The 230,686-nt window shown below is 32.0% G+C and carries 217 protein-coding genes, 1 tRNA gene and 1 pseudogene (2 of these 219 only partly in view); 122 read left to right on the top strand and 97 right to left on the bottom strand.

Features of this window, described 5'->3' with window-relative positions:
- The 4 genes from QBK95_RS13730 to QBK95_RS13715 all read left to right on the top strand — a co-directional run.
- Positions 1–327 carry the 3' portion of an ABC transporter ATPase gene (locus tag QBK95_RS13730; RefSeq protein WP_280934710.1) on the top strand. The gene continues 159 nt to the left of window position 1, outside the view, so only the last 327 of its 486 coding nucleotides appear in the window; the start codon falls outside the window, past its left edge; it ends in the stop codon at positions 325–327.
- A 7-nt stretch (positions 328–334) separates the two neighbouring features.
- Entirely contained in the window at positions 335–3,343 is a 3,009-nt protein-coding gene (locus QBK95_RS13725; protein ID WP_280934708.1) for a serine hydrolase domain-containing protein, read from the top strand.
- A gap of 41 nt (positions 3,344–3,384) precedes the next feature.
- A complete protein-coding gene (locus QBK95_RS13720) occupies positions 3,385–4,287 on the top strand; it encodes an aldo/keto reductase (protein WP_280934706.1) in 903 nt (300 codons plus the stop codon).
- Between the two features lie 482 nt (positions 4,288–4,769).
- The gene (locus QBK95_RS13715; RefSeq protein ID WP_280934704.1) at positions 4,770–5,222 is read left to right on the top strand and encodes a hypothetical protein; all 453 of its coding nucleotides are present in this window, start codon (positions 4,770–4,772) and stop codon (positions 5,220–5,222) included.
- 18 nt (positions 5,223–5,240) lie between these two features.
- On the opposite strand, the gene QBK95_RS13710 is transcribed toward QBK95_RS13715, so the two are convergent.
- Genes QBK95_RS13710 through QBK95_RS13700 form a run of 3 tightly spaced genes read right to left on the bottom strand, consistent with a single transcriptional unit; the run spans position 5,241 to position 7,231 of the window.
- A complete protein-coding gene (locus QBK95_RS13710) occupies positions 5,241–5,777 on the bottom strand; it encodes an RsmD family RNA methyltransferase (RefSeq protein ID WP_280934702.1) in 537 nt (178 codons plus the stop codon).
- Position 5,778: 1 nt separating this feature from the next.
- The gene (locus QBK95_RS13705; protein WP_280934701.1) at positions 5,779–6,603 is read right to left on the bottom strand and encodes a DUF3822 family protein; all 825 of its coding nucleotides are present in this window, start codon (positions 6,601–6,603) and stop codon (positions 5,779–5,781) included.
- Positions 6,584–7,231, bottom strand: a complete 648-nt coding sequence (locus QBK95_RS13700; protein ID WP_280934698.1) for a hypothetical protein — start codon at positions 7,229–7,231, stop codon at positions 6,584–6,586. Before QBK95_RS13700 ends, QBK95_RS13705 begins: the two co-directional genes overlap by 20 nt.
- A 136-nt stretch (positions 7,232–7,367) precedes the next feature.
- On the opposite strand from QBK95_RS13700, the gene QBK95_RS13695 reads away from it, so the two are divergent.
- The 4 genes from QBK95_RS13695 to QBK95_RS13675 all read left to right on the top strand — a co-directional run bounded on the left by QBK95_RS13695 (position 7,368) and on the right by QBK95_RS13675 (position 11,873).
- Positions 7,368–8,795 (top strand): ATP-dependent DNA helicase, encoded by a 1,428-nt coding sequence (locus QBK95_RS13695; protein WP_280934696.1) that lies wholly within the window; start codon positions 7,368–7,370, stop codon positions 8,793–8,795.
- Between the two features lie 12 nt (positions 8,796–8,807).
- Positions 8,808–9,371 (top strand): DUF4126 domain-containing protein, encoded by a 564-nt coding sequence (locus QBK95_RS13690; RefSeq protein ID WP_280934693.1) that lies wholly within the window; start codon positions 8,808–8,810, stop codon positions 9,369–9,371.
- A gap of 78 nt (positions 9,372–9,449) precedes the next feature.
- Positions 9,450–11,294, top strand: coding sequence for a 3-deoxy-manno-octulosonate cytidylyltransferase (gene kdsB / locus QBK95_RS22950; RefSeq protein WP_445012628.1), 1,845 nt, complete (start codon positions 9,450–9,452; stop codon positions 11,292–11,294).
- Between the two features lie 21 nt (positions 11,295–11,315).
- Positions 11,316–11,873: a 1-acyl-sn-glycerol-3-phosphate acyltransferase gene (locus QBK95_RS13675; RefSeq protein WP_280934691.1), complete on the top strand. Its 558-nt coding sequence runs from the start codon at positions 11,316–11,318 to the stop codon at positions 11,871–11,873.
- Here QBK95_RS13675 and QBK95_RS13670 read toward each other — a convergent pair.
- The 6 genes from QBK95_RS13670 to QBK95_RS13645 form a co-directional block, all read right to left on the bottom strand.
- Positions 11,870–12,370 carry a hypothetical protein gene (locus tag QBK95_RS13670; protein WP_280934690.1) on the bottom strand — a complete coding sequence of 167 codons (501 nt, stop codon included), beginning with the start codon at positions 12,368–12,370 and terminating at the stop codon, positions 11,870–11,872. The two genes, QBK95_RS13675 and QBK95_RS13670, sit on opposite strands and share 4 nt — an antisense overlap.
- 101 nt (positions 12,371–12,471) lie before the next feature.
- The gene (locus tag QBK95_RS13665) at positions 12,472–13,197 is read right to left on the bottom strand and encodes a YebC/PmpR family DNA-binding transcriptional regulator (RefSeq protein ID WP_280934688.1); all 726 of its coding nucleotides are present in this window, start codon (positions 13,195–13,197) and stop codon (positions 12,472–12,474) included.
- A gap of 74 nt (positions 13,198–13,271) precedes the next feature.
- On the bottom strand, positions 13,272–13,559 hold the full coding sequence (locus QBK95_RS13660; protein WP_280934687.1) for a 4a-hydroxytetrahydrobiopterin dehydratase: 288 nt from the start codon (positions 13,557–13,559) through the stop codon (positions 13,272–13,274).
- Between the two features lie 65 nt (positions 13,560–13,624).
- On the bottom strand, positions 13,625–14,572 hold the full coding sequence (locus QBK95_RS13655; protein WP_280934685.1) for a septum formation inhibitor Maf: 948 nt from the start codon (positions 14,570–14,572) through the stop codon (positions 13,625–13,627).
- A 137-nt stretch (positions 14,573–14,709) separates the two neighbouring features.
- Positions 14,710–15,297, bottom strand: coding sequence for a Maf-like protein (locus QBK95_RS13650; protein ID WP_280934683.1), 588 nt, complete (start codon positions 15,295–15,297; stop codon positions 14,710–14,712).
- A 3-nt stretch (positions 15,298–15,300) separates the two neighbouring features.
- Entirely contained in the window at positions 15,301–16,203 is a 903-nt protein-coding gene (locus QBK95_RS13645) for a geranylgeranylglycerol-phosphate geranylgeranyltransferase (RefSeq protein ID WP_280934681.1), read from the bottom strand.
- A gap of 199 nt (positions 16,204–16,402) precedes the next feature.
- On the opposite strand from QBK95_RS13645, the gene QBK95_RS13640 reads away from it, so the two are divergent.
- The 8 genes from QBK95_RS13640 (at position 16,403) to QBK95_RS13605 (ending at position 23,684) form a co-directional block, all read left to right on the top strand.
- A complete protein-coding gene (locus QBK95_RS13640) occupies positions 16,403–17,590 on the top strand; it encodes a S41 family peptidase (protein ID WP_280934680.1) in 1,188 nt (395 codons plus the stop codon).
- Complete coding sequence (locus tag QBK95_RS13635) at positions 17,590–18,987, top strand: sensor histidine kinase (protein ID WP_280934679.1); 1,398 nt, start codon at positions 17,590–17,592, stop codon at positions 18,985–18,987. The genes QBK95_RS13640 and QBK95_RS13635 overlap by 1 nt, the downstream gene beginning before the upstream one ends.
- 2 nt (positions 18,988–18,989) lie before the next feature.
- Positions 18,990–19,670 (top strand): response regulator transcription factor, encoded by a 681-nt coding sequence (locus QBK95_RS13630; RefSeq protein ID WP_280934677.1) that lies wholly within the window; start codon positions 18,990–18,992, stop codon positions 19,668–19,670.
- A gap of 29 nt (positions 19,671–19,699) precedes the next feature.
- Positions 19,700–20,503, top strand: a complete 804-nt coding sequence (locus tag QBK95_RS13625; protein ID WP_280934676.1) for a serine hydrolase domain-containing protein — start codon at positions 19,700–19,702, stop codon at positions 20,501–20,503.
- Positions 20,463–20,912, top strand: a complete 450-nt coding sequence (locus tag QBK95_RS13620; RefSeq protein ID WP_280934674.1) for a serine hydrolase — start codon at positions 20,463–20,465, stop codon at positions 20,910–20,912. The genes QBK95_RS13625 and QBK95_RS13620 overlap by 41 nt, the downstream gene beginning before the upstream one ends.
- A gap of 33 nt (positions 20,913–20,945) precedes the next feature.
- Positions 20,946–21,395 (top strand): hypothetical protein, encoded by a 450-nt coding sequence (locus QBK95_RS13615; RefSeq protein ID WP_280934672.1) that lies wholly within the window; start codon positions 20,946–20,948, stop codon positions 21,393–21,395.
- Between the two features lie 72 nt (positions 21,396–21,467).
- A complete protein-coding gene (locus QBK95_RS13610) occupies positions 21,468–21,884 on the top strand; it encodes a hypothetical protein (RefSeq protein ID WP_280934671.1) in 417 nt (138 codons plus the stop codon).
- Positions 21,885–21,959: 75 nt separating this feature from the next.
- Positions 21,960–23,684 (top strand): M1 family aminopeptidase, encoded by a 1,725-nt coding sequence (locus QBK95_RS13605; protein ID WP_280934669.1) that lies wholly within the window; start codon positions 21,960–21,962, stop codon positions 23,682–23,684.
- On the opposite strand, the gene rlmH is transcribed toward QBK95_RS13605, so the two are convergent.
- Positions 23,650–24,123, bottom strand: coding sequence for a 23S rRNA (pseudouridine(1915)-N(3))-methyltransferase RlmH (gene rlmH / locus QBK95_RS13600; RefSeq protein ID WP_280934667.1), 474 nt, complete (start codon positions 24,121–24,123; stop codon positions 23,650–23,652). The genes QBK95_RS13605 and rlmH overlap by 35 nt on opposite strands.
- Before the next feature lie 94 nt (positions 24,124–24,217).
- On the opposite strand from rlmH, the gene nadC reads away from it, so the two are divergent.
- From nadC to priA, 7 genes are all read left to right on the top strand, one after another.
- Positions 24,218–25,075 (top strand): carboxylating nicotinate-nucleotide diphosphorylase, encoded by an 858-nt coding sequence (gene nadC, locus QBK95_RS13595; protein ID WP_280934665.1) that lies wholly within the window; start codon positions 24,218–24,220, stop codon positions 25,073–25,075.
- A 2-nt stretch (positions 25,076–25,077) separates the two neighbouring features.
- A complete protein-coding gene (locus QBK95_RS13590; RefSeq protein ID WP_280934662.1) occupies positions 25,078–25,995 on the top strand; it encodes a YihY/virulence factor BrkB family protein in 918 nt (305 codons plus the stop codon).
- A gap of 37 nt (positions 25,996–26,032) precedes the next feature.
- The gene (locus tag QBK95_RS13585) at positions 26,033–26,596 is read left to right on the top strand and encodes a chalcone isomerase family protein (RefSeq protein ID WP_280934660.1); all 564 of its coding nucleotides are present in this window, start codon (positions 26,033–26,035) and stop codon (positions 26,594–26,596) included.
- A gap of 145 nt (positions 26,597–26,741) precedes the next feature.
- Complete coding sequence (locus QBK95_RS13580) at positions 26,742–27,305, top strand: chalcone isomerase family protein (protein WP_280934658.1); 564 nt, start codon at positions 26,742–26,744, stop codon at positions 27,303–27,305.
- A gap of 110 nt (positions 27,306–27,415) precedes the next feature.
- On the top strand, positions 27,416–27,847 hold the full coding sequence (locus QBK95_RS13575; protein WP_280934656.1) for a DUF2147 domain-containing protein: 432 nt from the start codon (positions 27,416–27,418) through the stop codon (positions 27,845–27,847).
- Positions 27,848–27,949: 102 nt separating this feature from the next.
- The gene (locus tag QBK95_RS13570; RefSeq protein ID WP_280934654.1) at positions 27,950–28,516 is read left to right on the top strand and encodes a chalcone isomerase family protein; all 567 of its coding nucleotides are present in this window, start codon (positions 27,950–27,952) and stop codon (positions 28,514–28,516) included.
- A gap of 113 nt (positions 28,517–28,629) precedes the next feature.
- The gene (priA, locus tag QBK95_RS13565; RefSeq protein WP_280934652.1) at positions 28,630–31,083 is read left to right on the top strand and encodes a replication restart helicase PriA; all 2,454 of its coding nucleotides are present in this window, start codon (positions 28,630–28,632) and stop codon (positions 31,081–31,083) included.
- 92 nt (positions 31,084–31,175) lie between these two features.
- Here the strand turns inward: priA and QBK95_RS13560 are convergent, their stop codons facing one another.
- A complete protein-coding gene (locus tag QBK95_RS13560; RefSeq protein ID WP_280934649.1) occupies positions 31,176–31,889 on the bottom strand; it encodes a LytR/AlgR family response regulator transcription factor in 714 nt (237 codons plus the stop codon).
- 160 nt (positions 31,890–32,049) lie between these two features.
- Between QBK95_RS13560 and rpsF the strand changes: the two genes are divergently transcribed.
- From rpsF to QBK95_RS13535, 5 genes are all read left to right on the top strand, one after another.
- Entirely contained in the window at positions 32,050–32,388 is a 339-nt protein-coding gene (rpsF, locus tag QBK95_RS13555; RefSeq protein ID WP_027391118.1) for a 30S ribosomal protein S6, read from the top strand.
- On the top strand, positions 32,388–32,687 hold the full coding sequence (rpsR, locus tag QBK95_RS13550) for a 30S ribosomal protein S18 (RefSeq protein WP_174412104.1): 300 nt from the start codon (positions 32,388–32,390) through the stop codon (positions 32,685–32,687). Before rpsF ends, rpsR begins: the two co-directional genes overlap by 1 nt.
- A gap of 16 nt (positions 32,688–32,703) precedes the next feature.
- Complete coding sequence (gene rplI / locus QBK95_RS13545) at positions 32,704–33,156, top strand: 50S ribosomal protein L9 (protein ID WP_280934644.1); 453 nt, start codon at positions 32,704–32,706, stop codon at positions 33,154–33,156.
- Between the two features lie 115 nt (positions 33,157–33,271).
- Positions 33,272–36,475 carry a TonB-dependent receptor gene (locus QBK95_RS13540; protein WP_280934642.1) on the top strand — a complete coding sequence of 1,068 codons (3,204 nt, stop codon included), beginning with the start codon at positions 33,272–33,274 and terminating at the stop codon, positions 36,473–36,475.
- 97 nt (positions 36,476–36,572) lie between these two features.
- A complete protein-coding gene (locus QBK95_RS13535; RefSeq protein WP_280934640.1) occupies positions 36,573–37,052 on the top strand; it encodes a DUF6495 family protein in 480 nt (159 codons plus the stop codon).
- A gap of 9 nt (positions 37,053–37,061) precedes the next feature.
- Here QBK95_RS13535 and QBK95_RS13530 read toward each other — a convergent pair whose 3' ends face one another.
- The gene (locus QBK95_RS13530) at positions 37,062–38,297 is read right to left on the bottom strand and encodes an ABC transporter permease (RefSeq protein WP_280934637.1); all 1,236 of its coding nucleotides are present in this window, start codon (positions 38,295–38,297) and stop codon (positions 37,062–37,064) included.
- Positions 38,298–38,524: 227 nt separating this feature from the next.
- Between QBK95_RS13530 and hisS the strand changes: the two genes are divergently transcribed.
- Together hisS and QBK95_RS13520 are read left to right on the top strand one after the other, a co-directional pair.
- Positions 38,525–39,895 carry a histidine--tRNA ligase gene (hisS, locus tag QBK95_RS13525; RefSeq protein ID WP_280934635.1) on the top strand — a complete coding sequence of 457 codons (1,371 nt, stop codon included), beginning with the start codon at positions 38,525–38,527 and terminating at the stop codon, positions 39,893–39,895.
- 72 nt (positions 39,896–39,967) lie between these two features.
- Entirely contained in the window at positions 39,968–40,432 is a 465-nt protein-coding gene (locus QBK95_RS13520; RefSeq protein ID WP_280934633.1) for a hypothetical protein, read from the top strand.
- A gap of 401 nt (positions 40,433–40,833) precedes the next feature.
- Here QBK95_RS13520 and QBK95_RS13515 read toward each other — a convergent pair.
- Positions 40,834–40,907 (bottom strand) — tRNA-Met (locus QBK95_RS13515).
- Positions 40,908–41,050: 143 nt separating this feature from the next.
- Between QBK95_RS13515 and QBK95_RS13510 the strand changes: the two genes are divergently transcribed.
- Positions 41,051–41,443: an START-like domain-containing protein gene (locus tag QBK95_RS13510; RefSeq protein WP_280934631.1), complete on the top strand. Its 393-nt coding sequence runs from the start codon at positions 41,051–41,053 to the stop codon at positions 41,441–41,443.
- A 65-nt stretch (positions 41,444–41,508) separates the two neighbouring features.
- Entirely contained in the window at positions 41,509–42,357 is an 849-nt protein-coding gene (locus tag QBK95_RS13505) for an aminotransferase class IV (RefSeq protein ID WP_280934628.1), read from the top strand.
- Here QBK95_RS13505 and QBK95_RS13500 read toward each other — a convergent pair.
- The 5 genes from QBK95_RS13500 to QBK95_RS13480 all read right to left on the bottom strand — a co-directional run bounded on the left by QBK95_RS13500 (position 42,354) and on the right by QBK95_RS13480 (position 46,917).
- Positions 42,354–42,914: a YqgE/AlgH family protein gene (locus QBK95_RS13500; RefSeq protein ID WP_280934626.1), complete on the bottom strand. Its 561-nt coding sequence runs from the start codon at positions 42,912–42,914 to the stop codon at positions 42,354–42,356. The genes QBK95_RS13505 and QBK95_RS13500 overlap by 4 nt on opposite strands.
- 133 nt (positions 42,915–43,047) lie before the next feature.
- Positions 43,048–43,320 carry an HU family DNA-binding protein gene (locus QBK95_RS13495; RefSeq protein ID WP_280934624.1) on the bottom strand — a complete coding sequence of 91 codons (273 nt, stop codon included), beginning with the start codon at positions 43,318–43,320 and terminating at the stop codon, positions 43,048–43,050.
- A 186-nt stretch (positions 43,321–43,506) separates the two neighbouring features.
- Positions 43,507–44,454: a methionyl-tRNA formyltransferase gene (fmt, locus tag QBK95_RS13490; protein WP_280934622.1), complete on the bottom strand. Its 948-nt coding sequence runs from the start codon at positions 44,452–44,454 to the stop codon at positions 43,507–43,509.
- Between the two features lie 7 nt (positions 44,455–44,461).
- Entirely contained in the window at positions 44,462–46,354 is a 1,893-nt protein-coding gene (locus QBK95_RS13485) for a RecQ family ATP-dependent DNA helicase (protein WP_280934619.1), read from the bottom strand.
- 5 nt (positions 46,355–46,359) lie between these two features.
- Entirely contained in the window at positions 46,360–46,917 is a 558-nt protein-coding gene (locus QBK95_RS13480; RefSeq protein ID WP_280934617.1) for an AAA family ATPase, read from the bottom strand.
- 180 nt (positions 46,918–47,097) lie between these two features.
- On the opposite strand from QBK95_RS13480, the gene QBK95_RS13475 reads away from it, so the two are divergent.
- From QBK95_RS13475 to murA, 7 genes are all read left to right on the top strand, one after another.
- Positions 47,098–47,559 (top strand): (2Fe-2S)-binding protein, encoded by a 462-nt coding sequence (locus QBK95_RS13475; protein WP_280934615.1) that lies wholly within the window; start codon positions 47,098–47,100, stop codon positions 47,557–47,559.
- Between the two features lie 19 nt (positions 47,560–47,578).
- Positions 47,579–49,732 carry a xanthine dehydrogenase family protein molybdopterin-binding subunit gene (locus QBK95_RS13470; protein WP_280934614.1) on the top strand — a complete coding sequence of 718 codons (2,154 nt, stop codon included), beginning with the start codon at positions 47,579–47,581 and terminating at the stop codon, positions 49,730–49,732.
- A gap of 3 nt (positions 49,733–49,735) precedes the next feature.
- Entirely contained in the window at positions 49,736–50,806 is a 1,071-nt protein-coding gene (locus QBK95_RS13465) for an XdhC family protein (RefSeq protein WP_280934612.1), read from the top strand.
- Positions 50,757–51,422: a nucleotidyltransferase family protein gene (locus tag QBK95_RS13460; protein ID WP_280934610.1), complete on the top strand. Its 666-nt coding sequence runs from the start codon at positions 50,757–50,759 to the stop codon at positions 51,420–51,422. The genes QBK95_RS13465 and QBK95_RS13460 overlap by 50 nt, the downstream gene beginning before the upstream one ends.
- Before the next feature lie 37 nt (positions 51,423–51,459).
- Positions 51,460–51,753 (top strand): DUF493 family protein, encoded by a 294-nt coding sequence (locus QBK95_RS13455; protein WP_280934608.1) that lies wholly within the window; start codon positions 51,460–51,462, stop codon positions 51,751–51,753.
- 168 nt (positions 51,754–51,921) lie between these two features.
- Positions 51,922–52,578, top strand: coding sequence for a DUF4290 domain-containing protein (locus tag QBK95_RS13450; RefSeq protein ID WP_280934606.1), 657 nt, complete (start codon positions 51,922–51,924; stop codon positions 52,576–52,578).
- Positions 52,579–52,610: 32 nt separating this feature from the next.
- Positions 52,611–53,927 (top strand): UDP-N-acetylglucosamine 1-carboxyvinyltransferase, encoded by a 1,317-nt coding sequence (gene murA / locus QBK95_RS13445; protein WP_280934605.1) that lies wholly within the window; start codon positions 52,611–52,613, stop codon positions 53,925–53,927.
- 233 nt (positions 53,928–54,160) lie between these two features.
- On the opposite strand, the gene QBK95_RS13440 is transcribed toward murA, so the two are convergent.
- The gene (locus QBK95_RS13440; protein ID WP_280934602.1) at positions 54,161–55,471 is read right to left on the bottom strand and encodes a DEAD/DEAH box helicase; all 1,311 of its coding nucleotides are present in this window, start codon (positions 55,469–55,471) and stop codon (positions 54,161–54,163) included.
- Between the two features lie 181 nt (positions 55,472–55,652).
- Positions 55,653–56,423, bottom strand: coding sequence for a LamG domain-containing protein (locus QBK95_RS13435; RefSeq protein WP_280934601.1), 771 nt, complete (start codon positions 56,421–56,423; stop codon positions 55,653–55,655).
- Positions 56,424–57,229: 806 nt separating this feature from the next.
- Here QBK95_RS13435 and QBK95_RS13430 point away from each other — a divergent pair.
- From QBK95_RS13430 to QBK95_RS13370, 13 genes are all read left to right on the top strand, one after another.
- The gene (locus QBK95_RS13430; protein WP_280934597.1) at positions 57,230–57,802 is read left to right on the top strand and encodes a Crp/Fnr family transcriptional regulator; all 573 of its coding nucleotides are present in this window, start codon (positions 57,230–57,232) and stop codon (positions 57,800–57,802) included.
- 227 nt (positions 57,803–58,029) lie between these two features.
- Positions 58,030–59,844: an acyl-CoA dehydrogenase family protein gene (locus tag QBK95_RS13425; RefSeq protein WP_280934595.1), complete on the top strand. Its 1,815-nt coding sequence runs from the start codon at positions 58,030–58,032 to the stop codon at positions 59,842–59,844.
- 46 nt (positions 59,845–59,890) lie between these two features.
- The gene (locus QBK95_RS13420; protein WP_280934593.1) at positions 59,891–60,667 is read left to right on the top strand and encodes an SDR family NAD(P)-dependent oxidoreductase; all 777 of its coding nucleotides are present in this window, start codon (positions 59,891–59,893) and stop codon (positions 60,665–60,667) included.
- A gap of 77 nt (positions 60,668–60,744) precedes the next feature.
- A complete protein-coding gene (locus QBK95_RS13415; RefSeq protein WP_280934591.1) occupies positions 60,745–61,959 on the top strand; it encodes an acyl-CoA dehydrogenase family protein in 1,215 nt (404 codons plus the stop codon).
- Between the two features lie 76 nt (positions 61,960–62,035).
- Positions 62,036–63,088: a phosphotransferase family protein gene (locus QBK95_RS13410; RefSeq protein ID WP_280934589.1), complete on the top strand. Its 1,053-nt coding sequence runs from the start codon at positions 62,036–62,038 to the stop codon at positions 63,086–63,088.
- Between the two features lie 11 nt (positions 63,089–63,099).
- Positions 63,100–63,735, top strand: coding sequence for a transglutaminase-like domain-containing protein (locus QBK95_RS13405; RefSeq protein ID WP_280934587.1), 636 nt, complete (start codon positions 63,100–63,102; stop codon positions 63,733–63,735).
- Between the two features lie 9 nt (positions 63,736–63,744).
- On the top strand, positions 63,745–64,131 hold the full coding sequence (locus tag QBK95_RS13400) for a hypothetical protein (RefSeq protein ID WP_280934585.1): 387 nt from the start codon (positions 63,745–63,747) through the stop codon (positions 64,129–64,131).
- 33 nt (positions 64,132–64,164) lie between these two features.
- Positions 64,165–64,920, top strand: coding sequence for an SDR family NAD(P)-dependent oxidoreductase (locus tag QBK95_RS13395; protein ID WP_280934583.1), 756 nt, complete (start codon positions 64,165–64,167; stop codon positions 64,918–64,920).
- Between the two features lie 36 nt (positions 64,921–64,956).
- A complete protein-coding gene (locus QBK95_RS13390; protein ID WP_280934581.1) occupies positions 64,957–65,721 on the top strand; it encodes an enoyl-CoA hydratase/isomerase family protein in 765 nt (254 codons plus the stop codon).
- A gap of 33 nt (positions 65,722–65,754) precedes the next feature.
- A complete protein-coding gene (locus tag QBK95_RS13385; RefSeq protein ID WP_280934579.1) occupies positions 65,755–66,759 on the top strand; it encodes an NADP-dependent oxidoreductase in 1,005 nt (334 codons plus the stop codon).
- Position 66,760: 1 nt separating this feature from the next.
- Positions 66,761–67,738, top strand: coding sequence for an NADPH:quinone oxidoreductase family protein (locus tag QBK95_RS13380; protein ID WP_280934578.1), 978 nt, complete (start codon positions 66,761–66,763; stop codon positions 67,736–67,738).
- 84 nt (positions 67,739–67,822) lie between these two features.
- Positions 67,823–68,560: a 3-oxoacyl-ACP reductase FabG gene (gene fabG, locus QBK95_RS13375; RefSeq protein ID WP_280934576.1), complete on the top strand. Its 738-nt coding sequence runs from the start codon at positions 67,823–67,825 to the stop codon at positions 68,558–68,560.
- A gap of 85 nt (positions 68,561–68,645) precedes the next feature.
- Complete coding sequence (locus QBK95_RS13370) at positions 68,646–69,113, top strand: MaoC family dehydratase (protein ID WP_280934574.1); 468 nt, start codon at positions 68,646–68,648, stop codon at positions 69,111–69,113.
- Positions 69,114–69,268: 155 nt separating this feature from the next.
- Here the strand turns inward: QBK95_RS13370 and QBK95_RS13365 are convergent, their stop codons facing one another.
- Complete coding sequence (locus QBK95_RS13365) at positions 69,269–69,829, bottom strand: hypothetical protein (protein WP_280934572.1); 561 nt, start codon at positions 69,827–69,829, stop codon at positions 69,269–69,271.
- A gap of 225 nt (positions 69,830–70,054) precedes the next feature.
- Between QBK95_RS13365 and QBK95_RS13360 the strand changes: the two genes are divergently transcribed.
- Both QBK95_RS13360 and QBK95_RS13355 read left to right on the top strand, forming a co-directional pair.
- Entirely contained in the window at positions 70,055–70,879 is an 825-nt protein-coding gene (locus tag QBK95_RS13360) for an alpha/beta hydrolase (RefSeq protein ID WP_280934570.1), read from the top strand.
- Positions 70,880–71,028: 149 nt separating this feature from the next.
- Entirely contained in the window at positions 71,029–71,517 is a 489-nt protein-coding gene (locus tag QBK95_RS13355; RefSeq protein ID WP_280934568.1) for a C39 family peptidase, read from the top strand.
- A gap of 59 nt (positions 71,518–71,576) precedes the next feature.
- Here QBK95_RS13355 and QBK95_RS13350 read toward each other — a convergent pair whose 3' ends face one another.
- The 7 genes from QBK95_RS13350 to hutH form a co-directional block, all read right to left on the bottom strand.
- A complete protein-coding gene (locus tag QBK95_RS13350; RefSeq protein WP_280934566.1) occupies positions 71,577–73,457 on the bottom strand; it encodes a sensor histidine kinase in 1,881 nt (626 codons plus the stop codon).
- A 209-nt stretch (positions 73,458–73,666) separates the two neighbouring features.
- Positions 73,667–74,179: a DoxX family protein gene (locus QBK95_RS13345; RefSeq protein ID WP_280934564.1), complete on the bottom strand. Its 513-nt coding sequence runs from the start codon at positions 74,177–74,179 to the stop codon at positions 73,667–73,669.
- 49 nt (positions 74,180–74,228) lie between these two features.
- The gene (locus QBK95_RS13340) at positions 74,229–74,870 is read right to left on the bottom strand and encodes a DUF2306 domain-containing protein (RefSeq protein WP_280934562.1); all 642 of its coding nucleotides are present in this window, start codon (positions 74,868–74,870) and stop codon (positions 74,229–74,231) included.
- A gap of 45 nt (positions 74,871–74,915) precedes the next feature.
- Complete coding sequence (hutG, locus tag QBK95_RS13335; protein WP_280934560.1) at positions 74,916–75,872, bottom strand: formimidoylglutamase; 957 nt, start codon at positions 75,870–75,872, stop codon at positions 74,916–74,918.
- Positions 75,873–75,910: 38 nt separating this feature from the next.
- On the bottom strand, positions 75,911–77,914 hold the full coding sequence (gene hutU, locus QBK95_RS13330; RefSeq protein ID WP_280934558.1) for a urocanate hydratase: 2,004 nt from the start codon (positions 77,912–77,914) through the stop codon (positions 75,911–75,913).
- A gap of 17 nt (positions 77,915–77,931) precedes the next feature.
- A complete protein-coding gene (gene hutI, locus QBK95_RS13325) occupies positions 77,932–79,185 on the bottom strand; it encodes an imidazolonepropionase (RefSeq protein ID WP_280934556.1) in 1,254 nt (417 codons plus the stop codon).
- Position 79,186: 1 nt separating this feature from the next.
- A complete protein-coding gene (gene hutH / locus QBK95_RS13320) occupies positions 79,187–80,767 on the bottom strand; it encodes a histidine ammonia-lyase (protein WP_280934554.1) in 1,581 nt (526 codons plus the stop codon).
- A gap of 84 nt (positions 80,768–80,851) precedes the next feature.
- Here hutH and QBK95_RS13315 point away from each other — a divergent pair, with 84 nt between their 5' ends.
- A complete protein-coding gene (locus QBK95_RS13315) occupies positions 80,852–81,730 on the top strand; it encodes a LysR family transcriptional regulator (protein WP_280934551.1) in 879 nt (292 codons plus the stop codon).
- A 49-nt stretch (positions 81,731–81,779) separates the two neighbouring features.
- On the opposite strand, the gene QBK95_RS13310 is transcribed toward QBK95_RS13315, so the two are convergent.
- The 6 genes from QBK95_RS13310 to QBK95_RS13285 all read right to left on the bottom strand — a co-directional run bounded on the left by QBK95_RS13310 (position 81,780) and on the right by QBK95_RS13285 (position 85,945).
- Positions 81,780–82,148: a SnoaL-like domain-containing protein gene (locus QBK95_RS13310; protein ID WP_280934548.1), complete on the bottom strand. Its 369-nt coding sequence runs from the start codon at positions 82,146–82,148 to the stop codon at positions 81,780–81,782.
- 95 nt (positions 82,149–82,243) lie between these two features.
- Positions 82,244–83,557: a cryptochrome/photolyase family protein gene (locus QBK95_RS13305; RefSeq protein ID WP_280934546.1), complete on the bottom strand. Its 1,314-nt coding sequence runs from the start codon at positions 83,555–83,557 to the stop codon at positions 82,244–82,246.
- Positions 83,558–83,559: 2 nt separating this feature from the next.
- The gene (locus tag QBK95_RS13300; protein ID WP_280934544.1) at positions 83,560–84,258 is read right to left on the bottom strand and encodes an SDR family NAD(P)-dependent oxidoreductase; all 699 of its coding nucleotides are present in this window, start codon (positions 84,256–84,258) and stop codon (positions 83,560–83,562) included.
- 20 nt (positions 84,259–84,278) lie between these two features.
- Positions 84,279–84,773 (bottom strand): SRPBCC family protein, encoded by a 495-nt coding sequence (locus tag QBK95_RS13295; RefSeq protein WP_280934542.1) that lies wholly within the window; start codon positions 84,771–84,773, stop codon positions 84,279–84,281.
- Between the two features lie 69 nt (positions 84,774–84,842).
- Complete coding sequence (locus QBK95_RS13290; protein WP_280934540.1) at positions 84,843–85,199, bottom strand: hypothetical protein; 357 nt, start codon at positions 85,197–85,199, stop codon at positions 84,843–84,845.
- 83 nt (positions 85,200–85,282) lie between these two features.
- Positions 85,283–85,945: an MIP/aquaporin family protein gene (locus tag QBK95_RS13285; protein ID WP_280934537.1), complete on the bottom strand. Its 663-nt coding sequence runs from the start codon at positions 85,943–85,945 to the stop codon at positions 85,283–85,285.
- Between the two features lie 121 nt (positions 85,946–86,066).
- Here QBK95_RS13285 and QBK95_RS13280 point away from each other — a divergent pair, with 121 nt between their 5' ends.
- Positions 86,067–86,906 carry a DUF2911 domain-containing protein gene (locus QBK95_RS13280; RefSeq protein ID WP_280934535.1) on the top strand — a complete coding sequence of 280 codons (840 nt, stop codon included), beginning with the start codon at positions 86,067–86,069 and terminating at the stop codon, positions 86,904–86,906.
- Positions 86,907–86,976: 70 nt separating this feature from the next.
- Here QBK95_RS13280 and QBK95_RS13275 read toward each other — a convergent pair whose 3' ends face one another.
- The 3 genes from QBK95_RS13275 to QBK95_RS13265 form a co-directional block, all read right to left on the bottom strand.
- Entirely contained in the window at positions 86,977–87,177 is a 201-nt protein-coding gene (locus QBK95_RS13275; RefSeq protein ID WP_280934533.1) for a helix-turn-helix transcriptional regulator, read from the bottom strand.
- Complete coding sequence (locus QBK95_RS13270; RefSeq protein WP_280934532.1) at positions 87,167–87,634, bottom strand: hypothetical protein; 468 nt, start codon at positions 87,632–87,634, stop codon at positions 87,167–87,169. Before QBK95_RS13270 ends, QBK95_RS13275 begins: the two co-directional genes overlap by 11 nt.
- A 113-nt stretch (positions 87,635–87,747) precedes the next feature.
- Complete coding sequence (locus QBK95_RS13265) at positions 87,748–88,728, bottom strand: Gfo/Idh/MocA family protein (RefSeq protein ID WP_280934530.1); 981 nt, start codon at positions 88,726–88,728, stop codon at positions 87,748–87,750.
- Between the two features lie 231 nt (positions 88,729–88,959).
- Between QBK95_RS13265 and QBK95_RS13260 the strand changes: the two genes are divergently transcribed.
- Positions 88,960–89,292, top strand: coding sequence for a hypothetical protein (locus QBK95_RS13260; protein ID WP_280934529.1), 333 nt, complete (start codon positions 88,960–88,962; stop codon positions 89,290–89,292).
- Positions 89,293–89,357: 65 nt separating this feature from the next.
- Here the strand turns inward: QBK95_RS13260 and QBK95_RS13255 are convergent, their stop codons facing one another.
- The 4 genes from QBK95_RS13255 to QBK95_RS13240 all read right to left on the bottom strand — a co-directional run bounded on the left by QBK95_RS13255 (position 89,358) and on the right by QBK95_RS13240 (position 95,458).
- Positions 89,358–91,073 (bottom strand): sodium:solute symporter family protein, encoded by a 1,716-nt coding sequence (locus QBK95_RS13255; protein ID WP_280934527.1) that lies wholly within the window; start codon positions 91,071–91,073, stop codon positions 89,358–89,360.
- Positions 91,074–91,243: 170 nt separating this feature from the next.
- Positions 91,244–93,739: a PIG-L family deacetylase gene (locus QBK95_RS13250; protein WP_280934524.1), complete on the bottom strand. Its 2,496-nt coding sequence runs from the start codon at positions 93,737–93,739 to the stop codon at positions 91,244–91,246.
- A 90-nt stretch (positions 93,740–93,829) separates the two neighbouring features.
- Positions 93,830–95,131 carry a sodium:solute symporter family protein gene (locus QBK95_RS13245; protein WP_280934521.1) on the bottom strand — a complete coding sequence of 434 codons (1,302 nt, stop codon included), beginning with the start codon at positions 95,129–95,131 and terminating at the stop codon, positions 93,830–93,832.
- Between the two features lie 114 nt (positions 95,132–95,245).
- Positions 95,246–95,458, bottom strand: a complete 213-nt coding sequence (locus QBK95_RS13240; RefSeq protein ID WP_280934520.1) for a helix-turn-helix domain-containing protein — start codon at positions 95,456–95,458, stop codon at positions 95,246–95,248.
- Between the two features lie 112 nt (positions 95,459–95,570).
- On the opposite strand from QBK95_RS13240, the gene QBK95_RS13235 reads away from it, so the two are divergent.
- Positions 95,571–95,930: a hypothetical protein gene (locus tag QBK95_RS13235; RefSeq protein ID WP_280934518.1), complete on the top strand. Its 360-nt coding sequence runs from the start codon at positions 95,571–95,573 to the stop codon at positions 95,928–95,930.
- Between the two features lie 119 nt (positions 95,931–96,049).
- Here QBK95_RS13235 and QBK95_RS13230 read toward each other — a convergent pair whose 3' ends face one another.
- The gene (locus QBK95_RS13230; protein WP_280934516.1) at positions 96,050–98,221 is read right to left on the bottom strand and encodes an endonuclease MutS2; all 2,172 of its coding nucleotides are present in this window, start codon (positions 98,219–98,221) and stop codon (positions 96,050–96,052) included.
- 149 nt (positions 98,222–98,370) lie between these two features.
- On the opposite strand from QBK95_RS13230, the gene ung reads away from it, so the two are divergent.
- Positions 98,371–99,036 (top strand): uracil-DNA glycosylase, encoded by a 666-nt coding sequence (gene ung, locus QBK95_RS13225; protein WP_280934514.1) that lies wholly within the window; start codon positions 98,371–98,373, stop codon positions 99,034–99,036.
- 5 nt (positions 99,037–99,041) lie between these two features.
- Here the strand turns inward: ung and QBK95_RS13220 are convergent, their stop codons facing one another.
- From QBK95_RS13220 to QBK95_RS13180, 9 genes are all read right to left on the bottom strand, one after another.
- Entirely contained in the window at positions 99,042–99,218 is a 177-nt protein-coding gene (locus tag QBK95_RS13220) for a hypothetical protein (RefSeq protein WP_280934512.1), read from the bottom strand.
- Between the two features lie 266 nt (positions 99,219–99,484).
- Positions 99,485–100,048 (bottom strand): hypothetical protein, encoded by a 564-nt coding sequence (locus QBK95_RS13215; RefSeq protein ID WP_280934510.1) that lies wholly within the window; start codon positions 100,046–100,048, stop codon positions 99,485–99,487.
- 48 nt (positions 100,049–100,096) lie between these two features.
- Positions 100,097–100,687, bottom strand: coding sequence for a hypothetical protein (locus QBK95_RS13210; protein ID WP_280934507.1), 591 nt, complete (start codon positions 100,685–100,687; stop codon positions 100,097–100,099).
- A 180-nt stretch (positions 100,688–100,867) separates the two neighbouring features.
- Positions 100,868–101,458 (bottom strand): hypothetical protein, encoded by a 591-nt coding sequence (locus tag QBK95_RS13205; RefSeq protein WP_280934504.1) that lies wholly within the window; start codon positions 101,456–101,458, stop codon positions 100,868–100,870.
- A gap of 108 nt (positions 101,459–101,566) precedes the next feature.
- A complete protein-coding gene (locus tag QBK95_RS13200) occupies positions 101,567–102,418 on the bottom strand; it encodes a substrate-binding domain-containing protein (RefSeq protein ID WP_280934502.1) in 852 nt (283 codons plus the stop codon).
- Between the two features lie 406 nt (positions 102,419–102,824).
- Positions 102,825–103,703, bottom strand: a complete 879-nt coding sequence (locus tag QBK95_RS13195) for a nucleoside phosphorylase (protein WP_280934500.1) — start codon at positions 103,701–103,703, stop codon at positions 102,825–102,827.
- A gap of 1 nt (position 103,704) precedes the next feature.
- Positions 103,705–104,643: a DUF1835 domain-containing protein gene (locus QBK95_RS13190; RefSeq protein WP_280934498.1), complete on the bottom strand. Its 939-nt coding sequence runs from the start codon at positions 104,641–104,643 to the stop codon at positions 103,705–103,707.
- A gap of 33 nt (positions 104,644–104,676) precedes the next feature.
- Positions 104,677–105,006, bottom strand: coding sequence for a translation initiation factor (locus QBK95_RS13185; protein ID WP_280934496.1), 330 nt, complete (start codon positions 105,004–105,006; stop codon positions 104,677–104,679).
- A 9-nt stretch (positions 105,007–105,015) separates the two neighbouring features.
- Positions 105,016–105,966 carry an isopenicillin N synthase family dioxygenase gene (locus QBK95_RS13180; RefSeq protein ID WP_280934494.1) on the bottom strand — a complete coding sequence of 317 codons (951 nt, stop codon included), beginning with the start codon at positions 105,964–105,966 and terminating at the stop codon, positions 105,016–105,018.
- Between the two features lie 288 nt (positions 105,967–106,254).
- Between QBK95_RS13180 and QBK95_RS13175 the strand changes: the two genes are divergently transcribed.
- The 22 genes from QBK95_RS13175 to QBK95_RS13070 all read left to right on the top strand — a co-directional run bounded on the left by QBK95_RS13175 (position 106,255) and on the right by QBK95_RS13070 (position 132,320).
- Positions 106,255–108,258 carry an alpha-ketoacid dehydrogenase subunit alpha/beta gene (locus tag QBK95_RS13175; protein WP_280934492.1) on the top strand — a complete coding sequence of 668 codons (2,004 nt, stop codon included), beginning with the start codon at positions 106,255–106,257 and terminating at the stop codon, positions 108,256–108,258.
- A 254-nt stretch (positions 108,259–108,512) separates the two neighbouring features.
- On the top strand, positions 108,513–109,511 hold the full coding sequence (locus tag QBK95_RS13170) for an SDR family oxidoreductase (protein WP_280934490.1): 999 nt from the start codon (positions 108,513–108,515) through the stop codon (positions 109,509–109,511).
- A gap of 39 nt (positions 109,512–109,550) precedes the next feature.
- Positions 109,551–110,831, top strand: a complete 1,281-nt coding sequence (locus QBK95_RS13165; RefSeq protein ID WP_280934488.1) for a nucleotide sugar dehydrogenase — start codon at positions 109,551–109,553, stop codon at positions 110,829–110,831.
- Positions 110,832–110,889: 58 nt separating this feature from the next.
- Positions 110,890–112,431 carry an oligosaccharide flippase family protein gene (locus tag QBK95_RS13160; protein ID WP_280934486.1) on the top strand — a complete coding sequence of 514 codons (1,542 nt, stop codon included), beginning with the start codon at positions 110,890–110,892 and terminating at the stop codon, positions 112,429–112,431.
- A gap of 6 nt (positions 112,432–112,437) precedes the next feature.
- Positions 112,438–113,721, top strand: a complete 1,284-nt coding sequence (locus QBK95_RS13155; protein WP_280934484.1) for a hypothetical protein — start codon at positions 112,438–112,440, stop codon at positions 113,719–113,721.
- 12 nt (positions 113,722–113,733) lie between these two features.
- Entirely contained in the window at positions 113,734–114,702 is a 969-nt protein-coding gene (locus QBK95_RS13150) for a polysaccharide pyruvyl transferase family protein (RefSeq protein WP_280934481.1), read from the top strand.
- Between the two features lie 16 nt (positions 114,703–114,718).
- On the top strand, positions 114,719–115,819 hold the full coding sequence (locus tag QBK95_RS13145) for a glycosyltransferase family 4 protein (RefSeq protein WP_280934479.1): 1,101 nt from the start codon (positions 114,719–114,721) through the stop codon (positions 115,817–115,819).
- Position 115,820: 1 nt separating this feature from the next.
- Entirely contained in the window at positions 115,821–116,954 is a 1,134-nt protein-coding gene (locus QBK95_RS13140) for a glycosyltransferase family 4 protein (protein WP_280934477.1), read from the top strand.
- Positions 116,951–117,523, top strand: coding sequence for a hypothetical protein (locus tag QBK95_RS13135; RefSeq protein ID WP_280934476.1), 573 nt, complete (start codon positions 116,951–116,953; stop codon positions 117,521–117,523). Before QBK95_RS13140 ends, QBK95_RS13135 begins: the two co-directional genes overlap by 4 nt.
- 58 nt (positions 117,524–117,581) lie before the next feature.
- Positions 117,582–119,069: an AMP-binding protein gene (locus QBK95_RS13130; protein ID WP_280934473.1), complete on the top strand. Its 1,488-nt coding sequence runs from the start codon at positions 117,582–117,584 to the stop codon at positions 119,067–119,069.
- A gap of 44 nt (positions 119,070–119,113) precedes the next feature.
- Complete coding sequence (locus QBK95_RS13125) at positions 119,114–119,353, top strand: acyl carrier protein (RefSeq protein ID WP_280934471.1); 240 nt, start codon at positions 119,114–119,116, stop codon at positions 119,351–119,353.
- Between the two features lie 9 nt (positions 119,354–119,362).
- A complete protein-coding gene (locus QBK95_RS13120) occupies positions 119,363–120,808 on the top strand; it encodes an MBOAT family O-acyltransferase (protein WP_280934469.1) in 1,446 nt (481 codons plus the stop codon).
- A gap of 6 nt (positions 120,809–120,814) precedes the next feature.
- Complete coding sequence (locus tag QBK95_RS13115; RefSeq protein ID WP_280934467.1) at positions 120,815–121,747, top strand: hypothetical protein; 933 nt, start codon at positions 120,815–120,817, stop codon at positions 121,745–121,747.
- Between the two features lie 140 nt (positions 121,748–121,887).
- The gene (locus QBK95_RS13110; RefSeq protein WP_280934465.1) at positions 121,888–122,925 is read left to right on the top strand and encodes an EpsG family protein; all 1,038 of its coding nucleotides are present in this window, start codon (positions 121,888–121,890) and stop codon (positions 122,923–122,925) included.
- 17 nt (positions 122,926–122,942) lie between these two features.
- Positions 122,943–123,833 (top strand): glycosyltransferase family 2 protein, encoded by an 891-nt coding sequence (locus QBK95_RS13105; protein WP_280934463.1) that lies wholly within the window; start codon positions 122,943–122,945, stop codon positions 123,831–123,833.
- A complete protein-coding gene (locus QBK95_RS13100; protein WP_280934462.1) occupies positions 123,833–124,975 on the top strand; it encodes a glycosyltransferase family 1 protein in 1,143 nt (380 codons plus the stop codon). The genes QBK95_RS13105 and QBK95_RS13100 overlap by 1 nt, the downstream gene beginning before the upstream one ends.
- 1 nt (position 124,976) lies before the next feature.
- Positions 124,977–126,380 carry a phenylacetate--CoA ligase family protein gene (locus QBK95_RS13095; RefSeq protein WP_280934460.1) on the top strand — a complete coding sequence of 468 codons (1,404 nt, stop codon included), beginning with the start codon at positions 124,977–124,979 and terminating at the stop codon, positions 126,378–126,380.
- Positions 126,381–126,427: 47 nt separating this feature from the next.
- Positions 126,428–127,483 (top strand): glycosyltransferase, encoded by a 1,056-nt coding sequence (locus tag QBK95_RS13090; protein ID WP_280934459.1) that lies wholly within the window; start codon positions 126,428–126,430, stop codon positions 127,481–127,483.
- 9 nt (positions 127,484–127,492) lie between these two features.
- Positions 127,493–128,905 (top strand): MBOAT family O-acyltransferase, encoded by a 1,413-nt coding sequence (locus QBK95_RS13085; RefSeq protein ID WP_280934457.1) that lies wholly within the window; start codon positions 127,493–127,495, stop codon positions 128,903–128,905.
- Positions 128,906–128,908: 3 nt separating this feature from the next.
- Entirely contained in the window at positions 128,909–129,865 is a 957-nt protein-coding gene (locus tag QBK95_RS13080; RefSeq protein WP_280934454.1) for an SGNH/GDSL hydrolase family protein, read from the top strand.
- A 72-nt stretch (positions 129,866–129,937) separates the two neighbouring features.
- Positions 129,938–131,347 (top strand): MBOAT family O-acyltransferase, encoded by a 1,410-nt coding sequence (locus QBK95_RS13075; protein ID WP_280934451.1) that lies wholly within the window; start codon positions 129,938–129,940, stop codon positions 131,345–131,347.
- Between the two features lies 1 nt (position 131,348).
- A complete protein-coding gene (locus QBK95_RS13070; protein ID WP_280934449.1) occupies positions 131,349–132,320 on the top strand; it encodes a hypothetical protein in 972 nt (323 codons plus the stop codon).
- 57 nt (positions 132,321–132,377) lie between these two features.
- Here QBK95_RS13070 and QBK95_RS13065 read toward each other — a convergent pair whose 3' ends face one another.
- Complete coding sequence (locus tag QBK95_RS13065) at positions 132,378–134,345, bottom strand: NosD domain-containing protein (protein WP_280934447.1); 1,968 nt, start codon at positions 134,343–134,345, stop codon at positions 132,378–132,380.
- Positions 134,346–134,897: 552 nt separating this feature from the next.
- Between QBK95_RS13065 and QBK95_RS13060 the strand changes: the two genes are divergently transcribed.
- The 10 genes from QBK95_RS13060 (at position 134,898) to QBK95_RS13015 (ending at position 145,939) form a co-directional block, all read left to right on the top strand.
- The gene (locus QBK95_RS13060) at positions 134,898–136,043 is read left to right on the top strand and encodes a glycosyltransferase family 4 protein (protein ID WP_280934446.1); all 1,146 of its coding nucleotides are present in this window, start codon (positions 134,898–134,900) and stop codon (positions 136,041–136,043) included.
- A 321-nt stretch (positions 136,044–136,364) separates the two neighbouring features.
- On the top strand, positions 136,365–136,970 hold the full coding sequence (locus QBK95_RS13055; RefSeq protein WP_280934444.1) for a sugar transferase: 606 nt from the start codon (positions 136,365–136,367) through the stop codon (positions 136,968–136,970).
- Between the two features lie 17 nt (positions 136,971–136,987).
- Entirely contained in the window at positions 136,988–138,085 is a 1,098-nt protein-coding gene (locus QBK95_RS13050; RefSeq protein ID WP_280934442.1) for a hypothetical protein, read from the top strand.
- Between the two features lie 9 nt (positions 138,086–138,094).
- Positions 138,095–139,591, top strand: coding sequence for an AMP-binding protein (locus QBK95_RS13045; protein ID WP_280934440.1), 1,497 nt, complete (start codon positions 138,095–138,097; stop codon positions 139,589–139,591).
- Positions 139,592–139,611: 20 nt separating this feature from the next.
- Positions 139,612–139,857 (top strand): acyl carrier protein, encoded by a 246-nt coding sequence (locus QBK95_RS13040; RefSeq protein WP_280934437.1) that lies wholly within the window; start codon positions 139,612–139,614, stop codon positions 139,855–139,857.
- 145 nt (positions 139,858–140,002) lie between these two features.
- On the top strand, positions 140,003–140,671 hold the full coding sequence (locus QBK95_RS13035; protein ID WP_280934435.1) for an acetyltransferase: 669 nt from the start codon (positions 140,003–140,005) through the stop codon (positions 140,669–140,671).
- Between the two features lie 79 nt (positions 140,672–140,750).
- Positions 140,751–141,359: a sugar transferase gene (locus QBK95_RS13030; protein WP_280934433.1), complete on the top strand. Its 609-nt coding sequence runs from the start codon at positions 140,751–140,753 to the stop codon at positions 141,357–141,359.
- Between the two features lie 66 nt (positions 141,360–141,425).
- Positions 141,426–143,666, top strand: a complete 2,241-nt coding sequence (locus QBK95_RS13025) for a NeuD/PglB/VioB family sugar acetyltransferase (RefSeq protein ID WP_280934430.1) — start codon at positions 141,426–141,428, stop codon at positions 143,664–143,666.
- Positions 143,667–143,687: 21 nt separating this feature from the next.
- Positions 143,688–144,791 carry a GNAT family N-acetyltransferase gene (locus tag QBK95_RS13020; protein ID WP_280934428.1) on the top strand — a complete coding sequence of 368 codons (1,104 nt, stop codon included), beginning with the start codon at positions 143,688–143,690 and terminating at the stop codon, positions 144,789–144,791.
- Positions 144,788–145,939 carry a GNAT family N-acetyltransferase gene (locus tag QBK95_RS13015; protein ID WP_280934426.1) on the top strand — a complete coding sequence of 384 codons (1,152 nt, stop codon included), beginning with the start codon at positions 144,788–144,790 and terminating at the stop codon, positions 145,937–145,939. The genes QBK95_RS13020 and QBK95_RS13015 overlap by 4 nt, the downstream gene beginning before the upstream one ends.
- A 6-nt stretch (positions 145,940–145,945) precedes the next feature.
- Here the strand turns inward: QBK95_RS13015 and QBK95_RS13010 are convergent, their stop codons facing one another.
- Together QBK95_RS13010 and QBK95_RS13005 are read right to left on the bottom strand one after the other, a co-directional pair.
- Positions 145,946–146,920, bottom strand: coding sequence for a hypothetical protein (locus tag QBK95_RS13010; protein WP_280934423.1), 975 nt, complete (start codon positions 146,918–146,920; stop codon positions 145,946–145,948).
- A gap of 31 nt (positions 146,921–146,951) precedes the next feature.
- Positions 146,952–148,403 (bottom strand): MBOAT family O-acyltransferase, encoded by a 1,452-nt coding sequence (locus QBK95_RS13005; RefSeq protein WP_280934421.1) that lies wholly within the window; start codon positions 148,401–148,403, stop codon positions 146,952–146,954.
- Positions 148,404–149,105: 702 nt separating this feature from the next.
- Here QBK95_RS13005 and QBK95_RS13000 point away from each other — a divergent pair.
- From QBK95_RS13000 to QBK95_RS12985, 4 genes are all read left to right on the top strand, one after another.
- On the top strand, positions 149,106–150,239 hold the full coding sequence (locus QBK95_RS13000; RefSeq protein ID WP_280934419.1) for a DegT/DnrJ/EryC1/StrS family aminotransferase: 1,134 nt from the start codon (positions 149,106–149,108) through the stop codon (positions 150,237–150,239).
- Positions 150,236–152,164 carry a polysaccharide biosynthesis protein gene (locus tag QBK95_RS12995; protein ID WP_280934417.1) on the top strand — a complete coding sequence of 643 codons (1,929 nt, stop codon included), beginning with the start codon at positions 150,236–150,238 and terminating at the stop codon, positions 152,162–152,164. The genes QBK95_RS13000 and QBK95_RS12995 overlap by 4 nt, the downstream gene beginning before the upstream one ends.
- An 84-nt stretch (positions 152,165–152,248) precedes the next feature.
- Entirely contained in the window at positions 152,249–153,040 is a 792-nt protein-coding gene (locus QBK95_RS12990; protein ID WP_280934415.1) for a polysaccharide biosynthesis/export family protein, read from the top strand.
- 44 nt (positions 153,041–153,084) lie between these two features.
- A complete protein-coding gene (locus QBK95_RS12985; RefSeq protein WP_280934413.1) occupies positions 153,085–155,400 on the top strand; it encodes a GumC family protein in 2,316 nt (771 codons plus the stop codon).
- Here the strand turns inward: QBK95_RS12985 and QBK95_RS12980 are convergent.
- From QBK95_RS12980 to QBK95_RS12960, 5 genes are all read right to left on the bottom strand, one after another.
- Positions 155,397–156,131: a tyrosine-protein phosphatase gene (locus tag QBK95_RS12980; RefSeq protein ID WP_280934412.1), complete on the bottom strand. Its 735-nt coding sequence runs from the start codon at positions 156,129–156,131 to the stop codon at positions 155,397–155,399. The two genes, QBK95_RS12985 and QBK95_RS12980, sit on opposite strands and share 4 nt — an antisense overlap.
- A gap of 172 nt (positions 156,132–156,303) precedes the next feature.
- Positions 156,304–157,038 carry a head GIN domain-containing protein gene (locus QBK95_RS12975; protein ID WP_280934410.1) on the bottom strand — a complete coding sequence of 245 codons (735 nt, stop codon included), beginning with the start codon at positions 157,036–157,038 and terminating at the stop codon, positions 156,304–156,306.
- Between the two features lie 21 nt (positions 157,039–157,059).
- Positions 157,060–158,160, bottom strand: coding sequence for a DUF4097 family beta strand repeat-containing protein (locus tag QBK95_RS12970; protein ID WP_280934408.1), 1,101 nt, complete (start codon positions 158,158–158,160; stop codon positions 157,060–157,062).
- On the bottom strand, positions 158,141–158,701 hold the full coding sequence (locus tag QBK95_RS12965) for a hypothetical protein (RefSeq protein WP_280934406.1): 561 nt from the start codon (positions 158,699–158,701) through the stop codon (positions 158,141–158,143). The genes QBK95_RS12970 and QBK95_RS12965 overlap by 20 nt, the downstream gene beginning before the upstream one ends.
- Positions 158,698–159,249 (bottom strand): RNA polymerase sigma factor, encoded by a 552-nt coding sequence (locus QBK95_RS12960; RefSeq protein WP_280934404.1) that lies wholly within the window; start codon positions 159,247–159,249, stop codon positions 158,698–158,700. The genes QBK95_RS12965 and QBK95_RS12960 overlap by 4 nt, the downstream gene beginning before the upstream one ends.
- A gap of 220 nt (positions 159,250–159,469) precedes the next feature.
- Between QBK95_RS12960 and lon the strand changes: the two genes are divergently transcribed.
- Positions 159,470–161,920: an endopeptidase La gene (gene lon, locus QBK95_RS12955; RefSeq protein ID WP_280934401.1), complete on the top strand. Its 2,451-nt coding sequence runs from the start codon at positions 159,470–159,472 to the stop codon at positions 161,918–161,920.
- A 79-nt stretch (positions 161,921–161,999) separates the two neighbouring features.
- Here lon and QBK95_RS12950 read toward each other — a convergent pair whose 3' ends face one another.
- Positions 162,000–163,034, bottom strand: a complete 1,035-nt coding sequence (locus QBK95_RS12950) for a rod shape-determining protein (RefSeq protein ID WP_280934400.1) — start codon at positions 163,032–163,034, stop codon at positions 162,000–162,002.
- 335 nt (positions 163,035–163,369) lie between these two features.
- Between QBK95_RS12950 and porQ the strand changes: the two genes are divergently transcribed.
- Positions 163,370–164,389: a type IX secretion system protein PorQ gene (gene porQ / locus QBK95_RS12945; protein WP_348637339.1), complete on the top strand. Its 1,020-nt coding sequence runs from the start codon at positions 163,370–163,372 to the stop codon at positions 164,387–164,389.
- Positions 164,389–165,084 carry a (d)CMP kinase gene (cmk, locus tag QBK95_RS12940; RefSeq protein ID WP_280934396.1) on the top strand — a complete coding sequence of 232 codons (696 nt, stop codon included), beginning with the start codon at positions 164,389–164,391 and terminating at the stop codon, positions 165,082–165,084. Before porQ ends, cmk begins: the two co-directional genes overlap by 1 nt.
- On the opposite strand, the gene QBK95_RS12935 is transcribed toward cmk, so the two are convergent.
- The 4 genes from QBK95_RS12935 to QBK95_RS12920 all read right to left on the bottom strand — a co-directional run bounded on the left by QBK95_RS12935 (position 165,081) and on the right by QBK95_RS12920 (position 170,269).
- The gene (locus QBK95_RS12935) at positions 165,081–165,341 is read right to left on the bottom strand and encodes a hypothetical protein (protein WP_280934394.1); all 261 of its coding nucleotides are present in this window, start codon (positions 165,339–165,341) and stop codon (positions 165,081–165,083) included. The two genes, cmk and QBK95_RS12935, sit on opposite strands and share 4 nt — an antisense overlap.
- Before the next feature lie 381 nt (positions 165,342–165,722).
- The gene (locus tag QBK95_RS12930) at positions 165,723–166,043 is read right to left on the bottom strand and encodes a hypothetical protein (protein WP_280934392.1); all 321 of its coding nucleotides are present in this window, start codon (positions 166,041–166,043) and stop codon (positions 165,723–165,725) included.
- 236 nt (positions 166,044–166,279) lie between these two features.
- The gene (locus tag QBK95_RS12925) at positions 166,280–169,597 is read right to left on the bottom strand and encodes a reprolysin-like metallopeptidase (RefSeq protein ID WP_280934390.1); all 3,318 of its coding nucleotides are present in this window, start codon (positions 169,595–169,597) and stop codon (positions 166,280–166,282) included.
- A gap of 294 nt (positions 169,598–169,891) precedes the next feature.
- Positions 169,892–170,269, bottom strand: coding sequence for a LysM peptidoglycan-binding domain-containing protein (locus tag QBK95_RS12920; RefSeq protein ID WP_280934387.1), 378 nt, complete (start codon positions 170,267–170,269; stop codon positions 169,892–169,894).
- Between the two features lie 150 nt (positions 170,270–170,419).
- On the opposite strand from QBK95_RS12920, the gene QBK95_RS12915 reads away from it, so the two are divergent.
- Genes QBK95_RS12915 through QBK95_RS12905 form a run of 3 tightly spaced genes read left to right on the top strand, consistent with a single transcriptional unit; the run spans position 170,420 to position 173,027 of the window.
- On the top strand, positions 170,420–171,211 hold the full coding sequence (locus tag QBK95_RS12915) for a tRNA pseudouridine synthase A (RefSeq protein ID WP_280934384.1): 792 nt from the start codon (positions 170,420–170,422) through the stop codon (positions 171,209–171,211).
- A gap of 1 nt (position 171,212) precedes the next feature.
- Complete coding sequence (locus tag QBK95_RS12910) at positions 171,213–171,857, top strand: MOSC domain-containing protein (RefSeq protein WP_280934382.1); 645 nt, start codon at positions 171,213–171,215, stop codon at positions 171,855–171,857.
- A 24-nt stretch (positions 171,858–171,881) separates the two neighbouring features.
- Positions 171,882–173,027, top strand: a complete 1,146-nt coding sequence (locus QBK95_RS12905; RefSeq protein WP_280934380.1) for a flavin-containing monooxygenase — start codon at positions 171,882–171,884, stop codon at positions 173,025–173,027.
- Here QBK95_RS12905 and recQ read toward each other — a convergent pair.
- From recQ to epsC, 8 genes are all read right to left on the bottom strand, one after another.
- Entirely contained in the window at positions 173,024–175,141 is a 2,118-nt protein-coding gene (recQ, locus tag QBK95_RS12900; protein WP_280934378.1) for a DNA helicase RecQ, read from the bottom strand. The two genes, QBK95_RS12905 and recQ, sit on opposite strands and share 4 nt — an antisense overlap.
- A 55-nt stretch (positions 175,142–175,196) precedes the next feature.
- Positions 175,197–176,531, bottom strand: a complete 1,335-nt coding sequence (locus tag QBK95_RS12895) for a cytochrome P450 (RefSeq protein ID WP_280934377.1) — start codon at positions 176,529–176,531, stop codon at positions 175,197–175,199.
- Between the two features lie 100 nt (positions 176,532–176,631).
- Complete coding sequence (locus tag QBK95_RS12890) at positions 176,632–177,003, bottom strand: VOC family protein (RefSeq protein WP_280934375.1); 372 nt, start codon at positions 177,001–177,003, stop codon at positions 176,632–176,634.
- Positions 177,004–177,039: 36 nt separating this feature from the next.
- Complete coding sequence (locus QBK95_RS12885; protein ID WP_280934373.1) at positions 177,040–177,600, bottom strand: DUF1697 domain-containing protein; 561 nt, start codon at positions 177,598–177,600, stop codon at positions 177,040–177,042.
- 73 nt (positions 177,601–177,673) lie between these two features.
- Positions 177,674–178,153 carry a VOC family protein gene (locus QBK95_RS12880; protein ID WP_280934371.1) on the bottom strand — a complete coding sequence of 160 codons (480 nt, stop codon included), beginning with the start codon at positions 178,151–178,153 and terminating at the stop codon, positions 177,674–177,676.
- A 202-nt stretch (positions 178,154–178,355) separates the two neighbouring features.
- Positions 178,356–178,757, bottom strand: coding sequence for a hypothetical protein (locus QBK95_RS12875; RefSeq protein ID WP_280934369.1), 402 nt, complete (start codon positions 178,755–178,757; stop codon positions 178,356–178,358).
- Between the two features lie 126 nt (positions 178,758–178,883).
- The gene (cysM, locus tag QBK95_RS12870; protein ID WP_280934367.1) at positions 178,884–179,768 is read right to left on the bottom strand and encodes a cysteine synthase CysM; all 885 of its coding nucleotides are present in this window, start codon (positions 179,766–179,768) and stop codon (positions 178,884–178,886) included.
- The gene (gene epsC, locus QBK95_RS12865; protein WP_280934365.1) at positions 179,768–180,559 is read right to left on the bottom strand and encodes a serine O-acetyltransferase EpsC; all 792 of its coding nucleotides are present in this window, start codon (positions 180,557–180,559) and stop codon (positions 179,768–179,770) included. The genes cysM and epsC overlap by 1 nt, the downstream gene beginning before the upstream one ends.
- A gap of 190 nt (positions 180,560–180,749) precedes the next feature.
- Between epsC and QBK95_RS12860 the strand changes: the two genes are divergently transcribed.
- From QBK95_RS12860 to QBK95_RS12850, 3 genes are all read left to right on the top strand, one after another.
- Positions 180,750–181,430 (top strand): DUF2461 domain-containing protein, encoded by a 681-nt coding sequence (locus QBK95_RS12860; RefSeq protein ID WP_280934363.1) that lies wholly within the window; start codon positions 180,750–180,752, stop codon positions 181,428–181,430.
- A gap of 71 nt (positions 181,431–181,501) precedes the next feature.
- Positions 181,502–182,491, top strand: coding sequence for a type I glyceraldehyde-3-phosphate dehydrogenase (locus QBK95_RS12855; protein WP_280934361.1), 990 nt, complete (start codon positions 181,502–181,504; stop codon positions 182,489–182,491).
- A 203-nt stretch (positions 182,492–182,694) separates the two neighbouring features.
- Positions 182,695–185,175 carry a chondroitinase-B domain-containing protein gene (locus QBK95_RS12850; RefSeq protein ID WP_280934359.1) on the top strand — a complete coding sequence of 827 codons (2,481 nt, stop codon included), beginning with the start codon at positions 182,695–182,697 and terminating at the stop codon, positions 185,173–185,175.
- A 77-nt stretch (positions 185,176–185,252) separates the two neighbouring features.
- Here QBK95_RS12850 and QBK95_RS12845 read toward each other — a convergent pair whose 3' ends face one another.
- The 5 genes from QBK95_RS12845 to QBK95_RS12825 all read right to left on the bottom strand — a co-directional run bounded on the left by QBK95_RS12845 (position 185,253) and on the right by QBK95_RS12825 (position 189,254).
- Complete coding sequence (locus QBK95_RS12845; protein ID WP_280934357.1) at positions 185,253–186,002, bottom strand: SDR family NAD(P)-dependent oxidoreductase; 750 nt, start codon at positions 186,000–186,002, stop codon at positions 185,253–185,255.
- 53 nt (positions 186,003–186,055) lie between these two features.
- A complete protein-coding gene (locus tag QBK95_RS12840; RefSeq protein WP_280934355.1) occupies positions 186,056–186,637 on the bottom strand; it encodes a TetR/AcrR family transcriptional regulator in 582 nt (193 codons plus the stop codon).
- 79 nt (positions 186,638–186,716) lie between these two features.
- The gene (locus QBK95_RS12835; RefSeq protein ID WP_280934353.1) at positions 186,717–187,244 is read right to left on the bottom strand and encodes a GNAT family N-acetyltransferase; all 528 of its coding nucleotides are present in this window, start codon (positions 187,242–187,244) and stop codon (positions 186,717–186,719) included.
- A 13-nt stretch (positions 187,245–187,257) separates the two neighbouring features.
- The gene (locus tag QBK95_RS12830; RefSeq protein ID WP_280934350.1) at positions 187,258–188,007 is read right to left on the bottom strand and encodes a C40 family peptidase; all 750 of its coding nucleotides are present in this window, start codon (positions 188,005–188,007) and stop codon (positions 187,258–187,260) included.
- 68 nt (positions 188,008–188,075) lie between these two features.
- A complete protein-coding gene (locus QBK95_RS12825) occupies positions 188,076–189,254 on the bottom strand; it encodes an acetyl-CoA C-acyltransferase (protein ID WP_280934347.1) in 1,179 nt (392 codons plus the stop codon).
- 181 nt (positions 189,255–189,435) lie between these two features.
- On the opposite strand from QBK95_RS12825, the gene QBK95_RS12820 reads away from it, so the two are divergent.
- Positions 189,436–191,481 (top strand): HD family phosphohydrolase, encoded by a 2,046-nt coding sequence (locus QBK95_RS12820; protein WP_280934344.1) that lies wholly within the window; start codon positions 189,436–189,438, stop codon positions 191,479–191,481.
- A gap of 41 nt (positions 191,482–191,522) precedes the next feature.
- Here the strand turns inward: QBK95_RS12820 and QBK95_RS12815 are convergent, their stop codons facing one another.
- From QBK95_RS12815 to QBK95_RS12780, 8 genes are all read right to left on the bottom strand, one after another.
- Positions 191,523–191,807: a DUF3817 domain-containing protein gene (locus tag QBK95_RS12815; protein ID WP_280934342.1), complete on the bottom strand. Its 285-nt coding sequence runs from the start codon at positions 191,805–191,807 to the stop codon at positions 191,523–191,525.
- A gap of 66 nt (positions 191,808–191,873) precedes the next feature.
- Positions 191,874–193,112: a mechanosensitive ion channel family protein gene (locus QBK95_RS12810; RefSeq protein WP_280934340.1), complete on the bottom strand. Its 1,239-nt coding sequence runs from the start codon at positions 193,110–193,112 to the stop codon at positions 191,874–191,876.
- 63 nt (positions 193,113–193,175) lie between these two features.
- Positions 193,176–193,793 carry a YqaA family protein gene (locus QBK95_RS12805; protein ID WP_280934337.1) on the bottom strand — a complete coding sequence of 206 codons (618 nt, stop codon included), beginning with the start codon at positions 193,791–193,793 and terminating at the stop codon, positions 193,176–193,178.
- Between the two features lie 239 nt (positions 193,794–194,032).
- Entirely contained in the window at positions 194,033–194,395 is a 363-nt protein-coding gene (locus QBK95_RS12800; RefSeq protein WP_280934335.1) for a hypothetical protein, read from the bottom strand.
- Between the two features lie 368 nt (positions 194,396–194,763).
- Complete coding sequence (locus QBK95_RS12795; RefSeq protein WP_280934333.1) at positions 194,764–195,645, bottom strand: GIN domain-containing protein; 882 nt, start codon at positions 195,643–195,645, stop codon at positions 194,764–194,766.
- A 12-nt stretch (positions 195,646–195,657) separates the two neighbouring features.
- Positions 195,658–196,182, bottom strand: a complete 525-nt coding sequence (locus QBK95_RS12790) for a DoxX family protein (protein ID WP_280934330.1) — start codon at positions 196,180–196,182, stop codon at positions 195,658–195,660.
- A 136-nt stretch (positions 196,183–196,318) separates the two neighbouring features.
- Positions 196,319–198,022, bottom strand: a complete 1,704-nt coding sequence (locus QBK95_RS12785; RefSeq protein WP_280934329.1) for an alpha-amylase family glycosyl hydrolase — start codon at positions 198,020–198,022, stop codon at positions 196,319–196,321.
- A gap of 160 nt (positions 198,023–198,182) precedes the next feature.
- Positions 198,183–199,370 carry a helix-turn-helix domain-containing protein gene (locus tag QBK95_RS12780; protein ID WP_280934327.1) on the bottom strand — a complete coding sequence of 396 codons (1,188 nt, stop codon included), beginning with the start codon at positions 199,368–199,370 and terminating at the stop codon, positions 198,183–198,185.
- A gap of 84 nt (positions 199,371–199,454) precedes the next feature.
- Between QBK95_RS12780 and menA the strand changes: the two genes are divergently transcribed.
- From menA to QBK95_RS12745, 7 genes are all read left to right on the top strand, one after another.
- A complete protein-coding gene (menA, locus tag QBK95_RS12775; RefSeq protein ID WP_280934326.1) occupies positions 199,455–200,414 on the top strand; it encodes a 1,4-dihydroxy-2-naphthoate octaprenyltransferase in 960 nt (319 codons plus the stop codon).
- Positions 200,415–200,449: 35 nt separating this feature from the next.
- The gene (locus QBK95_RS12770; protein WP_280934324.1) at positions 200,450–201,130 is read left to right on the top strand and encodes a metal-dependent hydrolase; all 681 of its coding nucleotides are present in this window, start codon (positions 200,450–200,452) and stop codon (positions 201,128–201,130) included.
- Complete coding sequence (locus tag QBK95_RS12765) at positions 201,130–202,170, top strand: o-succinylbenzoate synthase (RefSeq protein ID WP_280934322.1); 1,041 nt, start codon at positions 201,130–201,132, stop codon at positions 202,168–202,170. Before QBK95_RS12770 ends, QBK95_RS12765 begins: the two co-directional genes overlap by 1 nt.
- A gap of 15 nt (positions 202,171–202,185) precedes the next feature.
- Positions 202,186–203,097, top strand: a complete 912-nt coding sequence (locus QBK95_RS12760; protein ID WP_280934320.1) for a CPBP family intramembrane glutamic endopeptidase — start codon at positions 202,186–202,188, stop codon at positions 203,095–203,097.
- A 62-nt stretch (positions 203,098–203,159) separates the two neighbouring features.
- Positions 203,160–204,278 carry an AMP-binding protein gene (locus QBK95_RS12755; protein ID WP_280934317.1) on the top strand — a complete coding sequence of 373 codons (1,119 nt, stop codon included), beginning with the start codon at positions 203,160–203,162 and terminating at the stop codon, positions 204,276–204,278.
- Positions 204,279–204,382: 104 nt separating this feature from the next.
- On the top strand, positions 204,383–206,518 hold the full coding sequence (locus QBK95_RS12750; protein ID WP_280934315.1) for a YfbK domain-containing protein: 2,136 nt from the start codon (positions 204,383–204,385) through the stop codon (positions 206,516–206,518).
- A gap of 98 nt (positions 206,519–206,616) precedes the next feature.
- Complete coding sequence (locus tag QBK95_RS12745) at positions 206,617–207,939, top strand: M24 family metallopeptidase (protein ID WP_280934314.1); 1,323 nt, start codon at positions 206,617–206,619, stop codon at positions 207,937–207,939.
- A gap of 109 nt (positions 207,940–208,048) precedes the next feature.
- Here the strand turns inward: QBK95_RS12745 and QBK95_RS12740 are convergent, their stop codons facing one another.
- The 6 genes from QBK95_RS12740 to QBK95_RS12715 all read right to left on the bottom strand — a co-directional run bounded on the left by QBK95_RS12740 (position 208,049) and on the right by QBK95_RS12715 (position 215,340).
- A complete protein-coding gene (locus tag QBK95_RS12740) occupies positions 208,049–208,852 on the bottom strand; it encodes a hypothetical protein (RefSeq protein ID WP_280934313.1) in 804 nt (267 codons plus the stop codon).
- A gap of 208 nt (positions 208,853–209,060) precedes the next feature.
- A complete protein-coding gene (locus QBK95_RS12735; RefSeq protein WP_280934311.1) occupies positions 209,061–209,261 on the bottom strand; it encodes a hypothetical protein in 201 nt (66 codons plus the stop codon).
- Positions 209,262–209,635: 374 nt separating this feature from the next.
- A complete protein-coding gene (locus QBK95_RS12730; RefSeq protein WP_280934309.1) occupies positions 209,636–210,151 on the bottom strand; it encodes a hypothetical protein in 516 nt (171 codons plus the stop codon).
- 436 nt (positions 210,152–210,587) lie between these two features.
- The gene (locus QBK95_RS12725; RefSeq protein WP_280934307.1) at positions 210,588–211,736 is read right to left on the bottom strand and encodes a T9SS type A sorting domain-containing protein; all 1,149 of its coding nucleotides are present in this window, start codon (positions 211,734–211,736) and stop codon (positions 210,588–210,590) included.
- 127 nt (positions 211,737–211,863) lie between these two features.
- On the bottom strand, positions 211,864–213,618 hold the full coding sequence (locus QBK95_RS12720; RefSeq protein ID WP_280934305.1) for an AraC family transcriptional regulator: 1,755 nt from the start codon (positions 213,616–213,618) through the stop codon (positions 211,864–211,866).
- Between the two features lie 93 nt (positions 213,619–213,711).
- Complete coding sequence (locus QBK95_RS12715) at positions 213,712–215,340, bottom strand: acyl-CoA carboxylase subunit beta (protein WP_280934303.1); 1,629 nt, start codon at positions 215,338–215,340, stop codon at positions 213,712–213,714.
- 252 nt (positions 215,341–215,592) lie between these two features.
- Between QBK95_RS12715 and QBK95_RS12710 the strand changes: the two genes are divergently transcribed.
- The 5 genes from QBK95_RS12710 to QBK95_RS12690 all read left to right on the top strand — a co-directional run bounded on the left by QBK95_RS12710 (position 215,593) and on the right by QBK95_RS12690 (position 220,506).
- Complete coding sequence (locus tag QBK95_RS12710) at positions 215,593–217,011, top strand: DNA/RNA non-specific endonuclease (protein ID WP_280934302.1); 1,419 nt, start codon at positions 215,593–215,595, stop codon at positions 217,009–217,011.
- A 209-nt stretch (positions 217,012–217,220) separates the two neighbouring features.
- Entirely contained in the window at positions 217,221–217,403 is a 183-nt protein-coding gene (locus QBK95_RS12705) for a CAL67264 family membrane protein (RefSeq protein ID WP_280934300.1), read from the top strand.
- A 30-nt stretch (positions 217,404–217,433) separates the two neighbouring features.
- Positions 217,434–219,125 carry an energy-dependent translational throttle protein EttA gene (gene ettA / locus QBK95_RS12700; RefSeq protein WP_280934299.1) on the top strand — a complete coding sequence of 564 codons (1,692 nt, stop codon included), beginning with the start codon at positions 217,434–217,436 and terminating at the stop codon, positions 219,123–219,125.
- A 56-nt stretch (positions 219,126–219,181) separates the two neighbouring features.
- Entirely contained in the window at positions 219,182–219,874 is a 693-nt protein-coding gene (locus QBK95_RS12695; protein ID WP_280934297.1) for an HAD family hydrolase, read from the top strand.
- A complete protein-coding gene (locus tag QBK95_RS12690; RefSeq protein ID WP_280934295.1) occupies positions 219,874–220,506 on the top strand; it encodes a chloramphenicol acetyltransferase in 633 nt (210 codons plus the stop codon). Before QBK95_RS12695 ends, QBK95_RS12690 begins: the two co-directional genes overlap by 1 nt.
- Before the next feature lie 55 nt (positions 220,507–220,561).
- On the opposite strand, the gene QBK95_RS12685 is transcribed toward QBK95_RS12690, so the two are convergent.
- The gene (locus QBK95_RS12685) at positions 220,562–221,689 is read right to left on the bottom strand and encodes a histidine decarboxylase (RefSeq protein WP_280934293.1); all 1,128 of its coding nucleotides are present in this window, start codon (positions 221,687–221,689) and stop codon (positions 220,562–220,564) included.
- A 296-nt stretch (positions 221,690–221,985) separates the two neighbouring features.
- Between QBK95_RS12685 and QBK95_RS12680 the strand changes: the two genes are divergently transcribed.
- The gene (locus QBK95_RS12680) at positions 221,986–222,498 is read left to right on the top strand and encodes a hypothetical protein (RefSeq protein ID WP_280934291.1); all 513 of its coding nucleotides are present in this window, start codon (positions 221,986–221,988) and stop codon (positions 222,496–222,498) included.
- A 141-nt stretch (positions 222,499–222,639) separates the two neighbouring features.
- Here QBK95_RS12680 and QBK95_RS12675 read toward each other — a convergent pair.
- A pseudogene (locus tag QBK95_RS12675) lies at positions 222,640–223,225 on the bottom strand (pseudouridine synthase).
- 200 nt (positions 223,226–223,425) lie between these two features.
- On the opposite strand from QBK95_RS12675, the gene QBK95_RS12670 reads away from it, so the two are divergent.
- Positions 223,426–224,217, top strand: coding sequence for a hypothetical protein (locus QBK95_RS12670; protein WP_280934289.1), 792 nt, complete (start codon positions 223,426–223,428; stop codon positions 224,215–224,217).
- 273 nt (positions 224,218–224,490) lie between these two features.
- Positions 224,491–224,940, top strand: coding sequence for a cold-shock protein (locus QBK95_RS12665; protein WP_280934287.1), 450 nt, complete (start codon positions 224,491–224,493; stop codon positions 224,938–224,940).
- Between the two features lie 68 nt (positions 224,941–225,008).
- Here QBK95_RS12665 and QBK95_RS12660 read toward each other — a convergent pair whose 3' ends face one another.
- Complete coding sequence (locus tag QBK95_RS12660) at positions 225,009–225,815, bottom strand: MBL fold metallo-hydrolase (RefSeq protein ID WP_280934285.1); 807 nt, start codon at positions 225,813–225,815, stop codon at positions 225,009–225,011.
- Positions 225,816–225,884: 69 nt separating this feature from the next.
- Positions 225,885–226,640 (bottom strand): sulfite exporter TauE/SafE family protein, encoded by a 756-nt coding sequence (locus tag QBK95_RS12655; protein ID WP_280934283.1) that lies wholly within the window; start codon positions 226,638–226,640, stop codon positions 225,885–225,887.
- Between the two features lie 115 nt (positions 226,641–226,755).
- Here QBK95_RS12655 and QBK95_RS12650 point away from each other — a divergent pair, with 115 nt between their 5' ends.
- Positions 226,756–228,504, top strand: coding sequence for a SulP family inorganic anion transporter (locus QBK95_RS12650; RefSeq protein ID WP_348637341.1), 1,749 nt, complete (start codon positions 226,756–226,758; stop codon positions 228,502–228,504).
- Positions 228,505–228,571: 67 nt separating this feature from the next.
- On the opposite strand, the gene QBK95_RS12645 is transcribed toward QBK95_RS12650, so the two are convergent.
- Positions 228,572–228,976: a hypothetical protein gene (locus QBK95_RS12645; RefSeq protein WP_280934281.1), complete on the bottom strand. Its 405-nt coding sequence runs from the start codon at positions 228,974–228,976 to the stop codon at positions 228,572–228,574.
- A gap of 9 nt (positions 228,977–228,985) precedes the next feature.
- Positions 228,986–229,957 (bottom strand): hypothetical protein, encoded by a 972-nt coding sequence (locus QBK95_RS12640; RefSeq protein WP_280934279.1) that lies wholly within the window; start codon positions 229,955–229,957, stop codon positions 228,986–228,988.
- Between the two features lie 279 nt (positions 229,958–230,236).
- Here QBK95_RS12640 and QBK95_RS12635 point away from each other — a divergent pair, with 279 nt between their 5' ends.
- Positions 230,237–230,686, top strand: the 5' portion of a protein-coding gene (locus QBK95_RS12635) for a DMT family transporter (protein WP_280934276.1). The gene runs 384 nt beyond the window's last position; 450 of the gene's 834 nt are visible here — the first part of the coding sequence; its start codon is at positions 230,237–230,239; its stop codon lies off the right edge, out of view.

The following is a 230,686-nucleotide window of genomic DNA, read 5'->3' as shown; positions in this document are numbered from 1 at the left end:
GAAATTAAATACAAAAGGTTTATTTCTATAGCGTTAGATCAAGGATTAAACCAGGCAACAGGTTGTTCTATAGATGCTTCAGTACATTTTATTCAGAAATTAGAAGCTGATTATAATGTAGATTTAATGGATAAGATGAATGTGTCTTATAAACAAGGAGAATTTATTGCCTACAAACCCCTTACCGATTTTAGAAAAATGGCTAAGAATCGGTCGGTATCTCCAAATACAATTGTGTTCAATAACTTAGTTACTAATATTGCAGAATATAAAACTGATTGGGAAGTTCCTGCTAAAGATAGTTGGCATAACCGTTTTTTAAATTAATTTTTTTGTGCGATATACTTTTAAAAAATATTTTCCCTGCATACTTTTTGTTTTTACAATTTCTGTTTTTTCTCAGCAACCAAGTTTTCTAAAATTAGAAGAGACAAATAATAGTCAATCGGATTCTGTAGCTATTTTAGAAAAAGAAGTTGATAAAGGACATAATCCATTGATCGTTGAAGCAGATTATGAAAAACAACAACAATGGGTGGATAGTATCTATAATAAAATGACCTTAAAAGAGAAAATAGGTCAGTTGTTTATGGTAGATGTGTTTTCTTCAAAATCAAAAAAAGAAACGGATAAAATAAAAACACTGATTGAGGAATATCATATTGGAGGAATTATTTTTTCTAAAGGAGGACCAAATCGACAAGCAAAATTAAATAATGAATATCAAGATTTATCTAAAGTTCCTTTACTTATAGGTATGGATGCAGAATGGGGATTGGCAATGCGATTAGATTCTACCAAAGCTTTTCCTTGGAATATGACGTTAGGTGCGATTCAGGATAATAACCTAATACAAGAAACAGGTCAACAGATAGCTAGGCATTGTAGACGATTGGGAGTTCATATTAATTTCGCACCAGTAGTGGATATGAATACCAATCCCAAAAATCCAATTATAGGAAATCGTTCTTTTGGTGAAGACAAAGATAATGTGACCGAGAAAGCGTTGGCTTTTATGAAAGGGATGCAAAAAGAAGGGGTATTATCTAGTGCTAAACATTTCCCTGGTCATGGTGATACAGATAGTGACTCTCATAAAACATTACCTACTATTAATTTTGATCAAAAAAGGATAGATAGTATAGAATTATATCCATACAGAAAGCTGATTGCAGATGGCTTATCTAGTGTTATGGTGGCGCATCTTAATATACCAAGTTTAGAACCCAGATCTGGATATCCTTCTTCGATTTCTGAAAATGTGGTTACAAACATCTTAAAAGATAGTCTTGGCTTTAAAGGGTTGATAATTACAGATGCTTTAAACATGAAAGGAGCATCAGACTTTAAAGCACCTGGCGATATCGATCTTGCAGCATTTTTGGCAGGTAACGATATTCTTTTAATATCAGAAGATGTCCCTTTGGCATCACAGAAAATTGTATCAGCGTATTATTCGGGTGCAATAACAGAAGAAAGATTGTCCCACTCTGTTCGTAAGATTCTACTAGCAAAATATAAAGTAGGACTTCATAAATATAAGCCAGTAAGCTTAGAGTATCTTCATGAAGAGTTAAATAGCGTAGCAAATGAAGTGCTTCATCATAAGTTAGTTGAAAATTCATTGACACTTATTAAGAACGATAGGGCTATTTTACCAGTTAAAAACCTAGATCTAAAAAAAGTAGCATACGTTTCTTTTGGAGATGATTCTGGAGAGGTGTTTCTCGAAGAATTGAATAAGTACACTCAGGTAGATTGGGTAAAAGGAAATCAGTTGCCAGATATATTGGATCAATTACGTAATTATAATTATGTGATTGTTGGGTTGCATAAATCGAATGCCAATCCTTGGAAAGATTATAAGTTTACAGATAAAGAATTGGTGTGGTTGTACGAAATAGCAAGGCTTAATAATACTGTCTTAAGTATCTTTTCTCGTCCGTATGCAATGTTAGATATGTTGACAACTACGAATTTTGAAGGAATCCTAATGGCGTATCAAAATAGCGAAGTAGCGCAGCAAAAGGCTGCTCAGTTGCTTTTTGGAGCTATAGAAGCAAAAGGGAAACTTCCTGTGAGTTTAGGAGAAGACTTCCCTTTGGAAACGGGTATAGAGACAAGATCTTTAAAACGTTTGTCATACGGTCTTCCTGAAACTGTAGGGATGAATTCACATAAGTTAGAACGTATAGATTCTATTGTAGATTTTACTTTAAAAAATAAAATGACACCTGGTTTGCAATTAATTGTAGCAAGAAAAGGTAAAGTGATTTTTAATAAAAATTATGGATATCATACATATGCTAAATCAAGAAAGGTCAAAGGTTCTGACATATATGACTTGGCATCGTTGACCAAAATTCTCGCAACACTTCCATTAACAATGGAGCTTAAAGATAAAGGGATTTTATCATTAGATACAAGAGTAGGTGAGATGTTACCTTCATTTAAAGATTCAAATAAAAAAGATATTACGGTTAGATCAATGCTTTCGCATTATGCAAGGCTAAGAGCTTGGATTCCGTTTTTTCTAAAAACATTAGATACTGTTACATCTAAACCTGATCAAAAATACTATAGAAACAAACTCTCAGATGAATTTAATATTAGAGTTACTGGTAATCTTTATCTGAGAAGTGATATGAAGGATTCTTTGATGTTAAGAATAAAGGATAGTGAATTACGAAACAGGCTTAGTTATAAATATAGTGATTTACCATATTATTTAATGAAATCCTATATAGAAAACCATTACGGAAATACACTGAACGCTTTGACGCAACAACATTTTTATAGGGCCTTGGGAGCAAGTAATGCTGGATATTTACCATTGAGTAGATTTGATAAAAAACGGATTGTCCCTACCGAAAATGATCAAGCGTATAGAAAAGAAATTATCCATGGATATGTACATGATCAAGGCGCAGCAATGTTCGGTGGTATTGGTGGTCATGCTGGTTTATTTGCTAATGCAAACGATGTTACGAAGATTATGCAAATGTATCTTAATGGCGGTTATTATGGAGGGAAACAATATATCAGAAGTCAGACTATTGATGAATTTAATACCTGTACATATTGTTATAAAGATGTAAGAAGAGGAATAGGTTTTGATAAACCTCAGTTAGGAGATGTAGGACCAACCTGTGGTTGTATCTCTATGAATAGTTTTGGACATAGTGGTTTTACAGGCACATTTACTTGGGCAGATCCAGAAGAAGAAATTGTATATGTGTTCCTGAGTAATCGTACTTTTCCTGACTCTGCAAATCGGAAGCTAATATCTAATGATATCCGTTCAGAAATTCAGAGAGTGATATACGAAGCAATAAATTATTAATTGCACCTATTTCTTTGTTGAATCTCAAAAAAATGAAATAAATGAATACTAAAGTTTCAGAGCAAGGCCCAGTATTTTCTAAGATCGTAGCAGGATGTATGAATTGGGGAGCATGGGGAGTTAATCTAGAAGTTGAACAATCTCAAAAATTAATAGAAGATTGTCTGTCTATTGGGGTTACAACCTTTGATCATGCAGATATTTATGGACATTATACGACAGAAACATTGTTTGGTAATGCAATAAAAGGGAACTCAAGCCTGAGACAACAGATACAATTAGTGACTAAATGTGGAATTAGATTAGTTACCCCTAATAGGCCAGATAATCAAATTAAATCTTATAAGACTACTAAAAAATATATACTAGAATCTGTAGAACAATCACTCAAGAATTTACAAACAGATTATATTGATATGATATTGATTCATAGACCAAGCCCTCTTATGAATCCAGTAGACATTGCAGAAGCTTTTAATAGTTTAAAATCTAGTGGTAAAGTATTGCATTTCGGAGTATCTAATTTTACTACCTCTCAATTTGAGATGCTTAACACATTTTTCCCATTACAAACTAATCAAATAGAAATATCACCTCTTCATTTGACCCCTTTTATCGATGGAACGTTGGATCAATGTATTCAGCATGCTATAAAACCTATGGCATATTCCACGCTAGCAGGTGGAAAGTTTTTCTCAAAACAACCTGAAGACAAAGTAATAAGAATCAATAAGGTGATTCATGTGCTGAAAGAAAAATACAATGTATCTGCAGATCAGATATTAACAGCTTGGTTGTTAAAACATCCTGCAGGTATTTTGCCAATAATAGGTTCTACTAAAATAAATAGAATTCAATCCGCTGTAGATTCTTTGTCACTTCAAATTACAGATGAAGAATGGTTTAGAGTATGGGAAGCTTCTATCGGAGAAGAAGTAGCTTAACTTTTTTGAATAATTTAGGATATTAGTAATCGCTGATATCATGTCTTGAAAATATTTTTTTGGTTTTATTTTAATGGACTGATAAATAATGATTTGACTATTATTTCAAAAAAAGTTCGAAAAATGAGGTAACAAAATTACTGTTTATGACATTAATATATAGTGAGGGCAAAGTTCGATGATTAGGGTAGGCACTTAATTGAATACGCATTCGCTAAGAAATCAATAGCTACGGTTGTATGTGGGGTATGTGCGCCGTAGCTAGATTTTGTTGTTTTTTGAGTTTTAAAATTCTCAACAAATTGTGAATAACTATGCATGCATTGTTAATAAAATGTAGCTAAATCATTTTTTTATAGTTTTTTTGTGTACATTTATCTGGCACAATGCAAGACCCTTATATGGCTTTATTGATTTTCATGAAGTCATATTGTATAAGTTAAACCACAAATCGTCATAATTTTAATCTCACAACCCGCCCAATGAGCAACTATAAGCTTACGATTATTGGATTAGTAATATCCATATTCGTTTATTTTACAGCTATTTTTTTAGAACTAGACCTTTTTGAACAAGCCTTGGCATTTTTGGCTAGTATAGAACAATTCGAATTCGATGAGTTTATTATTCCACTTCTGATCTTTTCTTTATTTCTGGTGTTTGATATGCGCAGACGCGTTAAGAAAATCAAGCTAGAGAATGCTAAACTAAATATTTATAAAGCAATGCTGTCTTCTAGTCATCATATTTTAAATAACTTTATTTATCAGATGGATATATTTAAGATAACTGCAGAAGATACTCCAGGTTTTGATGCCAAAATATTGGCTTTTTACGAGGATATTATAAGTAATACTTCACATCAAATTTATTCACTTAGCAACCTTCCTAGTATTGATGAGTATTCAATACGAACTTCTGTAATGACTGGATAGAGTGTGTATTAGAGTTAATTATTTTTCAAAAAAACTAAATACAGATCCTCCGTATTTTCGGGAATGACTAAAATTAGGAGTATTATCAATGTTGGTGTGTTTGGAGTGTTCAATGATTAATACGCCATCTTTATTGAGAAGATCGTTCTCAAAAACTAAGGTTGCAATTTTTTGAAACTGTTCTGTTGTGAAATCATAAGGGGGATCTGCAAAGATGATATCCGATTTTCGTTTTACCTTTTCGAGATAACTGTAGACGTCGCTTTTAATAGTTTCAATATTGAAATCCAATTCTTTGGCAATACTTTTTATATATCCTACACAGGGATAATGAGCATCTACAGCAGTAATTTGTTGTGATCCGCGAGAAGCAAATTCATAACTGATATTACCTGTTCCTGCAAATAAGTCTAAAAGAGTGACTTGAGAAAAGACATAATGATGGTTTAAAATATTAAACAACCCCTCTTTTGCCATATCTGTTGTAGGACGTACAGGTAGTTTTTTTGGAGCCTGTAATCGCTTTCCTTTATATATTCCAGAAATAATTCGCATATCAAAAATTACTTAGTAAAACAAAATGTTGGTGCGCTTCTATTGGTAATAAGGATTCTGAAATTTTAATTGCTTCATTTTTATTCCCAAAATCTATATGACGAATATATTTGTAAGCCAATGTATAGCAATCACTATTTTTAGAGATGTCTCCAAGAAAAATTAGCTGAAATTCTTCTGGATTCAATCGTAATTGCTCTACGGTAAACATCAAATAGTATAAAAAGTCCTCGTTAGAATCATAAATATATGAGTTACCAAGCACCAATTTACCTTTATTTATTACAATAAGGTCAAAACTAGCGGCATGCATATGCGCATATACGCAAGCAGCTTCGTTATTTTTTTCTTTAGAAAGAAGTGTGTCAATCAATACGGAAGATGAGTGCTTAAAAGTGAAAGAACCAAAAGCTTCAAAAAAGAAATTATTGATGTTGATGTACGGGATATATACCGTAACAAGATCGTGTTGATCTAACTCATCATATACGATAAAATCGTTTTCTAATATTTTTATATTATGCTTTAGATACTCTTTAAGCAACTCTTGATCAAATAAAGCCTTTGGTACAAATGTATACAGGTCGTTTTGATAAATAACTTCAACAGAACTAAAATCGTATTTTAGTTGAGGGTAAGTATTAAAAGCATTTTTGATTTTATCCAAAGTCTGTTCTGGAGACAATTGCATCCCAAAATTCTCCTGCTCCAGAGCAATAATCTCATTGTCAGAATTTACTGTGCAAAAAGAAAGTCCATTCAGGCTTACCTGAATGGACAATATGTATTTTGTGGTTTCTGTATTATTATTGGTCGTTTGAACCATAAGATTTAGGCCAGTTACCAGTAGTATTTACTTCTATCATAGATCCTACAGAAAGATGTGTACCATTTACACCATCTACCGATTGCACTTCTTTTTCTTGAAATAACAAATCTTTATCAAGATCATGTAATAAGATATCTTTAGCAACTTTTGCTTCAAAAACAGCGATCCTAATTCCATTTTTATCAATAAAACCAGCATCAAGATCAAACTTAGCATCTTTACCTTCAACAGGAACTGTCATCATATTTCTATAACGATCACTTCCTTGAAATAAGGAATCCTTAATTGAAGCATACCCAAGTGTATCAACTACAACAGTATCTCTTGGTTCGTCGATTTGTAGTATTTTGTTAAAACTGATAAAGCTAGAATCCCTACGTTGCGTAAGTGTGAACTTAGCTGTATCTATAAAAGCAATTAATTTAGCTGGATCTTTCTCAAACTTTCCAGTTACTGTTTTATGAGCTAACTCGGCTTTTCGGATATCCTTTAAGCTTTCAATTGCTTGTGCATAACGCACTTCTTTTACTTTATTGAATCTTACTGGACCCATAACAGAATTATATACCAGGTATCCCAAGGCTGCGATAACTACCCATAGAACTAATTGAAGAACAATTTTCATTTTATAATTTAGCTTTTAGACATTAGTGTATACGCAAATCTACAATTTTTTTTTAATCGTAAAAGTTTATAGCCAAAAAATCATTGTTATCTTTGATTTATTAACAAATTATAGATTTAATTATTACCGATATTTCATGAGGGAAACAGAATTTTACCAACTACTTAAAAACGATTTTCCTTTTGAACCCACTCTAAAACAAGATGTTGTACTTCAGAAACTTTCTGCTTTCATCTTATCAGGATCAAAAGATTCACTTTTTTTGCTCAAAGGGTATGCAGGTACAGGAAAAACAACTTTAATAGGAACATTGGTTAAAAACCTGTGGAAAGCAAAACTTAGCTCCGTTTTGTTAGCGCCTACAGGTCGTGCTGCTAAAGTAATTAGTAATTATTCGGGTAGACATGCGCAGACGATACATAGAAATATATATTACCCCAAAAAAACAAGTAGTGGTGGTCTTGCTTTTCAATTAAAACAAAATAAAAGCAGAAATACGGTTTTTATAGTTGATGAAGCTTCTATGATACCAGATACACCTAGTGATAGTAAATTATTTGAGAATGGATCACTTTTAGATGATTTAATGATGTATGTGTACTCTGGACATAATTGTAAAGTCCTTTTTATTGGAGACACAGCACAGTTGCCACCTGTAAAATTAGAAGTAAGTCCTGCATTGGATCCAGATACGCTATCTATGGGATTTAATAAAGAAGTCACACAGATAGAATTAGATGAAGTGGTAAGACAGGCAGAAAATAGTGGTATTCTTATGAATGCAACTTCATTAAGAGAATTGTTAAATGATGGGTTTTATGAATCTTTTCAGTTTGATGTAAACGGATATCCTGATATCATTCGATTAATAGATGGTCATGATATTATGGATGCACTAAATGATTCTTATGCCAGTTCTGGTCACGAAGAATCAGTAATTATACTAAGATCTAATAAAAGAGCGAATACTTATAATCAACAAATACGATCCAGAATACTTTTTCAAGAAGAAGAACTTTCTGCAGGAGATTATTTGATGGTGGTTAAGAATAATTATTTCTGGTTGGATGCTAAAAGTGAAGCAGGTTTTATAGCTAATGGAGATATTATTAAAATACTTGAAATCTATGCAATTAAAGAATTATACGGTTTCCGCTTTGCAGAAGTAAAAATTGCTATGGTAGATTATCCAGATCAAAAACCATTGGAAACGGTATTGATTTTGGATACGTTAACTTCAGAAACGCCTTCATTATCTTATGAAGAATCTAATAAGTTGTATCAAGAGGTAATGAAAGATTTTGAAGGAGAGAAGTCGAAATATAAAAAATTTCTGGGAGTAAAGAACAACAAGTTTTTTAATGGGTTACAAGTAAAATTCTCCTATGCAATCACTTGTCATAAATCACAAGGAGGTCAATGGGATACTGTCTTTATAGAACAACCATATCTTCCAGAAGGAATCAATAAAGATTATTTACGTTGGTTGTATACTGCAGTTACACGTGCTAAACAAAAATTGTATCTTATTGGGTTTAAGGATGATTTTTTTATCGAAAACTAATATTTAAAAAAAATGGAAGAAACAATTTTAAGTATATGTTTGGGGATCGGACTAGCAGCTTCTGTTGGTTTTAGAGTGTTTTTACCACTATTAGCAGTTAGTTTAGCGGGTCATTATGGCGTTATTCCTTTAAATTCTGATTGGGAATGGGTAGGGAGTAACATAGCCTTAATCGTTTTATCTATAGCTACAGTAGTCGAGATTCTGGCCTATTATATTCCATGGTTTGATAATTTGCTCGATACGATAGCGATTCCGCTTGCGGCGATTGCAGGAACAGCAGTTATGGTATCAACTGTTGCAAACCTGAGCCCTGTGGTTACTTGGGCTCTTGCTATTATTGCAGGTGGAGGGACAGCAACAACGGTAAAAAGTACTATGGGAGCGTCTCGATTAACATCTACAGCAACAACTGGAGGATTAGCAAATCCTGCTATTGCTACTGTAGAAACAGGAACAGCTTCAATTATGTCTTTGGTATCTATTTTTATAGCGCCTTTGGCAATTATATTAGTAATATTGTTGTTCTTTGGTTTAAGAAAGGTTTATAAAAAACTATTCGCTCGGTCTTCTTGAAAATCGATTTAAAAAAGTTATTTTTGACCCTGCAAAAAGCAAGCAATTTTGAACAAAACTAAGCTAAAAACGATCGCAATGATTCCTGCGAGATATGCTGCATCCCGATTTCCTGGGAAATTAATGCAGGATCTTGAGGGTAAAACAGTGATTTTAAGAACCTATGAAGCCGCAGTAAATACATCCTTGTTTAGTGAGGTATATGTAGTTACGGATAGTGATATTATCTATAATGAAATCACATCTCATGGAGGAAAAGCAATTATGAGTATCAAAGAACATGATTGTGGTAGTGATAGGATTGCTGAGGCAGTAGAACAAATGGATGTTGATATTGTTGTCAACGTTCAAGGAGATGAACCTTTTACTGAAAGAGAAAGCTTAGAAAAGGTTTTACAGGTTTTTCAGGAAGAAGATGCGGACCGAATAGATTTGGCAAGCCTAATGACTCCAATGAATGATTGGGATGATATTGTAAACCCTAACAGTGTTAAGGTGATTGTGGATAAAGATGATTATGCACTTTATTTTTCACGTGCTCCAATCCCATATCCTAGAGATAAAGAAATAAACCATACATATTATAAGCATAAAGGGATTTATGCATTTCGAAAACAAGCTATTTTAGATTTTTATCGCCTACCGATGAGAACTTTAGAAGCTTCAGAAAAAATTGAATGTATTCGATACCTGGAATATGGTAAGAATATTAAAATGATAGAAACTCATCATGAAGGTGTGGAAATAGATACCCCAGAAGATTTAGAAAAAGCTAGAAAATTAATTAATAAACAGAATTTTTTGAATATTACATCTACTGTTACTCCTGAGGTTAAAGAATCCATCCATAAGAACTTTCCTATGGTACCAAGAGTGGTTTTTGGTAAAGGATCATTTAACCAAATTGATCAAATCCTTTCTTCAGAAAGAAAGAATGGAGCCCCTTTTATTTATCTTATAGATGATGTTTTTGAAAATAATAAAGCATTTATTGAAGATAGAATAGACTTATCTGGTAATGACAAAATAATATACATATCTACAGAAGAAGAACCTAAGACTACTCAAGTAGATTTGCTCGTTTCAGAAATAAAAAGAACACATAGCTTTACACCAAGTGGAATTATTGGTATTGGTGGAGGATCCATAATGGATTTGGCGAAGGCTGTTGCTATTATGATAAATAATACAGGGAGTGCTACCGAGTACCAAGGCTGGGATTTGGTTGAGAATAAAGCTGTCTATCATGTTGGGATTCCCACAATTTCGGGAACAGGAGCAGAAGTGTCGAGAACAACTGTATTGACGGGTCCTGAAAAAAAACTAGGTATTAATTCTGATTTTACACCTTTTGATCAGGTAATATTAGATCCTGAACTGATAAAAGATGTACCTAAAGATCAATGGTTCTATACGGGTATGGATTGTTATATTCACTGTATCGAATCTTTAAAAGGGACATATCTAAATGCATTTAGCCAGAGTTATGGTGAAAAGGCGTATGATTTGTGTAAAGAGATATTTTTGGATAATACGTTGGCAAAGGAAGAAGCAGATGCTAAGTTGATGATGGCGTCTTGGCATGGAGGGATGAGTATTGCATATTCTCAAGTAGGTGTAGCACATGCTATGAGTTATGGTCTTGCCTATGTATTAGGTGTTAAACATGGAATTGGTAATTGTATTGTGTTTGATAAATTAGGAGAATACTATCCAGAAGGTGTAGCACTATTTAAGAAAATGAAAGAAGTTCATAATATTGAACTACCTTCAGGAGTTTGTGCCAATGTCACAGAAAAGCAATTAGATGTTATGGCTTCTGTTGCTCTTGGTTTATCGCCTTTATGGGAAAATGCTTTAGGTAAGAATTGGCAGGAAAAGATAAACGCAGATATCCTTAAGGCAATTTATCGTACATTGTAATCCTAAATCTAAAGTAACATTATGAGGCAATTATCATCTTTTATATTTCATAAAATAATGGGGTGGAAGATGATAGGAGATTTTGATGGTGATCATATAAAGAAGTGCGTGGTTATTGTTGTTCCTCATACGAGTTGGCATGACTTTTATATGGGTTTGCTTGTAAGACAAGTGGCAGGAGTCAAAATAAGTTTTATGGGAAAGAAAGAACTTTTTAAATGGCCATTTGGATGGTATTTTAAGAAAGTAGGAGGTATCCCATTGGATAGAACTTCAGGGCAGAATAAAGTAGAAGCTATTGCTAAGGAGTTTAAGAAACGTGAAGAATTAAGGTTAACATTAGCTCCAGAAGGAACAAGAAAAAAAGTATCTTCTTGGAAAACAGGATTTTATTATATCGCTAAAACGGCCAATGTACCTATTGTTATGGTAGCATTTAATTTTGGTCAAAAGAAAATACAAATTTCATCAGCATTTTATCCTACAGATGATATAGAAAAGGACATCAAGTTTATGTATGATTTTTTTAAAGGCGTAAAGGGAAAAGTTCCTGAATATAGTTTTGAACCTGAGGATTAAAATTTACGAATATTTTCTTTTTTGATTTCTTCTTCTTGTTTTTCTTCTACATTTCCACCACCAAAAATTAATTCTGTACTAGAGAATGTGGTGCCAAAAGTTTTTGCCGCAAGATATACTTGAGAAATAGCACTTTCTACTTGTTCTGTGCTCAATTCCTTTAACGGATGAACATAGGCAGACCAAAGAATTCCATTAGAGATTGCATATTTTACATCAAGTGCAGAATGAAAATTCGCGGTCATAGAATCTAGTAATAAATCTTTATCGAGATTATCTGATTCTGTAATCGGTGCAATAATACGCATTCTGTTATTGGTAGCATCTGTTACACATAGCATAGGAGTTTCTTTGTATACAAATTGCCAATTTCCAGTAACTCCCGCAATAGTATCTGCGTTTTTAGTAATAATTTCACCTAAGGTTACATTGTTCATGTGCTGAGCTTGCGAAAGTAATCCAAAACTTAGAAATGCAATATAAATCAGTTGTCTCATAAATGTGCTAATTTTTATCTTGGTCGAAAAGTGAATTTAAACATAACAAAAAAAGACTGCTTTACAGGCAGTCTTTTCATAAAGTATTGTTATTCTTTTATTTACTCATCAGAAGAAGATTCTTCCATAGTGTGATAAACATTCTGTACATCATCATCTTCTTCAATCTTTTCTAGAAGTTTTTCAACATCAGCAGCTTGTTCTGGAGTAAGTTTTTTAGTGACTTGAGGGATTCTTTCAAAACCAGATGATAAAATTTCTATCTCACGACTTTCTAATTCTTTTTGAATAGCGCCGAAACTACCAAAAGGAGCATATATTAATATTCCATCTTCGTCCTGGAAAACTTCTTCAGCACCAAAATCAATAAATTCTAATTCTAATTCTTCGGGATCAAGACCTTCTGCATTAATTCGAAAATTACAGGTATGATCAAACATAAATTCTACAGAGCCCGAAGTCCCTAAATTTCCATCACATTTATTGAAATATGATCTCACATTAGCAACTGTTCTATTATTATTATCAGTGGCAGTTTCTACAAGAATTGCAATACCGTGTGGAGCATATCCTTCAAAAAGGACTTCTTTATAATCACTTTGATCTTTGTCGGAAGCTCTTTTAATAGCACGTTCTACATTGTCTTTGGGCATATTAACCGCCTTAGCATTCTGAATGACTGCTCTTAGGCGTGAATTAGAATCAGGATCAGGACCTCCTTCTTTTACAGCCATTACAATGTCTTTACCAATACGAGTAAACGCTTTGGACATTGCTGACCAACGTTTCATTTTACGTGCCTTTCTGAACTCAAAAGCTCTTCCCATAATCTAAATTTAAAATCTGAATACAAACATAAGTAGAATGGTTTTTTTTAACAAACCCAATCCTGTTGAATTTATCAATCTCCTACTATAATATCATCAATTATTTTGGCAAGTGTAAAATCATTTTCTGTTACGCCATCAGCATCATGTGTGGATAGACTTATGGCTAATTTATTATAAACATTAGCCCAATCTGGGTGATGCTGTTGTGCTTCAGCCTCAAATGCAATACGAGTCATTACAGAAAAGGCATCTTTAAAGTCATTAAATTCGAACGTGGTATGAATCGCATTATCATGATATTCCCATCCGTCAATATCCTTTAAACGCTCTTGTATTTCTGATTCTGATAGTTTTTTCATTATAGTATGGTTGATTAGTTTTATAGTTACTTTTATTTTATGAATTGATTATTCGCTAATATATTTTATTTTAGCCCTAATTCATTTCGTAATGCTTCATCCGTATTACTGTTTTTACCCCAATATGCTGATTTAATACGCTTTAATTTTGTAGCTTTTGTGGTAAGTTCTTTCGCATTCGGACCAAATCCACTTTTGAAAGTTTCTGTCCAACTTTCTATTTCATGAGGAAAAGAATTATTAAAAACGATACTGACGCTTCTATTTAGTTCTGGATACGTTATCGTATAGGTGTCTAGATTTGTGTCTTTTGTTAAAGAGGCTTTTGCAGTATATGCTTTTATTTCTTTGTGCCTTAGTCTACTATATTCGAATGAAGGAATAATTTGTACATCTCCTTGTGGTAAATTGTCAGGATCAATTCTGATTTTAGTCCATAATTCGTTTTCAAGAATAGCTTTTTCTAATGTGAAATTCTGATCTGCTTCTCCTTGAAAATAAGAATGTGATATTACTTCAAACTCCTTTCTGTTGTTTAATTGCGCATACACGTGTCCACACCATTCTTGCATAGAGCTAGAGATTTTAATTGCATGTTTATTGTCTGATACTGGATAAAAAGTACTTTGCATAATCGAATAAGGATAGATACCAGTATTAAATTTTTTAGTAGCATTTAGTTTAAGTACTGGGATATTATCAGATTTTTGGTAATCTGCTTTGACTTGTTCCTTTGATAAAAAATCTTCGGTTACATAAATTAAAACAGCTTTTCCTTTTCTTATTTCCCCATATCTTGCTTGTTCTAGCTCGTATGACGTAATTTCAGCATCACCAGCATACCAGTATTTTTTGAAATCGGGAGAGCGTTTTTTCGAAGACTCTAATTTCGTTTTTTGATTTTCAGTATTTATGTCGATCTTAGTTTTGGAAACTCCATCAGCTTTGATATTGCTACACGCAACAATTACTAATACCCCAAGTACTCCGAACAATAGCAATGACTTTTTCATAATGTAATTTTTAATGCTTCTTTAGTAGTAAAACAGGATGAATAATTACTGTTAAGAATATGTATAAGTAAATAACTAGTAGATTTTATCTAGATACTATAGCGTAACAGGGTTCATGAGTCTAAATTACAACAAAGCTATGATCTAGCAATTTCTATTAACGTTTCATAAACAAGTTGTACGGGTAACCCCATAACATTAAAATAGCTTCCTTCAATATGCGTGATACCAATGTATCCAATCCATTCTTGTATACCATAAGAACCAGCTTTGTCCATTGGTAAAAATGTATTTACATAATAATCTATTTCTTCAGTAGTAAGCGCCTTAAAAGTAACTTTTGTTGTTTGATTGATAATTTTAGTAGCATTGGACGTCTTAAAACAAACTGAGGTTATCACTTTATGTGTATCACCAGACAATGAAGCGATCATTGCTTTAGCATCCTCAATATTTTTAGGTTTCCCTATAGCTTGATTACGATGCCATACGATCGTATCGCTGGTGACAAGGATGTCATTTGGTGCAAGCTTTGTAAATGCGGTTGATTTTAGTTTGGCTAAATAATCTGATATTTCGGAACCTTTAAGATGATCAGGATATATTTCTTCAATTTCTTTTAATTGAATAGTGAAATCTAAATCAAGATCTTTAAAAAATTGTTGCCTTCGTGGGGATCCTGAAGCTAGAATAAGATTATAATTTTTTAGTATATCCTTTAGCATAACTTATTTTAAAATAAACTGGTATAACAATAACGATAATGAGGCTAAAAACAATACTAATTTTAAAATTAGACTAAGTGTCTTAAAATCTTTATTGGTCTCTGCGTTCCAACTCTTAAACATAAAATATAAAAGAGGAGCTACTAATATCCCCAAAACTAACACCACTGCTACAGAATTACTAAATAAATAGGTGTATACATAATAGATAATTAATGCAATCGGAATAATAGTTAATCCACTGATAAGCTTGGTTGTGCGATCTTTTCCTAAAACAATAGGAATTGTTCGTATTCCTGCATTATGATCTTTATCAATCATGAGACAATCTTTCACAATTTCTCTAATAGTTACAACGATAAAAGCAAAAAAGGAATAATCAACTATGATTAGAAAAATCACTTTTTGAGAAGCCAAGTTTTTTTCAGTAATTGCTGGAAGTAAATCAAAAATTCCAACAGCAATTAAACCCAAAGCCATCATAATTCCTACTAAAACATTTTTAAGTACCAGAATTTCCTTTAGATGTGTTGCATAGATATAAAAGATACCAGAAACAACAATAAATAAAGCGGCCAACTTTGGTTTTCCTATGATATTGGATAAATAAAAACCAATACAAACACCAATTACATTAAAAATTATAAACAAACGATTGGCAACCTTTTCTGATAGTATTCCATTCATAAGTCCTTTGGCATTTGGATGCTCTTTATCTTGTATCTCGAGCATTACATTTTCGGCTGCAACCAAAGAGATAGTAGAAATTATTAAAAGAAAAATTCCGAAACCATTTAAAGTTATATCAATATCAAAAGGCTCAAAAAGCCCGTATTTAATACAGAGCTGAGCTATGGCTATAAGAATTAGATTATCAAATTTAATAAGCTTTAAATATCCTTGCATGAAAAGAAAGTTGTTTTAGTTCGCAAATGTAATAATTAATCCTTTTGTGTAGCCATTAACTTAACTCCAGTAATCCTTTGTTTTATAACAAACCAGTATCTTATTAACGTTAATGCAGGGTTAACGACCTTAAATCCTAAGGCTTCATCAATGTTATATAATAAATTTGATCTCATCAACAATCAAAAAACGAATAGTAATGTTAAGAATCATCATCATTGTATGTATCGTATCCAGTTCTTTTGGACAAACAAAGTATCAGAGAGATTTTGATCAGTATTGGAAAACTGTGGATCAGTACTTTGGATATTTTGATACCCAAAAAATTGATTGGAATAAGGTAAGAAGAATGTACCAACCTTCAGTGGATACAATACAAAATGATGATGATTTTATTCGGCTTTTAGAAATGACGAATAATGAGCTGTACAATGGGCATGTTGGACTTAATACAAATTTAATTTCATCAAGTAGAATGCTTCCAACAGGCACAGATCTTTGGGTTTCATACGAAAATGATCATTTTATTATTAAAGCTATTAGAGATGGTTTTCCAGCACAAGCATCAGGATTAAAATTAGGGATGCGAATAACTGGATATCACGGAATCTCAATTAAGGAAGCTATAAAAGTATATTTGCCTAAAAGCGTTGATAAGCATACTAATGAAATGTATGAGTATGCAGCCAACCTTTTAATTGCAGGAACTCATAATACCAAAAGAATAATTAATGTTAATGGATCATTAACATTCTCTCCTGAAAAAGTAAAAAACACTCAAGGCATTCATCTTGTAGAAGGAAAAATTATTGAAGGAAACATTGGATACATAAGAATAAATAATTCTTTGGGAATCAATGAAACGATCATAGCCTTTGATAAAGTAATGAATAACCTTAGAAATACAACAGGAATCATTTTGGATCTTAGAGATACTCCAAGTGGAGGGAATACTTCTGTAGCAAGAGCTATAATGGGACGTTTTATTACAGAAGAAACACCTTATCAACGCCATAGTTTCCCTTATGAACAAAAGTTGTATGATGTAAAGAGAAATACCATAGAGTTAGTTGCTCCTAGAGGTGAAAATTACTATAAACCACTTGTTGTATTATGCGGTAGATGGACGGGTAGCATGGGAGAAGGAATTACGATAGGTCTAGATGGAATGAATAGAGCAGAGGTTGTTGGAACTGATATGGCTGATTTATTAGGAGCAATTTACAATTATACATTACCAGAAACTCAAATTGGTTTTCAAATTCCAGTAGAAAAGTTATTTCATATTTCAGGACAACCAAGAGAGAATTTTATACCAAAACATTATATCTTAGATACCCAAGATCAATTGCAAAAAGCAATAGATATTATTAAAGAATCTTTATAATGAAGCAGAAAATAAATACACTTATCATTACATCAATCATAGCCTTGTTAGCTCTTTCTACTATACAAGCGTATTTGATTCATAACACGTATCAGTTAAAGAAAGATGCTTTTATTAGGAAAACTAAGAAAGCTATCAATAATATTGATAATACTAAAGAGATGGATTCCTTAGGAGAACTTTGGTATACATACTTAAGCGAAAGTCTTGCAGAATATAAAAAGAATAATATCCAGAAAAAAGAAGCGCTGAATAGTTTTAAGCCCAAAACAGATTCTTTAAACGATCTATTTATATCCTACTATAAAAATGAAATCGCTAGCCGTAATTTAGAATATGATATACAATATAAAAAGGATATTAAAAGTATCGTGATTTTTGAAGATGAAAAAATGGATACGATTTTTTCTGCTGCTTCTGGAGAAAATGTATATGTGTTTGGAGAAAAATTCTCAAAGAAAGATGAAGTTGTAATGAGTAAAGCTAGGTGGTTTACTGATTTGGATTATGAGAATGATATTAATGGAGGTATGATCGATGTTTCATTAGATATAGAAGTGAGAACGGTTGATTATATAAATATTATTGGATGGAAACGGATAGTGTTTAGTCAAATGTCAACGATATTTATAGTTTCGGTACTATTACTTCTATTTGTAGTGAGTTTATTATTCTATTCTATTAGAAATCTAATTCGTCAGAAAAAGTTAGCCGATATAAAAACTGATTTTATTAATAATATCACTCATGAACTTAAAACTCCATTGGCAACTTTAGGAATAGCCTCTAAAAGTTTAAGAAAAACCGAAATTCAGAATACTCCAGACGCCTTTTCTAACACATTGGATATTTTGGATCGTCAGAATACTAGATTACAAAAATTAGTAGATCAGGTAGTTACCAATAGTTTAGGATCAGAGGAAATTGTTCTTAAAAAAGAAAAGATTCTGGATGATACGTATTTTCAAAATGTACTTAAAGATTTTGAATTATCCGTTCAGGATAAAAATGTGAGTATTATTTCAAAGATTGAATTTAGAGAAGTTTATTTGAGTATCGATAAATTTATGTTTACCACTGCTTTACTAAATGTTTTAGATAACGCTGTCAAGTATGGTAAAGAAAAAGTAGAATTAATCTTTAGAACCTATTTAAAAGAGGATCAATATGAAATATCCATTCATGATAATGGAATAGGAATTCATGAGAAGGAACAGCGCAAGATTTTTGAAAAATTCTATAGAATTAGCAAAGGAGATGTTCATGATGTAAAAGGATTAGGGCTAGGATTATTTTATACAAGCCAGATTGTTAAAGCACATCAAGGAACTGTTACTTTAGAAAGTAAACCAGATTTAGGAACCACATTTACCATAACACTACCTATAAACGAATAATTATGCAGCATATATTATTAGCAGAAGATGATTTTGATTTCGGAAGTATCTTAAAACAATATTTAGAACTTCATGGGTACAAAGTGGTTTGGGCTCAAGATGGTAAAGAGGCTTTGCAAGTTTTCTCTCAAGAACAATTTGATATCTGTGTTTTTGATGTGATGATGCCTAAAATGGATGGCTTTACGTTGGCAGAAAAAGTGATTGAGTTAAATCCTGAAATTCCTTTTGTATTTCTTACTGCCAAAAAAATGAAAGAAGATAAAATCAGAGGATTAAAACTTGGAGCGGATGATTATATAGTTAAACCTTTTGAAGCGGATATTCTAGTGTTAAGGCTTCAGAATATTCTAAAACGTTCGCAAAGAATTCAATCTATAAGAGAAGAAGTTATATCAATTGGCGCGTATAAATTTGATCCAATTAATCACTGTTTAAAACTAAATGAAGAAAAACAAAAGCTAACTGAGAAGGAAACTATATTGATTCAATATCTATACGATCATAAAAATATAATGATAAAACGAGAAGATTTATTAAAAGATGTTTGGGGGAATGATGATTTCTTTTCAGGAAGAAGTATGGATGTGTTTATCAGTAGACTAAGAAAATATTTTAAACAAGATAAAAACATAACTATCGAAAGTGTAAGAGGAGTTGGGCTTACTTTTAATTTAGAATAAAAAGCTTACATCAATCAAAATCAAATCATATGAAAACAGTAATCAAGGGACTTATCTTTTTTATAGGGTATAGTGTCATCAGTCAAACAAATGTTCAAGAATTAGAACACCAATTAGATTCTATTTATAAGAATAGTAATATTAGTGGCTTTGGTGTTTCAGTTATCACACCAGATAAGATTCTTTTTGAAAAAGGATTTGGATATGCTGATAAGGAAGAACAAAAAGGATACACAGTTAACACAATACAAAATATAGGATCTGTTTCTAAAACATTTATAGGAATAGCACTTATGAAAGCTATTGAACAAGGTAAACTATCAGAAGATACTCCAATTAATGACATTCTTCCTTTTAAAGTAGAACACCCTAAATTTCAAGAAACACCAATTTTAGTAAAACATTTAGCAACACATACTTCTTCTATTTTAGATACAGAAGTTTATGAAAAAAGCTATGTTTTGGAGAAAGGTAGTATGTTGGATTTAGGAAATTATACAAAGACGGAACAAAAGGAATATAAAGCGATGTCTTCTAACAAGAAATATAGTCTTAAAGAATTTCTTTACAATCATTTACATATAAAAGGATCTTGGTATTCTAAGAATAATTTCAAAAAACAAAAGCCAGGAGAACGCTATGAGTATTCAAATATTGGTTCGGCTTTACTCGCTTATGTAATTGAATTAGCAACCGAAACTCCATTTGAGGAATACACTAAAAAATTCATTTTTGATAAGTTGGATATGAATAATACAGGATGGTCATACGCCTCAATTGATATGTCTAAGCATGCTAAAACGTATACAGAAAAAGGAAACGAAAATACCTAGGTATAGTTTGATAACGTATCCAGATGGCGGAATTAGGAGTAGTATTAAAGATCTTACACTATATCTACAAGAATTAATGAATGGTCATTATGGATCGGGTAAAATCCTGAAGCAGGAATCATTTGCAGAAATGATGTCCCCTAAAATATCCAAAGCACAGTTTAATACCACAAAAGAAATAAAAGATAATTATGGCTTTTTCTGGGAAGTGTCTCCAAAAGGAAAAATGGGCCATAACGGATCTGATCCAGGTATCCTTACACTGATGTATTTTAACAAAAATGAAAAAATAGGAGCTATATTTTTTATGAATACTTCTTTAGAAGAAGATAAGGAGTTAATAAAATCTGTTCAGAATATATGGAGGTCAATAAAAGTTTATAAAAATAACTATATCAGTACGATATAAAATATTTCAATCATTAATCAAAAAACGAATATCATGAGAACATTAATAGTATTAATAGCAAGTTTAATTTTTAGTTTATCTGCGATCAAAGCGCAAACAACAGAAACAAAGTCAACAAAATCTTCATCAGAATTTTCGATGTTATATGACTCGGATTCTCCTAATAAAAAATACTATAGATCCTTTACTGTGTTAGACATGGATGATGACTATAGAATAAAAGTTAGGTTTATGAAATCCTTAAAATCTAATGTAAAATCATATTTAGTAAGTCAGTTTGGAGAAGAAAAAATGAAAATCAAAGAAGATACATTTCTTTGGGTTGAAATGGTGGACGAAGAAGAGATGTATGAGATAAAATTAAAGGGAAACAAACTACGAATTAATGTTAGTAAGGAATTGGCATCTGATAAACTAATTAAAAGGTTTAAACAAGTTGGAGAAGAATTAAAAAAAATAACTTCTAAATCAGAAGAAATTTAAAATCAAATAATTACAAACATCAATCAATAATCTGTCCACCTAAGGTGGATCATTAATCAAAAAACGAGTATTATGAAAACAATCATTTTTATGTTATGTATAGCATTTGCTATACCTTCAGTGAATGCACAAACAACTTCTAACTCTAAAGTAACAGTTAAATATTCTAGTGATGATACTAGCGGGAAAGGGTATAAAATAAATATTTCTATTTCTAATACCGATGATGTTTATACATTAAACGCAAGTTTCCCATCTCATAAAACTGAAGAGGTGAAAAGGTTCTTAAATGATCACTTAGATGCAAAAATGTCCAAAAACTATGGATCTTATACCTGGAATTATAATAACCAAGGAGAAGAGGTATATAAAGTGAAACTAAGAAAAGGAAAACTATCTGTCTTTTTGGACAAAGAAGCTGTATCAATAGATCTTGTGGATGACTTGATAGATGCTTTTAATGATCTTAGGGAGCTAATTAAAGAATAATAATAGCTGCACCGCAAAGTTTGCAACGAATATAAATTTAACACGTCATTTTATTAGTCAATCAATCAATTTAATATGAGGAATATAGTGATACTTGGGTTGGTATTCGTTGCATTACTTTCCTGTAACAGAACAGATATTAAAACAATCTCTTACAGAATTTCGCCAATAACAAAAGACAGCTTGTCTATGCTGAAGGTTAACATGTCTTTTGAAGCAGATTCTGGAGGAATTACAAAACTGTCATTTCAAAATGAAGCTTGGGGTGAAAAGGACATTTATAATTGCATTAAGGATATGCAGTTGCTAAATGAGAAAGGAAATGTTACAGTTAATAAAGATAGTGGGTGGGTAATTATAGAACACCCTAAAGAAGTACGACTCTTAGATTTTGAATATACTTTAAAGCAGGACCGTAAAGGCCTTAGTTCTAAGACCAGGTACAGGCCGATAATTAATGAAACTTATTTTCATATTTTTTCTCACAACATGTTTATGCTTCCTTCATATTTAGGACCTAATCCTGATGATGTGCTAAATATAGAATTACGTTGGGAAGATTTTCCTGATGACTATGTAATTCATAATAGTTTTGGTAGTCAAAAAAAGTACCAATTGATTGAAAATATTGAAAAAGAGGAGTTTCATACTGCTATTTTTGTTGGAGGTGATTTTAGAACTTTTAAAAACAATGTAAAAAATAACGAAGTGATTCTGGCAACAAGAGGAAAATGGGTTTCCTATGCAGATAAAGATATTTCCAATCTCTTAAAAACTACTATCGAAGCTCAGAGAGATTTTTGGCAAGATCATACTCAAAAATATTTTACTGTAACGATGCTTCCATTCTTTCAAGAACGTGGTAGTGGATTTGGTGGTACAGGATTAACCAATTCTTTTGCTACAACCGTTTCTAACAATAAGAATACTTCTATCGATCAAATGGTTTATCTTTTTAATCATGAGCTAATGCATAATTGGATAGGTAACACTATACAAAATGAAAATGAAGAAGAGCAATATTGGTTTAGCGAAGGTTTTACAGAGTATTATACCTTTAAAAATATTGCTACTCATAAAATAAACAATCTGGATGCAAATTATTTTGTTGATGAGGTCAATAGAACCATTAGAGATTTATTCACTTCTCCTGTTGCCTCAAGCCCTAATTCTGAAATTACCTACGATAATTATTGGTCAGACAGACATTATGGTAAACTTCCGTATTATCGAGGAGCGGTTTATGCATTTATTTTGGATCTTAAAATCCAAAAGGACTCTAACGGAAAACACAGTTTAGATAATATAATGCAAGATATCTTTAAATCGTCCATAGATCAGAATCAAAAAGTAAACTCAGCATTCTTTAGAAAAGTGGTTAATAAGTACCTGAAAGAAGATATTTCTTCATTTCACAAAACACATATTATTGATGGCGAATTAATAGAGTTAGACAAGATGTTTAATCAATTTGGATTAGAATATATACCAGATACAGATGTTTTCGATTTAGGATTTAAAGAAAATTCAGAAACGTATAAAGTCTTAGCTGTAGATAGCACATCTAATGCATATAAAGCAGGGTTAAGAGAAGGAGATCAAATTGTATGGAGAAGCATCTATTATGGCAGAGTGGATAAACAAGTAGATCTTAATATAATTAGGAATAAAGATGAAAAAATAGATATAAGCTATTTGCCTGTTAAAAGAGCACTGATTCCACAATTAAAAAGAGGAATACATAATAGGGATCGATTATTTAACCCTAACGATGATGATAAGGTTCATTTTTTAGAATAGTAAATCCGCGATACAATTGTTCAATAAAAAATAAACGAATCATTTGATGCGAAAAGGTCATTTTAGATAGAGAAAGCTTTCCGTTTGCGCGATTGTATACTTCTGGACTAAACCCATAAGGACCACCGATAACAAAGATTAATTGTTTAATACCACTATTCATATGTTTTTGTAAAACTTCAGAAAAGTGCACAGAATCGTATTGTTTACCATTTTCATCCAATACTATCAAAACATCAGAAGTTGTTGTTTTGTCTAGAATAAGTTTTCCTTCTTTATCTTTTTGTTGTGCTTCACTTAGATTTTTTGCATTCTTTATATCGGGTATGATTTCAAAAGTAAATTTGACATAAAACCCCAATCTTTTTATATAATCAGCAATAAGACTTTCTAGTAGTTTATGATCTGTTTTACCGACAGCAATTAATTTTATGTTCATCTTCTAATTTTTTATACAAAAGATAAAATGAAAAAACTCTTTACGAGTAAACTTCCGACTTCTTTTTTTACTTTAGCAAAAATAACCATTCAATATGATTACTAAAGCTCAATTTGATAACGAAATTGAATTAATAATTGCTAATGCCATTAGAGAAGATGTAGGAGATGGAGATCATAGCTCTTTAGCATGTATTCCTGATTCTGTGCAAGGAAAAGCTAAATTACTAGTGAAAGACGAAGGGATATTGGCAGGAGTAGATTTTGCCAAAAAAGTATTTCACTATGTAGATCCCGAAATGAAGGTAGATGTAAAAATCGAAGATGGATCAAAGGTAAAATATGGTGATATTGCTTTTTATGTTTCTGGAAGCTCTCAGTCTATTTTAAAAGCAGAAAGATTAGTGCTTAATGCAATGCAGAGAATGAGCGCTATTGCTACAAAAACCAATAAGTTTGTACAATTATTAGACGGTACAGGAACTAAAATTTTAGATACTAGAAAAACCACACCAGGAATCAGAGCATTGGAAAAGTGGGCGGTAAAAATTGGCGGAGGCGAAAATCATAGGTTTGCGTTGTATGATATGATTATGCTCAAAGATAATCATATTGATTTTGCAGGTGGTATTACAAATGCTATAGAAAAAACAAAAAAATACCTTGCCGATACCAATCGAGATTTAAAAATTATAGTCGAAGCTCGCGATTTAAATGAGATCAAAGAAATATTAAAAACTCCAGGAGTATATCGGATATTGATTGATAATTTTGATTATGAAGACACCAGAAAAGCAGTAACACTTATTGGAGATATCTGTCTAACTGAATCTAGCGGTGGGATTAATGAAAAAACAGTTCGTAAATATGCAGAATGTGGAGTAGACTATATAAGTAGTGGAGCACTTACACATTCGGTATACAACCTGGATTTGAGCTTGAAAGCCGTATAAATATGTCAAAGGCAGTTGAAGATAAACTAAACAAAATACCCTTAATTAATATTTTGGTCAAGATTGGTAAGAAAATCATTCTTCCTGGTTTTGAAGGACTGTCACTGTATGATTTAATCGAAATTTACACCATAGGTATTGTAAAAGGAACATTTTCTGCAAGGGCTAGTTCTATTTCTTGGAGCTTTTTTTTATCACTGTTTCCTTTCTTACTGTTTTTATTAAATCTAATACCGATTATTCATATAGATGGATTTCAAGAAAGTTTTTTCGAGTTTATAACTTCTGCATTACCAAATCAATCTAAACTATTTTTTGAAGAAATATATAATGACATTTCTTCTAATCCTAGAGGAGGTTTATTATCTACCGTTTTTGTATTATCACTGTTTTTGATGACCAATGGAATTAATACAGTGTTTTCAGGATTCGAGTATTCCTATCACGTTACTCTTAATCGTAATTTTGTGAAGCAATATATCGTAGCTTTAGGAGTGTCTTTAATTGTGGCATCGTTATTGTTAATCACCGTTATAGTGACATTGTATTTTAGTTACTTACTAGAAAACCTGAAAGAAATGGGTGTAATGGACAATACTGTTTTTTGGCTTCAGTTTGGTAAGTATGGACTATTTGTTTTGATGATTTTTCTTATTGTGGCTACACTTTTTTATTTTGGTACCACAGAAGGTAAAATGAACAGGTTTTTTTCACCAGGAGCATTTATGACTACAGTACTTATCATTGTAACCACCTATTTGTTTGGTATTTATATTGATAACTTTTCAAATTACAATAAATTATATGGTTCTATAGGGGCAATGCTTATCTTAATGGTGTATATCTGGCTTAATGCTAACCTGTTATTATTAGGCTTTGAATTAAATGCATCACTTATTAAATTGAAAAAGAATTTTTAATATATTTAGCCACATACAAACATTTAATTTAATAAAAATGAAAAAATTAAGCTTATTATTTATTCTTTTAGTAACTGTAGGAACCTCTCAGGCACAAACCAAAGTTGGAGACGCTACATTGCCGAATACGGTAACATTTAGTGGAGAAAACTTGACGATTAATGGAGCAGGAATGAGAGAGAAGTTCTTTTTTGATATTTATGCTGGAGGATTATATCTTAAGAAGAAAAGTGCTAGTGCTAATGCAATTGCTGCCGCAGATGAAACGATGGCAATCAAATTACATATTTTATCAGGAATGATGTCAAGAAGCAAAATGGTTACTGCTTTAAGAGAAGGTTTTAAGAAATCTACAAATAATAATACAGCTGCAATTGATAAAAGAATTGATACGTTTATTGGATTTATAAAAGACGAAATTGAAGTAGGTCAGATATACGATATTGTATATGAACAAGGTAAAGGTAGTGTGATTTATAAAGATGGTGTAGAAAGAGGACATGTAGAGGGATTAGACTTTAAAGAAGCGCTATTTAATATCTGGATTGGAGATAAACCAGCAGACAAAGGATTAAAAAATGAAATGTTAGGTGCTTTTTAGGATAAAAAGCGCTATTTTAGCGACGAAATACATAAATTTAACGTTTTTTTTACTTTTTACTATGCATGCATAATAGATTTTTACTACTTTTGTAGTAAAAGGAAAAATTTAATATTAATACACCCCAAATAACACTTTAACGCGAATGAGAAAAATTATTTTACTATTTATTGCACTTATCTCTTTATCTAATGCTACGGCACAAATTAGAGTAGGTAAAGCTGTATTGCCTTACGAAGAAAATTTCGGAGGTACTGATCTTAAGTTAAACGGAGCGGGGATGCGTGAAATGCTCTGGATTGATCTTTATGCTGGTGGACTTTATTTGCAGAATAAAAGTAAAGATCCAAGAGTAATTCTTGATGCAGATGAAACAATGGCTATAAAATTAAATATAGTATCAGGTTTTGTTACTCAAAAGAAAATGATAAAGGCCGTACGCGACGGTTTTAATAAAGCTACTTTTGGTAATACAAAAGCTCTAGACGAAAGAATTAATAAGTTTATTAAATTTTTTAATGAACCTATTGTGAAAAATGATGTTTTTGATATTGTATACATAAAGGATACAGGTATTAAGGCTTTTAAGAACGGAAAAGAGCTTGGTGTTGTCGAAGGGCGTGACTTTAAATATGCATTATTTAAAATATGGCTTGGTGATGAGCCTGCTAGTGAAGGAATTAAAAACGGAATGCTAGGATTACAGTAATTCTTTTTTAATAAAAGTAAAAAACAAAAAAGCTATCTAAGTCTAGATAGCTTTTTTGTTTTCACCATATTTTTTATATTGAAATCGTAAACATAAAACTCCATATCCAAATGAATATTTCTAATTTTTTGATTATTACAGCATTCTTATTAACCAGTTTTGTAAATGCGCAACAAGAAATTGTTGGTAAATGGAAGACCATTGATGATAATACTGGTGAACCTAGATCGATAGTAGAGATCTATAAAAAAGGAGATAAACTATATGGTAAAATCCATCGAATTTTAAAAGAATCTGATCGCAATAGACTTTGTACAGAATGCGAAGGAGATGATTATAATAAGCCTGTAGAAGGGATGGTTATTCTTAAAGATTTAGAAAAAGATGGAGATGAATATGATGATGGCACTATTATGGATCCCGAAAATGGAAAAGTATATAGATGTAAAATTTGGGTAGATGAAGATAACCCCAACGTACTGAACGTGAGAGGGTATATAGCATTTTTGTTTAGGACTCAAAAGTGGATTAAAGTATCTTGATTTGTACCTCAAAATTCTTTTTAAAGAAAACTTTAACATTTCATACTGTTAGTTTTTTTGAAATTACATAACTAACCCTCTGTAATTTAAATAAACGAAACCATGAAAAAAATAATTACCCTATCTATCTTATTAGTTGTGACAACCATCGCAACTGCTCAAATCAGAGTTGGAGACGCAGTAGTTCCTTATAAAGTTACTTTTGAAGGAGAAGAACTTACACTTAACGGAGCTGGTGTTCGTAAAGTATTAGGAGTTGAAACATACTCAGGAGGATTGTATACAGTAAACAAGTATAGTGACGACAGAAAGGTTCTGGACGCTGATGAGAGTATGTCTATTCGATTAGTTATCAATTCTAAAAAAGTAACAAACAAGAGAATGGTCAAAGTATTCAGAAAAGGTTTTGATGATGCTATGTTCGGTAATACTCAAAGTTTAGATGCCAGAATTGATAAATTTTTAGAATTATTTGGTAGTAGCACACAAATCAATGACTTTTTTGACTTAGTATATATAAAAGGAAAAGGTATTCGAACCTTTAAAAATGGCGAAGAAGTTGGTTATATAGAAGGAAGAGATTTTAAATACGCATTATTTAAAATCTGGTTAGGAGATGAGCCAGCTTGTAAACTTATCAAAGGTGGAATGCTTGGACAGAACGGATAAATAAGATTGCCTCAAAATAAATAAAAGCCTGATCAATTGATCAGGCTTTTATTGTTTATATATTTTAAGTTTCTTCATCTAAAGATGTATTTTTGTTTGAATTAAAAGTGTCAATGAAGTATTTTATAGATGTAATTCTTCCTATCCCTCTTGATAAAGAGTTTACCTATAGTATCAATAAAAATGAAGCTTCATTCCTGAAACCAGGAATGCGAGTGGCCGTACAATTTGGTAAAAGTAAGGTGTATGCTGCTTTGGTTGCAAGGGTTCATCAAACAGCTCCTCAGATATATGAAGCCAAAGAAATAGAACATATCTTAGATGAGACCCCAATAGTCACAATACATCAATTAGAGCTTTGGTCCTGGATTGCAAAATATTATATGTGCACAAAAGGTGAAGTGATGCGGGCAGCCTTACCAAGTGCTTTTTTATTAGAGAGTGAAACGATTATTCTAAAAAATGATACATCTGAAATTGAAGAAAGTATTTTAAAAGATGATGAGTTCTTGATTTATGAAGCTTTGCAGCATCAAAGCTTACTTCGAATACAAGAAGTCATGAATATTATTGGTAAGAAGAATGTACTTCCGATAATAAAAAGATTAATTGAAAAGCAAGTTATTACGGTTCAAGAAGAAATCTATGAACAATACAAACCTAAAATAGTTAGATATGTGAAATTACATAACGACTATAATAAAGAAGATGCGCTACAATTGTTACTAGATTCATTAACACGTGCTCCTAAGCAAAAAGATATTTTAATGCATCTATTTATGTTACAGGCTAAAAGTAATAAAGATATAAAGGTTGGAGAGTTAACTAAAGTGGCAAATAGTAATGCTACAGTAATTAAAACATTAATTAATAAAGGTATTCTAGAAGAGTATCATTTGCAGACGGATAGAGTTCAATACCAAGGAGAAGTCGTTAGTGGAACAAAAGAACTAAATACGTATCAAAAACAAGCACTTCAAGAGGTTAAAAGTAGTTTAATAGAAAAGGAAGTTTGTTTATTACACGGAGTGACCTCTTCTGGAAAAACAGAAGTTTATGTAAAGTTGATCGAAGAACAATTGCAAAATGGTAAACAAGTCTTGTATTTGTTGCCAGAAATAGCATTGACTACCCAGCTAATAACAAGATTGCAGGAGTATTTTGGAGAAAAACTAACCGTTTATCATTCTAAGTATTCAGTGAACGAAAGAGTAGAGGCCTGGAATAATGTTAAAAATACGAAGTCCAAAGCTCAAATCGTAATAGGAGCAAGGTCTTCTATTTTTCTTCCGTTCACTAATCTAGGATTAATCATTATTGATGAAGAGCATGAGAGTTCTTTTAAGCAATATGATCCAGCTCCTAGATATCATGCCAGAGATACAGCTGTAGTTTTGTCCAGCCAGTTTAAAGCAAAGGTTGTATTAGGTTCTGCTACACCTGCTTTAGAAACCTATTATAATACTACACAAGGTAAGTATGGCTTGGTAGAATTAAACCGAAGATATGGTGACGTACTTATGCCAGATATCAATTTAGTTGATCTTAAAACAAAGTATAAAAAGAAAGAAATGACAGGGCATTTTAGTGATACCTTGTTAACAGCTATTCAAGAAGCTCTTAAAGAAAATGAACAGGTAATTTTATTTCAAAATAGGCGTGGATATTCTCCAGTGGTAGAATGTAATACCTGTGGACACTCACCGCAATGCCCTAATTGTGATGTGAGTCTTACGTATCATAATCACCGTAATCAATTAAGATGTCATTATTGCGGATATCATATCGCTATGTTGCAAAAATGTATGGCTTGTGAAAGTACAGAGCTGTCTACTAAAGGTTTTGGAACTGAACAAATAGAAAACGAACTGAAAGAGCTATTTCCTGATCATACTATTGGCAGAATGGATCAAGATACTACAAGAGGTAAGCATGGGTATGAGAAAATCATAAATAAGTTTGAAGAAGGAGAAATAGATATTCTGGTAGGAACGCAGATGCTTACCAAAGGATTGGACTTCAGAAATGTAACACTGGTAGGGATTATGAATGCAGACAACCTGCTTAATTTTCCTGATTTCAGGGCGCATGAACGTAGTTTTCAATTAATGCAACAGGTATCTGGACGAGCTGGTAGAACAAAAAAAAGAGGTAAGGTACTAATCCAGACATACAATCCTTATCATCAGATTCTTCAGCAAGTATCTGTAAATGATTTTGCAGGAATGTATAAAGATCAAATAGATGAAAGATATCAATATAAATATCCACCGTTTTATAGAATTATTAAAATCACAGGACGCCATAAAGATTATAATAAAGTAAATGAAGCTACATTATGGTTAGCTAAATCATTGGCAATTACTTTTAAAGAACACGTGTTAGGTCCAGAATTCCCTCCGATTTCAAGGATACGAAATCAGTACAATAAAAATATTTTAATTAAAATACCACAAGGGCAATCACTTGCTAAGACAAAAGAAGTAATCAAAAAAATTCATACATCTTTTAAAAGTATTAAAGAATTTTCTGGAGTGAGAGTAATTATTAATGTAGATAATTATTAATTTGCGGATACTAAAAAGCATAAATAGGCTATAAAATAAAAACTCCCATTTCTAGAAATGGGAGTTTTTATTTTATAATGAACATTTTTTTTCTAACTACTTAAAGCTTCAATTAAAGAATGCTTTTTGTGTCGACTTAATGGGATCTTTTCGTCAGCGATTTCGATGTTACGACTATTGTATCGTTCCACTTTATCAAGATTCACTATATATGACTTATGTATTCTAAGAAAACGATCACTTGGTAATTCAGCCTCAAAGGATTTCATTGTAGCCAATACAACAATAGGATCACCGTCTTCCATTATAAGTTTTACATAGTCACCTAGTGCTTCCACATATTTTAGTTGACTTAAAAATATTTTACGTTTCTTAAGATTACTTTTTACAAAAATATAATCATCATCTTCTATAGCCGCTTGCTCAGAATTTAAACGAGACATACTTAAGGCTTTTTCTACAGCAGCATTAAATCGATCTTTTTTAAGAGGTTTTCTTAAATAATCAATAGCATCATAGTCAAAGGCTTTAAAAGCATATTTAGTTTTTCCAGTAACAAAAATGATATGAGGTTTATTTTCTAAATCATCCAAAAGATCAAATCCAGTAAGAATAGGCATTTCAATATCTAGGAATAGCAAATCTACCGGAGTATCTAATAAACCATTTTTTGTCTCAATAGCATTGTTCCACTCCGCCACTAATTCTAGGGATGAATGTTCATCTATTAATTTAACAATAGCTAGTCTTTGCAGACGAGAATCGTCTACTACTGCACATTTTAATTGAGATTGTTCCACTTGCATAGGTTAATATTCTATACAATATTAATGAATATATATTATTTCCACAAACATTTTACGCTTTTTGTCGATAAAAAAGGTGTTTCGTCGGGATGTTTTTTAGTTTGAAAATCAAAAAAATAGTGTTACTTTTGCAGCCAATTTAATTAAAAATAGATTTTTTATGAATCATTATGAAACTGTTTTCATCTTGAATCCCGTTTTATCTGAAGAGCAGATAAAGGAAACAGTTAAGAAATACGAAGACATTCTTGTTTCTAACGGTGCCAAGATGATATCTAAAGAAGACTGGGGGCTGAAAAAGCTTGCATATGCAATCCAGCACAAGAAAAGTGGATTTTATCACTTATTTGAGTACACTGTACCAGGAGAAGCTATCAACACTGTAGAGGTTGAGTTCAGAAGAGATGAAAGAGTAATGCGTTATCTTACTGTTCGTCTTGATAAGCATGCAATTGCTTGGGCTGAGAAGAGAAGAAATAGAAACAAACAAAAAGCTTAATTATGTCATCTATAGAACAACAAGCTAAAGGAAAAAAAGATGGAGAGATCAGATATCTTACTCCATTAAATATAGATACTTCAAAAACTAAAAAGTATTGTCGTTTCAAAAAGTCTGGAATTAAGTATATTGATTATAAAGATCCAGATTTCTTAATGGCATTTGTAAATGAGCAAGGTAAATTATTGCCTCGTCGTCTTACAGGAACTTCTTTAAAGTATCAACGTAAAGTAAGTGTAGCAGTAAAAAGAGCTAGACATTTAGCATTAATGCCATACGTTGGTGATTTATTAAAATAAAATTAGTCATAACATTATGGAACTTATATTAAAGAAAGACGTTGAGAATCTAGGATTCGCAGACGATGTGGTAGAAGTGAAGAACGGTTATGGACGTAACTTTTTGATTCCTGGAGGTTTTGCTGTATTAGCAACTCCATCTGCTAAAAAAGTATTAGAAGAAACGTTAAAACAACGTGCTTTTAAAGAGAAGAAAGAAATCGAAGATGCTGAGAAAATAGCTAAGAAAATTGCTGCTTTTGAAATTAAGATTGCTGCCAAGGTAGGATCTGGCGATAAATTATTCGGTTCTGTCTCTAACGCTGATGTTTCTGAAGCTTTAGCAAAAGAAGGTGTAGAACTTGAAAAGAAGTTTATTACAGTGCCTGGTGGAACTATTAAACGTTTAGGACAATATGAAGCATCTGTTCGTCTTCATAGAGCAGTTATTGCTAATGTACCTTTTGAAATAGTTGCACAAGCTAAATAGATTGGATTGATTTGATAATCAGTTGATAACTGGTTTATAACAATATTAAAAATCGCTCATTTGAGCGATTTTTTTTGTTTAAATTAAGGGGTAATTCACACAAAATTCTCAATCAATGAAAACAAATCTTCTCACATTGATTTTTGTATTGATGGCAATGTCAATTAGCGCTCAGGTTACTACTTCTAATATTTCGGGATTAGTATATGATAATGCAAGCCAATTGTTACCAAGTGCAAATATCACAGCAGTACACTCTCCAACAGGAACAACATATGGAGGGACTACCAATTTTGATGGCCGTTTTGACCTTATTAACCTAAGAGTTGGAGGTCCTTATAGAGTAACTATAAGTTATGTCGGTTTTAAGAAAAAAGTATATGACGATGTTTTTCTTCAATTAGGGCAAACCTATAACATTGATGTTATTATGGTAGAAGATGATAATCAACTTGAAGAAGTTGTAATCACTTCTAGTAAGAATGCAACATTTAGTAGCGAGCGAACTGGAGCAGAAACCAGTATAGGTAATAGAGAATTAAAGGCTTTGCCTACTATTACGCGTTCTGCAGCTGACTTTTATCGATTAGAACCTACAGCTTCTAGTAATGGTTCTTTTGGAGGTAGAAATGATCAATTCAATAATTTTAGTTTAGATGGATCAATTTTTAACAACCCTTTCGGATTGGATGCTGCAACTCCAGGAGGTCAAACCAATGCACAACCAATTTCTTTAGATGCAATTGATCAGATCCAAGTGTCAACAGCACCTTATGATGTAACACAAGCTGGGTTTACAGGTGCATCTGTAAATGCCGTTACAAAAAGTGGAACCAATGAATGGAAAGGAACTGTATACGGTTTTTATCGTAATCAAGATTTAACAGGAGATAAAGTAGGTGATGACAATATTATTGTACCAGATTTAACTCAAGCGCAATATGGTTTAAGTATCGGAGGACCAATTGTCAAAAATAAATTGTTTGTTTTTGGAAATTTTGAAATCGATGATCGTGAAGATTTGGGAACTAATTTTTTGGCCGCCAGACCTGGATTAACAGGTGCAAATGTTTCTAGAGTAAGTGCAGATGATTTAGATTACGTATCTCAACAACTAAGTGCTTTGGGGTATGAAACAGGGCCTTATGAAGGGTATACACATAATACTGAATCTACCAAAGGAATTTTAAAACTGGATTGGAATATCAGTACAAACCATCGTTTAGCTTTAATATACAATTTTCTGGACGCTTCTCGAGATCTTCCTGCTAATCCAGAAGCAATAGGTAGAAGAGGTCCTGATCTCACTACCTTACAATTTAGAAATGCTGGCTATAGAATAAATAATAAAATTAATTCCTTTTTAGTGGAGTTAAACTCAAATTTTGCAGGTAATATATCTAATAAGTTTCAAGCAGGATACACCTTATTTGATGATAGTAGAGATCCTTTTTCAGCACCAGCTCCACCAATCAATATTGCACAAGATGGTGTGAGATATATTGTAGCAGGTCATGAACCTTTCTCTATTAATAACCGATTAGAGCAAAAAGTATATCAGGTAACGAACAATTTAAATATAGTAACAGGAAAGCATACGGTAACTATAGGTGGTAGTTTTGAACGTTTTGAGTTTGATAATTCTTTTAATCTTGGGGTATATACATATTTTAATGCTAATGGAGGTGTTGGTACATTTGCTCCTGATTTTGATAGCGTTAGAATAACTCCAGGTTCTACAAACAGTTTTGAGCAAGCAATTAATAATGGACTAATTGCAGAGGCGTTAGCAAATGCTCAAAATGTATTTGACACTAATAATACGACAGGCAATTGGGCACTTGCCGAAACCAATGTTGGACAATTGGCTTTTTATGTCCAAGACAAATGGAGGATTAACGATAAGTTTACTTTAACTTATGGAATTCGTGTAGATCAACCTTTGTTTTTTGATACCAGAGATAAAATTGCCGAAAATATAGAAAGAGCAGCAGGAGGTACTTTTCCTGATGGTAATTACCAACCAGGAATCACTTATTTTGATGAAAATGGAACCCAAACTCAATTAAATAGTTTGGATTTACCTTCAAAAGAATTGTTGATCTCTCCAAGATTAGGATTTAATTACGATGTAAAAGGTGATAAAACACTCCAAATTCGAGGAGGAACAGGAATTTTTACTGGTAGATTGCCTTTTGTATGGATAGGAAATCAAGTAGCAAACCCTAATTTCTTTTTTTATACAACGTCAGCGCCTAATTTTCAGTTTCCGCAAGTGTTTAGAAATAGTTTAGGAGTGGATTATAAGTTTAAAAATGGAATTATAGCTTCTACAGATTTAATTTATACAGAAGACATTAATGCGCAGATGGTAAGGAATTATGGTTTAGCCAGACCTACAGGAACATTAAATGGTGTTGATAATAGACCAATTTACCAAGCATCGGATAGAGCAGTAAATGAATTTGGAGGAATTACCAATGCATATGTGTTCACAAATACTAATGTAGGGTATTCTTTTAATTGGTCTTTTAAATTGCAAAAGAGTTTCAAGAATGGATTGTTTGCCAGTATTGCGTACAATTACCTAGAATCAGAAGATGCAAGTTCTTTGGATGCTGAAATTTCTAGTGATGCTTATGATAGAAATCCTGCTTTGGGAAATGTAAATCAAGCAGTAAGCTCTGCTTCTCGCTATGGTGATAAACATAGAATAGTGGGACAACTTAATAAAGCTTTTAGTTATGGTAAAAATAAACAATGGAAAACCTCATTAGGAGCTTTTTATGAATATGCACAAGGAGGAAGATTTTCTTATACTTATTCTGGAGATATAAATAATGACGGTTCTGTATTGAATGATTTGATTTATATTCCAACCTCAGATGAATTAGCTACATACACCTTTAGTGGGAATGCTATGGAACAAGCTGATCAAAGAGCTGCTTTTGAAGCGTATATACAACAAGATGAGTATCTGCGTGAGCGCAGAGGGGATTATGCAGAGAAATATGCTATTTTGAGTCCCTGGAGAGGAAGATGGGATGTAAAATTGCTACAAGATTATAATTTCCAAATAGGGGACAAGACAAATACGATTCAATTAAGTGTTGATATTCTTAATTTTGGTAATTTATTAAATTCGGATTGGGGAGTAATCGAAATCCCTGTAAATGATCAACCTCTTGGAGTTTCTGTAGATGCAACAAATATTCCTACGTATTCCTTTGATACATCACAAACCAAAACATTTGCAAATGATTTTAGTCTTGATTCCAGATGGCAGGCACAGATCGGATTAAGGTATATTTTTAATTGAAATAAATAAATTTAGATGATTTAAAAAATCTGCTTCTGTTTTATGAGGAGCAGATTTTTAATTATTACTATTTTTGCAGCCAATTTTATCAGAAATAATGAAGTATCAAAGGCTTACTAAAGAACAATTAGAAGAATTACATCAGGAATTTATTAATTTTTTGGCTACACAATCTATTACTGCGGATGAATGGAACGAGATCAAAACTAATAAACCCGAAGTAGCAGAGGAGGAACTGGATATTTTTAGTGATCTGGTTTGGGAAGGTGTGTTAAGTAATGCAGAATTTTTAGAGCATTTCTCTAAAGACCAAATACATCTTTTTCATTTAGGTGAAACGGAAATGCATTTAATAGCAATAAAGGTAAATGCGCCTGATATCGATATTACCACCCAAGAAGGTTACGATTGGTTACGAAACAACCTCCTAGATGATCAGGTAGCTTTCTATAATGCTAATAAAGAATATAGCGAAGATCCTAATATGGATAAGTTTAAACTTATTTTACAAGGAGCGAATATTACCAAGGGTGAGTTGTTTCAATATTTTGAAAAACTTGTAGCAAATAAGGAGTAAACTTGCTTTTTACTCATATCTTAAAGATTCTATTGGGTCTTGTCGTGCTGCCTTTACAGCAGGGTAAGATCCAGAGACAACAGCAGTTAAGAAAGAAGTAACTACCGCGGCAATTATTGCTAACCAAGGAATTGTAAACTGAAAATCTGATAGTACAGCAGCCAGACTTCCTAATGCGATTCCTAAAATAATTCCTACGATACCTCCAATTTGTCCAATGATCACAGTTTCCATAAAGAACTGACTCGAAATAGTCTGTTTTTTTGCACCAAGTGCTTTACGTACCCCAATCTCTCTCGTACGTTCTGTAACTGATACTAACATGATATTCATTAATGCGATAGAAGACCCGAAAATGGTTATAATACTAATGATCCAGGCAGCCCAGTATAAATAAGAAGTAATACTCGAAATCCGATTGATAAGATCATCACTTCGTTCTAGTCCAAAATTATTGTCTTCTACAGGATTTAATCCTCTTATGTTTCTAAAAGTGATAATAGCTTCATCTTGTGCGCCTTCTAAAAATTGTTTGTCATCTACTTTTACGCTAATATTATAATTGATGTTAGGTAGTGTGTAAATGGACCTAGCAACTTGCAGAGGAATAAGTACTTTAAGATCTTGATTGTCTCTAAAAGTTGCACCTTTACTTTCTAAAACACCTATTACTTTAAATTTAACGCCTCTAATACTGACGGTTTTATTAAGAGGATCTACATCTTTAAAAATATTTTTTGAAAAATCTGATCCAATTAAGCAGACATTATTATTGTTTTCTATATCAAAAAAAGTAAAATTCCTTCCAGTTTCTACTTCTGTTCCCGTATTTTCTAGATAATTTTCGTTAACACCTACTACAGAAGCTTCTGGATCTGTTTTTTCATTTTCATATTTGACTTCAGCATTTCTGGTTCCTGTAAAAGAAATAGAAGTTTTAGAAAAAGGATATTGAAACTTATCCTTAAACTGTTTCACATTTCGATAATTAATAATCGGATTTATTTTTTCTCTATCTCTATTTCCTCTGGTAGTAAACTCATAACGTTGTATATTAAAAGTATTAGACCCCATGGATGCAAAATCTCCAGTAATAGTTTTTTCTAGAGCACCCAGAAACGTTAGGATACCTACTAAAGCTGTAATACCAATAGCGATGATTAAAACGGTAAGAATTGTTCGTAATAACTGACCTTTTATAGAGTCTAGTGCAATACGGATATTCTCTCTGAAAAGTGAAAACATAATGAGTTAATTAGTGTCGTTTGAAGTATAAGACTACAAAACGTGCTTAAAGTTACTCAAAAAACTAAATTTTATGACAGTAAGTAAAACTCTTTGTGGTTTTCCACTAAAATTTTAAAGCTTTTTTAGATATTTACATCCTTAAAAAGTTAGTAGTGGATGGTTAGTGTTTGCTAATAGGTAATCTGAAACTGATAACAAAAAAAATAATAAGCAAACAATTAATAATGGCACAGAAACCTTCTATACCAAAAGGAACTCGGGATTTTTCACCAGTAGAAGTCGCAAAGAGAAATTATATCATAAATACTATTAAAGAACAGTTTCAATTATTTGGATTTCATCCTATTGAAACTCCAAGTTTTGAAAATAGTGATACGCTAATGGGGAAGTATGGAGAAGAAGGTGATCGGTTGATTTTTAATATATTAAATAGTGGAGATTATCTGAATAAAGTTGATGATTCGTTATATGCCAGTAAAGAAAGTGCAAAAATTACTTCTAAAATAAGTGAAAAAGCACTTCGATATGATCTGACAGTTCCGTTTGCTCGTTATGTAGTACAGCATCAAAATGAAATTGATTTTCCGTTTAAAAGATATCAAATACAACCTGTTTGGCGCGCAGATCGACCACAGAAAGGTCGATTTAGAGAATTTTATCAATGTGATGCAGATGTGGTAGGAAGTAGATCTCTATGGCAAGAAGTTGATTTCATTCAGCTATATGATAAAGTATTTAGTAAACTTGGTTTAAAAGGGGTTACGATTAAAATGAATAACCGCAAAATTCTATCTGGAATAGCAGAGGTTATAGGTGCAAGTGATAAATTGATTGACTTTACAGTAGCTCTTGATAAGTTGGATAAAATAGGTGAAGAAGGAGTTAAAAAAGAAATGCTGAATAAAGGAATTTCTGAGGCAGCTATTGAAAAAGTAAAACCTCTTTTCAATTTTACTGGGACTACGTCAGAAAAAATTAATAAATTAAGGGAATTATTAAGTGCTTCTGAAGAGGGAATAAAAGGAGTAGAAGAATTAGAATTTATTACGAATACAATCAATGAAATCCCTTTAGACACCGCTGTACTTGATCTGGATGTTACGCTGGCACGTGGTTTAAACTATTATACTGGTGCGATTTTTGAGGTTTCTGCTCCAGAAGGAGTGAAGATGGGATCTATAGGAGGAGGAGGTCGTTATGATGATCTTACAGGTATTTTTGGATTAAAAGATGTAAGTGGTGTTGGTATTTCTTTTGGATTGGATAGAATATATTTGGTACTTGAAGAATTAGGGTTGTTTCCTAAAACCGTAGCTCCTTCAACAAAAGTATTATTTGTTAATTTTGGTGAAACTGAAGCATTATATTGTCTAAAAACTATACATCAGCTTAGGGATTATGGGATCATTGCAGAATTGTATCCTGACAGTGCTAAAATGAATAAGCAGATGAAGTATGCCAATAAGAGAGTTATTCCTTTTGTAATTCTTGCTGGGACTTCAGAAATTGAAAATAACATGTTTACAGTAAAAAACATGGAAACTGGTACTCAGGAAACAATGAATTTAGAAGAATTAAAGGTACTTTTGCAATAAGCGAGTTTAACATAAAATTGGCTAATCAATAAATAACTTTGAATAAAAACTAATTAATAGCCTGTTATAATTATGAGAAATATCTTTTTGAGTTCACTTTTATGTCTTTTATTCGCGTCTATAGTATCGTGTAAAAAAGACCCTAAATCTGATAAGTTAGAAGTAGTAGAAGAGGTTGTAGACTCAACAGATGTTGCAGAAGAGGTAGTTGAAGAAAAGAAACCTGTTGTAAAAAAGAAGAAAAAGAAAAAAAAGAAACCAAAAACTGACATCGTTCCTCCAGGAGCTCCATCTTTTGAAAATACAGCAGCTAGAAAATATGTTAGGGATTATGAAGCATATGTAGCGAATTATAAAAAAGCTGTAGAAGCAAAAGCAGATATGGATGCTTTTTTAAAATTAAGTGAAGCCAGTAGTAGTTTAACTAAACAATATAGAACATTGATTTCTACACTTTCTGGAGATGAAATAGAGAAAATGAGTAAATATATTCAGAAAAAATCTCAACAGATCGATGCTTTAAATAAGCAGATGTAACGATTACATCACTAACAACTAATAATCTAAACCATCTTAAATTTTAAGATGGTTTTTTATTTGAAATTAAGTTCGAGATTTATAGTGGTATTACGTTGTAGATTTTTCGATAAAACTTGCTATGGTTTAAAGTTAATTTTATTAGATCTCTCTGAATTATAGATGAGAAAGAGTATTACTCTATAATACTTCATTCTTAGTTTATTCTTTAAAAAGAATTAATGAATATTGATTTAAAGAAAAACTACTTGATGATTGATTTATGCTAAAGGAATTGTTTGGATAAAGAAGTAGTTTATAAGAATGTGCAAGAGCTCTTGATATAGCCCTTAAATTTATTTTTGGGAGTATGTGTAAAATAAAAAAAAGCCCTTAAAATAAGGGCTTTTAACGAATTACTGTAGCGAGAGGGGGGCACGATCCCCCGACCTCTGGGTTATGAATCCAACGCTCTAACCAGCTGAGCTACCTCGCCAAATAGATGCTACATCATTTTAATTCGGGTGCAAATATAAAAACAAAAAGTATTGTAGCAAACAATAAAGTGTAATTAATTTTTTTCAAATACTTTTAAAGTAAATAATTAATCTATATATTGGCTTACTAACAATTTGCAATATGTCTGAAAAAATAAAATACGAACTTGAATTTGTAATACAATCCTCTCCACAGTTATTATACCAATATATTTCTACACCTTCAGGGCTTTCTGAGTGGTTTTCTGATAATGTAAATTCTAGAGGAGAAATGTTTACATTTATATGGGATGATAGTGAGGAGGAAGCAAAACTTCTAAGTAAGAAAAGTGGAGAAAGAATCAAGTTCAGATGGATGGCTGATGACGAAGATGGAAATGATTATTTTTTCGAAATGCGTATACAAGTCGACGAAATTACCAAAGATGTTTCTCTAATGGTTACAGACTTCTCTGATGATGACGAAATTGAAGAAAATAAAATGTTGTGGGATAATATGATAAGCAATTTAAAACATGTTTTAGGTTCTTCATAATTCCTTTATTTTTATAACGTATATTTGCCCCGCCCAATAATAATTGGTAATAAGGGGCTTTTTTTATGGTTAATATTAACGGAAATCTAGTAAGTGATAATGAAGCTTCATTATCTATTGCAAATAGAGGATATGCGTATGGTGACGCGATATTCGAAACTATAAGAGTAAATTCTGGAAGTATACTTTTTTGGGAAGATCACTATTTTAGGTTAATGGCTTCCATGAGGATTTTACGAATGGAAATCCCTATGAGTTTTACTCCAGAGTTTTTACAACAAGAAATAATAAATCTCATTAAGAAAAGTAATTTGATAAATTCTTCGGTTAGAGTGAAGATTATTGTCAATCGAAAAGCAGGAGGTTTATATACACCTGCAGATAATAAGATTGAATATACTATTTCTGTGGCTCCACTTACAAATACTTTTTATACTATTAAAGACGAGTTAAATACGGTAACCTTATTCAAGGACCATTATATCGCCGCGGATTTACTTTCTACTTTGAAATCTAACAATAAGTTAGTTAATATTTTAGGTGGGATTTTTGCAAAGGAAAATGGTTTTGATAATTGCTTGTTACTTAACGTTAATAAAATGGTCATAGAGGCGTTAAATGGTAATTTGTTTTTAGTTAAAGAGAATAAAATTAAAACTCCACCCATATCTGATGGTTGTTTAAAAGGAGTTTTAAGAACTCAATTACTGAGAATTCTTGACAAACTTCCTGAATATGAAATAGAAGAAGCATCTATTTCTCCTTTTGAATTACAAAAAGCAGACGAATTATTTATTACAAATGTAGTTACTGGAATACAACCCATTACCAAATTTAGAAAAAAAGAGTATGGATCTAACATATCTAGAAGGCTATTAGGAATGTTAAATGCAAGAATTAGAATTGGTGATTAGTTATAGCTAGGGTTTTCTGGAGCATTAGACCACAGTAAATATTCTCCACCTAGTTCTATCATTTTTTCTTTCCAAAAAGTATTATAGGATTTACCAATGATATTTTTTTCATAAGTGTTTTTTACAATAACCCATGAGTTGGCTTCTAGTTCTTGAATTAATTGCTCAGCATCCCAACCAGAATATCCTAAAAAAAACCGAATTTCATTAGGAGTTATTTTGCTTTCTGCTATCAATGTAGATACAACAGAAAAATCTCCTCCCCAATAAATTCCAGAAGAAATCTCTACACTATTAGGTATTAGGTCAGGGATTTTATGAATGAAGTATAAATTATCCTGTTCTACAGGACCACCATTATATATTTTAAATTCAGCCTCTACTTCAGGTACTAAATCTGACAGTACATAATCTAGCGGTTTGTTCATAATAAATCCAATAGAACCTTGGTCACTATGATCAGCTAACAATACCACTGAACGGTTAAAAGACACATCACCAATAATTGATGGTTCAGCAATAAGCAGATGTCCTTTTGCGGGTTGAAGTGATATCATGGATGGTGTTAGTTTATTCTAAAACTAAATAATTATTTCTAATAATCAAAGGAGTTGCTTGATTTTTGTGGTTTATTCATAAAAAAAAGCCCCCTAATTAGGGAGCTTTCTATAATATCAAAAACTAATTAAATTAGTTAACTGAACTAGATAAATCTGCACCAGCTTTGAACTTTACAACATTTTTAGCAGCAATTTTGATAGTTTTACCTGTTTGAGGGTTTCTACCTTCTCTTGCAGCTCTTTTAGAAACTGACCAAGATCCAAATCCTACTAAAGAAACACGGCCACCTTTTTTAAGAGAACCTTCTACATTTCCTAAGAAAGATTCTAAAGCTTTCTTTGCTGCTGCTTTTGTAATTCCAGCATCAGCTGCCATTGCATCGATTAATTCTGTTTTGTTCATAATTCTGTTTTTAAATTAATTGTTGGTTAAACCAAATTTTTGTTAAACGCTCTACAAATTTATACGGATTTATGATTCGTGCAAGGATTAGCCCAGTAAATACGGGGTTTTGTTGATAACTCAAGAGGATTGTTAATAAACAAGTATGTTTTTTATGAATTTTCTTACTCTAGTGATAGCGAGGGCTCAGGCCATTTTTGCATCCTTATAAAAGGTGTACCCATTTAATAAAGCAGCGGTGTCCATTGCTTTTTTCCCCGGAAGTTGAATTTTATTAAGAATAAGATATCCTTTTTCTACAGCAACCTTTACCAAAGAACCTTCAACAATAATTTTACCTATATCAAAATTGTGCTCTTCTTTTTCCATGGTAGCATTATATATTTTGATAGCAACTTCTTCTCCTTTATTATGAAGTAAACACCAGGCAGTTGGGTATGGGGTTAGTCCTCTAATAAGATTATAGATATTATGTATAGAATCAAGCCAATTAATTTTGGTATTTTCTCGATTCAATTTATAAGCTGTTTTTAATTCCCCTTCTTTTGGTTGTTCTGTGGTTGTTACCGTTTCATTTTCTATTGCTTTAATGGTATCAATTACAAGAGTAGCTCCTTCTATCATTAATTTATCATGCAGAATACCTGCTGTATACTTATCTTCAATAGAAATTTCTTTTTGGAGGATAATATGACCTGTATCAATTTTTTCATCAATAAAAAAAGTAGTGATTCCAGTTTTTTGTTCTCCATTGATAATTGCCCAATTTATCGGAGCAGCACCTCTATAGTCTGGTAATAAGGATGCATGTAAATTAAATGTTCCGTATTCTGGCATATCCCAAACTACTTTTGGCAACATTCTGAAGGCAACAACAATATTAAGATTAGCTTCTAATGCTTTCAACTCTTCAATGAATTTTTCATCCTTTAAATTGGTAGGTTGAAGTATCGTAAGGTTTTGAGACATTGCATATTCTTTAACTGCTGACGCTCTTAGTTTTCTTCCTCTTCCTGCTGGTCTGTCTGGAGCGGTAATAACACCTACCACATTGTAGTTGCTTTCTATAATAGTTTTTAGGGTTGCTACAGCAAAATCTGGAGTTCCCATAAATAGAATTCGTAAGTCTCTCATTATTTATTTATAGTAGTTGATAGTTATTATGTTGATCAATTTTTATTATGTTACGTTCATTTAACTCTCTTAGTACGGCAAGTGCAGGTTCTTCTGGATATTTTAATTGGGTTAAAATAGCTCTGGAAGACAATTGTTTGTTTTGCAATAATGATATGATATCATTTCTAATTTCTTGGGGGTCAACCTTTGTATTCTTTTTTGAAACACAAACACTACAAACACCACAATTCTTAGCATTCTTTTCTCCAAAGTAGGAGAGTAGTTGCTTATTTCTACATAAGGTTTCATTTTGTACAAAACCAATCATGTTTTTTACTTTGTTAGTTTTAGAATCGTTAAGCTCTTTTATAAATGGTTTTACTCTATTGATAGTATGATCATCTTCTCTTGGTACTAAAAAAACAATATCTGCGTCTGTCAATTTATGGTTAAATAAAACTAGATCTGCTTCCTGCAATTTTTCTAATACTTCAATAACAGTATTTTCTATAGTATTTACTTTTGATGCAATAAGCGATAGGTTAATAGTTACCTCTTCATCAAAAATACCTCCATAAGTTCGCAATATGGCTTTTGTTATTAATTCCAGATGAGGATTATTCTCTATATAGTTTAGTAATTGGTTTCCTGTAGTAGTTACATGTAAGCTACTTTTTTTTGTAAACCGTTGTGTAAAATTAATAACACTACAACGATCTAAATATTGTAGTGCATTGTATGTCATTAATGTAGGAAATTTATATGTTTTGCAAAAGATATTAAAATTGAAACCATGCACAGTTTGCTCTCCTTCTCCGTAGGATATTCTAAAGTAGTTGCATAATTTGCGATATACCGATTTCACAAAATCAATGTTTGGTAATACCTTAATAAACTGATTTTGTACTCTTAAAATATCATTTTCGTTTTTTAACAGAAAAGCATAAGAAGTCTCGCCATTGCGCCCTGCTCTTCCAGCTTCCTGAAAATAACTTTCTATACTTTCTGGAATGTTGTAATGTATTATCGTTTTTACGTTTGCTTTATCGATACCCATCCCAAAAGCATTTGTAGCGACCATTATTTGGATCTCTTCACTAATCCATTGTTGAAAACGTTTCGTTTTTTCTTTAGTATCAACACCTCCATGATAGTAGGTGGCAGCAAATCCAGAATCACGTAAGAAATCACTAATTTCGATTGCAGACTTTCGGTTTCGCACGTATACAATCGAGCTTCCTTTATATTTATTCAGGATTCGAATGAGTTTATCATTTTTATCAAGTGTGTGATATACCATGTATCCCAAATTACTTCGATAAAAAGATTGCCTGAATATTTTGGGTTGAAACAAATCCAGTTCTTTAATAATATCATCTACAACTTCTGGAGTAGCAGATGCTGTTAAAGCGATCATGGGAACAGCTGGTTTGATTTCTCTTAAAACTTTTATTTTTTTGTAAGAAGGTCTAAAGTCATTACCCCATTGCGAAATACAATGTGCTTCATCTATTGCAATTAGGTTAATATTCATTCTTTTTAACCGTTCCTTTACTAAATCCTGTTGAAGACGTTCTGGAGAAAGATATAAGAATTTATAATTACCGTAAATGCAATTATCTAATAAAGTATCTAATTCTGAGTATTTAATACCACTGGTCAACGCTATCGCTTTTATACCTTTTTGTTGCAAGTGCTGTACCTGATCTTGCATTAATGCAATAAGAGGTGATGTTACTATGCAAATACCTTCCTTAAGTAATGCAGGTATCTGAAAGCAAATAGATTTTCCTCCACCTGTAGGAAGTAGTGCAAAAGTATCATTGTTTTCAACAACAGCATTGATAATTTCTTCCTGTAACGGTCTGAAAGTATCATAATTCCAATTTTGCTGTAAGAGTTGGATTGGGGTATTCATTAATACTATATTACGTGTTGTAATATAAAGGTACTACGTTCTTTTACATTTCCAAAAGGAACTTCAATACAATTGTATCCAAATTTTGAGTATGTTTCTAATAAATGCTTATGAATTTGTTGAGCTTCTTCAAAACTTTCATAACGTTCCTCATCAGAAGTATAAATCTCTTTCCAAGGAGGTAATAAGAAAACCTGATCATACTTATAATTCTGACAAGCCTCTATAAATGGAGTATCATAGGTTTGGTTAAATAAATCCATGTATGCTAAAACATCAGGGATGCCTCTATCATAAAAGGCAATTTCTTTATCATCAGCCCTGGAATCTTTATATTGATTAATACGACCTTTCATTAGTTGAGTATTAAAATCATAAGGATCAGAAACAGTGGCTATAGGGTTCGAAACAATCTGAAGTGTATCATCACTGTTTTTTACTTCTTGGGTAATACTTCTAATAAATTCGGGAAAACAAAAGTAACCTTCTTCCTCTAGTCTTTTAATAATTGATGTTTTTCCAGTCGAAGGACCTCCTGTGATAACTATTTTGTGCTTTGCCAAAGAATTATTTTTCTACAAATTTCGGAATTATAATGTGATTTTAAAAATACTATGATAAGTATACCATAAAGGTCTGTTAAAGTTGAATTTATACACTTGTATTTTTAGTAACTTCAGTAACAAAACAACATTAAATATCTTATTTAGACTAATTAAATACAAATCCTAAAAGTAAAACTCATGCCAGTCTATAATTTAAAAGTAAATGGTCAACCTCTTTCTGTAGAGGCTGATGAAGATACACCACTCTTATGGGTATTACGAGATCAATTTGATCTTGTTGGAACCAAATTTGGTTGTGGAATTGGACAATGTGGAGCCTGTACGGTTCATGCCGACGGAGTAGCGACAAGAAGTTGTTTGCTAAAAGTTTCTGTTGCCACAGAAATGGACATCGTAACTATAGAAGGTTTATCCAAAGATGCTTCACATCCTGTACAACAAGCCTGGAAAGAAATTGATGTTCCTCAATGTGGATACTGTCAAGCGGGCCAGATTATGTCTGCAGCAGCTTTTCTGAAGCAAAACCCTAATCCTAACAGAGAAGAGATTAGAGATGCTATGAGCGGCAATATCTGTAGATGTGCTTCTTATAATAGAATAGAGAAGGCAGTAGAAAAAGCTGCTAGTAACATAAGTTAACCAATTTAAATCCACAATAATGAAAAGTATAGCGACTCCTTCTCTAAGTAGAAGGTCATTTATAAGAACATCAGCATTAGCAGGTGGAGGAATCTTGATTGGTTTTAACCTGTTTCAGGCTTGTAAACCAGAAGTTGTACCTCCTGTTGATATTGCTGATTTAAATTTTAACGACTTTAACGCTTTTATTAAAATAGCAGATAATGGTATGGTGACCATATTCTCGCCCAATCCTGAAATTGGACAAGGTGTAAAAACATCTATGCCGATGCTTATTGCAGAAGAACTAGATGTTACATGGAATAATGTTCATGTGGTTCAGGGAGCGTTAGATACCGAAAACTTTACCAGACAGGTTGCTGGAGGAAGTCAATCGTTAAGACAAGGTTGGGAGCCATTACGACAAACAGGAGCCACGGCAAGACAAATGTTGATTAATGCGGCAGCAACTAAATGGGGAGTTGATCCTTCTGAATGTACAACCAATAATGGTGTGATTTCTAATGGTAACGGTGATACATTGGGATATGGAGAAGTTGTGAAAGAGGCAGCAACTCTAAAAATACCTGAAAATATAACACTAAAAGATCCAAAAGATTTCAATATTATAGGAAAAGATATTCCTAATGTGGATGTAGATAATATAATTACAGGAAAACCCTTATACGGAATGGATTATAAGGAAGAAGGAATGGTGTATGTATCTGTATTAAGACCTCCAGCTTTTGGAAAAAAATTACATGACTTTGATGCAACAGAAACTAAAGAAGTTTCTGGAGTAATAGATGCTTTTAAGTTTGGAGATAAAATTGCAGTGTTAGCAAAAAATACTTGGTCTGCAATGAAAGGTAAAAAAGCACTGAAAGCGCAATGGAAAAATGATTCTAAATTAGAAAACACTGAAGATCATGATAAGATATTGACGGATCTTTTAGAGGGTAATGAATTTAATACCATGCGAGCTGATGGAGATGTAAAAAAAGCTTTTGCTGCTGCTGATAAAGTTTTGGAAAGAGTTTATGAATCTCCTTTTCTTCCTCATAATTGTATGGAACCCATGAATTTCTTTGCGCATGTTACAGATGAAAAAATCAGACTAGTAGGTCCAATTCAGACACCTGCAGGAACTGCAAGAAGAGTAGCTGCATTATTAAATAGAAAACCCGAAGAGGTTTCAGTAGATATGACAAGAATGGGTGGTGGTTTTGGAAGAAGGTTATATGGTGATTTTGCTTTAGAAGCAGCAGAAATATCTAATATTTCTAAGAAACCTGTAAAAGTGGTATACTCTAGAGAAGATGATATGTCCGCAGGAATTTATCGTCCTGCAATTAAATATAAAATCAGTGCTTCGATCAAGGATGGTAAGTTAACAGGATATCATCTTAAAGAGGCAGCTGTTAATTCTAATATGTATGGATTGATACCGAATTTCTTTCCAGCTGGAGCTGTAGAAAATTATCAGGTAGATGTAGCCAATTATAATAGTAATATTACCATTGGCGCCTGGAGAGCACCATATACCAATTTCCTTGCATTTGCCGAACAAAGCTTTTTTGATGAATTAGCAGAATTAATGGAGGTAGACAATATTCAGTTGCGATTAGATTTATTGCAAAATGTAAAAGGACATAATGATGATAGAATACAGTATTCTCCAGAACGTTTAGAACAAGTAATAAAAACTGCAGTAGAAAAATCTGAATGGGGTAAGAAACCAGAAGGAGTATATCAAGGGTTTAGCGCATATTATTGTCATAATACTCATGTCGCTGAAGTAGCGGACGTTGTATTAGAAAATGATCAAGCTGTTGTAAAAAAAGTTACCTGTGTAGTGGATTGCGGTATTGTAGTCAACCCATTGGGAGCTAAAAATCAAATAGAAGGCGGTGTAATAGACGGTATAGGCCATGCGATGTATGGTGATTTTTCGTTTAAAGATGGAAAACCTCAGGATACTAATTTTAATACGTATCGACTAATACGAATGAATGAAACACCAATTGTAGAAACTCATTTTATAAAAAGTGATATAGCTCCTACAGGATTAGGAGAACCTACATTACCGCCTGCAGGTGCAGCTATAGCAAATGCAATTAAAGCCGCAAAAGGAATCAGGTTAACAAAACAACCCTTTGTCAAGAATATGGACAATAAAGAATTGTTAGGGTAATTTATGACACATGAGTTTAAAGAAATAATAGCATCATATCAGAAAGCGAGTCAGAACGGAATTCGAGCCGTCATAGCAACAGTTGTTGATGTTGACGGCTCGTCTTACCGAAGACCTGGTGTGGGAATGCTTATTTTAGAAAATAACCATATGACAGGTGCTGTTAGTGGTGGATGCGTAGAAAAAGAAGTATTAAGACAATCACAATCAGTTTTTGAAACTGGCCAAGCTAAAATGATGACCTATAATGGTAGATATCGTTTAGGATGTGAAGGTGTTTTATACATACTTATCGAACCTTTCTCTATATCTGACAGCACGATTTCTATTATACAAGAGTACCTATCCGCTCGAATGATTTTTAGAATTAAATCTTATTATAATAAAAATGAAGGTTTTTCTTCTAATATGGGATCTACTATTTGCTTTGGAGAAGCTCAAGAATTCGCTTGCTCTAATTCGTTGGATGTAGATGTTATAAAAGAAGATAAGACCGTATCATGTTTTGATAGAGAAATGCAGCCTTGTTTTCGTTTAGTTATTATTGGTTCAGAACATGATACTGTACAATTGAGTGCAATAGCTTCGGCAACTGGATGGGAGGTAGAAGTAGTAAATACGCCTAAAAACCCAAAGATAATTTCTGATTTTCCAGGAGCTGATAAAGTATGGAATCTCGCACCAGAAGATTTAGTTATAGATAGGGTAGATAAACAAACTGCAATTGTTCTGATGACCCACAATTTTGCAAAAGACCTGTTGTATCTTCAGGCAATAAAAGATACACAACCTGTATATGTTGGTCTTTTAGGGCCATCAAGAAGAAGAGAAAAATTGTTATCAGCTTTTATTGAATATTTTCCAGATGTAACAGATGAATTTATGGATTGCATTCATGGACCTGCAGGACTTAATCTTGGAGCAGAAACACCTCAAGAGATAGCTATTTCCATTATTGCAGAAATATTATCTGTAGTACGTAATCAGAAACCAATCCCATTGCAAGATAAGATTGGTGGGATTCATGGAAATATACCAAAAGAAACAACTTCCAGTATTGCAAACAGCAATTAAAAATATTGTCCATATCATATTAGCGGCGGGATCTTCAAATCGAATGGGACATCCTAAGCAACTGTTGCCTTGGAAAAATAAATCGTTAATAGTTAATGAAATTGAAAAATCACTACAACTTGAACAAGTTATTACTATTGTAGTTTTAGGAGCTAATTTTGAGATTATTAAAAAAGAGATAAAAGATTTTGCAGTAGATATTATCTACAACCAAAAATGGGAATCAGGGATGGGTACTTCTATAAGTTGTGCTTTGCAGGAGGCCTTAAGAAAGCAACAAAACTTTAATGGAGTCCTAATCACATTAGTAGATCAACCATTAATTGATAAGATGTATTTAGAAAGTTTAATTTCAAAATTTAATCAAAATCAAAATTCGATTGTAGCGACTACAACAGGAAAAAAAATAGGCGTTCCTGCACTTTTTCCAAATACCTATTTTAGCGAATTAATTCAATTGAATGATGATTATGGAGCACGTTATGTTATTAAAAAATATAGAGATCAGGTCATCTCGATGGATGGAAAAGATATGACCGACGATATAGATACAATAGAAGAGTACAAAGCTATGTTAGAAAGGGTAAAGAGTAATAAAAAGCAATACAATATATAAAAGAGAAGACGTATCTTTACCAAAAATTTTGTGATACATGAGTGATGCTTCTAATTCTGAAGAATTTTATAAAAAACTAAAGGTACAATTGGCTGATACAGCTTTATGGCCAACTGCATATTTATATAAATTTATTGTTCCTACAGATACTGGTAAAATTGAACAAATAGAAAGTATATTTGATAATTTAGGTGCTGTAATAACTACCAAACAATCCAAAAACGGTAAATATACTAGTGTATCTATAAATGTACGAATGAAAAATCCTGATCAAGTAATTGCTAAGTATAAGGAAGTAGCAGAAAAAGTAGAAGGGGTAATTTCATTATAGTTCAAATATTTTTATAGAATTAAAATAAGCATACTAATTTTATTTTAGTATTTTGCAAAATAATTAATGAGCAACTGAAAAGTCTACACTTTAGATGTCAGTTTAATAACATACCATCCCTTTTTAGAGAAGCTCATTCTACTTGGATTTTTAAGATATTGTAATTTTATGGATATTAATAATTTAGAATATAATACTGAGCGTGAAAAGCTCATCATACCAGAGTATGGTCGTCATTTACAAAAAATGATTGATCAAGCTGTGGAAATAGAAGATACAGAAGAAAGAAATAAAGTGGCTAAAGCAATTATTGCCGTTATGGGTAACCTGCAGCCACACCTTAGAGATGTGCCAGATTTTCAACATAAGCTTTGGGATCAATTATTTATTATAAGTGATTTTAAACTGGATGTAGAGGCACCATATCCAATACTAACTAAAGAAAAGTTAGAAGAAAGACCAGAACCGTTAGAATATCCGCAGAATTTCCCAAAATATAGATACTACGGTAATAATATCAAAAGAATGATTGATGTTGCTAACAGTTGGGAAGAAGGTGATCTAAAAACGGCATTGACCTATACGATTGCTAATCATATGAAAAAATGTTATCTAAATTGGAATAAAGATACAGTTGATGATCAAGCGATATTTAATCACCTATTAGAACTAAGTGATGGAAGGATCGATTTAAGGAATAGTACGGAAGATCTTAGTACTGCTACAGATTTAATGAGAGGGAAGAAGAAGAACTATCGTTCACATACTTCTAATAAAAAGAATTACCGAAGCGGTGGAAACAACCGTGGTAAAAAACGTTATTAACCAGTACCAACACCCATAACCATTCAACTTTTATGAGTACTTTTCAGATAGAAGGAGGGCATCAGCTTAAAGGGGAAATCACACCTCAAGGAGCAAAAAATGAAGCCTTACAAATTCTTTGTGCCGTTTTACTAACTCCAGAAGAGGTAACAATTTCTAATATTCCCGATATCAGGGATGTAAATAAATTAATAGAGATTTTAAGAAATCTAGGCGTCAAAATTCAGAAACTCGGTAAAGGTAAGTATACTTTTAAAAGTGATGAACTGAATTTGGAATACCTGGAAAGTGAACAGTTTAAACAAGAAGGAAGTGGTCTAAGAGGGTCTATTATGATCGTAGGACCATTGTTAGGTAGATTTGGAAAAGGGTATATTCCTCGTCCTGGAGGAGATAAAATAGGCCGTCGTAGATTAGATACACATTTTGAAGGATTTATTAATCTAGGAGCAGAGTTTAGATATAATAAAGAAGAACGTTTTTACGGAGTAGAGGCCCCAGAAGGATTAACAGGGACTTATATGTTACTAGATGAAGCTTCGGTTACGGGTACTGCAAATATTGTAATGGCTGCTGCATTAGCGAAAGGAAAAACCACTATTTATAATGCCGCCTGTGAGCCATATTTACAGCAGTTGTGTAAAATGGTTAATTCTATGGGAGGTAAAATTGAAGGAGTAGGATCGAACCTGCTAACCATCGAAGGTGTTGAGTCTCTTGGAGGTTGTGAGCATAGAGTATTGCCAGATATGATTGAAATAGGTTCTTGGATCGGTTTAGCAGCGATGACTAAGAGTGAAATTACGATCAAGAATGTTAGCTGGGAAAATCTTGGGGTGATACCTAATACATTTAGGAAATTAGGAATCACTTTAGAACGAATAGGTGATGATATATATATTCCAGCACATACAAATGGATATCAGATTGAAAATTATATCGATGGATCATTTATGACAATTGCAGATGCACCTTGGCCAGGATTTACTCCTGATTTATTGAGTATTGTATTGGTAATTGCTACACAAGCTAGAGGAGAGGTGATGGTACATCAAAAGATGTTTGAAAGTCGTCTGTTCTTTGTTGATAAGTTGATTGATATGGGAGCAAAGATCATATTATGTGATCCACATAGAGCAACTATTATTGGTCACGATTTTCAATCTACCTTAAAAGCAACTACGATGGTATCTCCAGATATTAGAGCAGGAATATCCTTGTTGATTGCAGCCTTAAGTGCTAAAGGAACTTCGACAATTCATAATATTGAACAAATTGATCGTGGCTATGAAAATATAGATGAGCGATTGAGAGCGATTGGAGCAAAAATAATCCGAATAGATTCTTAAAAAACGACATTCATACAAAATACTGTATAGAAAAAGAGGAATGTGATTGCTATAGTTCCTCTTTTTTGTTTTTTAATAAGAATAGATTTAAACGATCTCACTGTGTCCATTTAAAATGTAAGATGAGAAATAGAGTTTCTTTTTCTTGAAACAAAGGCTAGGATAAAGAGTTTAATGTAGGACACCTCACCTTAATCTACTTCCTGAAATAGAAACAATAGATATTCTTTACCTTATATCATTGAAACTCTTACTTTCTTTTTCTTAAGTCTGGTATTAGTAACCTGTTCAATTACTTTTTTTGCTTTGGAAGCTTTTACAGCTACAAATGCACAATCTGGTTTGATTTCTATAATACCCAATTCATCTTTATTCAATTTTCCTTGTTTAAAGAAAAGACCGGCGATATCACCTTTAGAAATTTTATCTCTTCTTCCGCCAGAAATAAATAGTGTTTTCCAACCAGTTGGTTTTGGAATAGGGGCATCGATTAATGGTTGAATTTCTAGTTTATTAATAAAATCAGGTAATTCTTCATTTTTCCATTGAAGAATGTAAGCAGTTCCGTCTGCGTTCATTCTTGCGGTTCTTCCATTACGATGCGTGAATTCTTGACTTTTTAGTGGTAGATGATAATGGATAATATATTTAATCTCAGGAATATCAATCCCTCTTGCAGCTAAATCTGTTGCGATAATAATCTGATGGGTACCATTTCTAAATTTGATTAATGCTCTTTCTCTATCCTTTTGTTCCATACCACCATAAAAACAGCCGTGACCAATTTTATGCTCTTGTAAGAAGTCACTAACACGTTGGATAGTATCTTTATAATTACAAAATATAATCCCTGGTTGGTTACCAATATGATTTAACGCTTTTACCAGAGTAGGAAGCTTATCTTTGGTGTCTGAAATAATGGTTTTAAGCTGTAACTGCGATGAAGCCTCATCCAGATAATCAATTTGTACAGGGTTTGTAAGTCCTACGAAATCTGGAATAGCTACTTCTTGGGTTGCTGAGGTAAGTATCCTTTTTTGAATAGTAGGTAGAGCTGTTATAATTTCTGTCATTTCTACCTCGAAACCAATTTCTAATGATTTATCAAATTCGTCAAGAACAATTGTTTTTATATGATTTGTAGAAAAACTATCCCTTCTTAAACGATCTGCAACTCTACCTGGTGTGCCAATAAGAATTGCTGGACGATGTTTAAGATCTAATTTATCTTGTGTACCAGACCTTCCTCCATATACTGCGTTAACTTTATAACCTGTCCCCATATCTCTGGCAACCTGTTCAATCTGAATGGCTAGTTCTCTAGAGGGTACCAAAATTAAAGTTTGGATCTCCGAACAATCAGGATCTAATCCTGATATGATTGGTAATAAAAAAGCTACTGTTTTACCAGTTCCTGTTGGAGATAACAGCACTACATTATCACTAGAAGAAATGGCTAATTTAGCTTCTTCTTGCATAGAATTTAATTTTTCTATACCTAGTTTTTGTAAAATATGCTGCTGATTTTTTAAAGTACTTGACATTCCGCAAAGGTACATTTAATAGAGAAATATGAGCATGTTTTTTCTTCTAGATCGTAATTGGAATGTATGTAGTGAAATCTAGTTAAAAATTTATCTACGCTAAAAAAGCTTAATGATTATTTGAAGATATTGAAAGTCCTTGTGATAGAATACTGTCACAAGGACTTTATAAAAAATAAAATTATTGATTTAATTCTGAAATTTCACTTGCTGTAAGCTCGCGATTCCAATATCTGAAATCATCTAAAGCTCCTTTGAAATGATTTGCAGTTTCTGTCATAGACCTGTCGTGTCTTCCTATGCTACCAGAGGTGTTAGAATATTCTAAATCTCCTCCAGAACCAGAATAAGTACCAGAGGTCTTTACTCCATCAATATATATATCCATATTGGTTCCAGAAGTTATTATAATAGCAACATGATGCCATACGTTTACTTCTATGGCTTGATCTGCTACGTAAGTTCTCCTTGTGCTTGATAAATAATTATTGCTTCCATCTCCAAAATTTACCGCATAGTTGCCAGTAGAAGATTGAGAATTATAGTATATACCAGTATCTCTATTTTCTTCAAAAGAGGTGTTAAAGACGTCTCTATCAGAAACATCTTGGCTATCATACCTTATCCAAAAAGCTATGGATAGTGGTAAATTTGGTTTTAATTGAATTAAATTTGGTAAATCAATGTAATCATCAACACCGTCAAATAACACAGCACTTGCAGCATTTCCAAATCGGTCATTTGTAAATGTAGCACCAAAATTCTCTCCATTATAATCATTAATACTACTGTCATTCACATTTCCGTCAAAGGCGTAATGTAATAATAATTCATTTGATAATGTAGAGGGATCGGTAGTGGTAACTTCATCATCATCACTGCTACAGCTTGATAACCCTATAATTCCGAGTGTAAAAATTCCAATTAGTTTTAAATAATAGTTGTTTTTCATTGTCTTTAATTAATTAATGTATATAAGTAAGTGTCTTTTCAAAAGGAAATGTTACTACAGAATACTTAGTTTTTTTAAATTATTTTTTATCCTCGTTGATGAGGTTGTATTTAGGGGAGAGGAGATGACTTTAATATATCAATTACAACACTTCGGAAGAATCTAAATCTATCTAATGATTTTACTTACAAAAAGCTATAGTAGTGTTGTGTCTTTCTAATAATGATACGAAGTGTAAGTATTAAAGGATACGAATTGTATAACGAGCGGTTATTTGTTAGTTATCAACAATATAGTGTCATTTTATGAGGATTTTTCCCTTAAAAATGTTTATAACCTTTGATATCAACCTTTTTTTGTTAATAAAACTGATGTTTTTAACAGTATTGTTCAGGTTATTAACAATTTATGTAGGAAAATAACACTTTTAAACATTTTAATTAACATTAAATATGTTTTTTGTCGATAAAAAATGGTTTTATATATAATTATTAACAATAACTAGCTGATAATGTTGATTATATGTTAATAACTTCGTATATTTACTACAGTTAAACCTTAAATCACACAGTTATGAATCATCTTTATTCTTCTATCGAACTTATTTTAAAAAGTGCAGTTGATTTCTTAAGAGACCTACCTGGCGCATCTAGTTATGCGATCCGTAAGTAATAATAAATTGTTTAGTGTAATTTATAAATTGTGAAAGAGGTTATTTCTATGAAGTGACCTCTTTTTGTATTTGCATCCATCAAGTTTGCTCAATCTCCAAATATTTTGTTCTTTCGCTATCATAGTAAGATGTCTTGAAAGATTTAGAACAAAAAATACGCTCTTTTACACCAGTTACCGACTCAGAGATGGAGTTTGGACTACAGTTTTATAGAAAAGAGACTTTTAAAAGAGGTACACATTTAGTGAAGCCAGGTCAATATATCCATGATTTCTACTTTATGAAACAAGGATGTGTTACTTTTTATTCTATAGAAGAAGGTATAACAAGGGTTATGGAGTTTTTTACAGAAGGTTCCTTTTTTACAGATTTATATCCTTATATAGAAGAAATCCCATCAGAATCTTATCTCGAAGTTACAGAAGACTCTATTGTATATAGGATTTCTAAAACAGATGCATTAAAAGTATTTGATCATTCGCATGCGTTGGAACGTTTTGGGAGATTATCTATGCAAAAAGCTTTTATTAATAATTTCCAACGAATTAATCAGCTTAAAAACCTTTCTAATCAAGAACGATACCTGCAATTATTAGAGAAACGTCCATCACTTTTTCAACGTGTCCCTCAATATTTGATCGCATCTTATCTGGGATTAACACCTGTTGGACTCTCCAAAATTCGTAAAAGATTAAGTCAACAATAATTTTAATTTAAAGCAATTAATAGAATGTAGGGCTTCTGCGCAAAGAAGTGTGAACGATTTAAAGTTGTTTTAAAATAATTAGTAAATATTTATAACTTTCTATACTAGTAGGTTAGTTATAAGAATATCATAAAATTCATATTTATTAAACCAGTTTAATAAGAATCTACTAAATATTCACGAAATTTATTGTGTAGTCAACAAACGACTTCTTAAAACTTCACATAATGGCTAAAGAATATATAGATTTAAATACACTAAAATACCTTTTATATGATGTTCATCAATTAGAGGAGGTACTGCAGCAAGATCGTTTTGCTGATCATGATAAAGAGTCCTTAAACCTGTTTCTAGATTCTGTAAAAGAGTTTTCTGACCGCGAATTGTTTCCATATTTCAAAGAAATGGATGAAAATCCCGCTTATCATAAAGATGGTGGAGTAGTAGTGCATAAACAGGTAGAGGTGATGATGAAAAAAGGAGGTGAAATGGGATTGATCTCTGGCACATTTGATTATGATGCAGGAGGTTTGCAATTACCAATGATGATTTATACGGCATCTGCTTTTATTCAGGATGCGGCTAATAATCATTTGCCTGGATATGTAGGGTTAACTCTTGGAGCAGCCGAATTGATTATTCACTTCGCTAGTAAAGAATTGAATGATATTTATGTCCCCAATATGCTTTCAGGTAATTGGGGTGGAACTATGTGTTTAACAGAGCCACAAGCAGGTAGTTCATTATCTGATGTGGTAACCAAAGCGACTCCTCAGGAAGATGGTTCTTATAAGATCTTAGGGCAGAAAATATTCATTTCTGGTGGTGATCATCAATATGCAGATAATTTCGTACATCTTGTGTTGGCTCGTATCGATGGAGCACCTGCAGGAACCAAAGGAATTTCATTGTTTATTGTTCCTAAAAACCGACCAAATGCTAATGGAGATTTAGAGCCTAATGATGTTACTACGGTCGCTGATTTTCAAAAAATGGGACAACGAGGTTACTGTACTACACATTTAGGTTTTGGTGATGCTAATGACTGTAAAGGTTGGTTGGTAGGAGAAGCACATCAAGGTTTGAAATATATGTTTTTAATGATGAATGGTGCTCGTATTGCTGTGGGTCGCGGTGCTGCGGCAATTGCTACTGCAGCCTATCAAGCTTCGTTAGAGTATGCCAAAGAACGACCACAAGGAAGAAAATTAGCGAGTACAGGAAAAAAAGATCCAGAACAAGGACAAACCTTAATCATTAATCATCCTGATGTACGTAGAATGCTACTCCTGCAGAAAGTTATAGCAGAAGGTTCCTTGAGTTTGGTGTTACTGGCATCGAAGTATTATGATTTAAAGGAAACATCGCAGGATACTACCGAAAAGGAGAAATACAGCCTGTTATTAGAATTAATTATACCAATGGTAAAAACCTACCCTTCTGAAATGGGAGCTCATGCAGTTTCTAATGGATTACAAGTTTTAGGGGGTTATGGATTTTGTTCGGATTTTATATTGCAACAATACCATAGAGATATCCGTATTTTTCCAATATATGAAGGGACAACAGGGATTCAATCCCAAGACCTTCTCGGAAGAAAACTTCTTATGGAAAATGGTAAAGCGCTAGAATTGCTAAATAATGAAATAATGCAAACTATCCGAGAAGCTTCAAAATACGACGATCTAAAAGGATATGCGAATACGTTAGGAGAAAAACTATTACTAACTCAAAAAGTAATAGGCTTTTTGATTGGTTTTGCTAAAAAGGGAGACTATGAACGTTTTCTGTCAGATGCAACACCATTTATGGAATTCTTTGGTAATATTACGATGGCTTGGATCTGGTTGGATATGGCAACAAACGCTAAAAATGCTATCGTAACTGGAAAAAATAAATACTCTGAAGAATTTTATGAAAGTAAGATTCATGCAATGAAATTTTATTTTAAATATGAGTTGCCAAAAACTAGTGGTCTTGCAGAAATACTGATGGATGAGGAGGTATTGACAATCCTAGGCAAGAAAGAAGTGTTCAACTAATTCAGATACACATTTATAATTAAAATATTAATTCATTAACAACATAATGAACAGCATAAAACAATCATTTAATTTAGAAGGAAAAGTAGCGATTGTTACAGGTTCCAGTAAAGGAATAGGAATGGCAATCGCACAAGGATTAGCAGAACATGGTGCTAAAGTTGTAATCAGTAGTCGCAGTCAAGAAGCAGTAGACAAAGTAGCTCAAGAATTCAAAACAGCTGGATTTGATGCAATAGGTATTGCTTGCCATATTGGTAAAGCAGATCAACGTGAGCAGTTAGTGCAAAAAACTATAGAACATTATGGAGGCATTGATATCTTAGTGAATAATGCAGCAATTAATCCAATCTATGGACCTATTGAGGACGCAGAAGAAAGTGTTTTTGATAAAATAATGGATGTTAATGTAAAAGCACCTTGGATGCTATCAAACCTAACGTTACCATCAATGAAACAACGTGGAGGCGGAAGCATTATTAATATAGCTTCAGTAGAAGCATTGCATCCAGGAGCGGGATTAGGATTGTACAGCACTAGTAAAGCGGCTCTATTAATGCTTACCAAAAACCAGGCAAAAGAATGGGGACAATATGGAATTCGTGCTAATGTACTATGTCCAGGATTAATCAAAACTAAGTTTAGTGCTGCTCTTTGGCAAAATGAAAAATTACTAAATAAAATTGAAAAAACATTACCCACAGCTCGTATGGGAATGCCCAATGAAATGGCGGGAATGGTATGCTTATTAGCTTCAGAAGCGGGAGCATATATGACAGGCAGTGTATATAACGCGGATGGCGGTTATATGATTGCAGGTTAATTTGTTTTTAGCGTAAATATTAATAATAATTAATCTGTCACGTCGATCGAAATCTGACGGCATAAGATCTATATAACATGAATTTTGACTACTCAGAAGAAATTATAACGCTTCAAAAGAAGTTAACTTCTTTTTTTGAAGAACATATACTTCCTGTAGAAGAAGAAGTAAATGCTTTTCTCTATAATCCAGATAACCGATGGAAACATTGGTCTGGAATGGAAGACCTTAAAACCAAAGCAAAAGCAGCTGGGTTGTGGAATTTGTTTTTACCAAAAAATTACGGCTCGTTGAGTCCAGGATTAACAAATCTCGAATATGCGCCTTTAGCAGAGATTATGGGACGTGTATTATGGTCGTCCGAGATATTTAATTGTAGTGCTCCTGATACTGGAAATATGGAAGTACTGGCAAAATATGGTTCAAAGGAACAGCAAAAGAAATGGCTAGAACCCTTAATGAATGGAGAAATCCGCTCTGCTTTTTTAATGACAGAACCTCAGGTGGCCTCTTCTGATGCTACAAATATCGAAACTTCTATAATAAGTGATGGCGATGATTATGTGATCAATGGCACTAAATGGTGGTCTTCTGGAGGAATGAATCCTAGTTGTAAAATTGCTATTGTAATGGGAAAAACAGATCCTGATGCTCCTAGACACCAACAACAAAGTATGATATTGGTGCCAATGGATACACCTGGATTAAAAATAATTAGACCGTTATCCGTATTTGGGTTTTATGATTCGCCAGAAGGTCATGCCGAAATTGTTCTAGATAATGTTAGAGTACCCAAAGAAAATTTGATTTTAGGAGAAGGTAGAGGTTTTGAAATTGCGCAAGATAGATTAGGACCAGGACGTATTCATCATTGTATGCGTTTGATCGGAATGGCTCAACGTTCTCTGGAATTAATGTCTAAAAGGGCCGCTGAACGTATTGCATTTGGAAAAACATTTAAAGATTACAGCAGTATTAGACAAGAAATTGCAGCATCACAGTGTGATATTGAACAAGCAAGATTATTAACGCTTTCTGCAGCTGATAAAATGGATAAGTTAGGAAATAAGGCATCAAAGGATCTAATCGCTATGATAAAGATTGTAGCTCCTAATATGGCACTAAAAGTGATAGACCGAGCAATGCAGATACATGGAGGAAAAGGAGTGGGTCCTGATACGCCATTAGCACATTTCTTTGTAGCTGCTAGGATGTTACGTTTAGCAGATGGACCAGATGAAGTGCATATGTACCAACTGGGAAAAAGTATTATAAAAAAATATTCAGAATAATAAACGTAAAACTTTATTCTATATCAAAGATCAATTTTAGGCTGCAGAAAACTTATTTCAATACAAATTATCAAAAATGCAAAACGTACGTAAAGGCGAAGAACTAAACGAAAAAGAATTAAAGTCGTTTCTCTATAAAGAAGGACTTATTAATGATCAAAAAAGCGACTGGAGCGTAGAGCAATATACTCATGGCTATTCTAATCTAACCTATTTGTTGAAGATAGAAAATAAAGAATATGTATTACGTCGTCCTCCGTTTGGAGCAATTAAACGAGGGCATGATATGGGACGCGAATTCAAAGTGCAATCTGGTGTATATAAAACTTTTCCTAAGGTACCTAAAATGTATGCTTTTACAGATGATGAGAGCATTCTAGGATGTTCTTTTTATATCATGGAAAAAGTAGAAGGTATAATTCTTAGTGCTCGCGAAGCTAAAAAAAGAGAGGTTTCAGCAATTGATTTTAAAACAATTGCAGATTCTTGGTTAGAGACGTTTGTAGAACTTCATAATATAGATTATAAAGAAGTAGGTCTTAAAGATCTTGGTAAACCAGAAGGATATGTTGGGCGACAGGTGCTAAATTGGGGGAAGCAATATCTTAATGCGGCAACAGATGATGTTCCTTCTGCAGAAAAGGTGATGAAATGGATGGAAGAGTATCAACCAAAAGAATATAGATATAGTTTGGTTCATAACGATTTTAAGTATGATAATGTAGTTTTTAAAAACGATAAATGGAAAGAGGTAATAGCAGTGTTAGATTGGGAAATGGCAACACTGGGAGACCCTTTGATGGATTTAGGAACTTCTCTTGGATATTGGACCATGAGTAGTGACCATGCTTTTGTGCAACAAGGCATTCCATCACCAACGATTATGGAAGGAAATCCGAGTAGAAGCGAAATAGTGCAATTATATACAGAAAAAAGCGGAAGAGATGTTAATCATTTGGTGTTCTATTATGCTTTTGGGCTCTTTAAAATAGCTGTGATCGCTCAGCAGATTTATTACAGATATAATAAAGGACTTACTACTGATCCTCGATTTGCGCAATTAAACAAAGCAGCGGAGTTGCTTTGTAATTTGGCTTGGCAAGCCATTCGGACTAAGAAAATAGATTAAAGAATAGTACAATGGATTATTTAGCGAAGACATATTATTTTGATTATGATACGGATGAAATCCAACACATTATTGATGAGTTTAATACAGAAACATTAACGACTAAAGAAAAAGTAAAGCAATTATATATTAAAGTGAGAGATGGCTGGAGGTATGATCCTTACTATATCCGTCTTAATAAAGAGGCATATAAAGCAAGTACCACAGCAAAAAAAAATAGTGGACATTGTCTAGATAAAGCAATATTGTTAATTGCTTGCTTAAGAGGGTTAGGGATACCAGCGAGAATTCATCTGGCAAAAGTAAAAAACCATATTGGAGTAGAGCGATTGATAGAAAAATTCGGAACCAATGAGTTGACACCTCATGGAATGATTAACGTTTACCTGAATGGGAAATGGTTAAAGGCTTCACCAGCTTTTAATAAAGCATTATGTGAAAAATGTAATGTTGCACCGTTAGAATTTGATGGGGAACAAGATTCTATGTTTCAGGAATATGATAATCAAGGTGGAGTATTTATGGAATATATTGAGGATTATGGGTATTTTGAAGATGTTCCTTATGAGTTTATATTGAATAATATCAAAGAACATTATACTGCGATTTATAAACAATATGAAGGGTTAAACGAAATTAGATTATAAAATAGTTTTATGAATAATACACACACAAGCATCACTCAAAAACAATTTCACAGCTTTATGGAACTTCCAGTTAAAGGACCTTTTCAAATGATAAATCTTTTAAAATTTAAAGATAAAGTTGAGGATGAAAATATCACAGGAGCAGAAGCATATGCTCAATATATGGCAGCAGTAGTACCTTTCTTTCAAAATACCAAAGCTAAAATTATTTATCAAGGAAAACCCTTGTTTAGCTTGATAGGACCAGAAGACACGATAGAATGGGATAAAGTATTAATCGTAGAATACCAAAATAAACAAGAATTTATTGCCATGATTACCAAAGATGGATATCCTGCCGAAATGCGTAGTCGTGCATTAGCAGATTCTAGATTGATTTTAAGTATCGACAAATAATTTTTATTCTAAATTCAAAATAAATAAAAGAATATGCAAGTAAAAGATAAAGTGGTTATTGTCACAGGAGCTGGATCGGGAATAGGAGCAGCCACTGCAAAACATTTTGCAAAACATCAGGCCATAGTAGTGGTTTCTGATATTAATGAAACAAAAGCAAAACAAATTGCTGATGAGATTGCTGAGAATGGTGGTAAAGCGACTGTGATTACTGCTAATGTTGCAAAATTTGAAGACGTAGAGCAATTGATAACCAAAACTGTCGAACAATTAGGGCAATTGGATATTATGGTGAATAACGCTGGTATTGGTCCAAGAAACATGTCTAAAACTGCAGAATATACATTAGAGGATTGGGATAGTGTTATTGCCGTTAATCAAACTGGAGTATTCTATTGTATGAAATTAGCATTACAACAGATGATGAAACAAGGCTATGGAAATATTGTAAATATTGCTTCTTTAGCTGGTTTGAAAGCTTCCCTGAATAATCTTTCTTATAGTGCAAGTAAATTTGCAGTAGTAGGAATGACCAAATCGGCAGCTTTAGAATATGCAACTAAAAACATTCGTATTAATGCCGTTTGTCCTGGATATACAGAATCTGCACTATTAAGTAAACTATTATCAGTGAGACCAGATATGGATCAGATGCTAAAAAGTGTAATCCCTATGAAACGATATGGATTAGCAGAAGAAATAGCCGAAGCTGTGGTCTGGTTGGCCTCTGATAGTACTAAATTTATTACTGGTCAGACAATCACCTTAGATGGAGGAACTTCATTGTAAAATATAAATATTTTCTAATCACATTATATACCAAGAATGCACACTGTTAAAATTCAAAAAAAACAAAATTATGCTATTGTTCAATTGAACAGAGGCAAAGTGAATGCGATTAATCATCAAATGACAAAAGAAATAAGAAAGGCATTTACGGATTTAGAAAATGATGATACTGTAAAAGGTGTTATTGTAACAGGAATTCCTCATTTTTTTTCTGCAGGATTGGATGTTATCGAATTGTATAGCTATGACAAACCAAAAATGAACGAGTTTTTTAATGATTTTGGAGGAATGTACATTCAATTGGCAAAGTTTTCAAAACCTTTGATATGTGCAATAACGGGATATTCTCCAGCAGGAGGTTGCGTGATTGCTATTACAGCAGATCATCGAATTATGGCAGAAGGAGAAAAATATACTATTGGATTAAACGAAGTCGCTGTTAATATTCAAATTTCAAACAATTTAATTAGAGGATATTCTTTTTGGTTAGGAGAAGGAAAAGCAAATCAATACATTTTAGGAGGAAAGCTATTGAATGTAGAAGAGGCATTGGTATCTGGATTGGTGAATGAAGTATGTGCATTAGATCAAGTATTACCAAAAGCCGAAGCTAAAATGAAGGAATATTTACGAGCCGATGAAGATATTTTCAAGAACACCAAATATAAACTTCGCAAAGATTGGTTAGAAAGTATGGAAGATGATCCTACAGTAGATTTAGAACAAGCAATTTCACTTTGGTGGAAACCAGAAATAAGAGCAAAAATGAAAGCTTTTGTAGAGAGCCTTCAGAAAAAATAAATTAAAATCTTTTAGAAAAATAAATTACACGCAATGAATAAACAAATCATCTTAAAAAACCGCCCAGAAGGACTGCCAGATGCCAATACTTGGGAATTACAGAATAACCCAATTCCAGAACCTAAAGAAGGAGAAGTACTGATTCAACATCACTATATTTCATTGGATCCAGCAATGAGAGGTTGGATGCGTGAAGGAAAATCATATATAGAACCAGTAGAAATAGACGATGTCATGAGAGCAGGTTCTATTGGTAAAGTAATTAAATCGAATAATCATCCTAAGTTTAAAGAAGGAGATTATCTTACTGGTTGGGGAGGTGTACAGCAATATACAACTACCAATGGCGATAACTGGTATGCTGTTGATCCTAGTATAGCACCGTTACCGCTATATATCGGAACCTTAGGAATGCCAGGAATGACAGCATATTTTGGGATATTAGAAGTTGGTAAGATCAAGGAAGGAGATACAGTGTTGGTATCAGGAGCTGCTGGTGCTGTGGGAAGTGTTGTTGGTCAAATAGCAAAAATTAAAGGTTGTCGTGTTGTTGGAATTGCTGGAGGAAAAGACAAATGTAATTACATAGTTAATGAATTAGGTTTTGATGCTGCGATTGATTATAAATCAGAAGATATTTATGATGCTATCAAACGAGAATGTCCAAAAGGAATCGATGTGTATTTTGACAATGTTGGAGGAGAAATTCTGGATGCAGCCTTGTCCAGAATCCGCATGCACGCACGTATTGTTATTTGTGGAGCAATTTCACAATATAATAGTATGGAAGACATGAGGGGACCAAAAAATTATTTGTCCTTATTGGTAAATCGTGCCACGATGCAAGGAATGGTAGTTATGGATTATGCTAAAGATTATGGCAATGCTGCTATGGAAATGGGAGGTTGGATTGCACAAGGAAAGTTAAAAACCAAGGAAGATATTTATGAGGGGATTGAAAATTTTCATGAGACGTTTTTACGATTGTTTTCTGGAGATAAAATGGGGAAATTGGTATTAAAAGTTATAGAAAAATAACATGGAAGCTATAGTTTGTAAACAATTCGGACCACCTTCTAATTTGACTATAGAAGATATAAAAAGTCCAAAAGCTAAAGAAAAAGAAGTTGTTGTTACTGTGAAAGCTTGCGGAGTTAACTTTCCTGATACCTTAATAGTTCAAGGGTTATATCAATTTAAACCAGAATTGCCATTTACTCCTGGTAGCGATATAGCAGGTGTTGTAAAAGAAGTAGGAGCAGATATTACTCACGTAAAACCAGGTGATGAGGTTTTTGGATTTGTAATGCACGGCGGTTATGCAGAAGAAGTTGTGGTCCCTGGGAATGCTTGTTTCAAAAAACCACCGATGATGGATTTTCCAATAGCTGCTTCGTTTATGATGGCGTATGGTACTTCATATCATGCATTAAAAGATAGGGCAAAACTTAAGAAAGGAGAAACTCTTTTGGTGTTAGGTGCTTCTGGTGGTGTTGGTTTAGCAGCTGTAGAGTTAGGAAAACTAATGGGAGCTAAAGTAATTGCAGCAGCTTCTTCTGAAGAAAAACTACAATTATGTAAAGAATATGGTGCTGATGAAGTTATAAATTATCAAAATGAAGATCTCAAAACCAAAATAAAAGAACTAACAGAAGGTAAGGGGGTTGATGTGGTATATGATCCTGTTGGTGGAGACTATTCTGAAGCAGCTATCCGCGGAATGGCTTGGGAAGGTCGTTATCTGGTTGTAGGTTTTGCGGCTGGAGATATTCCAAAAATCCCTTTGAATTTAGCATTACTAAAAGGTTGTGCAATTGTAGGGGTCTTTTGGGGAAGTTTTGCTATGAAAACACCTAAAAGGAATATGGAAAACACTATGGAATTAATGAATTGGTATGGAGCAGGAAAATTAAAACCACATATTCATAAAATATACCCTCTTAAAGAAGCTACTAGTGCATTAGAAGAAATGATGCAACGAAAGGTAAGAGGCAAAGTGGTGATTCAATGTTCTTGATAATGATTTATAAAAATTAATGTATCTAGTCACACTGAGTTGATCAAGGTGTGATACTATAATATCATATAAATAACCTAATACATGAGATTAAAAAATAAAGTTGCTATTATCACAGGAGGCGCTAGAGGAATAGGTAAAGCCATTTCCGAATTATTTGCTAGTGAAGGAGCAACAGTGATTATTTGGGATCTTCTGAAAGAAGGAGAACGTGTGGCTACGGCTATTTCTGCCAAAGGAGGTAGAGCAGAATTTAGTAGTATTTCTGTAACTGATAAAGTAGCTATTGAAACCGAAGCTAAGAGAATCCACGAAAAACATGGTAAAATAGATATCCTAATTAACAATGCAGGTATCACTAAAGATCGTACGCTTCATAAAATGAGTGAAGCAGAGTGGGATGCGGTGATTGACGTAAATCTTAAAGGAGTTTTTCTTTGTACGCAAGTGGTTTCGCAGTATATGAAAGAAGCAGGATATGGACGAATAGTATCTGCCGCTTCTAATGTAGGGTTACGTGGTAATTTTGGACAGACGAATTATGCAGCTACTAAGGCAGGTGTGATAGCAATGTCTAAAACTTGGACCATGGAACTGGGAAAGTATGGAATAACCGCGAATGCATTAGCTCCAGGTTTTACATTAACCGAAATGACAGAACAAATACCTGATGAACATCTAGAAGGTATTAAGTCACAAATACCTCTTAAAAAGGCAGCAACACCATTAGATATCGCATATGGTTATCTATATCTTGCTTCAGATGAGGCATCCTATGTTTCTGGAATATGCTTAACCATTGATGGAGGTATCTCGAGATAGTGCTATCGTGATAGGATTAAGAATGTAATATTTTTAAAAGAAAAGTATTCGTGTTCATACTATCGAAAAAATATTTAGAAATATCATGAATCAATTAGTTTGTAAAAATTTTGAAGAGTTTAAAGCTCAAGAAGGACAATCATTACCTATAGGGCAATGGTTAACGGTTACTCAGAAAATGATCAATGCTTTTGCAGAAGCAACTCAGGATTTTCAATGGGTACATGTTGATTTAGAGCGTATTAAAAAAGAATCTCCCTTTAAAAAACCAATTGCACATGGTTTTCTATCAATATCTTTATTGTCTAAGATGTTAATGGATTTAATTAGTATAGAGAGTTTTGCAATGGGGGTCAATTATGGGCTCAATAAAGTACGATTTCCACATCCAGTTATGGTAGATAGCCGATTACGACTCCATAGCAGTATCCAAAAAATAGAAGAATATGCAGAAAAAGGACTAAAAATTACCTGGAATTGCTCAGTAGAAATAGAAGGTGTAGAAAAACCAGCTTGCGTTGCGGAATTTGTGTCTTTAATGTTTGAGAGCTAGTTGTTCTCAAAACATTAAAGATTTTCATTTTCGTAATATTAATTTTAATATTTTATTTTCCAAGTTGCGTTCTAAATGATAAACTATATTGGATAATACATTCTTTATATCATTCGAATTATTAAAATCGTAAATTCTGTCTGTAAAGGATAGTATTATGAATAGTACTGTTTCATCCAATCATTAAAATCTTGCTGAAGTATGTTTTTAGTGCGTTGTACAATTGTATCAGCATTTACTACAGAGGATAGGTTAAATTTATCTTCAAGCCATTGTATAAAGCTGTTATTGTATGGGCTTTGTTCATAATTAGGTTCGTCTTTATAATAGTATATATCCTCCCAATCAATCATTGGATCCACATCATAAGTAAGAATTTGTAAAAAGTCTACCATATTTCTTGCTATAATATGATATCCACCTTCACTGCCAAAAGCTACAATTGGTGATTCATCAAGAGTTTTATCTCTGTCTTGCAGCCAAAGTGCATATGTGGATCCAGAACCATCTGCATACGCAAATTCATAAAAAGAAGTAAGAAAATCTTCATCTTCAGAATATGATGCAAGCATATGTTTTTCTTTATCAATCATAAATTCAAACCCCATAGAGAATCGATGATTATCTGGAATAGTATTGCTAAAATCCAATAGCTCTACAAGCAATTTAGGAGCTTGAAGTGTTCCGAAGTTGTTTAAAAAATCATTTTTTTTCATGTCTATAGATTTTATATATCTAGTTTCGAAAATAAGAAACATCATATTCGTGTCTAGGCAAAATACATATTGGGTAGTTATTGATTTATATTTAACAAGAATTACATAATATTGGGTTTGATGATATGTTTCAGTGTGTTTTTTTGAAATTAAATCGGATATTAAATTTTAAACAATACGAATCGTTTAGGTAAGTTAACAATCATAAAATGGTATATTTAACTCATGCAGCATGAAGAATTCTTTTTTGAATATAAAAAATACACTCTTTTTGGCCAGTATTGGATGCCCGATGACTACAAAGCAATAGTACTGCTGGTACATGGAATGGGAGAACATTCATCTAGATATGCTGATTATGTTGTACCTGAGTTATTAGCTAAACAATTTGGTGTGATTACTTATGATAACTTCGGTCATGGGAAGAGTAGTGGAAAAAGAGGTCATTGTCCTGGTTATGCATCTCTTATGGAGGTGATAAGTATGATGTTCTACAAAGCTAAAGAAATAGAGGGTAACACTCCTGTTTTCTTGTATGGACATAGTATGGGAGGAAATCTGATAATTAATTATGTATTGCGAAACAAACCAGAAATAACAGGAGCAATAGCAACTAGCCCGTTTTTACGCTTAGCGTTTCAGCCACCTGCCTGGAAAATGACTATAGGTAAGTTACTGCAAAAAATAGCACCTTCAGTCACATTGCCTTCCGAATTGGATGTAGAGGCTATATCTAGAATCCCTGATGAAGTAAAGAAATATCAAAATGATCCTTTAATTCACGATAAAATAAGCCCTAACTTTTCTTTTCCAATTATAGAAGCTGGATCTTGGGCGATTGACCATGCTGATATGTTAGAAACTCCAATGTTATTGGTTCACGGCACTGATGATAAGATAATTGATTATACAGGCACTCAAGATTTTTCAAAAAAAACTTCGTATGCTGATCTTGTTTTGTTTGATAAAGGGTATCACGAACTTCATAATGACATAGATAGAGAAAAACTTATAAAAACAATTGTTAATTGGATAGAAAACAATCTGTAATAGAGTTATAATTTCCCTTAGTTATTGTCAGTTTATTCATACTCATGATTATTGTTCGGTAGTTAGTTTTTCTTTATTTTTATAGATAATTGTTTATTCAAAATAAATAATTCCAACTTAATTATTATAAACACAAAATTATATATGTTATGGACGAATTAACCAGTACTAAAGGAAACGTAAGATCAAAACTTGATATTCTAATTGAACGTCAAATAGGAATAAATAATTGTTGGGCAGCAGCGTTGTCCATGGCGTTACAGAATTATGGACTTCATTTAACCGGGAAAACACTGGATGAAATGTTTGAAGCTAATAATCAAGGTTTAGATTTATTTACATTACATCCACAAATATCATCACATTTTGCATATGTTCGGACAGAGTATCGAAGTGAGATTATGGGACACGACCCAAAATTAACATTTGCAGAAATACAAGGATATATTGATAATAGCCAACCTGTTCTAATTGGAACGCAAAATTATGGAGGTCATAGAGCACACGCCTTATTGATTATAGGATATGAGGGAGATGATATCGTTTTAATAGCAGATCCTTGGACTGGTAGTTTAGTTGAAATGAAACATTCTGAGTTAATCAATTATTGGGTGGAAAGCTTAGTTTTTGATCGATAATAACTCAATTTTTAATAGAATATATGTGTGGCAGATATAGTTATAACTTTTAGGGTGATTTATATATTAGTATAAGGAATGGTAAAATAAAAAATGGAGCCTAAATCTTTTTTACTATCCAACCAAATTTCACCTCCTAACATTTCTGTAAAAGCTTTTGCAATAGATAGTCCAATACCAGCGCCTTCAATAGCATAGTTATTTTCGATATCTGCTTGTACAAAGCGTTCAAAAATTGCTTTTTGACGATTTTTAGCAATACCCATACCTGTATCTTTTACAAAAAACTCTAAAAATTCACCTTTCTTTTGATATCCAAACGATATAGAGCCTTCTGGGGTGTATTTAATAGCGTTTTTAACTAGGTTGGTTAATATCGCATTGAATTTTTCCTTATCGGTCTTAAGAATAGCTTTATTGTTGGCTAATTCATTGATATATGATAGTTGAAGACCTTTACGATCAGCTTCAGGTTTAAAAAACTGATATAAATATTCAACCTGCTCATTAATATCCACTTCAGAAGGAAAAACCTTTACCTGTCCTGATTCTATTTTAGAAATATCAATGATATCCCTTATGATATTAAGCATACGGGCTCCACTTTCTTCAATTAGACTAATATATAAGTGCTGTTCATCTCCTGTAAGCACTGGTTCTTTAAGTAATTCAGCAAAACCTAATATGCCATTCATTGGAGTTCGTATCTCATGACTCATATTGGCAAGAAAAGCGGATTTAAGACGATCACTTTCCTCCGCCTTATCTTTCATCTTATTTAATTCTATTTCATAGAGCTTAAGTTCTGTAATATCCGTAGTGGTACCTACATACCCTATAACTTCGTTTTTCTCATTGTATTCTGGTATTGCTTGACCTAAAACCCATTTTACAGAACCATCAGCACGTAAAAACCTATATTCTGCATGAGAAGCGTCTCTATTTTTAGCATTGTTATACCAACCAGACTTTAATCTTTTTCTATCTTCTGGATGCACAGCTTTTAGCCATCCATCTTCTATCGCTTCTTGTTGAGATAATCCAGAAATATTACACCATTTTTCATTTACAAAAGTGGTTTTTCCGTTCGCTTTTGTCATAAATATTCCAACTGGTGATATATCTGTCAGGGTTTGGTATCTGTTTTCACTTAGTTGTATTACTTTTTCAGCTTCTTCAAATTTTTGACGATACGTAAGCGAATGATAAATGTCTTTAAAAGTAGAATAACTGTTTTCAGAGACATCTCTTTGGAAATACTTAAGATAGATGGTAAATAGTATTCCGTAATAAAAACTCATTGTTATTTTGGATGTTAATCCAGAAATCAAAAAACTCTTAATATTATCAGAGTTCCAAAAACCAACTACACTAAACAAAACAACGTCAAATACAAGTACAGCAAGCATGGTAAGAAAAACCCTGAAAAAAAGCACCCGAATATGCTTAGATATGAATTCAAAAATAAAAATTAGCAAAATGGAATCTAAAAATAGAAGAAGTGTGCCATAAACCAACAAAAAAATGTTGGTATTAAAGAAGTCGGATAGGATTGTAAATGATACCTGATGCATATTAGAATCTTCTAAATTGATTCCGAAAAGCATGAGCAAAATAACGATCATTAAATTAGCAATTACTAAAGCGTAGATAAGTCTTCTGGTTAGCAAGGCGTCTTCTTTAATGTAGAATATTAACACAGTAAATAGTGTAACCGAGAATAGTACTGAAGATCCTGGAGATACTGTAATACCATCATAAATTTCAAAGTACATTGTGGTAGCTGTAAACACCTGAATAAATTGAAACATACCTAATGTGGTAAATAACAATCCATTACCAGTTACCTTCCGAAAATGAAATAAAGTCAATACTAAAAAGGAAACAACGAACCCTTGTAAAAGAAAAACTGATATTTGATAAAAATTAATTGCCTCCATAAAACATAATTAATCACCTCTATTTTTTTAGATGAAAGAACGTTTTTGTGTTAGTAAAAGCCCAAAAAGTGATCAATCTAGATTAAATCCGTTAAGAGAAATTGAATTTATGTATTTCTCGAAGATACGAAAGTAATTAGATTTTAGTTGTTTTTATATACTTGTTTTTAATTTAATAATCTGTATATAAGAATGTCATTAAACGATCATTATTTCTGTAAATAAGTGTAAACAAAGAATAAAGTAGCTGCCAGCACAGCGCTAGTAATAAAAAGAGGTACTCTTTTAGGATTTTTTTCTGATGGTGATAGCAGTATTTTAAAAAGCTGAATCATTTTATTTCTTTCAAAAAAGAGGAGGATCAATAAAATCATTAAAAATATTATCGCATTAACAGTTGCTCCTGTTTTTACCTGATAAAAAACATCAAACAAGACAATATTAACCATAATTGGAATCAGTAATAATGTTCCTATGATTTTTGTGCGTTGAGACAATAATAATAGAGCTCCTAATACTTGCAATACTCCAATGATAATAGGTAATGTTTGAGAATATCCAAAAAAAGACCACATTAATTCCATTCCGCTTAATTCATTTACTGGGGTATTTGGTAAATCACTTCTGTTGCCAAATTGAAATGGTTTAGCAGCACCATAAACAAATATGAAAAAGGCTACAAAATATCGTAATGTACGTTCAAGAATTTTTTGGAAGGTCATAAAAATAGTTTAGTAATCAGACGATTCGTAATGTATATCGTTACAGAAACTAATGTCTTATGTTTGTTATTTTTTGCCTCCAAAAAATAACAAACATAAGTGTTATCAAAGATGGCGTTAACCAAACCCATAAAGTACTGGAGTTTAATGCGGCTAGTAAGAATGCTGTAACTGCAGCACCATATGCACCCGACATCTTTCCAATATGGTTAGATAAATAGGCTGTTGGGTCTGTTTTAAATGTTTTGTAGAGTTTTATATCACGTATTGTAGTCATTATACCAAATCCTCCAAAAAAGAAGAATAGTGCGCTTTTGGGAATTTCATTAAGCTTGTAGTATAAACCAATAATGACCATACTAATAAATACGAGTCCCATTATAACTGTAATGGTTATATCAAGCATACCCAAAGTATAGTGTTTTTTGAACTTAAGTACTCGATTTCCTGAAATCACAAGATAGATAGTGAAAATAGAAAGAAGATGTAGGAGTAAGTTTTCATGATTAGGTAAAAGGGTAATAGGTAATGCGATTAAAGCACTAATCAACATTGTAACAGAAAATACTTTTCCTCCTGAACGATGATAAAACCGTCCTTTTTTGCCAAGAATACTAACTAAACCAGATAGTAACCCTATTCCTCCAAAGAAAGCATGAATGTAAATTAGTATTATAGCAAGATGTTCCATCTTGGAGAGAAAGAATTAGTTTATAAGTATAAAAATATACAAGTATTACGAAGAAATGAATTTCATGATATAATATATTATTCGAGCTGCTAATCGAGCAGTAGAGTTATCAATATCATAATTAGGATTTAATTCTGCAATATCTGTGCTGATTAGCTTACCAGAGTTACATATTTGTTCTATAACAGCTAAAGCAATATCCGGAGAAAAACCAAATGGAGAAGGAGCACTTACTCCAGGTGCGTATGAAGAGGAGAAGCCATCTAAATCAATAGTGAGGTATATGTGGTCTACTGAGTTTATAAAATCTTCAACAGTAGCTGCGACGTGATCCTGGTTAGTGATAGTAAAGTTTGTGTTTTTAATGTGTTTAACTTCAAGTTGATCCGCAATTTCGAACAATGCTCTGTTGTTGGATTCTTCCTGAATACCAAGACAAAGATAATTGAAACGATCGTTCTCTTCTTTTGCGATCTGATAAAATGGAGTGCCAGAATTCCCTTGGCTTTCTACTGCTCTTAGATCAAAATGAGCATCTAGATTTATAATACCAATGGAGGCATTAGGGAAGTGTTTTTTTATTCCTCTATAATGTGCATATGCAAGATCATGACCGCCTCCTAAAATAAAGTTAAAATGCTTTTTATCAATAAGTTGTGATATTTTACCTGAAGTTATATTTTGAGCATTTTCTAAGTTACCATCTTTGCATATAATATCCCCAATATCAATGATATCAACTTCATTATTTAAATGATTAGATAACGATGCCATCATCTTCCTTATCATATCTGGGGCTTGTGCTGCGCCAATTCTTCCTGAGTTTCTTTTTACACCTTCATCACAAGAATATCCTAAAATTGCAAATGACGTTTTTTGTGCTTCAGGGAGTTCATTAAGTTCTAAATCAATACATTTCACTTTTTCATGTAAATACAATGTATCACTAGATTCTCTCCCAGTCCAAACGCTAGGATCTGTTGTTTTATAATTATTCATCATTAAACTAGAAATGTGTTGTTTTTAAAATATATTTTAAATTAAAATAAATCATTTAAAATATTGTTTTCTAAATTATTAGGTATTGTTACTTTAAGTGTTGGTGTACGTTCCATTTCTCTTTTAATAGCAAACAATGCTTCTTCGTTTCTAGCCCAACTTCTTCGAGATATTCCATTATTAACATCATAAAACAACATGTTTTTTAATCGTTTCGAAGCTTCATTAGAACCATCAAGTAAAAGTCCGAATCCTCCATTAATTACTTCACCCCAACCAACGCCACCACCATTATGGATGGATACCCAAGTGGCTCCTCTAAAACTGTCTCCAATAACGTTGTGGATTGCCATATCGGCGGTGAATTTACTTCCGTCATAAATATTACTGGTTTCTCGATAAGGAGAATCTGTTCCACTGACATCGTGATGATCTCTTCCTAAAACTACAGGAGCAGATATATCGCCTGATTTAATAGCTTTATTAAATGCTTCTGCGATCTTTGTTCTTCCTTCGGCATCTGCATATAGAATTCGAGCTTGAGAGCCAACAACGAGCTTATTTAGCTTTGCTTCACTAATCCAGGTGATATTATCCTGCATTTGTTGTTGAATTTCTTCGGGTGCTGAATTTTTAATTTCTCGCATTACTTCGATAGCTATCTGATCTGTTGTATTTAGATCTTCTGTTTTACCCGAAGTACAAACCCATCTGAAAGGTCCAAAACCATAATCAAAGCACATAGGACCTAAAATGTCTTGAACATAGGATGGATATTTAAAATCTATTCCATTAGCAGCCATCACATCAGCTCCTGCACGAGAAGCCTCTAGTAAAAATGCATTTCCATAATCGAAAAAATACGTACCCTTTGCTGTATGTTTATTGATAGCAGTGGCTTGCCTTCTTAAAGATTCTTGAACTTTTATTTTAAAACTGTCAGGATCATTCGCAATCATTATGTTAGCTTCTTCATAACTTAATCCTGCGGGATAATATCCGCCTGACCATGGATTATGCAAAGATGTTTGATCAGATCCAAGATGGATATATATGTTTTCATCATAAAACCGTTCCCAGACATCAACGATATTTCCTTTATATGCGATAGAAACTACTTCAGAATTAAGAATTGCCTTTTGAACTCTTTTAACCAAACCATTTAGATTGTCAATAATTTCGTCTACCCAACCTTGTTCAAAACGCTTTTCTGCTGCATCTGGATTTACTTCAGCACAAACAGTTATACATCTTGCGATATTACCAGCTTTGGGTTGTGCACCACTCATTCCTCCTAAACCAGCTGTCAAAAAGACTTTTCCGGCTGAATCCTCTTTTGGTGTTAATGTTTTTCTAAATGCATTCATTACCGTAATCGTCGTTCCATGAACGATTCCTTGCGGACCAATATACATATAACTTCCAGCCGTCATTTGACCATATTGAGTTACGCCTAATGCATTGTATTTTTCCCAATCATCAGGTTTAGAGTAATTTGGAATCATCATTCCGTTTGTAACAACAACTCTTGGAGCTTCTTTAGATGAAGGAAATAAACCCATTGGATGACCTGAATACATATGTAGTGTTTGCTCTTCGGTCATGGTTGCAAGATAATGCATCGTGATCAGGTATTGTGCCCAATTCTGAAACACAGCTCCATTTCCTCCATAAGTAATTAACTCATATGGATGTTGTGCAACTGCTGGATCTAGATTGTTTTGTATCATCAACATAATTCCTGCAGCCTGAGAGGTAAGCGCTGGATATTCAGTAATTGGCCTTGCGTATATCTCATAATCTGGCATAAACCGATACATGTAGATTCGACCGTATTCATTAAGTTCTTCAAGAAACTCTTTTGCTAGTTCTTTGTGCCATTTTGATGGAAAATATCTCAGAGCATTTCTAAGCGCAAGCTTCTTTTCATCTACCGATAAGATTTGCTTTCGCTTTGGAGCGCGACTTATTTTAGTACTTAGGCTTTTTTTTGGAGGAAGTATTGTTGGGATTCCAGCTATTATTTGTTCTTTGAAAGTGGTCATACTACTTTTTTAAATCTTTAATGTTTATCAATGTAGGTTACATCTCCACGTTTCCAAACTTGTGAAGGAGTAAGTTTACCTTGATGGTATAGAATTTCATTGTAATGATTAATTGGAAAAAGGCAAAAATCTGCTAACTTTCTGGAGGCGAGTGTACCGCGATCTTCTAGTTTTAGTGCAGCAGATGCTCTATACGTGATACCTGCAAGTATTTCTGCATTACTTAATTTTTCGAATGTCCCTAATATACAAGCTTGAGTCAATAAATCACCCATTGGTGCCGATCCAGGATTCCAGTCACTAGCAATTGCTAGAGCACCTCCAGCATCCAAAATTTTGCGAGCAGGAGTAAAACTACATCCTAATCCAATAGAAGCTCCAGGAAGTGCAACTGATATTACATCACTATCTGCTAATATTTTGATTTCCTTATCAGTACTAGCTTCAAGATGATCTGCACTAACAGCTTTAAAAGCTACGGCTATTTCACTACCGCCAGGAGTAAATTGATCGGCATGAACAGTGATATCAAACCCCATTTCTGTAGCTTTTTGAAAATAAGGATGTATATCTTCTTTTGAAAACGCACTTTGTTCTATAAAGGCATCAATTCTGTTAGTTAGATGTTCTGATTTTAGTATTGGAAATAGGGTAGAAGAGATCTCTGCTAAATACTCTTGGTGAGTACCTTCATAGTCTTTAGGTAACATATGTGCAGCTAAACAGGTAGGAATTAGATCCGACTCTAAATGTAAGCTAGCTTCTTTGATGGCTCTTAACATCTTAAGCTCTTCTTCTATAGATAATCCATAACCACTTTTAACCTCGACAGTTGTAATTCCTTTTTTAAGAAGCTGGTTAGCTCTTTTAGTAATTCCTTGCGAAAGCTCTTGTTGATCCGCTGTTCTGGTGTTAGTTACTGTATCCCAGATTCCCCCACCTGCTTTCGCAATTTCTAAATATGTTTTCCCCGAATTGCGCATAGCATAATCGTTTGCTCTGGATCCAGAGAAACAAATATGTGTATGTACATCTATGAATCCTGGTAAACATACATAATCGGATTGAAGCTTTACAATTTCTGCATCCAGACTGTTTGCAACTTCTACTAAATCACTATATGTCCCGATAGAATGAATGTATTCACCTTCTGTAAGAATTCCTGCATTATTAATTACAGGAAGGTCTTTATCTTGTAAGGCACCTTTGAGTGGTAAACCATTCATAGGTAGTAATTGGCTAATAGGTCCAATAAGTTTATATTTTGTCATCTTAATAAGTTTCAAATTGACCAGAGAATTTTGTTTCTAAAGTTAAGCTCTCTTTTTTGGCGACTTCATTTGCTAGTATAATGATAGTTTTGTTTTTAATGATATCAATTCCTTTTTCTATATCATCTGCAAAAACACGATCTTTTTCTGCGAAAGAAACTTTTTTGCGAATAGCTTTATGAATTTCGTCAAGAATTACTCCTGATTTCATTGGTTTTCTGAATTCAAAAGCTTGTGCGGCAGTCAATAGTTCTATAGCAAGTATTTTTTCTACATTTTCGATTACTCTTAAAGCTTTTCTACCACCAATAGATCCCATACTTACATGATCTTCTTGTCCTAAAGATGTAGGTATACTATCTGCACTTGAAGGGAAACATAACCCTTTGTTTTCACTAGCTAATGCAGCAGTAGTATATTGTAATATCATATATCCTGAATTGATACCTGTATCTTCCATTAGTAATTTAGGGACCCCAGGAGAATTACCTTCTAATGCTAAGTAAATTCTTCGATCTGAAATATTTCCGATTTCCGAAGCAGCCAAACACGCATAATCGATTGCCATAGCAAGTGGTTGACCATGAAAACTACCTCCACTAATGGTAAGGTCTTCGTTAATGATTATTGGATTATCTGTAACAGAGTTTAATTCGATTTCTACTAATTCTTTAAGATGTAACCAAGCATTTCTAGATGCTCCGTGTACTTGCGGTATACACCTTAATGAATATGGATCCTGAACACGATCGCAATCAATATGATCTTCCATAATTTCAGATCCTTTTAACAAAGATTTCACTCTGGAAGCTACGTGGATATTTCCTTTAAATGGCCTTAATTCATGCAATTCATTATAAAAAGGCTTTACCGAACCCTGTAACCCTTCTATCATCATTGCTCCAATAATATCAGCTTGCGAAAGGCAACTATGTAGTTTTTCAACCACTTTTACAGCATGAGCAGCAATGAATTGAGTTCCGTTAATCAAGGCGAGCCCCTCTTTTGGACCTAAATCTAATGTTGTGAGATTGGTTATTTCAAAAAGCGAAGAAGTACTGATTTCTTTACTTTGGTAGTTAACTTTTCCTAAGCCTATTAATGGTAAAAATAAATGAGATAATGGAGCTAAATCTCCAGAAGCACCTACAGAACCTTGTGAAGGAACAACAGGGATAGCATCATTGTCAATATGCCAAAGTATACGATCCAATGTACTTTCTGCAATACCAGAATATCCTTTAGATAGTGATTGCAACTTTAGAATCAGCATGAGCTTAGCAATTTCAGTATCAATCGGCTCACCAACACCAACACTATGACTTTGTAAAATGTTTGATTGGAGGATTTTTGTCTCTTCTTTGGAAATCATAGTGGTACACAGAGGGCCAAAACCTGTATTTATACCATATACTGGATGACCTTTATCTACAATGTTTTCAACTACCTGGCGACTTTTTCTAATTTTTTCTCGATTCGTTTCAGAAATGATGCCTTTAACTGTGCCTGAAGCTATTTTTATGGCGATCCCAGCTGTTAAATAATCTTCTCCGAATAGGAATTGGTTTGATATTTTGGACATTTTAATCTGTTCTTATTTGTATAGACTAAGATAATATGTATTTTTAATACTTAGAAATACTAATTTTATCAATTATTAATAACTATGAGTTATCAATTGGAGTTACGTCATTTTACTTATTTTTTGGCTGTAGCTGAAGAATTGCATTTTAGAAAAGCAGCAGAACGACTTTTTATTTCGCAACCTGGATTGAGTAGACAGATCAAACAAATGGAAGAAATCATAGGGGCAGAACTGTTTATCAGAAATAAAAGAAATGTAAGATTAACTGTGGCTGGAGAATATCTTAAAAAAGAAATAGAATATATTTTTAATCATATTAATTTTACCGTCAAACAGACTGCGTTAATTGATGCAGGAAGTGAAGGAGAGGTTAGAATTGGTTTTTTAGGCTCTGCTATTCAAACAGTTATTCCAGAGCTTTTGGTTCAAGCTGATAAAGAGTTTCCTAAAATACAGTTTAGTTTGGAAGAAATGTCTAATTATGATCAAGTGAAAGCAATTGTTAGTGACGAATTAGATATAGGGTTTGTTAGGTTAGCAAGAGTTCCTGATGGATTGAGTATAAAAGCTGTACAAACAGATACGTTTTCATTAGTCTTGCCAAAAGATCATGTATTGAATAGCGAAAATTTTAAAAGTATAGCTCAAGTAGCAGAAGAACATTTTGTTTTATTCTCTTCTGATTACAGCTCACTTTATTATGATAAGATTATGAGTATTTGTGAAGATAAAGGATTTACACCTATTGTATCTCATAAATCGGTACACGCACAAACAATTTTTAAGTTAGTAGAAAGCGGGTTAGGCGTTGCGATAGTGCCTACATCTTTGCAATATGGATTTGATTTAAATGTAAAATTTTTAGAAATACCAAAAATTCCGCAACGGGCAGCATTGTCAGTCATTTGGAAAGAAGATAATCGGAATCCTGCTTTGAATAAGGTGAAAAGATTTCTGTAACAAATAAAAAATCAGACTAGAATAAGTCTGATTTTTTATTTGTATTGTTTTACTGAGTGGGCATAGAATAGAAAAATTGCTCTTCAGTTATTTTACCATTGTTTACATTGTACACAGCAAGTTCTTCAATTTGCATGCGACCTTGTCCTTTAAAAGTACAGTCCATTTTCATTTTGCATGAAAAATGATTTTCGGCTACAATAGGATCTGAAATTTCACCACCATGAAATTCTTCTACAGTAGCGTACCAATCCTGACTTTTTTTAGTGACTGCATCTTTCCCACTAGTAATAGAATTAGGTGCTCCAGGCATTTCCTTACTTACTATATTGTCATCATATAGTTCTTTTAAAGCTTGCATGTTTTCTCCTTGACGGCAAAGTTCTACTAAACGGTTGGCTACTTCTTGTGTATTCATTGGTTCGGAGTTTATTGGTTTGTAATGGATTTGCGATGCTATTAAATTACAAAAAACTTCAATTCATAATTTTAAAGAAATGTTATAATTTAAAGTTAACCCACTGCTTCTTTATAAATTTTGAGACAACGTTCTCTTGCAAATTTATGATCAACTATTGGTTTTGGGTATGTTAACTCGTTAAGATCTTTCACCCATTGATTTATATATATTAGTTTTTTATCAAATTTGGTGACTTGTGTTGTTGGGTTAAAGATTCTAAAATATGGAGCTGCATCTACTCCAGATCCCGCTGCCCATTGCCAATTACCTATATTGGCAGACATATCATAATCTAATAGTTTCTCTGCAAAATATGCTTCTCCCCAACGCCAGTCGATAAGCAGGTGTTTGCATAAAAAGCTTGCAACTAGCATTCTAACTCGATTATGCATAAATCCTGTTTGATTTAATTCTCTCATTCCTGCATCTACTAAAGGATACCCTGTTTCACCTTTTTTCCAAGCTGTGAATTCATCCTCATTGTTTCGCCATTCGATGCGATCATATTTTGGCCTAAAAGATTTTTCTTTAGTATGTGGAAAATGCCATAAAATTTGCATAAAAAACTCTCGCCAGATTAACTCTGACCAAAATACTTCATTCTTTTCTTCTATAGCTTGTTTAACAATCGTTCTGATACCTACAGTTCCAAAACGTAGGTGAGGACCTAGTCTTGATGTTCCATTCTTTATCGAAGGATAATCTCTGGTGTTTTCATAGTTTTCTATAAGGGTAGGTGTTAAGGTGTAGGGCAAAACTTTTAATGTGGATTTATAAAACCCCATTTCTTCTAAAGATACTTCTGGAAGATCTTTGATTTTGATGAATTTTTCCAGAAAACCTTCAGTTTTATAAACTTTTAATTTAGATGGGTTAAAATGTTCTTTCCACTTGTTTTTGTAAGGAGTATATACTACATATGGATCACCGTTCGCTTTTACAATTTCATTTTTCGAAAAAATCACTTGATCTTTAAAAGAATAGAAAGTGATGTTGTTATTACTTAGTAAGTTTTTGATTTCGTGATCACGTTTAATGGCATATGGTTCATAATCTTCGTTTGTATATACCGCATTGATATTATAATCTTTATTTTTTAAAATAGTATTAAAAATATCTTTTGGATCGCCATAAAACATTCCTAAAGAGCTATTGTGTTTATGCGTAAGCTCTTTTTTAATAGTCAATAATGTCTCGAAAATAAAAGAAACTCTGGAATCATTCTTAGGAAGTTTATCAAGAATTTCTTTATCAAAAATGAAAATAGGCAAAACAGGAATACCGCTTTGCAAGGCATGAAGTAAACCAATATTATCATCTAATCTTAGATCTCTACGAAACCAAAACAGATTTATGACTTTAGACATAGTTAGTTAATATTAAGAGTAGACATTCCTCCATCTACACCGATTACTTGACCCGTTATCCAACTGCTTTGATCGCTTAATAAAAAAGCAGCTATGTTGGCAATATCTTCTGCATGGCCAACACGTTTTAAAGGATGACGTTGATTCATTAGTTCTTTCTTTTTATCGTTGCTTAACAATCTTTTCGCTAATGTAGTATCTGTTAATGACGGAGCGATTACATTTACTCTAAAATTAGGAGCATATTCTGCGGCTAAAGCTTTAGCAAAACCTTCTATTGCTCCTTTTGCTGCAGCAATACTAGTATGAAAAGGCATACCAATTTTTACAGCAACTGTACTAAAGAAAATTAAACTTGCTTGTTCAGATTTTTTTAATTTAGGTAATAGCGAATGTATAATTCTAACCAGAAACATAAAATTAATTTGCATGTCTTCTTCAAATGTTTTGGGATCTAACATGTTGAAGGGTTTTAGGTTAATACTTCCAGGACAATAGACGAAACCATCAATAGTTTCAGGTAAAAGAGAAATATCTATTTCATCTTTGGAAGCATCATAAGGAATATGAGTAACTTCTAGATTTCCTAAATTTTCACTAGTTCGGGAAGCAATAAAAATAGTGTGTTCACGGTATAGTTTTAAGGCAATTTCGAATCCTATTCCATGACTACCTCCGATAAGTAAAATGTTCTTTCTCATGTGTGCATTTCTTTGTGTAATTAGATAAATTCGATTTTATTGGTGTGTTTAGCTTCAAATTTCCCAAAAAGTTGTATTAACTTTTCCCTGCGATAATTGAATATTTCTTTCAGTTTTGGTTTTACAATAATAGGATGAACAAGTTGTCCTAAAATGCCAAAAGGTATTTTGTAATCTATAATATCTTCCATTTCTACACCTCCAGGAACTTCTTTGATAAAATGCTTATGATGCCATAAGGCATACGGACCGAACCGCTGTTCATCTACAAAATATTCTTTGTCTACTGCATGGGTAATTTCTGTAACCCATTTACTTTTTATACCAGCAACTGGTGTTACTATGTATTGAATAATCTGTCCAGGATACATTTTTCTGTCAGCTCCAGATATAATCTGGAATCCCATATATTCTGGAGTAATTGTCTTTAGGTTTTTAGGATCTGAGAGAAAATCCCACGCTTCCTGAATTGAAATAGGAAGATATTGTTTGGATTTTAGAGTGTATATTTTCATTTTGCACCTTTTTTGCTAAGGTACAATCATTTTGTTTAATAAATAATTAAAATACATAAACAAAAAAATCTAGAAATAAGATTCGGCCCATGATTTAGCTTCTTCCAGGTTTTCAAAAAAAGCAAATGATTTGTCAAATAACTTCTGTTCCATAATCGCTTTGTCACGATCTGTTTTTTCCTTCGATACAATTGCTAACCCTTTCATATTAGTTAGTTGTCCTTGTCTATATACTTCAGAAGATACTTGATGGTTGTGTTTTCTATAAGAAATCATTAGAAAGCTTTTTTCTCCATAATGGGAGCGAAGCTTTTTTCTAATAATATTTGCTCTATCGAGAGTTAAGGTAACGTCTTCATTAATTGTTACGATAACAAATTTTTCATACAACTCTACTGTACAAAAGTCATTGGTGTATAATTCCATTGGGGGAAACTTAATATTATTATAAAGATATGTTAAATCAAATGAATTTTGAAATACTAAAAGAATAAAAAATTGTATTTAATTTAACAATCCTTGCAACAGTTGTCAGATTTTGTGACTTTACAAGTCATTACCGCAAGGATAGCACCTATTATTGGAGCAGTCATATATAACCATTGGTGTTCCCAATGCCCAGATAATAATGCTGGACCGAATGATCTTGCTGGATTCATAGAGGCATTGGTCATAGGACCTGCAAACATTGCTTCCAGAAGCACTACACCGCCGATAGCGATTCCAGCCATCATACCTACTTCTTTCGATCCAGTAGAAACGTTAATGATGACAAGCATTAAAAAATAGGTAAGAAGAATTTCTAAAATAAAAGCTCTTAAGTCATCAAAAGAAGGCAAAGTTCCTCCTAAGAATTCACTATCAGGAAATAGAAACAATAAAATGCTACTAGCCGCAATTGCTCCAATAAACTGAGCGATAATATACTTCGGAACTTCTTTCCATTTGAACTTTTTGGCATACGCAAAAGCAATCGTAACTGCAGGATTAAAGTGAGCTCCCGAAATATCTCCAAATGCATAAATCATAGCCATTACTACAAGTCCCCAAGTAACCGCGATACCTACATGTGTAACATCACCACCAGTAACTTCATTAATTGTCATTGCTCCTGTACCACAAAATACCATGGTAAAAGTTCCTATTGCTTCAGATATATATTTACGCCACATATGTTTAGAAATGATAGCAAATATAACACTAGTTATTTTAAGTTTTTGTTAACTCTAAATGTATGCGTAATTATTATTTTCGTTACTAGTAATACTAATTAATAGACTAAATTTAAACACAATGAAAAAGATCATCTTATTTGTATCTGCAGCTTTACTATCGTTTGGAATTGAAGCACAGATAAAAACACCTCAGCCTAGTCCTTCTTCTAAAATAGAACAAGTAGTTGGGTTAACAGATGTTTCGGTAGAATACTCTAGACCAAGTATGAAGGGACGTACCATTTTTGGAAACCTTGTACCATTTGATAAATTATGGAGAACAGGTGCTAACAAAAATACACAGATTACCTTTAGTGATGATGTAAAAGTTGGAGATAGCCCACTTAAAAAGGGAACTTATGCAATTTTTACAAAACCAGGAAAAGAAAGTTGGGAGGTTGTTTTTTATAGCGACGCTAATAACTGGGGAACTCCAAGAGAATGGGATGACTCTAAGGTTGCTGCAACAATAAAAGTAAAAGCAAATGCATTACCATTTAGTGTAGAGACTTTTACGCTAATGTTTAGTGACTTCACAATGGATAGTGCTCATTTAAATTTTATATGGGAAAAAACAGAAGCTGCTGTTAAGATTACTGTTCCTACTAAGGAAATAGCATCCGAGAGTATTGAAAAAGTTATGGCTGGACCATCTGCAAATGATCACTATCAAGCGGCAGTGTTTTTTAAGGATACTGAAGACTACGCTAAAGCTAAAGAACATATAGAAAAAGCGGTAGCTGGTAGAGGTGATGCTTTTTGGTACCATAGACAACATTCTTTAATCTTGGCAAAAACAGGAGATAAAGATGGTGCTGTTAAAGCTGCTAAGACTTCTTTAGAGCTTGCAGAAAAGGCAGGAAATGCTGACTATGTAAAATTAAACAAAGATTCACTTGCTGAATGGGGAGCTAAGTAAGCATCCTTTTTCTTTACACAAATATTAAAGCGTTCGATATGATAGTCGAACGCTTTTGTTTTTTAATGAATTAATCTTCACTATCCAAAAAGAAAACTTCCTCTACTGATTTATTGAATAATTTTGCAATTTTCAATGCTAAAACGGTGGAAGGAACATATTTGTTTTTTTCCATAGCATTAATAGTTTGTCTGCTTACTCCAATCTTCGCAGCCAAATCTGCTTGGGTAAGATCATGAATTGCTCTCTCAACTTTTATATTATTCTTCATGATTAGGTTTTTTATAAACTACATAGTTAAATCGGAGAATAAATATCAATATAGGAGTAAACATGTTGTAAATCAATACATTGAAATATTGCATGTCATATATGAATATTGTTGCAAATAACAAAATACCGTAATTCACTAAAATAGCCCATGTTAAGGAATCTAATCGTATTTTAGAAATAAACTCATCTTCTATCTTTTCTTTAGAAAAGCTTACCATTAAACCCCCTATGATAATTATAATGGTAATTAATTCATCAACAATATCATTCGTAATAATACTAATGATACCATTGTTAGTTTTAGAGAAAGCTCCATTGTGAAATAAAGAAATGACTTTAGTTTCAATGAAGTTTGATTCTAAGTCTTTTATTAAAAGAATAATCCCAAAAATGATTCCAATAATAAATAAAACCCAACCAGGCTTTTTAAATTTGTTCGATAATAAATATTTCATCTTGTTCGATTTTTGATTAATGATTCAAAAGTAAATATTTTTTTACTAAAAGTAAAGTATTTTTTACATTTTGTAAAAAAAAACATTTCTTTAACATAGTGTTTTGTACCTAATTAATCATAATGTAAATCAATTTTTTCTCTTACAGTATCAAGTAATCGTATCAATTGAACGCTTTTTTCAAAAGACATAATAGTACTTTCTGTATTTCCTTGTTGTAACATTTTTTGTACATGTATGGCTTCATAACTATAACCATTTGTGTCCACAGGAAATTTATGAAGTGTAGAAATTCCATTTTGAGTAATGGTAACAGATGAAGGTTCATGAAAACGGCTATTGATGGTAATAGTGCCTTTTTCTAATTCAATAATAGCTTCTGTATTTGTTTCTTTGGTAATAGAGCTATGTAATGATGCTTCAACATTGTTTTTATAGGTGAGAAGTACATTGCACTGTTCATCAACTCCAGTTTTCGAAAAACTGGCTGTAGCTTCTATTTTATCGGGATATCCTAAGGTAGTTAGAGCAGCAAATAAGGGATAGATTCCTACATCTAATAGACTTCCTCCTCCTAGTTTTTTATTAAATAATCTACTTTCTGGATTAAACGCACTATCAAACCCGAAATCTGCTTTTAGTTTTACTACGTTCCCAAGTTTTTTAGATGCAATAATATCTAATGCATACTCATAATGAGGCAAGAAATAGGTCCATAGAGCTTCCATTAAAAAAGTGCTGTTTTTTTTTGCTGCAAGAATCATTTCTTCTACTTGGTATAGATTCATTGCAAAAGGTTTTTCACAAAGTGTAGCTTTTTTATTCTGAATACACATTAATGTGTTTTCAGAATGAAATACGTGCGGTGTTGCTATATAGATGACATCTACTTCAGGATTATGGGTAAGTTCCTCATAACTTCCATAACAGGTGAAAACATTATGTAGTTCTCCGAAATCTTTAGCTTTTTTGAGGCTACGACTAGCTACTGCAAATAAAACAGCTCCAGGAACTTTTTTTAGATCTTCTGCAAATTTATGAGCAATTTTACCACAACCAATGATTCCCCAGTTATAATTCTTTTTTTGATTCATAGTGTATTAAAATTACAAATATTTAAAGGATTTGTTCTTTAAAACCTATAATCTGCTCAATAACTTTTATATTATTGAGATAAGTAACTAAAGATGTTTTTTCGATATTTCTTAATTATGAGCTTGATTTTTTGATGTAAATGCAAAACAGATAGTGATATGGTCAAAGATTTTTGATCTATCGTCAATTTTTATTAAATTTAAAGTACTCACTTTTAAAACCTAACCGCAATGAAAAATCAAATTACTTCAAAAGAATCTACTAGTCGAGAGACACATACGCATAAATTAAGTCGTATGAAAAATGAACTTTCTGTAATGCTTACTGAGTTACATTCATATCGATGTGAACCATGTACGCCAGCAATGCATGAGCAGTATTTAGAGTTAGATAATAGTGGTCGTAAGTTAAAATATACCATTAATAGGGCTTCTGATATGATAAAAGATTCTATGAAGTTTCCAAAGGATATAGGTGATGAGATCGTAGGAGTAATGAAAAAGTATCGTATGTTTCAAAAGAAACTATATTCTTATCGATCCGAGGCAATTGCGCATCATTAATAATATTGCTCCAAACTAAAAAATCCCGATTTTTACTATCGGGATTTTTTAGTTTTTTAATATTACTATACTTGTGTTTCTGGGTTAATATTTTTAGTAGGGATAATTGATTGTAAAATAATAGCAATAAACATAACTAATAAGCATCCGAACAAATTTAACCAGAGGTATGGCATCCAATCATAGTACCATCCAATAGTAACGATTACCTGAGTGATTAATGCTGCGATAAAAGTAGCATTGCTTTGTACATATTTAATAAAGAAAGCAAGCATAAAAATCCCTAACACATTTCCATAAAAAATTGATCCAATGATATTTACTAATTCGATTAAGTTTTCGAATAGGTTGGCAAAGCAAGCAACAATAATCGCTAATATTCCCCATAATAATGTAAAAAACATAGTAGCTACTACATAGTGTTTCTCACTTTTTTCTCCCACATTTCTTTTATAAAGATCTATTACTGTTGTAGATGCTAATGCATTCAATTCTGAGGCGGTAGATGACATTGCTGCAGACAGAATAACTGCAAGTAACAAGCCTATCAGTCCTTTAGGTAGATTATTAAGGATAAAATGTATAAAAACGTAATCTTTATCATTGGTTTCTACTTCTGGATTTGCTTTCTTAATTAGATCTTTGGCAGCCTGTCTAGCTTCTGTTTCTTTTATATTTAATTTTTCAATATAATTTTTCGCTTCTGATTTTCTGATACTTTCAGCTCCCTTTGTTGAAATATGGTCATTAATGAATTTTTCTTTTTCTTCTTGAATAACAAATAGTTGATTTTCTAACGCTTTGTATTCTTCATGATAAGGAGAGTCTACAATTACTTCTTTGGCAGCAGGATTAAAATTTAACGGAGCCTGATTAAATTGATAAAACACAAATACCATTATTCCTACTAGTAATATGAAAAATTGCATAGGCACTTTGAGTAGTCCATTGAATAGAAGTCCTAATTGACTTTCTTTAATAGATTTACCAGATAAGTATCGCTGTACCTGACTTTGATCGGTACCGAAATAGGATAGGAATAAAAAGGTACCTCCAATAATTCCACTCCAAAAAGTGTATCTATTATTAAGTAAACTATCTTTAGTAAGTGTGAAATCAATGACGTTCATTTTTCCACTAGCTCCAGCGATATCTAATGCTTTAGAAAATGTAATTCCGTCTGGGAGATAACTGATAATTATAAAGAAGGTAATAAACATTCCTATAAAAATGATTCCCATCTGATGTTTTTGTGTAACGCTTACGGCTTTGGTACCTCCTGAAACGGTATAAATAATAACTAAAAACCCAATGATTATATTTAAAACAGTAAGGTTCCACCCCAAAACGGCTGATAAAATAATAGAAGGAGCGAATATGGTAATACCAGCTGCCAAACCTCTCTGAACCAAAAATAAAGTAGCTGTAAGTGTTCTTGTTTTTAGGTCGAATCTACTTTCTAAATATTCATAGGCTGTATATACATTCAATTTGTGAAAAAGAGGAATAAAAATAACGCATATGATTATCATAGCTATAGGCATTCCGATATAAAATTGAGCAAAACCCATCCCAGAATGAAAGGCTTGTCCTGGAGTAGAAAGAAACGTTATCGCACTTGCTTGTGTTGCCATAACAGATAAGCCTATGGTCCACCATTTTGCTTCATTTCCTCCACGAATATAATCTTTTACGGTTGCGCTTCCTCGGGTTTTCCAAGCTCCGTATAAAACAATAAATAATAAGGTTCCACCTAATACGATCCAGTCTATAAGTTGCATATGCTAAGGATAAGTTATGAGTTATGAATTATGAATAGGCGGTTGTTATCCAATAAAATATCAGAATATAAACTGCATTGGCAATCAATAAGGCAGTGTACAGTTTTTTCCATACAATTTTTCCATTCGGACCATTCATATCTATTGTTATTATTTGTTAGTTTTATTGATTACTTTCCCAGGGAAAGCATATTCGCAAATAGGCGATAGGCTCCCGATACACCAGCAGGAAATTCTCTAAAGAAGCTTAATCCAGTATATACATAGTATCCTTTTCCGTATTTGGATACCAGTAGTGCTCCTTTTTTTTCAGATTCACCTTTGTCATTTGATGCTAAAATAGGAGTGTATTCATCAGACCATTCATTAGGAAAATATAATCCACGTTCTTGTACCCAACCATCAAAATCTTTACTTGTAATTTTGTTAGGAGTATTCAATACTGGATGATCAGTTGCTAATAGTTTTATGGTTGCATTTTCGTTGGTAACGCGATCTCTGGATAATTTTAGAGGGTAAGGTCCCAGATTTTCTTTGACCTTTAATCGATGACTTGTATTATATTGAATAATAAGGTTTCCACCATTTTCAACATATTTTAAAAGATGTTTCTGTTTGAATTTTAATTCTTCTACAGTATTATAAGCTCTTATCCCTACAACAATAGCATCAAATGGTTTTAATGTAGCTTCCGATATTGATTCAGGAGAGATTTTGGTTACTTGATATCCGATTTGTTGTAAGCTTTCTGGAACGATGTCTCCTGCACCTTCGATATATCCTATGTTTTGTCCTTTTTTTTGTATATCTAATCGAACTACCTTCGTTTCAGACGGAAGCACTACTGTTTGAAATGGTATGTGATCATAATCAATAGTAATAACTTCATCAGAATACGTTTTCCCTTGAAGGTTTACTTTTGGTGATATGTATCCTTCACTTTGATTTTTTGGAGCAGTAAGTGTAAAAACTAACGTTTTTTCTTCTCCTTTTTGGCTTAAGTTAAATTCGATACTTTCTGGTGAAACCGTCCATCCATCTGGATGTGATAGAGAAACACTTCCTTCGAGATTTGGTTTTCCTGCTTTTAATATAACTGGGATTTGTTTTGCTGGACCATTTGCATAAATAATAACTTTATCCTTTATACTCGCCGAAACCGCAGGAATGATTTCAAAAGGTTTATAAACTTCACCTTTTACAGGATCATTGGTCTTATATATAATATCTTTTTGATAAGAAATAGGAGTGCCAAGTATCTCAATATTGAACACTGCTTTTGTGTGATGATTGGTTTCAGGAGTTCCTATTAATTTTTGATCCGAAACCTTATACATTCCCAAAGTACCTTTGTCTTTTAACCAATATGGAGAAGTATAATCTGTATTAGTAATTTTTCCTTTTAATTCATAATTCTTCTTACTATTATTCTCTAAAGGAATATCAATGTTTTTAGAAACACCAATACTGGAAATTTCAATAGATTTTAAGATAATGGGAGCTGCGCTTCTGTTTATAGCTTCTATATTAATTGTAATCTCATTACTGTTTGTAGTGTATGACTCTTTGCTAACAGCTTCCAGATAAAGTCCAGCGGTTGCAACAATAATATCTTTGATTTCTTTGGATTTAATTTTTTTCCAATGTGCGTTTTCAAGTTTATTAATTAGCTGGTACGCTTTTACTAATTGAGTGATGGAGCGAGCAGGGTTTTTAAAATCAAAATCTCTTTCTACCTGATAAAGGATATCGCCAATAGCTTTTCCTCCAACAACTCGGTTCCAAGAGGTGTCGATACCTTCAAAAATATTTGTTCTGTCTTTAGGTAATTCTCCTTTTATTAATTCTATATACTCTGTTTGCGTTCCTCGAGTTCCTGTACTTCCAAATCCTTGTGATTTATGCTGACTACGACTTAGTGATGCGATTTCTGTATTAGAAAGTCCTAAATCAGAATAATAAACACCTGTGTCAAATTCTAAAAGATTTGATTTATCTGCTTTTTCAAAATTTTCTCTGCTTCCGTAAAACCACCAAGATGTATTAAAGAATAATCGTTTTGGTTGCCAAATATCAACATGTTTTAATTGTGCAGGATATATATTTTTGTCAGCAACCATATCAAAAGCTTCTACACTCAACATTGCAGAAGAAGTATGATGACCATGAGTGCTTCCTGGAGTTCTATGGTTAAAACGATTGATAATAACATCTGGTTGAAATTTTCGTATTGCCCAAACAACATCATTCAATACTTCTTTTTTATCCCAGATAGCTAAAGTTTCATCTGGATGTTTAGAGTATCCAAAATCATTTGCTCGAGTAAACATTTGTTCACCTCCATCTGTGCGACGAGCAGCTAATAGTTCTTGTGTTCTTATTACTCCTAGTAACCCCCTTATTTCTGGTCCAATTAGATTTTGTCCTCCATCGCCTCTGGTAAGAGATAAGTATGCTGTTCTGGCTTTTATCTGATTAGCCATATAGGATATCAGTCTCGTATTTTCATCATCGGGATGAGCAGCAACATATAAAACAGAGCCTAAAAAATTAAGTTTTTTAATGGCTTCATGAATTTCAACGGCATTAAGTTTTTCAGGTTGTTGCGCTACGGCAATATGTAAAAACAGAATACTAAAAGGTATTACAAAAAGTAATTTTCGCATAATATTTGATTGATACTAGTTTTCGAGTAATTCGTCAAATATAAAAAGATAAAATTCTCGGTATTTACGTTTAAGGATACTTTAACAGGACTATCTTGATCTATAAATTAAACCCAGTAACGAACCTAAAAGTACAGTAATAGCTATTGTTGGTGTTGCTCCAAAAGCTATTAAACCAGTTGCCAACCCTAGAATCCCTCCTAAAGCACTCGCTATAAACCGGCCACTGTTTTGTTTGTTGTTAATTGCATAAATCATTGCAATAGAAAGCGTCATTCTTAGTGCTGCACCAACAATAGTAATATCTACAATACTTTTCCAGAATAAGGCGGTAATACAGGCAGCCAACACTGTTATAATCGTAGTATACCGTATTGATGTAACTTTTTGATCTTCTTTTGATGAACTTACCAAGTGGGATGAAACAGCAAAAATAGAAGTGTCTGCTGTACTCATTAATCCAGCAAAGAAAAGTATAAGAAGAAACGGAAGCCAGGAAGGAGATACCAGGTTTTGCATAGCGTACACAAATATAATATCGGGATCCAATGTGGTATTCTGGTTATAGACATATAATCCTATTAGTAATAATAAGAAGGCAATAAGCAATACAGGTATAATCGCAAACCCCATTCCTTTTTTTAGTGATTTTATATCTTTTGCCGCATAACAAAGTTGATATCTGTCTGCTAACCCAAAAACGGATAGACCACCATAAAGTACTAAACCTATAATACTTCCTAATTGTACCTTTTCATTGGTAGAAGTACTCAGGATAGCACCAAATTCTGTCATATCAAGTATTCCAAAAATTAATAAGCATAGAAATCCAACGATTATTATTGCTTGAATAATATCTGTAAGAATAACTGCTTTAAATCCAGAGAACAGTACGTATATCAGGACTACCGAGGCAGTGATAACTAATGCTGTTTCGTAAGAGAATAAATCAAAAAAGGCAATAACCTTAGCGCCTCCTGCTAATGAAAGCAGGATCCAGAAAAATTGAACTATCACTGTTATGCTATTCGTAACTATACGAGTTGTATTGTTGCCAGTTACAAAGGCTGGTAGATCACCTTGTGTATAAAAATTACCTTGTAATGATAGCTGTTTTATTTTAGGAGCTGCCCAAAAAGCAAATAATAAATACCCTAGAACAGAGCCTATAGACATTGCAAATAAACCCCATCCAAATTTGTAGGCGTAACCAGTGTAGGTAATTAAAGTACTCACTCCAATAGCTCCAGCAAATTTTGAAAACAAAATAGCCCATCCGTTTCGATTTCTTCCTCCTATTAGAAAGTCTTCATTAGATGAAGATCTGGATATGTATACGGATAATCCAATTATTAAAGTGATATAAGCGGCTAGGTAAAGATAGATCTGCATATGTGATTATGATTGCTGGATTTCAAAAGTAACTAAAAGTATTACAACACAGACTTTAGTATGATGAGTTATTTGAGAAGTATAATAAAACGAATTTTTGAAGTAGTTTTTAAGTTATTGTTTCTTCTTATAATCAACAATATCCAGTATATCAACTTCCATATAATTAGCAATTTTTTGTAATCGCTCAAAGTCTTTTGCTAGGTTTTTTCGCTTTACGACATAGTCTCCTGCTTGTGGACTTACTCCCAATACCTTAGATAATCCGTACACCGTTTTGGTTCCTTTACTCTGTTTAAGAAGCTTTCTTAGTTTCCTGTTAATCATAATGTAACATTAGTACAGTTTTTAAATATACAAATAAATTTTTAATAAAAAAATATTTGAATAATCAAAAAATAATTGTATATTCGAAACATACAAATCAAAACCTCTAAAAATGAAACTCTTATTAGTAATTGCAATGTTTTGCGTGACTTTCGGGAATGCGGCTACAGTAGATATTATACCTACAAACGAGAAGGAAAAAAATAAAAAGACCAGTAAGAAAAAAAATAAAGAAGATGTAGTGGTGTCCAAAAATTTTCACTCTATTAAAAAGTGGAAAATGACAGTAGAGTATAACAATGGGGATGTTATTTCTAAAACCATTGAGATAAAAGAAGATTCATCATTAAGTGCCATGGAATCAGCTTTTACAGAGGCTGAAAAATATATAAAGACCCTTAAAAAAGTAAAGAATTATAATGTTTCTCCTGTATCGAGTAATTCATTTGTGTTATTGGCAGGAGGGAAGTAGTTTTTTTTGTCCCAACCATTTTTAAGAAAGCCTTTAGCTTAACTAAGCTAAAGGCTTTCTTAATATATAATACCAAAAATAGGTATCGAAGTGTTTTATGTGTTTTTTAGATAGAGTGGTTATTTTTTACGTTCCACAAATTCTAATTGATCTATTGCTACATTAGTTGTAAAAATCCCATAATTAACTACAGCTTTTCCTTTTTCTATAGTATCAATGGTCCCTATAGATTTACCATCAATCATGCGAATTCTATCACCAATTTTAAGTGTTACTTTTGGTTTAGCTTTTTCAGTTTTTTCTTCTTTCTTCTTTTGCTCCTTTTTCTTTTCTCGTATTACTTCTACTTTTTGCTCTATTTCTTTTACAACCTTTTGTTGTTTTGCTTTGGCATTTCTTCTTTGTTTAGTAGTTTGTTTCTTTCTTTTAGAATTTTCTACTTGAACAATTTTCATAAACTCATCAATGAGTTCTTTCTTCTTTTTAGTGTGAAAATATTTCTCGCTAATCTCATTTAGTTTTTGGCCTAAATAAATCATTCGTTGGTTACTGTCATATAATTCTTGATAGCTTTCTAACTTAAGCTGAATGCGTTGGTTTATTTTATCCAATCGTTCTTTTTCTTCTTCAGCTTTTTGTTCTTTGGTTTTAAGCGATGATGTGGTTTTTTGCAACTTGGATCTTTCTTTCTGAAGATTTGCAATACTCTTATCAAAACGAATTTTGCCACGTTCTACTTTTTTCTTTGCTTTATTAATAAGACTGTATGGAATTCCATTTTTTTGCGCAACTTCAAAAGTAAAGGAACTTCCAGCTTCACCAAGAAATAATTTAAACAGGGGTTCTAATGTTTTAGCGTCAAAAAGCATATTGGCATTTGTCATATGCGGTAACTCATTAGCTAACATTTTGAGGTTAGCATAATGCGTTGTAATAATACCAAAGGAAGATCGCTCATAAAAAACTTCTAGAAAGGCTTCTGCTAAAGCGCCACCTAATTCAGGGTCACTACCTGTACCAAATTCATCGATAAGAAATAAGGTTTTATCATTACATTTCCGAAGGAAGTAATTCATGTTTTTTAATCGATAGCTGTAGGTACTTAGATGATTCTCGATGGATTGGTTGTCTCCAATATCGGTAAGCACTCTATCAAATAAACACATTCGGCTGTATTCGTGTACAGGAATTAGCATGCCACTTTGTAACATGATCTGTAGAAGTCCAACTGTTTTTAGGGTAATACTTTTTCCTCCTGCGTTGGGGCCAGATATTACAATAATTCTGTTATTTTCATCTAATGATATTGATTGCGGATGTGTTTTATCTCCCTTGGCTTGATTGTTTAAGTAGAGTAGAGGATGGTAAGCATCTTTAAGGGTTAATTCTCGATCTTCGGTAATTTTAGGAAGTACAGCATTGAGTCTGTTTGCATACTTTGCTTTTGCAGCAACAACATCAATATCACTCAAATATTCCTGATATTGTTCTAATAAGCTTATATGAGGTCTTATTTTGTTTGTTAGATCTTTAAGTATTTTTACTACTTCTTCACGTTCTTCGTATTGTAAATTACTTAATGCTCTGCTGTATTGCAATGTTGCTTCAGGTTCAATATAAACGATACTTCCAGTTTTAGAATTACCCATTATCGCTCCTTTTACCTTACGACGATACATTGCTTTGACGGCTAATACCCGTCGATTATCAACAACACTTTCCTTAATATCATCAAGATACCCTAAACTATTATATCTGGTTAGATCTCTTCCAAAACTACCGTTTAATTTACCTTGAACTTCATTAATTTCTTTTCTAAGTGCATTAAGTGTTGGAGAAGCATTGTCTTTTATTTCTCCAAATTTATCTACAACAATTTCAATAAGGTTAATGATTTCTTTTGTGAAAGGAACTGCAGATGATGTTTGGTGTAAAACAGGGTATAATTCTTTGAACTTTCTAAAAAAGCTTAATAAATCATTACTAGTTGTACTAATAGATACTAATCTTTTAAAATTACTTGTTTCTAAAAAAGTGTTTTCTATCCCAAGTAGTTGTAATTCTTTATTAATACCATCAAATCCGTGATTGGGTATTCTAGCATCATTTAGATAGGAAGATTTATACTCGAATACTTGCTGTAAAGAAATATGTAAGTTTTCTTTTGTAGATAATGGAACAATCTTTAGTGCTTTAACTTTACCGTAGTCAGTGTTGCATAGTTCTTCTATGTGACTAAGTATCGTACTAAATTCTAAATCGTTAAGTGTTTTTTCGGAAATACGAATCATACAATTGTTCTAGTTTGTCAGGAAGTATTTTAAAAGTGTTAATTTCTTTGTCATAAAACCTGAAACAAGTATAACTTTTAGAAAGTTATTTATCATAATTTTACGACTGAACAAAAGTAAACAATTGCATTATTTTTTTTGACAATAAGATGAAGGTAAATATTGAAACAAGCTGGAAGGAACAACTTAAGGATGAATTTGAGAAACCTTACTTTAAGGAATTGGTTGAGTTTGTGAAAACGGAATTTGATGCCCATACGTGCTTTCCTAAAGGTTCTGAGATTTTTGCTGCATTTGATTATTGTAGTTTTGATGATGTAAAAGTAGTGATCATTGGTCAAGATCCTTATCATGGAATTGGACAAGCACATGGTTTATGTTTTTCTGTTAATGATGGAATCGATATACCGCCTTCATTAATTAATATTTTTAAGGAGATAGAGTCGGATTTAGATATTCCTTTTGCAGCTAACGGTAATTTGGAGCGATGGGCCAGGCAAGGAGTTTTACTACTTAATGCTACATTAACAGTGAGAGCCCATCAAGCAGGATCTCATCAGGGTAAAGGTTGGGAAAAATTTACAGATGCAGTAATACAATCTATATCTAGTAATAAAAGGGATGTTGTTTTTTTATTATGGGGTGGTTTTGCTAAGAAAAAAGGAGGAAAGATAGATTCAAAGAAACATAGTGTGTTAAGTAGTGGTCATCCTTCACCTTTGAGCGCAAATAGAGGGTACTGGTTTGGTAATAAGCATTTTAGTAAAACGAATGAATTTCTTGTAGAAACAAATCAATTACCTATTAAATGGTAAATTAATTAAGCAGCTTTTGGAATCCCGTCTGTTTTGGTTTCACCAATTTTAGAATGAGTTGAAGATTGCAGTTCTTTCGATTTTACTTTTTTCCTATCACCATCCACAGATTGAATGCTAAATTTTAACAGGATAAAATTAAAAGCTATAAGGCCTACAAGAATAAGCAGAAACGTTACCATAATTGATTTGTTAGTTAATTACTAGATGCTGTAACCTATAAAAGGTTGCGTGCTTGTTCATAATTAGTTTATTGGGGGTAGGCTTGGCAAATGTACAAAATTATTTAAATCTTTATATATGGGAATCCCATAAGATGTGTGATTTATAAATGTTTTTAAAATTTATTCCTAAAAATACAATATGTTATTAAGAATTATTAAAAGTTTGAACATTTGCTAAACTTCCCTTTATATATATAACGTTTATGTAGTTTAAAACCCTACTTTTAAAATCGATATCCAAAAGATAAATTGGGGTGAACTAGTAAGTCAGGACTGTTTTTACTAAATAAATTATATGCAATTGCTATCCCAAAATCAATAAAAATCCCATTTTTTAAGATTCTTTTATCTCCTATCCCAACTCCTAACCCTACATCTGTATAATTAATTTCTTGTGATATTGGATTATTGTTTACAAAGGCAATTAGTTTTCCTGATGATATCATTGCAAGTCCCTGAATGTAAAATCGTCTTGCAAACCTCTCTCCAACATAATACTTAATATTTGGAATAACAGAAAAGTTTGTCCTACTAGTAATATCAATATCACGATTATCTATGCTATTCTCGTTGTCAAACGATTTGAAAACGTTTATTCCTAGACTTATTTTTTTATTAAAAACCCTATCATAATTTAGAGTAATGCCTTCAGCTATACCAAAAGGATGTACATTAATACTTAAGTCATTTTTCTGGGTATCTCGTTTTGGTAAACTAGACCGATCTTCCTGCGAAAAACCGAACTTTGAAATCATCAGAATTAGAAAAAGAAACATATTTATTTTCATCTATTTAAAGGTTATATTGTTTCTAAAATATGATTTGAATTCAGTCCTTTAAAACCGATATCCTAGATATAAATTGGGTCTTACGATAATTTCGGGGCCTTTGCTACTAAACAAATTTCTTCCAATACCAAACCCTACATCTAAAAAAAAGCCATTTCTTGTAACAAATTTCCCTCCTACAGCGAACCCTAGTGCAAAATCGGTATATTCTTCAGCTATCTCACCAGAACTAATAAGAGTTCCTTGATTATCAACGAAATTCACGTAATTGTCGTGTTCTCCAGATGATAACATACCAAAACCTTCTATATAAAACCCTCTGGCAATTCTTCTACCAAAGAAATATTTGTATTGTATGGTAAGCGCTAATTCCTTATCAAAAATTCCATCTCGATCAATAATATCACCATCTGTGTCTATATTATCACTTAATCTATAAAATGCATTAATTCCGATACTAGTGTTATTACTTATAACTCTTTCATAGGATAAGTCTAATGCACCAAATGCAATAATATTTATTGGATTTATGCTAAACTCATTTTTATTAATATCCCTAGGAGGTATCTCTGATTGCTCCTGCGCGGATGATATTTGGAATGTAAATAATACTGTAAGTGTGATTAAAAAAATCTTCATTTGTTTGTTATTAAAATTCATTTTTGCTCATGATTTATAATATTTAAGCGTTTCGGCGATTGCGTTTTTCTTAAATTATTACTTTTCATTCCTAAAACAAATTCATAAAAAAACACCCTACCTTAAAATTAAAATTAATACCAAAAAGTAGAGTGCGTACGTTTTTAAAAATTATAGGTTTTAAAATCTATACCCTAAATATAGGTTGGGTCTTAATATAATTTCTGGGCTTTTGTCACTAAATAAATTTCTTCCAATACCAAATCCGATATCAATAAAGAAACCATTTCTTGTAACAAACTTTCCTCCAACAGAGAATCCTAATGCGAAATCTGTATATTCTTCTTCTACATCACTGGCACTAATAAAGTTACCTAGGTCATCAAAAACCCTAACGTAATTTTCGTGCTCTCCAGAAGATAACATCCCAAAAGCTTCTACATAAAAACCTCTTGCAACTCTATTTCCAAAAAAGTACTTAAAGCGAGTTGTGAATGCTATTTCTTTATCAAACACTCCATCAGTATCTATGACGTCATTATCATCATCGTCATCGTCGGCAAGTCTATAGAAAAAATCAAACCCCAAACTACTATTATTGCCAAGTACTCTTTCGTAACCTACATCAAGTGCTCCAAAAGCTACAATGTTAAAAGGGTTAATGCTAATTTCATTTTTTTTAATATCCCTACGCGGTAGATCTGATTGATCTTGTGCAAAAGTGGTTTGCGATAATAATAGTATTGCAAACAGCGTTAAAATTTTTTTCATGTGATTGTTTTTTGTTTTCCAAATTGTAACAAAAAGTTTGCCACAACGGCTTTCATAATTTTTAAGAGATCACCCTATTGTAAGATGAAACTTATATAAAATGGTTGCTTACATCTTATGAATTAATTTTTCTGAATCTACTGTTTTATCAATAATATTTAATTTAAATAACTGATCCTGAATTTCCTGTAGTTTCTCTTTGGTGATTAATGATTGACTCCATTCGGTCAGCTTTAACCATGATCTGATATCTTCTATTTGTTGATCGTATCTATGAGCAAGTGTTTTGTCTATGCTTGATATTTGTTTGAAATCTGGAGTTGTATTATTGATAATTTCTAAAATAGTTTTTACTTGATCTTTTTTCGTATTTAGAATTTCTTCCCTTACTGCAATCACAAAACAAGGCCATGGAGTAGGACAATCGGCTATACGACGAAAGGTTTTATTGTCTACTAGGGGTTTAGTAGTATAATGTTCCCACATAAAATAATCTGCGCTACCATCAGTTAGAGCCTTTACCGCTCCATCTAGGTTTTTTATCACTTCAAATTGCAATGAAGAAGTATCCCATCCGTTATTTTGCGCGTGCACGTATGCCATTAAATGAGATCCAGATCCATATCTGCTAATTGCAGCAGCAGTGTTTTTAAGATCATCTATGGCTGTATAAGTAGAATCATATCCCACATGAATTCCCCATATTAAAGGAGATTGAATATATGTTTGTACTATTTTAGAAGGATTACCAGCAATGATATCCTTAACAATCCCTTCGGTTAATATAATTGCGATATCAATATCTTTATTCCTTAGCGCTTCACACATAGCTCCTGTTCCTCCAGGAAAATCGGTCCATTCTAATTGGATATCATTCGTAAGATATGCCTCTTCTTCAATTGTTAAATGCCAAGGTAGGTTAAAGTGCTCTGGTACACCACCAATTTTAATTGTATGCATGTTTTTAAAGTATAAAATATGTTAAAATTGTGTATTTTGTCGATTATTTATGTTTTTTATCGTGTAATTGTATTTATTTTGATTATTATTGCAATATAAATCTGATAATTACGACTACATTTGAAGTAATTAAAACCAAATAAAACAATATTTGCTATGAAAAAGAATTTTTTAAGAAATAAAAGTGCGTACGTTAAGGTAGCTAAATTAAAGAGCAATACTTTAGAAAATGGGATTGTAATCTTTATCGCCTTATTACTAGCCACTAATTTTTTAATTAGTTTAAAGATTTTATTTGGATAAAATATATGTTGAAGAATAGTATTTTTATATACTATTTTATTTGATACTAGAACTAGATGGACGATTTATCGTCCATTTTTTATGCATTAATATTATAAAAAAACTAGTTGTCATAGCTTATAATCTTATCTAACGTATATTGTATTAAGTTATTGACAGTTTCACCTGGATTAGAGCTAAATTCACCTGTTGCTCTATTTGCTAATATCGCATTCATGGATACTGCTCGATGACCTAGAAGTTTAGCCATCCCATATATTCCCGCAGTTTCCATTTCCAAATTTGTAATCTTTTTATCGGCATATCTAAAGGATGCTAATTTTTCATTGAGAATGGGATCAGATGTTGGTAATCGTAAAACTCTACCTTGTGGGCCATAAAATCCAACATTGGTAACCGTAAAACCTTTTTTAGTTCTTTCGCTTTGCATATGTCTTCCTAGTTTTTTGTCAAAGGATACCACATATGGTGTTGATTTATCTTTATCCCAACTCAAATGTTGGGCTAGTGGTTCTGAAATTTGCGGAAACTGAACATCTTTACTTTCATAAAAATGAAGTAAACTATCAAATCCAACCGCTATTTGTGAAACAACAAAACTATCAATAGCAATATCTGGTTGGATAGCGCCAGAAGTTCCAATTCGGATAATATTAAGAGAGGTATGTTCTTGTTTGATTTCTCTTTTATTAAAATCAATATTTACTAAAGCATCCAATTCATTAAATACAATATCTATATTATCTGTTCCAATTCCAGTAGATATTACCGTAATTCTTTTTCCTTTATATATGCCAGTTTGCGTATGGAACTCCCTTTTTTGAATTTTACATTCTATCGTATCAAAATATTGTGTAACCTGATCAACACGATCTGGGTCTCCAACCGTGATAATGGTGTCTGCAAGATGTTCAGGTTTAAGATTTAAGTGATAAATACTTCCATCTTCGTTGAGTATAAATTCGGATTCGGCTATAGCCATATTATAATTTTAATAAATTATGAGTTTCGTTATTATATAGGTAATCATATTTTTTGACCCCTCCATAATACCAATCTAATTTTTGAGTATTGTAAAAGTTTTTTTTCTGTTGTAGCGCAAGCTTCCCTCTTTCGGATAACAAAAGACGATCTTTAGTCTGATCAAAAAACTGGAAAAGTCTAGCAAGAACTCGTTTCATTTGCATATCTCCATACCCATAAAACCCTTGGTATTCAAGTGTGTATCCCATTAGTTGTTTTATATTCTTAATTTGATATGTGTCAACCATTTCCAGAATGTTATGTTCTAGAATGTTGAGTCCTGTAAGCATATTAGGAAATCTTTGTAAATGTGCTCGAAGGCAGATAGATAAATACTCAAAAGAGGATTGTTTTTTAATTTGCCCAGCTATTTTACTAGGGTTAGATTCGCAATATAATGTCCAAACATGAGATGCTAGCTCTAAATCATTAATATCAAGCAAAATTTTATTTTTAAAATGCTTTTTAAGTTGAGGATCGGATAATTCACAAAGCCCCAAGCATTTTTTAACATTTTCAACCCTACCACTACAAACCAAATAAACAGGAGTGTCTGTAATTCCTTTACGAAGCAATAAACTTATAGCAGCCATCATATTAATATGACAGAATAAATCGTATTCAAACCAAAGTATGATTTCATCATATTCTTCGAGATTGTTTAATTTATTTAGCTGGCTTATAAATTTTTCTTCATAACCTTTATAGGGGATTCTATAATATTTTTTTAGAAATGCTTTCCGTTTTTCAATAGCTTCATCGGTTTCAATTCTGATATCTGTAGGACCTTCACATAACATTTCTCGCCATACCAAAAATGTTCCATCAACTAGTTGTAGTGCTTTTAATCTATCTGTTAAGCTATCACCATTAGTGATATGTAATGTCTTTGTCCCCAATTCTTCGTATGTCTAAATATGTTATAACAGAAATTATCCGCCTACACGTTTTACCTTAAACCCTTTTATTTTAAGGATATCCATGATTTTATCTCTATAATCTCCTTGTATAATAATGCGTTCATTTTTAAAACTACCGCCAACGCTTAGTTTTGTTTTTATTTCTTTGGCAAGTTTTTTAAAATCTTCATCTGCACCTGTATATCCCTCTAATATGGTAATCGGTTTTCCTTTACGTTTCTCATACTTACATATAATGGGATCTTCTTGCATCCAAATATCATCTTCTTTTTCCTGTTCTTTTTCCTCTTCAATAGGTTCATGGTCAGGAAACAAATTTTTTAATTGATCTTGTAAATCCATAAATAGAAATTACTTTTTTATTAACCCAATTTCTACTAGTCGTTGATGTAAAAAATCTCCTGCAGTAATATCATCATATTGTTTAGGGTTCTCTTCAGTAATACATGCTTCCAGGCAATTTAATTTCATATCACTTCTAGGGTGCATAAAGAAAGGAATAGAGTATCTAGGTTTTCCCCATTGTTCTTTAGGAGGATTGATTACTTTGTGTATTGTAGAACGCAATTTATTATTAGTATGTCGTTCTAGCATATCTCCTACATTGATTACAAGTTCATCTTCTTGCGGAATTGCATCAATCCATTCACCATCTTTCCTTTGTACTTGTAGTCCTCCTGTAGAAGCTCCCATGAGTAAAGTAATAAGGTTTATATCTCCGTGAGCTCCTGCACGAACAGCGCCTTTAGGTTCTTCGGTAATTGGTGGATAGTGAATAGGTCTTAGAATGCTATTGCCATTACTTGCCCAATGATCAAAATAATGTTCATCTAAGCCAATATATAAAGCAAGTGCGCGCAGTACATATATTCCTGTTTTTTCAAGCATTTTATAGGCTTGCATTCCTGTTTTGTTAAAATCAGCTAGTTCTTCTACCTGTACATTAGGAGGGTACTCCTCGATTAAATTAGCATCCGCATCGGGTTCTTGTCCAAAATGCCAAAACTCTTTTAAATCACCTTCTTTTTTACCTTTAGCGTGTTCTTTTCCAAAGGAAATATAACCACGCTGACCTCCTAAACCTTCTATTTCATATTTTTGTTTAGTTTCTACTGGTAATGCAAAGAATGATTTAACTTCTTTATATAAGCCTTCTACAAGCGTATCATCTAAAAAATGATTTTTTAATGCAACAAAACCTATTTCCTCATAGGCTTTTCCTATTTCCTCAACAAACTTTTGTTTACGTGATGGATCATCAGACAGAAAGTCTGAAAGATCTACACTTGGTATATTATTCATGATTATTTAATTTTCTATAACTAAAATAGATGTATTTGTGTAAATAAACATCATAGTTTATATGTTTTTTTTGCAATATGCAGATAACTGTCAAAATAATTAATTTTGAGTATATATTCTTTAATTCATAGTAAATTTAATTAATTCGTAGAATTGTTTAGGATAAATTAACAACTACTTAATAATATTGTGATTTGATTATTTATTCTGAAATAAAAATAATTACATTTACTTTTCATTATTCCTATTTAGGAAAACCATTATTTACTAAAATTTATTGATTTAAATATGAGTGTGTCAGAGGAGAAATTGAAATTTGATTTTGATAGAAAAGAATACACTAATGAGTTGTTGGTTTCTTTATATACTAAAATGCTGAAGCCAAGACTTATCGAAGAAAAAATGCTCATACTACTACGACAAGGAAAAATATCTAAGTGGTTTAGTGGTATTGGTCAGGAAGCAATTTCGGTAGGAGTAACAGCTGCTTTGCATCAGGATGAATATGTCTTACCCATGCATCGTAATCTAGGTGTGTTTACTACTCGAGATGTTCCTTTATATAGGTTATTTAGTCAATGGCAAGGAAAAGCTAATGGGTTTACTAATGGTAGAGATCGTTCGTTTCATTTTGGAACGCAAGAGTATAATATCGTTGGTATGATTTCTCATTTGGGCCCACAACTAGGAGTTGCTTGTGGAATTGCATTGGGTAATCTCCTTAAAAAGAATAATAAGGCAACTGCCGTATTTACTGGTGAAGGAGGAACGAGCGAAGGAGATTTTCATGAAGCACTTAATATTGCTTCTGTGTGGAGTTTACCAGTGCTTTTTTGTATTGAAAATAATGGATATGGGTTATCTACACCAACTATAGAACAATACAATTGTAAGAATTTAGCAGATCGTGGGATAGGTTATGGAATGGAATCTTATGTCATTGATGGTAATAATATTTTAGAGGTATATGATAAAGTAAATAAACTTGCGGATAGCATACGTCAAAACCCAAGACCCATTTTATTAGAGTTTAAAACCTTTAGAATGCGAGGACATGAGGAGGCTAGCGGGACTAAATATGTTCCACAAGAATTAATGGACCATTGGGCAGCAAAAGATCCTATTGAGAATTATAAGGAATATCTGTTAGAACATGCTATTTTTTCCATCGATGATGATGTTGAGAGGCGTTCAAGTATTAAGACCGAAATTGAATCTAATTGGGAACGGACTAGTAAAGAAGAAAAAATTAATGTCGATATAGACAAAGAATTAAAAGAAGTATATAAGGATTTTATAGTAAATATAGCCAGGCCTAGCTCTAATACTAAAGAAATTAGATTGATAGATGCAATTTCTGAAGGTCTTCAAGAAGGAATGCGTAGACATGATGATTTAATCATTATGGGACAAGATGTAGCGGATTATGGTGGGGTTTTTAAAATCACTGAAGGTTTTGTAGCTGAATTTGGAAAGGATAGAGTTCGTAATACTCCGATTTGTGAATCTGCTGTTGTTTCTACAGCATATGGATTGTCTGTTAATGGAGTAAAAGCAGTTGTCGAAATGCAGTTTGCTGATTTTGTTTCTTCAGGATTCAATCCTATAGTAAATTTATTGGCTAAATCACATTATCGTTGGAATCAGTCTGCAGATGTTGTAGTGAGAATGCCTTGCGGTGGAGGTGTAGGAGCAGGACCATTTCATAGTCAAACTAATGAAGCGTGGTTTACTAAAACCCCAGGATTGAAAGTGGTGTATCCAGCATTTCCGATAGATGCAAAAGGGTTGCTAGCTACATCGATAGAAGATCCAAATCCAGTATTATTTTTTGAACATAAAGCATTATACCGTAGCATCAGGCAAGAAGTTCCTGAAGGGTATTATACGATTCCTTTTGGAAAGGCTTCCTTATTAAAGGAAGGAAATGAAATCACGATAATTAGTTATGGGGCAGGAGTACATTGGGCACTAGAAGTATTAGAAAAACAACCTCAAATATTGGCTGATGTAATTGATTTAAGAACACTGCAGCCGTTGGATGTTGATACTATAGTTGAATCTGTTAAGAAAACAGGAAAAGCTATCATATTGCAAGAAGATTCTATGTTTGGAGGTGTTGCTTCAGATATCTCTGCTTTAATTATGGAAAACTGCTTTCAGTACCTGGATGCACCAGTAAAAAGAGTAGCAAGTTTAGAAACACCAATTCCATTTGAACCCGCATTAGAATCTCAATATTTGGCAAAAAATCGATTCGAAAAAGAACTGTTGGAATTATATAGGTATTAATACCCATTTTTACATCGAAAACGTTATTGTTGATAAAAATGAATTTGAAAATAAAATATTGATTAACAGTATTTTATGTTTATAAAATCGATGAATTGTTTTTTTTATAGGTTGACTGAACATCTCCAGTTTTATTAAGGGTTAAAATCCCCTTTCATATATGTTGTATGTTCTATTGTTAAACCTTAATTTCGCGCAGTCTATGTTATGCATAGTCAAAGGGGAATAAAAATAAAGGGGTAATACAAAAAATTATGAACACTGACCAATTAGAACTATTAGGTTCTTCGACTGTTTTAGTTACTGGAGCAGCAGGTTTTATAGGATCTAATTTATGCGAAGCACTACTTGAAAAGGGAAGTAAAGTAGTAGGTTTAGATAATTTTGCTACGGGGCATAAAAAGAATTTATCTGCAATTAACAAAAATCCAAATTTCAAATTTATTGAAGGCGACATTCGTAATCTTGAAGATTGCCATAATGCCTGTAACGGAGTTGATTATGTTTTACATCAGGCGGCTTTGGGTTCTGTGCCGAGGTCTATCAATGATCCTATAACTAGTAATGATGTTAACGTAGGAGGTTTTCTAAATATGTTAGTAGCTTCTAGAGATGCCGAAGTAAAGCGATTTATTTATGCTGCTAGTTCATCTACTTATGGAGACTCTAAAGCTTTACCTAAAGTAGAAGAAAAAATAGGTAAACCTTTATCACCGTATGCTATTACAAAATACGTAAACGAATTATATGCTGATAATTTTAAAAGAACATATAATCTGGATACTATAGGGTTACGTTATTTTAATGTATTTGGTCGTAAACAAGATCCAAATGGTGCGTATGCAGCGGTTATCCCCAAGTTTGTGATGCAGTTTATGGATCACGAATCACCTGTTATAAATGGAGATGGATCTTTTTCGCGTGACTTTACATATATAGATAATGTAATTCAGATGAATCTAAGAGCTATTGTTTCTGACAATCAAGATGCCTTAAATAATGTATACAATACAGCGTTTGGAGAAAGAACAACTTTAAATGAATTAGTTACTTTGTTAAAAGAGTATTTATCAGAATTTGATAGTAAAATAGCTAGTTTAGAGGTTAAAAATGGTCCTGAACGTAAAGGAGATGTTCCTCATTCTTTAGCTTCGGTGGATAAGGCAAAAACACTTCTTGGATATGATCCGCAATTTGATATGAAATCTGGATTACGAGAGGCTGTAAAATGGTATTGGGAAAATTTAAAGTAATTTCATAATTCCAAAAACTAATAAACTAAATAAACAACCATGCAAGACATTAAAGTAGCCATTATTGGATTAGGGTATGTAGGACTTCCTTTAGCTAGGTTATTCGCAACAAAATTTCCAGTTATCGGTTTTGATATCAATCAAACTAGAATTGATGAATTAAGATCAGGAACAGATACTACTTTAGAGGTAGAAGATGATGTGCTACAATCTGTTTTGAAAGATTCACCTAAAATGAATACAGGGTTATTTTGTTCTAATAACCTGGAGGATATAAGAGATTGTAATTATTATGTAGTAACTGTTCCAACACCTGTTGATAAAAATAACAGACCAGATTTAACACCTTTATATAAATCTAGTGAAACCGTTGGTAAAGTATTAAAAAAAGGAGATATAGTAATTTATGAGTCTACAGTATATCCAGGTGTAACTGAAGAAGAATGTATTCCTGTTTTAGAAAAAGTTAGCGGACTGAAGTTTAATGAAGATTTTTATGCAGGATATTCTCCAGAAAGGATCAATCCAGGAGATAAACTACATACCGTAGAGAAAATTCTGAAAGTAACTGCTGGTTCTACACCAGAAATTGGTAAAAAAGTAGATGCACTATATGCTTCTGTAATTACAGCAGGTACTCATTTAGCTCCTACTATAAAGGTGGCAGAAGCTGCCAAAGTAATCGAAAACTCGCAACGTGATATTAATATCGCTTTTGTGAATGAGTTGGCAAAGATTTTTAATCTTATGGATATTGATACTAATGAGGTCCTAAAAGCAGCTGGAACCAAATGGAATTTTCTGCCATTTAAACCAGGATTAGTTGGCGGACATTGTATTGGTGTTGATCCGTATTATTTGGCGCAGAGAGCGCAAGAGTTCGGATATCACCCAGAGATTATATTAGCAGGACGTAGACTAAATGATAGTATGGGGCAATATGTAGCTTCTGAAGTAATTAAACTCATGGTTAATCACGATATTAGAATAAAGGATTCTAAAGTATTGGTTTTAGGAATTACTTTTAAGGAGAACTGTCCAGATGTTAGAAATACCAAGGCGGTTGATGTAATACGTAACCTAAAGGATTTTGGGACAGATATCACTATATATGATCCTTGGGCAAATCCAGATGAAGTGAAACACGAGTATGCTATGGAAACGGTAACAGAATTACCTTCTTCTGCCTACGATGCAGTAGTATTAACAGTAGCACATAAAGAGTATTTGGATGTAGATCTGAAATCATTATTAAAACCCAATGGAGTTTTATATGATGTAAAAGGAATATTACAAGGAGAAGTACACGGAAGACTATAGGGGAAAAAAATAGTCTTTTCGTTTTAGCGCATAAACAACTTATAATAAATCAGCCACATTGAGCCAATTAAAAAAAGGAGCATTACTCACGTATCTTAAGATTTTCCTTACCAATGTTATTGGCATAATGATTACTCCGTTAATCGTTAGTTATTTAGGAAAAGATGAGTATGGTATATTCAATGCCATTGGTGCATTGATTGGTACTATTGCGCTCTTGGATTTTGGACTCACAAATACCGTAGTTCGTTTTGTTGCAAAATATAGAGCAGAGAAAGATCGAAAAGGTGAAGAGAATTTTCTGGCAACCACTGCATTGCTCTATTTTGCTATTTCATTGTTGGTAATTATTTCTGGAGCGGCTTTTTATCTATTTATAGACTCATACTTTACTCAGTTTAATGCAGAAGAACTTAGAATAGCAAAATTAATGTTTGTAATTCTGATCTTTAATCTAGCCATTCAGTTACCAGGTATGATTTTTACAGGTATCTGTAAAGGTTATGAAGCCTTTGTGTTTCCAGAATCAGTGAGCGTTATCCGATATCTTTTAAGATCTATAACGATTGTTGCTGTATTGTTTTACGGAGGAAGAGCTATATCATTGGTCATTGTAGATACTGTATTTAACATACTTACAATTTCTGTATCCGCATACTACGTGCTTAAAAAACTAAAAGTTAAATTTAGATTGCATCAGTGGTCTAAAAAATTTGTTTCCCAAATACTTAAATACTCTAGTTGGATTTTTGTGTTTGCAATCGTTGGAATGCTACAATGGAAATCTGGAAGTTGGGTTTTAGGATATATGAGTGTTCCCAAAGTATTAGGATTGTATGGTATTGGTATTGCCTTAGGAACGTATTATGGCGCCTTTTCTACAGCAATCTCTAGTGTGTTTTTACCAAGAGCAACGCAAATGTCAGTGAACAATGCTTCAGGAGAAGAACTGACTAGTATGATGATCAAACTAGGTAGATTATCTTTCATCATACTAATGTATATTTTAGGGGCTTTTGTTTTATATGGAGAGCAATTTATTAATTTATGGGTTGGTGGAGCTACGCTGGAAACCGATGGAAGATATAATGCCGAAGAATGTAGAGAGATTTATGTTATTGCAGTGATTATTATGGGAGGATATACGTTGCCTCTATTACAAGCATTTGGAAATTCTATATTAGAAGCAAAAAGTAAATTATCCTTTAAGGCAATTCTATATCTTATATTTATGATTATAGGAGCAGCTTTTGGAGGGTTTTTAGCTATGGATTTTGGAGCAGTTGGAATGATTTCAGGATTAGTAGCAGGATGGTTAGTAGTGCAGAATGTCATGAATTTTTATTACCATAATACAATAGGGTTAAACATTCCTAGGTTTTTTAAAGAGTTATTTCATAAGACATTGATTGTAGTAATTATTGCAGCTCTAATAGGTTATTTTATTAATTATCTCCCTGGAGATGGATGGATTAATTTTATTTTAAAAGGAGGTTCATATACTTTTGTATTTGTGTTGTTGATGTATTACCTAGGATTGTTAGAATATGAAAGACAATTATTTACAAAACCTTTAGCGTCAATAGTAAAGCGAAATTAAATTGAAATGAGAATATTAAAACTTCATGAAATATCGTACTCTGATGAAGGGAGAAAAATAGTGTATGACTATACAATAGATGCACAGATTAAGAAGTTTTTTACAGAAGGAGAGTCATTTTATTCGAAATATGAAATAGATGTAAGCGCTGTACCCGATAGTATTGCTGTGATTCCTTTTTTATCTAACATGCTAACTATTGCCTGGTATGCTGGATTTAATATTGAAGTACCTGAAGTAGATGAAGATTTTTATTATGCTCAGGAAAAGATAAAAGAAGAATTTGCGAAAAGAGATGCTTCGTATACTCTTACTGGTAAGCTGATTGCGGGTAAGTTGATCAAAAATGACATCAAAGGTAGTCAATCTGCTATGTTGTTTAGTGGTGGTGTGGATGCATATGCGACCTATATTAGAGTATATGATCAAAAGCCAGATTTGATTACGATTCATGGAGCCGATATCAGTATTGATGATAAAGCACAGTGGAATGATTTTACAGATTTTATAAATTCTGAGAAATTATTAGATGATCATAATAAAGAGTTTATCGAAACGAATCTTCGCGATTTTTATACCTATCAGGTAGAACTTTTATTAAAAGATATTGGATGGTGGGGAAAAGTACAGCATGGACTTTCTCTCGTTGGATCGATTGCACCTATTTCTTACATATATAAATATAACGCTATTTATATAGCATCTTCGTATACAGATCATATAGATATTGATTGGGGCTCAACACCAGATATTGACGAAAAAATAACTTGGGGTGGTGGTATCGAAGTATTTCATGATGGATATGACCTTAAAAGACAGGATAAAGTAGATTTAATAGCACAATTTGCCTCTAAAACAGATACAAAGTTTAAACTAAGAGTATGTTACTCTGAGCTTAGAACCGAGTTTAATTGTAGTAATTGTGAAAAATGCTTTAGAACAATTTTGGGCCTTATTTTAAATGGAAAGAATCCGAATCATTATGGGTTTAATGTAGATGAAAATATCTATGATAAATTCTATGAAGTATTAGAAATAGGAGGAGGAAGTAAAGGAGTGCAATACTTTTGGTGGGAGTTGATGGAAAAAGCTAAGAAAGTAGATGATTTTTATGTTTTTAATAATAAAGAAACCGAGACTATCCAAATTAACGAGATACGAGAAGGTAAAATAGATACATTGTTAGAACAAAAGATTAACAACCCCAATAAAGCAAAGCATAGGATCAAGTTTATTATCAGAAATAAATTTCCTTGGTTACAAAAATTATATAGAAAAATAACACACTAAAAATATTTGTTGATGAAATACGGACTACTAACATACGATGAAAACAAGCGTTTTTTTAATGTGGGAGATAACATTCAAAGCCTTGCTGCCAAACAGTTTTTACCAAAGGTAGATGTTTTATTGAATAGAGAAAAACTAGCAGATTATCATGAGGATCCAGTTAAATTAATAATGAATGGCTGGTTTACACATAATATTCATAATTGGGTACCTTCAGAAAAAATTGATCCTGTATTTGTCTCATTTCATATGAACAATACTGCAGCACCATTTATGTTAAGCGAAAAAGGGATTGATTACCTTAAAAAACATCAACCTATAGGGTGCAGAGACCAATTTACTGCAGATACATTACAATCTAAAGGTATTGATGCACATTTTACTGGTTGCCTTACATTAACATTGGATTCATATAAAGTAGATGACTCAGAGAGAGGAGATGATGTTTATATTGTTGATCCTTTATATAGTTACCCAAGACCAGAGAAAATATTTTATAATGCAAAAAATACTATAAAGAATATTCTTAACGGTTCTGCTTTTCAATTAGGAAAAAAGAATAAACATTTAAAGAATTTTATAAGCGAAGAAGTATTAAATTCTGCTACATTTATTAACCAAGAACCACAATCCAATACCTATTCTGATAAGGAAAAGTTTGATATGGCAGAGGAACTTCTAAATAAATACGCTAGAGCAAAATTAGTGATTACTTCTAGAATTCATTGTGCTTTACCTTGTTTGGCAATGGGAACACCAGTAATATTTGTAAATGGATTTGATAGTTTTGTAGATTCTTGTCGTTTTGATGGAATTTTAGAATTATTTAATCGTATTGATATTGATAGTAAAACAGGTGCATACAAAGCTAATTTCCCTTTAGAAGGAAAAATTGATAAAAATACAATGGTTAAGAACCTTGAAAAACATCATGATTTAGCAAACGCACTAAAAGAAAAGGTTAAAAATCAATTGAACTAACAAACTTCTGTTCTAAATGAAACTAGTATATATAGTGAATCGTATAGATGGTCCTGGAGGATTAGAAAGAGTACTTTCTATAAAGGCAAGTATGCTAGCTGATCATCATGGGTACGATATCCATATTGTTACTTTAAATCAAGAAGAAGATACATTGTTCTATGATTTTAGTCCTAAGCTTACCTATCATAATATCACGGCTCAAGGAAACCCAATAACGCATGCATATAGATATGCATCAGGTTTAAGAAAAGTGGTCAAGAAATTAAATCCCGATGTTCTTGTGGTATGTGATGATGGTCTTAAAGGATTTTTTGTACCACTAATTTTAGGTAAACCGTGTCCCATGATCTATGAAAGGCATGTTTCTAAAAATGTGGTGATTAGAAAAGGAAAAGAATCTTTATTACATAAAATTAGCATAGCTATAAAGTTTGGATTAATGAATTTTGGAGGAAAATTCTATAATCATTTTATAGTATTAACTCAAGGAAACCTTAAAGAATGGAAACTAAAGAATCTTAAAGTGATTCCTAATCCATTATCATTTTATCCTGATCAGCAAAGTACTTTGCAAAATAAGAAGGTCCTAGCTGTGGGGAAACAAGGTTTTCAGAAAGGATATGATCGACTTTTAGCCGCCTGGAATAGAGTAGCTAAAAAACATCCTAGTTGGAGTATCGATATTTATGGAACTATAGATAAGAATGAAGGTTTAGATGATCTTGCCAAGGATCTAGGGATTTCGACATCAGTTCATTTTTATCCTCCAATAAAAAATATAGCAGAAAAATATCAAGAAGCTTCTATATATGTGATGTCATCAAGATACGAAGGGTTTGGTATGGTATTGACAGAAGCTATGGCATATGGAGTGCCTTGTGTATCATTTGATTGCCCTTATGGTCCATCTGATATAATTTCTGATCAAGAGAATGGGCTTTTGGTAGCGAATAATGATATAGAAGGATTGGCCAATGGGATTTGTGATCTTATCGAGCATGAAGAAAAGAGAATAATGATGGGTAAAAAGGCTAGAATCGATGTACAGCAATATTTGCCAGAAAAAATAGCCGTACAGTGGGATAATTTGTTTAAAAGTTTAATAACGAATTAAGATGAAAATACTCTTTGTTATCGATCAAGTATACCTGCACGGCGGTATTGAGAGAGTACTCTCGATAAAGGCTAATTATTTTGCAGCACAAGATGACAATGAAATTCATATAATAACTACTGAACAAAAAGATAATAAACCGTGTTATGATTTTAGTACTAAGATCTCGTTTCAGGATATAGGAGTTAATTATAATAGAACTAAATCATATTTTCATCCAATTAATCTATTGAAACTACCAAAGCATGTTTCAAAAATTAGATCGGCAATTAAAAACATACAACCTGATGTTGTAGTGGTATGTAGTCATAGTACAGATACTTATTTTATGCCATTTGTTGTAAAGAGTGTACCAAAAGTAAAGGAATTTCATTTTTCAAAATTTATAGAAGAACAACCACGTAAAAACCCACGGAATATTCTAAAAAAGTACTTTTTTAAATTCACTGATTTTGTGGAGAAGAAGTATGATAAGTTAATTATTCTAAACAATAATGAATCTGGGTATTATAAAACAGATAATACCGTTGTGATACCAAATCCATTGACTTTTTATCCAGATTCGGTATCAGAATTAAAAGATAAAATAGTAATATCTGCAGGTAGAATAGCACCTGTAAAAGGTTTTGATATTTTAATTGATATTTGGGAATTGGTGCATCAAAAAAATAAGGATTGGGAATTACATATTTATGGAGATGGAGATCAAGGGTATGTAGAGATGTTACAGGATAAAATTAATCAAAAAGGATTACAGCATAATCTGATATTAAAGGGATCTACGGATAATGTAAAATCAAAGATGCTATCTTCATCAATATATGCCATGTCTTCGCATAATGAATGCTTTCCTCTTGTATTATTAGAGGCACAATCATGTGGTTTGCCTATTATTTCATTTGATTGCCCACACGGACCACGCAGTATTATTAATGAAGAAAATGGTTGTTTGGTAGAGTTATATCATAAGGAAGAGTTTTCAGAAAAGTTGTTAGCATTAATGAGTAATCCGGAACAACTAAAAGCCTTTGGTGCCAATGCACGTGAAAATGCTTCTAATTTTGAGGTCAAAAAAGTAATGGATATGTGGCAAGACATGTTTAATAGTTTAATCTTTAAAAATGTACAACCATGAGAACGTTGATTATAAATATATATAAGATTTTTTTGATACCTCATGTGTTTCTTTATAAAATAAGTAAGAATAAAAGTGATATCGATAAGGATATTGATCGATGGTCGTTTGCAAAAAAAATGCAAGGAGGAAAAGTTTCTCTATTATTAAATTTTTTAGCAAATTCTCCAGATTTTCGTACAATTTTTTATTTCAGAAATAGAAGTGTGATTTCACATATACTCAATCTTTATTGCAGAAAGGAAAAATATTTCAGGATTGATATTAGTACTAAATTAGGAGGAGGAATTCTTACAGGGCATCCATATAGTACTATTTTAAATGCAAATTCGATAGGAGAAAACTTTTATGTAAATCACCTAGTTACCGTTGGAGAAATTGATGGGAAAAGACCAACAATAGGTAATAACGTTTCCATTCACACAGGAGCCATTATAATTGGTGATATTACTATTGGCGATGATAGTGAAATAGGAGCAGGGTCAGTTGTAGTTAAAGACGTACCCCAAAATTGTGTAGTCGTTGGTAATCCAGCGCGAATTATAAGGCAAGATGGAAAACGAGTATAAATGTTTTAGTTAAAATTTAATTACTTAGAAAGATAATTAAACTAGTAAATCAACAATAATGAAGCTGATTGCAGATATACAAAAATCAATAGAAAATAATTATGATAATAATGCCTTTTGCATTAATCATAACTATTATACCTATAAAGATTTTGCGCAGATAATTTCAAATATAAGAAGTGCTATCAGAACTTCTGTTAAAAGCACTGAGATAAACATCGGTTTAATTACCAATGATGACATACATACATATGCATCCATTATTGCTCTGTGGATGGAAGGAAAAGCATATGTGCCTCTGCATCCAGAATTTCCTATTAGCAGGATTGATGCAGTGATGAAACAAGCCGCTATCAATACGATACTTGATTCTTTTGTAGATGGTATTACTTTTAAGGATTATAATACGCTACAAACAAATGGTCTAGCTGATTCAGAAATTGAATTAACACCAGTAAACCTTTCTGAAAACGATTTAGGATATATATTCTTTACTTCTGGAACCACTGGAACCCCAAAAGGTGTGCCTATTACATTTGGTAACTTATCAGGTTTTATGGATGCATTTTGGGCATTAGATTACCCTATCACAAATACAGATAGGTGCTTACAAATGTTCGAACTAACCTTTGATTTATCCGTAGTATCTTATTTAGCTCCATTACTTAAAGGAGCATGTATTTATACCATACCAAAAGATGAAATTAAGTATAGTTATATTTTCGAATTGATGGAAGATTATGAACTTACTTTTGCTTTAATGGTACCTTCTATTCTTCATTATCTAAGACCTTATTTTGATGAGATCGATTGCCCTGCAATGAAATATAGTATGTTTTGTGGAGAAGCATTGCCATTAGATGTTACAGAAGAATGGAGTAAATGTGTTCCTAATGCGACTATTGCCAATGTATACGGACCTACTGAGTGTACTATATATTGTACAGATTATACATATAAACGTAATGGGGAAAATAAAACCCATAACGGTATTCTAACCATAGGAAAGGATATGAAAAATACAGCTACGATTATCGTAGATGAGGAAAATAATGAAGTAGCAGTTGGAGAAAAAGGAGAACTATGTTTAAGTGGTGCTCAACTTACACCTGGATATTGGCAGAATGAAGAAAAGAACAAAGAAGCATTCTTTTATAAAGAGTATCGAGGTGAGAACATTAGGTTTTATAGAACAGGAGATGCTTGTAAAGTAGATGAGAATGGAGATATCCTATATCAAGGAAGAGTAGACTTTCAAGCAAAAATACAAGGATTTAGGGTAGAATTATCAGAGATAGAATTTCATGCAAAAGCTGTTTTAGATAAAAAAAACACTGTTGCTGTAGCATTTACCAATAGTATTCATAATACTGAAATTGGATTGGTCATAGAATCTGGAGCTTTTGATACAAAGCAATTATTAGAAGATTTGAAAACAAAATTGCCGCAGTATATGATTCCTACTCAAATTAAATTTACAGATAGTTTTCCATTGAATACCAACGGAAAAACAGATAGAAATAAATTAAAAGAATTATTTAGTTAAGTACCATTATAATCAATCGATAGATAATAAATAACATACCCGTTATGGAAGTAATTACGATAAAAGAAAAAATAAAAGATACGCTTATATCGATATTAGAACATGATAATTTTGAAATGCACGATGAATTAACTGCCAAGGATGTAGATGGTTGGGATTCATTGTCGCATATGATGATTATTACTAAGATAGAAGAAGAGTTTAGTATTCGTTTTAAGCTTAGAGATTTGAATAAATTAAAAAATATGGGATCTCTGGTTTCAGTGATTCAAAGTAAAATTTAACTATAGAACGTGGTTTTTAATTCATTTGATTTTATTGCTTTTATAGTTCCTGTACTATTGCTGTACTGGTTACTTTTTAAGAAATCTAGTGTAACTCAGAATATACTGTTATTAGCTTCTAGTTTGTTCTTTTATGCTTGGGCTGATTGGCGTTTTTTGCTGTTATTACTTGGTAGTACACTGATTAATTATTTTTTAGGGCGCAAGATATATAGTGTTCCAGAAGATAGAAAGAAAAGCATTTTCTTATATATCGGATTGATCTTTAATGTAGGATTGTTATTATATTTTAAATATTTTAATTTTTTCTATGAAGGATTCTATGATATTCTTAATGTTTTTGGTGTTGCATCCGATTATAGCACATTGCATATTCTATTACCTCTAGGTATTAGTTTTTTTACATTCCAAACGCTAGGGTATTTAGTAGATGTATTTAATGAGGAAATTGAACCAAGTAATAATCTTCTTGAATTTTCTGTGTTTGTTACTTTTTTCCCAAAAATATTATCTGGTCCTATAGAAAGAGCTGCAAGTTTTATTCCTCAAATTCAAGAGAAGAAAACGCTTACATATGCTGTTTTTGTTGATGGATTGAGACAAATTTTGTGGGGTTTATTTGCTAAAATTGTAATAGCAGAAAACTGTGCAGCCATCGCCAATCCGATTTTCAACAATTATGAAGATCAATCAGGAAGTGTATTATTTTTAGGTACTTTCTTTTATGCAATACAGTTGTATGCCGATTTTTCTGGGTATTCGAATATGGCGATAGGTGTTTCTAAACTTTTTGGGATACAGCTGATGCGTAATTTTGCAACTCCGTTTTTCTCAACAAATATCAGTGACTTTTGGAGAAAGTGGCATATTTCGTTAACCACTTGGATGATGGATTATGTGTTTACACCATTGTCATTTACATTACGTAGACACCAGAAAAAGGGGTTAGTGATCTCCATTATCGCCACCTTTGTACTTGTAGGGTTTTGGCATGGAGCTAATTGGACTTTTGTGGTATATGGATTGCTACATGGGATTTACTTTATTCCTTTGGTATATTCTGGTAAGATGAATTCTTCAGAGATTGTAGCAAAAGGAAGAGTATTACCTTCGATAAAAGAAGTATTCAAGATGTTAACCTTGTTTGTTTTAATTATGCTAACCGATGTGTTTTTTAGAGCAGATAGTGTTACTCATGCATTTGATTATTTTAATCGAATTTTCTCGAAGAGTATATTAGATTTTCCAGCTGTTATTTTTACAACAACTGCATTAACTACAATGGGATTAGTTGGTCTTTTTGTTATGATAGAATGGGGCAATCGCGAAAAGAAGCATGATTTTGAGATAGGTAATTATAATGTGTACCTTAGATGGTTTGCATATATAGCTGTCTTTTTGTTGATATTATTTTTTGGAAGAAGTTCAGAAACATTTATATACTTTCAATTTTAAATAGCTATGAGAGTACTAATTTTAAAACTTGGCCTTTTTAGTATTATATGTTTATCCATACTCACATTTGTATTGATGAGTTATGGAGGGAATGTGGATTATTTTTATGAAAAATTCACTACTCCCAAAGCAAAATCGATGATCATTGGTGATTCTAGAAGCTTTCAAGGAATTCAGCCAAGTGTTATGAATGAATATTTCGAAGGAAAGGGATATGATATTCCTATGCTTAATTATAGTTTTACTATTGCTCAAGCGATAATAGGACCGTTATATAATGAGAGTATTCTGAAAAAATTGGATGATACTGCTGATAACGGCATTTTCATTATTTCAATTACTCCAGAAATGTTAACCTCTCATATAGATTATGATAACAAAAAAAATGAATTTAGAGAAGATGGACAACCTCCTCATAACATGAATTTTGTAGATGTAAATCCTAATTATGAGTATTTGGTTAAAAATCTATCCTTTTTTCATTTTAAAGCAATGTTCAGAAAAAGCTCTACCGTACATAAAGATGGTTGGTTAGAAGAGTCAAACTTACCTACCAATCCTGAGATTTTTGCCGATTGGAAAAAAGGACAAATTGATCTTTTTTTAAGAGATAGAGAAAAGTATCCCTTGTCAGATGTTAGAATTAAGAGCTTAAATACGTTGATTCAAGAACTAGAAAAGCATGGTAATGTTTATTTAATAAGAATGCCGATAAGTAAGGAGTTTTTAGGATACGAAGAAAAATATTATCCAGGTTTTGATGCGCTTGTGAATTCTATTTCAAAAACTCATAACGTTCCTTATTTCGATTTTAATAAGAAAGAAAAAATATATGAGACCTATGATGGACATCATATAGATAAATTTTCAGGTAAAGAGTTTACCAAGAATTTATGTGATTTAATTTTTCAGGAAAAAAATAAAGAAAATATTCAATAGACTATATTCACAAGTTTAGTTGGAATATTAAAGTAAAAGTGTAATTGTAAAAAAGTAATCAATAATAGTAAAAGAGTACTATGATCGATTTTGTACCGATAGATTTATATTATCCACTGTATATCAATACGTGCTTTTTTATGGTACTATTTACGCTATTGCATACTCGTATTTTAGATATTAATGAGCATAAGAATGTGGTTTTTATCAATGGTACTGGATATTTTTTACTTTTTGCTATAATCTTATATATCGGACAAAGACCAATAAGTAGCCGTTTTGGAGACACCATGAACTATTATAGAACCTTTATGGAGTATAGTCATGGAGCTCCTATTTTAACGGCAAATGATTATGGATGGCATGTGTTTATGAGAGCAATGTCTAGTATTTCTACAATCCATACATTCTTTTCTATATGTGCATTTATATACATTTTTCCGATGTATAAAATCTCAAAAGACTTTTTTAAAGAATATTGGTATTATGCCTTTTTTATGTTTATTGTTTCTTTCTCTTTCTGGACCTATGGTGTAAATGGAATGAGAAATGGAGCCGCTTGTTCACTGTTTTTATGGGGCGTTAGTTATCGTAAAAATAAAGTGGTTATGGGAGCATTCTTTTTATTGGCTAGTTTATTTCATAAGACAGCTTTATTGCCCATTATGGCATTTATAATGACTTATTTTTATAATAATCCAAAAGTTTATTTTAAGGTATGGTTAGCATGTATTCCGTTATCTCTGGCACTCGGTAGTGTATGGATATCTCTTTTTGCTAATTTGGGCTTTGGTGATGATGATAGACTTGCGGGCTATCTAACTTCTGAAGCAGCAGCTGGAACATTTTCGAGTACAGGATTTCGTTGGGATTTTTTGTTTCATAGTGCTTTTGCTGTATTTGCAGGATGGTATTTTGTTTTTAAAAGGAAATTCAAAGATGCCATGTATTATCAGCTTTTGAATACATATCTTGTTTGTAACGGTTTTTGGATTTTAGTAATTAATGCTAATTACTCCAATAGGTTCGCTTACCTATCTTGGTTTATGATGGCAATCATTATTATTTATCCTTTTCTGAAACAACAATTTTTTAAAGATCAACATTTTATGATTGGTAAAGTGATGCTGGTCTATTTTTCATTTACCTATTTTATGTATTACTTTTTTTGGGGCTAACTCTTTAATAATTATTTATGAAGACTATTACAGTATTTACACCTACATATAACAGAGCTTACTGCTTAGATCAGTGTTATCAAAGCTTGATACGTCAAACCAATCAGGATTTTTTATGGCTTATTATTGATGATGGATCTACAGATGATACTAAAAAATTAGTACAATCTTGGATTGCCGAAGATAAAATTGCTATTAAATATCATTTTCAAGAAAATTTGGGGATGCACGGAGGACATAATGCTGCTTATCGTATTATTGACACCTTATTAAATGTTTGTATTGATAGTGACGATTTTATGCCAGATGATGCTATTGAGAAAATACTCAATACTTGGGAAACTATAAAAGACAGATCTGATTTAGCTGGTTTAGTTGGGTTGGATGCAGATAGAAACGGTGCTATTATTGGTTCTAAAATGCCTGATGATCTAAAAGAAACAACCTTAACCGATATATATCATAAACACAAGGTTATAGGTGATAAAAAACTAGTATTAAGAACAGAAATAGTAAAGAAATATCCATCTTATCCAATTTTTGAAGGAGAACGTTTTGTGCCGTTAGGGTATTTATATCAACTGATAGATCAGGACTATAAGTTACTTTCTGTAAACGAAGTTTTTTGTATAGTGGAATATTTGGAAGATGGATCCAGTATGAATATACTAAAACAATATAGAAGGCATCCTAATGGGTTTGCCTTTTCAAGAAAAAGTAGAATGCAGTTAGCGGGTAGTTTCAAAGAAAAATTTAAGAATGCTATTCATTATGTGTCCAGTGCAATGTTTACAAAAAATGCATCATTCTTAGCAGAATCCCCAAAAAAAATAACAACACTATTTGCAATTCCGTTTGGAATATTGTTGAATATATATATCAGAATTAAAACAAGGGGAGAATTCTAATGTCAATAACTAGAGTACTACAAGTTTTTACAATTATGAATCGTGGAGGATCAGAATCCATGATCATGAACTATTATAGAAAAATTGATAGAAATAAAGTTCAGTTTGATTTTTTGGTGCATCGAACAGAAAAAGCTGTTTTTGATGATGAAATTGAAAAATTAGGTGGGAAAATTTATAGATTTAACCCTATTAATCCATTGGCACCAACTAGTTATTATAACGAACTGAGAGCGTTTTTTAAGAACCACCCAGAATATAATATTGTACATGCACATCTCAATACATTTAGTTGTTTTCCATTAAAGATTGCAAAGGAGTTTAATATTCCTGTGAGAATCGCCCATGCTCATATTGCTATGGATACACTAAATCTTGCATCTGTTCTTAGACAAAAAGAAAGCCTGAAAGATGTTGTAAAGCAAATTATTAAGCTTCAGTTAAGAAAAAAAATACATAAATATCCAACGCATTATTTTTCTTGTGGTGATAAAGCAGGAAAATGGTTGTTTGGTACTAATAGTACATTCCAAACAATGAACAATGCTATTGATACGGATGCGTTTAGATATGATCCAGAAATAGCAAATACTTATAAAAAAGAATTTAATATAGACAAAGAACTCGTAATTGGTCATGTCGGGAGGTTTGACAGTCAAAAAAATCATTCTTTTCTATTAAAAATATTTGCATCGCTTGTTGAATTAAAACCTAAAAGTAGATTACTACTTATAGGTGATGGGCATTTTAGGAGCACAATAGAACAAGAAGCTAGAAAACTTTTGATCGCAGATAAGATTGAATTTTTAGGAGTGCGATCAGATGTACCTGCATTGTTTCAGGTGATGGATGTTTTCGTTTTTCCATCCTTATATGAAGGATTACCAGTAACTTTAATTGAAGCCCAAGCGGCAGGACTTCAGGTTTTTGCTTCAGATACAATTACTGAAGAAGTACGTTTGACAAATTTAATAGAGTTTATTTCTTTACAAGAATCGCCAGAATTTTGGGCAAAGAAAATAGATGCGGCACAGAATATAACAAAGAAGGATACTAAACATTTAATAGTACAAGGAGCCTATGATATAATTGATAATGCTAAAAAAACGCAGGAATTTTATTTAACATGTGATACCAATTAATATGGGAGGAATTAAAGAAAAAATATATGGTTTGGTACCATACCCTTTGAAGTTTATTCTATTAAACATCAAAGGATATATGAATGTAAAAGAACGTTTTAATAAAGATTTTTATAAGTATTACAATACATTCAAAGGTCAATGGGATGCAAAGATTGATGTTTTGGAAGATTATCAAGAGGATAGATTAAGAGGTTTATTAATAGAGGTATACGAATATTCTGATTGGTATCAAACAGTGATGAAAGATATCGGTATTACAGCTAGCGATATAGATAATGATCCTTATGCAGTGCTCAAAAGAATGCCGATTTTAAAAAAGATAGAAAGGCGAACAGAATTCGAACGTATTTTAAATAAAAGTAGAGAAACCGCTATGGTTGGTCATACAAGTGGAACAAGTGGTACACCGATGATTGACCACGTTGATCTAGCATCTATCAATATATCTTTTGCGTTCTGGAAAAGGTTTCACTATGCAATAGGTTTAGGTCCTAAAAACAGACAGGTTCGTTTGTCTGGAAAGTTGATTGTAGATCCAATAACGAAAAAACCTCCATTTTGGATGTATAACTATTTTGATGATCAGTTATTGATGTCTACATACCATTTAACAGAGAATAATTTAGGAGCATATATAAAAAAACTGAACCGATTTAAACCCGTACTTATAGACGGATATCCCTCTGCACTTTATATCATGAGTAAGTATATTAATAAGCATAGCCTGAAGTTGAACTTTGTACCTAAAGCTATTGCTGTTACAGCAGAAACGTTGTACGATTATCAGAGAGAAGAAATAGAAAAAGCTTTTCAATGTAACGTGTATAATCAATACGCATCTAATGAAGGAAGTCCATTTATTACAGAATGTGTTGAAGGGAATTTACATTTAAATATAGATTCGGGTGTTTTTGAATTTTTTAATACAGATGGAAAAAAAGCGGTTCCTGGTGATATAGCAAAATTAGTAGTTACTAGTTTTATTAACTATAGAACACCTTTGATACGATATGATATCGGAGATACTGTAATGCTTAATGATGAAAGTAGCGCTGCTTGTAATTGTGGTTGCGAGATGCCAATTATTGAAAGAATTATAGGTAGAGAAGATGATATTTTGTGGACAGAAGAAAAAGGATATGTAGGTAGAATGGATACAGCTTTTAAGGGATTAACTGGGATTAAAAAGAGTCAGATTATTCAAGAGAACCCGAAAGAAATAGTGCTGAATATGGTGATTGATGAAGATTATAATGATAGCGTAGAACTTACATTGTTAAAAAACCTAAAAGAACGATTAGGAGAAGAAACAGAGTATCAAATAAATATTATTGAAGATATACCTGTAGGCGCTAATGGTAAGTTTGATGCTGTAAAAAGAAATTTTGAACTCGAATTTTAATTGAATTGAACAAAAGAGTTGTAACCTATAAAAATAGATTGACCAATTTGACAATTTTACATGTAATAACGGGATTAAGTGGTGGCGGTGCTGAGCATATGGTACTGGAATTAGCTAGTCAAAGCAATAATACTGCTGATAAGACTGTGGTAGTTTCCGTTTCCGAAAGAAAACAAATTCTCCATAAATTCGAGGAAAAAGGAATAGAATGTCATTTTCTTAATATAACCTCTATAAAGAGCTTATTTCTTGGGTTAAAATATTTAAAACAAATTCATAAAACACATAAGGACACTGTTTTTCATTGTCATATGTTTCATGGGTTTGCGATAGGATTTCTGTATAAATTATTTTTTAGAAATGTTCCTATAGTTTTTACGTTACATACCAATAGTGTGAAGCAATTGTATCGAAAACTGTTTTTTTGGACAACAAAAATCTTTAGAAAGAAAGATATCATTTTTAGTAACAACTCTAGAAAATGGTATTTAAAGAATAGCACTGTTATACCTAATGGAGTAGATCTGGATAAATTTAAAAGAAATACTAAGCTGTTAAAAGAGGATACAAATAAACCTTTTGTATTCTTGTTTTTGGGGAGACTTACAGAGCCTAAGAATCCATTGTTTTTAGTAGATCTGATTCAACGTCTGAAGGCGCAGAATTATGTTGATTTCATAATTAATGTTGTTGGTGATGGAGGTTTAAGAGAAAATTTAGAAACTGCAATTGAGCAAAATGGTGTTACCGCTAATATTAAATTATTTGGATTCCAGAAGAATGTTTCAGGTTTTTTGAAAGAAGCGAATTGTTTAATTATCCCATCGCTTTGGGAAGGAATGCCAGTTTCAATCATAGAAGCTGGAGCATCTAAACTACCAGTTGTCTCAACTCCCGTAGGAAGTATTCCAGATTTTTTAAATAATGATAATGCCTATGTGTCTGAACTGGATAATTTTCATACAGCAATGATTTCAGTATTAAAAGATTATAAATTGGCATTGCAAAAAGGCGAAAACCTTTTTGAATTGGTTAAGAGTAAATATGATATTAAAAAGATCTATAAATTACATATAGATCTATATCAAAGCACATTAAAATAATTATGATTTATGCTTTTTAATTCGATAGATTTTTTTCTCTTCATTCCAATAGTATTTATACTGTATTGGTTTGTGGTATATAAAAGTCTGAAACTACAGAACCTACTACTATTAATAAGTAGTTACGTGTTTTATGGTTGGTGGGATTATCGCTTTTTGTCATTGATCGCATTAAGTACGATTGTGGATTATTTTATCGGGCAGAAGGTGTATACATCTACTAATAAATCTACTCAGAAACAATGGATATGGGTAAGTGTGGTGTTTAATATTGGGCTTTTAGGATTCTTTAAATATTATAACTTTTTCGTAGATTCTTGGGTTAATATGTTAGGTTCATTTGGCTATGCAGCCGAAAGTTCGTGGACATTAAAAGTCATATTGCCAGTAGGAATTTCGTTTTACACATTTCAGACTTTATCATATTCCATAGATATTTATAGAAAAAAAATTACTCCAACAAAGGATTTTATTGCCTTTGCTGCTTTCGTTTCCTTTTTTCCACAATTAGTTGCTGGGCCTATAGAAAGGGCATCCAATCTTGTTCCTCAGTTTTTAGAAAATAGAAAATTTACATATACCACGATCTCGTATGGAATAAAATTGATGATATGGGGATTCTTTCTAAAAATCGTTGTAGCTGATAGAGCAGGGATTTACGTAGATGCAGTGTATAATAATGTAGAAAATCATGATGGACTTAGTTTTATCATGGCCACTGTTTTATTCGCTTTTCAGATATATGGAGATTTTGCAGGTTATTCATTAATAGCTATTGGTACTGCTAAGCTTTTTGGATTTAATCTTATGACTAATTTCCGACGTCCGTATTTTGCAGCTTCTGTTAGCGAATTTTGGACCCGATGGCATATATCTTTATCTACTTGGTTTAGGGATTATGTATACATACCACTTGGAGGAAATCGAGTTGGTAAATCAAGATGGCTTATAAACCTTTTTATTACCTTTTTGATTAGTGGATTATGGCACGGAGCTAATTGGACTTTTGTGGTCTGGGGAGCTTTAAACGGAATCTACTTAATTTTAGAAGTGCTTTTGTTTACGAAAAAGAGAAAAGGAATTTTAAATGTGTTTTTAACATTTGTACTGATCAATTTTGCCTGGATATTTTTCAGAGCAAGTAGCGTAGAGAATGCTTTGTATATCGTTAAGGAAATATTCACCAATCCTGGAAATATATATATAGGTATGGGTGATGATATTACTGCTCCAATATATGCGACACTGGCAATAGGGATGTTATTTTTGATAGAAGCAAAAAAAGAATATTTTAATGCTCTTTTTTCTATATCAAAGAATAAAAACGAGTTCGTAAGGCTTATTGGGTATGCGATCATAGTTTTTTTGATTTTATATGTAGGTGTCTTTGGTGAAAGTCAATTTATTTATTTTCAGTTTTAAATCATGATTAAAAAAGAATATAAAGTATTAGGTATAAAGTGTATTAAATTTGTTGGCATCTTGTTGATAGCAGATTTAGTATTCGGAACGGTATCAAAAGAATTGTTTTTTAGTCAAGAAACAGGTAAATATGCAAGATCATCGTATGCGATTAATGAAGTAGAAACGGATATATTGGTTTTTGGTAGTTCTCATGCGCATAGACATTATATTCCAGAAGTTTTTGAAAAAAACTTACAGAATACTGCTTACAATGTAGGAGCAGAAGGACAGCAATTATTATATCATACTGCTATGCAGAAAATGATTCTTAAACGTACTACTCCAGCGTTAATCATTCTTAATATCGATGGAAATTTCCTTTACAAATCACCAGCTGCTTATGATAGATTAAGTGATTTACATCCATACTATTCAGATAATAAAGACGAATTAAGACCTATATTAGGATTACAGTCTAAGTTTATAGATTTTAAATTATTTTTTAAAGCATATCAAACAAACTCAACACTGATTCATGCCATTAGATATTATGCATCTCCACAATTAGATTATCAAGGATATCGTCCTTTATCAGGAACAATGAAACCTTCTGAAGATAATATATATGGTAAAAATGAGAAAGGAGATGACTATATAGAAGAAATCGATGAGAATTTTTTGAACGCTTTTAAAGAGTTTATCGAAAATGCAAAAAAACACCAGGTAAAATTGGCGATGGTTACTTCTCCATCTTTAAATGAAGTAGACTATTCTCAGAATGCATCCATGATTATGATGAAAGAAATTGCGAAAGAAGAAAACATTCCTTTTATCGATTTCTATAATTCTGAACCTTTTAAATTTAATCATTTGTTATTTCATGATGTGACTCATCTAAATAATAAAGGAGCTAATATGTTTACAAAACGTTTGACTGATACTATAAAAACAAAGGGTTTAATTAGTGATACAAATTAATACACAAATCTTTTTAAAGGATAGCTATGAGATATACATTTTTATTTATGAATTCTAAATTATCATTGTTTTATGCTGTTTAACTCTTTAGAATTTTTCTTATTCTTACCCTTGGTTTTTGTGTTATATTGGTTTGTAACATACAAAAAACTAAAGCTTCAGAACTTTTTGGTGTTAGTTGCCAGTTATGTGTTTTATGGTTGGTGGGATTATAGATTTTTGTCATTAATTGCTTTAAGTACAGTAGTGGATTATTTTATAGGCCTTTCTATAGATAGATCTAAAAATACATCAGTACGGAAAAGATGGTTATGGACTAGTGCACTGTTCAACTTGGGTTTACTAGGCTTTTTTAAGTACTATAATTTTTTTATTGAATCTTGGGTTGATCTACTATCTTCGATGGGTTATACTTTAGAGAACACTTGGACATTACAGGTTATTTTACCAGTTGGAATTAGTTTTTATACATTTCAAACAATGTCCTATTCAATTGATATTTATAGAAACCAACTTAAACCTACCAAGGATTTTGTAGCATTTGCGGCTTTTGTTTCATTTTTTCCGCAGCTTGTCGCTGGTCCAATTGAAAGAGCATCAAATTTATTACCACAGATGTTAAGAAAACGAACATTCGATAAAACTCAAGCTATAAAAGGAGTAGAGTTGATTGTTTGGGGAATGTTTAAAAAAGTAGTGATAGCGGATTCATTAGCACCTGTTGTAAATGATATATTTAATAATTATGGAGATTTTTCAGGAGGAACTTTAATTACTGGAGCTGTTTTTTTTGCCTTTCAGATTTACTGTGATTTTAGTGGATATTCTGATATCGCTATAGGAACCGCAAGATTATTTGGGTTTGATCTAATGACAAATTTTAAATTTCCTTATTTCTCCAGAAGTATAGGCGAATTTTGGAGAAAATGGCACATTTCACTTTCTACATGGTTTAGAGATTATCTTTATATTCCGTTAGGAGGTTCTAAGGTGGGTAAACTAAAGGGGATTAGAAATGTTTTTGCTATATTTTTAGTAAGTGGTTTTTGGCACGGAGCTAATTGGACTTTTATTGTATGGGGAGGAATCCATGCATTATTATTTATACCTTCTTTTGTATTAGGCACTAATAGAAGACACCTTGAAGAAAATTCTGTAACAAAAAGTTGGTTCTTTTATGCTAAAGATATCGGGCAGGTGTTATTTACTTTTTTTGTGGTTACTGTAGCTTGGGTATTTTTTAGAGCTAATTCTATCTCTGATGCATTTAATTACCTAAGCAATATAAACTCAATAAAGCTTGATGCATCTAGTTTCGTGATTCTGTTTGACTGGATTCTTGTATTGATATTATTGGTGTTAGATTACTTTAGATATAAGGAACGTAAACTACATATTGTAGTTTGGTTATTACTCATATTAACTATTCTAGGTTGTCTTAATAGAGAAGTGCAATCTGAATTCATTTATTTCCAGTTTTAAGATGAAGTATTTAAAAAAAATTATAGTTGGCCTAGTTCTTTTAGAATTATTAAATCTAGTTGTTGGATTTGTGAGTAATGGAGTAGACGCGGTGTTGCCAATAACAGGGTTTAATGATCCTCCATTGTATTATGATATGGAAAACTCTTATGGAGTAACAAGACAAAAAAACACAAAACAAATAGTAAACTATTCTTGGGGAGGAATTTTATATCACACAAATTCTCTTGGATTTAGAGATCAAGAATTTACGGATGACGGAACCTTGATCACAGGAAATTCCTTTGTAGAAGGTTTTGGAGTAGATGCAGAAGATAGATTTTCTGAAGTATTAGAGAAAAATAATAATATTACAATCAATAATGCTGGTTCAGGAGGAGTTTGGACCCCTATACAGAGTGTGGTGTTATTAAGGGAGCTTTTAAAAAATAAAAAAATGAACTTCTCTAGAAATGTCATCATCCTAACTCCAGGAGAAGTAGTAAATATTGATAAGAGATCTCCAGATAATGATAAAGAGCGAAACTATCCATATAGAAAAGGAGATACTATCGTTTTTCATAAAGCTGCATATTCTAGTTTTACAGGAAAATTGTCACTAAAAGATAAAGTAAAACGTTTTTCTAAAAGTTTATTGATTTCTAAAATATATACCACATTCAAATACTATGGAACAGCTAAGGTAAAAACTAAAGTAGTTGATTTTGATAAAAGTAAATTGGACTGGTTGATTGATCAAATAGACAAGGAAAACTTTGATACGGTGATCGATATTATAGTTATTAATAACTTAGGAAGAATTCAGGTGAATAGAATAGAGGAGTATACCAATACTTCTTCCAGGATAAACTTTAAAGTAATTAATTTCCCAGACGAACTAAGTAATTATTTTGTGGCCAATGGCCATTTAAATGCTAAAGGAAATAGAGTACTGGCCAATTTATTAACTCCTATACTATTAGAAAGTAAATAATAAAAAAAATCCCGAGTACATTACTCGGGATTTTTTTAACTATATCGTATATAAGAATTAATTATTACAGGTATTGTTAGTGACATTAATATTTGTTCCTCCAGATTGTTGATCGATACAATCTAAATTATTTCCTATCACAGTGATGTTATTTGATAGAATACTTAAATCGCTACATCCTTCTCCAATAATAATCCCATCTTGTCCAGTAGATTCGATGGTGTTTTCTGAAGCAGTCATGTTTTTAGCATTTACAAATATGATTCCTTCTTTAGTTCTATTTCTCATAAAGTCAATTCCATTAGAACGACTAAACGTTCCAGAATTGGCGAAATCATTATTTTCTACAGTTACTTTATAGTTTGCAGCACTTGCATCTTCATTTACAGCAACAAACTTAACACTTTCACGACCAACGCTCACTACATTGTTGTTATAGATGTTTACATTTTCCATTGTAGTTAGGTTTCCGAAAATCGCAATACTGTTATCCTTCGAACTCGTAAAAGTATTATCGTAGATATTAAAGTTTTTGATATCTTTAGGTTGTATACCTACACCAAAATCTTCCAGAGTATTCCCGAAAATCTCAGTATCTCTTTGATATGCAGCAATACCAATGTTATAACCTCTTACCGTATTATTTGATACTTCATTATTGAAAGTTGTTTCAGAAGCAGGATGTCCAGTTGTAATACCAGCCCCAGTTGTATCATTAGGATCAGCAACTATAGTGTTCCCTCTAATTTTAATACCTGATGCTGCACCAATTCCTATAACACCTTCTGTTTGATTGTTTTCTATAATAACATCTTCACCAATTGCCATAATAAAAGCACCATATTTACTTCCTCTTTCTATATTATTACTAATGGTGATGTCATAAGCTCTTTCATAGTAGATGAATTCTCCATTTTCCAGACCTCTAAATGCTTCTACATCTAATGCAAAACCAGGAGCCATACCAATAGAACCAGGATTATCAACTCCTGCATTCAAGAAAGTGTTACCATCAACTAAGATATCATAACCATCAGTAATCGAAAGGTTGTTTCTTCTGTTATTGTCAAATACACAGTCTAGGACTCTTATATTATGTGATGGTTTATAGTCTGGTTGAAAAGTGAAACCTACTCCATTTATATCAAGTCCATCACCCGTTCCATCTACCATTCGTACTCCAGTAACAGTAACATTTGTTGCTCCGTGAATAATGAGTACCATACCAAATGCATGAGGTCCTTCTTGACTATTATCATCGTGCTGAGGACGATCTCCATGAAGATTACCACCTCGTACAATTACATTGCTAACCTCTCTAATACCTAGTAAACAATAGTTTTTACGTGAATTTGGGAATACTCTTAAATGAGTATTATCGGTCATGCTTAGAGTAAAATCCGAAGGCACATTAATAGATTCTACTGTAGGATAAAAGTTTTGGTTTGTAGTAGTACTGGTTACCTTACTTACTTCAAAATAAGCATCAAAATTGTTAATTTCAAACGTTGTTCCACCCATTCCTTTAATAAAAAGCATTAGGTTTTCTAGTTCCGTATTATTTTTCTGAGCTATTTCTGAAGTTGTAGTTCCTTGTTGAATATTATCCCATCTAGCAGGTGTAAACTTAAAAGTAGGTTCTTTAAGAGTAGCATTACCTTGTATAGTTAAATCCGAGTTTAAAATTCTTCCATCAATATATCCACTAGAGAATACTAGTGTACCGTTTTTGATATCTCCTCCATCAAAATCAAAATTCACATTGGCAGGAAGATTAATTGTTTCTCCTTTTAGATCTAAAATACAATTTATGTTCACTGTAGAATTCGCAGCGATCCCAGAAAGATCAAAGTCGCAAGGAGTATCTGTAGTCACAACCTCTTCATCCTCTTCTCCATCTGGATCAGGATCATTATCTGGATTTTCAATCCCATCAGGATCAATTTGGTCAATATTTTCAGTGCTGCATGATGTAAAACAAACAGTCAAAATGAAAAACAAGCAGTAGTAGGGTAATACTTTCATGTTTGGTAATTAATTTAGTTTGGTAATTAATTTAGTTTGGTAATTTATTTGGGTTTTATTGTATGCAAAAACGTAGTTTCATCGAAACTATTGTGTCTTATATCGAAAAAAAATGTTAAAATTTTAAAATCGTAAATAATTGATATATAAACACTTGAATTTTTACGGTAAACCCGTATTATAAATTAATTAAAATTAATAATTACTGAAAAAGAACGGTACTGTATTCACTAAACTCCTAATAATACATAGATACTGCTACAATGTGTTATAAGAACCGTATAAGAATTAAATCAAAAAAAATAATAATTATTGAAAAAATATGATTTTACTTACACGACTATAAGTTTTTTCCTACAAAAAATAATATTCCTTTTAGGCAATTTTTAATGATTGAAAAATATAATTTATTTTTTAATAATAGTTGTTTTATCGTAAATAGATTAAAAACCTTACAATAAAATAATATTGACTATAAAAAGAAGAGGATATATCTATATTTGCAACGAAATTAAAGGTAAGCAACTACATACATTTATTTAAGCTAAAATAATGACTAAAATTATTCGTGTCACTACTGTTCCAATCTCATTAGGTAAGTTATTAAAGGGACAGTTGAAATTTATGTCTCAACATTATGATGTAATAGGTATTTCTGGTAATGGAGGAGATGCATTAATAAAAATATCAGAAGAAGAAGGCGTAAGAGTTATACCTGTAGAGATGACCCGTAAAATAACACCGATACAAGATTTAAAAGCTGTCTATAAGCTGTATAAGATTTTTAAAAAAGAAAAACCTGAGATTGTACATAGTCATACTCCTAAAGCAGGTACGTTATCCATGCTGGCGGCAAAATTAGCTGGAGTACCATATCGTTTACATACCATTGCTGGGTTACCGCTTCTTGAAGCAAAAGGAGCAAAAAGAATATTGTTGGATACTGTAGAAAAAGCAACATATGCTTGTGCCACCAAGATTTACCCTAATTCTTTTGGACTTAATGATATTATTATCAAAAATAAATATACCAAACCAAAAAAATTAAAAGTAATTGCGAATGGAAGTTCTAATGGGATAGATACTTCGCATTTTGATCCTATGAAATATGATGAAAAGGATAATGTAGCGTTACGAGAGTCATTAGGAATTATGCAAAACGATTTTGTTTTTGTGTTCGTAGGAAGATTTGTAAAAGATAAAGGAATCAATGAATTGGTAAAAGCTTATAAAAAAATACAAGCGCAGCATAATAATGCCAAATTATTGTTGGTTGGTACCTATGAAAAAGATCTAGATCCATTGTTACCAGAGACAGAAAAAGAAATTGATAATAATCCAGATATTATTTCTGTTGGTTGGCAACATGATGTTAGACCATATTTTGCGATATCAGATGCGTTAACTTTTCCCAGTTATAGAGAAGGGTTTCCTAATGTTGTGATGCAGGCAGGTTCTATGGGATTGCCAAGTATCGTTACCAATATTAATGGATGTAATGAGATTGTAACAGAAAACGTAAATGGTACAATAATTCCAGTAAAAGATGCAGAAGCATTGTATGAGTCTATGAATAAGTTTATTGCTGATGAGGATTATAGACAACAGCTTTCGAATAACGCAAGAACAGTGATATGTAAGAATTATGAAAGAGAACATGTTTGGAAGGAATTGCTTAAAGAATATCAGCAATTATAATACATTATGCTTTCTTAGAACTTAATGTAAAAAAGTCAACTAAATTGATTAATAATCTAAATTATACATTGTATATTTGTTCATAATCCATTATGTAGGATTATAATCTATGTTGCCCAAGCATAGTAATTGATTCCCCCTCATTTTATGTATTTATATTTGATCTATGTCATTGTGATATGGATGTTTAATTATTGTTAGTGTTATCAATAATTATAGTATAGTTTGTAATTCTTTTATTTCACTTTTAAGTAAATGGTTTATACATTTGCTGGTCAAATAAATGAGTTTCGTTTAGTACTATTTTAAATTTTAAAAAAGGTGTATAAGTTACTGTTTAAAAGGGTTTTAGATTTTAGTGTATCACTAATTTTGTTGATAGCAATTTCGCCTGTGTTTATTTTATTGACACTTTTTCTTGCAGTTGCAAATAGGGGTAAGCCTTTTTTTATACAGAAGAGACCTGGTAAATCAGAAAAGGTTTTTAGAATCATTAAGTTTAAAACCATGAATGATCTTAAAGATACACAAGGTAATTTGCTACCAGACAAAGATAGGATGACAACTGTCGGGACATTTGTAAGAAAGACATCATTAGACGAAATTCCCCAATTGATTAATGTGTTAAAAGGAGATATGTCATTAATAGGGCCTCGCCCATTAATAATTGAATATTTACCTATATATAACGAGGTGCAGAAAAAAAGACATAATGTAAGACCCGGAATTACGGGTTGGGCTCAAATTAATGGAAGAAATTCTATTACTTGGAAAAAAAAGTTCGAATATGATGTATGGTATGTCGAGAATTGTAATTTTCTGCTGGATATGAAGATATTTGGAATGACACTAAAAAAGGTTGTAAAAAAAGAAGATGTTAACCTATCGGCGTTACAAACATCAGAATATTTTAATGGTACAAATTAGTTTTGTTAAGTAAATAAATGAGTAAAAATCTAGAAGTAATTGGCTTAACAAAAAAAATGTTAAGTGAAGCAATTGATCAAAATACATATTGGAAAGAAGGTCTTGCTCCATTACCTAAAAGTAAAGCACTATGGCTTGTTTCTAACAACCGAATAAAGGATGATGATTATTGTGGTGTTATTGGTTATGAAGATAAAAAAATGATATCATTCATTTTCATGTTCCCAGATCTATTAAATAACGGAGATAATGCAATAAACAATGTGTATTGGATGATTTCGTGGTGGGTGGATCGTGCATATAAAAATACAGTATTAGGAACCTATATATACAATGAAGCTGTAAACCTGGCTGGTAAACAAGTTCTCATTAAATCCTATGCAGAAAATGTAACTGCTTTTTACGAAAAACAACCTTTTACCGTAATAACCTCAAGATTAAGGCATACTATTTTTTGCAGTTTAGATGCAACTATGCTTATTGGTAGATTTCGTTTTTTAAAATCTTTTAAATTTATCTTAGATGGAATTGATCAATTCAGTTATTGGATTATAAAATCAATTAATAAATCTCAGTTTAAGAAAAAGACAAAAGAATTAACATATGATTATATCAATCAGATTGACGACGAAACCTGGGAATTTATAAAACCTTTATGTAAAAATGATCTTATACATAAAACAAAGGAATATGTAAATTGGCAAATAGACGGCAAACAATATACACAGATCCCAATACAAGCCAAGCACCCACATAAATCTCTACAAACTGGTACGAGTAATAACATTTATATTCATAATTTAAAAATAATGATGAATGATAAAATTATAGGCTTTGTATCTTATGTAATAAATTATAATGAATTTAATGTCAAGTATTTTCTGGTAGAAGAGGAGAAAAACTATGATATATGTGTTGCTGCCTTGATGGAGAATCTTTTCCAGACCAAACGAAAATTTATATTCACAGATGATACTAAATTATCAGATAGTATCACTAAAAAGTATCGCGTGATTTTTACCCATAAGGTCACTAAAAAAGGGTTATCTCATGATGAAACGAAATTAGATTTTCAAAATGCGAATATGTTAAATAGAGACGGACATTTTTATTAACCTAATGATATGGAGTTTGTAAGAAAAATACAAGAATCAATAGCGAAACATCCAGATAATAATGTACTCTGCATAAAGGGAGTATTTTATTCGTATAGAGATTTTGCACTCGAAATATCGAAAATTCGTTTAGCAATTAAAAGTACTATTGAAGAATCAGAAAAATTAGTAGGACTTGTTACGAATGATGATATCCAAACCTATGCTAGTATAGTGGCTTTGTGGTTAGAAGGGAAAGCATATGTACCTGTAAACCCAGAAGTTCCGTTAGAAAGAAACAGAAAGGTTTTTGAATTAACCGCTGCTAAGTATGTCATCGATTCATCCGAGGTTTCTGTATATGATGAATACACAGTGATTGCCTCTGCATTACTTGAAGATACAGAAATTAATTTGACCCCAAAAGAACTACAAGGTGATCAAATAGCATATATTTTATTTACTTCAGGAACTACAGGGTTACCTAAAGGAGTTCCCATTACCTTTGAAAACATTCAAGGATTGGTAGATGCAGTCGATGCAGAACCTGAATTTAATTTGGTTCCATCAGATCGATGTCTTCAAATGTTTGAACTTACATTTGATTTTTCTGTAGTTACTTATTTGTTTCCATTATTGGCTGGTTCTTGTATGTATACAATTCCTAAAGGAGCAATTAAGTATTTCTATATTTTTAAATTAATCAAAGAACAGAAACTTACTGTTCTTACGATGGTTCCATCCATTATAAATTATCTAAGACCGTATTTTCCAGAAATAAATGCTCCCGACGTAAGATATTGTAGCTTTGGAGGAGGAGCATTACATAGTGATATCGCCAAGGAATGGAGTGAATGTCTTCCTAATTGTAAAATATTTAATTATTACGGACCAACTGAATTTACTGTATATAGTGGCTTTTATCCTTATCATAAAGATACAAATCATAAAGCTCATAATGGTATTATTGCAATTGGAACCCCTCAAAAAGGAGTATCTTATTTGATCGTTGATGAAGATAATAACGAAGTACCTTTGCTTACTACAGGAGAGTTATGTCTTGGAGGTGTGCAGGTGACACCTGGGTATTGGAAAAATGAAGAACGAAATGCGCAAAGCTTTTTTACCAGAAAAGAAAATGGTATTAATGTGAGATATTATAAAACTGGAGATCTCTGTTTCAAAGACCAAGAAGGGGATTTTCTATATGTCGGAAGAGCAGATTTTCAAGTAAAAATTAGAGGATATCGCGTAGAGTTAGCAGAAATAGAATTTCATGCAATGACAAAATCAGATAAAAAAGTTAGCATGATAGCTCTTGATATCACTAACAGTCTTGGAAACGCGGAGTTAGGATTGGCTATTGAATCAGAGGAATTTGATACAGAGGAAATTTTTGATTATATGAAAGCTAAAATGCCAGCATATATGATACCAATGCACGTTAGATTTGTGAAAGAGTTTCCACACAGTATAAATGGGAAAGTTAATAGAAAAGAATTGAAGAGATATTTTGAAATACATTAAACAACTAAAAGAACCAATTGATGAATAGAGAAGAAATTTTATCTAAAGTAAAAGCGTCCTTTGTATCAGTATTAGAACATGAAAATTTTCAACTTAATGATACTACCACTGCAGATGATGTAGATGGTTGGGAGTCAATAACACATATGATGATTATAGGAGAAGTGGAGAAAGCATTTGATATAAAATTTAAGCTTATGGACTTGATGAACATGAATAATGTAGGAGACTTACTTAATACAATTCAGTCTGAATTGTCATCATAAAAAACTCCAATTTGCTCAAAAATAGTGACATATTATTGTAATATGTCTTCTTAAGTTAGTTTGTAAAAAAAGGAAATATATCGAAACAAAATTAGTCGTCATTATATAATTATTTAACTTGTTAGTAATTATAAAAAAAATCTGAATGAATAAAGTTCTAGTTATTGGTGCATCGGGTCACGCTAAAGTAATTATCGAAGCCATCGAATTAAATAAAAATTATGAAATTCATGGTTTGATAGATTCTTTTAAACCAAAAGGACAAAAACTAAGTGGTTACGAGGTTTTAGGTACAGAAGATGAAATTTCTGAGATAGCCAATCAAGGGATTACCAAAGGAATTATTGCTATTGGAGATAATTTCACTAGACACTTGATGTATAGAAAAATAATAGAATTAGTACCAGATTTTGAATTTATTACTGTAATTCATCCTTCAGCGGTTATTAGTCCAAGTGTTAGAATAGGGAAAGGTACAGTGATATTAGCATCGGCGACAATTAATATAGATACAGTAGTAGGAGATTTTTGTATTATAAATACCTATGCAAGTTTCGGGCATGATGGCATCATGAGCGATTTTTCGAGTCTTGCTCCTGGAGTAAATATAGGAGGTAATGTAGAGATCGATTTTTGTACTGCAATATGTTTAGGAGCAAACGTAATTCAGGGAGTTACGATAGGTAGACATTGTATTATTGGAGCTGGATCTCTAATATTAAATAACATTGTTGATTTTAAACTTGTATATGGAGTTCCTGGAAAAGAAATACGAACCATAAAAGAAGGAGAAAGTTATTTGCAAAAATCATAAAATGTAGTTCATCAGAATTCATGCAAATACTTAGAATAAATATTAGAAATTAAGCTAAATTAAAAGTATACTTATAATTATGTACAATCCGTATATAAAACGTTTATTAGATTTTATATGTTCTCTTTTGGGACTCCTATTGTTGTTTCCTGTTATTTTTATACTTGTTTTAGTTTTAATTGTGGTAAACAAAGGAGAACCTTTCTTTTTACAATTAAGACCTGGAAAGAATGGAGAGCTATTTAAAATTATTAAATTTAAAACAATGTCTGATTTGAAATCATCAGACAGTAAAGATAAAGAACATAATATTTCACGTATTACTAAAGCGGGAGCGTTTATAAGAAAATACTCTCTTGATGAAGTATTACAACTTATTAATGTGCTCAAAGGAGATATGAGCTTGGTAGGTCCGAGACCTTTATTAGTTGAATATTTACCTTTGTACAATGATATACAGAAAAAAAGACATGATGTTAGGCCTGGTATAACAGGTTGGGCACAGGTTAAAGGTAGAAATGCAATCAGTTGGAACCAAAAGTTCGAATATGATGTATGGTATGTAGAGCATTTAAGTTTTGTCTTGGATGTTAAAATTTTATTTTTAACCATATTAAAAGTAGTAAAAAAAGAAGGGGTGAATACAAACCAAAATATTACAATGCAGGCATGGAAAGGAAATGGCTAATTTGAATATGTATTCATAAAAAATTAAACAAAACCACAATCAACTTAAATTATAGAATTAAGCAAAATGAAAGTAACTGAAAAATCTAATAAAATAAGGATTTATGGTGCTGGAGGACATTCACAAGTCATACGAGAAGTATTAGAAGATAATGGTTATGAAGTAACTGAAACTTTTGATGATAAACCTTCGGGGCGACATTATGCTTCTAAAAATGTGACTTCTGGAGCACGTGAAAATTTAGCAGACTTTCCACATAAGGGACATCCAGTGATTATTGCAGTCGGAATTAATTCTGAAAGAGCAGAAATTGCAAGTTTTCTGAAATCTAAATTTGAAAAAGCAATACACCATTCTGCAACCATCGCTTCGAGTGCAAAAATAGGAGATGGAACTGTAGTTTTTGCTGGAGCAATTATTCAACCTAATACTGTAATTGGTAAGCATGTAATTGTTAATACAGGAGCAAGTATAGATCATGATAATATAATTGGTGATTATGCACATGTATCTCCTAAAGCAGCTTTATGTGGTCATGTAGAGGTTGGAGAAGGTTCACATGTAGGAGTAGGAGCGGTAGTAATACCAAAAGTGAAGATTGGTAAGTGGTGTACGATTGGTGCAGGATCAGTGGTGTTAAAAGATGTACCAGATTATTCGACAGTAGTTGGTAATCCTGGTAAGGTTATAAAAACGAAAATTCCAGAAATTCAATCCAATACCATGTCAAAATCATCAGATATTACATTTATCGGCTCGGGTATTTCTTCGTCTTTTACGATTTTACATTTTTTAGATCAAATCGAAAAAAATGAAACTCAGAAGAAAATCCAAATTAATATAATTGATAAATATCAAGAATTCCATACTGGTATACCTTATGGATCAAGATCTGGGTTTTCGGTACACTTGATAACATCATTAAAAAACTTTTTACCAGAACCAGAGTTAGGAAAGTTTATACAATGGCTTAATAATAATAAAAACTGGCTGATTAAGGAGCTTGAAAAAGATGGTGGTAGACTAGCCTTAGATTGGATTTCTACACATGTAGATAGGATTGAAAATAATGAATGGGAAGACCTTTTTATTCCTCGTCGTTTTTTTGGATGGTATATTAATGAGAAGGTTAAAAATAGACTAGAAGAATTTAGAATCAGTGGCAAAGTAGATGTTAAGTATACTGCTGAAGAAGTAGTTGATTTAGAAAAAGTAGAGAATTCATACACAATTTGTTTAAAAAACGGAGAAGTACTTTCTTCAGAAAAGGTTATTCTTTCTGTAGGATCGTTACCAGTGAATTATTTATGGAAAAAGGAAAGTTTGGTAGAAAAAAACAACATACTTTTTATTAACGATCCTTATAAACCAGAATTAAAACAAGTTTTAGAAAGGATTAAAGGATTTTTAAATAAAAGAAAAACTAAGAAAACCAATGTATTAATTGTAGGGGCAAATGCAAGTGGTCTTGAAATGATATATAAATTAAATGATGTTGAAGAAATAAGCTCACATATAAATAAGTTTTTGCTTCTTTCAACGCAAGGACTGCTGCCTGATGCTGTTATTGACAAGAAACGTCAAAAAGAATATACACCGTTTAATCTACAATCCTTAGTGGATCAGGATAATTTAACAGCTAAAACAATTGCCGATGCAACATTCAAAGATCTCGATTATGCAGAACAGATTAATCTAGGTGCAGCATCAACTGTAGAGATTATATCTAAAGCTTTTGGAACATTATTGGGTAAGCTAAATCAAGAAGAGCTTACAAAATTTGCTTGTTATTATGGTAACGAAATAGGAAGAAGACAACGTTGCGCAGGTTTTCATTATTCTAAAACAATAGATGCACTAAAAGAAGAACGTAGGTTTGATCATATTGCAGGAAGATTTAGTAATATCGAAGAAAATAGTGAGAACGAATATGAATTAGAATTTTTAGATACCGAGTCTGGTGTAAATAAAACTCTTGAGGATACAGTTCATATTGTAATTAATTGCATTGGTAGTACTAATTTATCCAATGCTGATATTCCCGAATTACTTAAAAATTTAATTGATAAAGGATATTGTAAACCCAATGATTCTAAAATTGGTTTTGCTGTTAATGACTCTTTAGAATCATACGAAAATTTACATATTGTAGGACCTTTACTAGCAGGAAATGTTTTTGATGGTAAAGCGGTTTGGCATGTAGAACATTGTGGAAGAATTATATGGTTATCCAAAATGCTATCCCAAAAAATTAATGATTATTACATAAAAAATAGTGAATTAAAGAAAACCCCTTTTAATAGCTAATAAATTTCCAATCTCTAATTAATGCTTGTACAATTGAAACAAAATTATAAACTATTAGTAAGGAGTCTTGATGATAGTTCTGATATTCTAAAGTATAAAGAACTCCTTCAGAAAGAATGGAATAATAATGTCTATTATTCTAGCGAGCATATTAAGCATTTTGAAAAAGATTCGGATAAACTGAAATATTTTTTATTTGAAAATGCTGATACTCCTATTGTTTTGATGCCTTTTGTTTATCGAGAAATAAAAATTAAGGGCAAAACGCAGCCTTATTATGATGTGGTAAGTCCATATGGTTATAGTGGACCTTTATATAATGAGAATGTATCTGCCGATGATGTCATTCAGTTTTGGAAACATGTGGATCAATGGTATTTAGAGAATGGAGTAGTGACAGAATTTATTCGTTTTAGTTTGAATAATAATTTTACTAATTATTCTGGGACTTTAATAGAATCACTGGCAAATGTAAAAGGCAATCTTCTAGGTGATTTTGAAGATCAATGGAAGGCGTTTTTGCCAAAAGTTAGAAACAATTATAGGAAAGCTGTAAATTATAATTTAGAATTTAAAGTGTTTCATAAACAGGAGATTACTAGAGATGTCATTACCATTTTTAATGATATCTATGTTAATACCATGAATCGCAATAATGCCGATAGCCTTTATTTTTTCTCTAATGAATATTTTGAAAATTTGATATTATCAAATTTGAATAACTTTTCAATTGCCATAGCGTATTATGAAGGAACCCCAATTTCAATCGAATTAATTATTAATTATCAGGATACTATTTTTGCATTTCTAGGAGGCACAAATGCAGAATATTTCAGCTATAGACCTAATGATTTTTTACGAGTAAAAATAATCGAATGGGCGATCGATAATAATGTGAAATACTATGTGCTAGGAGGAGGAATGAAGGATGGTGATGGATTGTATAAAAACAAAAAATCACTGTTTCCAAAAGATAAAGACGTGGTTTTTTGCACTGGTAGGAAAATAGTAAATGAGAAGGTGTATGATGAATTATGTACAGCTTTTGATGAAGAAAAATATAGAAGTATTGAGAAAGAAGATCTAAAGAATTATTTTTTCCCATTTTACAGATTAAGTAGATGAAAAAAGAACAAATAGATTACTTTTTTGAACTTTTCGAAAAAGGAACGATCCCAAAGCTGTTTCCAAAGGTCTACTCTTCAATTAATAAGGATACTATTCAGAATCCTGATTACGATCAAAATCTCATAGATAAGGCGGATCAAGTTTACTCGGTTTTCTTTATTCCGGATTATTTAAAACCTGAATTAAATAACGAAAAATTTACCGTTAAGACAGTAAGTCAGTTTTTTAAAGGATACGCAATTTTTTTGCAAGGATTTAGCAGTGCTGATGCTTATATCAAAAAACGTTTTAGAAGTAATGCCAAAGGTATTCGTAGAAGAATTAAAAGACTAGAATCTTGTTTCTCTATAACATATAAAACATATTATGGAGCGATAGAAGAAGAAATGTATACTTCATTAATGGATTCTTTAGAAAAGATGCTAGTTAAAAGATTTGAACAACGAAATGATGTTAGTCAAAGTCTTTTGAGATGGGATCATTACAAGAATCTGTATTTTTCTTTGATTAATGAGAAAAGAGCCTCTTTATTTGTAGTATATGAAGATGGAATACCTATTGTAATATCTCTAAATCATCATTTTAGTGGTAAATTATTTAGTGCTATTTCATCGTATGATATAGATTACTCCAAATTTAGTTTAGGAAGTGTAGAAATATACAAAAAACTAGATTGGTGTATTGCTAATGATCATCAGTCGTATGAAATGGGAATGGGTGATCTTAGTTATAAACGAGAGTGGAGTAATCATATTTATAATTTTGAACATCAAATCATTTACCCTAAGAAATCTTTTGTTGGATTTGTAAAAGGTACTATAGAATATTTAAAAGTACAGTTAAAAGAGTTTGTGTATAAAACTGCTTATGTTCGGTACAAAAAATATAAAGCCAAAAGAAAAGAGAATAATGAACAGGCAGTATTAGAGCCCAAAGTATTTCCGATAGAAGAAAGACGATACGATGATTCGGGAACCTTGGTAGATTATACTATCGAGCCTAATACATTCCTTAGAAAATTAGTGTTCGATTTTTTATATACAAGTATAGATCATATTGCTAATGTTAAAGTAGTAGAAATCTCCCAAGAGCCAAAGACTTATTTAATTCTTGGTCAGTCAAAAATGCAAAAGATAACCTTATAATCTTTATTAATATTCTTCGAGCACCCTATTTTTATGGATATATTCAACAATAATTTTAGCGACTATATCTCTACCGTGATTGTTCCAATGTCGATCATAAATTAATGTGGTAGAACGATCTGTAGCTTCCATTGATTTAGAAAAATCAATATAATTAAAGTTGTTTTGATCCAAATATTCTAGAAAGAGAGGTTTGGTAGCATTTGCATCCAACAAAAGTGTAAAGCGATCTTTGTCAAATCCATATTTAGAAACTAAGCTTTCAAAATTAGATAGATATTGTAGTTCTTTTTTTTCTTGAATTTTTAAAGCTTCCTCTTTACTAATTTGTTTTTTCTTTGGTACTGGCCTGAAACGATTGATGATCTTATATCCTAGTTTCTGTATTGGCGCTAAAATTCCTATACTATTACAGTATATAAGTAATTTACTTTTTCTTATAAGTTTATTTACAGGAGATTGCAATGCTAAACGGCTATGTACAATATGGTATTCATTCCTTGTTAAATCATTCGAAAATTTGATCCCTAATATGACATGATCTATTGCATCAAACTGATCCTTATATGCGTATGTTAGGTGCAGTTGATCAGCAAAATCATATCCAGCATATCCATATTCATATACCTCTATTCCAGTTAAGGAATTTTCTATTTTTTTACCAATTGAATTATAGTAATCCTGATGAAACCCTTGTATAAATGAATCTCCCACAAGCGCAATTTCAATTTTATCTTTGCTAGGAGTAAACTCTCGATATGAATTATAACCAGAATTATTGATATGATATTCAGAGAAGTTTTGCCTTCTGTTACCTGTAACGGCATATCCATTTTGATTAGGCACCCATTTTTCTACCTTGTTTTTGTCAACAAATCGGGTAGGAGTATCTCTACCTAAATGAAATACTCGCACTAATAGCTCTAATGAAATAAGTATTAGAAATACATACAAAACGCTCTTCAGTATAAGTTTTTTCATTGTATTTATGTTATTAATAATCGATGTTGTTCTAGAATTGGAAATAAATAAAAGATCTATCTATATTATCATCAAAGAATAAAAGCATACATAAAATTACGATAGTGTAGGCTATAAACCTTACGATTTTAGATTTGAATTTGAATGGGGATCGTTCATCTCTTCTAATTCTAAACTCATAAAGAATAAAAATTCCTAATAAAATAAAATAATCAATCATACGATATCCTAAAGGATGCTCATATATTTCAAAACTAAAATTATTGTATATCTGTGTTAAAAATCCAAAAGCATCTGTAATTGATTCTGATCTAAAAAATACTCTGGAGAACGTTACTAATGAAAATGTAAGAAGTATCTGTAATAGCTCTTTTATAGAAGGAAACCAACTATGTTCTGCTACTACATTATTCATATAAATACGATTTCGTCCCAATAAGAAAACAGGAATATATAAAAGCGCGTGTATAGCACCCCAAACTATAAACGTCCAATTGGCTCCATGCCAAAAACCACTTACTAAAAAGATAATGCAAATATTTCTTACCGATTTTAGTTTGCTAACTCTACTTCCTCCAAGAGGAATATATACATAGTGACGAAACCATGTAGATAGAGATACATGCCATCGTTGCCAGTATTCAGCAACATTTCTTGAAAAACTTGGAAACTTAAAGTTTGACATGAGTTCTATACCAAATAATTTGGCGGTTCCTATTGCAATATCCGAGTATCCGCTAAAATCTCCGTAAACCTGAAAACTAAATAATGTAACACCTAGTATTAACGTTGAAGCAGGATAATCACTGTAATTCAAGAAAATATCATCTACTATTGGAGCAATCGAATCCGCGATCACCACTTTTTTGAACAATCCCCAAAGAATTAACTTTAATCCATCTGTACATTGGGTATAGTTAAACGTTCTTTTGGTTGTTATTTGTGATAGTAAATTAGAAGCTCTTTCAATTGGACCAGCAACCAATTGTGGGAAAAAGCTAACGAATGTGGCAAATGAAATAAAATCTTTTGTTGGAGCTAATCTTTTATAGTAAATGTCTAAAGAATAAGACATTGTCTGAAAAGTATAAAAAGATATCCCAACAGGGAGTATGATTTGTAATGTCCATGAGCTTTGTAGTTCATATCCAAAAATTGTGACAAAATCTACCCAGGATTCTATAAAGAAATTGTAATATTTAAAAAAGCCTAGAAGGCCAATATTAAAAATAACACTAACCCATAACCAGATTTTTCTCTTTTTATTCGAGTCGCTGGCATGAATGGATTGGCCAACAAAGTAATCTACCGTAGTACTTGCGAGAATAAGAAACAAAAATCGCCAATCCCACATCCCATAAAATAAATAACTTGCAACAAGAATAAAAATATTCTGAAGTTTCAGGTTTTTACGAAAGAAGAACCAGTATGCAATAAAAACTACTGGAAGAAAAATAAAAAAGTCTAAAGAATTAAATAACATGTATTACATTAATATAAAATTCGAGGGAGTTAATTGAATCAGAATTAAATAATATATAATTCTGTTGTTTTTTAGAAGCCTGTAAATTTTAGGTATTTAATTTAATAAATCAAGAATTATTGTCTTTTTTTTATAAATCCTAACTACTAGATGCTGAAACTGCTGTTTTTTGATTCAGACAAAGGGGAAAAACACCTATAAATTAATAGGTAATATCCTAGTGATTTCATCAGATTTTACTATTATAATTGTAGTGTTCTTTTTGAATGAGGTGTAGTAGGAAATTACGGTAGTGTATTTTTGTAAATGTTAGTTAAAAAACGTTAAAAATTATAGTATTTAGATGATTGGTTAAACAAAACCAAGGATTCTGTAGGTATTTACTTGTACTAATTGTCAGATTTCATAGTACTTTTCTTACGGTAAACCCCTTGTTTGATGATTTATTTGAAAGCAGTTATGCTCTTAAACGCATTTTTTAAGTATTCCATCTAAAAAATTAATTTTTCTAACGATATTAAATTAAACTAAACTATTTTAGTGCTGGTTAAAGCAAGTAAGAGTAAAATACAATTTTTGGAAGTGCTACCCCCTTCTTCCTTACATTTTATTAGATTGTCATGAAAAGAATGTCGACAGATGTAACAACGTATGTTACAATTGTCGGGGATAAATTATTGTTCATTATTAATGGGGAAAATTATGAATGCAGTAGAATCCAAGAGAATATGGCTTTCTTCACCACATATGGGAGGAACGGAGCAAAGCTATGTGAAACAGGCTTTTGATACGAATTGGGTTGCACCTTTGGGACCTAACGTAGACGGTTTTGAAAAAGATATAGAAAATTATCTTGGCGAAAACAATTTTGTAGCAGCGCTTAGTTCTGGTACAGCGGCTTTACATTTAGGTTTAAAACTTTTAGGTGTTACACGTGGTGATGAAGTATTATGTCAAAGTATGACATTTGCTGCTTCGGCAAATCCAATAGTGTACTTAGGAGCAAAACCTATATTTATAGATAGTGAAGCCCAAACCTGGAATATCTGTCCAGAACAATTAGAAATCGCGATAAAAGATAGAATTTCAAAAGGTAAAAAACCTAAAGCTATTATAGCAGTGCATTTATATGGGATGCCATACAATGTAGATGCTGTTCATGAAATAGCTTCAGAATACAAAATTCCAGTTTTAGAAGATAGTGCAGAATCATTAGGAAGTTCGTATCACGGAGTTAAGTGCGGAACTTTTGGAGATATAGCAATACTATCTTTTAATGGTAATAAAATAATTACAACCTCAGGTGGAGGAGCATTGATTGCTAAAAAACCTGAGCTTAAAGAAAAGGCTATTTTTCTTGCTACTCAAGCCAGAGATAATGCTCCGCATTATGAACATACCGAAATTGGTCATAATTATAGGATGAGCAATATCATTGCTGGTATAGGAAGAGGCCAAATGGAAGTATTAGACAAACACGTAAATAATAGAAGAAATAACTTTAATTTTTATAAAAATAATTTAGGGAATTCTCCTGAAATTAAATTTTTAGAAGAACCTGCAGGTTTCCATTCTAATAGATGGCTTACCTGTATAGAGACCACTTCTTATGAACTAAGAGAAGGTTTAAGGTTAACATTAGCAAAAGAAAATATAGAATCCCGACCACTATGGAAACCCATGCATCGTCAACCAGTTTTTGCTGATTGTGATGCGTACCTCAATGGAATTTCTGATGACCTATTTGATCGAGGACTTTGCCTACCCAGCGGGTCTAATCTTGAAAAAGAAGATTTATTTAGAATTGTATCGGTAATTAAAAATGTATTGAGATGATTAAGGATTACATAATTAATAATTCACATAAACACGCGTCTAAGTGGCTTGTATTATCTATTGATATTGCAATTACTATTTTTAATTTCTTTTTGGCGTATGTGGTTAGATTTGGTATAACACTTAATTTTGACACCACTAATTTAATATATCAAATGCCAGTAATGGCGGTATTAGCAGGTGTTAGTTTCTTGCTAATAGGTTCTTATAAAGGAGTAGTTAGACATACTGGAATGCGGGATGCATATAACCTTTTTCTAGCAGTGACCGTCCTGATATCATTAAGTGGTGCTTTAATGGTCTCTAGTAGGTTATCGTTGATACCAGAACTTCTTAATATTCCTGTGTCAATTATTTGTGTACATTATTTATTAAATATTATAACACTCACAACTAGTCGATTAGTGTTTAAATATTGTTATCATTATGTGAAGTCTAAATTAGGTGACTCTTCAAGAATTATGATATATGGAGCTGGAGATTCTGGTTTGATAACGCTTGCAGCTGTTACCAATGATTCTCATAAATCAGTTACTGTAGTTGGTTTTATAGATGATAATCCTCAGAAAATTGGTAAAACAATTAATGGAATTAATGTATATAATTCAAAATCAATAAGTCAAAGTTATATTACAAAAAATAATATTACTGAGATTATTGTTTCGATTCCGCATATTGATAAACAAAGGTTATCTGAAATTTCTGATAAACTACTTAATTTATCAGTGAAAGTAAAGATTATACCAGCCATAAATGATTGGATTGATGGTAAACTAAAGGTTTCTCAGATAAAACAGATTCAGATTGAAGATTTACTGGATAGAGCTCCAATTGCTTTGGAGAATCAAAATATAAAGAAAGAACTGCTTGATAAGGTTATTCTTATAACGGGAGCAGCTGGATCTATTGGAAGTGAAATTGTAAGACAAGCTTCTTTTTATAATTATAAGCACTTGGTGTTGGTAGATCAGGCAGAATCACCTTTGTATGACCTTCAACAAGAATTGTTAAGTAAAGGAGTTAGCAACTTTACACCAATTGTAGCTGATATAAGAGATCATCAACGTATTGAAACGATCTTCGAAAGATTTAAGCCTAATATGGTATTTCATGCTGCCGCTTACAAGCATGTACCATTAATGGAGAATAATCCTTGCGAAGCAATTAAAATAAATGTACTAGGGACAAGAAAATTAGCGGATTTATCATCAGAATATGGAGTAGATAAATTTGTGTTTGTTTCTACTGATAAAGCGGTAAACCCAACAAATGTAATGGGTGCAACCAAAAGAGTTGCAGAAATGTATATAAAATGCTTGCATAAAACTAGCAAGACTAAATTTATTACAACAAGGTTTGGTAATGTACTTGGATCTAATGGTTCTGTAATTCCTTTATTTAAAAAACAAATAGAAAAAGGAGGACCATTAACGGTTACGCATAAAGATGTAACCCGTTTCTTTATGACTATACCAGAAGCTTCTCAATTGGTGATTGAAGCAGGAACGATGGGGAATGGAGGAGAGATCTTTATTTTTGATATGGGTGAATCAGTTAAAATATTTGATCTGGCTAAAAAAATGATCAGATTATCAGGATTGAATTACCCTAATGATATTGATATAGAAATTACAGGTCTAAGACCAGGAGAGAAATTATATGAAGAACTTTTGGCTGATACTGAGAATACATTACCAACATATCATAAAAAAATTATGATAAGTAAGTTTGATGATACGGACTGTCATTTAGTAAAAGATAAAATAGAAGATCTTTGTATTATGAATCTATTTAATCAAGATCATCAAATTGTTGGCAAACTTAAAGAAATTGTACCAGAATTTATTTCTAAAAATTCTACCTTTGAAAGTATAGATATAAAGAATAACGAAGACCAAACCAGAAAAGAGGGAGTGTTAGTCTAATCTACATTTTCAAAATAATTACAACAAACAATAATATTATTATATTTTTGTTTGTTGTTTGAAATAAATTAAAGCATTTATCCTATGCAATTGTACAAATTATTCATTTTACTACTAGTATCAACATTTGTTTTTTCTTGTAAAACACCTACAGATGTAGTGTATTTTCAAGATTCGCAAAACTTAGAAAAAGTTTCTTCAAAAAATTCGTTTACACCCGTTTTTAAAGTTGATGATATTGTAAGTATTTTGGTTTCTGCTACGGATATGGATGCTGCTAGACCATTCAACTTAATGCAAGGAGCATCATTGCCTATATCAGCGGGAGAATCTGGAGCTACATCTTCAGGAACTTCTTCACCTGAACCAACCTACCTGATCGATGAGAATGGTAATATTGAATTTCCAGTTCTAGGTAAATTAAAAATATCTGGACTTACTCGAGTACAGGTTAAAGATATGATCAAAGAAAAATTAAAAATATACATAAAAGATCCTATTGTAAATGTTCGTCTTAAGAACTTTAAAATAACCGTAATTGGAGAGGTGCAACGACCAGGTTCTTATACTATTCCTAATGAAAGAATTACAATTATAGAAGCTTTAGGTTTAGCAGGAGATATGACAATTACTGGAAAGAGAGAAAATGTAATGGTAATAAGAGAGGATGATGGCGTAAACACATATCATAGAGTTGATCTTACTTCAAAAGCAATATTTGATTCTCCTGTGTATTATTTGGCACAGAATGATGTATTATATATAGAACCCAATACAGCAAAGGTGAAAAGTTCTGAAAAAGATAAAAATGTTGTAGGACTCGTTTTAAGTATTGTTGGAGTTACTCTTTCTGCGTTAACGCTTATTATAAGATAAAAAGAGATATGGTTTCTGATAATAATCGTGAGAATACTAATTTTATGAGTTCTCAAAAATCTAGCTTTAATCTTAAAGATGAAATAGCAAAATATCTTAAGAAATGGTATTGGTTTGTAATTAGTGTATCTATCTTTGGAACACTAGCATATCTTCATATTAGATATACAATTCCTCAGTACAATGTCTCTGGTACTATTCTAATTTCTCAGGAAGAAAGTGTGAGTAAATCAGAACTTGCAGCGTTTAAAGATCTCGGTTTACTAGATAACACGAATAATAAAATAGAGAACGAAATTCAGATTATTAAATCTAGAACGTTGATATCAAACGTTATAAATAATCTAAAGCTTAATGTTCAGTATTTTACCAAAGGAAGGATCTTAGAGATAGAAAATTACCCAAAATCTTTGGTAGAGATTAATTTCCTATCTGATGATTCTATTGTACATACCAAGTCAAAAAGTTTTCGTGTTTTAATTAATTCAAATACTGCTTTTTCTTTTGTTGATGTAGATGGGAAAAATATAAGCGATCACTCGTTTGGAAAAACCATTAATACTACTGTTGGAGATATCGTAATAACACCTAGTGTAGAGGATATAGCATCTCATAAAGGAAAAATTATTCATATCAAGATCAGTCCTGTAAGATACCTTACTCAAAGTTATAGGAATAAATTATTGGTTATTTCTAAGGGTAAAGGTTCTTCTATTGTTACTTTATCATTGAATGATCCAGTTAAAGAAAAAGCAAAGGATATTATAAATAATTTAGTAGAAGAATATAATAAAGCTACTATAGAAAATAAAAAACAAGCTTCTGCAAGGACAGCTGGTTTTATAAATGAAAGACTGGATTTGATTGCGGGAGATTTGTCTGAAGTTGATGATGAAGCAGCGGGTTATAAGTCCAAATTTGGATTAACTAATGATGTAGAGGCGCAAACACAGCGAGTTGCAGATATAGATTCTAGAAATGTTCAGGAAATTAATAGATTAGAAACCCAGTTAAGAAAAATAGAATCTACAAGAAGATTTATTCTTAGTCAAGATGGTAAGTTTGATTTATTGCCATCTACATTAGGTTTTGACGATCCTTCTATATCATCTACAGTGGCCCGTTATAATGGATTGATAAGTCAGAGAAAAAGACTATTGAAATCTTCTAGTGAACAAAATCCAGTTATTGTTAATATAGATGAAGAAATTAATTCTTTACGACAAGGATTGATTGCAAGTTTAAATGGCGTGAGAAATTCTATTAATATTGGCCTAAATAGTTTAAGAACTCAGGACAAATATTTTAGTGGTAAATTATATAACGCACCCATACGACAAAAAGAATTAACTGCAATTGGTAGAGAGCAAGGGATAAAAGAACAATTATACCTTTATTTATTGCAAAAAAGAGAAGAAGCTGAAATAACTAGTCATGTAACAGTTTCTAATGCTCGAGTTATTGATAAAGCCACTACATTAGGTTCATATCCAGTTTCTCCTAACAAAAAAATGATTTTTTTGGCGGCGATTTTCTTTGGATTTGCACTTCCTTTTTTGACAATATATTTATTCGATCTATTTAATACGAAAGTGAATTCGAGAGAAGATCTGGAAAAGACACTTTCGATGCCTATTTTAGGAGCTATCCCTAAAACCAAAACTAAAAAGAGTAAAATTATCATTTCTAGAAATAGTAGATCATCTATTGCCGAAGCTTTTAGAATTCTTAGAACCAATTTAGGATTTTTAATGGCAGGAACAAATAAAGAATCTGGTAAGGTTATTTTTGTAACATCAACGATTTCTGGAGAAGGGAAAACGTTAGTTTCATCAAATCTGGCCAAAACCCTTGCTATATCAGGAAAAAAGGTAGCCTACCTAGGAACTGATTTTCGAGATCCTAAGTTTCATAACTTCTTTGAATTGTCTAAAGGAAAAGATACTCCTGGATTTACCAACTTCATCATGAACTCAGATATCAAACCTGAGGATGTAGTCTATAAGCAAGGTGAAAATGACCCTCTTTTTGTAGTTCCTTCGGGAGCGATTCCTCCTAATCCTGCAGAGTTATTAATGAATGATAGGGTAAAGGAAATGTTTGATTATTTAGAATTAAATTATGATTATATCGTAGTAGATACTGCACCAGTGAGTCTGGTTACGGATACGTTACTTATAGGGCATTATGCAGATTTAAGTATATATATTGTAAGAGAAAACTATTCTGATAAAAGAATTTTGCAAGTACCAGAAAATTTCTATAGAGAGAAACGCTTGCCTAATATGGCAGTGCTTCTAAATGCTGCTGGTGATAAAGTTGGCTATGGCTACGGTTATGGTTATGGAGCTAAAGATTAAGCAAAAACATTATTTTTTTTCATCAGTGATGAAATTTGATCTGCATATCTAGAAAGAAAACCTTTTTCCAAAATTTCGAATTGCTGATAATTATGTACATCAGAACCTGCAAAGTCTAAGAGGTTTTCGGAAAGTAATTTGATAGCCGTATTTTTTACTTTTTCTCCATAATATCCAGAAACAGAAAGCAAATTAAGTTGAAATAAGAATCCTGATTCTTTTAGATCAATAAATTTATTAATATGATCTTGGTAAAAAGTATAACGTTCAGGATGTGCAAGAATAGGAGTAAAGCCAGCTAATTTGATCTCAAACAAAATTTCGTTGAGATTAATCGGTGGATTAAATGTTGACATTTCGACAAGTATATATGTATCATGCAACGGAATAATATCTTTCTCTTTGACTTTTTGATAGAACAAGTCATCTAGCATATATTCTGCACTTACTTCTAAGCTTACCTTAATATCTAGCGCATTTAATATATGATTCATTTCAGTGTGTTTACTGCGTATGATTGTAGATGTATTCGGCCACACGTCTTGCATCACGTGTGGAGTCGTAATAATTTTTTTTACACCTAATTTCTTGAACTGTTCAATAATATAAGCTGATTGGTATACCGTTTTTACACCATCATCGATATTAGGTAATAAATGAGAATGAATATCCACATAACCTTGCGGTAGTATTTCTTTAAGTGGAATTTCTTTTTTTGATAAAAAATGCAACGCGCTAATTATTGATTTGGGGTAAATTAAGGATGTAAGACTCTAATTGAATAAGTATTACTTGTAATTTACTATGAGTTTCTAACAAAAGTAAAGATTATTATACGTAAAAAAAACTGCCTAAGAAGTAAAACTCCTTAAGCAGTTTCCAATTATTGAAATATGCTTCTTATTAATGTTTTGTGATATCTCCAGATCCAGATACTTTTTTATCTTCTTTTTCTGGGTTACCTTGATAGTCAATATCTCCAGAACCAGTTACTCGTGCTTTTAATGAGTAGGTAGATGTTACTTTAATATCTCCAGAACCAGTTACTGATGCATCCACATTTTTAGCTTTTAAATCATAAGCTTTAACATCTCCAGAACCAGTTACATTACACTCTAAATTTTCTGCAATACCTTTTAAGGTAAGATCTCCACTACCTGATACAGAACTTTCAAGTTCATTTGCTTCTACTGCTAATCGTACATCTCCTGATCCAGAAACACTTGTTTTAAACGAATTAGCTTTAATAGTATCATCAGAGAAAACATCACCCGATCCAGATAAACTTACTTTATTTAAATCTCTAAACGGAACCGTTATCAGGAGTTGTTTACCTCTACTAGTCTTTAGATAATACCCTTTTTTTACATAAATTTTAAGAGCTTCTCCTTCAATCTCCGTAACTATATATGGAATAAGGTTACTTTCTCCTTCAATTTTAATTTTCCCTTCGGTTCCAGAAACTAGTGATACATCTAGGCTTCCTTTTACCTTTACTTGGTCATATTCCGATAAACTTCTGGTTTTGGTAACTTCATTGCCATCGCCTTCTATTTTTTTACCGTTTCCCCACCACTGTGCATGTATTGATGTTATACTGCATAATGTTACGCTTAAAATAATTAGTACTGTTCTCATAATTGATTGAATATTTGATGATTAATTTTTTATAAGTTTTACCCCACCATAACTGGTAGATATATTAATAGTATTTCCGCTATTTTTTTGCCCATGATAGCCCTGGTAATTTTTACTCGAGTTTTCTTTATTCTTTTTCATAATGTTTATACCATCGTCCAGATTAATGCTACCATATGATGTTTTAATTACAAAATCAAAATTAAGGCTAGATTCATATCCGATACTAACTCCCGTATAATCGGTTCTGATATTTACATTTTTTGTTGTAGATTCTAGATTTTTAATTTGAATAGAACCATAATCAGAATTGATATTAACTCCACTGCTTACGTTTCCTATGTTGGTATCTAAATAATCACCATTTCCTCTGAATTCACCAACGTTTTCCACTTTTAAACTTCCATAATCACAATTGTAATTGAGGGTTTTAACGGCTGTAATTTTTGATTGGGTATAATCTGCATTGAGTTGTATTTGTCCTCCTTTTTTTAGTGTAAAATCAGAGTAATCTGCATTGATTTTTCCGTTTTTCATGGAGTTTATAGTACTGTTATTAGTGTAATCTATATTGATGTAACTTTCATTACCCATTAAATCTCCTATAATAATTTGCCCATAATCACAGTTGATTTTTGCATCCCCATTAATTTTGTCTAGCGTAATACTGCCGTAATCGTTGTTAAGATCAATACTATTAGTAATAGGAACCTTTATAGTGTAATTAATTTCCATTTTTAAATTATTTCCACTCCAACTATCCGAAAATTTGGACCACCATGATTTTCCTTCTTTATTAAAAGTTGTTCTTGCACTTACTAGTTGAGAAGAGGCTTCAAAAACTACATCAATATTTTCTAATTTTTTGAGTACTTTTTCTTCATCATTTCCATTGACTTTAATGTTGATTTCCAGTACAACTCTATTCTCGTTCCAGGACGTGACATCTAGATTTCCGTAATCATTACTGATCTTTAATAGAGCATCGCTATTTACAGAATACTCCTTTTTTAAAGATTTTTCTTTAGTGTATTTGCCCTTCATTTTTGTATCTCCATTACCAAGAGTAATGGCAGGAATTAGAAATACCAAGCAAATTATATTATAGTATATTGTTTTCATTTTCTGATAATTTTAATGTGTTGATGTTGTTAATTTTTTCTAATACATCTTCTAATAGCGAAGCTCGCTTTTGAAAATTTGTGATCATAGCACTGATTACGCGTTTATCATTACTACTCTGTACAAGATCTTTTTTTAGAATTTCATAATTCGATTCTAATTTTTCTAATTGCTTCATAGCATCTGCAACTAACTCATTTGTTTCTACAGATGAATTTTTGTTGATTTCTTCTAATTGCGTTTGTATGGCAACGGTAAAGAAATTTTGTGTATCCTCCATTTGCGGAGAAACACTTGCTAAATCAGCTTCTTCTTTTGGATTAAATGAAGCTATAGATATGATACTAAAAAGTACCGCTATGGATGCTGCTATAGCTAAAGGTTTCATCCAATTTCGTTTTTTAGGTTGCAATACAATTACATTGTTTTGCTCTTGAAGCTTTTCTAAAAAACGTATCTTATGATCAGCTGATGGCTCAAATAAATCGAGTTGATTTTCCATACGTTTAAATAACTTTTCTATTTCATCCTCTTTTTTCATACAACCTGTATTTTTTTTCGTAAACTTTCTTTTGCGCGAGAAATAAGCGTACGACAATTAGAATACGATATATTCATAATTTCACAAATCTCTTCATAATCATATCCTTCAATAAGGTGCAATGACAATGCTGTACTATAACTTTCTTTCAATTCTTTTAAAGTACTTAAGACTGTGTTTGCTCTGATACTAGTTAAATCTTCTCTTACAACCCCTTCTGTTTCATCTGTAAGTGCATATTCTACGGTTTCTAAAGGGACCTCACCATATATATTGCGCTTACGAGATATTGTAAGACTAGAATTAATTACTATTCTTTTTAACCAAGAACCAAACATTTTACTATCCTCTAACATAGATAGTTTTGTAAATGCTGTTAAAAAAGCTTCTTGCATAACGTCTTCAGCTTCGGCAGAATCTTTTATAATCCTATAAGCTGTATTGAACATAGCTTTATAATATCGATTATAAATTTCCATCTGTGCCCCTTGATCACGTCTACGGCATTTCTCAACGAGTTCCTCAGTATTTAGTTTGGTTAGTGTCAAAAACTTCAGTTTACTTTACATAAAGATATAGATAGATATGTTTTGTTACAGTTTTAAAAATATTTTTTTATTTGTTTATGGCATAACAATTGAAATATCTAAGTAGAATCAAACGTAAATAGCTTATTTTGCTGGTATTGACGATTCTTAAATTGATTTAATCTAATTTTTAAAGAAATGCTGTTTTGACCTAATGACAAAATGGCTTTGATATATACTTATGACAAAATCCAAATTAACAACTCTTGACAGTTTGTCATTGCAGGGAATAAATGAAGATGCAGAATTAATACCTTTAATGACTCCTGAGGATGAGGAAGAAATAGATAAAGAAGATTTACCCGAGATACTACCTATCTTACCATTAAGAAATACAGTACTGTTTCCTGGTGTTGTAATTCCAATTACTGCTGGTCGAGATAAATCTATAAAGCTTCTTAATGAGGCTAATGTAGGTAATAAAACCATTGGTGTAGTTTCGCAAAAAGAAGAAGATGTAGAAAATCCAACATCTAAAGATATCAATAAAGTAGGAGTGGTGGCGAGAATTCTAAGAGTTCTTAAAATGCCTGATGGAAATACAACAGTAATTTTACAAGGAAAGAAAAGATTTAAAATAGATGAAATCTTAGAAGAAGAACCTTATATCAAAGCTAAAGTGGTAGAAGTTCCTGAAAATAGACCTTCTAAAGAAAATCAAGAATTCAATACCATCATTGATTCTATCAAAGATTTAGCACTTGAAATAATAAAGGAAAGTCCTAATATTCCTTCTGAGGCATCTTTTGCCATAAAAAATATAGAAAGTAACTCCTTTCTAATCAATTTTGTTTCTTCTAATCTTAATCTTCCCGTAGAAGAAAAACAAAAAATACTAGAAATTGATAGTATAAAAGATAGAGCCCTTGCTACACTGAAATATATGAATCTTGAGTTTCAAAAGTTGGAACTTAGAAATGATATTCAGAATAAGGTACAGCATGATATGAGCCAACAACAACGTGAATATTTTTTACATCAACAGATGAAAACTATTCAGGAAGAGTTAGGTGGTGTATCTCATGAAGATGAAATAGAAGAAATGCATCTTCGTAGCAAAGACAAAATATGGAATGAGGATGTAAAAAAGCATTTTGATAAAGAATTATCTAAAATGCGTAGAATGAATCCTCAGGTTGCAGAGTATTCTATTCAGCGTAATTATCTGGATTTATTCTTGGATTTGCCTTGGAATGAATTTAGTACAGATAAATTTGATCTTAAACGTGCTAAAAAAATATTAGATCGTGATCATTATGGATTAGATGAAGTTAAAAAGCGAATTATAGAATATTTAGCAGTGCTAAAACTTCGTAATGATATGAAATCTCCTATTTTATGTCTTTATGGACCTCCAGGTGTAGGTAAGACTTCGTTAGGAAAATCAATCGCTGAAGCTTTAGGTAGAGAATATGTAAGGATATCATTAGGAGGATTACGTGATGAAGCAGAAATTCGAGGTCATAGAAAAACATATATAGGAGCTATGCCAGGTAGAATTATCCAAAGCCTTAAAAAAGCAGGTACAAGTAATCCTGTATTTGTTCTGGATGAAATAGATAAGCTTTCAGTAGGAAACCAAGGAGATCCTTCTTCGGCGTTATTAGAAGTATTAGATCCTGAACAAAATTCTGAATTCCATGATAATTTCCTGGAAATGGGATTTGACCTTTCTAAAGTAATGTTTATTGCTACCTCTAACAGTTTAAATACGATACAACCAGCCTTACGTGATCGTATGGAAATAATTAATGTTACTGGATATACTATTGAGGAAAAAGTAGAGATCGCTAAACAACATTTACTTCCTAAGCAATTGGTTGAACATGGACTAGATAAGTCACACCTTAAGATAGGAAAAGCACAGTTAGAAAAAATTGTAGAAGGATATACTAGAGAATCTGGAGTACGTGGTCTTGAAAAACAGATTGCCAAAATGGTACGATATGCAGCAAAGAATATCGCTATGGAGGAAACCTATAATGTTAAAGTAAGTAACGAAGATATTATTGAGGTACTAGGCGCTCCTAAGTTAGAACGCGATAAGTATGAAAATAACGATGTAGCTGGAGTAGTAACTGGTTTGGCCTGGACAAGTGTTGGAGGTGACATTCTATTTATAGAATCGATACTTTCTAAAGGAAAAGGAAGCTTAACCATTACTGGTAATCTAGGTAAAGTAATGAAAGAATCTGCTACTATCGCTATGGAATATATAAAAGCGAATGCTGATATACTAGGGATTAATTCTGAAATATTTAGTAATTATAATGTGCATATCCATGTTCCTGAAGGAGCTACACCAAAAGACGGACCCAGTGCAGGTGTAACTATGTTGACATCTTTAGTTTCTTTATTTACACAAAAGAAAGTAAAGAAAAGCCTTGCGATGACAGGAGAAATCACATTAAGAGGTAAGGTATTACCAGTTGGTGGAATTAAAGAAAAGATTCTAGCTGCCAAAAGAGCACATATCAAAGAAATATTACTTTGTGAAGATAATAAAAGAGATATTGATGAAATAAAAGCAGAATACCTTAAAGGTTTAAAATTTCATTATGTAAAAGAAATGAGCGAAGTACTTGAGCTAGCATTAACTAATAGTAAGGTTAAAAACGCTAAGGAGTTATAAATAGGATAGCATTGTAAATTCATATAGAAAAGCTGATCAATATTATCTGATCAGCTTTTTTTATATTATTAGATTTTTTTTAAACGTTTTTGATTAAACAGCTGGTATATCTATTCAGGTTTTTTAATACCATTTCACTTCCTTTTACTACAACCTCTAACGGAGTTTCTCCTTTGTATACAGGTAATTCTGTGATTTTAGAAAACCTTTTATCAAGTCCTCTTAACATAGAACCTCCTCCAGTTAGAAAAATACCAGTATTATAGATATCAGCTGAAATCTCGGGAGGCACAGTGGCTAAAGTTTCCAATACTGCATTTTCTATTTGAGTGATTGATTTATCTATGCTACGAGCAATTTCTTTATAAGAAATAATTACTTGTTTTGGCTTGCCTGTCAGTATATCTCTACCTTGTACCTTAGTTTTTTTTGGAGGAGATTCTAATGATTCGATAGCAGAACCAATATTGATTTTAATTTTTTCTGCTGTACTTTCACCTATATGTAAGTTATGCTTTTCTCTTACGTATTGTATAATGTTATCATTAAATACATTTCCTGCAACTTTAACCGATTGCCCAGAAATAATTCCTCCTAGTGTTATTACTGCTATTTCTGTAGTACCACCACCAATATCTACTACCATATTGCCTTTAGGTTGCAGTACATCAATACCTGCACCTATAGCAGCTGCCATAGGTTCCGAAATAAGATATACTTGTTTGGCATTGAGGCGTCTTGCAGATTCTTTTACAGCGCGCATTTCTACCTTGGTGATTCCACAAGGTATTGCAATAATCATTTTATAAGATTTTACAAAAATAGCTGTGCTTAATGAGGATAATCTTTTGATCAGAATTTTGAGCATCTTTTCCGATAAATCAAAATTTGCAATGACTCCATTTCTTAAAGGGTATAATGTCTTAATGTTTTTATGAATTTTACCTCTCATTGAACTAGCTTCTTTACCAACTGCGATTATTTTTCCGCTAATTCTATGAACCGCTATAATAGTAGGAGCATCTATAGCTATTTTTCCTTTATGTGTTATAAGTGTGTTAGTTGTGCCTAAATCTACCGCTATTTTTTCTGTTAAAAAGTCAAAAAAGCCCATGATTGTGTGTTAAGTTAGTATTGATTTGAGTTGTTTGCATTCATATTAATTTAAGAATATGAATGCAAATGGTTGCTAAATGATAATAACTCATTAATGAATATAATATTGTTGATTATTTTGTAAGTGCTTGTTTAGTAGTTAAATATGTTTTTGAGCAGTTGGTCTGGTTTTATTCTTTTTATAAAACAGTACAAGAATATGTAATGATATGAGTTTATATATTGAAATTTTATACTACCTATTTTGATAGCTCTTATATTTTATTTGGAGTCTTGTAAAATTTTTATCACTAACTATCGTTTTCCAGATAGTTTCTTTTATTTTTGCTGCTAATGATGCGTAACTATATATTTCTGGTAATAGTTCTTTTTACCACATTAAGCTATTCACAAATAGGTGGTAGATATACTTATCAATTCTTGAATTTGGTTTCTTCGCCAAGACAAGCAGCATTGGGTGGAAAGTATGTGACTGGTTATAACATGGACCCAACATCTGCGATGCTTAATCCTGCATCGATTAATATCGAGATGGATAATCAATTAGCAGTGAACTATGTGAATTATATTGCTGATGTTAATTATGGTTCAGTATCTTATGCAAAAGCATTCGGAGAAAAGAAAAGAGTTTTTCATGCTGGGATTACATATATTAATTATGGTAGATTTGATGGCTTTGATGAATTCGGAAATGAAACTGGAGATTTTGGGGCAGGAGAAGTAGCAGTTTCAGTAGGATATGGATATGCTATTCCTAATTCAAATTTTCATGTAGGTGCCAGTGGGAAATTCATCTCTTCGAAATTAGAAGAATTTACTTCTATAGGAGGTGCTCTGGATTTAGGATTAATCTATCATAACCCAGAGACCAAATTTGATTTTGGATTTGTGGTTCGTAACTTAGGAACTCAGTTTACTACCTATGCAGATACTAGAGAGGATTTGCCTTTATCTGTTGATGCTGGAATTGCTCAAACACTTAAAAATGTACCAATTCGCTGGAATTTCACATTAGAGAACTTGCACGTTTGGGATATTGCTTTTAGAAACCCTGCACGTGATCTTACAGATTTGGAAGGAAATGTAGAAGAAGATGACCCTAGTTTTTTTAACAACGCACTAAGACACGTAGTATTAGGACTGGAATTTTTCCCTGAGAGTGGATTTAATATTCGTTTAGGATATAATTTTAGAAGGTCAGAAGAATTAAGAATCGAAGATCAACGATCTTTTGCAGGTCTTAGTGGAGGTATAGCACTAAAACTAGGTAAATTTAAGTTTGCCTATTCATATGCTCGTTATAACTCTGCAGCTTCCTCTAGTACTTTTGGTATTAATGTAAACCTTCAATAGTGAGTAAAAAGATAATAATTGCAATAGATGGTTATTCTTCCACAGGAAAAAGTACAGTAGCTAGACAATTAGCTAAATCTTTGGGATATATTTATGTGGATACTGGAGCAATGTACCGTGCGGTTACACTGTATGCGATGCAACATAATTATATTGATGATACTCATTTTGATAAAGAGGCTTTGGAGCAAAGCCTTCCACTAATTAATATTAGATTTGAAGTTAGTTCCACAACGGGTCTTGCAGAAGTATTTCTTAATAATAAAAATGTAGAAAAAGAAATTAGAACATTAGAAGTATCTAGAAAAGTAAGTCCAGTAGCAGCTATTTCTATGGTACGTAGAAAATTGGTGGAACAGCAACAGTTAATGGGGAAAGATAGAGGGATTGTAATGGATGGTAGAGATATAGGCACTGTAGTTTTTCCTGATGCTGAGCTTAAATTATTTATGACGGCTACAGCAAAAGATAGGGCAGAACGTAGATATAACGAACTTTTGGAAAGAGGAGAAAAAGTTACTTATGAAGATGTTCTAAAAAATGTAGTTAATAGAGATCATATCGATAGTACAAGAAAAGACTCTCCGCTTCGCAAGGCCGAAGATGCTATACAGATAGATAATTCAAACCTTACCTTGATCGAACAGTTTGATCAAATTTTGAGTATAGCGAATAAAGCAATAGCTAACAGTTAATTTTCACTTATTGTTTTCATAATCGTTTTAAGCTTCTTATCTGAATTAATTGTGTAGAATTCACGACTTTCGTAAAAGGTGTATGCTTCTTTCTTATATTCTATTAATTCTGTAAGTTCATTATTACCTTGTATAATTAATACACGATTAAGTTTAAGTACATTATCACCGATTTTTCGATACATGATGATATTGGGGTCGTTAACCTCAGTATTAAGTTTTTTAAGTACAATTTTATACTTTTTCCCATTATTCATAACTACAAGGTTTGGATTTTCAAAAATTAACTGAGTTTTCGACAAACATTGTCCATAATTAGTAATGGAAAATAGTAAAAAGCATAGTAGTAGATTTTTTACCATAACACATTATTTTGTAGTATTTATACTACAATTTACGGTTTTAACCGTTGTTTAATAGGTTAAAACCGTATTTTTAAACATGTTTTCGATGAAATACACATTATCTCCTTTGAAAATCAATGTATTACCTATATTGATGTATGTTTAGTACTAGTATATTTGAGCAAAAAGTACCGCTAAATTTATTCTTAACGGTATTCTAGTGTAACTATAACTTGATGAGAATAAGATTGTTTTGAAAATCTATACTTTCTGTTTAAGATCTCAATGAAAGAATTATTCTACGTTTTTAAGTGCTCTGTATTCATAGTAGATCATTTTTCCTTTAACCCATTCTATTAATTGCTTAGGTTTGTCTTTCTCTTTTATAAGTAGGACTCTGTTAAGTATCAGTGTTTTATCCTTAAAAGAATATCTTAATTTTATAGTAGTATCTGCAACCGCATAAAGAGGAGTTTCTTTAATAATTTTATACTTTTTACCATCATTCATTACTATCGAATCTTTGGATTCAAAAATAATATTGGTCTTAGATAAAACTTGCCCATAGCTTGATATAGCTATCATCATAAAGAAAGAGAATAAAATCGATTTCATATTTGTGTACTGATTTGTGGGGTATGTTTTACGGTAAAACCACAAAACTAAGCATTTTATTGAGTTTAACCAGTATTTTTTAACAAACACATTAATTATTATCGATTTTATTCAATTTATTTTAATCCTTTGTACAGTATGGATAGAAAAAGCCATCAAAATTAGAAACTTTGATGGCCTTAAGCTATGTGTAAACAGATAAAATAATCTCTTATCTGATGAATATAATCAATACTTTACTTTACAATAATCGAATGATTAGATAATTTTCCTGCTACGTCTAAAGAAAGGATATAAGATCCAGCCTGAACACCGTTAACATTAATTGATTTGTTTGTTACGTTTCCTTGCGAAACTCTTCTTCCTTGAAGGTCATACAATGTATACGCAGTTTTAGCATTAGGAGCAACAATATTAATCACGCCTTCAGAACCAACTGGGTTAGGAAAAGCACTTATTTGTAAAGATTTAGTAGTTGTAAAGCTTTCTACTTCAGGTCCTCTTGAAGATCCACCAACTGAGAATGTTGTAGATTCAGATCCTCCAAATGAACCACCAGAAGCTAATGTAGTACTACCAGCTGTAAGTGAATAAGATCCATTACCATAAGAACAGCAGATACCATCACCATAAGAATCATTAATAGTAAATGTATATGATCCAGCATCAAGACATTCTGTAACAGTCACTGTAGATCCATCAGGTTGAGAAGCATAAGTTCCTCCAGAAGCTACTACTTGATTACTACTGTTTACAATTTGCCAGCTTGTTTCTTCTGGATAATTATCTAACGTAATAGATAAAGTAACATCAGTACAAGAAGGAGGTGTTACAGTTCCTGTAGTTAAACTGATATCATCTACTGTCATATCACCAGCCCAAGAAGAACTTGTGATACCGTTAAACCTAAGCTGAACTCCAGCACCAGTTAATGAAGCTAAATCCACACTTGCAGATTGCCAAGAGTTTCCTTGGTTACCTGATTTAGACCATAAAGATGACCAAGTATTTCCATTGTCATTACTAGCTTCTAAGGTTAAAGTACCCATGCTATTTCCATACATATGGTATTGGAAAGTAAAAGTAGCTTGAGAAGTTCCCGTTAAATCAAAACAAGGAGAATTTAAGATTGCTCTTTTGTTAGGATATCCGTTTCCGTTACCAGATGCTTCTATATACATATAGTAAGATCCTTCTGTAGCACTAGATGGTCCAGTATTACGTGATGGAGTTCCATTAGCATCTCTTGTCCAGTTAATATCATCACCAGAAGCCTGAGACCAGCTACCTAATCCACTTTCGAAACCTTCACTATAAGGGAACGAAGAGATACCACCAGTACAACCTGTATTAGGTGTTCCAGCATCTGTGGTAACATTTACTGTATTACTGAAGCTTGATTCATTTCCTGCAGCATCTTTTGCTTTAACTCTAAAAGAGTATGCAGTATCAGGCGATAATCCAGTAGCAGTATATGAAGTACCTGCAACGGTTGCAATTACTGTATTTCCTCTATAAACATCATATCCTGTTACAGCGATATTATCCGTAGATGCATTCCAAGAAAGATCTGTAGCGGTAGTAGTAGTATTAGATGCAGCTAAGCTAGATGGAGTAGAAGGTGCTTGAGTATCTGGAGTAACAACACCAGAAATTTCAAAGTTAGTATTAGAGATATCAAAGAATACATTCCCTGAACCTTTTACCATAATTCTATTCTGATTTCCTTGTACATTTGGTACAGTAATATCCTGAGAACCATCATTTGGTACTCCCGTTGCTAAAGCAATTGAATATGTATCTCCGCCATCTGTTGATAGTAAGATGTCTACATTTGCTGCATTAATTCCATTTCCTGTAGTTCCAGCTACATCCCAAGTTACAGTTTCTGTAGCATTTGCAGACCAACTTACGTTAGTGTTAGGAACGTTTACTACAAATGGTCCTGCATTAGCAGTAACATTTACTCTCATATCGTCACTATTATTTCCTGCTCCTCCAGCTCTGTTATCTCTAACTGTAAGTCTGAAATTTAATGTTCTTGTAACATTAGGAACTGCTTCCCATTGCCAAGATGTAGCACCACTTTTAATAGTAGAAAGTCTTGGGAAATATCTTTTGTTTGATGTTGAAGGATTAAAAGATCTAAATGCAACACCAGAAGTAGCAGTTACGCTTGGATACGTACTTGAAGCATTGTTTTCATCTCTTTGCTCCCAGCAATATGTGAGTGCATCACCAGAATTACTATCTGATCCTTGACCTTCAAGAACAAAAGGAGTTCCTCTTGGTATCGTGTAGTCTGCTCCAGCATTTGCAGTTGGAATCGAGTTACCTGTATTGGTATTTGTTTGACAACTAGTAGTCTTTACATAATTAGTTACTTGTTGAATAGAGAAAAAGTGGAAATAAGGATCACTATTTTGTTGTACATCTGTTGCACCAGTGATTCCTGCATATCCCATAATCGTTGTACCACTACCTGGTTCGAAATGAGCATTTGTACCTTCATTTCTGAAAGAGAATGTATGATTTGCTCCAAACTGATGTCCAATTTCGTGAGCTACATAATCTACATCAAAAGCATCTCCTACAGGAGTACTTCTAGAAGTAAATGCGCTTCCTTTGCTACCATTTACACATACACAACCGATACAACCTGCATTTCCATTATCACCAGCTCTAGCGAATAAGTGTCCTATGTCGTAGTTAGCCTCTCCGATCACACTTGTAAGTGTAGATTGAAGTTGACTGTTAAAACTTCCAGTATATGGATCTGTATTAGCATTTGTATAAATAACATCATCAGTATTTCCTATAACTACCATAGTTACAGCAAAATCACTTTCGAAAATACCGTTAACACGAGTCATAGTTGTATTAATTGCTGCTAATGCTCCAGCTTTAGTTCCTCCATGAAACTGAGTATACTCTCCGTTTGTAGAAACCGCAATTCGATACGTTCTTAGCGTACTATCATCTGCATTTTTCGTGTTAGATGAGGCAGATTTACTCATATTAGGAGTATCTCCATCAACTAAACATTCAAATTTCTTAATAGTAGCGGATTTTTGATCTCTAGTGTAGATAGTATATGTTGCGCCATCCACAGAGATTGGTTCAATAAATACTGCTGCACCACCACCTAAACGCATACTTTGTAATCCTAAAGGAGATACACTAAATCGTACTCTTACTGTAGGATTGTCAATACTTTGTCCAGCATAAGACTTAATTCCAGGATATTTTGCAGCAAGCTCATTACTAAATACTGGTGCTTCAACTACTCTATATGATTCCATAGTACCATCTGCATTTGGTAATGGAATAATAACAGAAGAAACTGATGATTTACCTCTTAGAGGAGAATCTGCAAGCATCTTTTGAATGCTATTTACATCTAGGTTAAAAAGAGTTTTAGTAGGTAAGTCCGTTTTTGTTGATATAACATTTGAACTTTTAAGGTTTACATTGGTTCTCTCCCAAGGATTGTTTTGTGAGAAACCTAAGCTTATCATGAATAAGCCCATGATTAAAGATAATCGTGTTTTCATATTAATAATAAATTGAGTTAGCAGCGCCAAATGTAAAAATATTTTTATGATTTTTGTGAAATACTTAACAAAAAAATATTGTTTAGTTAATAATTATACTAGAGTTGCTAATAAAACAAGGGTTTTCATGTCAAATATTTAATTTCGGGATATAGATTCCCTGTTTAAATTATTATATTGACAATGTTAAATTATTGAAAGAATAATAAAAGAAGATGTGTTGTATATTGTAGGAAGTATAAAAAAAGACCGCTATGCAGCGGTCTTAGTTATAAAGTATATTAAAAATGTTTCTTATAGATTAGGGATAATCAATTCCTGATCTGGGTGAATCACATCAGGGTTTTTAAGTATATGAGTATTTGCCTCAAAAATTTGCTTGTATTTCATAGGGTCTTTAAAATAATGCTTAGCAATTTTACTTAGAGACTCTCCACTTTTTACAGTATGTCTGTGATACACTGAATTATCAGCTACATCAATATCTGCTATGATATCAGAAGGAGCTTCGCCACCAATTTCTTTTATCTTATCCCAGATTTGATTTTTTTCATATTGAGTATTTGCAGTTCCTTTTACTTTAAGAACTCCATTGTCTTCAGATACATCTCCATTTTGGATATTTAATTCCTGTCCCAGATCCAAAACGTCTTGATATTTTGCTTTAACCATAACTAAGTTGATTTTTAAATTATTAATTAGATTTACTCAAATATAATAATTTCTAGAGTTGGTTTTATATAATTTGATGATTAAAAAACATCTTATTATCGATGAAATACATAATTTATCTATATTGAACACGAATAAATAAAATCATATATGTTTCGAAAACGCTTCTATTACCTTATTCAACTTCAATATTTAGGTTTTAGGTATCATGGATGGCAAAAACAACCAAATGTAAATACGTTACAGCGTATGGTAGAGAGAACGATAAACTATGTTCTCGAGAATAAAAATTTTAAAGTGTTAGCAGCTGGAAGAACGGATGCAAAGGTTTCTGCAAATGAAGCTTATATAGAATTATTTATAGACCATAAACCTATAGAGTTAAAATCTTTTTTTGATTTATTTAATCAAAATTTACCTCAAGATATAAGAGCCATAAGTATCCAGGAAACAGATGAACAGTTTAATATTATACAACATCCCAAAATAAAAGAATATATTTATTTGTTTTCCTTCGGGAGTAAATTCCATCCATTTAGTGCTCCGTTTATGTATAATGTAATGGATGAACTAAACATTGATATAATGATGGTGGCAGCAAAATTATTTGAAGGCAAGCATAACTTTAGGTCTTATTGTCATCGTCCCAATGAAAATACAATTGTTACAGGAGAAATTATACAATGTGAGATCGTAAAAAATACCTTATATACTGCAAATTTTTTTCCAGAAGAAAGTTATCTTTTGCGTGTTAAAGGAGAAGGCTTTAAAAGAAATCAGATTCGTTTAATGATGGGAGTACTACTGGATGTAGGAAAAGGTAAAATAAACCTTGATTTTATCAAGCAAACATTGAATCCAGAAGCAGAAGAAATTATTCTGGAACATATTGTACCTGGTTCTGGGTTAATACTAAATACTGTTGAACTTAAAAAACAATAAAATGAAAGTTATATCTACTAATATAGGAATGCCGAAAACAATTTCCTGGAGGGGAAAAGATGTGAAAACAGGTATTTATAAATATCCAGTTGATAAACCAATTTTTTTGGATAGGGAAGATGTAGAAGGAGATCATGTGGTAGATAGGAAGGTTCATGGCGGTATTGATAAAGCTTGCTATCTATACTCAGCTAATCATTATCCATTTTGGAAAGAAAAATATCCTGATTTAGAATGGAACTATGGAATGTTTGGTGAAAATCTTACAGTAGAAGGATTTGATGAAAGAAACATTAAAATAGGAGCAATTTATAAGTTAGGCAGTGCTACTGTTCAAATTTCCAGACCCAGACAACCGTGTTATAAGTTAGGAATTAAATTTGGTACTCAAAAAATTCTAAAACAGTTTATAGATTCATTGTTTCCAGGTGTATATGTTAGAATATTACAACCAGGTGTAGTTAATACAAAAGATGAATTTACATTGATTGAGGATACTAATGATGGAGTATCTGTTTCTGAAATATATACACTAATATACCATTATGATAAAAGTAAGCACGCAGATATTTTATCTAAAGCTCTAAACAATAACTTAGTTTCTGATAGTGATAAAAAATACTTCAGGAAACACCAGATAGTATAGTTATTGAATATTTAATGGGTTCTTATGAATATAAAAAAGGTTGAAAATTTAATTGTAGGAGCGGGGCCAGCAGGTTTAGCTGTAGCTGGTCGTTTTAGAAAACAGAATATTCCTTTTGTAATTGTAGAGCAAACAGATAAAATAGTTTGGAGTTGGCATAACCATTATGACCGACTATTATTACATACTGTAAAAGAACTTTCTCATTTACCATATTTAGAATTTCCTGAAGACTATCCCAGATATGTTCCTAAAACTAAATTGGCAGACTATTATGAGAATTATGCAAAGCACTTCAACATTAAACCTGAGTTTAATGTTGAAGTAAGATCGGTAAGCAAGGAAAATAATCATTGGAATATAAATACCAATAAACAAACATACCAGGCTAAAAATGTTATCATAGCAACGGGAGTAAATAGAGTCCCTTTTTTACCAGTTTGGAAAAACCAGATTGATTTTAAAGGAAATATAATACATAGTCGCAGTTATAAAAATGTTTCGCCTTTTAAGGGAAAGAAAGTACTTATTATAGGGATGGGAAACACAGGAGCCGAATTGGCTCTAGATCTTAGCGAACATCTTGTTGAAGTTGCTGTTTCTGTACGAAGCGAGTTATTGATAGTTCCCAGAGATATTAACGGACGCCCAGTACAATTAACTGCTAAGAAACTAGAAAAATTACCTTTTGGATTAGGAAGATGGGTTGGTAAACAGGTGCGACGAGTTGTTATAGGAGATCTTATCAAGTATGGTGTTCAAGTTTCTAAGAAAGATCCCATTGACCACTTAAAACAAACAGGAAAGACTCCTGTGATAGATCTGGGAACCGTGAAACAAATTAAATTAGGGAACATTAAAATTGTCGATGATATTGAATCTTTTTATGAGTATGGTGTTCAGTTAAAAAACGGAACACGTTTAGAAATAGATACTATAATTCTTGCTACTGGATATCGTGCTAAGGTAGAACAGTTTATAAAAAATACAGATGGTTTACTAGATTCTTACGGTGTTCCTAAAAATGTAATAGGAACAGGAGCACATAGCGGATTGTTTTTTGTTGGGTTTGATAATTACAAACTTGGAGGAATCTTAGGAACCATTTTTACTGATTCCAAAACTATTGTAGATCAAATTTCTAAAAAGCACAAAACCAATTGTACTTAAGATTCAGCATCTAAAATAGTCAAAGCTAATTTTATCGTATTATAATCCATTGCCTGTTCGAAATGTTCAAAATAAGGTTTTAAAGTATCGGGATTATCTAACGTTTCTTTTGCTTCTTTTACAGAATTAATATCTTCTTTACTGATAAATTGTGTTAAGTCAATATCTTCACCATCATGATATAATTTCATTATATGTGAAAAAATAGTCGATTGAGCTAGTTTTCTTTCTTGAGCAATTTCTTCTATAGACAAACCCTGACTATATAGGTTCAAAGTCTCTTTGTGAGAGTTCCCTTTATTTTTATTAGGCTTTTTTTTCTTTTTACTCTTTTCCGAAGAGAAGTCAATAATGGTTTTTATAAACTGATATCCATAATTTTGCATTTTTAGTTTACCCACACCACTAATTTGCATAAACTCCTCATCACTCATTGGTCTGGATTTTTCCATTTCTTTTAGAGAAGCGTCGTTAAAAATTTGATATGCAGGAATACCAGCTTCTTTAGCTAGTTCTAATCGTAGTTCACGTAATTTCTCAAATAACGTATTCGGTTTGGCTTTAGCAAGTTGTTGAATAGCTATTTCTTTATTCTTTTCAAATTCGGCAAGGTTGGCAAGACTTACTTTTTCGCCTTCAAATAATACTTTTTTAGAAAGAGCAGTAAGTTTAAGTTTGTTATTTAAATGAAAAGCAATTTCAAGATACCCTTGATTAATGAGCTGAATAATATATTGTTGCCAATCTCTCCAGGAAATATCCTTAGCTATACCGTAAGTTTTTAAATCTTGATACCCTTTATCAAGAACTATCGCATTTTGTGCTCCTCTAAGAACATCAATAACGATACCTATAGGCTCTTCTTCTTTAATTCTCGTTACTGTAGAGAGTGCTTTTTGCGCAATGATGGTTCCATCAATAAAACTAGGAGGGTTTTTACATACATCACAATTACCACAATCCTCTTCAATTAATTCTCCAAAATAACTCAGCAATATTTTTCGTCTGCAACTTAACGAATCAGCATATTGCTTCATTCTATCCAACTTAGCCATTTGTACTTCTTGATTACCAGAAGTGGTTGCAAACTTTTGAAGTTGAACCACATCCGCATAACTATGAAAAAGTAAGGTAGAAGATGGAAGTCCATCACGACCAGCACGACCGATTTCCTGATAGTATCCTTCTATATTTTTTGGTAAATTATAATGAATTACCCAGCGAACATTTGATTTGTCTATCCCCATACCAAAGGCTATCGTGGCACAAACAATCTGTACCTGATCATTGATAAAACCTTCTTGTACTGCCGATCTTTTTAAGTGATCTATGCCTGCGTGATATGCTTCAGCTATAAATCCTTGACTCTGTAATTTTTCTGCAAGCATTTCTGTCGTTTTTCTACTTAAACAGTAAATGATTCCTGAGTCATTAGGTTTATCATTCAAAAAATCAGTGATTTGTTCGATCCTCTTATTTCCAGGTCGAACTTCTAGACTTAGATTTTTGCGATCAAAAGACGCTAAATGTTGTTTAGCATTTGGAATGTTTAATTGCTGACAGATATCTTGTCTTGTTGCCTTATCTGCTGTAGCGGTTAGTGCAATGATTGGTGTTTCAGGAAATTTATTTTTTAAATAACCAAGTTGTGTATAAGCTGGTCTAAAATCGTGTCCCCAGGCAGATATGCAATGTGCTTCATCGATTGCAATCAAACTAATCGTAATTTGTGAAAGTATGGTATCTAAAAAACTCAAACTCTCAGGAGCTACATAGAGTAATGTAATTTCTTTATCTAAGAGTTTTTGATAAATTTCTTGTTGTTCTTTATCATTCTGACTACTATTCACAAAAGCTGCTTGAACACCATTGGCTAATAACCCATCAACCTGATCTTTCATTAATGCTATTAATGGTGAAATTACTAATGTAATGCCAGAAAGTAGTAAAGCTGGTAATTGATAACAGATAGATTTACCACCACCAGTTGGCATTATTACCATGTTATCATTCCCTTCAAATATTGACGCAATGATCTCTTTTTGTAATGGTCGAAAGCTATCGTACCCAAAATATTCTTTTAGTGTACTTAAAATTTGTTCTTGTTCTGGCATAAATACAAAGAAAGGAAAAAAGGTTTCAAAAAATAAAGGATGTAATCATAGCTTATTAACTACTTTTTATTTTTTTCATCCTAACTGGTAAACCATCTTCTGGTATTTGCAGAGGAACAGGTTTTACAGGCATTTCATACCTAGGATCAACAGACCATTCATGTGATAGCAGTAGTTGACTTATTACATATTTTATCTGCATTTCTGCAAAGGCAAAACCGATACAATAATGAGCACCAGCTCCAAAAGGAGTATAGGTATATGGACATTTGGTGTGTTCGCTTCTTTCTTTAGAAAAACGTTCTGGATCGAAACTTTCTGGACAAGACCATACTTCGGGATTGTGATGATTTTGATCTATATCAACGGATACATGTGTATGTTCAGGAATACTATATCCTTTATAATCGAGATTTTTAGTAGAAACCCTACCAATAGATACTAATGGAGGAAAACGTCTTAAAGTTTCTTTAAGTGCTAATCCAAATTGTTCTAATTTTCTTAAATCCTTTACTTTAAAATTATCTCCATGTTCATGATAAAAATTGTGAGCTTCTGCTCTTAATTTATCTTGCCAATCTGGGTGCTTTGCCAGAAAATAACAAAAACTAGTCTGTGTACTAGCTGTAGTATCATGTGCTGCCATTAAAATAAAGATTAAATGATCAATGATTTGCTCATCATTTAGCGACTCTCCATCTTCATTCTTGGCATTTGTAAGAATACTAAAAAGATCTTTTCTAGGATTTTTTTTTCTTTCGGGTAATAGATTTGTAAAGAATGTTACGAGATATTTTCGCGCTTTTAATCCTTTGTTGTATGCAGTAAACGGAAGTTTAATAGGCAAGGCAGAACTGGCATTAACAATATCAGTAATGGCTTTATTAATTTGAGTAAACTGTTGATCTTTATTAATTCCAAAAAACACCTCTAGTGCAATTTCTAATGTAAATTCTTTTAATAAAGGAAACATTTTAGGGTTAGCATCATTCCAGGTTGAAATATGATTAGGAACAATATTCTTCATCATATCTAAATACCCTTCCATAGGTGTTTTTTTAAATGCTTCTGCAATGATAGAACGATGATGTTTATGTTTCTCGCCATCCATTAGCATCAAACCATTAGGAAATAAATCTTTTAGTATTAGATCCCATGCTTCTTTGCTATTAAAGTCTTTGTCATGTTGCACTAAGGTATAATGTACCGAATCTTTATCATGTAATGTGGAAACTTCTCTACCTAAGATTTTAACCTTAAAGATTTCACCATACTTTTTGATTTTTTTCTGTTTAAACTTATGGTAATTTCCAAAAAAAGCTAATAAATCTCCCCAAGGAAATAATGATGAAGTTTTTCCTGGTATTTCAGATAATTTGGGGTTTTTCATGAAAATAATATTGCAATTCGCTTCTTGTAGGTATTAAAACTAACAAAACAAATATGAATTATGATAGATCTTGATTAATATTTATAGACTATGTATTTTATTACACATGTTGGTCTAATAAGATAGTATTTCCATCGGGATCAGTAAGTACTACACTTCCTGGACCACTTGAATGTTCATCTGTCTCTTGTTCTAACTGTATTCCTTTATTTTTTAAGTGCTTTTGAATTTCTCTAACATCATCAAAATTCTCTAATTTTTTGGCATTAGCATCCCAACCAGGATTAAAGGTTAGGATATTGTTTTCAAACATTCCCTGAAAAAGCCCAACAATAGAACTTTCATTTTTCATAATTAGATAATTTTTTTCGATATCTCCAGCAAATACCTGAAATCCTAAGTCTTCATAAAATGCTTTCGAAATCTTGATGTCTTTAACGTTAAGACTTATTGAAAATGCTCCTAATTTCATGTTTTAATGTTTTTTATATGTTGTTGTTTTAATGAATCAAGTATTTATTTTTTTTAATATTCTTTCTATTGTATTCCAATTTCGTGTAGTGATATCTTTCCCGAAATGTTTATCTAATATTTCCATGGCTTTTGTAGTTTTAGAAATAGAGAGATCTAAAACACTTAGAATAGCTTTGTTTTTATGTGCTATTATTTGATATGAATTATCCGCACTTTTCCAAGGTAATTCTACTGCAAAGGTTTCCTCATTACGTAAAAAAGATACATAGCACTTTATATTTTTTGTTAATTCTATTTTACTAAATGGACTATCATGCGCTAATTCTAATATATCTTCCTGTTTTCTAACAATGATAGGAATATTAAAACCAAAGGATGTTGACAAATGTTTTGATATATATTCTTCAAGTGTAGAGGTGTTTTGATTTACATAGTTGAATATGACATTGCCCGAATTTAAAAGTGTAATTACACTTTTAAAACCGATATTGTGTAATTCCTTTTTTAGGTCAACCATTGGTACTTTATGATGACCACCTACATTGATACCCCTTAGAAATGCTACATATTTTTGTGCTACATTTTTATCTTCCATGTAAGTGTTTTATGATACCTTCATAAGTATTAAATTGTTTCTAAAATAAAAATACTATGTAAATAACAGTAAGTTATTTTTCAAATATTTGAATTCGATTTCCATCAGGATCCTTAATTAGAACCATTTTTTTTCCTGATAACTTGTCTGTAACTACTGTGCCTAAAAACTCTGTATTAAGTTTTTTTAAATGAATAATCCAATCATTAAAAGCTGAGACTTGCATCCCGAATTTAAAGAACCCAGATATTTTGGTTCCTTTAGGTTTATCTTTTAATATATTTTCTTGAGCAAGTACATTTTTTAGTTCAATCAGTTCAATCCAAACCTTTCCTGTTTTTAGATTAGCTTGTTTAAAACCTCTTTCAATATTTTCGGTCTTATTAATAATTTTAAACCCTAACGTATTAGAATACCAGGTAATTGAATTGTCTATATTGGTGGTAATAATTGCCGAAAAATTACCTTCTGGCTCTGGTAATTTAGATTCTTGAGAAAAAATCAAAAATGGCATTCCGATGCAAAAAATGCTTATTAAGAAGATAGTTTTCATAAGGAGTTTATAATCATACTTATTACTTGTACTACATAAATATAGCAAATGTAATTTCATAATTAACCGTTTGTGAATTCTTTATGATTAAAGCTGGTCGAGAATAAAGGATTATAAAGTTTTTGCTTATTAAGTGTCTTTTAATGTATTAAACCTATGTTCCTATGTAAGTTGGTTTCGGGGCTAACGTGATTAATTTATTTTAAAAGATGTTAGTGGTGTTATTTATTAGATAAACGATGATAAGGATAGAAGATAAGCACATAATTAATCCAGCCCATTTAAATTTTATAAACTTGTCTTGTACTTTTCCAATACTGTTAAGGCCAATTGAAGGAAATGTCAAATAAATGATCCCTTTTATTAGTTGTGATAATCCGTATAAGGTAACTAGGATCATTGGCCATGTCCATATAAAGTGAAAAGAAATTATGATGGATCCCATTCCTAAAGCAAGTAATGCATTAAAAATGTTTCCAACGTTTCCTTTTGAGTGTAAAAATTTAAAAAAGTCCACCCATATTTTGGGTTGTAAAAGATGAGATAATCCTATAGTAAATAAATTGATAGCTACGAAAATTTGAATTGATTGAATCGTGTTCATAGTTTATCTTTGATCTAGGATTAATAGGGTAGCAATGATAGATTCATACTTTTAAAAGTATTAAATATAGCTAAACCTTTTTATGTACTGATAATATGATTCTATTGTATTTAGAATATGTTATATCTAATCAAATAAATCCGAACTTAAATAACGATCACCACGATCACAAATGATAGCAACAAGAACACCACTATCTATAGTTTTGGCGAGCTTTAAGGCTGCTGTAACCGATCCACCGCTACTCATACCAGAAAACACACCTTCTTCTTTGGCAAGTCTTTTAGCCATTTCTGTAGCTTCAGCCTGACTTACTTCGATCACTTGATCTACTTTAGATGGATTAAATATTTTAGGAAGATATTCTTTTGGCCATTTTCTAATTCCAGGAATTCTCGATTCATCTGTTGGTTGTACTCCTACAATCTGAATATCCTTAGATTGTTCTTTTAAATAAGTAGATGTGCCCATGATTGTTCCTGTGGTTCCCATAGAAGAAACAAAATGCGTAATCTTACCTTTGGTATCTTTCCATATTTCTGGTCCCGTAGTTTTATAATGCGCTTTCCAATTGTCGTCGTTTGCAAACTGATTGAGCATTACATAGCCTTCTTTATCTACTTTTGCTTCTGCATAATCACGAGCTCCTTCAATACCAATATCTGCAGAAGTAAGCGTAACTTTTGCCCCATAAGCGCGCATCGTTTGAACGCGTTCTTTTGTAGAATTTTCTGGCATTACCAATTCTATATCTAACTTAAAAATTCCAGCGATCATTGCTAACGCAATACCAGTATTGCCGCTGGTTGCTTCAATAAGCTTTGATTTTTGATCAATATCACCACGATCCAAAGCAGATTTAATCATATTAAACGCTGCACGATCTTTTACACTACCTCCAGGATTATGTCCTTCTAGCTTAAGATATAATGTAATATTAGGATTATTTATTAGGGAAGTTGCCTTTACCAAAGGTGTGTTTCCGATGAGGTCTAAAATGCTATGAGACATTAAATAACTTTTTTAATCTTGATTTCTGAAGAGTTTGATATAATCGAGTTTTCTGGTACAGATGATGTAATCCAAGCATTTCCTCCAATAGTACTGTTTGCTCCAATAATTGTAGTACCACCTAATATTGTAGCGTTAGCATATATGGTTACATTATCTTCTACCGTTGGGTGTCGTTTTACATTACGTAGTTTTCGATCTACATATAAGCCTCCCAAAGTAACTCCTTGATATATTTTTACATTATTTTTTATCACTGCTGTTTCGCCAATTACAATTCCTGTAGCATGATCTATAAAGAAAGACTCACCGATTTCGGCACCTGGATTGATATCTGTACCTGTTAATCGATGGGAATACTCTGTCATTAATCGTGGAACAAGAGGTAAACCAAATTTTAATAGTTCATGACTTAACCTATAGATAGCGATAGCATAAAAACCTGGGTACGCCAGATAAACTTCTTCTATAGAATTTGCAGCAGGATCACTTTTCATAAAAGAATCTGCATCTTTATTTAGTTTTTGTAAAATCTTAGGTAATTTTTCTAAATAAGACTGCCAAATGGTGCTACAAGGTTTTTCGGTTTCCCAACAAGCAAGATCTACAAGTTCCTCAAAGGTCTGTTCCAGAATATTGACGTTTTTTTCTACTTCTGTATCAGAATCGAATAAAGTATAAAAAAGAAGATTGGTAAAATACTCAGTTCTTTCTTTTAGCTTTAGCTTAAGATTGGGATTTTTTTTCTGTTCTTCAATCTTAGCAATGATTTGATCTCTTTCTTTAGTCATAGTGCCTTTTTTGAAAAGTCTAGTAAATATATAGAATAAAGAAATAGAGAAGTCTTATTTGGATATAAATACTTACATTTTTTTGGTAATTATAACAAGTTGTACTCAAAATTCCGATATATACATAAAATTAAGTTAAACTTGGATAAGGGATTTAGAATTTAGTAATTTTAAAAATCAAAATTATTTTATGAGTATTATACCAAAATCTTCGTTTGAATTTCTAAAGGATTTAAAAAAAAATAATCATAGAGATTGGATGCAAGAGCAAAAGAAACGCTATCAAGCCAATGAAAAAGAATTAAAAGTTTTTTATGCTAAAATTGTAGAACGTTTGAATGAACATGACGAAATTGAGAAAACAAAAGTATTTAGAATTAATCGTGATGTTAGATTTAGTAAAGACAAAACACCTTATAATGTACACCGTAGTGTAAGTTTTAGTAGGGCAGGAGCTCATCGCCGAGGTGGTTACTATCTTCGTCTGGAACCAGGAAATTCATTAATGGCAGGAGGTTTTTTTAGTCCAGAGCCTAAAGATTTACTTCGCATTCGTAAAGAATTCGAAATGGATGATCAGGAGATTAGAGATATATTGGCAAATTCTGAATTTAAAAAAGCATTTGGAGGGTTTAATGCGGATTTTCAAGTAAAGACAGCACCTAAAGGGTTTAGTAAAGACCATCCTGCAATTGATTTGATTAAAAATAAATCATTTTTTGTAAGCCATGAGTTTACTGATAAAGAAGTGTTTGCTCCAGATTTTCTAGATACATTAGTATACCACTTTGAGTTATTACGCCCTTATTTTGATTATATGAGTGATGTACTAACAACGGATCTTAACGGTGTTTCATTGATCAATGATTGACGTAATTTTATTCATTTTTAACGACTACTTACAAACAATTTTAACCACATTTAACCTAACAAAAATTTGATATGAAGAGAATAGCAATTAACGGTTTCGGAAGAATAGGACGTGCATCACTAAAAGTAATTATGGAACATCCTGAATTACAGGTAGTAGCAGTGAACGATTTAATGTCAATAGAGAACGCTCAATATCTTTTAAAGTATGATAGTGTTTATGGCATTTATGATAAAGAGGTACGAATTCATGAAGATCATCTTCATGTTGGTGATCAGAAAATTTTATATTTTAATCAGCGTGATCCAGAACAATTACCTTGGAAAGAACACAACATTGATATTGTAATAGAAAGTACTGGCTTTTTTACAAATAGAGAAGATGCCGAAAAACATATTAAAGCAGGAGCAACGAATGTAGTGATTTCAGGACCTACAAAGAGTAAAGATACACCTACTGTAGTTCATGGAGTTAATACCGAAGATGGCAAAACGGCTATATTTTCTTGTGCTAGTTGTACCACTAATAATATTAGTCCAGTAGTGGAAATCTTAGGAAGAACAATTGGAATTAAAAAAGCCATTCTTAATACAATACACGCCTATACTGCTTCTCAGACGCTGGTGGATGCTCCGTCTAAAAAGAATCCAAGAATGGGTAGAGCAGGAGCTGTTAATTTGACACCAACATCTACTGGTGCAGCAATCGCTACAACAAAGGCCTTACCACAATACGAAGGAAAATTTGATGGAGTTGCGATTCGTACTCCAGTTCCTGTAGGTTCGGTGAGTGATGTTACTTTTATCGCTGAAAGAAATACAAGTGCAGAAGAAATCAATGAAATACTTGTCAAAGAAGCAAAAACAGATAGATATCTTAAAGTGTTAGATGTCACATATGAACCAATTGTATCTTCTGATATTCAAATGAATCCTTATGCATCAACAGTAGATGCATCGATGACCAGAGTAGTGGATGGAGATTTGGTCAAAATTATGATTTGGTATGATAATGAATGGGGTTTTACAAATCAGATGATTAGACAGATTCAAGAATTATAGTAGAAATAGTACGTTTTTAAAAAAGACCTTCTTAATTGAAGGTCTTTTTTTTTGATATATATAAAGAATTTTTTGTTCGTTTCATGTGAAAATAAATAATTTCAATACATTTTGTTTTTAATGTATAAGATTGATTATATTTGATTTATAAAATTGGTCAACCAATTTTATAAATCAAATATTCACACAAAAGCTACCACATTATGACAACCATTACTTATATAAAAAGTATACTCTCAGTACTCTTTGTTTTTTCAATTACCTGCTCTATACAGTCTCAAACTATTGTTACGGATTCAGGAGATTTACAGGATCTCGTAAATGCAGCTAATCCTGGAGAAACATTTATCGTTAAAAACGGCGACTATACTGATTTCGAAGCAAGTTTTAGTGCTATAGGAACAGAGGATAACCCAATAACTATTAAAGCTGAGAGTATTGGAGGCGTGACTTTAGCAGGAGATTCTCATTTTGTGTTTAAGAAATCTGCGCATATTATTATCGAAGGTTTTATTTTTGATTGTGATGGTGATAGTACTTTAATAAAACTTGAAGGTTCTAATAACATTAGAATAACAAGAAATGTATTTGAACTAAGAACTACAGCTTCTATTAAATGGGTTTTTATCGGTGGAATCTATAATGATTACACTTTTCAGCATACCAGTCATCATAATAGAATTGATCATAACATTTTTAAAAATAAAACTACACCAGGTCATTATATTACTATTGATGGAACAAGTAATGAGGACAGAAGTGATTCGCGCCAATCCCAATATGATAGAATAGATCATAACTACTTTATGAATAATTCTCCAAGAGCAGCAAATGAGCAAGAATCAATACGTGTTGGTTGGAGTCAAATGTCTATGTCTAGTGGTTTTACTACTATAGAGCATAATCTTTTCGAAGATTGTGATGGAGATCCAGAGATAGTTTCGATAAAATCTTCTGATAATATAATCCGTCATAATACTTTTAAGAGAAGCTATGGTACATTATCATTGAGGCATGGTAACCGAAATAGAGTAGAAGGAAATTACTTTTTTGGAGATGGTAAGGCCAATGGAACCTTTGGAACTTCTACCATTCATACAGGAGGAATTAGAATTTATGGAACAGATCATGTTATTGTCAATAATTATATGGAAGGGCTTAAAGGAACAATTTGGGATGCTCCAATTGCTTTAACCCAAGGAGACGCTATAGATGGTAGTAGCACTAATCTAACGAAGCATTTTAGAGCAGAACGTGTCACAATTGCCTATAATACGTTAGTTAACAATACATATGGAATTGAAATTGGGTATGATAAAAATGGTGATTATAATAAAAAACTAGAGGATATTATCATTGCAAACAATGTGATAACAGGCTCTGAAAATAATTTGGTACATTATATTGATGGAAATGACCAAAATGGAGAAATTACCTGGATTAATAATATACTATATCCAACAGGATCAGCTTCATTAGTAAATGGAGGTCCTGACTTTTCTGATACAGAAATAACGAATACAAACCCAAACCTCAGTTTTGACGGAGTGATCTGGGAATCTACAGATGCTTCTCCGATACTTGCAAGTGGTATTCCTTCATTAGGTATTAATCAGGATATAGAGGGGCAATCAAGACCAGAAAACAGTACTGTAGGTGCTGATCATTTTAGTATGGAGACTGCAAGATTTAATCCTCTAACACCTAATGATGTTGGGCCAAATGCATATGAAGATGGAGATACTCCTGTGGATAACTTATTTGTGTCTTCTATTTCTGATTTTGAATCAGTATCTGGTAGTCAGGTAGTTACTGTTACATCAAATACAAATTGGACAGCAAGTGATGATAGTGATTGGGTGTCTGTAACACCCTTAAATGGAACAAATAACGGTTCAATAGAAATCATTGTTCAGGAAAACTTCTCTCTTGAGCAGCGAACTGGCATTGTAACTATAATTGCCAGTTCCATAAATAGAACTATTTCGGTTCTTCAGAAAGGAGCAGATGCTCCTAATGGATCCGAAGAATTAACAATTATTGAGGTATTGGCAAGTTCTGAACAACAGCCAGATAATACAAAGGATAAAACTCTGGATAAAGATTTTGATACGAGATGGTCTGCAGAAGGAGTAGGAGAAAATATTACTTATAATCTAGGTGGATCATATGATATAAGTTTAGTAAAAATAGCGGTTCACAAAGGTACAGATAGATTTACATACTTCGATATTGCCACTTCTTTAGATGGAACTAATTTCACAACAATTTTAGCGAATCAATCAAGCAGCGGAACTTCGAATGGATTAGAAAATTACCTGCTTAATTCGCAAGCGCAATATGTAAGAATTATTGGAGGCGGAAATTCTGCAAGCGCTTGGAATAGTATTACAGAGGTAGAGATATATGGTATTAATTCATTATTGTCTATTGAAGAAAATGAATTATCTGCATTTCGTATGCATCCCATACCAGCTTCGGATAATTTAAAAGTTAATAATTTGAAAGAAAACTTCACTAAAGTTTCAATATTTAACCTAACAGGAAGTAAAGTACTCAGTCAAGTCATACAGAATGAAGAGGATATAATATTGGATGTTTCAGGTTTGAATTCTGGATTATATATACTTCAATTTTCTAATGATAAAAGAGTAGTTTCCAAAAAAATAATTATCTCGCGATAGATTCTATTTTATCTATAAAAAGAAAAGGGTTGACATATTTTCTGTCAACCCTTTTTTTAATAATTGCTTAAGGACTTTTAGATTTGACTCAATCCTCCATCAACTTCTAATTCTATTCCGTTGATATAAGAAGCGTCATCTGAAGCTAAGAATAATGCAGATTTTGCAATTTCTTCAGAAGTACCAAAACGACCAAGAGGTACTTTTTGTGCAAATCCTTTTCCCATTTCCTCGACTACGTCTTCAGGTAAACCCATTTTACCATATATAGGCGTATCAATTGGTCCTGGAGCAATTGCATTTACGCGTATACCTCTAGACTTAACTTCAGAAGTGAGTACTTTTTGGTAAGCACGTAAAGCTCCTTTGGAAGCAGAGTAGATACCTAATCCATCAAATCCTTTTTGATGAACAATAGAATTGGTGAAAAGAATCGTTCCACCATCATTGATATGAGGTAAAGCTTCTTTAGTTGCCAGTACAGGTCCTTTTACGTTGATATTAAATACCGCATCATAATGCTCTTCTGTAATTTCATTAGTAGGAGTAGGAGTAGCTACACCAGCATTTAAGAACAGAATATCTATATTCCCATATTTGTCGGTAGCTTCCTTTATTAAACGTTTATTGTCTTCGGGAATGGCAACATCCGCTTTAACAGTAATAAAATCACCTTCGAGTTCCTTAGCAACCTCATCTAATGCTTCTTGTCTTCTACCAGAAACAACCACTTTAGCACCTTCTTTGAGGTATAATTTTGCTGTTGCTAATCCAATTCCGCTATTAGCTCCTGTAATAACAGCTACTTTGTTTTTTAATATATTCATTTTTAATGTATTATTTTATTTGAAACAATCGTTTCAAAATGTGTTAAAAAAAATTAGTATAGTACTTTTAGTACAGTATTGATTATGTTTTTTAGGTCTTCTTCATTTTTATTTAAAATACCTGTCATTCTTAACCCTTGAATTGCTGTATATAGATAGAGGGCATATTGATTGGCATTTTGATTCGTGTTAAATATTTTTTCCATTTGGCCTTTGCTTACTATATCTTCCAGCATAGCAACCATGGTTTCTTGATTCTTTTCTACAAAAGATTTAATGGTTCTATCTTGATTGGTCATTTCAGATTTACAATTTACAATAAGACATCCTTTTCTATTTTCATCGCTTATAATGTCGTTTAGTGTTAATGTAAAAATTGTTTCGATTGCATCAGTAGCATTATACACTTCTGCTAATCCTTTACCAAAGTTTTGATTGGCACCTTTTTGATAAAAAGATAACACTTCCATAAATATGCCCAATTTACTACCAAAAGAATTGTAAATACTTGATCTGTTAAGGTCTGTAGCATCCACTAAATCTTGCATAGACGTACCATTGTATCCCTTTTGGTGAAATACTTCTGTAGCTTTTTGTAAAACCTGTTCTCTGTTAAATGTTTCTACCTTTGGCATAGTATTGAAATGATCGTTTCAAAAATAAATAAAATTATTAAACTCGAATGTTATAAAAATACTAAAATTTAAAAGTATATTAGAAATCTAACCTCATCATGATATCCGTTTGCTTATCTGAACCTAGCATAAATCTGTGTTTATCAAAGATTTTAAAACCATTTTGTTGGTAAAAATTAATAGCGCTCTTATTTTTTTCCCAAACTCCTAACCAAATAAACGCTACCGTTTTTTCTTTAGCAATGCGGATCACATTATCAAGAAGGTATTTACCAATACCCTTTCCTTGATATATATTTATCACATAAATTCGTTCAATTTCAATTGAGTTTCCTTTAATAAATTCAGTTTGTGCGCTTCCCGAGTTTAGCTTTAAGTACCCTACAATTTTATCTTTATATAATGCGAAAAAGAATTGAGATTCTGGATTTAGAATTTCGTTAGTAATTTTTTCTAATGTAAATTTTTGACTTAGGTAATAGTGAATGTTTTCTTCAGTGTTATGCGGTGATCCAAATGCATCATAAAAAGTTTGTCGACCAATTTCTAGAAGTGTATGGTTATCCTCAGGTCTTACTTTTACTATTTTTAATTCCTGAGATTCCATAATATTTTGTTTTTTAAATAATACGTTTGATCACTCTTAATTTGTGTGTGTATTGGTTTTTTTCACCATTAAAGATACCTGTATGATCTATACGATCCACACGCACTTTGCCGTGCGCGTGGATAATATAGTTATCTTTCATTATAATACCTACATGAGTAATTGCACCTTCATCATTATCAAAAAAAGCGAGATCACCTGGTTCACTTTCTTCAATGAAACTTAAAGGATCTCCTTGTGTAGCTTGTAAAGAAGCATCCCGCAATAGTTTATATCCGTTTAGTTTATAAACGATTTGGGTGAAACCACTACAATCAATACCAAAATTTGTTTTCCCTCCCCATAAATAAGGAGCGTTTAGAAACATAAATGCTGTTTCTATTAGTTTTTCTTTTGGTTGCTTTTCAGTAATTCTGTTGCCATCATATTGATGCTTAAAAAAATCCAATGCTCCCAATGAAGAACCTAAGGCAATAGGCATTAGTTGATTATCTTCACAGCTTATAAAGTCTATTAAATCTGCAGTAACATCTAATGGTTTTTTCTCAAAACCCTTGTATTCTTCTTCGGTAATTTCTAAGTACTGTTTATTGTCTATCCAGCCTTCATAGGTGTCGAAGGCTAAACGGATCCGACTCCATTTTTTTCTTTTTTCTAAAACTTTAAAATGTTCGCCGTATAAAACCTGTGATACCATCTCACTTGGATCACTGGGTTCAAAACGTAAAGGGACAATACTTAAATTGCAAATACCGTATAGCATGAATCTTTATAGGTACTAGATATTAGACATTAATACAATTACTACTATGTTTGCTTGGTTTGGTGCTATTATGCACGTTCAATTACCATAGCAGAAGCACCACCACCACCATTGCAAATTGCTGCTGCTCCAGTTTTAGCGTTATTTTGTTCTAACACACTCATTAAAGTAATTAGTATACGAACACCAGAACATCCTAGTGGGTGTCCTAATGATACTGCTCCACCATTTACATTGGTATTAGAGTCGTTTAATCCAAGTATTTTCATATTTGCTAAACCAACTACAGAAAAAGCTTCATTAAATTCGAAGAAATCTACATCATCTAATGTAATTCCTGCTTTTTCTATTGCTTTTGGTAATGCTTTTGCTGGAGCAGTGGTAAACCATTTAGGTTCCTGTGCTGCATCAGCATAACTTTTAATTTTCACCAATGGTTTTAAACCTAGCTCAGCAGCTTTATCAGCGCTCATAACAACAACTGCACCAGCTCCATCATTAATAGTTGATGCATTGGCAGCAGTAACTGTTCCATCCTTAGTAAAGGCAGGACGTAAAGCTGGAATCTTTTCCATTTTTACATTTTTGTACTCTTCATCTTCAGTAACCATAACAGGTTCTCCACGACGTTGTGGCACTGCTACTGGAACAACTTCATTAGCAAACTTTCCTTCTGACCATGCCTTAGCAGAACGTTCATAGGATTGTACAGCATAAGCATCTTGATCTTCTCTACTAAAATCGTGTTCTGTTGCACATAGATCTGCACAAACTCCCATTGCATTTTTATCATATGCATCTACTAAACCATCTCTCTGCATTCCATCCTCAAAGGTTTGTGGTCCGAATTTATGTCCTGTTCTTAATCTTACATAATGAGGAATTAAACTCATATTTTCCATTCCTCCAGCAACGATAATATCTGCATCTCCTAATGCAATTGCCTGAGCAGCATGCATCACAGCTTTCATACCACTGGCGCAAACCTTATTAACTGTAGTACAAGGAACGTTTTCACTAATTCCAGCAGCCAAAGCTGCTTGTCGAGCTGGAGCCTGTCCGTTTCCTGCTTGTACAACATTACCCATAAATACTTCTTGAACCAAAGATGGATCCAAATTGATTTTATCCAATGCTCCTTTGATAGCTGTTGCTCCCAATTGAGTAGCTGGAACTGTAGATAAACTCCCTAAAAAACTACCAATAGGTGTACGTGCTGCAGATACTATTACGACTTCTTTACTCATTATGTTTGTTTTATTATATGTGTGTTTATGATTCTGCGAATTTAAGGATTTTTAGAGGATCTACATAAGGAAGTTGCGTCTAGGATTTAGAATGCACAAATTTGATCAAGCGTCTAATTTTTCAGCTTCTTTGTACTGACTTATTTTTTAGTACTTTTGGGTAATATATACGAATATCCTTGTGAAAAAGTTTTTAAATAATTTTTATAAAAACCAATCCTTTTTATATAAAGGGTTTCTTTTTATTACCACTCTTGTACTTATAGTATATCTATTTCCAAAAGGAGGAGTGTTTAAGTATGAATTTACTAAAGGTAAACCTTGGCAATATGAAAATTTATATGCCCCTTTTGATTTTGCAATTGCTAAAACACAAGAAGATATAGATACTGAGAAGAAAAGGATTGCGGATAATGTAATTCCTTATTTTGAGTACGATACGGTTATACCAAACATTGCAAAGGATACATATGATGCAGCGTTTAAAAGTAATTTAGAAACCTTGGCTCAAAGTAGTTCATCAAAACAAGCTAAACTTTTTGGTAGAATTCTACTAAATGATATCTATAGATATGGTGTATTACAGGAATCTTATTCTTATGAAACTAAGCGACAAATATTTCTAAATAAAGGAAATAAAGCTGAAGCTATTACTTTTGGTCAGATATTAACTCCTAATTCTGTTACAACACTTATAAATTCAAGAATAGATAAGAGTGAATATGTTAAATTCAAGAGCGGTTTTGTTGCCTTGTTTTATGATTTGGTAAAACCGAATGTATCTCTAAATCAAAAACTGACAGAAAGTACGTTAGAGAATGAATTAGCGCAAGTGCTTACTACGAGAGGAAGTGTGTCTAAAGGTAGTAGAATTATTGCCAAAGGAGAGGTTGTAGAAGGGAATAGACTGCAAATACTTACTTCTTTAAAAGCAGAATATCAATCACAGGTTTGGAGTGATAAGAATTTCTATTGGATTGTTTTTGGATATAGTATTCTGGTTTCTTTGGCGCTGTTAATGCTGTTACTTTTTATCAGAAAATATAGAAGAGATATTTATGACAATAACACCCAAGTAACTTTTATAGCTTTTAATATTCTTTTGATGGTATTAATTACCACTTTAGTTGTTAAATATAAATCGGATTATATCTATATAGTCCCTTTGTGTATTTTGCCATTGATCTTAAAAGCATTCTTTGATTCTAGATTAGGGTTATTTACTCATGTGATCACCGTATTGATTTTGGGGTTTGTTGTTCCTAATAGTTATGAATATACTTTTTTGCAGATTATCGCAGGAATAGTTACCATATTGACTATTTCTGAATCTTATAAGCGTGCTAATTTGTTTATTTCAGTTGGACAGATTACAGTTGTTTATATTTTGGCATATTTAGCGTTTCATATCATCCATGAAGGAAGTATTAGTGATATAAATTGGACTACCATTGGATTGTTCGTAATTAGTGGTTTTGCAACGTTAATTGTTCATCCTTTAATCTATGCATATGAAAAGATGTTTGGACTAATATCAGATGTATCTCTACTAGAATTGAGTGATACTAATTCTTCGTTATTAAAAGAATTATCAGATAAAGCTCCAGGAACCTTTCATCATTCATTAAATGTAGCTAATATCGCAGAAGCTGCTGCTAATGAAATAGGAGCAAATGCAATGTTAGTTCGTGTAGGAGCACTATATCACGATATAGGTAAAATGGCTAATCCAACTTATTTTACAGAAAACCAAACAACTTCAGGAAATGCACATGATGTATTATCACCAAAAGAGAGTGCAAAAATTATAATTGATCATGTGATAAGAGGAATTGAGATTGCTAAGAAAAATAACCTACCAGATCGTGTGATAGATTTTATAAGAACACATCATGGTACTAGTACAGTGTATTATTTTTATATGAAGGCAAAGGAAATTAATGAGAATGTAAATATTGAGGAATTTCAATATCCTGGACCTAAGCCTTTTTCTAAAGAAACTGCTATTTTAATGATGAGTGATAGCGTAGAAGCAGCTTCCAAAAGTTTAAAAAACCCTACTAGTAGTTTAATTGACTCTTTTGTAGAGAAAATTGTAAACAAACAAATGGAAGATGGTCAGTTTTTGAATGCTAATATTACTTTTAAAGAAATACAACAGGTTAAAAAAGTATTTAAGAGAAAGCTTACCAATATATATCACCTTAGAATTGAATACCCAGAATAATATATTAGTTTTCTTAATCTAACCAATAGTTGTTTTTGAATCTATTGATCATTTTTTTTGAGATACTTTCCATCCATCCAGAAAGTTCCGAAAGGGATAATCGAGCAAAGCAATACAATCGCTAATGTTTTATTATTCCATTGCTTTTCTGGTTTTACTAGAAAGGCAAAAACAATATAGATTAAGAATAAAAAACCGTGCGCCATTCCTATAACCTTGTTTGGTTCAGGAGATGCAAATAAATATTTTAATGGCATGGTGACAAACAAGATAAGCAAATATGAAATTCCTTCTAAATAGCTTATCAACCTGAAAATAGTAATCATAAATTTGTTGTATTAAATTCGATTGCAAATGTACTACACTGAAGAAATTGAAACGTTAAGGAACTACTATTTTTTATTGTTATAGTCTAATTCAAATACTTCCAGATCAAAATAGGGGATTGCAGATAATAAATGATCAAAAATATCACCAACTATGTTTTCGAAATTTTTCCATACTTTATCATTACTAAAAGCATAGATTTCTAAAGGTGTTCCTTGAGCAGTAGGAGCTAATTGACGACTCATAATAGTCATTTCACTATTGATAAACGGATGATTTTCTAGATAGTATTCAACATACGTTCTAAACACTCCCATATTAGAAAGATTGCGTCCGTTCATTAATACTTCTTTGTTTACATTATTTTCCTTGTTATAAGAATCAATTTTTTCTTGAGCTTCATTCAAGTATTTTTGTATGAGTTCTATCTTTTTTAGATTATCAATTTCTTTTTCTGATAAAAACTTAATACTCGAAGCCTTTATTAGCAAAGCTCTTTTGATTCTTCTGCCACCAGAATCCATCATCCCACGCCAATTTCTAAATGATTGCGAAGTAAGATGATATGTTGGTATCGTAGTAATTGTTTTATCAAAATTCTGAACTTTTACTGAGGATAGGTTGATTTCGATTACATCTCCATCCGCACCATATTTTTCCATAGTTATCCAATCACCGATCCTGACTGTATCATTTACTGCCACTTGGATACTTGCTACGAAGCCTAAAATGGTATCTTTAAAAATTAATAAAATTACCGCAGACATTGCCCCTAATGCAGTAAGGAAGGTCCAAATAGATTTTCCAGTTATTGAAGAAAAGATAAAAATAGCTCCAATAGACCATGCAAATATCATAAAAACTTGTATGTAACTATCTATTGGTTTGTCTTTAAAAGAAGGTAATGATTTTAAGAAATCCCTAAATGTTCTCAGTATACTGCGTACAATCCATATGGTTAATACGATTACTAAAATATCAAATAGAATTTCTAAATAACTTTCTGCTGTTGGAAATGCAATAAATAATTCTGGCAGTATCCAAATAATAATGGATAATCGAATAATATGCGACAGGTAGTCAAACACGTTGTTTTTTACCAAGTAATCATCAAAAGTATTTTTAGATTTTGAAGCATATTTTTTGAAAAGATTTAGAATTACTTTTCTGATAATTCGATCTAAAATATATAGTGCAACAAGTAATATTAAAATTCCAATAACAACGTTTAGGTACTCTGCAATGTTGTCTGAAACACCTTTTGAAACTAAAAGAGTATAAAAATACCGGGTTACTTCTTCCATAAAAGAAATCAATCAATAATTAATGCTATACAAAATAAGGTCGAAGACTTTTATTAAACAAGCTTAAACCAAATTAAATATAGCTACTGCATATAAATAGAATCTGATAAAACGTAATAACCCAAATAACAAATAATTTAAGAAAGGATATTTTATCATTCCTGCGGCAATACTAGTAATAGAAAATGGAATAGGTAACAATGCTCCAACAATAATTAAAAACCCACCCCATTTACGAGTGTTTTTAATATGTTTTGCCATTTTTACTTCTAAATATTCATGAACAGAAGGAATTTTGGTAATAGATTTTCCGATAAAATAAGAAATGATACCACCAATATAAGATAGTAAAGCGAGTATTGATAAATATAAAACTGGACTAGAAGCTTTGTCACTCCAAGCAATAAAAATTTCTGGAGGAATAAGACCTAATAATGATTCTGATGCAAAAAATACTCCAAATACGATATAATCAGAATAGTTTTCAGTAACATAAATTAGTAAATCATTAATGTTGATTACAAAATAGTTTACTAATAACAAACCTGCTATAAAAAGTAGAATAGGAGGTAATGCTTTTTTTAAGCTGGTTCCTAAAAATTTATAGAAACCTGTATAACTATAATATTGGTGCAGTAACTGCAACCGTGTTTTTTTTACAGATCTGGGATTCGTTTTCATAGCAATTTTTCCACAAGGGGACAAAAATAATATATAATTGATTTTTTGTCGTTTATAAAATCATAAAATTTGTCGATAAATTGTTATAATTATTACAACTTAAATCTATATCATTCTAAAAATGCTTATAAATAGAGGGTTTAGAGATATTTTTTTAGATATTTTCTCATAAAAAAAAGCCCAAATTTCTTTAGACTTTTTAATCAATAAGTAAATGAAACTTATTTTATGTTAGTTGATTATGCATTTAAAGCGTCTCTATAATCTGCCAAATCCATAACATTCATTTTATTTTTTAGATCTTTTAGTAGAGAAATAAGGTACTTAAGACTTTCTACAGGATTCTGATCTTCACTTTTTTCTACAGGTGCTTCATTTTCTTCTATAGGTTCATCATCAGGAATAGGAATTAAAAAACTGTCATTTTCTTCGATGTGTTCATACGTTAATCTTAAAACTTTAACCACCAAAGGTACTTGTTGTTCTAGAGCAAAAGATCTTAGAGACTTAAGGTCTTCTATTAGTACGTCTGTGTTTATTCCGGATTTTTCCAGATCTGTCAGAATTTTGTCAATTAATTTGAGCGCCTTTTTATTTTCCAAGGATAATAGAATTAGTTTGATTTAAAAAATGATTACGGCAAATTTAAACCTTTATATAAATCTATAAAGTCTTTTAAAACAATTAATTTATTTTTTTAATGTTAAATAAATAATTATTAAAAATATTAATTACGATTGAAAAGTGAAATTTTCCCCATAATAGACTGTGTTGTAACATGTTATTTTATCAAAAGCCTTATAATGCTACTATTCCAGCTAAAGTTTGAGGTTTAACCGTAACCAAAATTCCTTAATCCTTTTTATCTTTGAAAAGTATTCCAATTACAATTTTTCCCTTACTTTTTTTGTTTTCCCCAACACTTACCTCCTTGAATACAGGAGGTAAGTTCTTCTTGGGGTATTTCGTATTAAAAAAGGTTAACTGTTTTATTTTCGTTTTCTTCTTTGATAGTAACTAATAGCTTTCTTTTTCCTAAAGTACTTACTTTATATACCTTTGTTCCTATAGTCCAATTTTCTTTTCTTGTGGCTTGAGGCATCATGGGGAAACCGTAGCTAAATTTTCTTCCATCTGGTTTAGGACCAATTACTAGAAAATGATTTCGTGTAATAGCGTTATTTTTAATCTTGAATTTTATATACCTCACTGAGGCATTGGTATTTTTATTGTTCTTTTTTACTGTTTTTTTGGCATCTCCACGTAGTACTTTGGGAGTGTTACTAATCTTAAGGATCGCATCTTTATCTAGTTTGGCATATAATTCATTAGTTACATTAACATTTGCAGAACCTCTGCTCCAAATATTTACGTTAGCATTTTCTGCTATTAAATCTGAAGCATCTATCTTAGCAAGTTCTGCCGCAATCCTTAAATCTTTAGTCTTTCCTTCAACAATAATAGTACCAATAGGAGCCAATACTTGAAGGTATTCATTATCAAGATTGATAATTCTTGTAACATCATGTGTTCCACTCTCCACTTTTTTTAAATTAGGAGCTCCAATAATTATTTTTACATTTTTTGATGGACTTATCCATTCTTTTTGATCTAAGTGCAAAGTTCCATCTACTATTTCTTTTTCTATATATTCAAAGAGATTAGCATCTGTTGTAATAGTAAGACTTTCTTCTTTGGAATGATCGATAATTACCTCTGCATAAAAATTAATTTTTATATGTTCTATGTTATCAACATCAAATGTTCTAGTGATGATTTCTTTATTTCCTTTTATCTGTGCTAACGCAGTGATACTAATCAATAATGATATTATATTAATAAATTTTTTCATTTGTTCTGAGTATTAAATTATGTTATTAGATGTGGTAGTTAAAGATGGTTTTAACCATTGTTTCGTGATTAGGTAATCTATACCAAATCTTCCTGAACCTAGAATTAGGTTGTAAATAGCTATCCATAAAAACCCTAATGCGAGCAACATACCCCATATTCCGCTATCTGATTTCTGGAAAATGATAGCTACTAACATCGTACAGATAATAAAGAAAGAAGCGACTCTTGTTTTGAAACCTAATGCGAGGAATACACCTCCGATAGCCTCGCTAGCTGCACCCATCCAAGCAAAGAAGACAGGAAACATTGCGAAAATACCTCCGTATTCTGCAACATCTTTGGGAAACCATTCTACAACTTCTAGAAAAGCAAGATCGGGAGATCCCTCAGGACTCCATGGTACTCCGAATTTGCTCCCTCCAAAATTTACTGCTAATAAATAGCCACAGATTATTCTAGGGAGCGTAAATAGTAAATCCGAGTACCAATTTTTCATGGTGATCGGAGTAATGATTTTTTTAATTACATTTTTCATAACTGAAATGATTTTAAATTGTTTGACTTTTCAAATGTCTATATCAGTTATGAATACTGCGCCCCAAAACACAATAGGACGGCTCAAATTATAATTTGAGCCGTCCTACTTAAATTGAGACTATCTTAAAATACAATTAATTTGTTGCTTCTAATAACACGATTTCGTGCTCGGATTTTATAGTAACACTGCCATCAGAAACGATTGTCTCTGTTCCTGAATAGGCATCCGTTAGTTTAGTTCCATCTTTAAATATCGAATTTACTTTAATTGTTTTGGTACCCTTTCTAAGATTTAACCCTATAACTACTTGATCTACAAAAGTATCTTTGCTATAAGTTCTTGAAAATATGTATGGAGTTTCACTAATCATTTTATGTTTGCCTGCTCCAATTGCAGGGTGGTTTTTTCTAAACACGCCTAATTTTTGCCAATGTTCTAATAAAGCTGCGGTTTCTTCTTTTTCAATATCATCCCAATTCATATTAGATCTTAAGGTTGCATCTCCTTCAGTTCCTTCTATAATTAGCGATCTTGCAGTTTCATCTCCATAATAAACTTGTGATATTCCTGGAGTTAATAAAAGCTTAGTTGCGGACTCATAGGTTTTGCTTCTTTCTTTATCAAAAGGGTCGCCATCATCATGAGAACTAATGTAATTCATTACACTTTTACCAATAAGGCTAGTTTGTAACGCTTTACTGTATTTACTATATAATTTTTCATACCCTAACTTTCCAGCATCATACTTAAATTGAAAATTAATAAGATTATCAAATCCATTCGCATAATAATCTACTTTGCGATCTCCAAAGTCATAAAAACGTTTCCCATCAATTCCATATCCATACAATTCTCCCAATACAAAAAACTCATTATTATCAAGTACTTTATCAGGATGGTTTTTTTTCCATTCAGTAAACGCTAATTTGGCCTGCTCTGCTAGTACATTCCAAACGCCTTCTTCAACATGTTTTACTGTATCAACACGATATCCATCAATACCAAGTTCCCTAACATAATCTGTTAACCATTTGATGATATAGTTTTTAGGAGATCGTTTAAGGCCAGTTTTAGCAAAAAATATTTCTAATTCATCCATTTCAGATTCTAACCTTCCTTCTTCTTGCCATTTTGAAATCAGGGCTTCTGGAAGTTTTACCTCTTGATCGTTTTCGGTTTTAATATCTGGTAAGTTTTTTACCAAAGTACATTTTACCGCCGTTTCATAATCTTTATAACTACATTGAGGAGAAGTTCGAACCCATTCTTCGGACCAAACAGGATCTTTATCAGTGACTGGTCCTGTATGATTTATAACTACGTCCATCAATATTCTAATATCATTTTGGTGTGCAGTTTCTACCAATTGTTTTAGATCTTCGTGAGAACCAAAATTCGGATCAATATTAGTCCAATCCTTTGCCCAATATCCGTGAAAAGCATATGTATTTCCTGTACCTTCGTCTACACTTTGATGAACTTGTTCTACCAATGGATTGATCCAAAGAGCATTAATACCTAATTTTTTAAAATACCCATCTTCAATTTTTTGTATTACGCCTTTTATATCACCTCCTTCAAAACCTCTAAGTTTCCCAGTTTTATTGGCTCTTTCGAGAACTAGATCGTTTGTAGGATCTCCGTTTTTGAACCTGTCGGCAAGTAGAAAATAGACATTTGCACCTTCCCAAATAAAAGGCGTGTTTTCAGAAGTATTTGGTTTAATAGTTTCTGTTTCTTCGATGTTGGTCTTTTCTGATTCTTTTGTTCCATCATCTTTACAAGCAAGTATGGTACTGAATAATACTAAGAGAATAGTTGTTAATAAATGTTTCATGTGGTTTAATTTTTGTTCCAAAACTTTATAATTTCCAAAAGCTATCGGAAGATTAGCTGTATATTTTGAAACAATTATATACTGGTTTAAATTGCTAATCTATAAAATTGAAGGTAAAAAACCATTGCGGATGAATTGCGAAATTCATAAAAATAACAGCTTAGGAGTTGTTTTGTTGTGCTAAATATTGTGAAGGTGATGTATCGGTTAGTTTCTTAAAAACTCTATTAAAAGTAGCTTTACTATTAAATCCACATTCATAGGCAATCCCTAATAAAGATAATTGTTGTTGTTTTCCTTCCTGAAGCATCATTTGTACAGCCTGCACACGATAAGAATTTACAAAGTCATTAAAATTTTTATGAAACCCTGAATTTATAGTATCAGAAATTGTTGAAGACGGTATATTGAGCATTTTTGAAAGCTCAGTGAGATTAAGATCAGGATTAAGAAAAGGTTTTTCTTTTTCCATAAACTCTTGAATTCTTTCTTTGTTTTTAATAAGAACTTCACTTAACTCTGATGGAGGGTTTTTATCCGTTTCTGGAGTGTTCACAGAAAAATTTAAGTTGTTTAGTGTATTGGTATCTGTAAAATAGCCTTTAATTCCTATATATATAATTGCGACTGCAGTAAAAAATTGGTACCACCATCGCTGAGTCCAATGGAGATCAGTAATTACAGATCCAATAACACCTTCAAAAACACTGTATAAAAAGAGGAAAGAATAGATAAAAAGAAAATTTCTGATCCAATTTAGCTCTAGACGATAGGTGTTAGAAAAAAATTGTTGAATCTTTCTTTTGTACATAAAATATAACTGTATGGTAAAAGCTAGATATAATAACATTTGTAAATTCTCCACGATTCCAACTAGAGGATTGACGTATTTTTCATCAAGAGCAATTTTAAGATAACCGTTTTGAGTTTCATTAAAACCTGGTTGAACGCTGTCATATATAAAAATAGCTATCTTATACAGTACATATATACTTACTGGAACAAAGTGAATAAAATCCTTTTTTCTAAATTTAAAATTAGAAGTAGTTATTGATTTTACATAGAAATAGAGTAGTGGTCCAATAGCAAGAGATAATGCAATTAACCAATAATTAATCTTTGTATTTCTATAAGTATCATACCAATCCATAAAACCAATAGTATAGGTAGTTCTATGATATCCCGTAATAAAAATTAATAATGCCAATATCAGAGCGGATATATATTTCTTTTTAAAATACCTGATCAATAATAAGGATGCAAAGATGAATGCCTGTAATACTAAAAGTAATAAAGGTGTGCTATATAAATTGAAAGATGGAAATTCTAAAGGTATCGTAATAGGCATGATGCTAATTTAAATAATTCAGAGAAGTATTTTTTATTTTTTTTTCGATTAAAATACTGTTCCTTTGACTATAAATTTTTTAGAATGACGAAATTCAAAGCTTGGATCTCAGCTGCTCGACTTCGAACTTTACCATTATCCGTTTCAGGTATTATTGTTGGATCATCAATGTTTAATAACATTTTGATTAATCCATTTCTTTCATCATTAGAATACTCAACTAGTTTTGGAGCTAGAATTCCTTTTTATAAAACTTCAATATTTTGGTTCGCAATTGCAACAACTTTAGGATTACAGATTCTATCTAATTTTGCAAATGATTATGGTGATGGTGTAAAAGGCACAGATAATGAAGATAGAGTAGGACCACAACGTGCACTACAAAGCGGTGCTATCTCTAGAAAAGAAATGCTTAGAGGTATAGTATTTACATCTATTATTACATTGGTTTTAGCTATCTTATTAATTTATAAATCTTTTGGAGAAGCTTATTTCTTTTATTCTGTATTCTTTTTTCTTTTAGGATTGGCAGCCATTGCTGCAGCGATTAAATACACGATGGGTAGCTCAGCTTATGGCTATAGAGGTTTAGGAGATGTATTTGTTTTTATATTTTTTGGATTGGTAAGTGTGGTAGGTTGTTATTTCTTATTTACCAAAGATTTACATTGGTTAGTTTTTCTTCCTGCAGTAACAATTGGTTTTCTTAGTGCGGCGGTTTTAAACCTTAATAATATGAGAGATCACGATAGCGATAAAAAAGCAAATAAAAATACCATAGTGGTAAAAATGGGACTCTCGAATGCTAAAAAATATCATTATTTCCTTCTAATTGGAGGATTATCCGCCATGCTAGTGTTTTTATATTTCACATATCAATCCTATACTAATCTGTTGTTTTTGGTAGCATATATTCCTTTATTTATTCATATAAACAAAGTAATTAATACAAAAAAGGCGGTGGATTTAGATCCAGAATTAAAAAAAGTTGCTTTGTCGACTTTTTTACTGGCCTTATTATTTAGTTTGGGACAGATTTTGTAATTTTTATCTCATTAATCTAAAAAAATTCAAAAGCAATGAAAATTACATTTTATGGTCAGAATACATTACTATTAGAAATAGCTTCTATCTCTATATTGATAGATCCATTTATTTCAGGCAATCCATTAGCAAAGGATAAGGTAAAAGTTGATGATTTTAAAGTAGATTATATCTTACTCACGCACGCACATCAGGATCATACATTGGATGCAGAATCTATAGCAAAAAGTTGTAATGCCATTATTGTCTCTAATTATGAAATCGCGATGCATTATGAGGCGAAAGGGATTAAGGTACATCCTATGAATCATGGAGGATCCTGGAAATTCGACTTTGGAAGTGTAAAATATGTAAACGCAATTCATACCAGTAGTTTTCCTGACGGTAGTTATGGCGGACAACCAGGAGGTTTTGTAATCCAAACTGAAGATAATAGTATATATATCGCAGGTGATACTGCACTTACTATGGATATGAAACTAATTCCTTTATATACGAAGTTAGATTTGGCTGTACTACCAATCGGAGATAACTTTACTATGGGAATAGATGATGCTATAATTGCAAGCGATTTTGTTGCTTGTAATAAGGTACTTGGAGTGCATTATGATACTTTTGGCTTTATAGAAATAGATCATGAAGAAGCCAAACAGAAATTTTCCTCAAAAGGAAAAAATCTTGTGTTATTAGAAATAGGACACAGTATAGAATTGTAATGAAAGCCAGTTATTATAAACATATTTTAGAATTTAAAAGACCAAGTGGTACTTCTCGTGGAATCCTAAAAACTAAAGAAACCTGGTTTATTGTAATTACTTCTAAAGGGAAACAAGGTATCGGAGAATGTGGAATACTTAGAACTTTGAGTATTGATGATAGACCAGATTATGAAGAAAAGTTACAATGGACCTGTGATAATATTCATTTAGGAAAAGATACATTATGGGAACGATTAATTGAATTCCCGAGCATTCAATTTGGTGTTGAAATGGCTTTTAAATCTTTGGAAAGCGTATCTCCGTTTGTGTTATTTCCTTCAGAATTCACTAAGAATGAAGATAGTATCCGTATCAATGGCTTGATATGGATGGGGGAAAAGAAGTTTATGAAACAGCAAATATCAGACAAATTAGCGCAGGGATTTGATTGTATAAAAATGAAGATTGGAGCTATTGATTTTGATGCAGAACTAACACTTCTTTCTTATATAAGATCTCAGTTTTCTAAAGAGATAATTGAAATTAGAGTAGATGCCAATGGAGCCTTTACACCTGAAGAAGCATTACATAAATTAGAAAGGTTAAGTACATTTGATCTTCATAGTATTGAACAACCAATAAAGCAAGGCCAACTAGAAGCTATGAAGTCTTTGTGTAATCAAACTCCATTACCTATAGCATTAGATGAAGAATTAATTGGTGTTTTTAATGTAACAGATAAGAAAAAATTACTACTAACTATACAACCTCAATATATTATTCTTAAACCAAGTCTAATAGGAGGTTTTAGAGGTACACAAGAATGGATAGATTTGGCAGAAAATCTTGGAATAGGATGGTGGATTACTAGTGCTTTAGAAAGTAATATTGGATTAAATGCTATTGCGCAGTATACTTATGGCCTGGATAACAATATGCCACAAGGATTAGGAACAGGTAGCTTGTATACTAATAATATAGATGCTCCATTGGTAGTGGATAAAGGTAGATTAGGGTATCATAGTAATAAGAGCTGGAATGTTCCCTATTTAGATTAATACAAAAATATAATTATGTATATAGAACAAGGTAGAAAAGGGAAAATTGGATTGTGGAAATATCTACCCGTTCCCATTGGTTTCTTAGGATTGATAGCATTTAATATGGCCTTTTCTGAAGGAATGGACATAGAAGCTATGATGCAACAGCAAATAGAGACCTTAGGAAAACCTTTATTTTTCTTAATATCAGTAGGTCCTTTTGCAATTTTTTTAGCTGGATTATTTTTCTGGGTAAAAGTAGTACATCAGCAAAGTATCCGATCACTTACTACATCTAGAGTAAAGATTGATTGGAAACGTGTTTTGTTTATGTTTGGTTTAGTAGCCTTATATATTCTAATAACAACAGGAATCTTATATTATTTTTATCCTGAAGATTTCCAGATGAATTTTGAGATGAAACCATTCATAACACTTGCCATAATGGCTATTTTGATAGTGCCATTACAAACAAGTTTTGAAGAATATCTTTTTAGAGGACATATGATGCAAGGTCTTGGATTGGCAACAAAAACAAGATGGGTACCACTAATTGTTACTTCTGTATTATTTGGGATTATGCATTTTGGTAATCCAGAAGTAGCAAAAATTGGACCTCATATTATGGTATATTATATAGGTACAGGTTTCTTTTTGGCAATAATTACTTTAATGGATGAAGGGCTGGAACTTGCATTGGGATTTCATGCAGCCAATAATTTAGTAACTGCATTATTGGTTACATCTTCTTGGACTGCATTTCAAACAGATTCTATTCTTTTGTATACTGGTGAACCAGAGACTGGAATAGAAATACTTATCCCAGTATTCGTGGTATTTCCGATCTATATTTTAATTTTGTCCAAAAAATATAAGTGGTCTGGCTGGAAAAATAAATTATTTGGGAAAGTAGCACCAGAACCTCAAATAGAAGAATATAACTAATTCATAATATTGTCTTTACATTTTAATAACTATAAAGTCTGTTAGAAAATTGAAATTTGGATATGAAAACAGATGGTACTTTTATAACTCCTCAAGTACATAAAAGCTTTAGTATTAATAGGCAAACTCTGGATAACAAAGGATTAGAGCAAATTGCATATAATTTTATTAAAGAAGGAGAATTCTATGAGCAAGAAGTAGGTGGTTTCTTATTAGATTGGTTAAATGATAAAGATCATGTCGTTGTACAAACGTCTGGTTCTACTGGAAAGCCTAAGAGCATAAAGATTGATAAGCAATATATGATTAATAGCGCTAAAGCTACTGGTAAATTCTTTAAGGTAGAAGAAGATACTACTACTTTATTATGCCTTCCAGCGGCATATATAGCAGGTAAAATGATGCTTGTGAGAGCTATGGTGTTAGGTTGGAAAATTGATGTGATCCCTCCAAAAATGAATCCATTAGATACTATTTACAGACAATATGATTTTTGCGCAATGGTACCATTACAATTAGATAATTCTATCAGTAGATTGCATTTGGTGAAAAAACTCATCGTAGGTGGAGGAGCTGTTTCTGAAAACTTAAAAGAACTTGTACAAGGAATCAAAACTAAAATTTTTGAAACCTATGGGATGACCGAGACAGTAACACATATAGCTGCTAGAAGAATTAATCCAAAGAAGAAAGAAAAAAAGGAAGGTAACTTTTTTAAGGCTTTACCTAATATTACTTTAGGCATAGATAAAAGAAACTGTTTAATTATTAATGCTCCGCAGTTACATAAGGAAACCATAATTACGAATGATGTGGTGGAACTTAAAACATATAAAAAGTTTAGTTGGAAAGGCCGCTACGATAACGTAATTAATAGTGGAGGAGTTAAACTGTATCCCGAAGAGATTGAAATAAAGCTTCAACTTTTGATAAGTCATAGGTTTTTTATTACCAGTGTTCCAGATGATGTTTTGGGTGATAAATTAGTATTGATAATTGAAGATAATTATAATGAAAGAACCTATGAACTTCTTATCGAAGCCATTAATAGTATAAAAACACTTTCTAAGTACGAAATACCTAAGAAAATTTATTACATATCACAATTTATAGAAACCGAAAACGGAAAGGTACAGCGCAATAAGACACTCGATGTTGTTTTAGATTCTTTGGAATCCTAGTATATAGTTATTTTCCCTAATTGAAACAACCACTTCACTCAATATAGATTGTCTGGTTAGGCATTGAAAAGTAGTTTTACTTCATAATTTAAAAACTATCAATTATGAAAACACTACACTACTTGATTATAATATTTTTATACACAGGAGCTTCATTTGCTCAACAAATAAAAATTACTGGAACGGTTATAGAAGATAGTACAGGAACTCCTTTGCCAGGAGTAAATGTTGTTGTGAAAGAAACTACTATTGGAACACAGACCGATTTTGATGGTAAGTATACGATTCAAACTGAAGTTGGCAAAATACTTACATTTAATTATGTAGGAATGCAATCTCAAGAGGTTAAAATTAAACCCAATACTACAGAATTGAATATTAGAATGATCGAAGATGTATCTACATTAGAAGAAGTAGTAGTTACTGCATATGGTACCCAGAAAAGATCGTACTCAGTAGGCTCTGCGGTCGCAATTTCATCAGAATCAAGAAGAGCATCAAGAGCAGAAAGAAGAAGAGCAAGAAAACTAAGAAAAAAACCAAACGCTCAAGCATCACAAAACTTAAGTGGCACAGTATCTGGACTTACAATAACTTCAAATACTGGAGCAACGGTCAAGATTCGAGGAAATACTAGTACTTCTAACTCACAACAACCATTATATATAGTCGATGGCGTGCCTATTAATAAAAAGAATGTAGTGCAGATACAAAATATAGATCCATCAAAAATTGCTAATGTAGAAGTATTGAAAGATGCAAGAGCAGCAGCTATTTATGGATCAAGAGCTACTCATGGATGTATTGTGATTACCACCCATAAAGGGAATTACAAAATAGAGAATAACGAATCATATGAAGAGATTGTAGAAAATAGCTTTGAAAAAGTACAGACCTCTCCATTATCAACATTTTCGATTGATGTGGATAAAGCATCTTATAGTAATGTGCGAAGAATGATTAACAATGGACAGAAGGTCCCAGCAGATGCGGTTAAGATAGAAGAGATGGTGAATTATTTTGAATATTCTTATGAACAACCAAAAGGAGATCATCCTTTTGCAATTCATACAGAATATGGTGATACACCATGGAATAAAGAAACACAATTAATAAAAATTGGATTAAAAGGAAAAGAAATTCCACAAGAGGCTATTCCAGCATCTAATCTTGTATTCTTAATTGATGTATCAGGATCTATGAGTAATGCTAATAAGTTACCGTTGTTAAAAAAAGCCTTTAAATTATTAGTAAATCAATTACGAGAAAAAGACAAGGTGTCAATTGTAGTATATGCTGGAGCTGCAGGAATGGTATTAGAACCAACATCTGGTGCCCATAAAAACAAAATAAATCAAGCATTAGATAATCTTAACGCAGGAGGTTCTACAGCTGGAGGAGCAGGGATTCAATTAGCATATAAGATCGCTCAGGAAAATTTTAAAAAGAATGGGAATAATAGAGTCATTTTGGCCACAGATGGAGATTTTAATGTTGGGATGAGTAGTGATAAGGATATGAAAACTTTAATTGAAGAAAAACGTAAATCAGGTGTCTTTTTAACTTGTTTAGGTTTCGGAATGCATAATTATAAAGATAGTAAGTTAGAAACCTTAGCTGATAAAGGTAATGGAAATCATGCATATATCGATACAATGCAAGAAGCACAACGTGTCTTAGGTAAAGAATTTGGCGGAACGTTATATACTATAGCAAAAGATGTAAAAATTCAAGTAGAATTTAACCCTGCAAAAGTACAAGCATATCGACTTATTGGATATGAAAATAGATTGTTGGCAGATGAAGACTTCGTAGATGATACTAAAGATGCTGGAGAATTAGGAAGCGGACATACAGTTACGGCGTTATATGAAGTAATTCCTAATGGAGTAAAAAGTAAATATATTAACGATATTCCTGACTTGAAATATACGGATCAAAAAGTAAATAAAACTTTTGGAGATGAGTTACTTACAGTAAAATTCAGATATAAAAGACCACAAGAAAGTAAAAGCATCGAGATGGTACATATATTAAAAGCAGATGAAAAGGAAATTTCTAAAGATTTTAATTTTGCTGCTTCGGTTGCTTGGTTCGGAATGAAAATCAGAAAATCTAAATACTTAGATAATCAAGATTTAAAAGATATTATTGCGTTGGCAGAAGAAAATAGATCAACAGATAATCAAGGATATAGAGCAGAATTTATTCGATTAATGAGCAGTTATGAAGCACTGTAATTAAAGTTTGGGTAGTTTAATTGATGAGGAGACATTTGCAAAGCATTGCAGGTGTCTCTTTTTTGTAATACTTTTATCTAACCTAACGAATCACACAAATGAAAAAGCTTTTTATTCTCACGCTACTTATTATTTCGAATATATGCAATGCGCAAATTCTTCAGGAACGAGAAAGAGCGGATATTATAGACCAGATATTAGCGGATCGTTTTAATAATCTACTGCCACAATTAATGGATCGAACAGATTTTGATATGTGGATACTAATCTCTAGAGAATATAATGAAGATCCTGTACTTAAAACCATGTTACCAGCTAAGTGGCTTAATGCCAGAAGAAGAACAATATTGGTTTTTTATAGAAATAAAGAAAATAATACAATAGAACACCTTGCAGTAGCAAGATATAATGTAGGTAAGTATATTGATTCTGCATGGGACAAGGAAAAACAACCTGATCAATGGAAAGCTCTTGTGGATATTATTACGAAACGTAATCCAAAGAAAATAGGAATTAATTATTCTGATAATTTCGGAATTGTGGATGGTATTGTAAAAACTGATTATGAGGCGTTTATGAATGCGTTACCTGAATCCTATACAGATAAAGTGGTTTCCGCCGAAAAATTAGCGATCGCATGGATAGAAACGCGTACAGCGCAAGAAATGGAAATGTACAAAGCCTTGGTACAAGTAACTCATGATATTATTAAAGAAGCGTTTAGTGTAAAAGTTATAAAACCAGGAACTACAACTACAGATGATGTTGTTTGGTGGTTACGTCAGAAGGTGACTGATTTGGGCTTGAATACCTGGTTTCATCCAACTGTGGATATTCAACGTTTTGATGAGCCGCTACAGAGTCATATTGTATCCTTTTCTAATAGACCCAACGATAAGATTATTAAACCTGGAGATTTAATCCATTGTGATTTCGGAATTACATATTTAAGACTGAATACAGATTGTCAGCAACACGCATATATCCTTAAGAATGGAGAAATGGCTCCTCCAGATTTTTTAGTCAAAGCTTTTTCTGATGGAAATCGAGTTCAAGATATTTTTACAGCAAATTTCGAAACTGGAAAAACAGGAAATGAGATTTTATTAAAATCTCTAGAAGAGGGTAAAGCAGAAGGTTTAAAACCAGCAATATATACGCATCCTCTTGGATTATATGGACATTCTTCAGGACCTACTATAGGAATGTGGGATTCTCAAGGAGGCGTTCCTGTTAATGGTGATTATCCATTATACGAAAATACAGTATATGCTATAGAATTGAATACTACAGTTACTATTCCTGAATGGGATAAAGATATAAGAATAATGCTCGAAGAAGCTGGATATTGGGGAAAGGATGGATTTAGGTATGTAAATGAAAGACAGACTGAATTAATTACAATTCCCAAAAGACAATAAGTATCTAAATTATATCTCTATTATAAATGGAGCTAATTTTTAACACAAAAAAACATCCGTAAATAATTATTTACGGATGTTTTTATTTTACTATTTGAAGTTCTTAATCTTATAAATCAATTTCTTCGTTAGTACCATCAGGATATGTTACCGTTGCTTTGTTATCACAAGTTCCATCACCATAATTTATAGAAGCAGTCAATGCATTTTTTGCTAATATTAAAGTTCCAGTTGTAATATAATCACAACTAAATGTCCCTTGTAACGAAGGATCAGTACGTAGAGAGTACGTATCTGAACCTATGGTAACTGTCCAGTCTCCACTAATTGTATAAGAAGCTTCAGCTGTACCTAGTTCAGTAACTCTATATGTTTTAGTTCCCATTTCTGAAGCGGTAGTTCCATCTGCTAGCGTAATCGATAAATCCGATGTAACCGTATATATAAAACTTCCTCCATCAACAGTATTTAGTGAGTAAGATGTACTTTTACTTCCATTAATAGAATTTCCAGCAAAAGTCAGGTTTTCAAACGTGATTGTAGTAGAAACAGAGTTATTATCAATAACAACATTCACATTAATCTTACCACTGATAGTCTCACCATCATCAGTAGTACAATCTGTAAAAGTTAATGTGTATCCAGTATCAGTAACACTAAAGTCAGCACAATCGGCCTTTCCAAAATTTGAAGAAACTTCTGCATTAGATCTATTCATAGCAATATTATCTAATGTCATTCCGTCTATGAAATTGGAAATTTTTTCAACTTCCAAACTTTTCATAACATCTTGTTGAGTAATATCGAACGAAGAGTTTTCATTACTATCATCATCACTACAACTAGTTACGAATAGGCAAGCCATTATGGCGATACCTAATACCTTAATTTTAAAAAATGGTTTGTTAATCATTGCTTTTGTTTTGAGTTTTAATTAAAAACTGGATTTCTTACTTTTTATTTTATAAAAGACCTTAATTTTTGCTACAATATTCTTGATTGTAGAACATTTATAAATGTTGTTTATGTTTTAAAAAAGTATATTAAGTTCAGAATGAAACCAAAATTCCCAGAAGAAATATTTCTTCTGGGAATTGTTCTTCCAAAAACTACAATGTATGTTATGATTGAGTTGGAGAGGAACCATCCTCGCAAGTGCTGTCACAAGAGACCTCTTCTGATATAACAAGAAAACCGCTGCGATCTCTTGTAATACAATAGCAGATTTCCGTTGGAAATGGAATTATACCTCCTTTTACTTGTTTTTGTTGCATTTTGTCTAAAGCTTTAGCGTTTTTTAATTCTAAGATTTTTTCTAGCATGATTTGATGATTTTTAAATTGAACCTGATTTTTTAATTGTTTAACTATAAAAAGATGATATACACAGGATCTTAGTAGTGTTATACGATCTTTTCAGATTTTCATCTAAAGTATCATCAATTACATTCAAATAATACTGCTTATATACTAAATTGAACAAAATGAGGGAGTATATTAAATAAGATTGCAACCACCATTAATGTTTTGTGAGTTTATTTCATAGTATTGGAAGAAGAGGAATTTTATATTTTAAACTGCTAAGAATTATAATAAAAAGAGGGTTCAAGGTATATGTTAAACCCTCTTTGAGCATATGTAAGCTAATTGTTGATTTTTCTTTAAATTATTAGCTTCGTGATCTCTTTGATATGATATTATAAATTAAAATCTTCATTAATCGAAGAACAATTAGAAGTGTCAAAATTTAATCCAGTATATGGGATAGCTGTTTCATTTTGCCATGGATAAAGCGTATATCCTTTCTTAACACCATTTTTTTGTCTTGCCGTAAATCTAGCAAAATCTCGTATTTGACTATGCTCTACTTCAAATCTGAATCGATCACTATTGTCTAAATGTGGTTTTATATAATCATAGAAGTTAGGATCTGCTACTATTTCTTTTGGTTGCCAACCTTGTAAGGTATGTTCACCTAGATATAATCCAGGACCAAAACCATCTATTAATACCCAAACTTTTACTTTTATAGACGGATTTCCTTGATCGAAAAAGCCTGACTCGAAATTTACTTCAATTGTATAACATTCTTCGGCTAAAGTAGTTTTTTCTGTATTTTGACTTTCAAAGAAAACATCTGGGTCCTCTTTTTCACAAGAAAAGGTAAAAAGAACTAATAGTAAAAAAGAAGCGGTTATTGATATTTGTTTCATGTTTTTTATTATTGAATTAATTATTATTTAAACAATTTGTGTATTCGTGTCGACTTAAATACCAACGTAAAATTATATGTAATACACTGGTTAAAAAATAACTAACATGTCAATTTTATAAAATTGATTATATTTTTTAACCATAATAAGTTAATTCATAAAAAACGCCCTAAAATTAATAGGGCGAAGATTAAAAAAATCAAATAAGATATTAGATGATATGGATGTGTTCCATATATCTTGAGGTCTATAAAATGGATTAAACTATTACTGTTTTATAATTATTTTAAAAGATAAGCAGCGGCAACCTCGATTGGATCTAATCTATAAATAATTTATAGTCGAAAATAAAACAACCCAAAATTCATTGATTCTCTTTATTTAGAATATGGTTTTTAACATCTATAGAAGTTATAATGATTTAATATAACTAGTCTTATTTTTTAATAATGGTACCTGTATGTTTTTTGTTATCAATTGAAATAGTATAATAATAAATCCCTGGCAACAAATTGCTATTATGGTATTCTAATGTTTGCGTTCCGTTATTTTTATAATTATACTTTTTTGATGAAACCATTTTCCCTCGTTGATCATAAATATCTAATTGAATCGAAGAATTTGTAGTTTTAGTATCAAATGAAAAGGTAATATTTTCTTTAAATGCGTTTGGATAAACATTCACTTTAGAATTTAAAGCTAGTGTTTCTGAAACATGAATCTCCCAGGCATTATTTTCTTCATTATATTCATCTATATCATTGTTTTCATCGATAACAATCAAAACCACATTATTCAATGCACTTTGATTTAGGTTATCTCTTATCCATAGAGATGTAGACATTTTTTCACCTGCTTGTAGAGGAGCAATAGTCCTTGATCCGAGATATCGACGAACACGATTATCATATAAATAAAAGCTAGCTATTGATTTTTTGAGGATATTGTTACTGTATTCATTATTATTATTTTCAATAGTACAAGAGATCGTGGTACCTTCTACATTATATGGGTTCGAATAAATAAGTTTTGCATTTTTGATCAATAAATCTCCTGATAACGAAGGATCAAATGCTCTAAAATGTACAAGTTCCCGATCTATACTACGCTCACTCTTTACATTAATAAGTTTAATATCTAAATAATAATTTTTAACTTCTAAATCTGGTAAATAATGTGTGCCAAGGTATACTAAATCTGCAACATTATTTTCCAAGTAACGACTCGATCCTGGCCTTTTAGGAGGTATTTCTACGGGTTCTAAAGAAGTGTTTATTGATGCAGTAGTCTGTATTTCTAATTCTGGAGAATTAGAATTTTGTAATCTGTTGCGTGTATAATATGTTATAACTACTCGATCATCTGTTGAAACTATTAGACCTCTATCTTCATCAGAAATTTCTAAAGTAATATCTGTGTCTGTTATATCTACAATAACATCAATCGAAATCGACTGAAAACTTTCTAATGAGGTATCAGAAATACGACTATTAAGTTTCTGAGCTGAATTTTTGTTTATAGAATAGCAATTAGAAAAAATAAAAATGGAAAAAATAATAAAAGAAAGAATAGATTTTGTTTTCATAAATTTTAATTTTTAAGTAGCAATGTTAATTACACTGTCTGTATGGTATAAAAATATATTAATAGCTTTGTAAACAGTGTTTCTGTAATAGAAAATAACATCAATTTTATAAAATTGATGTTATAGTTCACCCTTTATTCGAACTTTTGGATAAATTCATTTCTTTACTAATTTGTTTCATGTAAAAAGAATGAGTTATTCCAGTTTGTTTTTTGAATGCAGAAGCAAATGTGTTTACACTTTTGTATCCCAATTCTCCTGCAATTGCCTTAATTGTGTACGACCTAAATTTAGAATCCGTTTTCAGTTTTTTACGAAAAAAATTAATTCGTAATTCATTTATGTATTCATTAAACGATTGTTGTTTATATTCATTCATGGTTTTTGATAGATAGGTTGTATTAGTATCCATCAATTTGGCTGTATTGTATAAATTACAATCTTTTTCTAAGAAGAAATTTGTTTTTTCTATTTCTTGAAGTTTTTCAAATAACAGTTTTACTTTTTCATTGGTTATAAAATCTTTTTTTATAACCGAAGAAGGAACAACTGTTTCTACTTCGAGTTTTTCATTTTGAAGTTTTTGAAAAATAACTTTGTTCTTGCGATGTTTCTGGATTTGAAAAATGACTAATAATACTATTAATACTGAAGTAGCAACTAAGCCTACAATATATTTAAAGTTTAAAGATGAAAGATTCTGATTTCTTTCTTCTAATGTAATTAAATTGTATTTATACAATCGATCTTTAGTATTTACATCATCCAGGTGTCTGGTATCGATAATTCTTTTATAGGCATTAGCAAAATAAATTTGTTGATTTGTATTCCTTGTTTTTTCGGCACATCGCTGTGCCAGGTCATACATTTCAGCTATTTTTTCTACCTGTTTTTCTTTTTCTTTAGAATCGATACGATCAAAGTTTTCATTTAGATGTTCTAGTGCTCGATCATATTTTGCGGTATTAAAAAAAAGCGTAGCTAAATGAAAATTGGTTGTAAACAAGGCTTTACTAAAAACTTGATTCTCTTTTTTTATTAATTCTTTTGAATTGTTTAAATAAACTAAGGCCTTATCATAATTTTGTTTAGCTATATAAGTTTCACCAATAGTATTGTTGAAATTGATTCGAAAAGAAGTTAAATCATGATCTTTTGACAATTTCAAACCTTTATTATAGTAATTCAAAGCATTGTCATAATCTTTTAATAGATAATTGCATACTCCAGCTCCTAAAATAGAAGAAAGATATTTACCATGGTAATTTGCTGTTTCTTTGCTTGTTTTTTTGTTTAATGAAACGATAGTCTCTTCATATGATTGAAGAGCTTCTTTGTATTGATGGATACGAGTTCTAACGTTGTTAATATTGATAAGTGTAGAAAACTCTTTGCTTTTTAAATTATTACTTTTTGTAATTTCTAGTACTTTCAGATATTCTTTTAAGGCATCATTATAGTATCGAATTTGAAAATATGAGTTACCAATTAGAGTATATGCACTTATCAGATTATCGATATCATTTTGTTTTTCAGCAATATCAGATAATAATGTACCATACCGAATAGCCAAAACATAGTCCCCCTTTTGATAAGGAAGAAATCCTAAATAATAATAGGAATATGATTGAATATCATAATTACTATCTATAATCCCTCTTTCTAAATAGAAATGATAATATGTTTCAGCTTTATCTGGATTTTCATCAATTTTTCTACTTATAAAATCATATATCTTATCAGTATCTTTCTGATTCAAGATAGAGTCTCTATCTGATTTCAAATCCATTGATAACAAATCTGGATCAAAGTATTTCTCCTCTTGAAAAGAATACCCTTGATAAAAACATAAAATGATAAAAAGTATAATTATTCCCCTCATAATAATCAGACTTATTATTAGTAGCCATTATGTATGACTAATAATTTATTAAATGGTTACTAATTCACACGAATAACTAACAATAGTTTGTAATTACACCTGTATCACACCAAGATTAAAAGGTTTCTCGATAGGAGCGTGGTCTGCTGCTTCAATACCCATGGACACCCATTTTCTGGTATCTAGAGGATCAATAATCCCATCTGTCCAAATCCTTGCCGCTGCATAATACGGAGAAATTTGTTTATCGTATCGAGCTTTGATTTTATCAAACAGTGCTTTTTCGTCTTCTTCAGAAAGTTGCTCTCCTTTCTTTTTTAAAGAAGCAGTTTCAATTTGCAGTAATACTTTGGCCGCTTGAGCACCTCCCATTACTGCTAGTTCAGCACTTGGCCAGGCGCATATTAGTCTTGGATCATAAGCTTTTCCGCACATTGCATAATTACCAGCTCCATAAGAATTACCAATAACAATAGTGAATTTAGGTACGACACTATTACTAACCGCATTCACCATTTTAGCTCCATCTTTAATAATGCCGCCATGTTCACTTTTACTACCTACCATAAAACCAGTAACATCCTGTAAGAACACCAATGGAATTTTCTTCTGATTACAATTAGCAATAAATCGAGTAGCTTTATCAGCAGAATCAGAATAGATAACTCCTCCAAACTGCATTTCACCTTTTTTACTTTTTACAATCTTACGTTGATTCGCAACAATACCAACAGCCCATCCATCGATACGAGCATATCCTGTTAAAATAGTCTGTCCATAACCCGATTTATATTCTTCAAAATCAGAATTATCAACCAATCGATTGATGATTTCCATCATATCATATTGCTCATTTCTAGCTTTTGGTAAAATCCCATAAATTTCTTCGGGGTTTTCTTTGGGTTTAGAAGGTTTAATTCTATTGTATCCTGCTCTGTCAAAATCACCAATTTTAGAAACTATATTTTTAATAGTGTCTAGCGCGTCTTTATCATCTTTTGATTTATAATCGGTAACTCCCGAAATTTCGCAATGTGTTGTAGCACCTCCTAACGTTTCATTGTCAATACTTTCTCCAATTGCTGCTTTTACAAGATAACTACCAGCTAAGAAAATACTACCTGTTTTATCTACAATCAGAGCTTCATCGCTCATAATAGGTAAATATGCGCCACCTGCAACACAGCTACCCATTACTGCTGATATCTGAGTAATTCCCATACTACTCATCACAGCATTATTTCTAAAAATTCGACCAAAATGTTCCTTATCTGGAAATATTTCATCTTGCATCGGTAAATATACACCTGCACTATCTACAAGATATATAATAGGTAGTTTATTTTCAATAGATATTTCCTGCGCTCTTAAATTCTTTTTACCAGTAATAGGAAACCACGCTCCAGCTTTTACGGTCGCATCATTAGCTACTACGATACATTGTTTGCCACTAATGTACCCAATCTTGATAACGACACCACCACTAGGACAACCTCCATGCTCTGAATACATATCCTCACCAGCAAATGCACCAATTTCTATTGCATCTGCATCATCATCTAATAAATAAGCAATTCGTTCTCTGGCAGTCAATTTACCTTTTGCATGCAGCTTTTCAATGCGTTTTTCACCACCACCAAGCTTTACCTGTGCTAGTTTTTGACGTAGTGTGGAAACTAAAAGCTTATTGTGGTCTTCGTTCTTATTGAAGTTTATATCCATCTGTGTATTTGTGTGTATTATTTGCACGAAAATACAAAAATCAAGGAGTTTTTTGAGGATTAAAATAAAAACTGATTTCTAATCAATATTTATACAAAGAATGTACCGTAAGTGTTATGCTTTTGTTTCTCATAATCTTGTTTTATAACAGTTTGATAACATTTCATTAGTAATGAATTAACAACCTAGAATTAGTTTTATATCTAGCTTAAAACCAATTATTTAACAAGTAATCTAAATTCTAACTCAACTATGAAATTATTAAAATTAAACTCGATCTCATTTTTTATTTTTATTACTTTTTTTATCGCTAGCTGTAGCATTGAGGATGAACCTATTTATGAGGATATCGCTTTTGTTCCATTGGAAATACAAGGAGAAATAAAGGTAGAAACCAATTTCTATGACAATCACGGACCTCATGAACATAATTTTTCCGAAAAACGATCTTCTGGTTTTACAGAAACTTACGAATCAGGTTCTAAAGGGAGCTATGCTGGAGGTAGTGTTAATTTATCTTCTTCTGGAGACTGGTATTTAAATGATGCCCTGATAGGAACGCTATCAAATGATCGTAAATTTGGTGCTAAGTCCGTAAGAATTAGGAATACAGGATATGCGATTATGTCTTTTAATATGGATAATGGTGCGAAAACGATTAGAATACGACATGCAAAATATGGAAGTAATGGAAATTCTAGCTGGCGTCTTATAGCTTCTTATAATAATGGAGCTTCTTGGTTTTATGCGGGATCAACGGTTACTACCAGTTCTACAACTTTGAATACGGTAACATTTAATGTAAATGAAACCAGAAGTGTACGCTATGGAGTGTATAAAACTTCTGGAGGTTCTAATCGTATTAATATTGATAATTTTGAAATCACTACAGAAACTACTGGAGGAGGAAACGGTACTGCAGCAAGGGATAGTAATATTACTTTTGGTAATCCCTCTAATGCTGGTTCGAATGCTAATAACTACTATTTATCGAAACCAGATTTCATATTATCATATAATAATAGCAAAGGTACTGCCAATTGGGTAAGCTGGCATTTAAGTAGTGCCTGGACAGGTAGTGCATCTAGATGTAACTGTTTTAAACGAGATACTGCACTGCCAAGCAACTTTTTTAGACCAACCACTAGTGATTATACAGGATCTGGATTTGATAGAGGTCATCTATGTCCTTCTGCAGATAGAACTTTTAATTCTGGAGCAAATGAGAACACTTTTTATATGAGTAATATTGCTCCTCAGGCACCAGACAATAACCAAAGAAGCTGGGCTAATTTCGAAAACTATTTAAGATCTTTAGCTTTAGAAGGAAATGAAGTACATATTATTGCTGGAGTAGCTGGAAGTGGAGGAACAGGAAGAAATGGTTTTGCTTCGACAATTGATGGAGGAAACATTACTGTGCCAGATTCTTTTTGGAAAGTAGCATTGGTATTACCAAACGGTACTAATGATATTAATAGAGTAACAACTTCTACACGAGTGATTGCAATAAATGTACCTAATGATCAAGGAATAAATACAAATTGGGCACAATTTAGAACTTCTGTTAATGCGATTGAAAACATCACTGGATATGATCTTTTAGAAAACATTTCTAATTCTATAGAATCTGTTTTGGAATCCAGAGTTGATAATGGACCTTCAAATTAGAGACCTAAATAGTTTATAAAAAAATGAGGGTTAAATTATGAATCCTCATTTTTTTTATAAATCATTTCACATAAGTGCTTGTTTAGCAACATGTAAGGCTCATTACTAATTGAAGATCTCTATAAAATTCTATTTTTTGATGATAAAATACCGATATTTGCATGCTATTTTTGATTGATTATTGAAGATAGTTAACTAAATAACTATATATGGGAATGAATAAAAATACAGTGTTAGCTTGGGCTACATTTATAATGATAATTGCTGGATTAGGACTAATAGCTTTGGGCGCATTTAGATATAGAGATGTTTCTGGTTGGGGTTTTGCAGCAGTAGGAGTTGGATTTTTAGCAAATGCTTGGGTGTTTAATGCACTAAAAGGTAGAGTTTAGAATAATAAATTAAAAATAATTTAGGGGCTTATGTCAGATGATAAAAAGATAATCTTTTCTATGTCTGGAGTTACAAAAACGTTTAAAAGTGCGAATACTCCAGTTCTTAAGAATATATATTTAAGTTTTTTCTATGGTGCAAAAATAGGTATTCTTGGTCTTAATGGATCAGGTAAGTCTACACTATTGAAAATTATTGCAGGTGTTGATAAAAATTACCAGGGAGATGTTGTTTTTTCTTCGGATTATTCGGTAGGATATTTGGAGCAAGAACCGCAGCTAGACCCAGAGAAAACGGTATTAGAAGTTGTAAAAGAAGGCGCTTCTGAAATTGTTGCTGTTCTTGATGAATATAATAAGATCAATGATATGTTTGGCCTAGAAGAGGTCTATAGTGATGCAGATAAAATGCAGAAACTTATGGATAGGCAGGCAACTTTACAAGATCAGATTGATGCCAGTAATGGTTGGGAATTGGACACAAAGCTGGAGATAGCTATGGATGCTCTTAGAACTCCAGATTCTGATAAAAAAATTGCTGTATTATCTGGTGGAGAGCGAAGAAGAGTAGCGCTTTGTCGTTTATTACTTCAAGAACCTGATGTATTGTTATTGGATGAACCTACAAACCATTTGGATGCTGAATCAGTACATTGGCTAGAGCATCATTTGGCGCAATATAAAGGAACCGTTATAGCGGTAACGCACGATAGGTATTTCTTAGATAATGTTGCTGGCTGGATTCTAGAATTAGATAGAGGTGAAGGAATCCCTTGGAAAGGAAATTATTCTTCTTGGCTTGATCAGAAATCAAAACGATTAGCACAAGAAAGTAAATCAGCCTCAAAACGTCAAAAAACTTTAGAGAGAGAGCTAGAATGGGTGCGTCAAGGAGCGAAAGGAAGACAAACTAAGCAAAAAGCACGTTTAAAGAATTACGATAAACTAATGAGTCAAGATCAAAAACAACTTGACGAAAAATTAGAAATTTATATTCCTAATGGGCCTCGTTTAGGAACGAATGTACTAGAAGCTGAAGGAATCAGTAAAGCGTATGGTGATAAATTACTGTATGAAGACCTTAATTTCAAACTACCTCAAGCAGGAATAGTTGGGATTATTGGACCAAACGGAGCAGGGAAAACAACCATTTTTAAGATGATTATGGGTGAAGAAACCCCTGATAAAGGAAGTTTTTCTGTAGGTGAAACTGCTAAGATAGCCTATGTAGATCAAGCTCATTCTAATATTAATCCTGATAAATCCATTTGGCAAAACTTTAGTGATGAACAAGATTTGGTAATGATGGGTGGTAAGGAAGTTAATTCCAGAGCATATCTAAGCAGATTTAATTTTGGAGGAAGTGAGCAAAACAAGAAAGTATCTACACTTTCTGGAGGAGAACGCAATAGGTTACATTTGGCAATGACCCTCAAAGAAGAAGGAAATGTATTACTTCTTGATGAGCCTACTAATGATCTTGATGTAAACACATTAAGAGCCCTAGAAGAGGGATTAGAAAATTTTGCAGGTTGTGCCGTGGTCATTTCTCACGACCGTTGGTTCTTAGATCGTATTTGTACTCATATTTTAGCGTTTGAAGGAGATTCTCAAGTGTATTTTTTCGAAGGTAGTTTTTCTGATTATGAAGAAAATAAAAAGAAACGATTAGGAGGTGATTTAATGCCAAAACGTATTAAATACAAAAAGCTAGTTAGGTAATAGCTAACAGATGTGTGCTGTGCTGATGAATGATTGAATACTAAATACCGTAAAATATGCCATTGAAAGATATTAAAGTCATAGCATTTGATGCAGATGATACGTTATGGGTAAATGAAACTTTTTTCAGAAAAGCAGAAGAAGAATTCTGCCTACTTGTTTCAGAACACATATCCAAGGAAGAAGCTAACAAGTTACTTTTTGAAGTAGAGATGCAGAATCTGGATTTGTATGGTTATGGTATTAAACCGTTTACCCTTTCTTTGATTGAGGCTGCCATTAAGGTTACTAATGGAAAAATGAATGTCCAGCTTGTAGAAAAACTTATTGAGAAAGGAAAGCAAATGCTACAAGAACCAGTAGAACTAATAGATGGTATTGAAGATACGCTAAAATACTTATCAGAAAAATATCGACTGGTAATGGCTACTAAAGGTGATTTATTGGATCAAGAACGTAAACTAATTAAATCTGGATTAGAGAAGTATTTTCATCATATTGAGATTGTATCTGATAAAACTGAAAAGCAATATCGTAAATTGGTAGATCATCTCGATATTGAAGCTTCTGAGTTTTTAATGGTTGGAAATTCATTAAAATCGGATATTTTACCAGTATTAAATATTGGTGCGCATGCATATCATATTCCGTTTCATACGACTTGGGAACATGAAGTGCATAATGGAACGATTGATCATCCAAATTTTAAGAGTCTTACTAAATCAGGTGAACTATTGCAATATTTGTAATGAATAAGACAGAGTTAGATCTTGCTACGTGGAATAGGAGAGAACATTATGAGTTCTTCAATGGTTTTGATGAACCTTTTTTTGGTATTGTATCCACAGTGGATTTTAGTTTAGGATATCAAAAGATTAAAGATAATGGATATCCATACTTTTTATACTATTTACATAAATCATTACTGGCAGCTAATTCGATAGAACCTTTTAAATATAGAATTGAAGAAGAGAAAATATTTAAGTATGATATGATTCATGCATCACCTACTATTGGTAGAGAAGATCATACATTTGGTTTTTCTTTTATTGAGTTTCATGAGGATTTTGAAGTTTTTCAGGTTCATGCTAAAAAAGAAATAGAAGCTGTTAAAAATAGTAAGGGGTTACGACATAATGAGGATACGAAAAGAATGGATAATATTCATTTCTCTTCAATTCCTTGGTATAACTTTACTGGTATTACGCACGCCAGACATTTTCAATATAGAGATAGTGTACCAAAAATTTCTTTTGGAAGATATACAAAAGAACAAGGTAAAATTAATCTTCCTATATCTATTAATGTACATCACGGATTAATGGATGGGTATCACGTAGGACAATATCTGGAAGAATTTCAACGATTATTGAATGAATAATGTTTATTCTAGAAAACCTAACTTATTCTGTATCCGTTTAAAGTAAAACATAGCACTATGATGCTACCATACATAGTTCTAGTTCCATATCTGCAATAAATTTATCAATCTGCTCAAATGATACATTTGGCATGCAAATAATATGAGATTGCCCATTTTCTGTAGCTAATTGCCATTTATTAATAATTTCTGGACTAGGAGCTGGGAAAATAATGGTAATCGCATTAGGATTTCTCCAAGCTTTGATTCCGAGATCTTTTAATTTGTTTTCTGTATATGATGCAACCTCTAGACTATGCATTGTACGTTCTTTAAAACCTTTAACGCCTAACTTTTTTATAGCGTACCAAAGAAATAATGGGGTATGACCATTTCTTGATCCAGTTATAGTAGCATCAGAACTACCAATATATGCTATACGTCTGGCAATTCTATCTCTATTATCCTTTTTAACAATCACTACTCCTGACGGCATAGGCGATCCAATAAATTTGTGACCACTAATAGAAATACTATCAATACCATCCTCAAAATCAAAGCGTGGACGAGGAGTTATAAATGGTGCAAAACCTCCTGCCAAAGCTGCATCTGCATGAATATAGCTTTTTTCGATAGCCATATCCTCTAGGATGGATTTGATCTTTCTGGTATCGTCTTTGGCCTCTGTCATAGTAGTACCAATATTGGCTACAATTATCGCTGGTCTATGTCTTTGATAACCAATAGCCTCTTTTAAATCTTCATAATCCATTTCTCCATTGGGAAGAGATTTGACGATAACATAGTCAATATTAAGTAATGTTACATTTTTTTGAATACTATAATGCGTGGCTTCAGAAAAGTATACCATTCCTTTAGGGTATAATTCTCTTGCCACATATAATCCATACAGATTCCCTTCAGACCCACCATTCGTAACATATCCCCATATATCACGCTCATGAGCTCTAAATAAATTAGCGAAAAAATTTACAACTTCACGTTCCATAGATCTAGAATCTACCCGATAAGTGGATTCACTAAATGGATCTCCTAAATTATTCAATGGAAATTGAAGAAAAGGCATTAATTCAGAATAATCAAAATCTTTGGAGACTGGATATCCCAAAAAATTATGAGTAGTATTTTTTATGCTTTGATATAATTGCTTTAATTCTTGCTGTTCATCCTTATGTAACTCCATCTTGTTTCCCAAATTTTGCGCAAAAATATATGAAGTAGATCTATTTTCTTATTTTTTATAATAAATAAGATTATTATTCTTTTTTATATAGGTTTATCAATAATTAATTCTTTAATACGAGATTTATTTCATTTCATATAGAATATCATGCTATACCAAAATTAGTATAAGATGTATCACTTAAGTTTGGAATAGATTATGAGTTTTGGTGAAGATTGTTTAATTTTTTTTAACTTTATTTTAAACCTTTTATTATTTCTCAAGTCCTAAAAGTGTAACATTAAAGTAACTGAATTATGAAAGCAAATAGATTTTTAACCATTGTGTTTATTTTTGGGATTTTTGTAATAGGATATAGCCAAGAACGTACTGTAAAACAAGGAAAGAATAAAGAAGGAGAAAAAGTTAAAGTCGTGAAAGCGAAAGATGCTGATGGTAATAAAAAAGTAAAAGTAGTAAAGAAAGATGCTAATGGAGATGTAAAGAAAGCAGTAGGAGTTAATCAAGCTGATGGAGATAAGTATAGGGCTGCAGGAGTTAATAAGGCAGATGGTACTAAAAAACGAGGAGTAGGAGTAAATCAGGCTGATGGAGATAAATATAGAGCTGGTGGTGTTAATAAACCAGATGGGACCAAAAAAAGATCTGTGGGAGTTAAGAAATCAGATGGAACTGTAAAAAGAGCATCTGCGGTTAAAAAAGCGAATGGTAATAGGAAAAGTAAGATTAAAAATGGAAATGCTAAACAGGCCAAAAAAGCAGGCAGAAAGGTTTCTAAAAATAAAAATAAAGTAAAAAGAAGAAATTAGGTTTTAGGTAATTTATAATAGAAAAACGCATTATGTTTTATGAAACGCAATGCGTTTTTTTGATAAAAATATACATTTAACCGATATGTAAGTTTTAGAGTTGTTTTTTATAATAAAATGTGTTGAAGGAAGTATATATTACTATTTATTTAAATGCAGTTTTATCTCAATTACTTCTCCAATTTGCATATTATTCAACTGATTGTTACCAACTCGTATTCTCACTAATCGTAAGGTAGGAAATCCAACCGCAGATGTCATTTTACGTACTTGTCTAAATTTACCTTCGTTCAATGTTATCGATACCCAAGATGTAGGGCCGTGTCTTTCATCTCTAATTTTTTTAGATCTTTCTGGAAATTCTGGAGTATCAAGTAACTTATACACTTTGCATGGATTCGTTTTATATTTTTTACCATCAAATCCAATTTCTACTCCATTTTTTAATTTCGAGATTGCCTCTTCTGTAATATCTCCATCAACTTGTGCATAATATTCTTTTTCTACAGTACCACTACAGATATGATTACTTACTTTTCCATCGGTGGTTAATAACAATAGGCCCTCAGATTTTTCGTCTAACCTACCAATTGACATGGTTCCTTTTGGGAAATCGAATAGCTCACCAAGTAGTTTTTTAGAGTTTTGTTTTTGTCCGTTGTTTTAGATACCCGTAGGGTTTATATAGCATAAAATGTCTATGATTCTCGTTCTTGTTTTCTAGCATTGTACATAAACATTTGTATGAAATATATGGATTAGATTGTTTTCAAATGTAGTAATTGTGAATAGTCTAAGAAAACTTTTTTATGGTCTTTAAGTTAACCTTTTTGTTTAGTGCTTAACTAATTGATAAACAGATTTATGTTTGTTTTATATTTCATAAATTATAATTCCATTATTAGTGATTAATTAAATATATAGATTATGCCAATTCACTTTATAGATCAACCATATAGTAGAGATATTATCATAGGAGGGTATGGATCAGGACAGGATCGAGAGGGACAGCCAAACTATTTTGGACCTAATCCTTTAAGTACTTGGGAACGTGATCAGAGAAGGGGTTTTTACCAAACAGTAGATGATGAACGTTTAGTAGATATATATTATGAATCCAGAGATAATGTTACGATTAACATATATCAAGTAATACTGTCAGAAGTATTATTTCTAGAAAGAACATTAGATTTAATACCTTCTGGACATCTAAGATGGCTTAATGAACGTAAACCTGCAGGAATTATTTTTGCAAATTCAGCAGGGAGAAGGCGATGGGAAAGGTTTACAGGTGGCTTAAATCCTGGTTATGATGATGCGACAACTACTTTTTTTGATGAAAGAGAAGGAATCATCATAACATATGGAGCATTATGGCGGTATCAAAATCTTGGTATTTGTCCCACATTAATCCATGAGATTGGTCACGTAATGACGCACGCTGGTAAGATCAGTTATCGACATTTTTCTCCAGTAGCAAGAGAAAGAATGTCTAATACCAGAGTTTCTAGAAATCCAGGTACTTTGGAAGCATTGTGTAATGCCTATATGTATTTTGTTTGTTATAGTAGTTCAACTCCAGCTGTACGTCTTTTTGGGAGTCGGCCATTAATATTAGAAAGAAGTCCACAGACGCGTGAAGCTCTTAGAAGCTGTCCAGCTTTTTCCTCACGTATGTTATCACCTTCAGAAATAATACGTTTTAGAGAAAGGAGATAATAAATACAGAAAAAATAGTTACAATGTTTTGATTACTTCTACTTTATCAACTAAATTGATTCTATAGAATTGCTGAAATTAAAATGTATGGTCTATCTTTGCGCTAGAATATAATACATTATTCATGTAAATGTGATATATGTATTGTTACGGTCGTTGTAACAACTGAGTTAATTATTCGGTAAATCAATCTTAAAAATTGCTATTTTCCAATCTTTTGTTTAGTATTTCGATGGCAGTTCATGTTTAATAAATAATATAGAAGTATAACGAATGGCAAAATCACAACAGACATTTAGCAAGATTGAAAAAGAAAAAAAGAAATTAAAGAAACGCGAAGAGAAGCAGAAAAAGAAGGAAGAACGCAGAGCAAATTCTAAAAAAGGGAGTGGTTTCGATAATATGATTGCTTATGTTGATGAGAATGGCCACCTTACTGATACACCACCAGATCCATCAAAGAAGAAAAAAGTGAAAGCTTCTTCAATAGAGATAGGTATTCCTAAGAGAGAACATGTTGAAGAAGATCCTATTAAGAAAGGAAGAGTAGCGTTTTTTAATGATTCTAAAGGATATGGTTTTATCACAGAACAGGAATCACAAGAAAAATATTTTGTCCATGTTAATGGTTTAATGCAAGAAGTAAAAGAAGGAGACAAAGTGCAGTTCGAGCTAGAAATGGGTATGAAAGGATTGAATGCAGTACGAGTAAAAAAGATCTAATCAAATAGATACAATAAAAATTAGAAAAAGCATTTGCAGATTATATACTGCAAATGCTTTTTTTAATTTTACTTTATAGTAGGATACCAATTTAGTTGTATTACCTCGATTGTATTGTCACCTTTGTTTACGATTTCCTTAAATTTTATAACATCACTCAACCCTTCAGTCCCTCTATAATGATAGGGATAAATTTGTTTTGGTTTAAACTCTAAAACCGCATCCGCAGCGCTTTCTACAGTCATAGTATATGGCAAGTTCATACAAACAAATGCTTTATCAATATTCTGTAACGCTCGCATCTCTGGAATATCTTCAGTATCTCCAGAAAAATATAAACGTTCTTCTCCTAATGTAATTACATATCCATTACCACGACCTTTGTCATGAAATTTAAGTGCTTCTTTTCTTAAATTGTACATAGGTATTGCTTCTATTGATATACCATCAATGTCTTTAGTTTCTCCATTGTTGATAATAATCAGTTGATCGGTATAACTTGCAGGAAGCTTTTCAGCGACAGCTTGTGGGGCTATAATTTTTGATTTAGAAAGATCAAGACTATCTAATGTTTCTATATTCATATGGTCTCCGTGAATATCAGTAATAAGCACTAAATCAGGGCTTTTTTGATTTTTGAAAGCATTCGTTCCGTCTGTTGGATCTATGTAGACAGTTTTATCCTTATACTCTAATACTGCAGTAGCGTGTATGATTGGAATTATTTTAAGATCAGAAACTGGTTTTTGTGTTGAAGCATCATTAACAGCTGTTTCCTCTACAGTTGGATGTACTACTGTTTCTTCTTTTTTAGTTTGTTTGCAGCTAGATATAAAAAGGCAAAAAACCCATAAGAATAGCATGTGAGATTTCATTACATTTGGTTTTAGTTACTGTAACAAGGTATAAAATGACTATAAAACCAAAAACATTTTAATGTAAGATTAACTATCTATCCATAACTTAATAGCCATAGCAATTACCATAATTACTAAGAATATTTTCACAATACCATCTCCTTTTTTTACAGACCATCTACTAGCAATCCAACCACCAGAAGCATTACCAAAAGCTAATACAAAACCGTATAAATAATTAATTTGATTATCATAGGCGAAAATTGCTAAGGCTCCAATAGTATAGATAAAAACAACCAGTGCTTTTACTGCATTAGATTTGACTAGACTCATTCTGTTAATAGAAGTAAGTGCCAAAAGAATAAAAATACCAACACCAGCTTGAATAAATCCCCCGTAAATACCAATAACAAAAAACGCAAGAATTGATAAGACACGATATTTACCTTGTATTCGTTCTATGAATTCTTCGGCATTTATTTTAGGTTTAAAAACCATAATTAATACCACAACCAACATTACAATTGCAAGTATTCTATTAAAAGTTTCACCTTTGATATCGATTGCGATTCTTGCCCCAATTAAAGAGCCAATTAAAGCAGATACGCCTAAATAGATGCTGAAAATAGAGGGTTGTATTCCTTTACTTTTAAACCCTGCTACCGAAGTGATACTCTGAATAAAAATACCAATTCTATTAGTACCATTGGCAATCGAAGGAGGTAAGCCCATAAAAATGAGCATTGGTAAGGTTAGTAAAGATCCGCCTCCAGCTATTGTATTAATCACTCCAGCAATAAAACCTACTATTGCAAGAAGGATAAGAAGTAATGTTTCGTTCATTGGCTAGTGTTATCATCCAAAAATAAGTAAATCTAAAAAATACTAATGCTTTTTTTAATTCATTTAGTATTAATTCTGAAACTATCGTAGATTTACCATATAAACCAAAAAACACATAACAGTTAAAGCACTTCACAAAATATTTCCTATTTTATCTGTAATTAAAGACTATAGTAAAGCTACATTTGGCTCCGATGCTATTGCAGGGATTACAGTAGGAGTTGTACTTATTCCACAAGCGATTGCCTATGCATTATTAATGGGTACTCCACCCATTTATGGCTTATACGCGTGTTTAATTCCATTAATATTATATGCCTTATTTGGTACATCCAGACAATTAAGTATCGGTCCAGTCGCAGTAACAGCCATTCTTGTGATGAGTGGAGTAAGTCAAATAGCTACACCTTTTACGCAAGAGTTTACGAATCTGGTTATTTTTTCTGGTTTGTTAATTGGAATATTGCAAATGATAATGAGTTTGTTAAGAATGGGGTTTTTGGTAAACCTTATTTCTCAACCAGTTATTTCTGGTTTTATTTCTGCCGCCGCAATCATCATCATTATTTCGCAGCTTAGCGAATCGTTAGGAATGGATGTCCCTAATTTTAAATATACCCACGAAACATTATGGTTTGTAATAGAAAACATTTCTTCAATACATCTCATTACTTTAGGAATGTGTGTATGTTCTATAGTGATTATGCAAGTGTTTAAAAAATGGAAGAAATCTTTTCCTGGAGCTCTGTTTGTTTTAATTATTTCTACCGTTATCACAATTGTTTTTGATTTAAAAAATTCGGGACTTTCTGTGATAGAAGATGTACCTAAGGGATTACCATCTTTTAGTATTCCTGAAATGAGTTACGAAACAATGATTGCACTAGTACCTTCAGTGTTGACTGTTACTTTTATAGGGTATGTAGGTAGTATTGGGATTGCTAAATCTCTAGAAATGAAGAATAGAGATCATGTGATTAGACCTAATCAAGAATTATTAGCTTTAGGTATTGCAAAAGTAATAGGAGCCTTTTTTCAAGCGATTCCATCTTCTGGAAGTTATAGTAGATCTGCTATTAATGACGAAGCAGGAGGAAAAACCACAGTTTCTTCGATAATAACAGTGGTAATGGTTATTATTTCTTTACTTTTTCTAACCTCTTTTTTTTATTACATACCTAAGGCAGTTTTAGCTGCTATCATACTGGTTTCGGTATTTGGTCTTATAAATTTTAGTGAGGCAAAATATCTTTTGAAACTTAGGAGAAGAGAATTTATCGTAATGATTATTACATTTATCGGAACATTGATTTTTGGTGTTGAAAAAGGAATTTTTATTGGTGTGATATTATCTTATATTTTTCTTCAATATTATAGTTCTAGACCTCACGTTGCAGAATTAGTAAATATACCTGAAACTAATTATTATCGTAATATCAATAGGTTTCCAGATGCAAAACGATCTAAAGAATCTTTAATAATTAGATTTGATGATCAATTGTATTTTGCTAATACCAGTTATTTTAAGGATGCCATTCTGTATCTCATCGCCAAACGAGATGAATTGCCTGATTTTTTGATTTTGGATAGTACTAATATTCACGATATAGATAGTACAGGATTACACGTTTTAGAAGATATCCATCAATATCTAGAAGAATTAGGTGTGCAATTATTAATCTCGGGAACTATAGGGCCTGTACGAGATTTTCTGAAACGCTCGGGATTTACTGATAATTTAGGAGCGCATCATTATTTCCTTGCCATTGAAGATGCTGTACATTATACAAAAAATAAAACGATACAAGAGAACACCTTAGAAGTAGTAGTGCAACATAATAAGAAACGATCTTTTCTAGATTAAAAGAGCTGTATTAGGTCTACTTTTTTTAAGAATAGATTACTTAGACTTTAGTGTTTAGTTTCGGTTTTTAAGATTTTAAGACTTCGGGTTGCTTATTAATTTTTTGAATATCAGTAATTTTAGTTCTGTGGTGTCCTCCAAATACTAAACGTTTTGTTTCAAAATTAAATAAAATAGTATAGTTCTTCTCTTTCATTTTCAAAGGACTTTCTGGATATAGCTTTTCAAAATCTTTATTATCGACATAAATCCATTCAATATTATTGGTTTTGTTTTTTAGAAACACTCTTCTTTTCTTTCCTATAATAGATTCGAAAGAATACCTAAACATATCTTGTTGCCCTAAATCGATTAGTTTATATGTTACCTCAGAAGTACCTTTGATAACCTTTGTATAAGTAATTCTATACCTTAATAGAATGAGTATAAAGAATATAGTAAAGACGATAAAAATATACAGTAATATTTTCATTGTTTTTTATTACAAACGCTGTTTCTCATACACGTGCATTTTTATACCCATACCATAATTCATGAAGCCTTTTTGGATTAAGGAGTTATTTTCGCTGTATTTTCGATCGAAACGCTGCCAGGTTCTATTTTTAAAGAATATTCTTCGTGTAAAAGTAATATTGTTTTCTATTTTATTAGTAAATGGAAGTAAAGGTCTAAACGTAGTGGATACTTTTACAATACCTTTACGAGTTTCTACCTCATGATATTTTTTGGTATGTTGTAGTTTGCCTTCTTTATCTGTGTATCCTAATACTTGTATTGAAACAAAAATTCCTTCTTTCGGAATGAAAACTTTATATTCAGAGATATCAAGTTCGAAATTAGTTTTATTCTTATTGGTTATTCTAAAAATGATGTCCTCTCCAGATAATCTTTTTCCTGGAAAACCTTGATCATTTCTATAAAATTGCATTTTAAATAATGTAGAAAAAGATTGCTTCTTCCCTGAAGAACGATTAGAAGACTCTATTTTTATGGGTAAATATACCGACGAAATTTTTGTTGATTTTAAAGGATCTCTAGGAAAAAACACCGCTATTTCTGATTCTACGGTAGGTAACCAACATTTAAAATAATCATCATGTACTTTGGAAGCGGTTTTTTTCGTTTTGTACTTCCCTAAATTTTCTGCTTTTACCACAACCTCTTGTAATTCTGCTATATCTTGAGTTAATAAAATGGTAGAAGGTAAGTTTTTAGTACTTATGGACAATTCTTTATAACCAAGTGCAGAGATATATAAAGAGTCTATATCTGGATATCGTTTTTTAGTGAATTGGAATACACCATCTCCATCTGCAAATAGTCCATTTCCATTTCCGAAAGAAATTGTAGCATAGGATATGGGGAATTTTTGTACTGAATCCTGAATAGTATATACTTGGCAAAAAACGCCTTGAGATATAAGTAATATAAGTATGGGGAATACTTTTTTCATAGTAGGTTAGGGGACATTAAATAGGTGGTTAAATTAGTAAAAATATTTCACAATTATATTTAGTTTTCTTTATGTGTATGGATTAAACTTATTCATCAATTAGGTTTCCTTATTTTTTAGATATCAAAAAGAAGGCCAAAAAGAAAAGAATTAATAATTCATGATGCATATTTTTAGGAATAACTTATTCGGTATTTGATCTATTATATGTAAGCAAGTTTTATATTTGATCTATACCAATATTAGTACATATTTTGACTTTATAAAAACAATAAATATTTGAAGAAAGCTATATATTTTATGATCTTGAGTACCATTTCCTTTACGGTTATGAATATACTCGTTAAGTATTTAATTGGTTTTAGCGCATATCAATTAGTGTTTTTTAGATCCATTGGTACATTATTTTTTACAATCCCTTTTTTACTGTATTATAAAATCCCAGTATTAGGAAATCAAAGAAAGTTATTAATATATAGAGGTTTGGCAGGCGTAACTTCTATGGGATTATTTTTTATGTCTGTAGCATATTTAAAAATAGGGTCTGCTGTTTCATTGCGGTATCTTTCTCCAATTTTTGCTACCATATTCGCGGTTATATTCTTGAGAGAAAAAGTTAAAAATATACAATGGTCATTTTTTTTAATGGCTTTTATAGGGGTATTGATTATTAAAGGTTTTGATACGGATATTGATTCTTTTGGATTGTTCCTAATTGTTTTATCCGCT

Source organism: Aquimarina mycalae (assembly GCF_029906345.1).
GTDB lineage: Bacteria > Bacteroidota > Bacteroidia > Flavobacteriales > Flavobacteriaceae > Aquimarina.
This window is presented reverse-complemented; position numbering and strand designations above follow the sequence as displayed.

Excerpts from the sequence above, each read along its gene's own strand:
- QBK95_RS12735 (WP_280934311.1), bottom strand. The coding sequence starts at position 209,261 with ATGCTAGAAAAAATCTTAGAATTAAAAAACGCTAAAGCTTTAGACAAA.
- QBK95_RS12875 (WP_280934369.1), bottom strand. The coding sequence starts at position 178,757 with ATGAACACGATTCAATCAATTCAAATTTTCGTAGCTATCAATTTATTT.
- QBK95_RS12770 (WP_280934324.1), top strand. The coding sequence starts at position 200,450 with ATGAAAATTACATTTTATGGTCAGAATACATTACTATTAGAAATAGCT.
- QBK95_RS13455 (WP_280934608.1), top strand. The coding sequence starts at position 51,460 with ATGAGTGATGCTTCTAATTCTGAAGAATTTTATAAAAAACTAAAGGTA.
- QBK95_RS13065 (WP_280934447.1), bottom strand. The coding sequence starts at position 134,345 with ATGAAAGTATTACCCTACTACTGCTTGTTTTTCATTTTGACTGTTTGT.
- QBK95_RS12690 (WP_280934295.1), top strand. The coding sequence starts at position 219,874 with ATGAATAAGACAGAGTTAGATCTTGCTACGTGGAATAGGAGAGAACAT.
- QBK95_RS13205 (WP_280934504.1), bottom strand. The coding sequence starts at position 101,458 with ATGAAAAAAATTTTAACGCTGTTTGCAATACTATTATTATCGCAAACC.
- QBK95_RS13520 (WP_280934633.1), top strand. The coding sequence starts at position 39,968 with ATGAGAAATATCTTTTTGAGTTCACTTTTATGTCTTTTATTCGCGTCT.
- QBK95_RS12765 (WP_280934322.1), top strand. The coding sequence starts at position 201,130 with ATGAAAGCCAGTTATTATAAACATATTTTAGAATTTAAAAGACCAAGT.
- QBK95_RS12645 (WP_280934281.1), bottom strand. The coding sequence starts at position 228,976 with ATGAAAATATTACTGTATATTTTTATCGTCTTTACTATATTCTTTATA.
- QBK95_RS13530 (WP_280934637.1), bottom strand. The coding sequence starts at position 38,297 with ATGTTTTCACTTTTCAGAGAGAATATCCGTATTGCACTAGACTCTATA.
- QBK95_RS13145 (WP_280934479.1), top strand. The coding sequence starts at position 114,719 with ATGAAACTAGTATATATAGTGAATCGTATAGATGGTCCTGGAGGATTA.
- QBK95_RS13620 (WP_280934674.1), top strand. The coding sequence starts at position 20,463 with ATGCTAAAACGTATACAGAAAAAGGAAACGAAAATACCTAGGTATAGT.
- QBK95_RS13165 (WP_280934488.1), top strand. The coding sequence starts at position 109,551 with ATGCAAGACATTAAAGTAGCCATTATTGGATTAGGGTATGTAGGACTT.
- QBK95_RS12885 (WP_280934373.1), bottom strand. The coding sequence starts at position 177,600 with ATGGAAGATAAAAATGTAGCACAAAAATATGTAGCATTTCTAAGGGGT.
- priA (WP_280934652.1), top strand. The coding sequence starts at position 28,630 with ATGAAGTATTTTATAGATGTAATTCTTCCTATCCCTCTTGATAAAGAG.
- QBK95_RS13340 (WP_280934562.1), bottom strand. The coding sequence starts at position 74,870 with ATGGAACATCTTGCTATAATACTAATTTACATTCATGCTTTCTTTGGA.
- QBK95_RS12950 (WP_280934400.1), bottom strand. The coding sequence starts at position 163,034 with ATGGGCTTTTTTGACTTTTTAACAGAAAAAATAGCGGTAGATTTAGGC.
- QBK95_RS12745 (WP_280934314.1), top strand. The coding sequence starts at position 206,617 with ATGAAAAAGCTTTTTATTCTCACGCTACTTATTATTTCGAATATATGC.
- QBK95_RS13020 (WP_280934428.1), top strand. The coding sequence starts at position 143,688 with ATGCTTGTACAATTGAAACAAAATTATAAACTATTAGTAAGGAGTCTT.
- QBK95_RS13230 (WP_280934516.1), bottom strand. The coding sequence starts at position 98,221 with ATGATTCGTATTTCCGAAAAAACACTTAACGATTTAGAATTTAGTACG.
- QBK95_RS12640 (WP_280934279.1), bottom strand. The coding sequence starts at position 229,957 with ATGAAAAAAGTATTCCCCATACTTATATTACTTATATCTCAAGGCGTT.
- QBK95_RS13110 (WP_280934465.1), top strand. The coding sequence starts at position 121,888 with ATGGTACTATTTACGCTATTGCATACTCGTATTTTAGATATTAATGAG.
- QBK95_RS13030 (WP_280934433.1), top strand. The coding sequence starts at position 140,751 with ATGTACAATCCGTATATAAAACGTTTATTAGATTTTATATGTTCTCTT.
- rplI (WP_280934644.1), top strand. The coding sequence starts at position 32,704 with ATGGAACTTATATTAAAGAAAGACGTTGAGAATCTAGGATTCGCAGAC.
- QBK95_RS12995 (WP_280934417.1), top strand. The coding sequence starts at position 150,236 with ATGATTAAGGATTACATAATTAATAATTCACATAAACACGCGTCTAAG.
- QBK95_RS13580 (WP_280934658.1), top strand. The coding sequence starts at position 26,742 with ATGAGAAAAATTATTTTACTATTTATTGCACTTATCTCTTTATCTAAT.
- QBK95_RS12920 (WP_280934387.1), bottom strand. The coding sequence starts at position 170,269 with ATGGTTAAAGCAAAATATCAAGACGTTTTGGATCTGGGACAGGAATTA.
- QBK95_RS13695 (WP_280934696.1), top strand. The coding sequence starts at position 7,368 with ATGAGGGAAACAGAATTTTACCAACTACTTAAAAACGATTTTCCTTTT.
- porQ (WP_348637339.1), top strand. The coding sequence starts at position 163,370 with ATGATGCGTAACTATATATTTCTGGTAATAGTTCTTTTTACCACATTA.
- QBK95_RS12910 (WP_280934382.1), top strand. The coding sequence starts at position 171,213 with ATGAAAGTTATATCTACTAATATAGGAATGCCGAAAACAATTTCCTGG.
- ung (WP_280934514.1), top strand. The coding sequence starts at position 98,371 with ATGAAGGTAAATATTGAAACAAGCTGGAAGGAACAACTTAAGGATGAA.
- QBK95_RS13655 (WP_280934685.1), bottom strand. The coding sequence starts at position 14,572 with ATGAAAAAGTCATTGCTATTGTTCGGAGTACTTGGGGTATTAGTAATT.
- QBK95_RS12695 (WP_280934297.1), top strand. The coding sequence starts at position 219,182 with ATGCCATTGAAAGATATTAAAGTCATAGCATTTGATGCAGATGATACG.
- QBK95_RS12655 (WP_280934283.1), bottom strand. The coding sequence starts at position 226,640 with ATGAACGAAACATTACTTCTTATCCTTCTTGCAATAGTAGGTTTTATT.
- QBK95_RS12720 (WP_280934305.1), bottom strand. The coding sequence starts at position 213,618 with ATGAGGGGAATAATTATACTTTTTATCATTTTATGTTTTTATCAAGGG.
- fmt (WP_280934622.1), bottom strand. The coding sequence starts at position 44,454 with ATGAGAGACTTACGAATTCTATTTATGGGAACTCCAGATTTTGCTGTA.
- QBK95_RS12830 (WP_280934350.1), bottom strand. The coding sequence starts at position 188,007 with ATGCTATACGGTATTTGCAATTTAAGTATTGTCCCTTTACGTTTTGAA.
- QBK95_RS13400 (WP_280934585.1), top strand. The coding sequence starts at position 63,745 with ATGAATAATACACACACAAGCATCACTCAAAAACAATTTCACAGCTTT.
- QBK95_RS12930 (WP_280934392.1), bottom strand. The coding sequence starts at position 166,043 with ATGAAATCGATTTTATTCTCTTTCTTTATGATGATAGCTATATCAAGC.
- QBK95_RS13100 (WP_280934462.1), top strand. The coding sequence starts at position 123,833 with ATGTCAATAACTAGAGTACTACAAGTTTTTACAATTATGAATCGTGGA.
- QBK95_RS13425 (WP_280934595.1), top strand. The coding sequence starts at position 58,030 with ATGGCTAAAGAATATATAGATTTAAATACACTAAAATACCTTTTATAT.
- QBK95_RS13035 (WP_280934435.1), top strand. The coding sequence starts at position 140,003 with ATGAATAAAGTTCTAGTTATTGGTGCATCGGGTCACGCTAAAGTAATT.
- QBK95_RS12905 (WP_280934380.1), top strand. The coding sequence starts at position 171,882 with ATGAATATAAAAAAGGTTGAAAATTTAATTGTAGGAGCGGGGCCAGCA.
- rpsF (WP_027391118.1), top strand. The coding sequence starts at position 32,050 with ATGAATCATTATGAAACTGTTTTCATCTTGAATCCCGTTTTATCTGAA.
- QBK95_RS13510 (WP_280934631.1), top strand. The coding sequence starts at position 41,051 with ATGTCTGAAAAAATAAAATACGAACTTGAATTTGTAATACAATCCTCT.
- QBK95_RS13575 (WP_280934656.1), top strand. The coding sequence starts at position 27,416 with ATGAATATTTCTAATTTTTTGATTATTACAGCATTCTTATTAACCAGT.
- QBK95_RS13675 (WP_280934691.1), top strand. The coding sequence starts at position 11,316 with ATGAGGCAATTATCATCTTTTATATTTCATAAAATAATGGGGTGGAAG.
- QBK95_RS13370 (WP_280934574.1), top strand. The coding sequence starts at position 68,646 with ATGAATCAATTAGTTTGTAAAAATTTTGAAGAGTTTAAAGCTCAAGAA.
- QBK95_RS12685 (WP_280934293.1), bottom strand. The coding sequence starts at position 221,689 with ATGGAGTTACATAAGGATGAACAGCAAGAATTAAAGCAATTATATCAA.
- QBK95_RS13150 (WP_280934481.1), top strand. The coding sequence starts at position 113,734 with ATGAAATACGGACTACTAACATACGATGAAAACAAGCGTTTTTTTAAT.
- QBK95_RS13355 (WP_280934568.1), top strand. The coding sequence starts at position 71,029 with ATGGACGAATTAACCAGTACTAAAGGAAACGTAAGATCAAAACTTGAT.
- QBK95_RS13505 (WP_280934628.1), top strand. The coding sequence starts at position 41,509 with ATGGTTAATATTAACGGAAATCTAGTAAGTGATAATGAAGCTTCATTA.
- QBK95_RS12890 (WP_280934375.1), bottom strand. The coding sequence starts at position 177,003 with ATGAAATTAGGAGCATTTTCAATAAGTCTTAACGTTAAAGACATCAAG.
- QBK95_RS12860 (WP_280934363.1), top strand. The coding sequence starts at position 180,750 with ATGAGTATTATACCAAAATCTTCGTTTGAATTTCTAAAGGATTTAAAA.
- QBK95_RS13250 (WP_280934524.1), bottom strand. The coding sequence starts at position 93,739 with ATGCGAAAATTACTTTTTGTAATACCTTTTAGTATTCTGTTTTTACAT.
- QBK95_RS13665 (WP_280934688.1), bottom strand. The coding sequence starts at position 13,197 with ATGGGAAGAGCTTTTGAGTTCAGAAAGGCACGTAAAATGAAACGTTGG.
- QBK95_RS13015 (WP_280934426.1), top strand. The coding sequence starts at position 144,788 with ATGAAAAAAGAACAAATAGATTACTTTTTTGAACTTTTCGAAAAAGGA.
- hutH (WP_280934554.1), bottom strand. The coding sequence starts at position 80,767 with ATGTCCAAAATATCAAACCAATTCCTATTCGGAGAAGATTATTTAACA.
- QBK95_RS13310 (WP_280934548.1), bottom strand. The coding sequence starts at position 82,148 with ATGAATACACAAGAAGTAGCCAACCGTTTAGTAGAACTTTGCCGTCAA.
- QBK95_RS13285 (WP_280934537.1), bottom strand. The coding sequence starts at position 85,945 with ATGTGGCGTAAATATATATCTGAAGCAATAGGAACTTTTACCATGGTA.
- QBK95_RS13360 (WP_280934570.1), top strand. The coding sequence starts at position 70,055 with ATGCAGCATGAAGAATTCTTTTTTGAATATAAAAAATACACTCTTTTT.
- QBK95_RS12795 (WP_280934333.1), bottom strand. The coding sequence starts at position 195,645 with ATGAAAAAATTTATTAATATAATATCATTATTGATTAGTATCACTGCG.
- QBK95_RS12965 (WP_280934406.1), bottom strand. The coding sequence starts at position 158,701 with ATGAAAAAAGAGGATGAAATAGAAAAGTTATTTAAACGTATGGAAAAT.
- QBK95_RS13060 (WP_280934446.1), top strand. The coding sequence starts at position 134,898 with ATGACTAAAATTATTCGTGTCACTACTGTTCCAATCTCATTAGGTAAG.
- QBK95_RS13465 (WP_280934612.1), top strand. The coding sequence starts at position 49,736 with ATGACACATGAGTTTAAAGAAATAATAGCATCATATCAGAAAGCGAGT.
- QBK95_RS13255 (WP_280934527.1), bottom strand. The coding sequence starts at position 91,073 with ATGCAACTTATAGACTGGATCGTATTAGGTGGAACCTTATTATTTATT.
- QBK95_RS13305 (WP_280934546.1), bottom strand. The coding sequence starts at position 83,557 with ATGTCTAAAGTCATAAATCTGTTTTGGTTTCGTAGAGATCTAAGATTA.
- QBK95_RS12680 (WP_280934291.1), top strand. The coding sequence starts at position 221,986 with ATGAAAGCAAATAGATTTTTAACCATTGTGTTTATTTTTGGGATTTTT.
- QBK95_RS12810 (WP_280934340.1), bottom strand. The coding sequence starts at position 193,112 with ATGGAAGAAGTAACCCGGTATTTTTATACTCTTTTAGTTTCAAAAGGT.
- QBK95_RS13260 (WP_280934529.1), top strand. The coding sequence starts at position 88,960 with ATGAAAAATCAAATTACTTCAAAAGAATCTACTAGTCGAGAGACACAT.
- QBK95_RS13500 (WP_280934626.1), bottom strand. The coding sequence starts at position 42,914 with ATGATATCACTTCAACCCGCAAAAGGACATCTGCTTATTGCTGAACCA.
- QBK95_RS13040 (WP_280934437.1), top strand. The coding sequence starts at position 139,612 with ATGAATAGAGAAGAAATTTTATCTAAAGTAAAAGCGTCCTTTGTATCA.
- QBK95_RS13135 (WP_280934476.1), top strand. The coding sequence starts at position 116,951 with ATGAGAACGTTGATTATAAATATATATAAGATTTTTTTGATACCTCAT.
- QBK95_RS13475 (WP_280934615.1), top strand. The coding sequence starts at position 47,098 with ATGCCAGTCTATAATTTAAAAGTAAATGGTCAACCTCTTTCTGTAGAG.
- QBK95_RS13195 (WP_280934500.1), bottom strand. The coding sequence starts at position 103,703 with ATGGCTATAGCCGAATCCGAATTTATACTCAACGAAGATGGAAGTATT.
- QBK95_RS12670 (WP_280934289.1), top strand. The coding sequence starts at position 223,426 with ATGCCAATTCACTTTATAGATCAACCATATAGTAGAGATATTATCATA.
- QBK95_RS12725 (WP_280934307.1), bottom strand. The coding sequence starts at position 211,736 with ATGAAAACAAAATCTATTCTTTCTTTTATTATTTTTTCCATTTTTATT.
- QBK95_RS13605 (WP_280934669.1), top strand. The coding sequence starts at position 21,960 with ATGAGGAATATAGTGATACTTGGGTTGGTATTCGTTGCATTACTTTCC.
- QBK95_RS13345 (WP_280934564.1), bottom strand. The coding sequence starts at position 74,179 with ATGACCTTCCAAAAAATTCTTGAACGTACATTACGATATTTTGTAGCC.
- QBK95_RS12780 (WP_280934327.1), bottom strand. The coding sequence starts at position 199,370 with ATGCCTATTACGATACCTTTAGAATTTCCATCTTTCAATTTATATAGC.
- QBK95_RS13485 (WP_280934619.1), bottom strand. The coding sequence starts at position 46,354 with ATGAATACCCCAATCCAACTCTTACAGCAAAATTGGAATTATGATACT.
- QBK95_RS13025 (WP_280934430.1), top strand. The coding sequence starts at position 141,426 with ATGAAAGTAACTGAAAAATCTAATAAAATAAGGATTTATGGTGCTGGA.
- QBK95_RS13105 (WP_280934463.1), top strand. The coding sequence starts at position 122,943 with ATGAAGACTATTACAGTATTTACACCTACATATAACAGAGCTTACTGC.
- QBK95_RS12715 (WP_280934303.1), bottom strand. The coding sequence starts at position 215,340 with ATGGATATAAACTTCAATAAGAACGAAGACCACAATAAGCTTTTAGTT.
- QBK95_RS13140 (WP_280934477.1), top strand. The coding sequence starts at position 115,821 with ATGAAAATACTCTTTGTTATCGATCAAGTATACCTGCACGGCGGTATT.
- murA (WP_280934605.1), top strand. The coding sequence starts at position 52,611 with ATGAGTACTTTTCAGATAGAAGGAGGGCATCAGCTTAAAGGGGAAATC.
- QBK95_RS13265 (WP_280934530.1), bottom strand. The coding sequence starts at position 88,728 with ATGAATCAAAAAAAGAATTATAACTGGGGAATCATTGGTTGTGGTAAA.
- fabG (WP_280934576.1), top strand. The coding sequence starts at position 67,823 with ATGAGATTAAAAAATAAAGTTGCTATTATCACAGGAGGCGCTAGAGGA.
- QBK95_RS13405 (WP_280934587.1), top strand. The coding sequence starts at position 63,100 with ATGGATTATTTAGCGAAGACATATTATTTTGATTATGATACGGATGAA.
- QBK95_RS12750 (WP_280934315.1), top strand. The coding sequence starts at position 204,383 with ATGAAAACACTACACTACTTGATTATAATATTTTTATACACAGGAGCT.
- QBK95_RS13295 (WP_280934542.1), bottom strand. The coding sequence starts at position 84,773 with ATGAAAATATACACTCTAAAATCCAAACAATATCTTCCTATTTCAATT.
- QBK95_RS13615 (WP_280934672.1), top strand. The coding sequence starts at position 20,946 with ATGAGAACATTAATAGTATTAATAGCAAGTTTAATTTTTAGTTTATCT.
- hutG (WP_280934560.1), bottom strand. The coding sequence starts at position 75,872 with ATGATGAATAATTATAAAACAACAGATCCTAGCGTTTGGACTGGGAGA.
- QBK95_RS13645 (WP_280934681.1), bottom strand. The coding sequence starts at position 16,203 with ATGCAAGGATATTTAAAGCTTATTAAATTTGATAATCTAATTCTTATA.
- QBK95_RS13385 (WP_280934579.1), top strand. The coding sequence starts at position 65,755 with ATGAATAAACAAATCATCTTAAAAAACCGCCCAGAAGGACTGCCAGAT.
- QBK95_RS13540 (WP_280934642.1), top strand. The coding sequence starts at position 33,272 with ATGAAAACAAATCTTCTCACATTGATTTTTGTATTGATGGCAATGTCA.
- QBK95_RS13435 (WP_280934601.1), bottom strand. The coding sequence starts at position 56,423 with ATGAAAAACAACTATTATTTAAAACTAATTGGAATTTTTACACTCGGA.
- QBK95_RS13240 (WP_280934520.1), bottom strand. The coding sequence starts at position 95,458 with ATGATTAACAGGAAACTAAGAAAGCTTCTTAAACAGAGTAAAGGAACC.
- lon (WP_280934401.1), top strand. The coding sequence starts at position 159,470 with ATGACAAAATCCAAATTAACAACTCTTGACAGTTTGTCATTGCAGGGA.
- QBK95_RS12915 (WP_280934384.1), top strand. The coding sequence starts at position 170,420 with ATGTTTCGAAAACGCTTCTATTACCTTATTCAACTTCAATATTTAGGT.
- QBK95_RS12730 (WP_280934309.1), bottom strand. The coding sequence starts at position 210,151 with ATGAAACAAATATCAATAACCGCTTCTTTTTTACTATTAGTTCTTTTT.
- QBK95_RS13390 (WP_280934581.1), top strand. The coding sequence starts at position 64,957 with ATGCACACTGTTAAAATTCAAAAAAAACAAAATTATGCTATTGTTCAA.
- QBK95_RS13650 (WP_280934683.1), bottom strand. The coding sequence starts at position 15,297 with ATGCTAAAGGATATACTAAAAAATTATAATCTTATTCTAGCTTCAGGA.
- QBK95_RS13000 (WP_280934419.1), top strand. The coding sequence starts at position 149,106 with ATGAATGCAGTAGAATCCAAGAGAATATGGCTTTCTTCACCACATATG.
- QBK95_RS13045 (WP_280934440.1), top strand. The coding sequence starts at position 138,095 with ATGGAGTTTGTAAGAAAAATACAAGAATCAATAGCGAAACATCCAGAT.
- QBK95_RS13690 (WP_280934693.1), top strand. The coding sequence starts at position 8,808 with ATGGAAGAAACAATTTTAAGTATATGTTTGGGGATCGGACTAGCAGCT.
- QBK95_RS13630 (WP_280934677.1), top strand. The coding sequence starts at position 18,990 with ATGCAGCATATATTATTAGCAGAAGATGATTTTGATTTCGGAAGTATC.
- QBK95_RS13080 (WP_280934454.1), top strand. The coding sequence starts at position 128,909 with ATGATTAAAAAAGAATATAAAGTATTAGGTATAAAGTGTATTAAATTT.
- QBK95_RS13560 (WP_280934649.1), bottom strand. The coding sequence starts at position 31,889 with ATGCAAGTGGAACAATCTCAATTAAAATGTGCAGTAGTAGACGATTCT.
- QBK95_RS12805 (WP_280934337.1), bottom strand. The coding sequence starts at position 193,793 with ATGAAAACGAATCCCAGATCTGTAAAAAAAACACGGTTGCAGTTACTG.
- QBK95_RS13170 (WP_280934490.1), top strand. The coding sequence starts at position 108,513 with ATGAACACTGACCAATTAGAACTATTAGGTTCTTCGACTGTTTTAGTT.
- QBK95_RS13215 (WP_280934510.1), bottom strand. The coding sequence starts at position 100,048 with ATGAAAATAAATATGTTTCTTTTTCTAATTCTGATGATTTCAAAGTTC.
- QBK95_RS13210 (WP_280934507.1), bottom strand. The coding sequence starts at position 100,687 with ATGAAGATTTTTTTAATCACACTTACAGTATTATTTACATTCCAAATA.
- QBK95_RS13710 (WP_280934702.1), bottom strand. The coding sequence starts at position 5,777 with ATGCGAATTATTTCTGGAATATATAAAGGAAAGCGATTACAGGCTCCA.
- QBK95_RS13420 (WP_280934593.1), top strand. The coding sequence starts at position 59,891 with ATGAACAGCATAAAACAATCATTTAATTTAGAAGGAAAAGTAGCGATT.
- QBK95_RS13130 (WP_280934473.1), top strand. The coding sequence starts at position 117,582 with ATGAAGCTGATTGCAGATATACAAAAATCAATAGAAAATAATTATGAT.
- QBK95_RS13495 (WP_280934624.1), bottom strand. The coding sequence starts at position 43,320 with ATGAACAAAACAGAATTAATCGATGCAATGGCAGCTGATGCTGGAATT.
- recQ (WP_280934378.1), bottom strand. The coding sequence starts at position 175,141 with ATGCCAGAACAAGAACAAATTTTAAGTACACTAAAAGAATATTTTGGG.
- QBK95_RS13115 (WP_280934467.1), top strand. The coding sequence starts at position 120,815 with ATGAGAGTACTAATTTTAAAACTTGGCCTTTTTAGTATTATATGTTTA.
- QBK95_RS13075 (WP_280934451.1), top strand. The coding sequence starts at position 129,938 with ATGCTGTTTAACTCTTTAGAATTTTTCTTATTCTTACCCTTGGTTTTT.
- QBK95_RS13635 (WP_280934679.1), top strand. The coding sequence starts at position 17,590 with ATGAAGCAGAAAATAAATACACTTATCATTACATCAATCATAGCCTTG.
- QBK95_RS12660 (WP_280934285.1), bottom strand. The coding sequence starts at position 225,815 with ATGAAATCTCACATGCTATTCTTATGGGTTTTTTGCCTTTTTATATCT.
- QBK95_RS13050 (WP_280934442.1), top strand. The coding sequence starts at position 136,988 with ATGAGTAAAAATCTAGAAGTAATTGGCTTAACAAAAAAAATGTTAAGT.
- QBK95_RS13610 (WP_280934671.1), top strand. The coding sequence starts at position 21,468 with ATGAAAACAATCATTTTTATGTTATGTATAGCATTTGCTATACCTTCA.
- QBK95_RS13585 (WP_280934660.1), top strand. The coding sequence starts at position 26,033 with ATGAAAAAATTAAGCTTATTATTTATTCTTTTAGTAACTGTAGGAACC.
- QBK95_RS12855 (WP_280934361.1), top strand. The coding sequence starts at position 181,502 with ATGAAGAGAATAGCAATTAACGGTTTCGGAAGAATAGGACGTGCATCA.
- QBK95_RS13460 (WP_280934610.1), top strand. The coding sequence starts at position 50,757 with ATGGAAATATACCAAAAGAAACAACTTCCAGTATTGCAAACAGCAATT.
- QBK95_RS13095 (WP_280934460.1), top strand. The coding sequence starts at position 124,977 with ATGGGAGGAATTAAAGAAAAAATATATGGTTTGGTACCATACCCTTTG.
- QBK95_RS13720 (WP_280934706.1), top strand. The coding sequence starts at position 3,385 with ATGAATACTAAAGTTTCAGAGCAAGGCCCAGTATTTTCTAAGATCGTA.
- QBK95_RS12665 (WP_280934287.1), top strand. The coding sequence starts at position 224,491 with ATGGCAAAATCACAACAGACATTTAGCAAGATTGAAAAAGAAAAAAAG.
- QBK95_RS12925 (WP_280934390.1), bottom strand. The coding sequence starts at position 169,597 with ATGAAAACACGATTATCTTTAATCATGGGCTTATTCATGATAAGCTTA.
- QBK95_RS13155 (WP_280934484.1), top strand. The coding sequence starts at position 112,438 with ATGAGAATATTAAAACTTCATGAAATATCGTACTCTGATGAAGGGAGA.
- QBK95_RS13670 (WP_280934690.1), bottom strand. The coding sequence starts at position 12,370 with ATGAGACAACTGATTTATATTGCATTTCTAAGTTTTGGATTACTTTCG.
- QBK95_RS13410 (WP_280934589.1), top strand. The coding sequence starts at position 62,036 with ATGCAAAACGTACGTAAAGGCGAAGAACTAAACGAAAAAGAATTAAAG.
- QBK95_RS13350 (WP_280934566.1), bottom strand. The coding sequence starts at position 73,457 with ATGGAGGCAATTAATTTTTATCAAATATCAGTTTTTCTTTTACAAGGG.
- rlmH (WP_280934667.1), bottom strand. The coding sequence starts at position 24,123 with ATGAACATAAAATTAATTGCTGTCGGTAAAACAGATCATAAACTACTA.
- QBK95_RS12990 (WP_280934415.1), top strand. The coding sequence starts at position 152,249 with ATGCAATTGTACAAATTATTCATTTTACTACTAGTATCAACATTTGTT.
- epsC (WP_280934365.1), bottom strand. The coding sequence starts at position 180,559 with ATGACTAAAGAAAGAGATCAAATCATTGCTAAGATTGAAGAACAGAAA.
- QBK95_RS13625 (WP_280934676.1), top strand. The coding sequence starts at position 19,700 with ATGAAAACAGTAATCAAGGGACTTATCTTTTTTATAGGGTATAGTGTC.
- QBK95_RS12935 (WP_280934394.1), bottom strand. The coding sequence starts at position 165,341 with ATGAATAATGGGAAAAAGTATAAAATTGTACTTAAAAAACTTAATACT.
- QBK95_RS12985 (WP_280934413.1), top strand. The coding sequence starts at position 153,085 with ATGAGTTCTCAAAAATCTAGCTTTAATCTTAAAGATGAAATAGCAAAA.
- QBK95_RS12850 (WP_280934359.1), top strand. The coding sequence starts at position 182,695 with ATGACAACCATTACTTATATAAAAAGTATACTCTCAGTACTCTTTGTT.
- QBK95_RS13220 (WP_280934512.1), bottom strand. The coding sequence starts at position 99,218 with ATGGTAACGTTTCTGCTTATTCTTGTAGGCCTTATAGCTTTTAATTTT.
- QBK95_RS13660 (WP_280934687.1), bottom strand. The coding sequence starts at position 13,559 with ATGAAAAAACTATCAGAATCAGAAATACAAGAGCGTTTAAAGGATATT.
- QBK95_RS13440 (WP_280934602.1), bottom strand. The coding sequence starts at position 55,471 with ATGTCAAGTACTTTAAAAAATCAGCAGCATATTTTACAAAAACTAGGT.
- cysM (WP_280934367.1), bottom strand. The coding sequence starts at position 179,768 with ATGTCTCATAGCATTTTAGACCTCATCGGAAACACACCTTTGGTAAAG.
- QBK95_RS13245 (WP_280934521.1), bottom strand. The coding sequence starts at position 95,131 with ATGCAGATCTATCTTTACCTAGCCGCTTATATCACTTTAATAATTGGA.
- QBK95_RS13415 (WP_280934591.1), top strand. The coding sequence starts at position 60,745 with ATGAATTTTGACTACTCAGAAGAAATTATAACGCTTCAAAAGAAGTTA.
- QBK95_RS13470 (WP_280934614.1), top strand. The coding sequence starts at position 47,579 with ATGAAAAGTATAGCGACTCCTTCTCTAAGTAGAAGGTCATTTATAAGA.
- QBK95_RS12760 (WP_280934320.1), top strand. The coding sequence starts at position 202,186 with ATGTATATAGAACAAGGTAGAAAAGGGAAAATTGGATTGTGGAAATAT.
- QBK95_RS13715 (WP_280934704.1), top strand. The coding sequence starts at position 4,770 with ATGAGCAACTATAAGCTTACGATTATTGGATTAGTAATATCCATATTC.
- QBK95_RS12845 (WP_280934357.1), bottom strand. The coding sequence starts at position 186,002 with ATGAATATATTAAAAAACAAAGTAGCTGTTATTACAGGAGCTAATAGC.
- QBK95_RS13280 (WP_280934535.1), top strand. The coding sequence starts at position 86,067 with ATGAAAAAGATCATCTTATTTGTATCTGCAGCTTTACTATCGTTTGGA.
- QBK95_RS13010 (WP_280934423.1), bottom strand. The coding sequence starts at position 146,920 with ATGAAAAAACTTATACTGAAGAGCGTTTTGTATGTATTTCTAATACTT.
- menA (WP_280934326.1), top strand. The coding sequence starts at position 199,455 with ATGACGAAATTCAAAGCTTGGATCTCAGCTGCTCGACTTCGAACTTTA.
- QBK95_RS13315 (WP_280934551.1), top strand. The coding sequence starts at position 80,852 with ATGAGTTATCAATTGGAGTTACGTCATTTTACTTATTTTTTGGCTGTA.
- QBK95_RS13365 (WP_280934572.1), bottom strand. The coding sequence starts at position 69,829 with ATGAAAAAAAATGATTTTTTAAACAACTTCGGAACACTTCAAGCTCCT.
- QBK95_RS12970 (WP_280934408.1), bottom strand. The coding sequence starts at position 158,160 with ATGAAAACAATATACTATAATATAATTTGCTTGGTATTTCTAATTCCT.
- QBK95_RS13395 (WP_280934583.1), top strand. The coding sequence starts at position 64,165 with ATGCAAGTAAAAGATAAAGTGGTTATTGTCACAGGAGCTGGATCGGGA.
- QBK95_RS13275 (WP_280934533.1), bottom strand. The coding sequence starts at position 87,177 with ATGAAGAATAATATAAAAGTTGAGAGAGCAATTCATGATCTTACCCAA.
- hisS (WP_280934635.1), top strand. The coding sequence starts at position 38,525 with ATGGCACAGAAACCTTCTATACCAAAAGGAACTCGGGATTTTTCACCA.
- QBK95_RS12790 (WP_280934330.1), bottom strand. The coding sequence starts at position 196,182 with ATGAAAAATGTAATTAAAAAAATCATTACTCCGATCACCATGAAAAAT.
- QBK95_RS13450 (WP_280934606.1), top strand. The coding sequence starts at position 51,922 with ATGGATATTAATAATTTAGAATATAATACTGAGCGTGAAAAGCTCATC.
- QBK95_RS12880 (WP_280934371.1), bottom strand. The coding sequence starts at position 178,153 with ATGAAAACTATCTTCTTAATAAGCATTTTTTGCATCGGAATGCCATTT.
- QBK95_RS12825 (WP_280934347.1), bottom strand. The coding sequence starts at position 189,254 with ATGAGTAAAGAAGTCGTAATAGTATCTGCAGCACGTACACCTATTGGT.
- QBK95_RS13290 (WP_280934540.1), bottom strand. The coding sequence starts at position 85,199 with ATGGAATTATACACCAATGACTTTTGTACAGTAGAGTTGTATGAAAAA.
- QBK95_RS13705 (WP_280934701.1), bottom strand. The coding sequence starts at position 6,603 with ATGGTTCAAACGACCAATAATAATACAGAAACCACAAAATACATATTG.
- QBK95_RS13085 (WP_280934457.1), top strand. The coding sequence starts at position 127,493 with ATGCTTTTTAATTCGATAGATTTTTTTCTCTTCATTCCAATAGTATTT.
- QBK95_RS12815 (WP_280934342.1), bottom strand. The coding sequence starts at position 191,807 with ATGATTACTATTTTCAGGTTGATAAGCTATTTAGAAGGAATTTCATAT.
- QBK95_RS12895 (WP_280934377.1), bottom strand. The coding sequence starts at position 176,531 with ATGAAAAACCCCAAATTATCTGAAATACCAGGAAAAACTTCATCATTA.
- QBK95_RS12840 (WP_280934355.1), bottom strand. The coding sequence starts at position 186,637 with ATGCCAAAGGTAGAAACATTTAACAGAGAACAGGTTTTACAAAAAGCT.
- QBK95_RS13380 (WP_280934578.1), top strand. The coding sequence starts at position 66,761 with ATGGAAGCTATAGTTTGTAAACAATTCGGACCACCTTCTAATTTGACT.
- ettA (WP_280934299.1), top strand. The coding sequence starts at position 217,434 with ATGTCAGATGATAAAAAGATAATCTTTTCTATGTCTGGAGTTACAAAA.
- QBK95_RS12975 (WP_280934410.1), bottom strand. The coding sequence starts at position 157,038 with ATGAGAACAGTACTAATTATTTTAAGCGTAACATTATGCAGTATAACA.
- QBK95_RS13700 (WP_280934698.1), bottom strand. The coding sequence starts at position 7,231 with ATGAAAATTGTTCTTCAATTAGTTCTATGGGTAGTTATCGCAGCCTTG.
- QBK95_RS13590 (WP_280934662.1), top strand. The coding sequence starts at position 25,078 with ATGTCAAAGGCAGTTGAAGATAAACTAAACAAAATACCCTTAATTAAT.
- QBK95_RS12740 (WP_280934313.1), bottom strand. The coding sequence starts at position 208,852 with ATGATTAACAAACCATTTTTTAAAATTAAGGTATTAGGTATCGCCATA.
- kdsB (WP_445012628.1), top strand. The coding sequence starts at position 9,450 with ATGATTCCTGCGAGATATGCTGCATCCCGATTTCCTGGGAAATTAATG.
- QBK95_RS12835 (WP_280934353.1), bottom strand. The coding sequence starts at position 187,244 with ATGGAATCTCAGGAATTAAAAATAGTAAAAGTAAGACCTGAGGATAAC.
- QBK95_RS13200 (WP_280934502.1), bottom strand. The coding sequence starts at position 102,418 with ATGCATACAATTAAAATTGGTGGTGTACCAGAGCACTTTAACCTACCT.
- hutI (WP_280934556.1), bottom strand. The coding sequence starts at position 79,185 with ATGACAAAATATAAACTTATTGGACCTATTAGCCAATTACTACCTATG.
- QBK95_RS12755 (WP_280934317.1), top strand. The coding sequence starts at position 203,160 with ATGAAAACAGATGGTACTTTTATAACTCCTCAAGTACATAAAAGCTTT.
- QBK95_RS13070 (WP_280934449.1), top strand. The coding sequence starts at position 131,349 with ATGAAGTATTTAAAAAAAATTATAGTTGGCCTAGTTCTTTTAGAATTA.
- QBK95_RS13570 (WP_280934654.1), top strand. The coding sequence starts at position 27,950 with ATGAAAAAAATAATTACCCTATCTATCTTATTAGTTGTGACAACCATC.
- QBK95_RS13640 (WP_280934680.1), top strand. The coding sequence starts at position 16,403 with ATGTTAAGAATCATCATCATTGTATGTATCGTATCCAGTTCTTTTGGA.
- hutU (WP_280934558.1), bottom strand. The coding sequence starts at position 77,914 with ATGACCACTTTCAAAGAACAAATAATAGCTGGAATCCCAACAATACTT.
- QBK95_RS13125 (WP_280934471.1), top strand. The coding sequence starts at position 119,114 with ATGGAAGTAATTACGATAAAAGAAAAAATAAAAGATACGCTTATATCG.
- nadC (WP_280934665.1), top strand. The coding sequence starts at position 24,218 with ATGATTACTAAAGCTCAATTTGATAACGAAATTGAATTAATAATTGCT.
- QBK95_RS13535 (WP_280934640.1), top strand. The coding sequence starts at position 36,573 with ATGAAGTATCAAAGGCTTACTAAAGAACAATTAGAAGAATTACATCAG.
- QBK95_RS13270 (WP_280934532.1), bottom strand. The coding sequence starts at position 87,634 with ATGAAATATTTATTATCGAACAAATTTAAAAAGCCTGGTTGGGTTTTA.
- QBK95_RS12710 (WP_280934302.1), top strand. The coding sequence starts at position 215,593 with ATGAAATTATTAAAATTAAACTCGATCTCATTTTTTATTTTTATTACT.
- QBK95_RS12705 (WP_280934300.1), top strand. The coding sequence starts at position 217,221 with ATGGGAATGAATAAAAATACAGTGTTAGCTTGGGCTACATTTATAATG.
- QBK95_RS13185 (WP_280934496.1), bottom strand. The coding sequence starts at position 105,006 with ATGGATTTACAAGATCAATTAAAAAATTTGTTTCCTGACCATGAACCT.
- QBK95_RS13005 (WP_280934421.1), bottom strand. The coding sequence starts at position 148,403 with ATGTTATTTAATTCTTTAGACTTTTTTATTTTTCTTCCAGTAGTTTTT.
- QBK95_RS13300 (WP_280934544.1), bottom strand. The coding sequence starts at position 84,258 with ATGAGAAAGAACATTTTACTTATCGGAGGTAGTCATGGAATAGGATTC.
- QBK95_RS13175 (WP_280934492.1), top strand. The coding sequence starts at position 106,255 with ATGAGTGTGTCAGAGGAGAAATTGAAATTTGATTTTGATAGAAAAGAA.
- QBK95_RS12785 (WP_280934329.1), bottom strand. The coding sequence starts at position 198,022 with ATGAAACATTTATTAACAACTATTCTCTTAGTATTATTCAGTACCATA.
- QBK95_RS13180 (WP_280934494.1), bottom strand. The coding sequence starts at position 105,966 with ATGAATAATATACCAAGTGTAGATCTTTCAGACTTTCTGTCTGATGAT.
- QBK95_RS13235 (WP_280934518.1), top strand. The coding sequence starts at position 95,571 with ATGAAACTCTTATTAGTAATTGCAATGTTTTGCGTGACTTTCGGGAAT.